General features: G+C 52.9%; 180 protein-coding genes and 16 pseudogenes (2 of these 196 only partly in view). 102 read left to right on the top strand and 94 right to left on the bottom strand.

Annotation, left to right across the window (positions count from 1 at the left end):
• From IPJ96_01280 to IPJ96_01240, 9 genes are all read left to right on the top strand, one after another.
• Positions 1 to 4,307, top strand: partial view of an RHS repeat protein gene (locus tag IPJ96_01280; protein MBK7908980.1) — the 3' end only. Its footprint begins 7,747 nt before the window's first position; the window shows 4,307 of its 12,054 coding nt (coding positions 7,748-12,054); its start codon lies off the left edge, out of view; its stop codon occupies positions 4,305 to 4,307.
• Positions 4,308 to 5,000: 693 nt separating this feature from the next.
• A complete protein-coding gene (locus IPJ96_01275) occupies positions 5,001 to 6,293 on the top strand; it encodes a hypothetical protein (GenBank protein MBK7908979.1) in 1,293 nt (430 codons plus the stop codon).
• Positions 6,294 to 6,550: 257 nt separating this feature from the next.
• The gene (locus IPJ96_01270) at positions 6,551 to 7,807 is read left to right on the top strand and encodes a hypothetical protein (protein MBK7908978.1); all 1,257 of its coding nucleotides are present in this window, start codon (positions 6,551 to 6,553) and stop codon (positions 7,805 to 7,807) included.
• A complete protein-coding gene (locus IPJ96_01265) occupies positions 7,804 to 8,250 on the top strand; it encodes a hypothetical protein (GenBank protein MBK7908977.1) in 447 nt (148 codons plus the stop codon). The genes IPJ96_01270 and IPJ96_01265 overlap by 4 nt, the downstream gene beginning before the upstream one ends.
• 92 nt (positions 8,251 to 8,342) lie before the next feature.
• Complete coding sequence (locus tag IPJ96_01260) at positions 8,343 to 8,651, top strand: transposase (GenBank protein ID MBK7908976.1); 309 nt, start codon at positions 8,343 to 8,345, stop codon at positions 8,649 to 8,651.
• A 190-nt stretch (positions 8,652 to 8,841) separates the two neighbouring features.
• Complete coding sequence (locus IPJ96_01255) at positions 8,842 to 9,957, top strand: hypothetical protein (protein MBK7908975.1); 1,116 nt, start codon at positions 8,842 to 8,844, stop codon at positions 9,955 to 9,957.
• Entirely contained in the window at positions 9,947 to 10,426 is a 480-nt protein-coding gene (locus IPJ96_01250) for a hypothetical protein (protein ID MBK7908974.1), read from the top strand. Before IPJ96_01255 ends, IPJ96_01250 begins: the two co-directional genes overlap by 11 nt.
• A 1,397-nt stretch (positions 10,427 to 11,823) precedes the next feature.
• A complete protein-coding gene (locus IPJ96_01245; protein ID MBK7908973.1) occupies positions 11,824 to 12,885 on the top strand; it encodes a hypothetical protein in 1,062 nt (353 codons plus the stop codon).
• The gene (locus tag IPJ96_01240) at positions 12,882 to 13,172 is read left to right on the top strand and encodes a hypothetical protein (GenBank protein ID MBK7908972.1); all 291 of its coding nucleotides are present in this window, start codon (positions 12,882 to 12,884) and stop codon (positions 13,170 to 13,172) included. The genes IPJ96_01245 and IPJ96_01240 overlap by 4 nt, the downstream gene beginning before the upstream one ends.
• Before the next feature lie 33 nt (positions 13,173 to 13,205).
• Here the strand turns inward: IPJ96_01240 and IPJ96_01235 are convergent, their stop codons facing one another.
• From IPJ96_01235 to IPJ96_01225, 3 genes are all read right to left on the bottom strand, one after another.
• Positions 13,206 to 13,604, bottom strand: a complete 399-nt coding sequence (locus IPJ96_01235; GenBank protein ID MBK7908971.1) for a hypothetical protein — start codon at positions 13,602 to 13,604, stop codon at positions 13,206 to 13,208.
• Between the two features lie 77 nt (positions 13,605 to 13,681).
• Positions 13,682 to 14,788: a hypothetical protein gene (locus tag IPJ96_01230; GenBank protein ID MBK7908970.1), complete on the bottom strand. Its 1,107-nt coding sequence runs from the start codon at positions 14,786 to 14,788 to the stop codon at positions 13,682 to 13,684.
• Between the two features lie 319 nt (positions 14,789 to 15,107).
• Positions 15,108 to 15,224 (bottom strand): transposase, encoded by a 117-nt coding sequence (locus tag IPJ96_01225; protein MBK7908969.1) that lies wholly within the window; start codon positions 15,222 to 15,224, stop codon positions 15,108 to 15,110.
• Positions 15,225 to 15,246: 22 nt separating this feature from the next.
• Between IPJ96_01225 and IPJ96_01220 the strand changes: the two genes are divergently transcribed.
• The gene (locus IPJ96_01220) at positions 15,247 to 15,693 is read left to right on the top strand and encodes an XRE family transcriptional regulator (protein MBK7908968.1); all 447 of its coding nucleotides are present in this window, start codon (positions 15,247 to 15,249) and stop codon (positions 15,691 to 15,693) included.
• Positions 15,694 to 15,728: 35 nt separating this feature from the next.
• On the opposite strand, the gene IPJ96_01215 is transcribed toward IPJ96_01220, so the two are convergent.
• Entirely contained in the window at positions 15,729 to 16,199 is a 471-nt protein-coding gene (locus IPJ96_01215) for a hypothetical protein (protein MBK7908967.1), read from the bottom strand.
• A gap of 40 nt (positions 16,200 to 16,239) precedes the next feature.
• Positions 16,240 to 17,775: a hypothetical protein gene (locus IPJ96_01210; GenBank protein MBK7908966.1), complete on the bottom strand. Its 1,536-nt coding sequence runs from the start codon at positions 17,773 to 17,775 to the stop codon at positions 16,240 to 16,242.
• 88 nt (positions 17,776 to 17,863) lie between these two features.
• On the opposite strand from IPJ96_01210, the gene IPJ96_01205 reads away from it, so the two are divergent.
• Entirely contained in the window at positions 17,864 to 18,181 is a 318-nt protein-coding gene (locus IPJ96_01205; GenBank protein ID MBK7908965.1) for a nucleotidyltransferase family protein, read from the top strand.
• A complete protein-coding gene (locus IPJ96_01200) occupies positions 18,162 to 18,509 on the top strand; it encodes a DUF86 domain-containing protein (GenBank protein ID MBK7908964.1) in 348 nt (115 codons plus the stop codon). The genes IPJ96_01205 and IPJ96_01200 overlap by 20 nt, the downstream gene beginning before the upstream one ends.
• A gap of 220 nt (positions 18,510 to 18,729) precedes the next feature.
• On the opposite strand, the gene IPJ96_01195 is transcribed toward IPJ96_01200, so the two are convergent.
• Genes IPJ96_01195 through IPJ96_01185 form a run of 3 tightly spaced genes read right to left on the bottom strand, consistent with a single transcriptional unit; the run spans position 18,730 to position 21,299 of the window.
• Positions 18,730 to 19,131 carry a hypothetical protein gene (locus tag IPJ96_01195; protein MBK7908963.1) on the bottom strand — a complete coding sequence of 134 codons (402 nt, stop codon included), beginning with the start codon at positions 19,129 to 19,131 and terminating at the stop codon, positions 18,730 to 18,732.
• 22 nt (positions 19,132 to 19,153) lie between these two features.
• Entirely contained in the window at positions 19,154 to 20,179 is a 1,026-nt protein-coding gene (locus IPJ96_01190) for a hypothetical protein (GenBank protein ID MBK7908962.1), read from the bottom strand.
• A gap of 52 nt (positions 20,180 to 20,231) precedes the next feature.
• A complete protein-coding gene (locus IPJ96_01185) occupies positions 20,232 to 21,299 on the bottom strand; it encodes a tyrosine-type recombinase/integrase (GenBank protein ID MBK7908961.1) in 1,068 nt (355 codons plus the stop codon).
• Between the two features lie 487 nt (positions 21,300 to 21,786).
• Between IPJ96_01185 and IPJ96_01180 the strand changes: the two genes are divergently transcribed.
• The 5 genes from IPJ96_01180 to IPJ96_01160 all read left to right on the top strand — a co-directional run bounded on the left by IPJ96_01180 (position 21,787) and on the right by IPJ96_01160 (position 28,441).
• The gene (locus IPJ96_01180; protein ID MBK7908960.1) at positions 21,787 to 22,077 is read left to right on the top strand and encodes a GIY-YIG nuclease family protein; all 291 of its coding nucleotides are present in this window, start codon (positions 21,787 to 21,789) and stop codon (positions 22,075 to 22,077) included.
• A 403-nt stretch (positions 22,078 to 22,480) separates the two neighbouring features.
• Positions 22,481 to 22,840 carry a four helix bundle protein gene (locus tag IPJ96_01175; protein ID MBK7908959.1) on the top strand — a complete coding sequence of 120 codons (360 nt, stop codon included), beginning with the start codon at positions 22,481 to 22,483 and terminating at the stop codon, positions 22,838 to 22,840.
• Positions 22,841 to 23,172: 332 nt separating this feature from the next.
• Positions 23,173 to 23,940 (top strand): polysaccharide biosynthesis/export family protein, encoded by a 768-nt coding sequence (locus IPJ96_01170; protein ID MBK7908958.1) that lies wholly within the window; start codon positions 23,173 to 23,175, stop codon positions 23,938 to 23,940.
• 101 nt (positions 23,941 to 24,041) lie between these two features.
• Positions 24,042 to 24,416 (top strand): DUF393 domain-containing protein, encoded by a 375-nt coding sequence (locus IPJ96_01165; protein ID MBK7908957.1) that lies wholly within the window; start codon positions 24,042 to 24,044, stop codon positions 24,414 to 24,416.
• A gap of 251 nt (positions 24,417 to 24,667) precedes the next feature.
• Positions 24,668 to 28,441 (top strand): IPT/TIG domain-containing protein, encoded by a 3,774-nt coding sequence (locus tag IPJ96_01160; protein ID MBK7908956.1) that lies wholly within the window; start codon positions 24,668 to 24,670, stop codon positions 28,439 to 28,441.
• Here IPJ96_01160 and IPJ96_01155 read toward each other — a convergent pair whose 3' ends face one another.
• Positions 28,442 to 29,089: a superoxide dismutase gene (locus IPJ96_01155; GenBank protein ID MBK7908955.1), complete on the bottom strand. Its 648-nt coding sequence runs from the start codon at positions 29,087 to 29,089 to the stop codon at positions 28,442 to 28,444.
• A gap of 308 nt (positions 29,090 to 29,397) precedes the next feature.
• Here IPJ96_01155 and IPJ96_01150 point away from each other — a divergent pair, with 308 nt between their 5' ends.
• The 3 genes from IPJ96_01150 to IPJ96_01140 all read left to right on the top strand — a co-directional run bounded on the left by IPJ96_01150 (position 29,398) and on the right by IPJ96_01140 (position 45,081).
• The gene (locus IPJ96_01150; GenBank protein MBK7908954.1) at positions 29,398 to 36,207 is read left to right on the top strand and encodes a CotH kinase family protein; all 6,810 of its coding nucleotides are present in this window, start codon (positions 29,398 to 29,400) and stop codon (positions 36,205 to 36,207) included.
• Between the two features lie 267 nt (positions 36,208 to 36,474).
• Positions 36,475 to 42,402, top strand: a complete 5,928-nt coding sequence (locus IPJ96_01145) for a hypothetical protein (protein MBK7908953.1) — start codon at positions 36,475 to 36,477, stop codon at positions 42,400 to 42,402.
• A gap of 210 nt (positions 42,403 to 42,612) precedes the next feature.
• Positions 42,613 to 45,081, top strand: a complete 2,469-nt coding sequence (locus IPJ96_01140; protein ID MBK7908952.1) for a fibronectin type III domain-containing protein — start codon at positions 42,613 to 42,615, stop codon at positions 45,079 to 45,081.
• Positions 45,082 to 45,125: 44 nt separating this feature from the next.
• Here the strand turns inward: IPJ96_01140 and IPJ96_01135 are convergent, their stop codons facing one another.
• Positions 45,126 to 45,539 (bottom strand): DNA-binding protein, encoded by a 414-nt coding sequence (locus tag IPJ96_01135; GenBank protein ID MBK7908951.1) that lies wholly within the window; start codon positions 45,537 to 45,539, stop codon positions 45,126 to 45,128.
• Between the two features lie 136 nt (positions 45,540 to 45,675).
• Between IPJ96_01135 and IPJ96_01130 the strand changes: the two genes are divergently transcribed.
• On the top strand, positions 45,676 to 46,884 hold the full coding sequence (locus tag IPJ96_01130; GenBank protein ID MBK7908950.1) for a DEAD/DEAH box helicase: 1,209 nt from the start codon (positions 45,676 to 45,678) through the stop codon (positions 46,882 to 46,884).
• Positions 46,885 to 46,889: 5 nt separating this feature from the next.
• Here the strand turns inward: IPJ96_01130 and IPJ96_01125 are convergent, their stop codons facing one another.
• The 4 genes from IPJ96_01125 to IPJ96_01110 all read right to left on the bottom strand — a co-directional run bounded on the left by IPJ96_01125 (position 46,890) and on the right by IPJ96_01110 (position 55,349).
• On the bottom strand, positions 46,890 to 49,202 hold the full coding sequence (locus tag IPJ96_01125) for an FdhF/YdeP family oxidoreductase (GenBank protein MBK7908949.1): 2,313 nt from the start codon (positions 49,200 to 49,202) through the stop codon (positions 46,890 to 46,892).
• A gap of 94 nt (positions 49,203 to 49,296) precedes the next feature.
• The gene (fdhD, locus tag IPJ96_01120; protein ID MBK7908948.1) at positions 49,297 to 50,151 is read right to left on the bottom strand and encodes a formate dehydrogenase accessory sulfurtransferase FdhD; all 855 of its coding nucleotides are present in this window, start codon (positions 50,149 to 50,151) and stop codon (positions 49,297 to 49,299) included.
• Positions 50,148 to 50,741 (bottom strand): NTP transferase domain-containing protein, encoded by a 594-nt coding sequence (locus IPJ96_01115; protein ID MBK7908947.1) that lies wholly within the window; start codon positions 50,739 to 50,741, stop codon positions 50,148 to 50,150. Before IPJ96_01115 ends, fdhD begins: the two co-directional genes overlap by 4 nt.
• A 99-nt stretch (positions 50,742 to 50,840) precedes the next feature.
• Complete coding sequence (locus tag IPJ96_01110) at positions 50,841 to 55,349, bottom strand: PKD domain-containing protein (GenBank protein MBK7908946.1); 4,509 nt, start codon at positions 55,347 to 55,349, stop codon at positions 50,841 to 50,843.
• Positions 55,350 to 55,863: 514 nt separating this feature from the next.
• Here IPJ96_01110 and IPJ96_01105 point away from each other — a divergent pair.
• Together IPJ96_01105 and IPJ96_01100 are read left to right on the top strand one after the other, a co-directional pair.
• Positions 55,864 to 56,127: a hypothetical protein gene (locus tag IPJ96_01105; protein ID MBK7908945.1), complete on the top strand. Its 264-nt coding sequence runs from the start codon at positions 55,864 to 55,866 to the stop codon at positions 56,125 to 56,127.
• 8 nt (positions 56,128 to 56,135) lie between these two features.
• A complete protein-coding gene (locus IPJ96_01100) occupies positions 56,136 to 60,623 on the top strand; it encodes a T9SS type A sorting domain-containing protein (GenBank protein ID MBK7908944.1) in 4,488 nt (1,495 codons plus the stop codon).
• Positions 60,624 to 60,632: 9 nt separating this feature from the next.
• On the opposite strand, the gene IPJ96_01095 is transcribed toward IPJ96_01100, so the two are convergent.
• The 3 genes and pseudogenes from IPJ96_01095 to IPJ96_01085 all read right to left on the bottom strand — a co-directional run bounded on the left by IPJ96_01095 (position 60,633) and on the right by IPJ96_01085 (position 65,310).
• Positions 60,633 to 62,045 carry a TolC family protein gene (locus tag IPJ96_01095; protein MBK7908943.1) on the bottom strand — a complete coding sequence of 471 codons (1,413 nt, stop codon included), beginning with the start codon at positions 62,043 to 62,045 and terminating at the stop codon, positions 60,633 to 60,635.
• Positions 62,045 to 63,433: an HlyD family efflux transporter periplasmic adaptor subunit gene (locus IPJ96_01090; GenBank protein ID MBK7908942.1), complete on the bottom strand. Its 1,389-nt coding sequence runs from the start codon at positions 63,431 to 63,433 to the stop codon at positions 62,045 to 62,047. The genes IPJ96_01095 and IPJ96_01090 overlap by 1 nt, the downstream gene beginning before the upstream one ends.
• A 3-nt stretch (positions 63,434 to 63,436) precedes the next feature.
• A pseudogene (locus IPJ96_01085) lies at positions 63,437 to 65,310 on the bottom strand (ATP-binding cassette domain-containing protein).
• 23 nt (positions 65,311 to 65,333) lie between these two features.
• On the opposite strand from IPJ96_01085, the gene IPJ96_01080 reads away from it, so the two are divergent.
• On the top strand, positions 65,334 to 65,747 hold the full coding sequence (locus tag IPJ96_01080) for a hypothetical protein (GenBank protein ID MBK7908941.1): 414 nt from the start codon (positions 65,334 to 65,336) through the stop codon (positions 65,745 to 65,747).
• Between the two features lie 181 nt (positions 65,748 to 65,928).
• Complete coding sequence (locus tag IPJ96_01075; GenBank protein MBK7908940.1) at positions 65,929 to 66,222, top strand: hypothetical protein; 294 nt, start codon at positions 65,929 to 65,931, stop codon at positions 66,220 to 66,222.
• 55 nt (positions 66,223 to 66,277) lie between these two features.
• Here the strand turns inward: IPJ96_01075 and IPJ96_01070 are convergent.
• A pseudogene (locus IPJ96_01070) lies at positions 66,278 to 66,789 on the bottom strand (DUF1905 domain-containing protein).
• A gap of 150 nt (positions 66,790 to 66,939) precedes the next feature.
• Here IPJ96_01070 and IPJ96_01065 point away from each other — a divergent pair.
• Positions 66,940 to 67,311 carry a hypothetical protein gene (locus IPJ96_01065; protein ID MBK7908939.1) on the top strand — a complete coding sequence of 124 codons (372 nt, stop codon included), beginning with the start codon at positions 66,940 to 66,942 and terminating at the stop codon, positions 67,309 to 67,311.
• 41 nt (positions 67,312 to 67,352) lie between these two features.
• On the opposite strand, the gene IPJ96_01060 is transcribed toward IPJ96_01065, so the two are convergent.
• From IPJ96_01060 to IPJ96_01045, 4 genes are all read right to left on the bottom strand, one after another.
• Positions 67,353 to 68,231 (bottom strand): HAMP domain-containing protein, encoded by an 879-nt coding sequence (locus tag IPJ96_01060; protein MBK7908938.1) that lies wholly within the window; start codon positions 68,229 to 68,231, stop codon positions 67,353 to 67,355.
• Between the two features lie 131 nt (positions 68,232 to 68,362).
• Positions 68,363 to 68,731, bottom strand: a complete 369-nt coding sequence (locus tag IPJ96_01055; protein ID MBK7908937.1) for a hypothetical protein — start codon at positions 68,729 to 68,731, stop codon at positions 68,363 to 68,365.
• Positions 68,728 to 69,417 carry a response regulator transcription factor gene (locus tag IPJ96_01050; GenBank protein MBK7908936.1) on the bottom strand — a complete coding sequence of 230 codons (690 nt, stop codon included), beginning with the start codon at positions 69,415 to 69,417 and terminating at the stop codon, positions 68,728 to 68,730. Before IPJ96_01050 ends, IPJ96_01055 begins: the two co-directional genes overlap by 4 nt.
• Positions 69,418 to 69,732: 315 nt before the next feature.
• Positions 69,733 to 70,452: an outer membrane beta-barrel protein gene (locus IPJ96_01045; protein MBK7908935.1), complete on the bottom strand. Its 720-nt coding sequence runs from the start codon at positions 70,450 to 70,452 to the stop codon at positions 69,733 to 69,735.
• A gap of 295 nt (positions 70,453 to 70,747) precedes the next feature.
• Between IPJ96_01045 and IPJ96_01040 the strand changes: the two genes are divergently transcribed.
• Entirely contained in the window at positions 70,748 to 71,080 is a 333-nt protein-coding gene (locus tag IPJ96_01040) for a hypothetical protein (protein ID MBK7908934.1), read from the top strand.
• A gap of 66 nt (positions 71,081 to 71,146) precedes the next feature.
• On the opposite strand, the gene IPJ96_01035 is transcribed toward IPJ96_01040, so the two are convergent.
• A complete protein-coding gene (locus tag IPJ96_01035) occupies positions 71,147 to 72,589 on the bottom strand; it encodes an aldehyde dehydrogenase (GenBank protein ID MBK7908933.1) in 1,443 nt (480 codons plus the stop codon).
• A 272-nt stretch (positions 72,590 to 72,861) separates the two neighbouring features.
• Here IPJ96_01035 and acs point away from each other — a divergent pair.
• Positions 72,862 to 74,769 (top strand): annotated as a pseudogene (gene acs / locus IPJ96_01030) (acetate--CoA ligase).
• A gap of 157 nt (positions 74,770 to 74,926) precedes the next feature.
• Positions 74,927 to 75,172, top strand: a complete 246-nt coding sequence (locus tag IPJ96_01025; protein ID MBK7908932.1) for a four helix bundle protein — start codon at positions 74,927 to 74,929, stop codon at positions 75,170 to 75,172.
• Between the two features lie 173 nt (positions 75,173 to 75,345).
• Here the strand turns inward: IPJ96_01025 and IPJ96_01020 are convergent.
• Positions 75,346 to 76,134 (bottom strand): annotated as a pseudogene (locus tag IPJ96_01020) (SDR family oxidoreductase).
• Between the two features lie 262 nt (positions 76,135 to 76,396).
• Between IPJ96_01020 and IPJ96_01015 the strand changes: the two are divergent.
• Positions 76,397 to 76,879 carry a GyrI-like domain-containing protein gene (locus IPJ96_01015; GenBank protein MBK7908931.1) on the top strand — a complete coding sequence of 161 codons (483 nt, stop codon included), beginning with the start codon at positions 76,397 to 76,399 and terminating at the stop codon, positions 76,877 to 76,879.
• 165 nt (positions 76,880 to 77,044) lie between these two features.
• On the opposite strand, the gene IPJ96_01010 is transcribed toward IPJ96_01015, so the two are convergent.
• The 6 genes from IPJ96_01010 to IPJ96_00985 all read right to left on the bottom strand — a co-directional run bounded on the left by IPJ96_01010 (position 77,045) and on the right by IPJ96_00985 (position 80,990).
• Positions 77,045 to 77,455, bottom strand: coding sequence for a hypothetical protein (locus tag IPJ96_01010; protein MBK7908930.1), 411 nt, complete (start codon positions 77,453 to 77,455; stop codon positions 77,045 to 77,047).
• Between the two features lie 61 nt (positions 77,456 to 77,516).
• Positions 77,517 to 78,116 carry a T9SS type A sorting domain-containing protein gene (locus IPJ96_01005; GenBank protein ID MBK7908929.1) on the bottom strand — a complete coding sequence of 200 codons (600 nt, stop codon included), beginning with the start codon at positions 78,114 to 78,116 and terminating at the stop codon, positions 77,517 to 77,519.
• Positions 78,100 to 78,540, bottom strand: coding sequence for a hypothetical protein (locus IPJ96_01000; GenBank protein MBK7908928.1), 441 nt, complete (start codon positions 78,538 to 78,540; stop codon positions 78,100 to 78,102). The genes IPJ96_01005 and IPJ96_01000 overlap by 17 nt, the downstream gene beginning before the upstream one ends.
• 120 nt (positions 78,541 to 78,660) lie before the next feature.
• On the bottom strand, positions 78,661 to 79,179 hold the full coding sequence (locus IPJ96_00995; GenBank protein ID MBK7908927.1) for a hypothetical protein: 519 nt from the start codon (positions 79,177 to 79,179) through the stop codon (positions 78,661 to 78,663).
• Between the two features lie 163 nt (positions 79,180 to 79,342).
• On the bottom strand, positions 79,343 to 80,047 hold the full coding sequence (locus tag IPJ96_00990) for a hypothetical protein (GenBank protein MBK7908926.1): 705 nt from the start codon (positions 80,045 to 80,047) through the stop codon (positions 79,343 to 79,345).
• Positions 80,040 to 80,990, bottom strand: a complete 951-nt coding sequence (locus IPJ96_00985; GenBank protein MBK7908925.1) for a hypothetical protein — start codon at positions 80,988 to 80,990, stop codon at positions 80,040 to 80,042. The genes IPJ96_00990 and IPJ96_00985 overlap by 8 nt, the downstream gene beginning before the upstream one ends.
• Before the next feature lie 267 nt (positions 80,991 to 81,257).
• On the opposite strand from IPJ96_00985, the pseudogene IPJ96_00980 reads away from it, so the two are divergent.
• The 10 genes and pseudogenes from IPJ96_00980 to IPJ96_00935 all read left to right on the top strand — a co-directional run bounded on the left by IPJ96_00980 (position 81,258) and on the right by IPJ96_00935 (position 90,107).
• Positions 81,258 to 84,009, top strand: a pseudogene (locus IPJ96_00980) (class I SAM-dependent DNA methyltransferase).
• Positions 84,010 to 85,245: 1,236 nt separating this feature from the next.
• Positions 85,246 to 85,452 carry a hypothetical protein gene (locus tag IPJ96_00975; protein ID MBK7908924.1) on the top strand — a complete coding sequence of 69 codons (207 nt, stop codon included), beginning with the start codon at positions 85,246 to 85,248 and terminating at the stop codon, positions 85,450 to 85,452.
• A gap of 316 nt (positions 85,453 to 85,768) precedes the next feature.
• A complete protein-coding gene (locus tag IPJ96_00970; protein ID MBK7908923.1) occupies positions 85,769 to 86,251 on the top strand; it encodes a 3-hydroxyanthranilate 3,4-dioxygenase in 483 nt (160 codons plus the stop codon).
• A gap of 97 nt (positions 86,252 to 86,348) precedes the next feature.
• Positions 86,349 to 86,852: a hypothetical protein gene (locus IPJ96_00965; GenBank protein MBK7908922.1), complete on the top strand. Its 504-nt coding sequence runs from the start codon at positions 86,349 to 86,351 to the stop codon at positions 86,850 to 86,852.
• A complete protein-coding gene (locus tag IPJ96_00960; protein MBK7908921.1) occupies positions 86,849 to 87,121 on the top strand; it encodes a hypothetical protein in 273 nt (90 codons plus the stop codon). Before IPJ96_00965 ends, IPJ96_00960 begins: the two co-directional genes overlap by 4 nt.
• Complete coding sequence (locus tag IPJ96_00955) at positions 87,091 to 87,633, top strand: hypothetical protein (protein MBK7908920.1); 543 nt, start codon at positions 87,091 to 87,093, stop codon at positions 87,631 to 87,633. Before IPJ96_00960 ends, IPJ96_00955 begins: the two co-directional genes overlap by 31 nt.
• 267 nt (positions 87,634 to 87,900) lie before the next feature.
• Positions 87,901 to 88,341 (top strand): tetratricopeptide repeat protein, encoded by a 441-nt coding sequence (locus IPJ96_00950; protein ID MBK7908919.1) that lies wholly within the window; start codon positions 87,901 to 87,903, stop codon positions 88,339 to 88,341.
• Positions 88,328 to 89,333: pseudogene (locus IPJ96_00945) on the top strand (amidohydrolase). The gene IPJ96_00950 and the pseudogene IPJ96_00945 overlap by 14 nt, the downstream one beginning before the upstream one ends.
• Positions 89,334 to 89,366: 33 nt before the next feature.
• A complete protein-coding gene (locus tag IPJ96_00940) occupies positions 89,367 to 89,762 on the top strand; it encodes a DUF1223 domain-containing protein (protein MBK7908918.1) in 396 nt (131 codons plus the stop codon).
• A 183-nt stretch (positions 89,763 to 89,945) separates the two neighbouring features.
• Positions 89,946 to 90,107, top strand: coding sequence for a hypothetical protein (locus tag IPJ96_00935; GenBank protein ID MBK7908917.1), 162 nt, complete (start codon positions 89,946 to 89,948; stop codon positions 90,105 to 90,107).
• A gap of 400 nt (positions 90,108 to 90,507) precedes the next feature.
• On the opposite strand, the gene IPJ96_00930 is transcribed toward IPJ96_00935, so the two are convergent.
• The 6 genes from IPJ96_00930 to IPJ96_00905 all read right to left on the bottom strand — a co-directional run bounded on the left by IPJ96_00930 (position 90,508) and on the right by IPJ96_00905 (position 92,969).
• Entirely contained in the window at positions 90,508 to 90,726 is a 219-nt protein-coding gene (locus tag IPJ96_00930; GenBank protein MBK7908916.1) for a hypothetical protein, read from the bottom strand.
• Between the two features lie 106 nt (positions 90,727 to 90,832).
• Positions 90,833 to 91,294 (bottom strand): hypothetical protein, encoded by a 462-nt coding sequence (locus tag IPJ96_00925; GenBank protein ID MBK7908915.1) that lies wholly within the window; start codon positions 91,292 to 91,294, stop codon positions 90,833 to 90,835.
• 14 nt (positions 91,295 to 91,308) lie between these two features.
• A complete protein-coding gene (locus tag IPJ96_00920) occupies positions 91,309 to 91,566 on the bottom strand; it encodes a hypothetical protein (GenBank protein ID MBK7908914.1) in 258 nt (85 codons plus the stop codon).
• Positions 91,563 to 91,889, bottom strand: a complete 327-nt coding sequence (locus tag IPJ96_00915) for a hypothetical protein (protein MBK7908913.1) — start codon at positions 91,887 to 91,889, stop codon at positions 91,563 to 91,565. The genes IPJ96_00920 and IPJ96_00915 overlap by 4 nt, the downstream gene beginning before the upstream one ends.
• A gap of 251 nt (positions 91,890 to 92,140) precedes the next feature.
• Complete coding sequence (locus tag IPJ96_00910) at positions 92,141 to 92,365, bottom strand: T9SS type A sorting domain-containing protein (protein ID MBK7908912.1); 225 nt, start codon at positions 92,363 to 92,365, stop codon at positions 92,141 to 92,143.
• Positions 92,366 to 92,417: 52 nt separating this feature from the next.
• Positions 92,418 to 92,969, bottom strand: a complete 552-nt coding sequence (locus IPJ96_00905; GenBank protein ID MBK7908911.1) for a hypothetical protein — start codon at positions 92,967 to 92,969, stop codon at positions 92,418 to 92,420.
• 194 nt (positions 92,970 to 93,163) lie between these two features.
• On the opposite strand from IPJ96_00905, the pseudogene IPJ96_00900 reads away from it, so the two are divergent.
• The 7 genes and pseudogenes from IPJ96_00900 to IPJ96_00870 all read left to right on the top strand — a co-directional run bounded on the left by IPJ96_00900 (position 93,164) and on the right by IPJ96_00870 (position 99,790).
• Positions 93,164 to 93,840: pseudogene (locus IPJ96_00900) on the top strand (response regulator transcription factor).
• A complete protein-coding gene (locus IPJ96_00895; GenBank protein MBK7908910.1) occupies positions 93,837 to 95,342 on the top strand; it encodes a HAMP domain-containing histidine kinase in 1,506 nt (501 codons plus the stop codon). The pseudogene IPJ96_00900 and the gene IPJ96_00895 overlap by 4 nt, the downstream one beginning before the upstream one ends.
• A gap of 250 nt (positions 95,343 to 95,592) precedes the next feature.
• Positions 95,593 to 96,168 (top strand): transposase, encoded by a 576-nt coding sequence (locus tag IPJ96_00890; GenBank protein ID MBK7908909.1) that lies wholly within the window; start codon positions 95,593 to 95,595, stop codon positions 96,166 to 96,168.
• Between the two features lie 41 nt (positions 96,169 to 96,209).
• Positions 96,210 to 96,308 (top strand): transposase, encoded by a 99-nt coding sequence (locus IPJ96_00885; GenBank protein MBK7908908.1) that lies wholly within the window; start codon positions 96,210 to 96,212, stop codon positions 96,306 to 96,308.
• Positions 96,283 to 96,750 carry a transposase gene (locus IPJ96_00880; GenBank protein MBK7908907.1) on the top strand — a complete coding sequence of 156 codons (468 nt, stop codon included), beginning with the start codon at positions 96,283 to 96,285 and terminating at the stop codon, positions 96,748 to 96,750. Before IPJ96_00885 ends, IPJ96_00880 begins: the two co-directional genes overlap by 26 nt.
• 78 nt (positions 96,751 to 96,828) lie before the next feature.
• Positions 96,829 to 98,730 (top strand): amidophosphoribosyltransferase, encoded by a 1,902-nt coding sequence (locus tag IPJ96_00875; GenBank protein ID MBK7908906.1) that lies wholly within the window; start codon positions 96,829 to 96,831, stop codon positions 98,728 to 98,730.
• 205 nt (positions 98,731 to 98,935) lie between these two features.
• Positions 98,936 to 99,790: a T9SS type A sorting domain-containing protein gene (locus IPJ96_00870; protein ID MBK7908905.1), complete on the top strand. Its 855-nt coding sequence runs from the start codon at positions 98,936 to 98,938 to the stop codon at positions 99,788 to 99,790.
• 159 nt (positions 99,791 to 99,949) lie between these two features.
• On the opposite strand, the gene IPJ96_00865 is transcribed toward IPJ96_00870, so the two are convergent.
• A complete protein-coding gene (locus IPJ96_00865; protein MBK7908904.1) occupies positions 99,950 to 100,942 on the bottom strand; it encodes an aspartate-semialdehyde dehydrogenase in 993 nt (330 codons plus the stop codon).
• 125 nt (positions 100,943 to 101,067) lie between these two features.
• On the opposite strand from IPJ96_00865, the gene IPJ96_00860 reads away from it, so the two are divergent.
• The 3 genes from IPJ96_00860 to IPJ96_00850 are packed head-to-tail and all read left to right on the top strand — an operon-like array spanning position 101,068 to position 105,573.
• Positions 101,068 to 103,689 (top strand): lamin tail domain-containing protein, encoded by a 2,622-nt coding sequence (locus IPJ96_00860; GenBank protein MBK7908903.1) that lies wholly within the window; start codon positions 101,068 to 101,070, stop codon positions 103,687 to 103,689.
• 37 nt (positions 103,690 to 103,726) lie between these two features.
• Entirely contained in the window at positions 103,727 to 104,695 is a 969-nt protein-coding gene (locus IPJ96_00855; protein ID MBK7908902.1) for a methyltransferase domain-containing protein, read from the top strand.
• Positions 104,692 to 105,573: a fructosamine kinase family protein gene (locus tag IPJ96_00850; GenBank protein ID MBK7908901.1), complete on the top strand. Its 882-nt coding sequence runs from the start codon at positions 104,692 to 104,694 to the stop codon at positions 105,571 to 105,573. The genes IPJ96_00855 and IPJ96_00850 overlap by 4 nt, the downstream gene beginning before the upstream one ends.
• A 47-nt stretch (positions 105,574 to 105,620) precedes the next feature.
• On the opposite strand, the gene IPJ96_00845 is transcribed toward IPJ96_00850, so the two are convergent.
• On the bottom strand, positions 105,621 to 105,812 hold the full coding sequence (locus tag IPJ96_00845) for a cold shock domain-containing protein (protein ID MBK7908900.1): 192 nt from the start codon (positions 105,810 to 105,812) through the stop codon (positions 105,621 to 105,623).
• Between the two features lie 203 nt (positions 105,813 to 106,015).
• Between IPJ96_00845 and IPJ96_00840 the strand changes: the two genes are divergently transcribed.
• Positions 106,016 to 106,429 carry a RidA family protein gene (locus IPJ96_00840; GenBank protein MBK7908899.1) on the top strand — a complete coding sequence of 138 codons (414 nt, stop codon included), beginning with the start codon at positions 106,016 to 106,018 and terminating at the stop codon, positions 106,427 to 106,429.
• Between the two features lie 108 nt (positions 106,430 to 106,537).
• Positions 106,538 to 107,191, top strand: coding sequence for a YdeI/OmpD-associated family protein (locus tag IPJ96_00835; GenBank protein MBK7908898.1), 654 nt, complete (start codon positions 106,538 to 106,540; stop codon positions 107,189 to 107,191).
• Here IPJ96_00835 and IPJ96_00830 read toward each other — a convergent pair.
• Both IPJ96_00830 and IPJ96_00825 read right to left on the bottom strand, forming a co-directional pair.
• Positions 107,188 to 107,859, bottom strand: coding sequence for a hypothetical protein (locus IPJ96_00830; protein MBK7908897.1), 672 nt, complete (start codon positions 107,857 to 107,859; stop codon positions 107,188 to 107,190). The two genes, IPJ96_00835 and IPJ96_00830, sit on opposite strands and share 4 nt — an antisense overlap.
• A 162-nt stretch (positions 107,860 to 108,021) precedes the next feature.
• On the bottom strand, positions 108,022 to 109,857 hold the full coding sequence (locus IPJ96_00825) for a T9SS type A sorting domain-containing protein (GenBank protein MBK7908896.1): 1,836 nt from the start codon (positions 109,855 to 109,857) through the stop codon (positions 108,022 to 108,024).
• A gap of 209 nt (positions 109,858 to 110,066) precedes the next feature.
• On the opposite strand from IPJ96_00825, the gene IPJ96_00820 reads away from it, so the two are divergent.
• Positions 110,067 to 111,596, top strand: a complete 1,530-nt coding sequence (locus tag IPJ96_00820; protein ID MBK7908895.1) for a hypothetical protein — start codon at positions 110,067 to 110,069, stop codon at positions 111,594 to 111,596.
• Positions 111,597 to 111,599: 3 nt separating this feature from the next.
• On the opposite strand, the gene IPJ96_00815 is transcribed toward IPJ96_00820, so the two are convergent.
• The 5 genes from IPJ96_00815 to IPJ96_00795 all read right to left on the bottom strand — a co-directional run bounded on the left by IPJ96_00815 (position 111,600) and on the right by IPJ96_00795 (position 116,034).
• Positions 111,600 to 112,139 (bottom strand): gliding motility-associated C-terminal domain-containing protein, encoded by a 540-nt coding sequence (locus tag IPJ96_00815; GenBank protein ID MBK7908894.1) that lies wholly within the window; start codon positions 112,137 to 112,139, stop codon positions 111,600 to 111,602.
• The gene (locus IPJ96_00810) at positions 112,094 to 113,443 is read right to left on the bottom strand and encodes an SBBP repeat-containing protein (protein ID MBK7908893.1); all 1,350 of its coding nucleotides are present in this window, start codon (positions 113,441 to 113,443) and stop codon (positions 112,094 to 112,096) included. The genes IPJ96_00815 and IPJ96_00810 overlap by 46 nt, the downstream gene beginning before the upstream one ends.
• Before the next feature lie 94 nt (positions 113,444 to 113,537).
• Positions 113,538 to 113,837: a hypothetical protein gene (locus IPJ96_00805; protein MBK7908892.1), complete on the bottom strand. Its 300-nt coding sequence runs from the start codon at positions 113,835 to 113,837 to the stop codon at positions 113,538 to 113,540.
• A 42-nt stretch (positions 113,838 to 113,879) separates the two neighbouring features.
• Positions 113,880 to 114,491: a hypothetical protein gene (locus IPJ96_00800; GenBank protein ID MBK7908891.1), complete on the bottom strand. Its 612-nt coding sequence runs from the start codon at positions 114,489 to 114,491 to the stop codon at positions 113,880 to 113,882.
• A gap of 97 nt (positions 114,492 to 114,588) precedes the next feature.
• Positions 114,589 to 116,034 carry a hypothetical protein gene (locus IPJ96_00795; protein ID MBK7908890.1) on the bottom strand — a complete coding sequence of 482 codons (1,446 nt, stop codon included), beginning with the start codon at positions 116,032 to 116,034 and terminating at the stop codon, positions 114,589 to 114,591.
• Positions 116,035 to 116,226: 192 nt separating this feature from the next.
• On the opposite strand from IPJ96_00795, the gene IPJ96_00790 reads away from it, so the two are divergent.
• The 4 genes from IPJ96_00790 (at position 116,227) to IPJ96_00775 (ending at position 119,295) form a co-directional block, all read left to right on the top strand.
• Entirely contained in the window at positions 116,227 to 117,447 is a 1,221-nt protein-coding gene (locus tag IPJ96_00790) for an MFS transporter (GenBank protein MBK7908889.1), read from the top strand.
• A 92-nt stretch (positions 117,448 to 117,539) separates the two neighbouring features.
• Entirely contained in the window at positions 117,540 to 118,499 is a 960-nt protein-coding gene (locus IPJ96_00785; GenBank protein ID MBK7908888.1) for a hypothetical protein, read from the top strand.
• Positions 118,496 to 118,642, top strand: a complete 147-nt coding sequence (locus IPJ96_00780; protein ID MBK7908887.1) for a hypothetical protein — start codon at positions 118,496 to 118,498, stop codon at positions 118,640 to 118,642. Before IPJ96_00785 ends, IPJ96_00780 begins: the two co-directional genes overlap by 4 nt.
• A gap of 62 nt (positions 118,643 to 118,704) precedes the next feature.
• Positions 118,705 to 119,295, top strand: coding sequence for a hypothetical protein (locus IPJ96_00775; protein MBK7908886.1), 591 nt, complete (start codon positions 118,705 to 118,707; stop codon positions 119,293 to 119,295).
• A 76-nt stretch (positions 119,296 to 119,371) separates the two neighbouring features.
• Here the strand turns inward: IPJ96_00775 and IPJ96_00770 are convergent, their stop codons facing one another.
• The 5 genes from IPJ96_00770 to IPJ96_00750 all read right to left on the bottom strand — a co-directional run bounded on the left by IPJ96_00770 (position 119,372) and on the right by IPJ96_00750 (position 123,895).
• A complete protein-coding gene (locus IPJ96_00770) occupies positions 119,372 to 120,103 on the bottom strand; it encodes a hypothetical protein (GenBank protein ID MBK7908885.1) in 732 nt (243 codons plus the stop codon).
• 386 nt (positions 120,104 to 120,489) lie between these two features.
• Positions 120,490 to 121,608, bottom strand: a complete 1,119-nt coding sequence (locus IPJ96_00765) for a hypothetical protein (protein ID MBK7908884.1) — start codon at positions 121,606 to 121,608, stop codon at positions 120,490 to 120,492.
• Positions 121,609 to 121,820: 212 nt separating this feature from the next.
• Entirely contained in the window at positions 121,821 to 122,351 is a 531-nt protein-coding gene (locus IPJ96_00760; protein ID MBK7908883.1) for a T9SS type A sorting domain-containing protein, read from the bottom strand.
• A 429-nt stretch (positions 122,352 to 122,780) separates the two neighbouring features.
• Positions 122,781 to 123,482: a hypothetical protein gene (locus IPJ96_00755; GenBank protein ID MBK7908882.1), complete on the bottom strand. Its 702-nt coding sequence runs from the start codon at positions 123,480 to 123,482 to the stop codon at positions 122,781 to 122,783.
• Between the two features lie 29 nt (positions 123,483 to 123,511).
• Positions 123,512 to 123,895 (bottom strand): hypothetical protein, encoded by a 384-nt coding sequence (locus IPJ96_00750; GenBank protein MBK7908881.1) that lies wholly within the window; start codon positions 123,893 to 123,895, stop codon positions 123,512 to 123,514.
• 345 nt (positions 123,896 to 124,240) lie between these two features.
• On the opposite strand from IPJ96_00750, the pseudogene IPJ96_00745 reads away from it, so the two are divergent.
• From IPJ96_00745 to IPJ96_00725, 5 genes and pseudogenes are all read left to right on the top strand, one after another.
• Positions 124,241 to 127,428, top strand: a pseudogene (locus IPJ96_00745) (isoleucine--tRNA ligase).
• Between the two features lie 633 nt (positions 127,429 to 128,061).
• Positions 128,062 to 128,477: pseudogene (locus tag IPJ96_00740) on the top strand (TraR/DksA family transcriptional regulator).
• A gap of 252 nt (positions 128,478 to 128,729) precedes the next feature.
• Entirely contained in the window at positions 128,730 to 129,410 is a 681-nt protein-coding gene (locus IPJ96_00735) for a lipoprotein signal peptidase (protein ID MBK7908880.1), read from the top strand.
• Between the two features lie 44 nt (positions 129,411 to 129,454).
• Positions 129,455 to 130,835, top strand: a pseudogene (locus tag IPJ96_00730) (M20/M25/M40 family metallo-hydrolase).
• 14 nt (positions 130,836 to 130,849) lie between these two features.
• A pseudogene (locus IPJ96_00725) lies at positions 130,850 to 132,435 on the top strand (excinuclease ABC subunit UvrC).
• Positions 132,436 to 132,518: 83 nt separating this feature from the next.
• Here IPJ96_00725 and IPJ96_00720 read toward each other — a convergent pair.
• The 4 genes and pseudogenes from IPJ96_00720 to lysS all read right to left on the bottom strand — a co-directional run bounded on the left by IPJ96_00720 (position 132,519) and on the right by lysS (position 137,486).
• Positions 132,519 to 133,514: an NAD(P)H-dependent glycerol-3-phosphate dehydrogenase gene (locus tag IPJ96_00720; protein ID MBK7908879.1), complete on the bottom strand. Its 996-nt coding sequence runs from the start codon at positions 133,512 to 133,514 to the stop codon at positions 132,519 to 132,521.
• Positions 133,515 to 133,542: 28 nt separating this feature from the next.
• Positions 133,543 to 133,924 (bottom strand): annotated as a pseudogene (locus tag IPJ96_00715) (GxxExxY protein).
• A 211-nt stretch (positions 133,925 to 134,135) separates the two neighbouring features.
• Positions 134,136 to 135,248 (bottom strand): M28 family peptidase, encoded by a 1,113-nt coding sequence (locus IPJ96_00710; GenBank protein ID MBK7908878.1) that lies wholly within the window; start codon positions 135,246 to 135,248, stop codon positions 134,136 to 134,138.
• 693 nt (positions 135,249 to 135,941) lie between these two features.
• A complete protein-coding gene (gene lysS, locus IPJ96_00705) occupies positions 135,942 to 137,486 on the bottom strand; it encodes a lysine--tRNA ligase (protein MBK7908877.1) in 1,545 nt (514 codons plus the stop codon).
• 161 nt (positions 137,487 to 137,647) lie between these two features.
• Here lysS and IPJ96_00700 point away from each other — a divergent pair, with 161 nt between their 5' ends.
• A complete protein-coding gene (locus tag IPJ96_00700; GenBank protein MBK7908876.1) occupies positions 137,648 to 138,640 on the top strand; it encodes a bifunctional phosphoglucose/phosphomannose isomerase in 993 nt (330 codons plus the stop codon).
• A 205-nt stretch (positions 138,641 to 138,845) separates the two neighbouring features.
• Here IPJ96_00700 and IPJ96_00695 read toward each other — a convergent pair whose 3' ends face one another.
• Positions 138,846 to 139,871 (bottom strand): IS110 family transposase, encoded by a 1,026-nt coding sequence (locus IPJ96_00695; GenBank protein ID MBK7908875.1) that lies wholly within the window; start codon positions 139,869 to 139,871, stop codon positions 138,846 to 138,848.
• A 1,170-nt stretch (positions 139,872 to 141,041) separates the two neighbouring features.
• Here IPJ96_00695 and IPJ96_00690 point away from each other — a divergent pair.
• Complete coding sequence (locus tag IPJ96_00690; protein MBK7908874.1) at positions 141,042 to 141,797, top strand: T9SS type A sorting domain-containing protein; 756 nt, start codon at positions 141,042 to 141,044, stop codon at positions 141,795 to 141,797.
• A 115-nt stretch (positions 141,798 to 141,912) separates the two neighbouring features.
• Here IPJ96_00690 and IPJ96_00685 read toward each other — a convergent pair whose 3' ends face one another.
• Both IPJ96_00685 and IPJ96_00680 read right to left on the bottom strand, forming a co-directional pair.
• Positions 141,913 to 144,342 (bottom strand): TonB-dependent receptor, encoded by a 2,430-nt coding sequence (locus IPJ96_00685; protein ID MBK7908873.1) that lies wholly within the window; start codon positions 144,340 to 144,342, stop codon positions 141,913 to 141,915.
• 174 nt (positions 144,343 to 144,516) lie between these two features.
• Positions 144,517 to 145,116 (bottom strand): DNA alkylation repair protein, encoded by a 600-nt coding sequence (locus IPJ96_00680; GenBank protein ID MBK7908872.1) that lies wholly within the window; start codon positions 145,114 to 145,116, stop codon positions 144,517 to 144,519.
• A gap of 394 nt (positions 145,117 to 145,510) precedes the next feature.
• Between IPJ96_00680 and IPJ96_00675 the strand changes: the two genes are divergently transcribed.
• Positions 145,511 to 146,536, top strand: coding sequence for an IS110 family transposase (locus IPJ96_00675; GenBank protein ID MBK7908871.1), 1,026 nt, complete (start codon positions 145,511 to 145,513; stop codon positions 146,534 to 146,536).
• Positions 146,537 to 146,607: 71 nt separating this feature from the next.
• Here IPJ96_00675 and IPJ96_00670 read toward each other — a convergent pair whose 3' ends face one another.
• The 5 genes from IPJ96_00670 to IPJ96_00650 all read right to left on the bottom strand — a co-directional run bounded on the left by IPJ96_00670 (position 146,608) and on the right by IPJ96_00650 (position 151,372).
• Positions 146,608 to 146,820, bottom strand: coding sequence for a hypothetical protein (locus IPJ96_00670; GenBank protein ID MBK7908870.1), 213 nt, complete (start codon positions 146,818 to 146,820; stop codon positions 146,608 to 146,610).
• A 218-nt stretch (positions 146,821 to 147,038) separates the two neighbouring features.
• Entirely contained in the window at positions 147,039 to 148,040 is a 1,002-nt protein-coding gene (locus IPJ96_00665; protein ID MBK7908869.1) for a hypothetical protein, read from the bottom strand.
• A 245-nt stretch (positions 148,041 to 148,285) separates the two neighbouring features.
• Positions 148,286 to 149,761 (bottom strand): serine hydrolase, encoded by a 1,476-nt coding sequence (locus IPJ96_00660; GenBank protein ID MBK7908868.1) that lies wholly within the window; start codon positions 149,759 to 149,761, stop codon positions 148,286 to 148,288.
• 75 nt (positions 149,762 to 149,836) lie between these two features.
• Positions 149,837 to 150,220 (bottom strand): response regulator, encoded by a 384-nt coding sequence (locus IPJ96_00655; protein MBK7908867.1) that lies wholly within the window; start codon positions 150,218 to 150,220, stop codon positions 149,837 to 149,839.
• A 45-nt stretch (positions 150,221 to 150,265) separates the two neighbouring features.
• Positions 150,266 to 151,372: a dipeptide epimerase gene (locus IPJ96_00650; protein MBK7908866.1), complete on the bottom strand. Its 1,107-nt coding sequence runs from the start codon at positions 151,370 to 151,372 to the stop codon at positions 150,266 to 150,268.
• A gap of 201 nt (positions 151,373 to 151,573) precedes the next feature.
• Between IPJ96_00650 and IPJ96_00645 the strand changes: the two genes are divergently transcribed.
• From IPJ96_00645 to IPJ96_00635, 3 genes are read left to right on the top strand one after another with little or no spacing between them, the layout of a single operon-like run.
• Positions 151,574 to 152,614 carry an efflux RND transporter periplasmic adaptor subunit gene (locus IPJ96_00645; GenBank protein MBK7908865.1) on the top strand — a complete coding sequence of 347 codons (1,041 nt, stop codon included), beginning with the start codon at positions 151,574 to 151,576 and terminating at the stop codon, positions 152,612 to 152,614.
• Between the two features lie 18 nt (positions 152,615 to 152,632).
• Complete coding sequence (locus IPJ96_00640) at positions 152,633 to 155,716, top strand: efflux RND transporter permease subunit (GenBank protein ID MBK7908864.1); 3,084 nt, start codon at positions 152,633 to 152,635, stop codon at positions 155,714 to 155,716.
• Entirely contained in the window at positions 155,713 to 157,008 is a 1,296-nt protein-coding gene (locus IPJ96_00635; protein MBK7908863.1) for a TolC family protein, read from the top strand. The genes IPJ96_00640 and IPJ96_00635 overlap by 4 nt, the downstream gene beginning before the upstream one ends.
• 249 nt (positions 157,009 to 157,257) lie before the next feature.
• Here IPJ96_00635 and IPJ96_00630 read toward each other — a convergent pair whose 3' ends face one another.
• Positions 157,258 to 158,616, bottom strand: coding sequence for a serine hydrolase (locus tag IPJ96_00630; protein ID MBK7908862.1), 1,359 nt, complete (start codon positions 158,614 to 158,616; stop codon positions 157,258 to 157,260).
• 132 nt (positions 158,617 to 158,748) lie between these two features.
• Between IPJ96_00630 and IPJ96_00625 the strand changes: the two genes are divergently transcribed.
• Positions 158,749 to 159,429 carry a hypothetical protein gene (locus IPJ96_00625; protein MBK7908861.1) on the top strand — a complete coding sequence of 227 codons (681 nt, stop codon included), beginning with the start codon at positions 158,749 to 158,751 and terminating at the stop codon, positions 159,427 to 159,429.
• Positions 159,430 to 159,477: 48 nt separating this feature from the next.
• Here IPJ96_00625 and IPJ96_00620 read toward each other — a convergent pair whose 3' ends face one another.
• Together IPJ96_00620 and IPJ96_00615 are read right to left on the bottom strand one after the other, a co-directional pair.
• Entirely contained in the window at positions 159,478 to 161,817 is a 2,340-nt protein-coding gene (locus tag IPJ96_00620; GenBank protein ID MBK7908860.1) for a CotH kinase family protein, read from the bottom strand.
• Between the two features lie 249 nt (positions 161,818 to 162,066).
• The gene (locus IPJ96_00615; GenBank protein MBK7908859.1) at positions 162,067 to 164,892 is read right to left on the bottom strand and encodes a TonB-dependent receptor; all 2,826 of its coding nucleotides are present in this window, start codon (positions 164,890 to 164,892) and stop codon (positions 162,067 to 162,069) included.
• Between the two features lie 240 nt (positions 164,893 to 165,132).
• On the opposite strand from IPJ96_00615, the gene lipB reads away from it, so the two are divergent.
• The 4 genes from lipB to IPJ96_00595 all read left to right on the top strand — a co-directional run bounded on the left by lipB (position 165,133) and on the right by IPJ96_00595 (position 167,960).
• Positions 165,133 to 165,849, top strand: coding sequence for a lipoyl(octanoyl) transferase LipB (gene lipB / locus IPJ96_00610; GenBank protein MBK7908858.1), 717 nt, complete (start codon positions 165,133 to 165,135; stop codon positions 165,847 to 165,849).
• A gap of 55 nt (positions 165,850 to 165,904) precedes the next feature.
• Positions 165,905 to 166,123, top strand: coding sequence for a hypothetical protein (locus IPJ96_00605; protein ID MBK7908857.1), 219 nt, complete (start codon positions 165,905 to 165,907; stop codon positions 166,121 to 166,123).
• Positions 166,124 to 166,176: 53 nt separating this feature from the next.
• A complete protein-coding gene (locus IPJ96_00600; protein ID MBK7908856.1) occupies positions 166,177 to 167,334 on the top strand; it encodes a serine hydrolase in 1,158 nt (385 codons plus the stop codon).
• 218 nt (positions 167,335 to 167,552) lie between these two features.
• Positions 167,553 to 167,960: a hypothetical protein gene (locus IPJ96_00595; GenBank protein MBK7908855.1), complete on the top strand. Its 408-nt coding sequence runs from the start codon at positions 167,553 to 167,555 to the stop codon at positions 167,958 to 167,960.
• A 76-nt stretch (positions 167,961 to 168,036) separates the two neighbouring features.
• On the opposite strand, the gene IPJ96_00590 is transcribed toward IPJ96_00595, so the two are convergent.
• Positions 168,037 to 168,228, bottom strand: a complete 192-nt coding sequence (locus IPJ96_00590) for a hypothetical protein (GenBank protein MBK7908854.1) — start codon at positions 168,226 to 168,228, stop codon at positions 168,037 to 168,039.
• A gap of 4 nt (positions 168,229 to 168,232) precedes the next feature.
• Between IPJ96_00590 and IPJ96_00585 the strand changes: the two genes are divergently transcribed.
• The 3 genes from IPJ96_00585 (at position 168,233) to IPJ96_00575 (ending at position 171,315) form a co-directional block, all read left to right on the top strand.
• The gene (locus IPJ96_00585; GenBank protein MBK7908853.1) at positions 168,233 to 169,801 is read left to right on the top strand and encodes a T9SS type A sorting domain-containing protein; all 1,569 of its coding nucleotides are present in this window, start codon (positions 168,233 to 168,235) and stop codon (positions 169,799 to 169,801) included.
• A 145-nt stretch (positions 169,802 to 169,946) separates the two neighbouring features.
• Positions 169,947 to 170,639: a ribonuclease H-like domain-containing protein gene (locus IPJ96_00580; protein MBK7908852.1), complete on the top strand. Its 693-nt coding sequence runs from the start codon at positions 169,947 to 169,949 to the stop codon at positions 170,637 to 170,639.
• Between the two features lie 85 nt (positions 170,640 to 170,724).
• On the top strand, positions 170,725 to 171,315 hold the full coding sequence (locus tag IPJ96_00575) for a DNA-3-methyladenine glycosylase 2 family protein (GenBank protein MBK7908851.1): 591 nt from the start codon (positions 170,725 to 170,727) through the stop codon (positions 171,313 to 171,315).
• Positions 171,316 to 171,418: 103 nt separating this feature from the next.
• Here the strand turns inward: IPJ96_00575 and IPJ96_00570 are convergent, their stop codons facing one another.
• From IPJ96_00570 to IPJ96_00560, 3 genes are all read right to left on the bottom strand, one after another.
• Positions 171,419 to 172,405 carry a DUF288 domain-containing protein gene (locus tag IPJ96_00570; protein MBK7908850.1) on the bottom strand — a complete coding sequence of 329 codons (987 nt, stop codon included), beginning with the start codon at positions 172,403 to 172,405 and terminating at the stop codon, positions 171,419 to 171,421.
• A 5-nt stretch (positions 172,406 to 172,410) separates the two neighbouring features.
• Positions 172,411 to 173,109: a glycosyltransferase gene (locus tag IPJ96_00565; protein ID MBK7908849.1), complete on the bottom strand. Its 699-nt coding sequence runs from the start codon at positions 173,107 to 173,109 to the stop codon at positions 172,411 to 172,413.
• A gap of 78 nt (positions 173,110 to 173,187) precedes the next feature.
• Positions 173,188 to 174,969 carry an ABC transporter ATP-binding protein gene (locus IPJ96_00560; GenBank protein ID MBK7908848.1) on the bottom strand — a complete coding sequence of 594 codons (1,782 nt, stop codon included), beginning with the start codon at positions 174,967 to 174,969 and terminating at the stop codon, positions 173,188 to 173,190.
• A gap of 173 nt (positions 174,970 to 175,142) precedes the next feature.
• Between IPJ96_00560 and IPJ96_00555 the strand changes: the two genes are divergently transcribed.
• The 4 genes from IPJ96_00555 (at position 175,143) to IPJ96_00540 (ending at position 177,509) form a co-directional block, all read left to right on the top strand.
• Positions 175,143 to 175,802 carry a hypothetical protein gene (locus IPJ96_00555; protein ID MBK7908847.1) on the top strand — a complete coding sequence of 220 codons (660 nt, stop codon included), beginning with the start codon at positions 175,143 to 175,145 and terminating at the stop codon, positions 175,800 to 175,802.
• 89 nt (positions 175,803 to 175,891) lie between these two features.
• The gene (locus IPJ96_00550; protein ID MBK7908846.1) at positions 175,892 to 176,083 is read left to right on the top strand and encodes a hypothetical protein; all 192 of its coding nucleotides are present in this window, start codon (positions 175,892 to 175,894) and stop codon (positions 176,081 to 176,083) included.
• A 98-nt stretch (positions 176,084 to 176,181) separates the two neighbouring features.
• Positions 176,182 to 176,553 carry a VOC family protein gene (locus IPJ96_00545; GenBank protein ID MBK7908845.1) on the top strand — a complete coding sequence of 124 codons (372 nt, stop codon included), beginning with the start codon at positions 176,182 to 176,184 and terminating at the stop codon, positions 176,551 to 176,553.
• A 116-nt stretch (positions 176,554 to 176,669) separates the two neighbouring features.
• A complete protein-coding gene (locus tag IPJ96_00540) occupies positions 176,670 to 177,509 on the top strand; it encodes a T9SS type A sorting domain-containing protein (protein ID MBK7908844.1) in 840 nt (279 codons plus the stop codon).
• Between the two features lie 127 nt (positions 177,510 to 177,636).
• Here the strand turns inward: IPJ96_00540 and IPJ96_00535 are convergent, their stop codons facing one another.
• From IPJ96_00535 to IPJ96_00525, 3 genes are read right to left on the bottom strand one after another with little or no spacing between them, the layout of a single operon-like run.
• On the bottom strand, positions 177,637 to 178,368 hold the full coding sequence (locus IPJ96_00535; GenBank protein ID MBK7908843.1) for a glycosyltransferase family 2 protein: 732 nt from the start codon (positions 178,366 to 178,368) through the stop codon (positions 177,637 to 177,639).
• On the bottom strand, positions 178,365 to 180,254 hold the full coding sequence (locus IPJ96_00530) for a hypothetical protein (protein MBK7908842.1): 1,890 nt from the start codon (positions 180,252 to 180,254) through the stop codon (positions 178,365 to 178,367). Before IPJ96_00530 ends, IPJ96_00535 begins: the two co-directional genes overlap by 4 nt.
• Before the next feature lie 9 nt (positions 180,255 to 180,263).
• The gene (locus tag IPJ96_00525; protein ID MBK7908841.1) at positions 180,264 to 181,211 is read right to left on the bottom strand and encodes a glycosyltransferase family 2 protein; all 948 of its coding nucleotides are present in this window, start codon (positions 181,209 to 181,211) and stop codon (positions 180,264 to 180,266) included.
• A 79-nt stretch (positions 181,212 to 181,290) separates the two neighbouring features.
• Here IPJ96_00525 and IPJ96_00520 point away from each other — a divergent pair, with 79 nt between their 5' ends.
• On the top strand, positions 181,291 to 181,809 hold the full coding sequence (locus IPJ96_00520) for a hypothetical protein (GenBank protein MBK7908840.1): 519 nt from the start codon (positions 181,291 to 181,293) through the stop codon (positions 181,807 to 181,809).
• A gap of 6 nt (positions 181,810 to 181,815) precedes the next feature.
• Here the strand turns inward: IPJ96_00520 and IPJ96_00515 are convergent, their stop codons facing one another.
• Positions 181,816 to 182,748 (bottom strand): hypothetical protein, encoded by a 933-nt coding sequence (locus IPJ96_00515; protein MBK7908839.1) that lies wholly within the window; start codon positions 182,746 to 182,748, stop codon positions 181,816 to 181,818.
• On the opposite strand from IPJ96_00515, the gene IPJ96_00510 reads away from it, so the two are divergent.
• A complete protein-coding gene (locus IPJ96_00510) occupies positions 182,723 to 182,863 on the top strand; it encodes a hypothetical protein (GenBank protein ID MBK7908838.1) in 141 nt (46 codons plus the stop codon). The genes IPJ96_00515 and IPJ96_00510 overlap by 26 nt on opposite strands.
• A 255-nt stretch (positions 182,864 to 183,118) precedes the next feature.
• Here the strand turns inward: IPJ96_00510 and IPJ96_00505 are convergent, their stop codons facing one another.
• From IPJ96_00505 to IPJ96_00490, 4 genes are all read right to left on the bottom strand, one after another.
• Complete coding sequence (locus tag IPJ96_00505) at positions 183,119 to 184,537, bottom strand: MBOAT family protein (GenBank protein ID MBK7908837.1); 1,419 nt, start codon at positions 184,535 to 184,537, stop codon at positions 183,119 to 183,121.
• 55 nt (positions 184,538 to 184,592) lie between these two features.
• On the bottom strand, positions 184,593 to 185,252 hold the full coding sequence (locus tag IPJ96_00500; protein ID MBK7908836.1) for a CoA transferase subunit B: 660 nt from the start codon (positions 185,250 to 185,252) through the stop codon (positions 184,593 to 184,595).
• 75 nt (positions 185,253 to 185,327) lie between these two features.
• Positions 185,328 to 186,026: a CoA transferase subunit A gene (locus tag IPJ96_00495; protein MBK7908835.1), complete on the bottom strand. Its 699-nt coding sequence runs from the start codon at positions 186,024 to 186,026 to the stop codon at positions 185,328 to 185,330.
• A 46-nt stretch (positions 186,027 to 186,072) separates the two neighbouring features.
• Positions 186,073 to 188,280: a transglycosylase domain-containing protein gene (locus IPJ96_00490; protein MBK7908834.1), complete on the bottom strand. Its 2,208-nt coding sequence runs from the start codon at positions 188,278 to 188,280 to the stop codon at positions 186,073 to 186,075.
• Positions 188,281 to 188,454: 174 nt separating this feature from the next.
• Here IPJ96_00490 and IPJ96_00485 point away from each other — a divergent pair, with 174 nt between their 5' ends.
• Positions 188,455 to 188,964 carry a ferritin gene (locus IPJ96_00485; GenBank protein ID MBK7908833.1) on the top strand — a complete coding sequence of 170 codons (510 nt, stop codon included), beginning with the start codon at positions 188,455 to 188,457 and terminating at the stop codon, positions 188,962 to 188,964.
• Between the two features lie 61 nt (positions 188,965 to 189,025).
• On the opposite strand, the gene IPJ96_00480 is transcribed toward IPJ96_00485, so the two are convergent.
• Complete coding sequence (locus tag IPJ96_00480; protein MBK7908832.1) at positions 189,026 to 190,594, bottom strand: insulinase family protein; 1,569 nt, start codon at positions 190,592 to 190,594, stop codon at positions 189,026 to 189,028.
• A complete protein-coding gene (locus IPJ96_00475) occupies positions 190,591 to 192,027 on the bottom strand; it encodes an insulinase family protein (GenBank protein ID MBK7908831.1) in 1,437 nt (478 codons plus the stop codon). Before IPJ96_00475 ends, IPJ96_00480 begins: the two co-directional genes overlap by 4 nt.
• Before the next feature lie 103 nt (positions 192,028 to 192,130).
• On the opposite strand from IPJ96_00475, the gene IPJ96_00470 reads away from it, so the two are divergent.
• Positions 192,131 to 192,640 carry a hypothetical protein gene (locus IPJ96_00470; protein ID MBK7908830.1) on the top strand — a complete coding sequence of 170 codons (510 nt, stop codon included), beginning with the start codon at positions 192,131 to 192,133 and terminating at the stop codon, positions 192,638 to 192,640.
• A 12-nt stretch (positions 192,641 to 192,652) separates the two neighbouring features.
• On the opposite strand, the gene IPJ96_00465 is transcribed toward IPJ96_00470, so the two are convergent.
• From IPJ96_00465 to IPJ96_00455, 3 genes are all read right to left on the bottom strand, one after another.
• Entirely contained in the window at positions 192,653 to 193,144 is a 492-nt protein-coding gene (locus IPJ96_00465) for a gliding motility lipoprotein GldH (protein ID MBK7908829.1), read from the bottom strand.
• A 3-nt stretch (positions 193,145 to 193,147) separates the two neighbouring features.
• Entirely contained in the window at positions 193,148 to 194,752 is a 1,605-nt protein-coding gene (locus tag IPJ96_00460) for a hypothetical protein (protein ID MBK7908828.1), read from the bottom strand.
• A 167-nt stretch (positions 194,753 to 194,919) separates the two neighbouring features.
• Positions 194,920 to 195,774, bottom strand: coding sequence for a T9SS type A sorting domain-containing protein (locus tag IPJ96_00455; GenBank protein MBK7908827.1), 855 nt, complete (start codon positions 195,772 to 195,774; stop codon positions 194,920 to 194,922).
• 226 nt (positions 195,775 to 196,000) lie between these two features.
• Here IPJ96_00455 and IPJ96_00450 point away from each other — a divergent pair, with 226 nt between their 5' ends.
• On the top strand, positions 196,001 to 197,926 hold the full coding sequence (locus IPJ96_00450; GenBank protein MBK7908826.1) for a hypothetical protein: 1,926 nt from the start codon (positions 196,001 to 196,003) through the stop codon (positions 197,924 to 197,926).
• Between the two features lie 8 nt (positions 197,927 to 197,934).
• On the opposite strand, the gene IPJ96_00445 is transcribed toward IPJ96_00450, so the two are convergent.
• Positions 197,935 to 199,074 (bottom strand): hypothetical protein, encoded by a 1,140-nt coding sequence (locus IPJ96_00445; GenBank protein MBK7908825.1) that lies wholly within the window; start codon positions 199,072 to 199,074, stop codon positions 197,935 to 197,937.
• A gap of 61 nt (positions 199,075 to 199,135) precedes the next feature.
• Here IPJ96_00445 and IPJ96_00440 point away from each other — a divergent pair, with 61 nt between their 5' ends.
• From IPJ96_00440 to IPJ96_00395, 10 genes and pseudogenes are all read left to right on the top strand, one after another.
• Positions 199,136 to 199,774: a class I SAM-dependent methyltransferase gene (locus IPJ96_00440; GenBank protein MBK7908824.1), complete on the top strand. Its 639-nt coding sequence runs from the start codon at positions 199,136 to 199,138 to the stop codon at positions 199,772 to 199,774.
• Positions 199,775 to 199,957: 183 nt separating this feature from the next.
• Positions 199,958 to 200,323, top strand: a complete 366-nt coding sequence (locus IPJ96_00435) for a winged helix-turn-helix transcriptional regulator (protein ID MBK7908823.1) — start codon at positions 199,958 to 199,960, stop codon at positions 200,321 to 200,323.
• Positions 200,292 to 200,792: an SRPBCC domain-containing protein gene (locus IPJ96_00430; protein MBK7908822.1), complete on the top strand. Its 501-nt coding sequence runs from the start codon at positions 200,292 to 200,294 to the stop codon at positions 200,790 to 200,792. The genes IPJ96_00435 and IPJ96_00430 overlap by 32 nt, the downstream gene beginning before the upstream one ends.
• A 51-nt stretch (positions 200,793 to 200,843) precedes the next feature.
• Positions 200,844 to 201,299: a GNAT family N-acetyltransferase gene (locus IPJ96_00425; GenBank protein ID MBK7908821.1), complete on the top strand. Its 456-nt coding sequence runs from the start codon at positions 200,844 to 200,846 to the stop codon at positions 201,297 to 201,299.
• A gap of 86 nt (positions 201,300 to 201,385) precedes the next feature.
• Positions 201,386 to 201,976 carry a Crp/Fnr family transcriptional regulator gene (locus tag IPJ96_00420; protein MBK7908820.1) on the top strand — a complete coding sequence of 197 codons (591 nt, stop codon included), beginning with the start codon at positions 201,386 to 201,388 and terminating at the stop codon, positions 201,974 to 201,976.
• Positions 201,977 to 202,045: 69 nt separating this feature from the next.
• Positions 202,046 to 203,170, top strand: coding sequence for a beta-lactamase family protein (locus tag IPJ96_00415; GenBank protein MBK7908819.1), 1,125 nt, complete (start codon positions 202,046 to 202,048; stop codon positions 203,168 to 203,170).
• Positions 203,171 to 203,391: 221 nt separating this feature from the next.
• Positions 203,392 to 204,156: pseudogene (locus IPJ96_00410) on the top strand (methyltransferase domain-containing protein).
• Between the two features lie 116 nt (positions 204,157 to 204,272).
• Entirely contained in the window at positions 204,273 to 205,352 is a 1,080-nt protein-coding gene (locus IPJ96_00405) for a hypothetical protein (GenBank protein MBK7908818.1), read from the top strand.
• A 611-nt stretch (positions 205,353 to 205,963) separates the two neighbouring features.
• Entirely contained in the window at positions 205,964 to 206,191 is a 228-nt protein-coding gene (locus IPJ96_00400; GenBank protein ID MBK7908817.1) for a hypothetical protein, read from the top strand.
• 1,046 nt (positions 206,192 to 207,237) lie between these two features.
• Positions 207,238 to 208,405: pseudogene (locus IPJ96_00395) on the top strand (phosphoglycerate kinase).
• Positions 208,406 to 208,804: 399 nt separating this feature from the next.
• Here IPJ96_00395 and IPJ96_00390 read toward each other — a convergent pair.
• The 6 genes from IPJ96_00390 to IPJ96_00365 form a co-directional block, all read right to left on the bottom strand.
• Entirely contained in the window at positions 208,805 to 209,269 is a 465-nt protein-coding gene (locus tag IPJ96_00390; protein MBK7908816.1) for a CvpA family protein, read from the bottom strand.
• 216 nt (positions 209,270 to 209,485) lie between these two features.
• On the bottom strand, positions 209,486 to 210,205 hold the full coding sequence (locus tag IPJ96_00385) for a TerB family tellurite resistance protein (protein MBK7908815.1): 720 nt from the start codon (positions 210,203 to 210,205) through the stop codon (positions 209,486 to 209,488).
• A gap of 1 nt (position 210,206) precedes the next feature.
• Positions 210,207 to 210,344: a hypothetical protein gene (locus tag IPJ96_00380; GenBank protein ID MBK7908814.1), complete on the bottom strand. Its 138-nt coding sequence runs from the start codon at positions 210,342 to 210,344 to the stop codon at positions 210,207 to 210,209.
• A 691-nt stretch (positions 210,345 to 211,035) separates the two neighbouring features.
• Positions 211,036 to 211,350 (bottom strand): hypothetical protein, encoded by a 315-nt coding sequence (locus tag IPJ96_00375; protein ID MBK7908813.1) that lies wholly within the window; start codon positions 211,348 to 211,350, stop codon positions 211,036 to 211,038.
• A 162-nt stretch (positions 211,351 to 211,512) separates the two neighbouring features.
• Positions 211,513 to 211,695 (bottom strand): hypothetical protein, encoded by a 183-nt coding sequence (locus IPJ96_00370; GenBank protein MBK7908812.1) that lies wholly within the window; start codon positions 211,693 to 211,695, stop codon positions 211,513 to 211,515.
• 1,758 nt (positions 211,696 to 213,453) lie between these two features.
• On the bottom strand, positions 213,454 to 213,702 hold the full coding sequence (locus IPJ96_00365; GenBank protein MBK7908811.1) for a hypothetical protein: 249 nt from the start codon (positions 213,700 to 213,702) through the stop codon (positions 213,454 to 213,456).
• A gap of 307 nt (positions 213,703 to 214,009) precedes the next feature.
• On the opposite strand from IPJ96_00365, the pseudogene IPJ96_00360 reads away from it, so the two are divergent.
• Both IPJ96_00360 and pheS read left to right on the top strand, forming a co-directional pair.
• Positions 214,010 to 214,496, top strand: a pseudogene (locus tag IPJ96_00360) (peptidylprolyl isomerase).
• Between the two features lie 227 nt (positions 214,497 to 214,723).
• Entirely contained in the window at positions 214,724 to 215,677 is a 954-nt protein-coding gene (pheS, locus tag IPJ96_00355; protein ID MBK7908810.1) for a phenylalanine--tRNA ligase subunit alpha, read from the top strand.
• A 1,383-nt stretch (positions 215,678 to 217,060) separates the two neighbouring features.
• On the opposite strand, the gene IPJ96_00350 is transcribed toward pheS, so the two are convergent.
• Together IPJ96_00350 and IPJ96_00345 are read right to left on the bottom strand one after the other, a co-directional pair.
• Entirely contained in the window at positions 217,061 to 218,281 is a 1,221-nt protein-coding gene (locus IPJ96_00350; GenBank protein ID MBK7908809.1) for a T9SS type A sorting domain-containing protein, read from the bottom strand.
• 338 nt (positions 218,282 to 218,619) lie between these two features.
• Positions 218,620 to 219,396: an FtsX-like permease family protein gene (locus IPJ96_00345; GenBank protein MBK7908808.1), complete on the bottom strand. Its 777-nt coding sequence runs from the start codon at positions 219,394 to 219,396 to the stop codon at positions 218,620 to 218,622.
• A gap of 38 nt (positions 219,397 to 219,434) precedes the next feature.
• Between IPJ96_00345 and IPJ96_00340 the strand changes: the two genes are divergently transcribed.
• A complete protein-coding gene (locus IPJ96_00340) occupies positions 219,435 to 219,587 on the top strand; it encodes a hypothetical protein (protein MBK7908807.1) in 153 nt (50 codons plus the stop codon).
• A gap of 20 nt (positions 219,588 to 219,607) precedes the next feature.
• On the opposite strand, the pseudogene IPJ96_00335 reads toward IPJ96_00340, so the two are convergent.
• Positions 219,608 to 220,430: pseudogene (locus tag IPJ96_00335) on the bottom strand (class I SAM-dependent methyltransferase).
• A gap of 124 nt (positions 220,431 to 220,554) precedes the next feature.
• On the bottom strand, positions 220,555 to 220,950 hold the full coding sequence (rbfA, locus tag IPJ96_00330) for a 30S ribosome-binding factor RbfA (GenBank protein ID MBK7908806.1): 396 nt from the start codon (positions 220,948 to 220,950) through the stop codon (positions 220,555 to 220,557).
• 320 nt (positions 220,951 to 221,270) lie between these two features.
• Between rbfA and IPJ96_00325 the strand changes: the two genes are divergently transcribed.
• Entirely contained in the window at positions 221,271 to 223,076 is a 1,806-nt protein-coding gene (locus tag IPJ96_00325) for an ABC transporter ATP-binding protein (protein ID MBK7908805.1), read from the top strand.
• Between the two features lie 149 nt (positions 223,077 to 223,225).
• Here IPJ96_00325 and tnpA read toward each other — a convergent pair whose 3' ends face one another.
• Complete coding sequence (gene tnpA, locus IPJ96_00320) at positions 223,226 to 223,744, bottom strand: IS200/IS605 family transposase (protein MBK7908804.1); 519 nt, start codon at positions 223,742 to 223,744, stop codon at positions 223,226 to 223,228.
• A gap of 1,447 nt (positions 223,745 to 225,191) precedes the next feature.
• Between tnpA and IPJ96_00315 the strand changes: the two genes are divergently transcribed.
• The 3 genes from IPJ96_00315 to IPJ96_00305 form a co-directional block, all read left to right on the top strand.
• Positions 225,192 to 226,844 (top strand): DUF1800 domain-containing protein, encoded by a 1,653-nt coding sequence (locus IPJ96_00315; protein MBK7908803.1) that lies wholly within the window; start codon positions 225,192 to 225,194, stop codon positions 226,842 to 226,844.
• A gap of 11 nt (positions 226,845 to 226,855) precedes the next feature.
• Positions 226,856 to 228,442, top strand: a complete 1,587-nt coding sequence (locus IPJ96_00310; GenBank protein ID MBK7908802.1) for a DUF1501 domain-containing protein — start codon at positions 226,856 to 226,858, stop codon at positions 228,440 to 228,442.
• 306 nt (positions 228,443 to 228,748) lie between these two features.
• Positions 228,749 to 230,686, top strand: partial view of a PKD domain-containing protein gene (locus IPJ96_00305; protein ID MBK7908801.1) — the 5' portion only. 3,882 nt of this gene lie beyond the right edge of the window; 1,938 of the gene's 5,820 nt are visible here — the first part of the coding sequence; it begins with the start codon at positions 228,749 to 228,751; its stop codon lies beyond the right edge, outside the window.

Raw genomic sequence — 230,686 nt, 5'->3', positions numbered from 1 at the left:
ATTCAACGACGACATACTTCTCACTGCTCGACAGTTGCAACATCTTAGGCGACTCCACGGGCTTGTGGCCGTGTTTACCAAATTGTGATTCTCTGAATGCTCTAACCTCGGCTTATCCCTGTAATAGCTCGCTGAACCTGACAGCCTGGTTGAACGACCAGCTCAATCTGGGCTACACGCCCGAGGAATGGGCCGCCTTCCTGACCATCTGCGGCATCGATACGATTGGTTGCGACACCTGCAGCTACCTGACCGCCCTGGTCGACACCTTCCCCTGCGATTCACTATCATTCACCGCCTGGCTGAACGACCAGACCGGCTGGGCCTATTCGACGACGACATACTTCTCACTGCTCGACAGTTGCAACATCTTGGGTGATTCGACGGGCTTGTGGCCGTGCCTGCCTAATTGTGATTCACTGCATACGCTGACTGCTACTTATCCCTGTAACAGCTCATTGAACCTGACAGCCTGGTTGAACGACCAGCTCAACCTGGGTTACACGCCCGAGGAGTGGGCGGCCTTCCTGGCCATCTGCGGCATCGATACGATTGGCTGCGACACCTGCACGTATTTAAGTACGCTGCTCCAATCATTTCCTTGCGATTCTACTTCACTAACTGACTGGCTTAACAGCCAAACCGGTTGGAATTATTCCGATACGGCATACATTCTTTTATTGACCGATTGTAATACCATCACCGATTCCGTAATGTGGACAACTTGCACGGGACTGCAATGCGATTCCCTCCTCGCACTGGCCGGACAGTTTCCCTGTGATTCTTCGCAAACCTTTATTGCCTTTCTCAATGAACAATTGAATGTGGCTTTCACTGAGTTGGAATGGGAGCTGATCTTTGATGTCTGCCCCGTAGATACCGGGCTTTGTACCGAACTCAATTGCGCCTGGCTGGCGGCGATCCTGCCATTGTACACGGATTGTAGCCAACCCTTCAGCGCATTCATTCAGCAGGAAACCAACCTTGCAATTTCCGATTCAGCGGCACTGGCCCTGTTGATTTCCTGCGGCCTTAGCCTGGACTGCGACTCCATAGCCTGTCCGATGCTCGATGCAGCCATGGAAATTTACCTGGCACTTCCGTATCCGGGTCAGCTCGACCTTTTCCTGAATCAATTCTTCGGCACCCACACGCTGGCGGAGTATCGCGACATGCTGCAAGTTTGCACTGGCGCCCAGCCGAACCTCGTATTGTGCGACCGTCCCGTATTCCCCGAGATTGCCCTCAGTACCGATACCGCTGACCACTGCATGGAAGAAGCCTATGCGGCCGCATTCAGCAATGCCGTGACCCTGTACACGGCGTACCAGGATTCGGTGCGCGGGATCTTTCGGAGTAATTATATGGACCACTGTTCCCGCAAGCTGGAAGAGGAATACACGATCACCGGTCCGAGCAACGAGTACCATTTCACGCTCTATTACTACGATCAGGCCGGAAACCTGACCATGACCGTCCCGCCGGCGGGTATCCGCATGCTGGATGCAGGCCAGAGCAATCAGGCAGCCGCACACCGGATCAACCCCGGCGTATCGGAGATCTATCCGTCTCACGAGCTGCGCACACAATACTATTACAACAGCTTCAACCAGGTTGTCAGACAGCAGACACCGGATGCGGGAACTACTTACTTCTGGTACGACCGCCTGGGCCGCCTGGTGGTCTCTCAGAACGCGCAACAAGCCACAAGCGACCAATACAGCTATACACTATATGACAACCTGGGCCGTATTCGGGAAGTGGGCAAGATACACCAACCGTCCACGCCTATGACCGATGCGATCAGCCGGAACCAGGTAAGCCTGGACAATTGGATCGGCGCGGTGAGCGCGACGGACCGCACCGAAGTGACGCGTACCTACTACGATGCCTCACTCCTGCCGGCTACTGTCATGGACCCCTCTAACCTGCGCAACCGCGTGGCCAGTGTGACCTATGCCGATGTATACGACACGGACGACGACCTGTATGACGCAGCCACCCACTATTCCTACGATGTGACAGGCAACGTACACGCCCTGATCCAGGAAAACCGCAGCCTGGCGTTTGCGAACCGGCAGTACAAGCGGATCGATTACGACTACGACCTGGTGAGCGGGAAGGTGAACGGGGTGTATTACCAAAAAGACTCGTTGGACCAGTTCATACACCGGTACCGGTACGACGACAACCTGCGCCTGACGGAAGTGACCACCAGCCGCGACGGCATACTGTGGGAGCGGGATGCGCGGTATGAATACTATCTGCACGGCCCGCTATACCGCACCGAGTTGGGCGAATCCCAGGTGCAGGGTCTGGACTATGCCTACACGCTGCAAGGCTGGATCAAGTCGATGAATTCGTCCATGAGCACGGCCTGGCACGACATGGGGCAAGACGGCCTTCCCGGTTCGGCCAACCCGCAGTTTGGGCGCGATGCCTTGTCCTACTCACTTGGATACATTGATGGCGATTACGAACCGATCGGACAGGTGTCGCCGGTGGCTGGCGGCTTCAACGAAGGTAGTTCGCTGTACAACGGCAACATCCGGCACGCCGCGTATGATTTTGCGAAGAATCTGGATCCGCTCGGATATGCTTACCGTTACGACCAGCTGAACAGGCTAGTCGGTAAGGAGACCTTCCACAATTGGTGGAACCGGGCCGACAATCTCTTCGTGACCGGTGGAACCCAGGACAAGCGTTACGATGAAGGCTTATCCTATGATCCCAACGGGAATATCCTGGAATATCGCAGGAATGGGGTGGACGAATCGCCCATGGTCCTGGACATGGACAGCCTACATTACCACTACGATGCCGGTACAAACCGACTAAATCACGTCACGGACGGGGTAAATTCCGGCAATTACGCGGAAGATCTTGATTCTCAATCTCCGAATAACTATACTTACGATGCCAACGGCAATCTGACGGGGGACGTCTCGGAGGGATTGACGATGTATTGGAACAATTACGGCAAGCTGGATTCGTTGAAGAACGACCACAAATCGCTGGCCATGAAGTTCCGTTATGACCCGATGGGCAACCGGATCGAAAAACGGCTGTATCACCTTGCCGGCACCGGCGCGGTGATCCGACAGCGCGCCACGCATTATGTTCGGGACGCGCAGGGTAATCCGCTGGCGGTGTACGAGCTGCTGGGCGGCGACACGGTCGTGCTCAACGAGTTCAACCTCTACGGCAGCAGCCGGCTGGGTATGTTGATCACGGCGGACACCCTGGTGTGCGCCACCTGCACCACAGCCGTGGCTCCCTCGGTCTATTTAAGTCCAGTAGGAAACAAGCGTTATGAGTTGAGTAACCATCTCGGCAACGTAATGACTGTGATCAGCGACAAGATCACGCCAATTGATACGACGAATGACGGATTATGGGACTACTTTAATCCGAGCCTGGTGTCTGCTACAGACTATTATCCCTTCGGGATGGGGATGCCGGGGAGGAGTTTTTCAAACTACTCATATGGGCTTGGAGCTTGGGGTAGTGAAACGGAATCGTTTGCAAAAGGATGGTACTACTTTAAAGACCGGATGTATGATAGTCGAGTTAGTAGATGGAGCACCATAGATCGATTCTTCAGAAAATACCCATTTCAATCGCCTTTTGCAGCATTTGATAATTCTCCTCAAACAATTATTGACCCTGGCGGCGACACTACCATTTACTTTTCACAAAGTTCAAAGTATTTACATTCATCGAATGACGCCCTACCCACTGCAATTGTAGTAATAGACTCGAAAAACTTAATGCGCTTTACATTAAGCCTTAGAGCCTCTATACAAAAGGGCGTTCAAAATTACGGACCGACTAATGAAAGGTGGAGAACTTTAGGGTATAGAATTGATGTAGATAAGTGGCGCAACTTCTACAATCGTGAGACAATCAATGGAAAGAACAACCTTAGCAATGTAGCATCAAATGGAAAACTGAAGGATGGGTACTTTAATGAATCTCGAACCTATTGTTATTTCAGCTCAGGGGGCATTGAACCCGGAGATATGTCTGCAGCTGGTGGCTTAGACTTCGTTGCAACATACCCTCCAATAGAGAATGGCAAAGGTATTGTAATTGGGGATGGACATACACATCCAAATGAAGGATTGCCAGCCAATGTATTCGGTCAAATATTTGATTATAACCCATCACCGAATGATCTGTCTAATAAAGGAACATTTGACATTATTATAGGACGAGAAAATATATACCTATATGGTAAAAGTATTAATGGCGTGATTAGACTTAACAAAAGCACCTTAAAGTCTTTGGAAAAAGATGAAAACTAACTTCGCGTTAATAACATATCTTTTAAGTCTGCTAGGATGTAAGCACCCATTAAATGTAGAAAAAAAGATAAACGAGGCAAAGTGGATGTACTATGTTACCAATCACCTTAATGGCGGAGTCTCTTGCTCTGATGGAACTTTGGATACGCTTAATAACATAACATATTATCCCGAGCCGACTACTCGGGTTTACTTTTATGGAGATACTGTAGAGGTAATTGTATCGGTTGTAAAATCACCGGACTCTGCTTTTTGCCGTTGCGCGGTTGGCATTACCATGGACTTGTTTGGCTTCCTCCCCAATACTGACACCGTTTCTTATCGATCTTCAACCTCGCTTAGCAATTATAGATTTGCTGAAACAGATAGCACATATCGGGGGTTCGAGTGGATGGGAGTACACTCTCGTACCTACTCAGATTCATCATTTGCTGTTTTCTTGAATGAGCACTGGGACAAACTGAATCCATGGTTAAGGAAGGAAGCGATAAAGCATCGGCGAAAGTGATTATTACGTTACTTATTAGCTTAAATTTAGATTCAAGTATGTAACCGAATCTTCTACACTCTGTCGTTATAGAATTATTTGATAAGTAATGACTGTAAATAGACTAGGCCGGCGAGGGATTGACGATGTATTGGAACAATTGCGGCAAGCTGGATTCGTTGAAGAACGACCACAAATCGCTGGCCATGAAGTTCCGTTATGACCCGATGGGCAACCGGATCGAAAAACGGCTGTATCACCTGGACGGCACCGGCGCGGTGATCCGACAGCGCGCCACGCATTATGTTCGGGACGCGCAGGGAAATCCGCTGGCGGTGTACGAGCTGCTGGGCGGCGACACGGTCGTGCTCAACGAGTTCAACCTCTACGGCAGCAGCCGGCTGGGTATGTTGACCACGGCGGACACCCTGGTGTGCGCCACCTGCACCACAGCCGTGGCTCCTTCGGTCTATTTAAGTCCAGTAGGAAACAAGCGTTATGAGTTGAGTAACCATCTCGGCAACGTAATGACAGTGATCAGCGACAAGATCACGCCAATTGATACGACGAATGACGGATTATGGGACTACTTTAATCCGAGCCTGGTGTCTGCTACAGACTATTATCCCTTCGGGATGGGGATGCCAGGGAGGGGAATATACATTAACAACTATCGCTTCATGTTTAATGGGATTGAAATGAGTCGAATGACTACTGATAATTCTGTCTTTTTTTCATTTAAGTTTAGAGAATACAATCCGTGTTTATCTAGGTTTTGGTCAATAGATCCATTATTCAAATTGTTCTCATGGAATTCTAGCTATGCATTTTCAGAGAATAGTCCAGTTAAGTTTATTGATTTTGAGGGTAAAGAAAGGTTGCCTGCTGAATTTAAATCAGATAATTCAGGATTCACTACTGCCATTGACAACTCGTATAGAAATACTGCGACCAAAATAGATGCAATTAACCACTGGAATTACCTTAATAAATCACCGGACCCTGGTACTATTAAGCAAAATGAACCAAACATTTTTGAGAGAGCTGATATTCTATTATCATCAAAAAGTGATGATTTATTTGAATCTGCATTGAAGTTTGGTGGAAAAATGCTATATAACACTGTAAATGATCTACATATTATTACCACTGGAATAGTTTATAGCCGTCCTGAAGCATATGATTTGAGGGGTGTTGGTGTAAATCAAGGGGAATTTCAGGATGCAGGAATAAGTACTTTAACGAATCTTGTCCCGATCCACAAGTTCACTAAGTATAGCATCGGAGAGATCAAATCAATGAGTTATTCCATGTATACTCGTGGCTATAATAATACTGGCTTATTAAATAGTACAACTAAACTAAATAGAACGAGCTCCCTCTATAAGTATAATTTAAAAATAGATAATTTGATAAAAAGCACAGATGACATAAAAAACACAATCACAATATTATCTATAGGGACAGAGGCTAAGCAGAACGAAAGACAAAAGCAATAAGATGTTTTACGGTGCTATTATCTTGAAGATTGTTGGCACGTTTGTGCGGTGGGTCTTTCATGGATTCAAACTATCGTTCACAGATGTATGGCGCGGTCCTTACAGTGATAGTTCAGAGGGAGAGTCTACATACGAGATTTCAACAAACATTATAGGGGCTGTTACTTTGGGTATATTAAGCTACATCATAGTGAAGTTTCTATAGAAGCAATCGCCGTTTTTTCAAGTTAAAGCACTGGCCAACTACGTTGAATGTGTTGAGTTATGTATGGGACGCGCAGGGTAATCCGCTGGCGGTGTACGAGTTGCTGGGCGGCGACACGGTCGTGCTCAACGAGTTCAACCTCTACGGCAGCAGCCGGCTGGGTATGTTGACCACGGCGGACACCCTGGTGTGCGCCACCTGCACCACAGCCGTGGCTCCTTCGGTCTATTTAAGTCCAGTAGGAAACAAGCGTTATGAGTTGATTAACCATCTCGGCAACGTAATGACGGTGATCAGCGACAAGATCACGCCAATTGATACGACGAGTGACGGATTATGGGACTATTTTAATCCGAGCCTGGTCTCTGCGACAGACTATTATCCCTTCGGGATGGGGATGCCGGGGAGAAACTACAATGCCGGAAATTACCGACATAGATTTTCAAATGCGGAACAGGATAACGAAATCAAGGGCGTTGGTAATAGTTTGGATATGAAGTTCCGAATTTATGACCCAAGATTAGGGCGCTTCCTTTCGGTGGATCCTCTAGTACAACAGTTTGCATGGAATAGTCCTTACTCTTATGCCATGAACAGGGTTATTGACGGAATAGACTTAGAGGGATTGGAATACTTAAGTTCTGATGATGCAAGAATTGAAGTTACGAGAGGAGAAGTAAAATTGAAAGTAGAGAACTTCAACTTCATATCGAGAAGATTGTGGCAAAATGCTAACAACAATCCTGCGAACTGGACATATACAAATGGGCAAAAAGATATTGGTATAAGCACAACAATTGGAAATCTGAAATACAGCCAAGCAAATCCAGTGAAATCGGCAGACCCTGCAAATCTCAATGCCAACGATGAAAACCCGAGTGCAAACGATGCACAACATAGGGTTCAGAACCCAATGACCAAGAATAGCAATTACACGCAGGTGGATAAAAGGTATAAAGAAAGAACCATTGCAGGAGGTTCAAATATACGGGGAACAGCAGCCAAAGGAGCATTAGCCTTGAATGTATTAAACGCTACTGTTGAATATGGAATTTTAGGAGCAGGTTTGTATGAGCAGTATGAGGTAAATAGTAATCTTGAAATTTTAATCAAGGCAATCAAAGATGTTCAGGTGGGTGTACACCAAGGGTTAGTTCCCGAAATATATCGAAATTCAAATGACCTTTCTTCAATTCTGAATGTGGTGTTGCAGGGTGACAGCAAGTCCGATAATAAAGAACTATACGATATAGGAATGAACATTTACAACACCATTTCTAACCCACCCAAACAGGAGGAGAAGAAATGAAAAAAATGCCCGCTCAAGTTGCTTGCTTGTTTACACTTATCATGTTGTGTTCTTGTTCCGGTATAAAACAAGTTGTTAAGGGATTTTGGACTATTGATAAGATAGAATATAAGAAACAAGACCTGTTTTACGACATTCTATCAAATGTAATAATCTTTGAACGGAATAAATGTAATATGCCTACTTTTTATGAGTATCATAAAATAGAATCAAATGAACAAGGAGTATGGGAAGTAACGCAGGAAGGCGACAAATATTATTTGACGATAAAAACAGGAAATGATATATTTGCAGGGAAGCATAATATATGCTTTAAAAAGGACTACGAAAACAAGTTGATAAAAATGTTCATCACCTCCGATAGTCTTTTTGTAGAGTGCCGAAAAGGTTTGTTCAATTTTGATAAGGATAATAAAATCATAGACGACTATTTGTGTAAATGAAAAATTGTAATCAACAGAACTTAATAACGCTAGGCTATATGGAGGCTTCCCCCAAAACAGCAACGCTCTAAACTGCTAAATTCGTAAAGCGTATGCGAAAATCAAAGTTCACAGAGGCTCAGATAGTGGCCATTCTGGCGCAGTATGAGCAGGGAATCAAGGTCACGGACATCTACCGGGAGCATGGCATCAGTCAACCGACCTTTTACCAGTGGCAGCGGAAGTATTCGGGGATGGATGTTTCCGAACTGAAGCAACTGAAGGAGTTGGAACAGAAGCCAGGCCAGGCTAAACGAATTGTGGCGGATCTGACCCTGGAGGGCCGGGTATTGTTGGGTGTAATCGCGAAAGGCGCTTTGGCCCGCCCGGAAGCGGAAGCTGGTGGGTTGTATTCGGTCTAGAAACAAGGATCTTGTTCTGCGGCCGGCTCATTAGAGATTTAGAGCTGCAAGAGGCCCTTTGAGGGGTCTCTAAATCACTTCACAGACGGGGTAAATTCCGGGAATTGCGCGGAAGACCTTGATTCCAATTCTCCGAATAACTATACTTACAATGCCACCGCGACCAGCGGTGTACCGTAGCCCGGTAGGCATGAAACGATATGAGCTTTCAAATCACCCGGGCAACGTAATGACGGTGATCAGCGACAAGATCGCACCAATTGATACGACGAGTGACGGATTGTGGGACTATTTTAATCCGAGCCTGGTCTCTGCGACAGACTATTATCCCTTCGGGATGGGGATGCCGGGGAGGGCAGCTAGTACTTGGTATAGCTACGGCTTTAACGGTAAGGAAAAGGATAATGAATTAAAAGGTTCTGGAAATTCTTACGATTACGGCATGAGAATGTATGACCCTCGTATAGGCAGACCATTTAGCGTTGACCCATTAACTCATTCTTACCCTCACTTATCGCCCTATCAATTTTTTAGTAATAACCCTATATTAAATATTGACCTTGACGGGTTAGAGGGTGTTGACTATACACGAAATATTATTTTGTATGCATGTGGTCAACCAAGATTCGCAAGGGAAGATGCGGGTAATATATCGAGAAAAGCCCTTTACGCTTTTCAAATTAACGGAACAATGCACATAATGCACGATGGTAAACATGTTAGTTTTAATCCTTCAAGTGCGCCATCTGGTTTAGGTTTAGCAATTAATCCAGGTTTTTATTATGCAACTAACATAAAATGGTTCTCAAACGAGTTATTGGATTCAAAAGGCGATTTAAAAGCAAAAGTATCAGTAGCGACAGGAAATGCCGACTCTAAAGAAAGCAAACCACTTGAAAACGGCTTTGTGAACACATTTAGACATTTTGCATGGCAGTCAACTATTGCAATGGCTTTAGGTGAGAATACAGCTAAACGAGTTGGCGATTACCACGAGGCAGATGGAATTAATACGCAAGGTGGAGAGTTTGCAAAGGATAATGTTATAGACTTGCTCAACAATCAGTATGCCCGTGAATATTCAAGAGGATTTAGGTTCAGCGAAGTAACGAAGAGTGCTGAAGCTTATGCAGGTTATCTAAATGGATTGGCACAGCATATTGCGTCAACAGTTGATGGTTATAAAGAAGACAGCAAGTTTGATGGCATTAGAAGCGGTGAAGTGAAACTGTTTGATGCAAGTGATAAGAACTTCCAAATACTTTATGAGAGCGCTAAAAACTTAGACCAAATCAATGCGAGGTAACTTTATATATACATTGCTAGTTCTTTTAATTGCCTCGTCTTGTAATCAAGAGAAAATTATTTCCGTAAATCTTAATCCCATAAAAGCGGATATTAACGGAGATATAGAAGAGCTACAGAAGCAGTTAGAGAAACGTAAAACAATGCTCGTTTATGAAAACAGTTACGAAGGTGAAGCCAAAGGCATTAAAATGTTTTATTTTGATGATGAAAACGACAGTTTACACTATCATATTGAGATTTATACAATAGACCATAAAATAAAGGGTATAGAAGCTGGTCTTTCCTCCAAACAATTGACAAAAGAAAGGCTATACGATAAGGTAGAAAAAGAAATATTGCCTGATTTTGAAAGTAGTACTAGGCAACTCGATAACGCCACAACTAAGGCAGAAAGAAATGGTTTAGATAGTACAGGATATTATAGCTTTGAAATAAAAACCCAAGACTTAAAAGAAAAAATGCAGTAAACAATGCCCCGCGAGGGGTTTTATTATTTTAGCTTCTTATGTATGTGTGCCAGTTGAGCAACTTTTAGGAGTAAATCTGAAGCCTTCCCCTAAAACAGCTACGCTCTAAACTAGTAAATTCGTAAAGCGTATGCGAAAATCAAAGTTCACAGAGGCTCAGATTGTGGCCATTCTGGCGCAGTATGAGCAGGGAATCAAAGTCACGGACATCTGACGAGAGCGGAAAAATATTTGCTATTATTGAATATGATCGAGGAATGATGATTAGTGAAAATATTAATAAGGAATAACTAATTAGTGACCGATGTTTAAAATGAAGTCTCGTATAAATTCAAGAACAAGTCTCCCTCTACGTTTTTTCTGATTTCCCTCATATAATCCACACACATTACAACGCATTTGGTAAATTGAACTATTCCTAATGAGTGTAGTTTGAACCTTGGCGGAATGGCATCTTGAGCATCTAGTTATATTGTCTTTATGCCTTTTAATCTTATATTCATTAATTAAAGCTTCTCTTTTATCATCTGTCAGACCCTTGTCTTCAATATATTTGCGTATAATATTAGCGGTATCTTCCAAGTGCGAGTCTAAGTTGTATTTATATAAAAATGCAAGCTCAAAATTCTCCAAGCTATCTAAATATTGTATAAGTTTTTCTTTTTTCGGCATCAGTGCTTATGAATTGATTTTAAATCATGGTATTGCAATTCAATATTTAGAACATCCTTTATGCTTTCTTTAGATGACAGTGTTTGGCGCTGAATTTAATGCAGAATACTCATTTTTGTCGAGCCGCTCGATGAGAGCGCCCATACGATGAGGGATTTATTGGCGGAGTTTAGCAAGCCTTCCCCGAAAACAGCAACGCTCTCAAGTGCTAAATTGGTAAAGTGTATGCGAAAATCAAAATTTACAGAGGCGTAGTTAGTGGCCATTCTGGTGCAGTATGAGCAGGGAATCACGGTCACGAACATCTAGCAGGAGCATGGCATCAGTCAACCGACGTTTTACCAGTGGCAGCGTAAGTATTCAGGGATGGATGTTTCCGAACTGAAGCTACTGAAGGAGTTTTAACAGAAGCCAAAACAATTTGAACGACTTGTGGCGGATCTGACCCTGGAGAGCCGGGTATTGTTGGGTGTGATTGCGAAAAGCGCTTTGGCCTACCCGGAAGCGGAAGCTGGTGGGTTGTATCCGGTCTAGAAACAAGGAACTTGTTCTGCGGCCGGCTCATTAGAGATTTAGAGCTGCAAGAGGCCCTTTGAGGAGTCTCAAAATCACTTCACAGACAGGGTAAATTCCGGGAATTGCGCGGAAGACCTTGATTCCAATTCTCCGAATAACTATACTTACAATGCCACCGCGACCAGCGGTGTACCGGAGCTCCGGTAGGCATGAAACGAGATGAACTTTCAAATCACCGGGGCAACGTAATGACGGTGATCAGCGACAAGATCACGCCAATTGATACGACGAGTGACGGGTTATGGGACTATTTTAATCCGAGCCTGGTGTCTGCGACAGACTATTATCCCTTCGGGATGGGGATGCCGGGGAGAAACTACAATGCCGGAGATTACAGATATGGTTTTGGTTCTCATGAAAAGGATGATGAAATAAAAGGTGTTGGCAATCTTTTGAGTTTTAATGACTTTGGTTATGACCCAAGATTAGGCAGAAGATGGCGGACAGACCCAGCGTTTAAAGAATATCCGGCAATCTCTCCTTATGCAGGTTTTGGAAACAATCCGATAGTTTTTATTGACCCAGACGGTAAGAGATTATACTTTGTTGGTGGTGCAGGAAATGATGCAGATGGGTGGAACTATATTAACAGGTTCAAAATTATTTTTACTTCAAAAGGCATAGAGGGTTTTAAACGGATTAATGCATCTGGTGGGAACGTAAACGATATGGCGTTTACGGCTTCTTATAAAAACATCTCTCATGTAGGACAACATCTAGTTAAAACCGAAAGGGGGCTTGAGGTACAGTTAAAACGCAGAGACCACAAGCAGATAGAAAAAGCTGTTAATGATATAATGGCAGACCTTGCAGCAAATCCATTGAAGGAGGGAGAGCAGTTAAATCTTGCAGGGTATAGTTATGGAAGCGTTTTACAGGCACACGTTGCGTTAAGATTGGCAGATAAAGGAATTAAGGTTGACAACCTTGTTTTAATTGCTAGCCCTATTTCTGATAAGTCGGAGTTGTACAATGCTTTAATGACTAATAAAAACATAGGCAAAGTAATTAGGGAAGATATTCAAGGAGATAAATTGAGTAACCCACAAACATCACAGGATTTTAAAAACGGTATCGAGCAGAGTGCCCCTACAATGGTTGGTGGCATGGGCGATGCTGCCCCTCACTTTGATTTAGCAAGACCAGGAGCAGCAGCCGATAAGAAAATAGGCGAGTTAGGCGATAAACTCAAAAAGGAGGGCGTGAAATGATGAGAGGAAAAATAACGGTTATCGTTCTAGCATCAATTATTATTTGGGTGCTATTATTTACTTTATTCTATTTTGCTCCATTGTTTGCATTTAGCTTTGGAGGAGAACCCGAATGGTATATAGTTGTAATTGCATTTTTAAGAAATGCCCCTTTTAGTGTAGGTAAAGCAGGTGAAGTCAATACCTTTTTAGTATTTATTAATGCTCTCTTTTGGACATTGTGTATTGCAGGAATATTATATTTTACTGCACGGCTAATGAGTAAAAAAGCATCTGCCAAGCAATAAAGAAAATCAATAAAAAAGCTCTAAACGGGGCTTTTATTTATTCTCATCAAAAATCGAATGAAGAGTTTCTATAAATAAACAAGGAGATGTTGGCTTACAACTTAATACCTCTGTAAATGCAAATAGTTTAACTATACCCTTTTCAATAATCTTGATTATATACTCATTCTTTGTGATTATTGAACATTCGCAATTTTTATAATCTTTTATTTCGCTTAAACTATCTACATTAAGCGACTCTAATAATTTCAAAGCACCAATATTATTGAAAAGTTTCGCCTCCTTTGACAAGCCCTTATATGTCATCAATAAAGAATCATTAGGTTGGTAATAAAGCTGCCCTTCATACAAAGCAATTCCTCTAACAGTTTCGTAACTTGGGCCTTTGTAAGTAATATGATAAACAAAAACTTGTCTCTCTTTTTTATTCATTTTTTGAGCAGAAGTAATGCCACAACTATAGAGCAACAAGTTTATTAAAAATAAATTAATAAATAATTTCATAATTTCTACTCTGTTCTTGTTCCTTGTTCCGTTCTTGTGCGGTTTGCCTCTGGTACTGTAGGTCTGTCGGACGATTCTCTTCTCGGATCACCTGGCGGATAATACCATTTATCATATGGTCTATTAGAACCTAAACCTTTCTCACCCCACATTATTGTAGTCGTGTAGCCTGTTACTTCGCCTCCTGTTAACCTGTTAACAAAATCATCCATTACATCATAACCACTGGCACAAGCATTTAAGTTAACACCGCATTTTAAATCAAAGGCTTCTGTATTAAATGTGCTTGTATATAACGCGTCATAGTCTGCGTCATTTTCAATAGCATTGTATCCAGTATAAAGAGCCTTTGTCCAACCATGACCAACATAAGAAAAGTCTGTAATTAAATCACTGCTTCTTGCGCTTTCTTTACCTTCCTCTGTACCCTGTGCTTCTTTTTCATTGACATAATTTGTTATTTCATTTGCATAAGAAACTTCAACCACTGTAATACCTGACTTTTCAGCACGCTGCTTATAGCTTGCTATTTCTTTAGCAGAATAATTCCCTTTGTATATAACTAAAGTTGTACCCTCTGTTCCATGGGTTTTATCCTGTTTCAATCTCAATGCTTCATTTAATCCTGCTTCCAAGAAGTGTCTCCTATTTTCACCATACCTATACTTTCCTCCTTGCTTGTCGCTTTTTGGAGAGTATCCCTGATTTCCAACAACAACGATGTTTTCTTTACCATCAACATCAACAGTTATTATCGGGTTGCAATATCCAAAGTGGTAAGGACTATATCCTGGGTATTTAGCCTGTAAAGCATCGACTTTATTCCATCTTCCTAATCTTGGGTCGTACATTCTATCTCCAAAGTCCACACTATTTCCATTTCCGCTCATTTCGTCATCCTTCTCCTTGCTGTTAAAACTATAACGGTAACCAGTAGGGCTATACAATCTCCCCGGCATCCCCATCCCGAAGGGATAATAGTCTGTAGCAGACACCAGGCTCGGATTAAAATAGTCCCATAATCCGTCACTCGTCGTATCAATTGGCGTGATCTTGTCGCTGATCACCGTCATTACGTTGCCCGGGTTATTTGAAAGCTCATATCGTTTCATGCCTACCGGGCTACGGTACACCGCTGGTCGCGGTGGCATTGTAAGTATAGTTATTCGGAGAATTGGAATCAAGGTCTTCCGCGCAATTCCCGGAATTTACCCCGTCTGTGAAGTGATTTAGAGGCCCCTAAAAGGGCCTCGTGCAGCTCTAAATCTCTAATGAGCCGGCCGCAGAACAAGTTCCTTGTTTCTAGACCGGATACAACCCACCAGCTTCCGCTTCCGGGCGGGCCAGAGCGCTTTTCGCGATCACACCCAACAATACCCGGCTCTCCAGGGTCAGATCCGCCACAAGTCGTTCAAATTATTTTGGCTTCTGTTAAAACTCCTTCAGTAGCTTCAGTTCGGAAACTTCCATCCCCGAATACTTCCGCTGCCACTGGTAAAAGGTCGGTTCAATGATGCCACGCCCCCGGCAGATGTCCGTGACCTTGATTTCCTACTCATACTGCGCCAGAATGGCCACTAGCTTCGGCTCTGTGAACTATGATTGCGAATTTGGAAGTTTAGAGCGCAGCTGTTTTCGGGGAGGGCTTCAAATGGACATTGGAGATCTAATCAAGAACCCACGCAAAGCCCAAGGACCAAGCCTAAAGGAAGTCCCCCTAGCCGTCAGGATCAATACAATCAATTTCAGCAAGATCGAAGGCGGTAAGATTGATCCTGCGTTTTCTTCCTCGATAAAGATTGCCAAAGCAATCGCTATCTCCTCGGCCGACTTGTCCAAAGTAATCGAACCGAACAAATACGCGAACGCTGTCGATAAATCACTCATGGTAAAGGTAGCGCTCATCGAACCGCTCGACAAAAAAGAAATGGCGGCATATCAAGCCGTACTCGACGCCTTCATCAGCAAGAAAAAAATAAGTGATGCGCTGAATGAGGCGTTACAGGGGGCGAAGTGATCCAAGTAGAATTCACAGTTTGGAATTTCTTCCCTCTAATATTCTCGGATTATTGCTTTTCTAAAACATGATGAATCATCAAAAAGTGAATTTTTATAATTTTTATAATAATGCATATAAGCCTTTTCTAAATCGTATCCTTCAATACGGACTTTTTTAATTATCTCACTCACCTTTTCTTTGCTCGAATCCTTGCTACTCAATAAAAGAAGATTATAGAATTCGTTGAATTCGTTATTCCTAAATCCTTTCAATTTAAAATAACGATGCTCAAGATTACTATATGCTAAGATGTATTCGCATTGATCGCAATGAATACAATTGGGCTTAACAGAAAATAAATAGCACGCTAAAATACCATCAACCTTTAATTGAGTCAGGTTATAATCCGATATGATCGAATCAATTGTTCTAAGATTTTCTGAAATGAAAAAATCATTGTAATCAGCATGTACCAGTAACACAGCCCTATTCTTCAGGTTTTCCGTTACTTGAGCATTGCTCACAAAATGAATTAAATTAAGAAACAGAAAATATTTTATTGCGCTAATTCTTCTTAAGCTTATCATCAAATTGTTCTTTTTTAAACTTCACTGCATGAGTTTCATCTTGTCTTTTCCCACCTTCAATGTGGCCCAATCCATGTACCAATGAGCCAGTCATACTTTGCAACTTAACTATCCCGTCCACTTTTATAACTTTTAGTCTAACTCGAACATAATCTTCCTTATGATTCGCATTACCCAATCGTGCGTTAATGCCTTCAACAGTTGTGCGACCCGTTGGAAACCCATTTTTATCTAGCATTTGTATTTCTGCGTTTTGAGCACTTACATGTATATCAATAATGCCCCTATTAAATGGATCGAACTTATCAAATTCAGCAAATTTTTCAGGATTAACGCTTTTAAACTGATTTAATACATCATTTACGATCGCTTCATATTCAACTTCTTGATTATATGTGGCATCCGCTTTATTAAAGTTCTTTTGAGCAGTATTTAGTTCAGATCGCGCCTGCTTAAATTCCTTCAACACACCAGCAGCTTTCGCATTCTTTTTCGTCATACCTTCAAATGATTTGAAGCCTTCTTTAGCATTTTCAAGATTGGATGCCGCCTCATCCACTTTTTCCTTTGCTTCCTTTTTACGTTCAGTATGCACATTAACAAAATCATCTCCATTTGGGTCCTTATTCCAAATAGGATTATTGCCCATCACCGCGTAGCCACTCTCCCAAGGTTTCACAACTGGATCAATATTCCATCGTCTAACAAGCCTCGTATCATACTCCCAAAACTCTGCTGTTGTATGATTTCCGCTTCCGGATATTTCATCCACCTTTTCCTGTGAATTAAACCCATACCGGTATTCGCTGCTGGAGAAGTTTCTTCCGGGCTGCAACATCCCGAAGGGATAATAGTCTGTAGCAGACACCAGGCTCGGATTAAAGTAGTCCCATAATCCGTCATTCGTCGTATCAATTGGCGTGATCTTGTCGCTGATCACTGTCATTACGTTGCCGAGATGGTTACTCAACTCATAACGCTTGTTTCCTACTGGACTTAAATAGACCGAAGGAGCCACGGCTGTGGTGCAGGTGGCGCACACCAGGGTGTCCGCCGTGGTCAACATACCCAGCCGGCTGCTGCCGTAGAGGTTGAACTCGTTGAGCACGACCGTGTCGCCGCCCAGCAGCTCGTACACCGCCAGCGGATTACCCTGCGCGTCCCGAACATAATGCGTGGCGCGCTGTCGGATCACCGCGCCGGTGCCGTCCAGGTGATACAGGCGTTTTTCGATCCGGTTGCCCATCGGGTCATAACGGAACTTCATGGCCAGCGATTTGTGGTCGTTCTTCAACGAATCCAGCTTGCCGTAATTGTTCCAATACATCGTCAATCCCTCCGAGACGTCCCCCGTCAGGTTGCCGTTGGCATCGTAAGTATAGTTATTCGGAGATTGAGAATCAAGATCTTCCGCGTAATTGCCGGAATTTACCCCGTCCGTGAAGAGGGTTACATGATTCGGGCAAAACTCAAGGGCACTGCGGTTGAAAATTGTCGGTCCTTGATTAGCCATGTTGCTCGCCATGCGGAATAATTGGGGGCGGCTCTAAAATCAGTACATTTGTGTATACTATCCGGTAAACCGATTATCTGAATTTAAGATGTACTCCGCAGTTAGTACCAAAGCCGAGATAATCACTCGTCTGATCAACAACCAAGATCGTATTAAACAGTACGGTGTAAGACAACTTGGCCTGTTCGGTTCATTCATCAGAAATGAAGCCGCCCCGGATAGTGACATTGATTTGTTAATAGACTTTTATCCTGATCAGAAAACATTCGACAACTTCATCGAGCTGGCCTTCTTTCTGGAAGATCTTCTGGGACGTAAAGTAGAACTTGTCACTCCCGCATCATTGGGTAAGTATATCGGTCCTCATATTCTAAGAGAAGTTGAGTATGTTCCCTTCGCAGCGTGAGTTCTTGCGGCATATCTTGGACGAGTGTCGATTCATCCTTCGGGTAACTGCAGGAAAATCCAGTCAGGATACTTTTTCAGACGAAACGTTATGCAGGGCCATCGTACGCAGCCTGGAAATCATAGGAGAAGCCACTAAGCGGCTGGACGATGAATTTAGGCTGAAATACCCACATGTAGAATGGAAGAAAATGGCAGCTACTCGTGATGTCATGATACATGATTATTTTGGTATCGATTATGACGTTGTTTGGAGCATTATTAAAGATAAGCTCCCCGATCTAGAGCATCACTTGCAAGAAATCATCGAAGGACTTAACGGATATTGATTCGGTAAATCTGTGTGACTGTCTTGGTGAGATATCTTACTCCACTGGATTCAGCAATAGCATTTCATTTATCTTCCCTCTAGTCGTGTGGAGGCCATCCGACATTTGCTACACTTGAACAAGAGATTGGTACTTGAAATATATATATTTGACCGCAGCTCAAATTGGGTGACCTTCACTTTGACAACATGATACTGAACTATAAATTGGCTTCGGATAATTATAATTTCAATGGGAAGAACATTTTTACTGGTACATTCTTGTCATTACAAACACCAGCATTCCATTTAGGGGTCTTTTCCATTACTTTCAGAACTTCCTTCTCCGCTTCAGATAAGTCAGATGTAACCTTGCCTTTTATTCGGGGGGCTATTACCTTTCCATGTGTATCAACAATAAATTCTATATTGAAAGTAGCCTGAAAACGTTCTTGATTATAATGTTCAATATTCTCTGCAAAATATTGAATTAATGCTTGATCCCCCCCCTGATATTCTGGCATCTTATTGACATAAATGTAAACCATTAGATTACTTAAAGAGTCATATTCTATAACACAATTACTTTTTGAAGATATATTTCTTCCCCCTGTTGTACAGGAGTAAATTAAGAATGTTGGCACAAGAAATATTGACAATTTCATATTATTTATTCTTTTGAACCTCATGGCCCGGAGTGCTAAACCAATAATTACGATAAAGTTTATTATAACGGTTTAGGTTTTCATCATAGCTCGCTTTCGAATCGTATTTCGGTCGAACCCCATAACCCTGTTTCTGTAAATCGATTTCTTTCTGCATCATCATTAACTGATCTTTAGTCATGAGATTTAATGGGGCGTTTCCGGCATTTTTACCATCTATATATATTAGTGAATAGTTCATTATATTATATATAATATTAGGATCTGTCGATGGAGTGCTCAAGTAATTATTGCCACTACTATGAATTAACTTAGTGTCAGCTCCTTGCGTTTTTTCAAACGGATGTTCAAAACGAAGAGTATGTAACAACTCGTGAACAGCATCCACGCCTGCTTCCGTTGAAGATTTTAATGAACCATCTTTCTTATATAAATTGATACTAGTTGCTCCAAAGGAATTAGCTCCTCCAGTCATCGGGTCATCAGGACCTCCCGTATGTTTATCACCATATAAGTTAATACTTGGAACTAAGCGGCCACTAACATTGCCTCCGTGAAAAGTAGCTGAACCTGAAAAAGTGCCGCCTGATGAGATTTGCAATGTACTATTGAGCTGTGAACTTATTGCTGATTGATATTCTGTAATTTGCGCTTGCGATAATCCTAAATTTTTCTCTACACTAAAACTCGTATTGACAGTTACGTTCGTATTTCCCTGGTCGTCAGTTGCCTGATCCCATTCTCTGCCCTCCAAGTCTCGTCCATCAATTGGTCTATTCTCTGCAAATGCATATGAGCTATTCCATGGAAATGATTTAACCATAGGATCGATGCTCAAAAATCTACCTAACCTTGAGTCGTGCATTCTATATATAAAGTTCACGATATTCCCTTCACCTTTTAACTCCGGGTCGGTTTCTTGTCCATTCATCCCATAACGGTAACCAGTAGGGCTATACAATCTCCCCGGCATCTCCATCCCGAAGGGATAGTATCCAAATCCGTCTAAGTGGCTGTGGGATTGCATGTTACTGCATCGGGAAGGGACTCTGAAAGATAGTTTTTTTATGGTATTTCGGTCATGTTGGCTCGGGGTTTTCTTCCAGCAGCGCGAAGAATTTGCGGGTTTCTGCGTCGAGTTGATCTTGGGAGACTTCTACATAGCGGAAGAATTCCGCACTGTTGGGAGCGTGTCCGGAGATCTTGCGGACCAGATGCTCGGGCATACCGGAAGCCAGTAACATGGAGATCGCGCTTCTGCGCATGGTGTGGGAGGTGATGAGGTCGCAGAATCGAAAATGCGTCTTTCGGGTAGGATCCTTGAAGATCATCCGCGGCTTTCCGTTGCGATTACGCCATACGATGTGCGGTTCTGTCCATCCCGCGGCCTCGCCCAGGGCCTTGAGCCTTTTGTTCAGGCAGGAGTTACTGATTCGGGGGAGGAGCCGGTTGGATGTGCGGAGGTGCTTTTTGAAAATGGCCAGTATGAAGCCGGGGATCGGGATACGCACCAGGCTGCCGGTCTTGTGATTGCTGACGACCAGGTGAGTGGACTCCTTCGACACTTCAAGATGTGATCGCTGCAGTGACAAAAGGTCCGATACGCGCAGGCCGGTAAAACAACCTGCCAGGAAGATTTCCCGGGTCTCCTGCAATCCCGGCGTGAGACGGGTCAGGAGCCTGTCATCATGCAGCAGTTCCCGAATACGTGCGATGGGTACCACGATGATGGGTACCTTTTCCTTTCGAACATAGAAGAGTCCCGGAACCGGGCCCAGCTCCCAGCCATGCGCTTTTTCCAGGTAATGAAGGAGTGTCTTGATGTGCTTGAAGTGAAACCCCAGGTAGTTGTCCGATTGAACGCCATGACTGCGCAGGAAGTCGGAAAACCGCCTGATGAAGCGGCTCCATCGGGCGCGCGCTTGCTCGGCCTGTCTTAAGCTGCCGCGGTGCAAATCATGCAATGGGGGGATGCATCCGGCCTTGTCCTGGTAGTCCTTCAATTTGCGTAATGTGACTTTGTAATTGGCAATACTACCGGCCCCAAGCGGTGTACCGCCTGCTTGTCGCCGCCGGCCTCTTGCTGAATCAGAGATAAAATCCTCGAACAGGGCGATCAGGCTTTTGCCCTGAGCGATGCCGGCCATTGCGCGTTGCTTTTCAAGGGAACGGATTTACGGCGCGGGAAATTGTCGGAGTCGCGCTTTCCCGGCCACACGGATGAGCAACCGCATGGAGTGAACAAGACAAGCAAAGCCACGGACGAGCATCAGTGGACCCCGGCGGTCATCCTTCCGTTCCGGAACGCTCCGCCTGGATGATTTCTGCGAAGACACCTAGAAAATCCAGTTCGGCGTTCGAGAACTGCGCATTTTTGTGAGCTTATAGTTCGAATGCGAGAAACAGTGTGGGTGAACAGTATTTGACTGTTCACTCGCACTGTTTCTGTTTTGTCGCACTACTATCATTCGTGGGATTCTTGGAAAGATTAGTACTGTTAATCAGAGCCCCGATAGCTATCGGGGCTGGTTCGAGCCCAGGAGGCGGAGCCCCAAAAGCCATCGCATTTCTGCGGTGGCTTTGTTCGTTTATACACCCGGATATTAAAAGGAGGATCATTAATTGAGTAAAGTCGTGGAGGCGGTTGTTTACATCCTTTATTCGGCAAGCCTGAAGAGATTTTACATTGGTGCTACCACTTCGCTAAGCGCCAGGCTGCACCTGCACAATACTAAGGGGTATGGACGCGGAAAATTCACTGCAAAAGCGAATGACTGGGAATTGTACTTAATGATTGATTGTTCGTGTATGGAGAATGCCTTGAAGATAGAGGCACACATCAAAAGGATGAAAAGCGCGAATTACATCAAGAATCTTCAGAAGTATCCGGAAATGATAGATAAACTAATGGAGAAGTACTGTTAATCAGAGCCCCGATAGCTATCGGGGCTGGTTCGAGCCCAGGAGGGGGAGCTTATAGTTCGAATGCGAGAAACAGTGTGGGTGGGCAGTGTTTGACTGTTCACTCGCACTGTTTCTTACACTTGCACTTCTGAGATTAGTGTAAGAGTAAGCAACAGTGTGAGTGAGCAGTGTTTTACCATCCACCCGCACTGTTTCTGTTTTGTCGCACTTCTGAAAGTAGTGTATGTGTAAGAAACAGTGTGAGTAAACAGTGTATGATTACCCTCCCGAACTGTTTCTGTTTTATTGTACTTCTGAAAATAGTGTAAGTGTAAGAAACAGTGCGAGTGAACAGTGGAATTATAACCTACAATCCCGCATATATTGTTTGTATACCGGCTGGAGCTTGGGATAGTTTTGCGGTATGGATTTCAAAGGACTGATCGTTTATCGAAAAGCACTGGAGGTGTATACCCAACTAACAACCCGCGTACTGACGATCGACGGACTTGATAAGGACCTGAAGAACCAGCTTCGACGCGCCATGATGAGCATCGTACTCAATATCGCGGAGGGAAGTAGTCGTTTCAGCGCGGCAGACAGGAGGAACTTTTTGGTGATTTCCAGAGGATCGGCTTTTGAATGTTCTGCAGTGCTCGACCTGGTAGCCATCTCCACCGCCAAACACTTCCCCGACCTTGATATGCTGCTGGTCGAGGTCTCAAAGATGTTATACAAAATGATCGACACGCTGAATGAGAAGCAGCGGAATAAGGGTGGGTGATTTGCATTTGACTGCTCACTCACACTGTTTCTTACACTCACACTTCTGAAAATAGTGTAAGTGTAAGAAACAGCGTGAGTGAGCAGTGTTTTACTGTCCACCCACACTGTTTCTCACACTCACACTTCTGAAAATAGTGTAAGTGTAAGAAACAGTGTGAGTGAGCAGTGTTTGATTATCCACCCGCCCTGTTTCTGTTTTGTCGCACTCCTGAAAATAACGTAAGTGTTGAGAATCAGTCCAAGTGAACCGTATTTTTTGAGCTGGCGCGAAACTTTTTTTTGGGCTGGAAGTAAACACCCATTGCCCTATGCTACGGGCGCGCTATGTCCATGAAAAAGCTGTCGCGGCTCTTCGTTCCGCTGGTCGTACTGATTTCGATCTTCTCCTCCTGCACGCCGTACCGGAATATCCTGATGTTCCAGCCGACCGAGCAGGATACGACGCTCAAAGCGCTTGACACCACCTACCGGCCGATTATCGGACCTAACGACATTCTCGACATTTTCGTCACCAGTACCAGTCCGGAGGCGAGTAAGTACTTCAACTATTCCGAGCAACCCGACAACCAGGCGTCCATGGTCAGCGGCTACCTGGTCGATTCGAAAGGCGAGATACAAATACCCTTCATCGGCTCTTTACGGGTTGCCGGTTTACATACGGATGCGGCGCGCGACACCATCCGGCACCGGCTGGAGAAGTACCTGGTCAGCCCGTCGGTCAAACTAAGCCTGCGCAACTTTCGGGTGACGGTGATCGGCGAAGTAACCCATCCGGGAATGTTCAATGTGCAGAACGAACGTGTCACCCTGCCCGAAGCCCTGGCCATGGCCGGCGACCTGACCGTGTTTAGTGTCCGGGATCAAGTGCTGGTGATCCGCGACAGCGCAGGATACAAGACCTATAATTATGTAGACCTGTATTCACGAGAACTGTTTTCTTCACCGTATTTCGTGCTGCATTCGAACGACATAGTCTATGTGCAGCCCAATAAGAAACGCCGCTTCCAGGGTGAGAACTACTACCGCGTCTTCCCGGTGGTGTTCGGAACGATCACCTTGTTCCTGACAGCTCTGCAACTGGTGAACCAGTCGAAATAAACGGGCGATCCACAGTCGGGTGAAACAATCCGACTCCCGGCAGGTTGTTATAGTTAGGAAAAGAGTCGCGTCATTTCTCCGACAGCGACTCCCGGAATTCGATGGACGTCTATTACGATGATGGTTGTTCGTTTTGCAAGCGCGCGATGCGTATTGCTCGCCGTTTGGACATCTTTCATCGCCTTCGTTTTCTGCCGGTAAGTGCACAGCTCGGGAAAGCCGGGCCATTGCTCCACATTCCGGCGCAGGATTTACTCTATGATATCCATGGCATTGATGACAAGGGACGCATCAAACGAGGGATAGCCGTTTACCAGTCGGCTTTGCGTGCCATGATCTGGTTGGCCCCTTTAGGTTGGTTACTCATGATTCCCGGCTTTTCTCACCTTGGAGTCGCGATTTATCGCCGAATTGCGGATAATCGGTACGGATCCTCCTGCGCGGTTGATCCGGAAGAAATATCGAGGGGCTCATGATCCAACCAAAATATCCGGTATTCTCGCGCCAGAAACGCCCGCACTGTCCGGTATATCACACATAAGAAGGTGCCGGGTCATTGCATCGCCTGCATATTCGGGTTATTTTTGTCACTCTCTGCGACCTGCCTGTCCGATTCCTGAGCAGAACCGACCGGCATTCTTATTCTCAGTTTCTCCATAGGACTGCGCGCATACCGCGTGTAGTCATCCATTCGTCGCAACGGACTGCGCCCGTTATCACCATCACCATGAAAAGAATCATCGTTCTGATTCCTGCATTGTTATTCAGCCTATCCCTGCTGGCACAACGCAACAAAAACATTCCACCAACCGGATCCATAACCTGTAGTGAATTTGCGATCAGTCGCCCACTAAGCGAAATCGCGAAGGAGTTTCCGGTCGATGAAAGTAAGCCCTACGAAAAAGAGGAATCGGAAGATCGCGAGAACAGAAAACCGCAGCGATTCAAGTTCACCGCGGCGGATGGTCCTGAGTACGGGAACGACCCCGCTACCATCCAAACCAAAATGGGTACGGTAGGCACGCGCGCACCGCTGACCAGCTGGCCTGGACAAACGGCTACGGGCTTTCGTCCCTACGATCCTTCCGGTGCGGCCGGACCATCGCACTATGTGCAGATGATCAACTCGACCACCTTTAAGGTTTACAATAAAACTACCGGTAGCGTCATTTTAACAGCAACGCTGGGAAATCTTTGGTCGCCGGCGACAGGAAACGCCGGCGATCCGATCGTCCTCTACGACAAAGCCGCAGACCGTTGGTTTCTGGCGCAGTTCGGCACGAGTTCGGACAGGAAGATCTACATCGCGATTTCCACGACCGGCGACCCCACCGGAACCTACTACACGTATACGTTCGTTTCACCGGCATTTCCGGACTATCTGAAGTTCGGTGTCTGGGCGGACGGATATTACATGACGTCCAACCAGGCACAAAAGGTATTCGCCTTTGAACGGACCGCCATGTTGGCCGGTAACGCGGCTTCCCGTGCGGTCTATCAGAGCTTCTCTCCGCCACAAGGTTCCGGTTTCTTTTGTCCGCTGCCCGGTGACGCCGCAGATGGTACACTTCCTACGGTTGGCGCACCCTGCCCGATCTTCTCGTACTCCGACAACGGTTGGGGCGCTGGTTTTTCCGATGCCGTGAACATTTATCAGATGTCTGTTGACTGGGTTCCCACCACACCGACTGCCACGATCACGCTGGCGGCGAATGTGGCGACCGCCACCTTCGACGCCTCGTACAATTCCAGTTGGAATGACGTATCGCAACCCGGAACCACACAAAAGCTGGATGGCATCGGCGGCGTTTGCATGTACCGGGCGCAATGGAAGTCCTGGAGCGGTTACAATACCATCGTTCTCAATTGGGCGGTCAACATCAGTGCGACGCAGCGAAGTATCAAGTGGTGTGAATTACGGCAGGACCAATCTACCGGGAGTTGGTCCATGTATCAGGAAGGAATTTACCTTCCTGACGCCGCCACTCGTTGGATGGGCAGTATCGCGATGGACGATAACGGATCCATCGGCATGGGTTATATCAAAACCGACGCTTCGGCCGGAATATATCCCGGACTTTATTATACCGGACGTCGCTCCTGTGATCCGCTGGGAACCCTTCCGATCACCGAATCGCTGGTCATCGCGGGCACCGGATCTCAAACCGGGGTCAATCGTGTGGGTGATTATGCTCAGTTATCGATGGACCCGGATGGGATCACCTTTTGGTATACCGGTGAATACATGGGCGGAACTACCGGCGGATCGGCTGCTCGAACGCACATCTACTCGTTCCAATTGCCAAACTGTTCGAATGCCGCTGCTGTATTCATTGCACAGACAAGTGGCTCTAATCCGATGTGTCCGGGAGCGTCGGCGACTTTCACGGCCACCCCGACGAATGGAGGCAGCGCCCCGGTTTATCAGTGGAAAGTAAATGGCACGAACGTTGGCACCAACAGTACCACGTATTCCACCAGTAGTCTGGTCAACGGTGATGTGGTGACCTGTGTCATGACCTCTAACCAAGCCGGTGTCACCGGCAACCCCGCTACTTCGAATGCGATCACCATGACCGTTAATAGCGTGTCAACTCCGTCGGTTACAATTGCGCAAACGGCCGGCACGAATCCGATCTGCGCCGGTTCTTCGGCGACTTTCACGGCAACGCCGGTCAATGGAGGTACTACGCCATCCTACCAATGGCAGGTGAATGGTTCCAATGTCGGAACGAACAGCGGCAGTTATAGTTCGAGTTCGCTGACCAACGGGCAAACAGTGAGTTGCATCATGACCTCGAACGCACTCTGCGTAACGACTCCGACGGCGAACTCGAATACCCTCACTGTCGCTGTGCAGGCAGTAGGCGATCCGGTAGTGACGATCGCACAAACCGGCGGAACCGCCCCGGCCTGTGCGGGCGCTACACTTACCTACACGGCCACCGTAACCGGCGGCACGCCTACATTTTATCAGTGGAAAGTTGACGGAGCGAATGCGGGCGCCAGCGCCTCGACCTTCTCCAGTGCCGGACTTGGGAATGGGCAGACGGTGAGCTGTACGGTTACCGCGACACCCACTTGTCCCGTCCTGACCTATAAGAATCTCGGTACCGCCACAACGACCAACGCATCAACCAGCAGCCTGGGTGCGGCGTACCCAACCTACTACGGTAACGGCCGACAGCAGTACCTTATCCGGGCGAGCGAATTGACTGCGCTGGGCCTTTCGGCCGGCAATATGGCATCGATCGGATTCACAACCGGTACAACACTGGGTGATCCGGCAACCTTGAACGGGTATACGATCAAGATCGGCACAACGACCGCTACCGCAGCATCTGCTACCTTCCTAGCTCCAACCTTCACCACGGTTTATGGTCCGGTGAATTACACCCCGACCTTAAGCGCCACGAATACGCATGTATTCAACACGCCTTTTACCTGGAACGGAACCTCCAACCTTGTTGTGGACATTTGCTTTTCCAATCAGGTAGTCGGTAATGCCGCCTACGCCACCCGCTATAGTTCTCCGGGCTTCAATGCGAGCGCCTACTATCAGGCCGATGGGGCAGGAGGGGCGGGCGCGTGTACGCAGGCAACCGGCGCAACTTCCACCCGAAGGCCGAACATGGTCATTGCCATGGCCAATCCGACAGCGATGGTGAACTCGAATGTGCTGACGGCAAACATTTCGGCATTGCATTCGATCAGTGGCTTTGCGCCAACAAGCGGGGGTTCGGGCACCAGCGTCGTCATCACCGGAACCGGATTTGTAAATGTGACGTCCGTATTGTTCAACGGAACACCGGCGACAAGTTATACGGTTAACAGCCCGAACCAGATCACGGCCATCGCGCCGGCAGCTACCACCGGCCCGGTAACCGTGTTAACCAGTGCCTGCGGAGCTGTCCATGCTGCCGGTAGTTTCAACTACGGTAGCGGATTAACACTGAATCTTAAGTTATACATCGAAGGATTCTATCTGGGCGGCGGTCAAATGATCGGGGTGTTGTCACCGTCGGTAACCGATACGGTGACGGCGGAGCTTGCATCCGCCTCGCCTCCTTACACTATCCTGCATACCGCTATCGGAACGGTATCTACCGCCGGGAACGCGAGCTTCGTGTTTCCCTCGGCCATACTGGGTAACTCGTACTACTTCGTGGTGAAACAACGGAACACGCTGGAAACCTGGAGCGCGTCGCCCGTCTTGTGCAATGTTTCTCCCATCACCTACGACTTCTCTACTGGTGCTGCAACAGCCTACGGAAGCAACCTTTCCGATTTGAAAGACGGTCGCTACGGCATTTGGAGCGGTGACGTGAATCAGGATGGTTTGATCGAATCCACCGACTATTCCGGGATCGAGAATGCGGTTACAACATTCCTGTACGGATATGTGCCGGAAGACCTGACCGGAGACAATATTGTCGAAGCTTCGGATTACAGTCTGGTGGAGAACAATGCCTTGTTGTTCCTCTTTGCCGTTAGGCCATAATCATCCCAGATTCGCCGCAACCTGATCCCAGTTGATCAGGTTCCACCAGGCACCGACATAGTCGGCTCGCTTGTTCTGGTATTTCAGGTAATAAGCGTGTTCCCAAACATCGATGCCCAATACGGGTTTTCCTTTCGTATCGGATACGTCCATGAGCGGGTTATCCTGATTGGGTGTGGAAGCGATCTGTAGTTTTCCATCCCCATTCACAAGCAGCCAGGCCCAGCCGCTGCCGAAGCGTTTCATCGCCGCTTCGTTGAATTGTTTTTGAAAGTCGGCGAAGCTACCGAATGCCTGGTTGATCGCTTCCGCGACTTTACCCGCAGGAGCGCCGCCGCCATTGGGTTTCATCAATTTCCAAAAGAAGGAATGATTCCAATGTCCGCCGCCATTGTTACGAATCGCTGGAGACAAACCCGAAACCTTGGAGAGGATCTCTTCTAGACTATCCGCGTGCAGTGTTGTTTCCGAAAGCGCCTTGTTCAAATTCGTCACATAAGCCTGATGATGCTTCGTATGATGAATTTCCATGGTCATTTTATCGATGTGCGGTTCGAGGGCATCGTAAGCATAGGGGAGTGGCGGCAGGGTAAATTCCGGGGTGTGCGGAACCAGGTTTTCCGCTGCCCGGGCGGTTGAATTACCCATGATCATACTGGTGCCAAGGCTAGCGAAAGCCGCCATGGACGCGGTTTTCAGGAATTCACGACGGTTGCTGGACATGTTGTTGATAATTTTAATCTCCTTTAAAGGTCCCCATTTTTTGCGAATTTTTAATGAATTTGGAGGAGATGACATGACATTGTCCGTCAGGAGCCCTTTTTCCACCCAGTCTTTGTAATCATTCGTCAAAAAAGCTTAAAAAGGAGGTCATTTCCGTTTAATTTTGTGACTGAGATGAAGATTCTCATTTGCCACTTTGCATCCATAGAAACACACCTCTCTCAACCCCTCACATGCGCTTGACTCTACGCGAAAAGGCTCTTCGTGTTCTCTTGATTATTGCCCTGTCCGTTCCGGCTTTTGCTGAAGCACAGGTGGTTATCAATGAAATCTGTCCTTCCAACAGCACCGGTCTGACGAATGACGATGGTGACAAGGACGATTGGATCGAACTTTACAATAAGAATAATTCGTCGGTCAACCTGAATGGTTATGGCTTGAGCGATGATCCAACCCAGTTGGACAAGTTCATTTTCCCGAGCACGACGATCCCCGCGCACGGTCGCATGGTGATCTTCGCTTCCGATCGCAACAAAACCGAACTCGTTGATCATTGGGAAACGGCTGTGAATGCCAGCACGCAATGGCGTTACGCGGTAGGGTCCAATTCAATCGATACCAACTGGCGTAATCTCGGCTTCAACGAAAGTGCCTGGTCTCAGGGCCAGGGTGGAATCGGCTACGGCGACGGCGACGATCAAACATCGGTTGCGTCCGGTACGCGCTCCGTCATGATGCGGAAGACATTCAATGTGCCGGACACTTCCGACATCGCACGCATCGTGTTTCAGATGGATTACGATGATGGATTTGTGGCCTACCTGAATGGAGTCGAGATCGCACGCGTCAATCTGGGTGTTGCCGGTGTTCGTCCGGCCTGGAACGAACTTGCTCCGGGTACGATGGAGGCGAAGATCTACCAGGGTCTTCAGCCGGATTCCTTCAACCTCGACATGAGTTTTATCCGCACGATCCTGCGGCAGGGTAACAACGTCCTTGCGGTTGAAGTGCACAACCAATCTACCAGCTCGAACGACCTGACCGCTCGTCCTTTCCTTTCTTTCGGTTTGAAGTCGCCGGGCTCGACGTATGGTAGTCTGCCGTCCTGGTTCCGGGTTCCGCCGACCGACTACTACAATGCTGATTTCAAACTGAGCAGAACCGGCGAGACGGTTTACCTGACCGATGGTTCGCGTTCCGTCATTGATCAGCAGGCATACACCAATATCGAGTTGGACAATTCCTGGGGCCGGAGTTCCGATGGTTCGGGCTCCTGGTGCCTTTTTGGTACTCCTACTCCGAATGCGAGTAATTCCGGCTCATCCTGCTATAGTGGTTACGCATCGATCCCGATCTTTTCGCTGTCGCCCGGATTCTATCCAAGCACCCGTTGGCTGAATCTGACGACGACTACACCGGGAGGACAGATCCGCTATACGACCAACGGCGACGACCCCACGACATCTTCTCGCCTGTACAGCTCCTCTGTGCTCATCGACACCACGCAGACCGTTCGCGCAAAAGTGTTTGCTCCCGGGATGTTGCCGAGTCAGACGATCACCAACAGTTATTTCATCGACGAGGATATCGACCTGCCGATCTGGACGATCACGACCGATTATGATAACCTGTGGGATTACAATACCGGCATTTACGTCATGGGCCCCGGTGCGAGCAGTTCGAGTCCCTATTTCGGGGCCAACTTCTGGCAAGACTGGGAAAAGCCTGCAGCCATCGAATATTGGGACAAGGACAAGAACCGTCTCCTGCGATTCAACGCGGACATCGAGATCTACGGTAACTATAGCCGGGCGAAGCCGCAGAAGAGTTTCAACATCAAGTTGAGCGACAAATACGGCACCGGCGAGATCAATCTGCCGATGTACTCCACCAAACCCTGGCTGGATAAGACAGACGATATCGTCTTGCGCAACTCGGGTACCGACTGGAACAAAGTTCACTTCCGCGACGCGTTCATGGAGCGTGGCCTGAAAAACACGTATTCCGGATACCTCGCCGCCGATCCGGTCGTACTCTTTTTGAACGGCGAGTTCTGGGGAGTTTATACCAACCATGAGAACCATGATGGTAACTGGATCGGTAACAACTTCGGCTATAAGTCGGACGAGATCGACTACCTGAAGGAGGATGGCAGCACCATGACGATCAAAGAAGGATCCGACACATCCTTCTGGGCTTTGTATAACTACGCCACAACGCAGAGCCCGTCTACACAGGCCTACTACAACTACATCGATGCGCGCCTGGACCTGAAAGCCTATGCGGACTACTTCATTGCCGAGACGTATTACAACAATGGTGATTGGATCGGTGACTGGACGAACAACATCAAGTTATGGCGGCCGCGGGAGGCAGGAGGCAAATGGCGCTACCTGGTCTATGACCTTGACTTTGGTTGTGGTTTAAGTGGTGCTTCTCCTACCGAAAACCGCCTGGGTATGGCGCTTAACCCCTCGGCCTTCAGTAATTCGTCGAATATGTTCGACGCCATTACGGATAACCCGACGTTCAAGAATTACTTCATCAACCGCTATGCGGATCTGATTAACACGATCTTCCTGGAAGACAGCCTTGATAATATCATTCAGGAATATGAGTCGGAAATGTCGCATGATATGCAGCAACATTTCCAGCAGTGGGGAAGTACGAATTCCGATTGGCAGGACTATATCGACGAAGCAGAAACGTTCATTCGCAGGCGCGCCGCGTACGCCCGCGACCAGATCGAAAGCGAGTTCGGATTGACTTCGCAGGTGACGCTTACCCTGCAAGTGGATCCTCCCGGCGCGGGAAGGATCGAGATCAGTACGATCACGCCCGCCACCTATCCCTGGTCCGGCGTTTATTTCCGCGGCAACAATGTAACGGTGACGGCCATTCCGAATCCTGGCTATACGTTCGATGAATTCTCCTCAACGACGCTTGGTAGTCACAATCACAATCAAAGCGCCAACGCGAACTTCACCAGTTCGCAGACCATAACCGCGCGCTTCAACGGTTCTTCCCGGACTCCCGACCTTGATATTTCGGAGATCAATTTCAATTCGGACTCCGCTTACGATGCGGGCGACTGGGTAGAGATCAAGAACAACGGAAACTACGAGATCGACCTGTCGGGCTGGAGCATTCGCGATGCCCAGGACAACCATCGCTATGTTTTCCCGACCGGTACAACGATCCCTGCAAATGGCTACCTGGTCATTGCAGAGGACATGGAAAAGTTCGATGCCCAGCATCCTTCAGTTGCGAACGTGATCGGACCGACGGGTTTCAACTTCAGCAATTCTGAAGATCAGATCCGCCTCTCAGACTGGCGTGACGACCTTGTCCTTATGCTTTATTATCAGGATGTCGCACCCTGGCCGTCGGGAGCCGACGGTGACGGTTACACTTACGAACGTGCCAACTTCAGCGGAGATCCGAGCGATGATAACAACTGGATCGTCGGTTGTATCGGCGGATCGCCCGGACAGGCATTCGTTCCGCTGAACACCACCGTGAATTTTTCCGGCAGCACCTTGTTGTGTACCGGTCAATCCACGCAACTGACCGTTTCAGCATCCGGTACCGGCAACACATATCAATGGCGGCGCGACGGCGTTATTCTACCCGGAGAAACCAACGCGACCATTACGATCACCGATGCGGGTGAGTATGACGTACTGGTTCAACGCGGTGGCTGCACGGCAGTCTCCGACTCGGTTGTCATAACCCAGCACGACCGTGCCACTGATCCGGTGGTCGCGCCGATCGGCAGTTGTGATCCCGGTACCTTTACGCTGACCGCCACGTCGAATGATTACATCCGTTGGTACGATGCCCCAGGCGGCAACCTGCTGGCCACGGGCAATACTTTTACAACCCCGTTCATCAGCACTACCACGACCTATTACCTGGTTGCCGGCGATACCTGTCCGAGCAATGTGGTCAGCGCCACAGTAGCAATCGGTCAGGCTCCCGCCGCTCCGACCGTAACAGATCAGTTCATCTGTGGTCCCACGACCTTGACGCTGTCGGCTACTGACACTACCGGCGTCATTCGTTGGTATTCGGTTGCGAGTGGAGGTACACCGATCGCCACTACCCCCAGCTTTACAACCGGTCTGATTACCACCGATACGGTATTCTACGCGGAGGCCGGACCTACGTGCCCGAGTGCACGCGTCCCACTGAACATCTCGATTACTACCACCTCTCCACCATCCACGACCAGTTCACAACGTTGTGGTACCGGAACGGTTAACCTGTCCGCTTCGGCAGGGAACCCGATCAGTTGGTATGATGCGCCGACCGGCGGCAACTTGCTCGCAACCGGCTCCATCTTCACCACACCGGTCATCAGCAGTACTACGACCTATTACGCGGAAGCCAATGCCGGCTGTCCCAGTGTACGCGTAGCGGCCGATGCGGAGATCCTTCCGGTGCCTGCGAGTCCTTCGACGCAATCCGACACCATCTGCGGTTCCGGCAGCCTGACACTATCGGCCACGGCAGGAAATACGATCTATTGGTTTGATGTACCGGCAGGAGGCGCCGCGCTCGCTACCGGTGGTAGCTATACGACTCCGGTATTGAACAGTACTACGACTTATTATGTAGAAACGGGAGCCTTTTGTCGCAGTCCGCGTGTGCCGGTCAACGCTGTTGTCCTGGCTGTACCGGTCGCACCGACAACGACCTCCGCGACACAGTGCGGCCCCGGCTCCCTTACATTGACCGCCAGTGCCGCTCAAACGATCCACTGGTATTCCGTACCGGTTGGCGGCGTGGAGTTGGCCACCGGCACCTCATTTACCACCCCGCCGATTGGCGTCACGACGAATTACTATGTAGAGGCCGGCGATTACTGCCGCAGCTCGCGCACGTTGGTCCAGGCAGTGATCAATCCGATTCCGTCTCCTCCGTCGCTTACCGATGCAGGACGCTGTGATCCGGGATCCGTGGTATTGCTTGCCAGTTCACCGGAAGCGATCTATTGGTTCGACCAAGCTGTGGGTGGCACACAGGTCGGAGCCGGAGCGTCCTATAACACGCCTTCACTAAGCGCTACCACCGCCTTTTACGTCGAGACCGGCGACATCTGCCGGAGCGTTCGGGATACCGTATATGCCTTCATTGAAACCACTCCGGCATTACCGGTTGCTACCGGTGACAGCCGTTGCGGACAAGGCGCTGTGACGTTGTCGGCCACTGCGACAGCCGACCTGCATTGGTTTGATGTCCCCTCGAACGGAGCAGAACTGGGTACCGGTTCGAGTTTCACCACTCCTGTACTGACGTCCACAACGACCTTCTACGTCGAAGCGGGAAATACTTGCCGCAGTGCTCGTGTTCCGGTTGTAGCAACGATTCTTACCGCACCGACCACTCCTGTCGCGTCGGATGTAAACAATTGCGGTGACGGAAGCCTCACCCTGACGGCCTCCTCGAATGGAACGATGACCTGGTATGATCAGCCCACAGGCGGCACGGTTGTCGGAACTGGCGGCACCTTCATTACGCCCATGCTGAACACGACAACGGTTTACTACGTCGAAGCAAGTAACGGCACCTGCACCAGTCCGCGCGTTCCTGTTCAGGCGATCATTGAAACGCAACCCGCGGTTCCTGTCATTACGGACGCCATTATCTGCGGCCCGGGATCGGCCATACTTCTTGCGACATCTCCGGTACAGGTAACCTGGTATGATCAGGCCACCGGCGGGACCGCTTTGAGTACCGGCTCATCCTTCCAGACTCCCGTCTTGAGCGCGACTACCACGTACTATGCCGAAGCGGGAGTCGCTTGTCGTAGCAATCGTGTTCCGGCCACCGTGACCATCCTGACTGCAGCGGTAGTTCCGGTAGGACAAGACGCCTCCACCTGCGGCGCGGGAAGTGTTGTGCTGAGTGCAACAAGTACCGACCCGATGAGCTGGTACGATGCAGCCATCGGTGGTAACCTCCTGGGTTCCGGAGCCAGTTATACCACACCTGTCATCACATCCAGCACCACTTATTATGTGGAAGCGACCAATGGCGCCTGTACCAGTACCCGTGTGCCGGTGCAGGCCAATGTGCTGGCGATTCCCGATCCGCCCATTGTAGCGGATATAACACGTTGTGGACCGGGAACGGTTACGCTTACCGCCGTCTCGGGATCTCAGGTGAGCTGGTACAACCAGGCAAGCGGAGGTACGCTGCTGGGTACCGGTAGTACGTTCACAACACCGGTGCTGACGACTACTACCTTGTATTATGCAGAGGCAGGTGTCGATTGCCGCAGTATCCGGGTGGATGTGTCGGCTGTAATTAGTACCATTGCTGCCTTGCCGGTTGTTACCCCGGCTGGTTCTTGTGAGCCGGCTTCGCTCTTGCTGACGGCTTCTTCCAGCGACCCGATCACCTGGTACGATCAGGCATCCGGAGGTTCGGTAGTGGGAACGGGAAGCAGCTTCCAGACGCCATTCCTGAACTCCACGACGACCTATTACGCCGTAGCCGGTGTAAGCTGTCCCAGCACGGCGGTACCTGTTGATGCCAGCATTTACACCCCTACTGTAATCAGCCTCGGTGCTGACACCGTGACTATTCAGAGCGGATCAACGACGGTTCTCGATCCGGGGGCAGGATTTGCAGACTATTCATGGTCTACCACCGAGACAACGCAGACGATCGAAGTCGGCATAACCGGTTGGTATACGGTGCTCGTCACCGATGGCAACGGTTGTGAAGCCACGGACTCGATCTTCGTGAACGTCATAACCGGTATTCTTCCGGTTGGTGGCGGAGTGGAAGCCCTCAGCGTATTCCCCAACCCGGCACACGAACTGTTATTGGTTCGGTGGGAGAAGCGGCAGGCGGGAGAAGTCCTGATCGAACTGTGCGACGGAACCGGTAAATTGATTCGAAAGTTCCGCGAGGAAATGAGTCCGGGATCTCAGCAAGTTCGCTTTGGTATGCAAGACCTTGCCGCCGGATTCTATCTGCTGCGTATATCATCAGATGGTGACCAGCAGACTGTTCCGGTCATACGACAGTAAAGTGTTTACAAAATCGATCCTCAAACGGCCGTGATACTTGTCACGGCCGTTTTTTTGTAGTGAACTTTGCGCCAACCATGCTGTGGAAGCCGGCCCGCTCCGGTCTCTATTATTGCCAATCCTACTGATATGACGCGTCCCTACATCCTCCGGCTTCTGTTATTGCTGCTGAATATTTTCGGCATTACCTCCATTGCAAATGCCCAACCCAAATCCGGGTGAGCAAGCTATGCGGCCTTATGGCAAAAGCTGGATTCACTTGAAGGCTTGGGTCTGACGGAATCCGCCCGGATCGTCACAGAGTCGATCCGAGACAAAGCGCGGCAGGAGAGCCAGTCGGCCGAATTGGTGAAGGCGGTGGTTTACCGGATGAAATTCATCGATTACCGCGAGGAAGACGCATTGGCGAAAAACCTATCGACCATTCAGGAAGAGATCGATGCCGCTGTTTTTCCGGAGCGCCCGCTGTTGTTCAGTATGAAGGCGGAGTTGCTGTGGCGTTACTACCAGGAAAACCGCTATCGCATCCTCGATCGCGGCATCAGTGCACAAGACAGTACGGCAGATCCGGCACAATGGGACGTCGCCCGTTTTGTACGGGAGACCCATGCGGCCTACCAGGCATCCCTGATCAATGCGGCGGATCAGAAGCGTGTTCAGGTCAACAGCTTCGATCCGGTCCTGCTTCCAGGCAACACTGCCGAAGCCCGACGATTCCGGCCGAGTCTCTATGATTTCCTTGCTCACCGAGCGATCGATTTCTATAAACAGGAAGAGAGCGGTCTGACGCGTCCCATACAAAGCTTTTCCATCAACAGCGCATTCTATCTGAATGAAGCGGACCTTTTTCTCAATTTCCTCCTCAAGACGGAAGACACGCTGAGTTTCGATTTTCAAGCTATTCGCCTTTTACAGGACCTGCTGGATTTTCATCAGGACGATACGCATCCGGGTGCATATATCGATCTGGACCTGGAAAGACTCCGGTTTGTTTACGACCGCCTGACCATTGCGAATCGGGACACCTTGTACCTGAAGGCGGTTCAACGTATCGCGGACCGCTACCGCAATTTTCCCGGATCCTCGGACGCGCTTTTCGCGATTGCCGATTGGTATGCGAGTCGTGCTTGCGACCGCAATGAGAGCAACACCGACAGTTGCGCGGCCTATCGAAAGCGGGCATTTGCCTATTGTGAAGAGGGGATCAGTCGATTCCCCTATTCGCAGGGAGGGCTTAACGCGAAGGCCTTACGCGCCCAGCTTCTTGCACCGGATCTCGGGTTGACATTGGAGAAGACCCAATTGCCAGCACGACCGATCCTGAGTTCGTTGAATTACCGCAATGTGGATTCCGTCTGGTATAAGATCGTTCGCCTGGATGATGCATTTTTCGAATCCCTGCAACGCGAGAACGAACGTCAGACCGAAGAAAAACGCCTGCGGCGCTACCTGCGGCAGCCGGTTGTAGAGGAAGGTGTCTGGGTACTTCCTTCGTCTACCGATCTCAACAATCATCGGATCGAGGAGGCATTTCCAGCACTTCAGTTGGGAAGGTATGCAGTGTTACTCGCTACCACCCCTGGCTTCTCGACGGATCGTCAGGCGGTCGTTTACGCCGATTTTCAGGTAAGCCGGATTACGTTACGCATCCGCCGTCCGGATGATGCCGCGCTGGAAATGTTCGTGACCGACGGCGTGAGTGGCCGCGCTCTTCCGGGTGCCAGCGTGCGGTTATTTACCGAGCAATACGATTACCGCAAGCATGTATATACAGAGCATGAAGTGGCAGTCGGAACAACGGGTCCCGACGGCTCCATTGTCATTCCTGGCAGCGATGAAACGTACGCCTCCCGAATCACGATCATAGCCGGGGAGGATAGACTCCATACTGACGGTCAGACGCTGTATCTCCACAAGCAAAGGCGGGAGAAGGCGACTTATAGAAAGGATGTTTTCTTCACGGACCGGTCGCTCTACCGGCCGGGCCAGACCATCTACTTCAAAGCATTGATGATGGACGCGGGAGCGGTCACCTCAGCGATCTTACCAAATCTCCCCGTGACGGTTCGTCTTATCGACCCGAACAATGAAGTAGTTGATTCGGTTTCACTCCGTTCTTCCTCGTTTGGGAGTGTGCATGGGCAGTTTCGTATACCGGTCGGCAGGATGTCCGGCTCGTGGCGACTTCAATCTTCGGAAGGCCAGGGTTTCTGCAGGTTTCAAGTCGAGGAATACAAGCGCCCGACGTTCGAAGTGAAACTGGATCCGACGCGTTCCACAGCCAGGCCCGGAGACCGGCTTGTTATTACCGGATCAGCCAATGCCTATACCGGTGTGGCAATCCAGAATGGTCGTGTGAATTATCGTGTTCATCGGCGGTCACGCTTACCGGTATGGTATTTCGGGCCGAGGAAGATGTTCCCTGCCGGCAATGCGCAGGAGATTGCACATGGCGTTGTAGCAACCGACGATGCCGGAAAGTTCAGGTTCGAATTCGACGCGATTCCCGATGCGCAATTGAAACCGGAAGATCGCCCGGAGTATACCTATAGTATTGAAACGGATGTCACCGACATCAATGGAGAAACCCGGTCCGCTCAGCGTGAGGTACCCGTCGCCTATGTTCCGCTTCGGGTGGTGTTGAATCTGCCCGAGCGAATCGCCAAAGACGATGCGGCAAGTTACCCGGTTATAACAACCAATCTGGATGAACAACGCGTCAATGCCAATGCGGTTGTCCGGGTATGGCAACTGCGCGATCCACAAGGTACCCTGCGTCCACGCGTATGGCCCGCACCCGATCAATACGCTTTGACGAAACAGGATTTCTCACAACGATTTCCGTTGGATGTCTACGACAACCGCGTCGAACCGGAATCCTGGGAGCAACAACGGCAGGTAGTGGAAAGGACCTTTGACACCAGCCTGGACACGATCCTTGATCTGAGACAATTGAAAGATCTACCGGTTGGATGGTACCGACTGGAATGTGTGGCGATCAATGCTCAGCGACAAGAAGCCAAAGAGGTCCGGCACTTTCTACTCTTCGACCCGGCAGGTGAAGCGGTTCCGACCCCTGAGCTTGCCTGGTTTGATGCAAGTCCGGCGAAGGCGGAGCCGGGATCTTCGGTACGCATCTTGTTCGGCAGCAGATTGCCGGAAGTACATTGGGTATATGAAGTGGAACGTGAAGGAAAGATCGTGACACGAAAGTCCATCGTGACCAACGGCACACAAACATCCATGCTGGAACCTGTCCGGGAACAGGATCGGGGTAATTTCTCGATACATCTGAGTACATCCGTCGGAAACCGTGTCTATTCGTTTCATCATACGGTCGAAGTGCCGCATTCGGATAAGAAGCTCGACATCCAGCTCGAGACTTTTCGCAGCGAATTGGAGCCGGGTAAGCTGGAGCGTTGGAAGATCCGGCTTCGTAACCCGGACCAGTCGCCGGCTAATGCGGAATTGCTTGCCAACTTGTACGACGCATCGCTGGATGCAATCCTGCCTCATTCGTGGCAGACGTCCTTCCATGGCACACGTGCTCAAACGCAATTCGTCCAACCATACTTCTCGGGCCCGATTCAGGGCAACACAGTAGCCACTAAATGGTACGAAATTCCGCCATCAGGCTGGCGCGAATACGACCAGTTGAATTGGTTTGGTTATTCCGGATGGTCACGTCGCTATTTTCTGGATGCGGTTTCCATGGATGCGGTCATGATCCAAACCGCCGTCGCCGGTGAGGCAAAACCCAAGGGAAGCATATCTTCTGAAGTGGCTTTGGGAGACAAAGCGGAGGCGCCGGTGCCTGCCATCCCGAATCAAACCGGATCGACCGAATCCGTTGAACAACCTATTCGAGGAAATTTACAGGAGACCGCATTCTTTTTCCCGGAACTTAAAGCGGACGCGAACGGAGATGTATTGCTCGAGTTCGACAGTCCGGAAGCGCTTACACGATGGAAGTTGATGCTCCTGGGTCACGATCAGGAACTGCGTACAGCTTATCGCGAAGAAAGTGTTGTGACGAAGAAGAACATCATGGTCATGCCCAATCTTCCGCGTTTCTTACGTGCGGGTGACCGTGTTGATCTTCCGGTTAGGGTTGACAATCTTTTTCCGGGCGAATCCAGCCTCAGTATCCAGTTGGAATTATCCTTGCTGGATGCGGCTACGCGGCAACCTGTGGACGACTTCTTTGGCAATACCAAGAGGATACAAACGGTCACGGCGAAAAGCGGCAGCAGCGCTCTAGGGACCTTTTCACTTCAGATACCAGAAAGAATGGAACCGGTTGTGGTGCGGATCGTGGCTACTGCGAACGGCAGCAGCGACGGCGAAGAACACCTCCTGCCGGTGCTTTCGGATCGGATGCTGATCACTGAGGCGAAACCATTTGTGGTCCGGGGGGATTCGACCCGTACGGTACGGTTTGCGGCCATGGAGGAAAACAGGAGCGCCTCCCTGAAACCGGTCGCCTTCACTCTTTCGTACACCCCCGACCCGGTCTGGTTTGCCATCCAGGCTTTACCGTACCTGAAGGAGTATCCTCATGAATGTGCCGAACAATTGTTCTCCCGGTATTTTTCGAACACGGTTTCCGCAGCTATCCTGAAAAGGCGCCCGGGCCTGGAAGCGATTTTCTCACGCTGGCGAAACGCCGAACCGAAGGCACTGCTTTCCCAATTGGAACGAAATCCGGAATTGAAGCAGATCGCATTAGAGGAAACACCCTGGCTGCTCGCAGCACGGGATGAATCCGAACGCAAGCGAAATATCGGTTTGTTATTCGACCTGGACCGGCAACGAAGCGAATCGCAAACTTCGCTGGACCGCTTGCGACAGTCGCAGCATCCGGATGGAAGCTGGTCATGGTTCAAAGGTATGCCGGGAGACGAGTACATCACGCGCTATATTGTCGAAGGCATGGGCCGGATGAGCAGGATGGGCGTACTCGACCTAACCCTGAACCGGGATGCACAGCAGATGACACAACAGGCTTTACGGTTTCTGGATGATTGGTTTATGGCACATTGTCGTGAACAGGAGAAACTAGCAGGGCATGATACACTGCCCGCCGCGATTGAAGATCTGCATTATCTGTTCGTGCGATCCTGCTTTGTTCAGGAAGCGGGGAAAGAACTGCAATCCAAACTGGATTACTGCTATAAGCGGGCTCAGATACGTTGGAGCCGTTTGCCCCTGCTCAGCCAGTCGATGTTGCTGCGCGTTGCCGTCAGACGAGGTGACGAGGCTTTACGTAAGGCCATGGTGGAATCGCTGCTGGAACGATCACTGACCAATCCCGAAGAGGGGCGATGGTGGAAGCAGGATGTGCCGGCTTATTACTGGTGGTCGGCGCCTGTTGAAACACAAGCGAATCTGATCGAAGCGCTGGATGAAGCGAAAGCGGGCGCAAGCGTTGTGGACGATCTGAAGACCTGGCTGCTTCGCCAAAAGCAAACACAAGACTGGAAGACGACGCGAGCAACTGTTCAAGCCTGTTTCGCTTTGCTGAATAGTGGTACCGATTGGCTTGAGCACAAGAATACCGCTGTTCTTCGACTGGGAGAACAAATGCTGGATATTACCTCCGATGCCGAAACAGGAACCGGAACGATTGAACGAAGCTGGGCGGGTGACGCCATTCAGTCAGCGTTTTCCCGACTTGAAATCCGTCCGCAATCGGGTAATTCCATTTCCTGGGGCGCACTCTACTGGCAGTATACCGAACGAATGGATATGGTCCGTAGTACGGCGGCACCCTTTAGCATTACCAAAGCCGTGTTTGTTGAACGGACCGGAAATAGCGGACCGGTACTGGAATCACTCGCCGACTCAACCCAAGTCTTGCAAGGCGACAGGATCGTGATCCGGATGACCTTGCAGGTTGACCGCGACATGGACTACGTTCACCTTACGGATCCGCGCGTGGGCGGACTTGAGCCGGAGCAGGTACTATCCGAAACCAGATGGCAATCCGGCACCTGTTGGTATCAGAGTACCCGTGATGCAGCAACTCACTTTTTCTTTCCGAGACTCCAGAAAGGTACTTACGTGATCAGTTATCCACTGCGTGCGTTTCAATCAGGATCTTATACCTGCGGTCCCGCACAATTGCAATGCTTGTATGCGCCTGAGTTCTCGGCGCACTCTGCAGGATCGCGTATTAGCATATCAAAAGAGTAGTCGGCTTTGCACGGTTCCCATAGGCCTTGACAGCTTGATGGGAACCGCCATTGCCCGAATCTGACGTCGTCTACCAACTGTTTTCATCTTTTCGCCAAAGAGACGGGCAATAAGCCTGATTTTCAGCGATTAGAAAGTTTTTTTGACCGTTACACTTCGTTAACTTGTGATACCCGTACGAGACGGGCTAATCATCCTGCGAACATGATTATGAAACACACAATCAGACGAAAATTTGCAGCAGCATTTACGCTGTTGCTCGCATTTGCAGCGACGAATGCATGGGGTCAATGCCTGGTTCCATCCGGACTCAGCACGACCAATATCACTAACACCAGCGCAAAGCTGAATTGGGCGACAACAACGGCGGATAGTTTTCTTGTCCGCTACAACGTGTCCGGTTCAACCGCATACTTATATAAGACGGTCAAGCCGGGCACCAGTACGAACACGACCATCACCGGCTTGTATCCGAACCTGACGTATCAGTGGCAGGTTCGTACCTGGTGTAACAACGGTTCATCAGGTGCTTACCAAACTACTCCGGCATCCTTCACGACACTGAATCAGTCGGTAGCCTGTGTTCCGCCGAACCTGAATGTCACGTCCAACATCACCGCCAATGGCGCGACCCTGACTTGGAGCAATCTGATCACAGCTGACAGCTTCATGGTTCGCTACAATGTTCGCAACACAACGAATTATGTATGGGTCAAGACACCGGGCAGCGTGCGGACCCTGACACTTACGGGATTACTTCCGAATACATCCTACGACTGGGCTGTCCGTTGCATCTGTGCAAGCGCGCCGTCGCAGGCATATAGTTCCACCAATACCTTCACCACGCTTTCTTCCAGCTGCGGAACGGCTGATGTCGCCTACTTCTCCTCAACACTCATCACGCACAATAGCGCAACGGTTGGTTGGCGATCGGTATCCGGCGCGTTGAGTTATAATGTACGGTATGCGGTTCGCTACTCCGGAAACTGGACGACCGTCACGACTACGACGAATTCACGCGCACTGAGCGGATTGCAGCCCACCACCTGGTATGAATTCCAGGTACAAACTGTTTGTTCCTCCGGGGCGGGAAACTGGTCTTCCTCCGGAATCTTCCAAACCACGACCGCAACACTTTCCATTTCGCGCGGACCGTATCTGCAGCAGGCGAATACCAGCAGCATTTTCATTCGCTGGCGGACCAATATCGCGAGCGATACACGGGTGCGTTATGGAACCAGCTCCTCCAGCCTCAACCTTTCGGTATCCAATTCGACGCAGTTGACGGAGCACGTCATTCAACTGACGGGCCTGGCGCCAAATACCAAGTACTTCTATTCTGTCGGCACCTCCACGACAACCCTTCAGGGCGATACCGGCAACTATTTCTATACCCATCCGGCCGTTGGATCTACCGGAGCTGTGCGGATTTGGGCGACCGGCGATTTCGGCGTCAACACCTCTAACCAACGTGCAGTCCGCGATTCCTACCGGAACTATACGGGTTCTACGCATACCAATGTATGGTTGTGGTTGGGAGACAACGCCTATAACGACGGTACGGATTCGGAATATCAGACGAATGTGTTCAACCAATATCCCTATCAGTTCAAGAAGTGGGTCGTATGGCCTTCGTCCGGTAACCACGATCTGCATACGGCGAATTCCGCATTGCAAACCGGCCCCTATTACGACAACTTCACCATGCCCAAAGCAGGCGAAGTGGGAGGCGTGGCCAGTGGTACGGAAGCGTATTATTCCTTCAATTACGCGAACATTCACTTCGTTTGTCTGGAGTCCTACAGTTCAGCCTATCGTTCTTCGACTGGTGCTATGGCAACTTGGCTGACCAATGATCTGAGCGCGAACACACAACGTTGGACCATCGTCTATTTCCACCATCCTCCATATTCCAAAGGGTCACACAATTCCGATACTGAAACGGAGTTGATCGAGATGCGTCAGAACATCATGCCGATCCTGGAAGCGAAAAAAGTCGATCTCGTTCTCAGCGGACACAGCCACTCCTATGAACGCTCCATGCTGATCCGCGGTCACTTTGGACTCGAGTCTACATTCAACACCAGCACCATGGCCGTCAACAGTGGCAGTGGCATAGCACCGAGTGTTTATACGAAGACTTCGCCAAATTATTACGGTACGGTGTACGCGGTGGTGGGTGTCTCAGGTCAAAAGGGTTCCACGACCTCCGGCTATCCGCACAATGCGATGTATACCTCTTCTGTTACTTATTATGGATCGGCTGTCATCGATGTGGTGGGCAACCAGCTCAACTTCAAATTTCTGACATCGGCCGGTTCGATCTGGGATCAGTTCACGATCCAGAAAACCGGAAGCGTTACCCCCGTTGCTTCGGATCCTTCCCAATTCGTCAACGACTATCCTGCCAGTACCATTTATGACATCGCGCTTTATCCGAATCCTATTCTGGATGATGCTACGGTGGAATTCCGCCTTTCCAAGGACGCCCGTGTTCGCCTGGATATTTTGGATCTGAATGGCCGAATCGTCTATTCAACAGGTAGCGAAGAAGAATTGCCGGCCGGGCATCATCGCCTGCCGCTCAATCTTGCCGACGCAGATCTTCCGAAAGGAATCTACCTCCTGCGCCTCAGCGGGGAAGGGATGGAAGATTCCCGGAGATTCGTTCTTCAGTAATCTAGCAGAAAAAAAGAAAGCCGGCACCAAAGCCGGCTTTCTTTTTAGTGAGTTCGAATGGAATCCAAGGGCTCGATTTTCAACTCCCGGTATCCGGTTTCCTGATCAGTTTCACGAAGGAATGCGACATCTTCCATGGCGAGGATCACCACTTCTGCGGTGGTGCGGACGATCGAACCTTCCTGTAAGTGACCTCCGAACGCTTTTCCATCCGCGTCCGCTACTGTCAGGTGAAAATGGGAACCGTAGACGGAAAAGGTGCCGACCAATGAGGTTATTTCCAATGGACCCGGAACATGATCGGTTCCGGATCGGGATGCGAATCGGAGCGCGGCAACAGTCAGGCTGCCGACGCAGGTCACGATGGCTGCTGCGGATAATTGGCTGGAAGCTGCAAATGCTTCCAATTCGTGCCGCAAGTCTTGTCCAGGGCGGAGCCGGATACAATGAGTTTTCATAGTCGATAGCTTGTAGAAAGATAAGGATACCGCTCGGGATACCGTTCGGAGGGCGTACCTTTGCTTCGTGGAACAACCGACACACTATTTCGAAGATCTGGGCCTATGCGACAGCCTCCTGGACGGCCTGGACGCAATGGGATTCCAGTCTCCGACACCCATACAAGCCCAGGTGATCCCGCTCATCCTGGATGGACGGGACCTGATCGCCTGTGCACAGACCGGTACCGGCAAGACCGCAGCGTACCTGCTTCCGGTGCTGGACAAGATCTCCCGGCAGGAAATTCCCCATACCTCCGCGCTGGTCATCGCGCCCACGCGTGAACTGGCATTACAGATCGATCAGGCCCTGCAGGGTTTTTCTTATTTCACCCACGCCAGCTCGATTCCGATCTATGGCGGCAACGACGGCATGTCGTTCGACCGGGAGAAACGGGCGCTGACCGACGGCGCTTCCATCATCGTCGCAACACCGGGTCGACTCTTGAGTCACCTCAACCTCGGGTATGTCCGATTCGATCAGCTCGATACGTTGATCCTGGACGAAGCCGACAAGATGCTCGACATGGGATTCCTCGACGACATCCTGCGCATCATCAGTTTTCTCCCGAAGCAACGGCAGAACCTGATGTTCAGCGCGACGATGCCGCCTAAAATCCGGGAACTCGCCAAGCGCATTCTGCAGGACCCGGCCGAAGTGAACATCGCGCTCAGTAAACCCGCGGCCGGCGTTGATCAGAAAGCCTATGTGGTGTATGAAACCCAAAAGGGACCGTTGTTGCTCGAGATACTGAAACAACATGCGGACAAAACCGTGATCGTGTTCGCGTCGCGAAAGGTTACGGTCAAGCAATTGGAAAAGGAGCTTCGTCAGGCCAAATTGCCGGTCGAGGCTATCCACAGCGACCTTGCACAGGAGGAACGCGAAAACGTCCTGCTCCGTTTTCGAAGTCGTACGACCCGTATTCTGGTGGCCACCGACATTTTATCCAGGGGTATCGATATCGAAAACATCGGCATGGTGATCAACTACGATGTGCCTGGTGACGCCGAAGACTATGTACACCGAGTCGGGCGCACCGCGCGAGCCGCTACAACAGGGGAAGCCATTACCCTGATCAGTGAATTGGATCAACGACGCTTCGGGCAGATCGAAAGTCTGATTGAAGCAACCGTCCCCAAGATGCCGCTCCCGGAAAAAATCGGCAGCGGTCCGGCTTATGACCCCGGTCGCCGACCGCCCGGTAAAGGACGTCCATCAGGAAAAGGCGGTCGATTTAACGGTCGAAGCGGACGTGGTCATCGGGGAAAAGGAGGAGCCAAACCGGCTCCACGCCCCAACTGAACGGATTAAACTGCCGATTTACGAATCCGGATCACGACCGATTTCGAGGTCGGGGTGTTGCTTTTTTCCGCCACACTGCCGATCGGCACCAGAACATTCGCCTCCGGAAAGTAAGTCGCCGCGCATTGGCGAGGAATATCAAACGGTACGACGATGAACCGATGCGCCACCCGCTCAGTTCCTTCGAACCGGTTGAAAAGATCCACTACGTCACCACCGGACAATCCCGCATCAGCGATATCGTCCGGATGCAGGAAGATCACCCTGCGTTCGTTGTAAACTCCCCGGTATCGGTCGTTGAGACCGTAGATGGTTGTGTTGAATTGATCGTGACTCCGAATGGTCATCATCAGGAACTCTCCTTGCTCCAGCGGAATATCCGTGACACTGGCTGAACTGAAGTGCGCCTTTCCGCTGAGGGTTTCAAACGTTCCTTCCCGCGTACAGTTGGGCAGGTAGAAGCCGCCCGGTTCCCGAACGCGCTCGTTGTATCGTTCAAAACCCGGAATGGTACGCTCGATGGCATCACGGATACGGTCGTAATGCTGTTCAAACGAATTCCAGTCGATCCGACTGCGACTTCCCAATGTCGCCTTTGCAAGACGGGAAACAATCACCGGCTCGCTCAACAATTGGTCGGAGATGGGCCGCAGGCTGCCCTTGCTGAGTTGCACGACGCCCATTGAATTTTCACAACTGATGAATTGTCGTTCACCGTTGATCACATCCAGATCGCTTCGGCCATACGTCGGGAGTATGATCGCCTCCTCGCCGTGAATGAGATGACTGCGGTTCAATTTTGTGGAGACGTGAACGGTCAACGCGCACTTACGAAGTGCCTCGGCGGTATAAACGGTATCCGGAGTAGCGGAAAGAAAATTGCCGCCCATGCCGATGAATACCTTGGCCTTCCCTTCGTGCATCGCGTGAATGCACTCCACGGTATCATAACCGTGTTCTTGCGGAGGCTTGAAGCCGAAGGAGCGCTCGATCTGCTCGAGGAATTTCGGAGACGGCTTTTCGTAGATTCCCATCGTACGATCACCCTGAACATTGCTGTGGCCCCGAACCGGACATGTGCCGGCACCGGGTTTCCCGATACTTCCTTTCAGCAAGAGTAGATTCACCACCTCTTTGATCGTATCGACTGCATTCTTGTGTTGGGTAAGTCCCATCGCCCAGCAGGCGATGATCCGTTTCCGGTTTTTCAGTACCTCGACTGTTTCATCGATCTTCTTTTGAGATATGCCACAATTCCGCAACAACTCTTGTTTGGACGAACGGAAAATTTCCTGAGTGTACGCATCGAATCCGCTGGTATGATCACGGATAAAATCATGGTCCAGCACTTTACCCGGCTCAGAACGTTCCGCTTCGATCAGCGCACGGTTGATGAGTTGCAGCAATGCCAGGTCGCCGTTGATGCGCACTTGCAGAAAGATGTCCGTGAGCCGGGCTTTGATACCCAGGATGCCTTTCGCGGTTTGCGGATCGTTGAATCCCATCAGGCCGGTCTCCGGCAGGGGATTCACCGAAATGATGACAGCGCCGTTCTCTTTCGCCTTCTTCAGGGCCGTCAGCATTCGTGGATGATTCGTTCCCGGATTCTGACCGAGAATGATGATCACTTCCGCGTGATTAAAGTCTTCCAGCGTTACAGAACCCTTTCCGATCCCCAATGATTCATTCAGTGCAACACCGGATGATTCATGGCACATGTTGGAGCAGTCGGGCAGGTTGTTCGTGCCGTATTCCCGTACGAATAGTTGATAAAGAAAAGCCGCTTCATTGCTTGTCCGGCCCGAAGTGTAGAAAATCGCTTCGTCGGGACTCGCCAATTTGTTGAGATGCGCGGCGATCTTCCTAAACGCATCGTCCCAGTTGATCGGACGGTAATGCGTTTCGCCCTTACCCAAAAACATCGGTTGCGCGATCCGGCCCTTCTTTCCGATTTCGTAGTCGTTGAGTTGCGAAAGGGCAGCTACACTGTTTGCAGCAAAGAATTCGGGGCCGAGCTTTCGGGTCGTGGCTTCTTCCGCGATGGCTTTGGCTCCGTTCTCGCAGTACTCGGCGATGGTCGACCGCTCGTCGTCCGGATCCGGCCAGGCGCAGCCGGGACAATCATATCCGTCCTTCTGGTTCAGCTTGAGCAACGCCTTCATTCCGCGCGCCACATCCATTTCACGAAACACATGAACAGCAGCGGCCGCTACTCCGGGTATTCCGGCCGCAGCGGTCTTCAGTTTTCCCAACCGGAGCCCCGTAAAACGCTCGGGGTTTTCAGGATTGGGGAGAGCGGAGTCTTTCTCTTCTGCCATGCAATGGGGTAGGTGGATTAGTTGAAATCGTTGCCAAAGGTGCCGATCCCGCAATAAAAATACTGTCCTTATTGCACGTGTAAAATACGATTCGTCAGTGGCGTATTCGTTGAGGATGTGAATAAACATTGAATCGCCCTTCCCGCAAAAAACCAACCAGGGTGATACCCGTTCTTTGTGCAAGGGAGACGGCCAGATCGCTCGGCGCTCCTACCGAAGCAACCAGCGGAATACCGGCCATGGCGGCTTTCTGAACCAGTTCAAAGCCCGCGCGTCCGCTTAGGAAAAGCGCATATGTGTCCAGTAATTCATCACCTTTTGCGAAGCTGGCTCCAATGAGTTTATCGACTGCGTTGTGTCGGCCGACATCTTCCCGCAGCAAACGAACGGTTCCTGATGAGTCGACGAGCGCTGCAGCGTGTAAGCCGCCAGTATGCGTGAAGACGGTTTGAGCGTTCCGTACCGCTTCGGGCACCGTCGTGAGTTTGATTGCGTCCAATTGGAAATTCTGAGCATGTGCACTTTGTGTAGAAGGACAAAGCTGATGAACCGCTTCCAGGGAAGTTTTTCCGCACACGCCGCAACTCGAGGAGGTATAAACGTGTCGTTGGAGGCGCGCAAGGTCTACCGGTACTGCTTCGTTCAATTCCACCCGGACAATGTTCTCCTGCTCTTCCTTACGACCGCCATCCGTGCAGTAACGAACCGTGTGCACGTCTTGCGGATGTTGTATGACACCTTCTGTCCGCAGAAAGCCGAGTGCCAGCTCGAAATCATGTCCGGGCGTCCGCATGGTGACGGAAATGCTCTCTTGCTCCCGTGATTCCCGCGGACCCAATCCCAGCCGTATCTCCAGCGGTTCTTCCCGAACAACTAGATCGGGGTCTTCCGACCAGCTTCCACCACTGAATCGCCTGATCCGGACATTGCTTACCGAAGACTGACTCATGATCGTAGGGTTTGTAATGTCAGGAGATAATCTTCCCGTGTATCAATGGAGCGAATCCAACGGGGATCTTCCGGTAAAAGAGGATCTTGCTCCAGGGAGTGGAGAAATTTCCGGAGTGAACGACCGCCTTTTTCGAAATATAGAAAAAGCGTTTCCCGCAGGGATTGCCGATAAATACCCAACAACGGTTCGGGCTCTTGGGTTTCGTTGTTGTGAAAGCCTGACCAACCTTCCGAGGCGTCGGCTTGCAGGAGATATTCCACTGCCGGTACGCCGAAAAATGGATAATCACAACCGACAACGAACCAGTCCACGTCTGGAAAAACCGTCCAGGCTGACAACAAGCTGCCGATGGGTCCATTGCCGGCGAAGCGCGGCAGGTCGCTGATGGGAAGATGATGTTCGGGCAAGCTGCTCAGTTGGTCTTCACGGCATCCGACGTAGACACTCGTGCAAGATCGTCTCAGCAAGTCCACCATGCGATCTGATTCCGGAAGCCCGTGATACTCCAGCGCAGCTTTTGCGCTACCCATCCTACGGCTTTCGCCACCGGCAAGCACGAGTCCGTATAGCGGTGTGTTCTGGTGCATGATTTGCGCCGGCAATTCCGATGGCTTAAAGGTACAGAAATGAAAAACGCTCCTTGTCATGAACATGCGTCCATCACAAGGAGCGTTTTACCTGTGCAATTAGCGTACTACCGAAACGTGTCCGAGGTACGTATGGTCTTTGTCGAAGATGTCCACCACCCGGATGCGGTAGGTGAACACTTCATTCTGTACCGGATCATCCATCGATCCGTCCCAGGGTTTTTCGTAGTCGTTGGTATAGTAGATTTGACGACCCCAACGGTTATAGATCCATAACTCATACGTTTTGAACGAGGTGCCCAAACCTCGGAACGTGTCGTTCACCCCATCACCGTTGGGGGTGAAGGCGTTCGGTACATAGAAGTTGAAGCCTTGTTCGACGCGGATCGTACCAATGGCGGTGTCAGCGCAACCGTACTGGTTGATCGTATACAAGGTGACCAGATAGGCGCCCACCTGCGTGTACCGGTGCGTGGGCTCATGCAGGGAGGTGCTGGTACTGTCGCCAAAGTCCCACTTGTACGAATCCGCTTTGATGGTGGTATTGTCGAAGCTGATCACCGGTTCCCAGATCGTCGTTACCGATGGATTCGGGATGAACCCGGCGACAGGCTGCGGCCATACCGTGATGATGTTCGGAAGGATGGTGTCGGCGCGGCAACCCTCATTGCTTGTCACTACCAACATGACGGTATAAGTGCCTGCTTTCTCGAATGTGTGGGAAGGTTCGGCGATCGCATCGCCCGCTCCGTCGAAGTAGTTCCATTCGTAGGTGTTGATGTCGCCTGCGCTGGTATTCAGGAAAGGTACGGTCAGCGGTTCACAGCCATTGATCACCAACGGCTCGAAGGATGCAACCGGCATCGCGAAGACTTCGATCGAATCGATATAGTCGGGTCCGGGGCAACCGTTGTAGGAAGAATGGAGGGTTACGGTATAAACGCCGGGAGCCGAATAGCTAACGGGTTGAGGGTTCTGATCGGTGCTGGTCGGCGTGGAAGCGGATGGACTAAAATCCCACTGGAGATCAACGCCCGGGAACACCAAGCCGCCTGCATTAAAGGTGAAGGCATTGTCTTCCAGACACTGACCGGTCGGTCGGGCAAAGGTGGCGGCAGGAACCGGGAAGGCTGTTACATCAACGGTATCACGGTTGACACATCCATAACTGGAGGTCACCGTGAGAATGTACCGGTCCGTGCGGTTATTCGTTCCAATGTTATTCAAAGAAACGGAGGTGGAGCTCGCGGCGGGATCGGCCAGACCCAATGCCGGGGACCAGGAATAGGTTTCTCCGGCGATCGGAGGGGCGCCGATGTTGACGGATGTTCCGGAGCAATCGCCTACGTCAAGGCCGGCATGCGGCACAGGCAGGGGAGCGATGAACGTGTTGAGCGTGGTAACAGGGGATACGCAACCATTCTCCGTCACCGAAAGCGTAACAGCCGGATTTCCGGAAGTATTCCAAACGACACTATAGGGCCCTGAACCACTTCCGGCGAGTACCGAACCGCTGCCGAAGTTCCAGGTATAGGTGGCGGCAGCGCTGGCGCTTCCCGTGTAGGAAATTGACAGCGGATCGTTCACGCATACATTCGGCGGGATGCTGAATGCCGAGGTCGGGATTGGATAGATGCGAACGTTGAAGGTGGACGAATCGCTGCAGCCGTTTTGCGATACCAACACGGAAACCGTTGCCGTGCCATCGGCCGCCCAGCGTACCGTGTAAGGGCCGGCTCCGCTACCGGACACAACGGTTCCGTTTCCGAAGTTCCAGCTATAGGTTGCTCCGGGGATCGCGGTACCGGTGAAGGAGATTGCATTGTCGCCGTTGACACATACGGTCGGAGATCCGCTCACGGCGGCGACCGGATAATCATACAGGGTCACCTGTTGGTTGGTGACCGGTGAGGTACAACCGTTCTCTGTGACGGTAAGCGACACGGCGTAGGTGCCCGCATCGTTCCACGACACATTCAACGGCCCCGGACCGCTACCGGACTGTACGGTACCATTGGTGAAGGTCCAGTTGTAGGTCGCGCCCGCTCCGGCTGTGCCCGTGTAGGCAAACGACATGGGAGTCCCTTCGCAAACAGGAGTGGGCAAGTTGAAAGTCGAATTCGGAATCGGGTTCACCCGCACGTTGAACGTACTGGTATCGCGGCAGCCATTCTGGTTCACAATCAGGGTGACCGTTTCATTCCCCGCGTTCGCCCAATGGACAACATACGGACCCGAACCCGAGCCGGAACCTACTGTTCCACTGCCGAAGTTCCAGTTGTAGGTAGCCCCGGCGATCGCCGTTCCGGAGAAGTTGATGGTGTTGTCTTCGTTGATGCATACTGCGTTATCCGCTGTGAAGGCGGCAACAGGATAATCGTTCATCGTTACCGCTACACTGGTAGGTGCGGAAGTACAGCCGTTTTCGGTGACAGTAAGACTGACGTTGTAGTTGCCGGCGTTGTTCCACTGGATGCTGTACGGACCTTGACCCGAACCACTGAGCACCGTTCCGCCGTTGAAATTCCAACTGTAGTTGGCAGCGCCACCAGCCGTTCCGGTATAGGTGACGGTCATCGGCGTGCCTTCGCATGCTGACGATGGAACCGTAAAGGGAGAGGTCGGGATTGCGTTTACTGTAACGGCAAAGTTAGCGGTGTCGCGACATCCGTTTTCTGTTACGATCACCTGAAGATTCGGATTCCCCGGAGCGGCCCAATTCACATTGTAGGGCCCCGCGCCGGAGCCCGAAGTGACCGTGCCTCCGCCGAACGTCCAGGCATAGGTGGCACCCGCGCCGGCCGTACCGTTGAAGTTGATGGCATTGTTCTGTCCCGCACAAACGGCGGCGGCTGCCGAAATCGAAGCATTGGGAACCGCTTGTATCGTTACTCCCTGAGACGCGGAAACGTTGGAGCAACCGGTGGAAGAGACATCGACCGTGACGTTGTAGTTGCCCGGTGTGTTCCAGACCACGTTATAGGGACCCTGGCCCGAACCCGACACTACGGTACCACCGGCAAAGTTCCAGTTGTACGTGGCGCCTACTCCCGCTGTACCCGTGAAGGTGATCAGTGAAGGACTGCCTGCACACACGTTGGAAGTGGTAAACGAAGCGGTTCCGCATTGCTGGATCTGCACTTGTTGCGTAAAGACGTCGGTGCAACCGTTGGGGCTGGTGACCGTCAGGGTAACCGTGTACGTGCCACCGCTTCCGTAGATGTGCGAGGTATTGTATAGCGAGGAAGGAGGAGACCCGTCGCCAAAATCCCATACGGCGCTGAAGCCGCCCACGCTGGTGTTGGTGAAGGTGAACAGGGTGCCGGGTAATTGCATTCCGGTAGGGCTTACCGTGAAGTTGGCGTTTGGTGCGGGTATGACACGGATCACGATCGGTGCACTGGCTGTTTGAGCGGGCGTACCATTATCCGTTCCTTCGAGAAAGATCGTGTGATAGCCTACGTTGCCTGGTTGTCCGATGATCTGAACCTGTTGAAGCGCGATGTTACCACTGGTACTGCTCAGTGTACTGACACCGGGCATACCGTTCGCGTTCACGTTGGGTACGGTGATCTGACCGAATTCAGGTGAAAGGTAAACCGCATCGATGATGAGGGTGTCGTTCTCACACACAGACAATGTATCGCACACCTGATCGGAATTGATGAGTGGAGGGATGTTGGAAGTGCCGCTGACACAGACGTTAAAGAGGAACGTCTGGTTGTCGAGCATGTCAATGCCGTCGTTCGCGCCGAACGGACCGTCGTAAGCGGCACCGGCCTGATCGTACAAGCCGATCTGGATATAGTCGATGCCATTGCCTTTGTTCACGCCCACAGTAGCGGCAGTTCCGCCGAAACCGCCGCTTCCTCCGGAGGCGTCGCCGGTTGTCCACTGCATGTCACGGTAGCAGAACTGAACGTTATTTCCCGGAGGCAGCAAAGGATCACTGCCATCGGTCATGATCAGTTGGAAGGTGTTGAGTAAGTCGTCGTGATTGCCGAAGTAACCGACACTTTCCCATTGCACCACGAGGTGAGTAGCCGTGAGCTGATAGTAAACCAACCCGCTGCCTGCTGCGCGGGTATCAACGTCACCCCAGAACGGAGCGATCATGGTGTAGGTCGGATCCGGAAAAGTGTTCGCGGTAAAAGTGGAGTAAGGCGCGCCGATGGAGACGTTACCGTTATTATTCAAATAGACTTGTGTGACCGTGGTACCGTAAAAGCAAAAATTGAATGGAAGGTTGATGATCGGGGTGGTCCAGTCGTCGTTTCGATATTCCGGTGCAACACCGGGACCACCACTGCCTCCGCTTCCGTCGAATTGACCGATCTGCCAGGTAGCATCCCGTGGGAGCCAGCAATTACAGGAAGTAGCCGTTGTCTGATTCGGGATGACTACACCCCGCTGGTTCGACGCGGGCATGCTGATCGGTTGCGCACTGTAGTTGACATACTGTTCCTTTCCGGTCATCTGTCCCATGATCTTTAAACTGTCGACCCAGGATGTGCGAACCGTTTTAATGTCCTGTTGTCCGAAAGCCGGCAATGCAAAAATGCAGGCCAACAGCAACAGCATTGGTAAGTAGGAACTTTCCCTTTTCATGGATGATTTTAATGAATGACCAGACCGCACACCTGACGCAACCCGTCTGTGTGAAGACCTTTTCAAATATATGAAATACAAGGGGTAAGGAAGTGAAGGAATTGCCGACCGGTAATAAATTCCAATTGGAATGGACGATTACTTCTATGAATAGGACAAGACCAGAGTTGCGTTCAGGCTTAATTTATTTGCAGGCCGGATTCCCCAACTGTCTAGAATCATTTACCAAGTAAAACATACATTTTACCATTTATCATATCAAATTAACATTTTGAGCATTAACATGGTATATATTTGCAAAGTACCCTCTCTGAATTATTGATCCATTTTAATCCCATATTAATTGTAAAAGCCTTAAAATCAAACAAATATGAGCGCCTGTGCAACTCTGCAGCACAGGGTCTTGGTTTTATCCTGTTTTTGCTTGGTTTTATTCGGAATTGCTTCGAAAGTCCAGGCACAAGCCCCTGTAATTGACAACACCCGAAAGGAGTTGTTGCTCTCCTTACCGTTAATGTCTGACAAAACCGTCGACATCATGTTAAGCTCCCTTCGGGACTTTGCCGGAGTAGCGAAGTTGGAAGCCTGTTATGAGCTGCAAGTTGTGATCATTGCATACGATGCGGAACGAATCGATTCCGAAGAACGTCTTTTGTCCATCATTCGAAGCCTTGAACTCAATTCTCCCATCGAGCTCAAGAACGCTGCTGATATACCGAAGATCAGAAGTGCATACGAAATCACTGTTCATCCGATACAACCAACGACCGCCCGCTGATACAATTCATGCGACGAACGATACGCCATATCTTATTGATCGGGTTAACGCTGCTGCTACTTTCTGGCGCGGAGCGCGCTTTGGCGCAGTCAAATAACCTTTGTCCGACCGGTAGTGTTCCCAGTTTAACAGTGAACAATTGTGCCGGTGTCACGGATTACACGGTTGCACAGTCCTTTACGGTTGATAATACGGCGAATGTCGCATCAGCGACAGTTTGCGTATCGACCGCGAATAACCGCCGTGACGGTTGGTATCGATTTACTGCGACGTCGACCTCCTCTACCATAGAAGTCACGGTAGCCCAGGGAACCCGCAACATCGCTGTTGCGGTGTACACCGGAACATGCGGCGCCATGACGGAAGTTGGATGTGTCAACAATGCCGGTAACGGCGGTACCGAGACCATTACGCTCACTACGACTATCGGAACTACTTATTATATCCGATTGATCCGGATCAACTCCGGCAGTACCGGAAACGATATCGATGGTACGATTGCCGTCCGTTCACCACTCGGCAATGATAATTGTGGTGGCGCCATCGTGCTCACGCCGGGCGCACCCGGGGCTGCCTGTTCATCCGTATGCGGAACTACCTTCGGCGCAACCGGATCAACACCTGCTACAGCGTGTTCTGGTACGGCTGATGACGACGTTTGGTACAGTTTTACCGCGACGCAGATCAGCCATAGCATTACCGTCGATGGAACCGGAAACTTCGATCCTGTAGTCGCCCTGCTTTCCGGCGGATGTGGAGCTTTGACCAATCAGGCGTGTTCCGACCTGACAGGAAACGGGGGCGTCGAAACACTCGTCTTTAATAATCTGGTCGCCGGCCAAACGTACTTTATCCGGGTTTATGATTATGATAACGGCGCCCCATCCGATTACGAATTCACGATCTGTGTCACGACTCCCATCCTCCCAACCTGCCCCGGTTCGATGGGGTTGGGCGTAGTCAACGTTGCATCCCTTCCGTATTCGTCCACCGGTCGTACCACGACCGGTCGCGGTAACGAGTTCACCGCGAGCAATACCGTTATTTGTGGAAACTCGAATTACTATCAATCCAACGACGAAGTTTTTGTCTTTACTCCTGCAACTTCCGGACTGGTAAGCATCGCGGTTACAAGTGGCAGCACCAATGTGGGTATCATGTTGTACAACGGTTGTCCGTTCATCGGACAAGGCGGCACGTGCGTCGATTATTCCCAAAGCACTTCCGGCAACCAGTTTCTTTGTGTGAACGTGGTTGCCGGCAATACCTACTACCTCCTTGTCGACCGCAATGGCGGCACCAGTATCTCCAACTATAATATCACGATCTCCGCCCCATCGGTAGGAGCTCCGCCCGGATCGACATGTTTCAACCCGGTCGTCATCGCCGCGCTCCCCTACACCGCAACCAACCAGACTACTCAGTGTAAACTGAACGATTATAACAACAGCAGTACCGGTTCGTGCATGACGTTGTATGAAAGCGGGGAAGACATGGTGTTCCAGTTTAATTCCACCGGAACACAATGCATCCGCATCACACTAAGCAATACCTCCAGCACGGCCGCGGGTTTTCAGTTGTATGAGAATTGTCCAGGCAGCGCCGGGGCCAACTGCCTGGGCGCGGTAGGTGGCGGAAACGTTTCAGCCAATTTCTCCTTACCTGGTGCCGGCACCTATTACATCATTGTAGACAGTTGGGATCCGCCCAGTTCGGTAGGGTTCGACATCAATGTCACTACCTCGCCTATCACCTCGTTTAACGACCTGCCCTGTAACGCCACGTTCTTGCCAATCAACACGAATCTGAACGGTAACAACAGTTGTTCAGGCGGAACAGGAGAACCGGGAGCACCCTCCTGCTGGACAGGCGGGGAACTCAATACGGTTTGGTTCCGTGTGCAACCCACCGGGACCAGTTTGACGATAAAGACATTTTTGGGTACGTTGGCAAATACGCAGATCGCAGTGTACCAGGGAACCTGTTCCTCGCTTACCCAGGTTTCACCGACGGGTAGTTCCTGTAATCAGGATATCACCTGCGGTACGAATTCCGTCAACAACTCCCAGGTGACGCTTACCGGCCTGACTCCCGGAAACAACTATTGGATTCGCGTGGACGGCGAGAACGACATGACCGGTACGTTCGGAATCATCGCTGTGGATGGCACGAACGGACTCCCAACCGTATATGGACAGGAATGTCAGAGCCCACTGCCGGTTTGCCAGAATTCCTTGAGCGTTGGTAACCCGGGTTACAGCGCGTTCGGAAACAGTTGTGATTTCGGCAGCTTTTTGAATTGCCTCCTTTCCGGAGAACGGGCATCTGCGTTTTATAGCATCCCCATCAATGCGGCCGGCAATCTCGAATTCGACATTGTTCCGAATGACTGGCTGGGGGCACCCAGTACGACCAGTACCGACTACGATTTCGCTATCTGGGAGGTCGGAGCCAGTGGATTACAATGCAATCAACTCGGTTCAACTGCACCGGTACGGTGTAACTACAGTGCACTTGGCGTGACAGGACTTAGCGGAACGGGAAATTCACCTGGCGCATATCCGGGTTTCAATGGTGCCTATGAACCGGCTATTGCCGTAGCTCCCGGGGAGGTATACCTGCTCATGATCAGCAACTATACCAACAGTACGTCGGGCTTTACACTGAATTTCTCCGGTGTGCCCGATCCGGTGAATTATTCGGCTGTTCCATCGTCGATGAACTGGATAGGCGGTACGAATACGAGTTGGGGCGTATCCGGGAACTGGGGTGCCTGTAACATCCCGACTTGCGCGGTCGACGTGAACATTGATATTGGTTCCATCAATCAGCCGGTTGTCCAAAGCAACTATTCGGTCGGTAACGTATTCATCAATGCCGGCGCATCCCTCACCATCAATCCCGGAATTACCTTGTCCGTTTGCGGCGACTTCATTAATAACGGCAGTTTGGTGATGCTACCGGGTTCCCAGGTACGCTTTGTTGGCTCCGGTAATCAAGCGGTCGTTGGAAACTTCACAGGGGCCAATCGCTTTGCCAATTTCACCATGGCGAAACCTTCCGGCTTGCTTGTGCTGGACTCGGATATTGACATTGAGGAGAATGATTCCCTGCTGATCGGTGGCCAGTTCGATCCGGCTTCTCACCGGATCCGCCTGAAGAAGAACTTTTATAATGCCGATGGCGCGAATACGCATGTCAGCCCGGCGGCAGGAACCACCTATGAATTCAACGGTAATGCCGTACAGGTGTTCCGCAATGACGGCAGCGATATCGTACTCGATACCGTCGTCATGAACCAGGCACCGGCATCCAGCCTCCAGTTGAGCCCTTCCGGCAACAGCGAGCTCATCGTTGCAGGCCGGCTGACGTTGACGAGCGGAAAGATCGTGACCGGAACGGAAGAAGTCGACGTAATCAACGGGGACAACGCCGCGGTGACTTCGGGCAATGTCAACAGCTACGTGGAAGGAAAGTTGATCCGCGCGCTTCTGCCCAATGCGACCGGCATCTATGACTTCCCGGTCGGCAACGCGGCTCGTGGCTACGAACTTGCGCGATTGGATTTCACAACACCTACCCAGATTCCCGAGATTGAAGCGGAGTTCTTCTCTTGGGGTGCCGTTCCCAACGGGCCGGCTTCCAGTGAGTGTGTCTACGCCGATTACTCCCTCAATCCATCCCTTAACCATGGTTACTGGACACTGACCGCGTCTTCCAACGGAAACACCGGGGTCTACGATATCACGCTCTTCAACCGCAGCTACACCAATGCCGTTGCCGGCGGAGGCTGGTCGGTGATGAAGCGCAGTCCTTCGGGATCCGGTCCCTGGTTCCTGGACGGGACCTGCGTGCTGACCAGTACCATTACCGCGAGTACACGTACCGGACTGACGGGCTTCTCGGATTTCGCAACTGTACAGTCGAGCTTTCCCCTTCCAATCGAGCTGCTCTCATTCACCGCTAAACTGGTCGGCGATCAGGTGTTAACACAGTGGTCGACCGCAACGGAAACCAACAACGATTACTTTACGGTGGAACACAGCACCGATGGAATTAATTTCGAATCAGTCGGTGTAGTTGACGGCGCCGGAAACAGTGTGCACACTTTGACGTATGCTTACGTGCACGAATACCCTGTACGGGGAGTCAATTATTATCGATTGAAGCAGACCGATTACGACGGCCGGTCAGGTTATTCCGATGTCGTAGCAGTGAAAGTGGTACGAGCCCCTTCTGGCATTTCCGTTTACCCGAGTCCGGCAATCCAGGACATCACCCTCGAGTTTTCCTCCACGCGCGGCGAAGCCGCCAGCATTCAAGTGACGGATGTTATCGGTCAACTGGTGATTGAAGAGTCCATCACATTGGAAAAGGGAACGGTGTCCCGAATCCTTCCTGTAAAAATGCTGGCCGACGGATTGTACACCATCACCATCTATTCGGATCACGATTGCTGGCGTACTACCTTTGTGAAAGGGGAAGCACGACCCTGAGCGTACCGATTATTCTGCGATCAAGCGACCCGCGCTCCACGACAGGAATGCCCTGCTCTTTCCGTACTTCGCCTTTAACTCCGCCAGCTTGATACGGCTGTTGATGACGGCGTTTTCGCGGGAGTTCACCAGGAAAAGAAAACTTTCGCCGTTCTCAAATTTGTAAAGCTCGCCGGCTAAAAGTTTTTCCGCATTCTCCAACTGTTGCTGCTGAATGCGTAATTGAAGTCCCAGGTTATTCAATTCATTGTAGGCGGCACGTACCTGGTTGGTGATTTCACGGTTGGTTTGCAGTTGCTCTTGCTCCGTCTGGTTCATTTTGATCTTCATCAGGTTGAGCTTACCACGCTCTTCGCGAAGGAACAACGGCATCCTAAAGGATAACCCCATTTTGTAATTCTCCTGATAGATCGGTTGTAATCCGTTCTCCAACAGTCCGTCGGCACGCGGCGCAAGGAAATTATAATCGAGGTTGAGTTTTGGCCTCAGCTTCTCAGCCGCCCATCGTTTCTCGATTTCAAGTCCCTGCAATTTGGTGCGGAGCTTGACCAATTCGGGGTGGTTGCTGTTGGCCGAATCGAGCATTGCGTTGAGTGATGCGGCATCCAGCGTATCGATAACGGTTCCTTCAAAGGTCGGGACCACTTCCGCCGTCATCTCCAGCGGAGCGCCTTCGGGGCTCCAGAGGTGATTCGACATGATCAGGCGGGCATTGGTGAAATCGAGCAACGACTGATTCCGGATGTTCTCCCGGTTCTGGACTTCAATCAACGCTTCCAGCGAGTCGATCGCGGGCTGATCGCCGAACAACACGCGCATCCGGATCGCGTCGAAGCGTACTTCCGCCAGGCGGAGTGATTCTTCGTGCCATTGCAGTCGCGTAAACGCGTAGGTCCAGTCGAGGTAATCCTTGTTGACCTGCAACAGCAGTTTATTGATAAGCTTGATTTGCTCCGCAGCAGCCAACGTTCCCAGCAATTGTGCCTGGCGCACGGTAGCGCGTCGCTCGTCGATCAGGAGCCCTTGTCCCAAGGGCACGCTGACCCCCAGGAAACTTAACCCTTGTCCGGGCGTGACGCGTTCGGAATCGAGGTACGGGCCGCGACTATTGTCGAAACCCGCCTTGATGTCGGTTCCGAACCAGACTGGAACGACCAGCGAGTTTTCCCAGCTTTTCCAGTATTCCTTTCCTTCGAAATTCTTCTCATCGAATCCGCTCTTCAATACCGGATCGAACATCCCGCGGGCCATGCGCAGCTCCGCCCTGGCAGCGTCAGGCAATAGCGCTGCCTGCTTCGCGACCGGATGATGATCCAGCACCAGTCGGTACACTTCCCGAAGTGAAAGCGTACGCGTGCTATCCTGAGCGGTTGCCAGCAGTGTACACAGCGTCAGGAGTACCAGCAGCGTGGAGCGCTTCATTATTCCTTCTCCTCCGATTTACCAGGTTTCTTCTTTTCGCCCGCACTTTTCACATCGACCGGATTGGTCGACACCTTGGCCGTACCGAGGTAGTCGGGCGGGAACCCGTTGAATTGACGCCAGAGTTCGTACCAGATCGGCACATCCTTCAGCATGATCCAGCCGAACGTACCTGAGCCGACCCGTATCTGTTCCGGCCAGGGCGTGTCATCGGGATCCGGAACAACAAGGATGCGGTACTTTCCCTGTGTATCGAAGTTGTCAATGACAGCTACCACGCCGCCAAATGTTCCGAACGAATAGTTCGGCCAACCGGAGAAGACAAGTGCCGGCCAGCCATCGAACTGCAGCCGGACCTTTCGGCCTTTCTCGAGGAGCGGGATATCCATCGGCTGCACGTACAATTGGATGGCGAGACTCGGATCGGACGGCATGATGGTGCAGATCACGTCGCCTTCCGCGATGTTCTCGCCCACACCCGACACTTTCGCCTGTACGACATACCCGTCTTGCGGAGCCGTGACGAAGTAGAACGAACTGCGTATGCTGAGGTTGGAGAAGTCGATGTTCATCTTCGCGATCTCCGCCTGGGTCTCATAAAGATAGGACAGCGCGCTGTTCAGTTCCGACTCCGCTTTGCTGATCTTGTTGGAGTATTCGGCTTCGAGCGAACCGAGTTCGATGTTCGCGTTGATCAGTTCGTTCCTGGAAGTAAGCAACTTGTTCTCGACCGCCACCTGCTTGGCGGTGGTCTCCTGCTGTTTGAGGTTGCGGCGTTCCTGTTCGGTCAGCGCGATCAAGCCCCGCTTGAGCAACGAATCGGCGCGGCGGGCCTGGACACGGGCGATCTCCATATCGACGCGGATGGCCTGCAATTCGGCACTGTCGCTGAGGATCTTCAGCTCCGCCTGCTTCACTTTGTTCCGGGCTTTTTCCAGGGAGAGTACTTTTTCTTTTTGCAAGGCGCTGATCTGTTGCGCAAGCGCGGAGACCTTGGCGGCGGTAGACGATTGTGAACCCTCCTTCGCTTTGATCTGGTCGCTTACGCGTTCCAGCAGTTTCGGGTCGAAGAATTTTTCCCGGATCTCGCTGATGCGAACGATCGTGTCGCCCTTGTGGACGAATTGACCTTCACGAATGTACCATCGTTCAATTCTTCCCGGGATAACCGATTGCAGTGATTGCGGCCGGTCTTGTGGCAGGTAGGTCGTCACCGAGCCGCTGGACCGGATATTCTGTGTCCAGGGCATGAACAACAGCAGGAAGAGCAGGATGAAGATCCCGGAGGTGATTCGTGCGAACTTCTTCGCATAGCGCGTATCGCGCACGAGGCTCGCCGCTTTGAAGGGCAGCGACCGGTCGTTTACCGGAGGTATGTTCTGTCCCATGGCTTAGAGGCTTGCTGGATAGTTTTGAATGAGTTCGCGAAATTCTTCACTGCGGGAGGACAATGCGTCGAACGTTCCCTCATCGACGATACGGCCTTCCTTCATGACCACGACCCGGTCGACCGCCGTCAATACGACGGGATCGTTCGAAATCAGGATGACGGTCCAGCCGTAGTTGCGGTCGAGAATCAATTCCAGGATGCGCTTCTTTTCCCTCCGCTCGACACCAAGCAGAAAATCGTCGAGGATGAGCAACGCGGGATGTTCCACGATGTTCCGGGCGATGACGATCTTCTTCACCATGCTTTCCGGCACCCGAACAGGCCCGCCGACCAGGCGCGTATTCAAGCCTTCCGGTAAACCCGAGAGAAAGTCATTCAGACCGGCCGCTTTGCATGCCCACAAGACATCCTCCATGGTGACGCCTTTCCGGCCGATGCTGATGTTTTCGAGTATGGTCCCGTCAAACAATGCTTCCTCAGAAACGAAATCGCCGACATGATTCATCAGCGAAGCCTTGTTGAGCTCACGCAGAGAAACCCCGTTGAACTGGATATTACCGGAGTAGGAATCGTACAATCCCAGGATAAGGTTGATCAGCGTGCTCTTGCCGCTGCTGTTGTAACCGGTGATCGCGATGCGTTCCGATGCATCAACCTTCAGGCTCACGCCGTTCAGGGTTGGTTGAGCGCGATCCGGAAACCGGTAGCCGAGGTTTTCGGTGCGGATGCTCAACCCGGAGTTCTTCGGTACTACCAGGTCGATCCCTTTGTATTCCTCGACCGGCAGACTGGTCACCTTGGTTATTTTTTCAACGCCGACGAGCACATCGTACACCTTGTCGATCTTCAGGATGATCTTTTCGATCGAATTGATGGTCATGATGATCACGATCTCCGCCGCAACGAATTGACCGAGGTTGATCTGCCGGTCTACGATCAGCACCGCGCCCAGGATGAGCAGCATGGCGGTTACGATGGTCTTGAAGACGACGAAGCTGTAATACTGCTTCTTCAACACCCGAAAGTGATCTTCCCGCGCCTGAACGTAATTGCTGACGAGGTGGTCGGTCTTGTCGAGCGCGAAGCTGGTGTGGCCGGCCAGTTTGAATGTGCTGAGCGTGCGCGCGATCTCTTCCAGCCAGTTGGCAACTCGGTATTTATAGTCGGACTCCGTCATGGCGGTGGCCAACCCTTTCGGACCGGTCATTCGCAGGATGAAGATCAGCAGGAAGACCAGGACCGAACCCATTACGATGAACAACGGATGATAGAACGACAAGAGCAGGATCCCGAAGATCACCTGCAAGGTCGCTGCCGTGATGTCGATCAACAGGATGGGAAGTCCTTTCTGCAGTGTGATCGTGTCGAAGAAGCGGTTCATCAGTTCCGGCGGATAGTATTGCAGGACTGATTCGAGGCGTATTCTCGGAATGCGCGAGGCGAACGAAAAGGCCGTGCGGGTAAATAGTTTCTGATGCAGGAATTCGACCAATTCCAACTGGTAGATGGTCATGATCCCGGAAAACACTATTCCCAAGAGGATGAATGCAATCAGCACCACCACGGAGGTAACGACCTGTCCGCTCGAGATGAACCCGATCAGGCTTTGAACCCCCAGGGAAGCGACAAGCTGATGATGCCGATCAGGATCGCATACAGGAAGATGTAGAGGATCTCTTTTCGCTCAGGCTGGAGCAGTTTCAGTAGTTTGGAAAAGAGTTTGAAACGAACGCTGCCGACATCGATGGCCCGGAGTTCTTCCGGCTCTTCAAAGTTGGAATGAGGGAAGCAGGTGATGACGACAATGCTGTCGGCTTCCGAAAGCCCGTCATGCCGCTGGAGATCACCGAGGTCCTCAACGCGCTCAATGCGCATGGTCTGTTCACCCTGTGCGGTGAATGCCGTTGCGAATCGTTCACCTTTTCCCGCATGGACCAGAATGGGATACAACGAAGTTCCTTTTTACTGAATACCAGGAACGGATAGCTGCCGCTCAAGGCGAGTTTGCTCAGCTCGCCAGAAGGCAAGTCGTTGGAAAGAAAAACAAGGTTGAATTGAGAACCGAATTCGGTGAGCTTGGCCAGGAATTCATCCAGCGAAAACTCCTGTTCATGGGTAAGCCTGGTCTGAAGCGCTACCAGTCGGTCAGCCTCCTGCGAAAAGCCATATTGCCGCAGGAACGCCTCGGCAATGGCCGGAATCAAAGTTGGTTGCATAGTGGTTCATCAGTGTGGGTGAATGAAACGCTGTTTTACGGCACAAAGAAAAACACCGGAAAGCTATCCATAGTTCAGCCATTAACGATTTTTTAGAATTAATCTAAAGAAATACAATCAACTCTATATCAATTACATAGATAATGGTTGTTCACAAGATCAGTCAATCGGAAAAGTGATATCGCCCGGGGAAGGGTCTGGGCTGCCCTTTGGCATGGCTTTCGTTAATACGAGGCCATCTTTAAACGCCAATTCGATGAAAACGCTCATCCTCAGCCTGGCCCTTGCCGGCATCACCAGTCTCACGGCCTCCGCCCAGACGTCCACCCCGGCGATCGGGCAAAAACAGGTCAACCAACATGAACGGATCAAAGACGGAGTGGACTCCGGACAACTGACCAAGAAAGAAGCCCGCCATCTTCGCGCGCGCCAGGCGAAGATCCGGCACGACAAACGGGTTGCCAGGATGGATGGTGTCGTGACTCCGGCCGAACGCAAGCAGCTACACAAGGAACAGCGTCGTGCCAGCCGGGCGATCCACCGCCAGAAGCACGACGAACAGCATCGCTAAGAGATTGCCACGGTTAGCACAACCGGTCGAAGAGGAAACTCTTTCGACCGGTTTTTCATTTCTTTCCGCTGGCGTTTCGCAGGATTTCTGCAAAACTCCAACCCTTGATCATACCATCGATCGTGGTGGCGATGCGTCGGGCACGCGTCACCTCGGTTTTCGCGCCATCGATCCACTTGGAATAATAACGCTGATGAGAGCCGGGAAGCTTATCGAAAATTTTCCTGGCTGCGGGTTCCTCTTCAAGGCAGGCCCGCAGGTCGGCGTTGATCTGATAAACGGATTCATCCAATTGCAGGTCCACGGTTAAACCGGCACCTTCTCTTTTACCAATGGCTTTGCGAAGCGCAGCATTCAGCGGCAATATGAAATCCCCGTTGCCGATGGGAATCAACGCGACCTTTTCAATGGGGAATCATCCAGTTTTCCTTTGACCCGGAACGAAGTTCGTTGACCCTTTTTAAGCCGGTTAGCCACATCGGCCGGAACATCAATGTACGTCCATCCGGATTTTTCACCCTTCTCCCGGAATTTCTGGATGATGGTCGTATAACGAACGCGTGCCATGTTGAGGGTCAAGATTATTATCAGTACCCGAATATTTTTGGGACCTCGATTATGTCCTGACAAAACTATTCCAATGAAAGTCATATCAAGAGACTCATCGACATCAATTCGTTGAACTGATTGCGGTTGATATTCCCTTAACTTTACCGCATGCCGGATGAAACGACAGCGGTCCAACTGCAAACCGCTACTGCAGTTGACGAAGAATGTCAGGTAATCGTTTTCTGCCATTACCGGGCGACCGGACCGGATCAATTGATCAGGATCTGGAGTACTACGGTTCTTCTGGATCGCTCATCCGCTCACGAAAGCAAATTGCTGTTCACGGATAATGTCGCGGTTGCGCCTCAATGGATGCATGTGCCGAACGGCAGCACCGCCCGTTTTACCCTGATCTTTTCCGGACTGCCGCGTTCCTGTACCAGCTTCGATCTGATCGAACGGATCCCGGAGCCGGGAGGGTTCGAGGTTCGGAATATCGGCCGGAACAAGACCGATGTTTACGAAGTGGAATTCCTTTAATGATTTTACTAAAACAGGATACCCCTTCGAGAACGATCGTTTTACGATTGAACGTAGGGAAGAAAAACATCCACACGGGTTCCGGTATCCGGGGTAGAAGATAATGACAAGTCACCGTGGTGGATCTGAACGATCCGTTTAGCCAGCGGAAGACCCAGTCCGTGACCGCCTTTTCTCGCCACTTCCATGGAGCGATAGAATGGCTCAAACACGTGCGGCAGATCAGCCGGGTCAATGCCGATCCCGGCATCCTCTATCCGAAGGTGCAAACGATCGCGCTGCGGTTCCAGGGATACGATGCAGCGGTGAGGGTCGGAATATTTACAACCGTTCTCGATGAGGTTGGAAACGGCCACACGCAGGAGATCTTCGTCCGCTTCGATCACGACGCTGTTCTCGTCCTCGATCTTTTCACTATAGGTCAGTTCAACCTCATAGTCGGGATGCTGTTTCCGTAGTTTACCAAGGATCTGCCAGATCAATTCATCCATGCGGACCTTGCTGATGCGTACCAGGCGGTCGTCTGCGTTTGCCCGGGCCAGGTAGAGCAGGCTGTTCAGCAATTGATTCAGATCACGGGTGTCGTCCAGCATGGAACGCAAGACGTTCCGGTACTCTTCCCCGCTGCGGTCCCGGATCAGGGTGACTTCAAGCTGACCGGTAATGGAGGTAAGAGGGGTGCGTAATTCGTGGGAGGCATTCGATACGAATGCGCGCTGGGACTCAAAGGAAGACTGGAGCCGGTCCAGCATCTTGTTGAAGGTAATCGCCAATTGCGCGATCTCATCCTTTCCATTGCCTTCCGGTATACGGATGCCCATGCTGGTGAAACTGATGCGTTCGGCCTGTCGGACGATATCCGACATCGGCTTAAGCGCACGCGCCGAATAGATGCGTGCGGCGATGACCGTGACGATCACACTCGCAATGAATCCGAAGATGAGTACCCAGAACAGGTTGTTCAGTTTGCTTCGGCCGTATTTGTCAAGTGCGGAAGCAAGGATAACATATTCATCATCCCCCTCAACATAGCGAAGCCCGATCGCCTCATTCAGTCCGAGGTGGAATCGTCGTTGTCCGATTTCCGGATCTCATTTAACAGGCTGTCGGAAACCGGAATCGATTCATCATCGACGGAATTGTAGATCAGCTTGTTGGCGGTGTTGTATACCAGTACCTTTTCACTGAACATCGCGTTGATGGAATTCTTATCGATGATCTTCAACATGTCGTTGTCCACCTCCTTCACCTCTATCAACAGGCGGGCGGTCGTCAGCGCTTTGGTCTCCAGGCGGGCATAGAATTCCTGCTCACGATAGGACGACGACAGCAGGTAGATGCCGGTCGCAAATACCAGTAGAATGGAAGTAACGATCAGGGTGAACTGGAGCGTCAGGCGCTCCCTGATCCTAATGTTCATGGGTTCGGCTGCCGGAGGATGTACCCACTGCCGACATGCGTATGGATCAATTTACGGATATATCCGCGATCGATCTTCTTACGCAGAAAATTGATGTAAACATCCACGAAATTAGTACCGGTCTCATATTGGATGGACCAGACGTGGCTGGCGATCTCCGCCCGCGTAACGACGCGTTCTGGATTGCGCAGGAGATATTCCAACAGACCGTATTCTTTCGGAGTCAGGGAGATCTTATTACCGGCACGATGCACTTCGCGCGTGTCCAGGTTCAGGGTAATGTCCGCATAACGGAGTGTGGACGGCTCCGATAACTCGGGCTCCGAGCGCTTGAGTAAGGCCTTAACGCGGGCCAGTAATTCCTGAAACTCGAATGGTTTGACCAGATAGTCATCGGCTCCACTTTCAAATCCTTTGAGCTTGTCGTCAATCGCACCCCATGCCGTCAGCATGAGGACCGGAATCCTGCGATCATTCTTTCGCACCGCCGCGCAAACTTCGAATCCGTTTTTTCGCGGAAGGTTCAGGTCGAGGATCAACAGATCATAATTATTGGCCTCCAGCATCGCAATACCCGATTCCCCATCGGCAGCCCAATCGGACGCGAGCGAGCTTTCGCTCAGCCCGGAGCGGATGAAGCCGGCCACTTTAGGCTCGTCTTCGACGATTAGAATTTTTCGTTCCATCAATTAAGCAAATTCGGCCGGTCTTGTATCCGGCAAGGTCAGGTGACCGCACTATTGTCAAAGGTCAGGAATTCCGGCTCCTGAATTTCATTAAAATGAAGTTAAACCTAAGTGAATTCTTGTATCTGACTTACCCTGAATAGCAGACGAATCGCGATTAGATTCGCCAACAAAACAATCGGAAGGATATCGGTCATTAGCCATTCCCGGTAAATTGAAATAATGCAACTCGAAACACTTAGCCTGGGTGAGTTTTGTTTCATGAAAACCGTTGAAGTCTTGTGAAGGGAATCGCCAATAAGGAAAACAGCTCGATCAGCGGTATCGGTAGATCACCCCGAATTGTAAGCCGGCACTATTCAGCCGTTCACGTATCGTTGTAGCTGCTGCGTCGTTTAGGGCAAACTGATAGGTTGGATCCAGATAGAATCGCAGGCGATGGCTATAATAGAATTCCATGCCTGCTGAAAGTATGGGTGTGATGGAGATCTTGAGGTCCTGATCGGGAAGCTGGTTGCGCTTCACCTCCCGTTCGCCATTGCTGAATTTGTACCGGGTGGAAACCGTTACGCCCAGGGTAATCCCAAGGCAATGCCGGCGGCGACGTGATAGCGCAACCGGAGCGGTAAACTGGTAATGGAGCCGCAACGGCACTTCCACATAACGGTATTGATGCCGGATAAGGATTTCGTCCAGCGCTTGTGTGACATTGGTCACGGTCACATAGTTGGTGTCGATCGCCGGGCCAAAGGTTTTGTCGGCAGACCGGTATTGATAACCCCGGATCGTGTAACGTAAACCGGCTTCCAGAATCCAATGAAGTGAGCGTTGCTTACGCAGCGAAAGACCGACGGAGTAACCCATCATCGGATCTTCGTGTTTTTGGCGATCGTTAAAGACCGCATTCAGACTGGAATCCGCTCCATCGTACCGTATTTCGCGGTAGCAACGGTCGATGGATAGAGTGAATCCAAAGGCCGTACGGTCGAAGACCGGTCCAGCTGGCGGGAGATAGGCCCGGGATGAGGCCGTCATGAAGCACAAGAAAACCATTGAAATCAGCCGGCTCCGCATATGGGTCAAGGTAGTATTATTCCCGAATCCGTAGTAGGATTCACATTGATTCATTGTAAGGGAGTCGGTCGAATTTTCTGCATTTTCGATTATTTTAGTGAATAAATAACTGCAAATACGTTGAATTATTTTTATTCAATCAGTTTATTTGGAGTATACTTGCAAGGGAGTTAGTGACGTGCATAACTGCAACTGTTTCAAAATCGATGATAGGAGACCATCGGAATACTATTTAATCAACTAAAAAAAATTAATTATGGCAAAGGAAAACGTGGCCGCCCGAAGGGTCTCTAAGAACAAGAACACCTCCGCAAATGCTGCCAAAATCGTCGTTAAAAAAAGGCAAACGGGGACGTCCGAAAGGATCGAAGAACAAGAAGACCCTGTTGGCGGAAGGCATGCCGCCGCGGCAATTGCTCCGTTCAAAGGAACCGGTAAGCGTGGTCGCCCGGCCAAAGTTGCACAGGGCGTCATCGGCAACGGTATCCGCATCGTCGACGGCATGGCGCTCATCAACCTCACGGGCAGCCGTGTGAACCGTATCCTCGTCATCGGCAGCGATGCGAAGACGCCGGTTACGCATCTCTGATCGGTTATGCACAATGAAAGGCGTCGTGAAACTCACGACGCCTTTTTATTTACCGTAGTTGTCTGCTCAAAGCCGAATGCAAACATTCTTCTCTTCCGTAAAAAACCGCAGCGCTTCGAAACCGCCTTCGCGACCGACGCCGCTGCCTTTCATACCGCCGAAGGGTGTGCGCAGGTCGCGCAGCAGCCAGCAGTTCACCCAGACGATGCCGCTGTGGATCTTCGCCGCCATGCGGTGCGTGCGACTCAGGTTGGAAGTCCAGAGTGAACAGGCCAGTCCGTACTTGGTGCTGTTCGCGTATTGCAGGACTTCTTCTTCCGTATCGAAGGGTTGCAGGGTAACCACCGGCCCGAAGATCTCTTCCTGGTTGGTGCGGCAGTCGTAGGAAAGCCCTTCGATCACGGTCGGTGCGATAAACCAACCGTTCTTGCAGCGACCTTCCGGGTGCAAGGCAGTTCCACCGCAAAGAACACGACCACCCTCTTGTTTGGCGAGTTCGATGTAGGAGAGGACCTTGTCGTAGTGTTGCTTGGACACGATCGCGCCGATCCAGCTTTCATCCAGCATCGGATCGCCGACCTGCAGTTTCTTCACGCCGTCCACGAACGCGTCGCGGAACTTTTCGTAGATGCTGCGTTCAACGAAGATGCGCGAACCACAGAGACAGATCTCGCCCTGGTTCGAAAAGGCCGCACGCACGGCCGTGTGAACCGATTTTTCAAAGTCGGCATCGGCGAATACGATCGTCGGGTTCTTGCCGCCCAATTCGAGAGAAAGTTTCTTGAACATGGGAGCGGCAATGCTGGAAATGGTCTCTCCGGTCTTCGTGCCGCCTGTAAACGAGATGGCGGGAATATCAGGGTGCGACACGATGGCGGTGCCGACCTTGGGCCCCAGTCCGTGTACGATGTTGAGCACGCCGGGAGGTAGTCCGGCTTCGATGGCCAGCTCCGAAAGGAGATAAGCCGTCATCGGCGTAATCTCGGATGGCTTGGCCACGACCGTGCATCCCGATGCAAGCGCCGGGGCGATCTTCCAGGTGAAGAGGTAGAGCGGCAGGTTCCAGGGCGAGATACAACCGGCGACACCGACGGGTGTCCGCAAGGTGTAGTTGATCGCCGTCTCTTCCATCGCGTGAGCCTCCGTTGAATCGTGCAGGATGCCGGTGGCATAAAAATGGAAATTGGAAACCGCACGGGGAATGTCGACGCTTTTCGCCAGCCAGACCGGCTTACCCTGATCCACGGACTCCGCGAGCGCGAGACGGTCGAGGTTTTTCTGGATGAGACCCGAAAGTTTCAGCAGCAGCGCCGAGCGTTTTTCTTTCGGCATGGTGGACCAGGCTGGAAACGCGGCCTGTGCCGCAGCCTGAGCGGCGGCCACATCCCGTTCGTCGCTGTCGGGAATCAGGCTGTAAACTTCGCCCAGCGCCGGGTTGAAATTATCGAGGTATTGTCCCGAAGCAGGCGGGACGAGGACTCCGTTGATGTAGTTCAGGAGGTGAAGCATGGGGTAAAGGTAGTGAAGAGTGAATAGTGAACAGTGAACAGTGAATAGTAAATAGTAAGTAGTGAACAGTTTTTGTGAATAGCGAATAGTTATTGGTGAATAGTCAGTGTTTTGTACCTGGATTTCGTGGAGGCGGGGAAACAGGATTTGAAATTTTGATTGGTTATTTGTAATTAGAAATGCCGGTTTATTTCGCCTCAATCACCAATCACCAATGCCCAATACCTACCTACTAATCGCTATCTTCGTATCAACATCACGTTCGAACGCCCATGTCCTACCCCTTTCAACATACCGATCGACCAGCTTACGATGCTGCCTACCGTCGCAGTGTACAGGACCCGGAAGGTTTCTGGGCCGATGTGGCGGCTAATTTTACTGGCGTAAGCGATGGGAAAAAAACACTGGAGTGGAATTTTCGGGACCCGGACGTCAAATGGTTCTCTGGTGGCAAGTTGAACATCACGGAAAATTGCCTGGACCGTCACCTGGGATCGTTGGGCAACAAGCCGGCGATCATCTGGGAACCGAACGATCCGGAAGAGCATCACCGGGTACTGACGTATCGCGACTTGCACACGAAAGTCTACAGTTCGCCAATGTGTTGAAGAATAACGGCGTCAAAAAAGGCGACCGGGTCTGCATCTACATGGGCATGGTGCCCGAGCTCGCGATCGCCGTACTGGCCTGCGCACGCATCGGCGCGATTCATTCCGTGGTTTTCGGCGGCTTCAGCGCGCAAAGCATCGCAGATCGTCTGACGGATGCACAGGCCGAGTTCATCGTCACCTCCGACGGCGCCTTTCGTGGCAACAGGAGATCGGCTTGAAGAGCGTGATCGATGACGCGCTGGTGCAATACCGGTTTGTGAAGCGGGTGATCGTACTCACGCGTACGCGGACTCCCGTGTCCATGATCAAAGGCCGCGACGTCTGGTGGGAAGACGAGATCCGCAAAGTGGAAACGATGGGCAATCCGGACTGTCCGGCGGAAGAAATGGACGCGGAAGATCCTTTGTTCATCCTCTACACTTCCGGATCCACCGGAAAGCCGAAAGGGGTCGTGCACTCGAGTGCGGGCTATATGGTGTACACCACCTATTCGTTCGCCAATGTCTTTCAGTACCGCCCTGGCGAGATCTTCTTCTGTACAGCCGATATTGGTTGGATCACCGGACACAGCTATATCGTGTACGGTCCGCTCGGCGCCGGCGCCCCCTCGCTCATGTTCGAAGGGGTTCCCACCTGGCCGGACGCTGGAAGGTTTTGGGATATCGTCGACAAGTACCACGTGAATATCCTGTACACCGCGCCAACCGCCATTCGTTCGCTGATGGGATACGGACTCGGACCGTTGCAGGGTAAGCACCTCAACAGCCTGCGCGTACTCGGTACGGTTGGCGAACCGATCAACGAAGAAGCCTGGAACTGGTACCACGAGAACGTGGGGAGGGAAAATGTCCGATCGTCGATACCTGGGCAAACCGAGACCGGCGGAGTCATGATCTCCAACATGGCTGGTGTGACACCTGCAAAACCGGCGCATGCCACGCTTCCCTTACCCGGTGTTCAACCGATGTTGGTTGATGAAAAGGGAGAAGAGATCACCGGCAACAATGTCAACGGCAATCTTTGCATTCGTTTTCCCTGGCCGGGCATGATCCGAACCACCTACGGTGACCATGAGCGATGTCGTACGAATTACTTCGCGACCTACGAGAACCTGTACTTCACCGGCGACGGCTGCTACCGCGACGCGGAGGGCAACTACCGGATCACGGGTCGTGTCGATGACGTACTCAATGTCAGCGGCCACCGCATCGGAACCGCCGAAGTGGAGAACGCGATCAACATGCACGCCGGCGTGGTGGAGAGCGCGGTTGTCGGCTACCCGCACGACATCAAAGGACAGGGCATCTACGCTTATGTCATTTACAGCGGCACGCACGGCGACGAGAACCTCACGCGGCAGGACATCGCGCTCACGGTGAGTCGGATCATCGGCCCCATCGCGAAGCCCGACAAGATCCAGTTCGTCTCCGGCTTACCCAAGACCCGCAGCGGCAAGATCATGCGCCGCATCCTCCGCAAGATCGCCGAAGGCGAAGTGGAGTCCCTCGGGGATACTACGACCTTGCTGGATCCGGGGTGGTGGAGGAGATCAAAGGAAACAGGTTGTAGGTTTCGGGTTTCCGGTTTCGAGTTTCGGTTTTTTTAATATTAGTTTCCGCATTTATTGGATGCAATTCCTCGAAGCGATTTGGATGTTTGCTTCGTGGCCAGCATTAAAACCTTCGAGGACCTGGAGATTTGGAAGATCGCCCGGCAGGTGAACTAAATTGTTTTTACGATTACAAGATCGCGCGAATTCCAGGAAGATCTTCGCTTTCGATCACAGATTCGAAGCGCATCCGTATCGATGATCTCCAATATTTCAGAGGGATTTGAGCGCGGAGGCAATCGGGAGTTCACGAATTTTCTTTCCATCGCCAAAGGTTCCAACGGTGAATTGTATTCCCAACTGGTTGTGGCGGCTGATCAGGTTGGGTTCCCGATTCGGAAATGGAAATCCTGCGGCAACTAAGCCGTCAGTTTTTCACAAAAGACAGGCGCACTAATGTCCTATCTGATTCAATCTCAAATCAAGGGAACGAAGTACAAAGGGCGACAGTAAGGAGAAGAAAACTCTTCAACAAAAACAACCCGAAACCCGAAACCCGAAACTGGAAACTGAAACTGGAAACGCGAAACCGTAAACTACAAACACGAAGTCCTTCCCCCATCCACCGGCACGTTGATGCCCGTGATGTAGGCGGCGGCGGGGCTGGCGAGGAAGGCAATGGCGTTGGCGATCTCGGAAGCTTCGGCGAAGCGGGCCATGGGGACTTCGTGGATCATTTCAGCTTTGATTTCGTCGGGATGCTGTCCGGTTTTTTGGGCTTTGGCGTCGATCAGACTGCGCAGGCGTTGGGTGTTGGTGGCGCCGGGCAGGACGTTGTTGACGGTGATGCCGTACTTCGCGACTTCACCGGCCAATGTCTTTTGACCAATTCGCTACCGCGGCGCGCACGGTGTTGGAAACGCCCAGACCTTTCAGCGGTTGCTTGACCGAGGTAGAAATCACATTGACGATGCGCCCATAACCCGCTTCTTTCATGCCGGGCAATACGGCCTGGGCCAGGATATGATTGCACACCAGGTGATTGGAAAACGCCTGGATGAATTCTTCCGTCTTCGCCTCGGTGATCGGTCCGCCCGGAGGTCCACCGGTATTGTTGATCAGAATGTGCACCGTGCCTGCGTTGCGCAGGTAGCGCTCGACCGATGCCCGGAGTTCTTCGGGTTTGGAAAATCGGCGACCAGATAATCGTGCTTCTGATGAAAGACCGATGACAGCTCGCCGCAGGTCTTTTTGAGATCGGATTCGTTGCGCGCAAGCAAGGTAACCGTGGCGCCGAGCAGCGCAAGTTCCAGCGCCGCCGCTTTTCCGATACCCTGCGTACTACCGCATACAAGGGCTTTCTTACCGCGCAGATCGAGATTCATTCCGTAAATGACGGGAGATTTTGTGAATGGGTCAAGACGGCGAGGGGGTTTCCTGCCTACGCTAAAGCTGCGGCAGGCGGGCAGGTTCCGGGTTTCCTGCCTTCGATAAAACTGCGGCAGGCGGGCGAGTTTCCAGTTACCAAGTTTTTAATTTCTAATTACCAGTTTCTAATTACAAATCACCAATCACCAATCACCAATCACCAATAACCAATGCCATCTTGTTCGCCGCGCTGTTCAGCACTACCTTGCATCCAGCACCATGTCCATACAGCCTGAAATCCGTACCATTCCATCCTTTCGCCTCATCGGCATGTCGCAACGGCAGTCGCTGGTCCAAAACACTACGGCCGCATTGTGGAAACGCTTCATGCCCCGCCGGGGCGAGCTTCGGTCGGTGAGCGATGGTGTTTTGTATTCGCTGGAGGTCTACGATGGCCTGGATCATTTCGCAGTATTTGATCCGGCCAGGGAATTCACGAAGTGGGCCGCGGTGGAAGTCGAGGAGCAGGAAGCAGTCCCCGATGGGATGAGCGAATTGCGCGTGCCAGACGGTCGATATGCGGTCTTCTTGTATCGTGGCCCCGCTTCTAAAGGCGCGGACCTGTACCGCTACATCTTTACCCAATGGCTCCCCGGCTCCGGCTATTCGCTCGATGACCGACCGCACTTTGCCCGGATGGATGAGCGGTATAGGGGAGAAGCAGAGGATTCGGAAGAGGAGATCTGGGTGCCGGTGCGATAGGTGCTTGGGTGTCGCGCCCTGTTCAGGGCATTTTCGAAAAGCGTCGTAAACGCAGTATGTTCCGTTGATAGGTGACCGGATCTTTTCCGAGATAGATTTTTTCACGCGCGGATCCCACGATTCCACCAATGATCAATCCCGGAAATGCGGCCAGTGTTCCGCCGATCAGGGCGTTTTCTTCTGGCGGTATTGACTCGAGTATACCGTAATCCGGCACTCCCGACAAGCCCAGCACACCGCCCACAAAGAAACCCACGACCCTCCCACGAGGATGCCGGTTCCTGTTTTGCCTTTTCGGCCGATCTTCATTTCGTCGATATAGCGCGCGGGCATGAACCGGACTTCCCGTTCAAAAGAACGCGAGCCGTGTTTGACCGCGGAATAGTAGAACCCGCTGTCGGTGACCGATTGGATGATCGCGTAGCGAACGGTGAAGTGCTTGGTTGAATCACCGCGGATGAGGCAGTGATAGGTGCGGGTATGGGAACGAGCAGGAACCTGATCTGCCTGGGAACTACAAGTCAATACGTGGAAAAGGAAGAGTGTGAAGAATGCACAAAGGACGCGGACTGACATGATTGAAAGATTATTCAATTGCTACTTCTCCGGCAACTGATGGAGTGATAATATCGACCGGTTAGTATTTTAGCAGCCTTCCTATTCTGAGCTGTCCATGATTCTCCAGGTGCAACAAGTACGTTCCGGCTGGAAGGTGGCTAAGATCAAGGTTGGTGTTGATCGAAACCGGAAGACGAACGGATCGTACCGTTCGTCCTGCAAGATCGTTGATGGTCACATTGGCTGCTCCAACCCAGTCGCCGGGAAATCGGATCCCGAATAAGCCGTTGCCGGGATTCGGAAACACGAACAGCCCGTCAGCATTGGAGAAATTCACCGCGTCGATTCCGGTCGTTAGCTGGCAAAGGCTGTCGATGTAGTCGCGCATGTAGTGATACTGTCCGCAACGGTTCAAACTGCCGGGCACGAAAAAACAACTGCTGTCGCCATTCGAGCAGAAGGGATGATCGCCCGTACCGCCGAAGACCTGGAAGTTGACAAGCGAATCGTTCCGGAAGAGTTTATAACGCGGGAAAGCAAAGGCCCACGAACGAAAGGCGTCGCCTTCCAGCCCGAAGAGGTAGTAGGTCGTGTCGCACTGGAAGATGGCGTGGTAATGCGTGATCAGGTTTTGCATCCAGTTGGTCCAACTGGCACCTCCATCAATGGAATAAGCCACTCCCCGACTGGTAATAACCCAGAAACAGGGCCAATGTATCCGTACCGAAATGCTGCAACTGGTTGACCGAGTTCCAATAATTCGGCGAAGGGTCTGTATTCCTTGCGGCTGCACAGAAAGAAGAATCCACCTGCCAGGAATTCCCGCGATCATCCGAGCGCCAAAGCGTCGTCGGACCGCCGATGTATCTGCTGCCGACGAGTGTGAACCAACGGTTCGGCGCTACGATATCGAAGTCGCGGATGTATTGATCCGGGTCCGGCAGACTGAAATCGTGTACCGGACTGGTACCGGCAGCGGTCTCCAGGTAAATTGTATACCGACCGGCAATGAGCGTCGAATCCGCATTCAGCACATGAAAGGTCGAATCGCAGACGGCGTATTCGCGTTGGGCGAAAAGTGTAAAGGGAGCAAGCACTAGCATCAGCCAAATCCATAATCCAGCGCTTCTAATGTTATTTGCTAAGCCTTTTCTCATGGCGTAGAAGGGTGAATAAATGATCCGGCAGTTTTAATATGCTTTCGGCGAAGAGATAGTGGAGTATCAGACCTGACTAAAGAACTTGACAGCAAACTCACAGAATTCAATGATCACATCCTTGTCAAGATCGAATTCCTTTCGAGAGCCAAGATAATTCCGGCTTTCGGGGGAAATCGATTTACCTTCCTTCAGTTCCTGAAAGCTGATGCACTTGATGTGTTTCTTGGAAACCACGATGAAGAAGGCGTTTTCGAAGGGATAGTTCTTCGGTAAATCCTCGAAGGTGAACGTTCCTTTGGCCCGGAACTTCACTTCGACAAAATGGACATCCTTGGTTTTCGGATTCTGCATCACGAAATCCGGCATCCGACGAATCTCCTGCGCCACTTCCGAGCGGACACCTTTCAGCAATTCCATGATACCCGGTATGGTATTCTCCATGCCGTAACGGAAGACGTTATAGCCCAGGCTTAAGAAGAGTTCCTGAACCAGGGTCTCGGCAATGCGCCCTTTGATCATGCCGTACCTGTAGGCGCGCTCTTTCTCCGTCAGACCACCGGAATTGAGTGCGCGGATTTCCATCGTCTCCGGCTCGGGCTCTTCTCCATTTTCTTTTCAGCATAACAGCTATAACACAGTCCGCCTTCGAACTTGGTGAACTGTCCGCATTGGGTGCAACTGGCCATGATATAGAGCTTTTAAAAGTGTAGTCAAAGTACGAATTATCGTTTCAATTAAACCGACACTATATTCCTGGAGACCGGAACGCGTCATTCAATCCACGAGCCATGGCTGACCAGATTGCATCATCTTTTTTTCGTAGAATCGTGAGGATTCTCGTACGTAGTTTGTCATTGGACTGCAACAGGCTTTTCAGTTTGCGACCGAGGAAATGCCCCGCGATCTCCTGCCCATAGCTTTGGTTGCTTGTCCCCTCGTATTGATCGAAAAGATCGAAGTGTTCCGTTGCGATTTCGTATGCAGCGATATTGAAAACCGCTTCGAGTAGCAAACGGATATCCGTCAGGTCCTGTGTTCGCTCCGGACGATCATCGTTACTGAGTAGTTTCAAGAGTAGCAGACCCTCCGGCGGACAAGTGTAGCAGGTTCGATCTGCGATCTGGTGACTGACAATTCGGGCTTCCACTTCGAGCAAACCCGGAATATCCAGCGTGAGAACGCTGGGTCGTGTCAGGTGCACTTCGCCTTGCTCTGTTGCCAGGTCGCCAAACGGGATCAGATCGGCCAGCATCCCGCCGCGATGATGCAGCCGAATGCTATTCAGGCGATCGCGTTCAAAATTTCCCGTCGCTGTTTCCGGCAGCAGCAGGTCCCGGGCAATGGCGCCAATCAGGAACCAGCGCACGCCCATCCTCCGAAGCACCGGCTCCATATCGGCGAGTAGCTCCAACGTAGCCTGATCGAGTGGGACAGGCGACGCGTCAGACATGATATTCCTCCCGAATCTGCTTCGCGATGGAGCGGTTCCGACTGTCACTGCTTCCCATAAGCTCAGCATAGACGAGTAAAACCGGCGCGGTGTGCAGCGGACCGGCAGGTAGGTAATTGGTGTTCCAGAAGGGTTGCAGGACTTCCACTTCTCCGTTGGTATCCGGAAGCAGATGCAGTCTTCGTGCAAGATCACCGGCGCTCCAGGTGCTGAAGAGGCTGAACTGTTCCGGCCGCAGGTTATTGGTGAGCAAGGCCCCTGCCGGCTCACCGCTCCAATATGCATCGGACACGTCGAGTTGCGCCCAGTGCTTACGCCAATGCTCTTGCGCAAAACGATAACGCGCCTGACGCAGTCGTGGCCGCAGATGGCTGTGGTAATGATCCAGCCATCGAGCCAATAACGATTCACGATCGTTCACCTGCCAGACACCTTTGACCTTCTTGAAGTACGGCGACCGTTCCAATTCCTGCATCAGGCCGGCAACGGTTCCGAGCGACAACCGGCAGGCGACCGCGATCGTACGGTAATCGGCCTGCAGGACTTCGGGCTTTACCAGAACGGTGAAGAGGAAGCGTAGTCCCGTCGGTTTCCACAACCCGCTCAAGCCGGAACGCCGCTGCCGACTCACCTTGCGTTCATCCACAAACAGCACCGAATGCCCCGCGCGTATGTAACAATTGCCGGAGGCGTCGAGGTAACGGATCCCCGACTGCCGCAAACGCGCACGTAAAGGCTTGCTCACGTATTGCGTGATGAGCAGGGTGCGCTCCTGCTCCCGTCCGATTTCCTCCAGCAAACCACCCAGATGGTGTTCCCGCAATTCATTACGGACCAGCGTTCGAAAGGCCCATTCCAGGCCCCCCAACTCCAGCACCACACCCTCCGGATCATCCCTCTCCACGCGAAGCGACATCCCGGTCGCCTCCCGGAACTGGCCCAAAGCAGCTTTTAAAAATCGAATTTTCAGCCATTTTCGAATTGTACGTTCAAATATAGTAAAGGTTCGCGAATCATGAACATAAACAATATTTGAACGCTCAGACACTCGTTTTCCGATTGGCGGGGCAGTCCGTACCTTGCCGTACCGGAAATTCAGGTTTTTCATAGAATTACACGGAAATGCGGGACTAACGGCCCCAGGCGATCCGTAGCGCAGCAAACCGATGATCGCCCGATTGAAACCTTTCCGGAAGAACTAAACCAACCTATGCCCCTAAGCTGGAACGAGATCAAGGAACGCGCGGTACGCTTCGCGCAGGAATGGAAAGACGCGACGAACGAAGAGGCCGATGCCAAGCCTTTCCTGGAGGGCTTCTTCGAGGTGTTTGGAATTACCCGGCGACGGGTAGCCACTTTTGAATACAAGGTCAAGAAGCTGGGCGAGGCCGACGGCTACATCGACCTGTTGTGGAAGGGCGTGATCCTCGTGGAAATGAAAAGCCGGGGGAAGAACCTTGATCGCGCCTATGAGCAGGCCCGGGAGTACACGCACGGACTGAAAGAAGAGGAGTTGCCCCGCTTCATCCTCGTGTCCGACTTCGAACGCTTTCGACTGCACGATCTGGAAGACGGCACCATCGCCGAATTCCGGCTCGACGAGCTGGTGGGTAATGTGCAACTCTTCGGGGCGATCATCGGCTACCAGAAGAAAGTCTTCCAGGAACAGGACCCCGCCAACATCAAAGCGGCGGAGCTGATGGGCCGCCTCCACGATCGGTTGGAGGAGATCGGTTATACGGGACATCCGCTGGAGGTGTACCTGGTCCGCATCCTGTTCTGCCTGTTTGCCGACGACACGACGATCTTCAACAAACAGCGGTTCCGGATTTCCTCGAGCAACGCACACAACCCGACGGCTCCGACCTGGCGGCACGGCTGGCCGAGCTCTTCCAGGTGCTGAACACGCCCCGCGAAAAGCGCCTGAAGAACCTCGACGAACAACTGGCGGAATTCCCCTATGTGAACGGCCGCTTGTGCGAAGAAGCCCTGCCGCTGGCGAGCTTTGACGCGAAGATGCGCAAGGCCCTGCTCGACTGCTGTTCCATCGACTGGGCGCGGATCTCTCCGGCCATTTTCGGTTCGATGTTCCCGAGTGTGATGAACCCGCAGGAACGCCGCAACCTGGGTGCGCACTACACGAGTGAAAAGAACATCCTCAAGCTGATCCGGCCGCTGTTCCTCGACGCGCTCTGGGAAGAGTTCGAAAGCGTGAAAGGCAACCGGGCCCGGCTGGGCGAGTTCCACAAGAAGCTGGCCTCGCTCCGTTTCCTCGACCCGGCCTGCGGTTGCGGGAACTTCCTGGTGATCACCTACCGGGAGCTGCGCCTGCTCGAGCTGGAGGTGCTGCGCTCGCTGTACAAGGGCGGACAGGGCCTGCTCGACATCCGCGAGGTGATGCTGCTCAACGTGGACCAGCTCTACGGCATCGAGATCGAAGAATTCCCGGCCCGCATCGCCGAAGTGGCTATGTGGCTCATCGACCACCAGATGAACATGCTGGTGAGCAACGAATTCGGACAGTACTTCGTGCGACTACCCCTGCAGAAGGCGGCGAATATTGTGCATGGGAATGCACTGCAATGAATTGAGAAGCAGTCGTATCCAAAGATAGTCTCAGTTATATATTAGGAAATCCGCCCTTCATTGGAACGGCATACCAAACAGATGCTCAGAAGAATGATCTTATTAATGCACTCACAAGACTATCATCGTTTGGCATGCTTGATTATGTGTGTGGCTGGTATGTTAAAGCGGCTGAACTTATTAATGGAACAAAAATTAGGGCTGCATTTGTTTCCACAAATTCGATTGCTCAAGGAGAACAGGTGGGAATTCTCTGGGGATACTTGATAAAGAACCTGGGAATGAAAATACACTTTGCTCATCGTACATTTAAATGGTCAAATGAAGCCAAGGCAAAGCGGCAGTGCATGTAGTTATCATAGGTTTTGGTCAATATGATATAAACGAAAAAGAGATTATATTTTTATGATCATATAGCTGGAGATCCGGAGTTGACAATTGTAAAGAATATTAACCCTTATTTGGTTTCAGCTCGGGACGTCATACTAGATTCAATCTCGAACCCTATCTGTTTTAGTGCCAAGAATGCAGTCAGGTAGTGCGGCAAGGGATGGAGGATTTTGATATTTACCGATGCGGAGTACCAGGAGTTTAGTAAAAAACACCAAAACATCGCTCATTACTTCAAAAGATTAATTAGTGGAGACGACTTTATTAACAATATTATTAGATGGTGCTTATGGTTAAAAGATATGGATATCTCTTTTATTAGTAGGTTGCCTGAAATAAAAGATCGACTTCAAAAATGCAAAGACTTTCGACTGAAAAGCACTAGAGAGGGCACGAAAAGAATGGCTGAATACCCATATCTTTTTGCAGAAGAACGTCAACCAGTCGGAAAGTTTATATTAATACCTAAAGTATCATCCGAAAATCGACGATATATTCCAATTGCCTTTTTAGATGAAAACTATATTATTACTGATAAAACTTTCGTGGTTCCCAAGGCATCATTTTATAACCTAGGCGTATTGCTTAGTTTAATGCATATGACCTGGACTAAGAATACTTGTGGTAGACTAAAGAGTGACATTAGCTATTCAAATACTATTGTCTATAACAATTTCCCCTGGCCCGAATCCCCAACTGAAAAGCAGAAAGCACAGATCGAGCAGGCTGCGCAGGCTGTATTGGATGCAAGAACGCAGTTCCCGGAAAGCAGCCTGGCCGATCTCTACGACCCGCTGACCATGCCGCCGGTCTTGTTGAAAGCCCATCAGGAGTTGGACAAGGCCGTAGACCTGGCGTATCGTCCGCAGCCTTTCCCCTCGGAAGCCAAGCGGATGGAGTTCCTGTTTGAGTTGTATGAGAAGTATACGGCGGGCTTGTTTGGGGAGGAGAAGAAGCCGAAGAAGAAGAAAAGTGCAAAGGCGTAATGTCCGCTTCCGTAGAGGCCGCTAAAGAGTGAAGGACAACGCACGATAGTAGCGGATTCAATTAGAGATTTCGTGGAATGAAGAATGGTGAATTCTCATTCGCATGGATGTGTTGAATGGGTTTTTTATGTTGAATGAAACTATCTACCACACTGCTGATATCCGCAAAGGATTTGTCCGGGCATTGAATGTAAATGTTATCAAAAATAGTATCCGTTAGAAGAAAGTTATCATATTCCCGGTTAAAAAAGGGGAAGCAGTAGCCGATAATAACAACATTTACACAATTATAAATGGATGATAGGAGCTGATTAAGTGTTTCAAAATTTAAGTCGGATTCAAATGCAAATCGTATATTGTTTTTATAGAACCTGGAACGATAATGGACAATTCCTTCAATCACGCTTTCGATTGTTCGATCCGTATTAAGTTTGGAGAATAGCGGCGCAAATTCCTCATTATTTGAGTTGTCAAAGTAGGTAGCGCTCCCATTCATTTTATATAGAAAGAAAGAGTTTATCGAAGGTGAACGATTGGAGTGTGGAGTAAGATTAAGGGCATCTGCCACATGCTGATAGGTGTAGCGATTGTAATATTCAGAAAACGCCAATTCAAATTGAAAATCATAGTTCCATGATACAACTTTTACTTGTTCTGGCAGTTTAGATCTGCGATGATCATAAAGCGCAGCGATAAATGCGTCATACCGTGTGCTGACCGATTTAGTGAATTGAACAAAAGAGAAAAGATCGGTGAGAGACTGTTTTATTTTTTCATATTCAAATACGCGCTCTTGCGAAAGATATTTTTAGCAGCAGTGTCAGTGCTTATATGTTTTTCACACGCCGCCTTTAAAAAACGAATATCCTTCAGTAAGTCATCAAGAGAATTAGATAGTAAACCAAGCTCCGGGCTTAGTAATACCGGGTCTATTGGGCAGCTTCTTTTGTAATCTTCAATATGATTAATAAAATTATTGGCCTCTTTTAATATGTCGCTCGTAACTGGAAGTACAGGAACGCTTGCTCCCGCGCCGAGGTAAAAAGGGTGTGTGAGTTATTAGCCATATGCTAGTTATAATAAAAGATGTGATTGGGAGAGAAGTTGCGGAATAAGTAAAAGCCAAAGCGCCTATATATGCCCTGAAACTTTCCAGAGATCAAACCAAACATAGGGAGGATGTAAAGTGGATTAACCATGTAAATTTATTAACTTTAAACTTCTAATCGGTTCCCCATGACCCACCTCGCCAACCTCATCAAGCTCAAAGCCAACCTCACCGACGAACAGGCGCAACTGGCCGCCGAGGCGGTGATGGACCATTTCAAACTCAAGTTCCCGCACATCCTGCACGCGGAGCTCGACCGGGTCGCCGAGGGCGGCGAATTTGCGATACCGTGCGGGAGAAGTTCGACGACGTACGCGATAAGGTCGAAGCCGTAGCCAAACAAGCCGGCGCCAAAGCCGAAGAGCTCGCCAAGGAGGTGGGGGAGAAGTTGAATGAGTGGTTTGCGAAGAAGAAAACCTGACCGGGGGTTAATCGTTTCGGGTTTCGGGTTTCCGGTTTCGAGTCGTTTTATGTTGTAAAGTTCGATCCAGACCGACCCCCGAGTTCAATTTAAAGGTCAACAGTTTCACTATTCCGGTTCCGAGTTGTTTTTGGTTTTGAACAGAAAATCAGCCCGAAACTGGAAACCCGAAACTGGAAACTCGAAACCCTAAACCCTTAAATTCGCCACGCAGCCAATCCCCAACCGCCATGCCCGTAACCCGCCCGTTCAACTTCAAACAATGGATCGACGAACACCGTCACCTGCTCAAGCCGCCGGTGATGAATCAGGTCGTCTATCAGCCCAACCAGGATTTCATTGTCATGGTCGTTGGCGGCCCCAACAGCCGCAAGGATTACCATTACAACGAGACGGAAGAGTTTTTCTATCAGCTCGAGGGCGACATCGTGGTCAAGATCATCGACGACGGCAAGCCGGTGAACATTCCGATCAAGGAAGGCGAGATCTTTCTTCTGCCGGCCAGGACTCCGCATTCACCGCAGCGAGGTCCCAATACGGTCGGGCTGGTCATGGAAGTGCAGCGACGTCCGGGCATGAAGGACGGCCTCCAATGGTATTGCGAAAGCTGCCACCAATTGCTGCACGAGGAGTACTTTGATCTGGAAGACATCGTCGATCAGTTGGCGAAAGCCATGACGGCCTTTACGAGGACAAACAAAACGTACCTGTAAGCATTGCGGAGCCGTCATGGAGCCGCCTGTACCCGTGAAATAATCCGAATATGCCCGCCAGTGCGGGTATATTTGCTTCCCAACCTGTTCCATCCGCGTGAGCAAGAAACTTACCCGTAAAGAGAAGATCGCGCAGCAACAGCAATCTGCGCAACCTTCCAAGCGCCAGCAGGCAGCCGAGTTGCAGCAACAACAGCGATCCCGTAACTGGGCCGGGTTGATCGTCGCAATCGTCGCGTTCCTGGTCTATGCCAACACCTTTCAACACGGCTGGGCGCTGGATGACTGGGGCGTCATTCCCGACAACAAGCTGACCAAGCGGGGGATCTCGGCCATCCCCGAGATCATGAGCACCACCTACCGTACGGGCATGGACGTCTCCGACCACACGTTGTATCGTCCGCTCTCCAAAGCGACCTTTGCGATCGAGTGGAGCATTTCCCCTGACAACCCTTCACTGGGACACATAGACAACGTCATCCTCTATGCGCTGACGTGTTTCCTGTTGTTCCGCGTATTGCTGCTCTGTTTCCCGCGATCGCTTTTTATCCCGTTCGCGATCGCGTTGTTGTATGCGGTCCATCCCTGCACACGGAGGTGATCGCCAATGTGAAGAGCCGCGACGAGATTCTCAGCATGCTGTTCTTCCTGCTGACACTCCGCTCGGCTTTGTTGTATGCCCGGGGTGGCAAATGGCAGCACCTGCCGATACTGGCGCTTTCCTTCTTCGCGGCACTGTTGTCGAAGGAATCGGCGATCACCTATCTCGCCGCCGTGCCGCTGGCGTTGTACTTTTCTCGGAAGCGAAGGGTAGCCACTATCGCGGGGTCATGGTCTCCATGGCGGTACCGGCGGTATTGTTCCTCCTGATCCGGGCCAGTATTCTCGGGCAGTATCAATCTGCACCGTATGCAATGGTGGATAACCACCTCATCGGGATCAAGGACTTTGTCACCCAGCGTACCTCGGCGATCTATCTCCTGGGCGTTTATCTGTACAAGCATTTTATCCCACACCCGCTTATCTGCGACGGATCCTACGCGGCCTTCGATCCGGCGGGTCCCGGCGATTGGAAGTTCATCCTGTCATTCCTGATTCACATCGGCGCGTTGGTTTACGCGATCATGAATTTCAAAAAGCGCGACCCCATCGCCTTCGGTATCCTGTTCTACTTTGTTACAATCTCCATCATTTCCAACGTGCTGATGCTCATCGGGACCAACTATGCCGAACGCCTGTTGTTTGTCCCTTCACTGGGTTGGTGCATCGTCGTAGCGGTGTTACTGGATCGGCTTGCCGGCTGGTTGAGTCCGCAGTCGGGGATAACCCCGGTACCCCCTGGTGCTGACAGCCCTGGTCGTACTCGGATTTTTCCTCGCTGACCCTGGCACGCAACCAGGATTGGCACGACGAGACGAGGCTCTTCAATACCGATCTGAAAAAGTACCACGCAGCGCGCACATGCGGTTCTATGTAGGGAATCATATTTCAGGCGGAAGACTATCTAACCACACTTCCTGACTCGGCAGCTATCAAGGCCGCGTTAGTCGAATCGATCGCGCAGCTCGACACCGCCATTTCGATCTGGGAACCGTACGGCGACGCCTGGCAACGCCGCGCATATAACAAGTACGTGCTGAACAATTATCATGCAGCCGAGCAGGACTTTGTCCGGGCGCTCGAGATCAACCACCAACCCGGTGGCGCACAGCAACTACGGCAATCTCCTGTTCAACACGCGGAGGTATGATCTGGCCCTGCAACATTTCGAACAGGCGGTCAAATACAATCCCAGATATTCGCACGCGTGGAACAACCTGGCCAGCGTTTACGGTGTCTATGGTGAAGGGGCCCGCGAGCAGGCGATGAACAATCCTGCCGAACGCGACCGCTACCTGGCGGATGCCAGACAAAAGTGGGAAACAGCGATCGGCTTTTTCAAGAAAGCGATCGAGCAAGAGGCGGATTATGCGGTACCCTACCGCATGTTGGGTTTCACGTATCGGAACCTGGGCGATGAAGCCATGGCAAACAAGTATTTCCGGGAGGCTGATGAAATAGCCAAGAAGAAGGCCAATGCTAAAAATTGACATCCACACGCATATCCTGCCTTCGGAACTCCCCGACTTTCGCAAAAAGTTCGGTTATGGCGGCTTCGTTTCTCTGGAGCATCATAAGCCCTGTTGCGCCAGGATGATGATCGATGGAAAATTCTTTCGCGAGATCCAGGACAACTGTTGGGATCCCAAGTCCGCATGCGCGAGTGCGCCCATCACCAGGTCGGCGTGCAGGTGTTGTCGACCATTCCGGTCATGTTCGGTTATTGGGCGCAACCGCAGGACGCGCTCGACCTTTCCATGTTCCTGAACGATCACATCGCGGATATCGTGCAGCGCTATCCGAAGCGTTTCATCGGCCTTGGAACCATCCCGCTGCAAGCACCGGAGCTTGCGATTCGGGAACTGGAGCGTTGTATGAAAATCGGGTTGGCGGGAGTTCAGATCGGCTCGCATATCAACGACTGGAACCTCAACGAGCCGGCCTTGTTTCCGGTCTTTGAGGCGGCGCAGGAACTGGGTGCCGCGATCTTCGTGCATCCCTGGGACATGATGGGCAAGGAGAAGATGAACAAGTACTGGCTGCCCTGGCTCGTCGGCATGCCGGCGGAAACATCCTGGCCATTTGCTCCATGATCTTCGGCGGCATCTTTGAACGCCTGCCACGCCTGCGCGTTGCCTTTGCGCACGGCGGCGGATCGTTCCCCGCGACCTTTGGCAGGATCGAGCATGGCTTTCGTGTTCGTCCCGATCTGGTAGCGGTGGACAATCCTGAATCTCCGCGCAAGTACCTGAAACAATTCTGGCTGGACTCACTCGTTCACGACCCGGTGATGCTGGATTATCTTGTCCGTTTCATGGGGCCGGAGAGGATCGCGCTTGGAACCGATTATCCCTTTCCGCTCGGTGAATTGGAGCCTGGTAAATTGATCGGCGAGATGCCTTATTCCAACGACATCAAAGAACGGCTGCTGCATGGCTCGGCCTTGGAATGGCTCGGATTGGAAAAACGCCTGTTTGCATAGTACACTTACAGTAGTTTTATTTTTAGCACACGGATGACACGGATTGTACGGATGCTCACGGTTTTTTTTCTGTTGAACCTGGCCGCGACAGCCCAGACAAGTTCGTTCAGGTCCGGATTCGCAGTATTGGAATTGTTTACATCCGAGAGCGATGCCAACAGCCCGGCAGGAGATGCGGTCTTTCAGGAAGTGATCCGTGAGGCGCGAAAGGCGAAACAACCGGTCATCGGCCTTGCTTTTCACGTCGATTACTGGAACAAGGGAAGTTGGAAGGATCCCTTCAGCCGCAACGCCTTTACTTTCCGGCAGGAGAATTATTCTCGGGCATTCCCGCAGAAGGAATTGTACACCCCGCAGTTGATTGTCAATGGCCGTGCGCAGATGACAGCCTCGTCACGCGATTCCGTCAAAGCCGCCATCAAGCGCTGATCAGTTCCGGCGATCCCGGATTTCGACTGCAAGTGGATTCCGTATTGCGGGATACGCTATTCCTCACGGCTATTACGCCGAAGCCCGGAGTGAATTGGGTGGTACGGGTCGCAGTTACGGAAGACGGACTGAAAAGCGAAGTAAAGCCGGTCTAACAATGGAAAGATCCTGGAACACGATGCCGTGGTCAGGCTCTGGTATTCCACCGGTGCGAAGTCGAAATCACTTGCGGTGAAGGTGCCTTTGAAAGGACTGAAGCTGAACGATCGGATGCGCCTGGTAGGATTGCTGCAGGAGAAGAAAACGATGAAAATTCTGGGGGCGAGCGAGTCGGGATTCGACTGACCAATCGATGCGTTGAAGTCAAAAAAATTGCTGAACAGCCGGCGGACACCCCTCTGCAAATAAGGTCCGTTACGTCTGAACAGCAATTTTATCTTTGAGTTGGAATCACTCCCTGCAGGCGGCAAAACCGACAGGGAGTTTTTCCTATTTACACCGCTATAATGTCTGTTTGAATGCTTGTGCTAAATACCAATCCAATTCTGTAAGTAATCTGAATAGCTCGGCGAATTTGGATTTTTTTCTGACTCAGTGCAAGACTTTCGGTGAATTCACAAAAAACTGCGGCGAGCTTTTATGAAATCTTTTTCATGTTTAGAGGGTGAATACGCGCGACACGTTGAAGCCAAGTCGGATTCCCGCGTCGTTCCATTGGGTATCCGTATAGGGCAGAAATTGATTTTCAACGAGGGCCGAATGAATTGGTCAGGTGAACCTGGAATACGTGTCCGCCGGTTTCGATCTCGTATCCTACACCGAAGCTGTCGTAGTAGGTGGTGTTCGAGTAGGTGTTGGCGCGATACGCGTATTCAGCCGTGATCGCCGAGCGCTTGCTGAACTTCAAGCGGAAGAGTGCTGATGCTCCGTAGGAGTCGTTCTGCTCGCTGATGCTGGTGACCATGTTGTAATGGTTGTACCAGGGAGCGATCTGAAAGCTGAAGCTCGGCGAGAACTTCCGTGCGATCAGGATCTGGTAGTTGAAGGACCAACGGCTGGTTTCCTTCTCGTCAATTCAAAGCCGTTGATGACGGGGGCTCTTGATGCCTGCACGATAAGCGCCTGCAAAAGCGTAACCGATAAGGGCATGCTGTTGTTGGTCGTCTGACGGAGAAGGCGGAACTCAGAAATCCGTCGACCATCTTCTGAAACGAGCTGCGACCGATGCCGAACATGAACCGTCCGTCGGGACTGTATTCGAGCCCGAGACGGATGTTCGCCGTCTGGTCGATCCCGAACGCTTCTTCGGAAACCGCTGTTGATCGCGCCAAAGCGGTGGGAAATACGAAAGTCGAGTGTGCGGGGGCCTGTCGTTTCGGTCGTATGAAGTTGATAAGTCGGGTACCTTTGAAGGTGGCGATGGAAAAATCTTTTTCATTGCCGGTATCCAGTGCGCTAAGCATGTCCTGAGCGTGAAGACTGCCGGCGCCTGCAACGGTCAGAAAGCCGAAGAGAAGTAGTCGGAATTTCATAGGTGTGAGGATGGTTAGTTGTTGATTTGTCCCTGATCGATCCACTTCTGGATCTTGTCGATGCTGCAGTCGTCAATCTTACCGCCGCCTTTCGGCATCCACTTGCTTTGAGCGACCGTTTGCCGGATGCGACCCATGAAGGTGGTGATACCATCATCGGCGATGGTTTCCACGGTACCGGCATAATCCGCCAGGCTTCCGTTGCCGCCAAGGTTGATCAAATTCGCCGCGTCATGGCAGCCGTTATCATCCGTTCCGCAACTGGCATTCATGATGGGTTGAATATTGGTCGCATAGGATACGGTGTCGGGAATGACACGGTCGTCCCACCGGGTATCGTGGGATGGATCTCCTCAAAGTTGTCGTAATAGCAGGCCGTTAGTCCGGAAACGATCAATAACGCCGCCGGGATGGTCTTTTTCATGGGTGGTAGAAGTTGGTTGTTTTTCGCGCCTTGTTGAATCCACACATAGATGGTCGTGATCTCCTCGTCCAACAAGGGATCGCGACCATCCGGGGGCATGCGATCGGCGCCCAGGGTGATGGATTGATAGAGTTTGCTGTTCCGTGCATCCCCGGCAGTTACGTGCTGCATGACCGCCTCATAGGTCGTCAACGGAAACTCGCCGCCGTTTGCCGCGGCAGCCGGACAAGTTGCAAATCGAAGACAGCTACCTGTACCTGGGTCTGAAAACTGACCTCGGAGTCGCGGGAACTTCCGGATCGGTCCGGCAAGCGCTGCTGGTAATCAGGAGACCAAAGGCAGCAAAAAGCAATTTGTTTTGCATAGGGGTTTGGTAGGAGGACGATCTTACGAAAAAGCCCCGGCGATTCCGGGGCTTTCATTCATTGTAGTATTACTTTTTCAAGCTGGCGTGTTCCAGCCTGTTGAAGTTCGAGGAAATACAAACCGCGCGGCAGGACATCCAGTTGATCGAGGGTGATCACCTGCGATCCCGTTTCTAGCGGTTGTAAGCTACGGACCTCGCGGCCCTCTGAATTGATCAGGCGTACACTGGTCGTGCCATTTACTCGGACCGAAATCTGGTTGGAAGCCGGATTGGGAAGCAAACACTGGCCGGGGTATCGGTCTTACCGATTCCAGTTGTGCTGGCCGGGTTGATCACCTGTACGCCATCATAGACATAATCGCCAATGGTTTCATCACCGTCGGCGTTGGAAGCAACGCCGGAAAAGTAGAATGTAACGGGACCGATGTCGGTAGCCGGAGCTGTCCACGCGAAATTGAAATCTTGCTGTTTGGCGTTGCGCCGCCATCGAGCTGATGCACCACATTGCGTCGGGTAACGGAGCCGACCAGTTTCGATTTGATCTGCGTGGACGCTGCATCCGTAATCGTGAGTGTACCGGCATTGGCATTGGATGCATCCAGCGCTTCGAGGCCCAGTCCGAACAACGGGCTGCCGCTTCGGGCGACCGTCAGCGTCATGTTATAGGTCTGACCCGGGACATATTCCCAGTTGTTCGTGTTGGCGCTGCTAAGAACTACAGAGCCGCCACCGGTATTGATGGTGTAGGCATCGTGGCAATCGTCGCACAACAGCTCGTTGGGAGAGCCCGTGTAACCGGCTTTTCCGTTGTCGCTGGCGGTTTCAGCTGTAAAGACGATGAATGCCGCAATGGGCAATACCATCAGTAAAAAATACTTTTTCATGAAATGCGCAGGTTGGATTTGGTTTCCCGAATGGTTCGCAGCAGAGGGTAGCCTTTTTCCAAGCGTAAACTTAAGCAGTCAATTCTGAATGGACTCTGAAAATGGGAGCGAACAAGCGATAATCCATGATTTATCCCGTTTCCCTTCATACTTTTTGACAAAAAGCAAGTAGACTGATAATAAATAAGCAGCACATGAAAGTATTGATCGTCGAGGATGAACAGGAGTTGTTGAATTCAATGTTGGTTTACCTGCGGGATATCGGTATGGAATGCCGGCAGGCCCAAAATCTCCAGGACGCGATTCGTGAGATCGAGAGCGCATCCTTCGACTGCATCGTGCTGGATATCGGCCTGCCCGATGGAAGCGGTCTACGAGTCATCGAGGAGATGCAGAAAAAGGAACACCAGACCAGTATCCTAATCGTTTCCGCACGGAATTCACTGGACGACCGGCTGACCGGCCTCAACATCGGGGCGGACGATTACATCACCTAAACCGTTCCATATGCCGGAACTGGGTGCCCGTATCAAATCGGTGTTCCGTCGTCGTTCCTCCTCAGGGGCGTCGGAATTAGTCTTCCATGAACTCAAAGTCATGCCGGACGAGATGATGATGTATGTGAACGACAAGATGATCAGCCTCACGAAAAAGAGCATGAATTACTCATGTACCTGGTCAGCAACCGAACAAGGTGTTGAGCAAGGAAGCCATCGCGGAGCACTTGCGGGGGATCATGCCGACATGGCCGACTCCTTCGATTTCATCTACAGCCACATCAAGAACCTGCGCAAGGAAAATCATCGATAGCGGCGGACGCGATTATATCAAGTCGGTCTACGGTGTCGGTTACAAATTCACCGGAGAATGAGGCTGCTCAACATCACCAACCGGTATTACCTGGTTACCTCGGTGGTGTTGCTCCTGGTCAGCTCCGCGTTCCTCTCGTACCGTGTGTTTTACGTGGTCGACAAGGAGATCGCCGAGCACATGCTCATCAAGAAATCGCGCATTGAAGAGCAGATCGCCTCGCAACCGTTTCTGCAGGACCGGCCGTTCCAGTTCGGCGACCTGGTCGAGGTCACGCCGATCGAGCGCTTTACGTCCTTTCGCGTTTACCTGAAGGATACCGCCCTGTACGACGCCTATGAAGAGGACCTGGTCCCGTTCCGGGTGCTCTCGTATGAACAGCAGATCAACAAGAAGGCGTACCGGATCCGCATCTGGGACAGGGGCACGCAGAACAAAGAACTGTGGCGCGGCATGGTGTACACCATCCTGCTGGTCGGCATCGACATCGTCGCGTTGTTTTACTTCCTCAACCGTTTTTTCTCGACACGTATCTGGCGACCTTTTTACCAGGCCATCGCTATGCTGCAACGATTCGACGTGCAGCGCAACAGTAAACTGCGATTCCTGTTTTCCAATGTCGACGAGTTCAATACGCTGAACAACGAGCTCATCCGCCTCACCGACAAGGTGACCCGCGACTACCGCAACCTGCGGGAGTTCACAGAGAACATGTCGCACGAAACGCAGACACCGCTCGCGATCATTCGCTCCAAGCTGGAGATCATCATGCAGTCCGATAACCTCACGCCGGAGCAGATGAACCAGGTCCGCAGCGCGCTCGATTCGGTGAATCGCCTGTCGAAGATGAACCGCGGACTCATCCTGCTCACGCGTATCGAGAACGAGCAATATGCGGAGGAGCAACACGTGCCGCTCGGCAAGTTGATCCGGAAGCAACTGGGCGACCTCGATATGTTCATCGAATCAAGGGAACTGAAAGTGCGCGACGAGATCGACGAACGGGTATTCCTGCTGATGAATCCCTACCTGGCCGACATCCTGATCACCAATCTGCTCTCGAACGCCATCAAGTACAACAAAGAAGGAGGAGAGCTGCTCGTCCGCCTTACCGCCTCGGAACTGGTGGTCGGCAACAGCGGCGATCCATTGCCGATCCCGGGTAGTCAGATCTTCGAACGCTTCAAAGGGCAACCAGGCCGATTCCGTCGGACTGGGCCTGGCCATCGTAAAACGCATCTGCGACCATTCCGAATTGGAAGTTCATTACGATTACCTCGACGACCGGCACCTGTTCATCCTCCGCTTCTCGGCCGAGCGAGTCTTCCAATCCGACAGGGCGTGAAAAGGAGGGACGAGCGACGAGGGGCGAGGGACGGAATGAAGGAACGAGTTGCGGGACCGAGGAACGAGGGTGGAAGAGCGTGGGGTCACCGCCCTCTGCCCACCGCCCTCTGCCCACCGCCCACTGCCCACCGCCCACCGCCTACCGCCAACTGCCTACTGATTTCTGCCTACTGCCCATCGTGTCCCTTTAGTTTGTACCGGTATCCACAGTCTTAGAAAAGTACCAATCTCAGGACTTGTAACTCCAGGACAAGTTAACCACATCAACAGGGGAACCTTACTCGTGTCCAAGGCTTTGAAGCCTATACAGAGATTCAGCCCCTGCTGATGTGACTGAGAAAACTCAGATAGAAATTTAGGCTTTGAAGCCTTCTATTAAGGGTTTGAGTCCTCTCAGTCTGTGGTTAATGAAACTTCAACACTAAGTTACATGAAAAACCAGTACACACATTATCTGGGAGTGGACGTGTCCAAGAAGACGTTGGACCTGGCCCTGGTCACCCAGGGAGACCTCAGTACGATGGAGCATTGTCAGGTGGACAATACGCTCCGGGGAATCCGCAAGCTGACAGGCTGGCTCAAGGGCAAAGGCGTGGCCCCATCGGAACTGTTGGTCTGCATGGAGTACACGGGCATTTACAATCGTCCGCTGGTAAATCACCTGCTCAAGGAAGCAATCGCCCTTTGGTTGGAGCTTCCCATCTCGATCAAGCGGTCGCTGGGTCTTCAACGCGGCAAGAGTGACAAGCTGGATGCTATGCGCATTGCTGAGTACGCAGTACGGTTCCATGACAAGGCCCGGCTTTGCAGCCTTCCTCACAGAGAGCCTGTTGCGCCTGAAGGACCTGCTGGCACTGCGTCAGCGTTTGATCAAGTGTATTCAAATGCTGAAGGTTCCGATCCGCGAGTTGAAGGCCATTGGGAAAAGTCTTGGCCGCTGCACTTGAACGACACTGCAAAGAGCCCCTGCGTAAGCTGGAGCAAGAGCAAAAGAGGCTTGAAGAGAACCTGCGGGAACTCATCGGGCAGGATCGTAGTCTGAACAGTAATTACGAACTGCAAACAGTTCCCGGCATTGGGCCTGTGGCGGCGATTGAACTCATTGCCAGTACGAATAACTTCCTGCATTACGATAATCCCAAGCAACTGGCCTGCTATGCCGGGTGCGCCCCCTTCCCCTAATAGTTCCGGTACAAGTCTTCATGGCCGAAGCCGAGTGAGCAAAATGGCGAACATGCGACTCAAGGCCGTACTTACCCTTGGAGTATGGTCGCAGATAAAACGCAAAGCCGGCACAATCAGCTCATACTACCAACGCAAGATCCAGCAGGGCAAAGCTCCGTATCAGGCAATCAATGCAGCACGAAACAAGATCCTGCACCTGGCCTTAGCCGTGGTGAGAACCCAGCAACCTTACGACCCCAACTACCAAAACCAGTTGCGCAGCGTAATCTTGGAAAACACAAGTCTGGTACTTGACTTTGTCCATAGAAATCCCTGTGGTTTCAAGCCCCGCGAAATGAGGGACGAGTTGCGAGACCGAGAAACGAGGGTGGAAGAGCGTGGGGTCACCGCCCTCTGCCCACCGCCTACCGCCTACTGCCTACCGCCCACTGCCTACTGAAAAATAGCCAGAATACCGCCCTTTAGGCTGACTTTAGTACTGGACTGCCGTCCGCCTTTTGGCTACCTTTGCAACCGGATGTCTGACGTTCTCCAGCACGAGTGCGGGATTGCCTTGATCCGCCTGCTCAAGCCGTTTTCCTACTACGTTAAGAAATACGGGACCCCGCTTTATGCGATGAACAAGCTGTACCTCCTCATGGAGAAGCAGCACAATCGGGGACAGGATGGCGCGGGCGTCGCCAACATCAAGTTCGATGTGGAGCCCGGCACGCGCTACATCAGCCGCTACCGTTCCGTAGAGAAACAACCCCTGCCCGATATCTTCGGCCGCATCGGCGCGAAGTTCGAGGAAGTACGGGCCAACCATCCCGATCGCTTACTGGATGCCGACTGGCTCAGGAAAAACGTAGCCTTCACCGGCGAGCTCTGGCTGGGACATCTCCGCTACGGTACTTATGGCGGCAATTCGATAGAAGCCTGTCATCCGTTCCTCCGCCAGAACAACTGGATGACGCGCAACCTCGTCGTCGCAGGGAATTTCAACATGACCAACGTCGACGAACTGTTCGACCACCTGGTGGAACCCGGACAGCATCCGAAGGAGAAAGCCGATACGGTAACGGTCATGGAGAACATCGGTCACTTCCTCGACGAAGAGAACGAAGAACTCTACCGTAGGTTCCGCGAGCTCGGTAACAGTAAAGAAGAAAGTTCCCCACTCATCGCCGAACACATGGACATCGCCCGCATCCTGCGGCGTTCGTCCAAGTACTGGGACGGCGGTTATGTCATGGCCGGTTTGCTCGGGCACGGCGACGCGTTCGTCCTGCGCGATCCTGCGGGAATTCGCCCGGCCTATTACTACCGCGACGAGGAAGTGCTGGTCGTCGCCTCGGAGCGTCCGCCCATCCAGGCAGCCTTCAACGCTTCACTGGAACAGATCCAGGAGATCCGTCCTGGCCATGCGCTGATCATCAAGAAGAACGGAAAGATCAGCGAAGAGGTTGTCAAGGAGCCCGTGCAGCGATTGAGTTGTTCCTTCGAACGCATCTATTTCTCCCGCGGCAGCGATGCCGATATCTACAAAGAGCGGAAAGAACTCGGCCGACTGTTGTGTACCTCCATTCTCCAGTCGATTAACAACGATGTCCGCAACACCGTCTTTTCATTCATCCCGAACACGGCGGAGGTCGCCTTCTATGGGATGATCAACGGGATCGAAGACTACCTGAAAGAAGTCAAGAAGCGGAAGATCCGCCAACTGGGAGCAGCGCCCACCGACGAACAGCTCAACGAGATCCTCTCCATTCGACCGCGCGCGGAGAAGGTCGCCCTGAAAGACGCGAAGCTGCGGACCTTCATCACCAACGATACGGACCGTGGCGATATGGTGGCGCACGTGTACGACATCACGCACGGCAGCGTGCGGCGCGGTGTCGACAACCTGGTTGTGATCGACGACTCGATCGTGCGCGGAACCACGCTGAAGAATTCCATCATCCGCATGCTCGACCGGCTGGGTCCGAAGAAGATCGTGATCGTCAGTTCGGCGCCACAGATCCGGTACCCCGACTGTTACGGCATCGACATGGCGCGCATCGGCGACCTGGTCGCTTTCCGTGCCGCCATCGCCCTGCTGGAAGAACATGACCTCGAGCACATCGTCGACGAGACCTACCAGCGCTGCAAGGAGCAACTGGAATTAGGCGTGAACGAGATGAAGAACTTCGTGCGCATGATCTATCAGCCCTTCACCGCCGAGCAAATCAGTAAAAAGATCGCCGAGATCGTCAGGCCCGAAGGTTGCCAGGCGGAGTTGGAGATCATTTTCCAAAAGATCGAAGACCTGCACAGCGCCTGTCCGAACCATCGCGGCGACTGGTATTTCACCGGTAACTACCCGACACCGGGTGGCAACCGCGTGGTGAGCAAGGCGTTCATCAATTATGTGGAGGGGGTTAATGCGCGAGCTTACTGAAAAAGGGTTTTCAGTTTCGTGTTTCCGGTTTCGCGTTTCCAGTTGATTGAATAAAGTCATTAGGATCTTCGCACGCGTCAAGGATCGATCTCTTGTCAATTGTTCCAACATGATGATACGGGTTCATTTACAAATCGTCCTTGTTATTCTATGTTTCTCTTCCACGCAGGCCCAAAACCTAATCGTCAATGGCGACCTGGAAATCATGAATTGTCCGGTTGGATTATCCTGTCTGGATTCGGCCAGTGGCTGGAGTAATCCGGCCATCTTTCCCGGACCGGGCGGCTCACCCGATCTTTTCAACGCGTGTGCCGGTTCTTCGAACTTTGTAAATGTTCCGGACAATTTTGCAGGCTTCCAGCTTGCGCGAAGTGGCGTTGGCTATGGCGGCGTCTTCGTCTACTACCCGGACTTCCCCAACTACCGGGAGTTTGCCCAGGTGGAACTGACCAGCCCGCTGTCAGCCGGCGACTGCTACGAGGTCGAGTTCTTCGTCAGCCCGGGCGACCTGATGGCGTTCGCTGCGGCCGACATCGGCCTGGCGCTTTCATCGACGCGGATTTCCGGTGTTACGAATAATCTTCCATTACCCCTGACGCCAGTGCTCACGAATACTGCCGGTGTCATCAACGACACCTCGGGCTGGACACGCGTTCATGGAACCATCACCGCCGGCGGAGGAGAAGCCTTCGCGATCATCGGGAACTTCGAGTACGATGCGCAGATCGACACCTCGGTCCTCGACCCGAACTCCACCATGAACGGCGCTTACTTTTTTATCGAGGATGTCAGCATCCGCCCCTGCCCGGTCGGTTTGAATGAGCTGAGTGAGAATTTCCCGCGGATCGGCCCCAACCCGTTCGAAGATGTCGTGTGCTTCCGTCAGGTGCAGCAACCGGTTTATTGGGAGTTGTTCGATGCATTCGGCCGTATCGTCGAGCGAGCGACGATCGAGAAAGACCAGAAGCTCGATTTAAGCGGACTCCCGGCCGGGAGCTATTGGTACCGTTGTACGGAAGAGCGCGGCGCTTTCACAACCGGAAAACTGATCCGGCAATAAGGTCGCGTTCAGCAAGGGTCTTTCGAATTAATTGGATGAACTGAGTTTTCCAGACGTTGGACTTTTCGGTCGATCTCCTACACCACCCAAAGCCAGCCTGCCATAGCTTTTACGAAGACCGGAAACTCGAAACTCGAAACCCGGAACTCGAAACATTTTTCACCCGACGATCTTCTTTGCCACCAGGTACTCCGCGATCTGCACGGCGTTCGTGGCGGCGCCTTTGCGGAGGTTGTCGGAAACGATCCAGAGGTTGAGCGAGTTCGGTTGCGACTCGTCGCGGCGGATACGCCCGACGAACACTTCGTCTTTGCCCTCTGCCTCGATCGGCATCGGGTAGCGTGCGTTCGCCGGATCATCGACGACCACCACGCCGGGCATCGCGGCGATCTGGGCACGCACGGCGTCAAGCGAAAAATCTTTCTTCAGTTCGACGTTGACCGATTCACTGTGTCCGCCTTTCACCGGAACACGCACGGTGGTGGAGGTGATGCGGATCCCGGGCGAGCGCAGGATCTTGCGCGTCTCGTTCACCATTTTCATTTCTTCCTTGGTGTACCCGTTGTCGAGGAAACTGTCGATCTGTGGAATGAGGTTCAGGTCGATGGTGTACTTGTACGCCATGTCGCCGCTCACACCTTTGCGCTCGTTCATCAACTGGTCCACGGCTTTCTTTCCGGTGCCGGAAACGGACTGATACGTGGAGACAATGATGCGCTCGATGCCGTAGTGTTGTTCGAGCGGCTGCAGGGCCATCACCATCTGGATGGTGGAGCAATTCGGATTGGCGATGATGCGGTCCTCCTTCGTGAGCACGTCCCCGTTGATCTCGGGCACGACGAGCTTCTTGTCGGGGTCCATCCGCCAGGCGGAGGAGTTGTCGATGACCGTGATACCCGCCTCGGCGAACCTGGGCGCCCACTCAAGCGAGGTCGTTCCGCCGGCCGAGAACAAAGCCAGGACCGGCTTTTCCGCGATGGCGTCGGTCATGGAGCGTACCGTAAAGGATTTTCCTTTCCACTGGATCGTCTTGCCAACGGATTTCTCCGACGCGACCGGTACCAGCTCGGTAACGGGGAAGTTCCGTTGTTCGAGGACTTTCAACATGGTCTGACCGACAAGGCCGGTTGCGCCGACGACAGCTACTTTCATTAGGGAGGAGTTCTAAGGTTCTGATTCGAATGAATGCGGGTTATTGTTTTACACCGCGTGTATGCGGTTGTGATCCGACCCGTGCAGTGCGTATTTCGCAGGGCCAAATTAAACAGCCGTACCGGATGCGAAGCCTGCTGGTCTGCATTTTTCTACTTTTCCTATCCACAGCCCACGCACAGTGGCAGGATGATTTTTCGGATGGGGAGTTCCTCGACCAGCCGGCCTGGACGGGCGATACCGCGGACTTTACGGTAAACAGCGACGGACGGTTGCAGTTGGATGCGGCAGTGGCCGGTACCAGTCATTTGTCCATGGCAGTACCACTCCCTTCGCTGGACCGAATGGAATGGCGATTTAGGATCCGCCTCGACTTTTCTCCTTCCTCAGCCAATTATTCCCGGTTCTATCTCGTCTCGGACGCGCAGGACCTGGAAGGTTCGTTGCACGGCTATTATTTACAGTTCGGAGAAGCCCTTGCCAACGATGCCGTGGAGCTCTTTCGTCAGGATGGCACGACCAGCGTGTCGATTGTCCGGGGCCCGGACGGCATGGTTGCCAACGCCTTCACCCTCGGCGTTCGCGTAACGCGCGACGAAACGGGTGTCTGGAGTATCTTCCTGGACACTGCCGGAGGAACCGACTACCTATTCGCCGCGCTCGGTGCGGAATCCTTGTACACATCGTCCGCATATTCCGGCTGGAGTTGCGTCTATACCAGTGGTAACCGCGACGGGTTTGAACTGGATGATGTGATGATCCTTCCGTTGCAGGTGGATTCCGTCGCGCCGCGCTGCGTGCAGCTCGCAACGGAGTCGGACCGCAGCCTGCGTTTATTGTTCGATGAAACGATCGAGCCAGGCTCCGCAGCGAACACGATTCACTACCGGCTCGACCCGGGAGCGATCCTGCCGCTCACGGCACAGCGCGATGCGCTTGACACGAAAGCCATCCTGCTGGAATTCGCGAATGCTTTTCAGGCCGGCCAGACGTATTCGCTTACCGTATCGGGCTTGGCGGATGCGGCGGGTAATACGGTTCGCGACACGACGCTAAACTTTGTTTATGCGCCTCCGGTTCCAGTGCTGGCAGGCGACGCCGTTTTTAACGAGATCTACTTCGAGCCGACAGCCTCCGCCGGCTTGCCCTATGCCGAGTATGTGGAGTTGTACAACCGGTCCGATCATGCATTGTCGCTGCAGGACTGGTCGCTCTCGGACGGAAGTGCAACGGCCATCTTTCCGGAAATGACCATAGCCGCAGGAGCCTACCTGCTGGTAACCGACGAGGATGCTATCGGCTTGCTGTCCGCATTCGGACCAGCCGTCGGACTGCAAGATTTTCCGGGGCTGAACAACGATGTCGGGGATCGTCTGGTCCTGCGCGACCGTGACGGACAGGTAGTCGACGCGGTCACCTTCAGCAACGATACCTATCACGATGGTTCCCGCGACGATGGCGGTTGGAGCCTGGAACGGATCGATCCGGATTTTCTCTGCGAGAACGAAGACAATTGGAGAGCCAGTTATGACCTTTCAGGAGGTACGCCGGGTGAGGCGAATGTTGTGCGGAATGTGTTCCAGGATACCCGGCGGCCCTTCCTGAAAAATGCCGAATGGATCGACGGTCTGACGACTCGCCTCTGGTTCTCCGAGCCGATGGATACTGCGACCTTGGCGCGTCCGGATCGCTATACCCTGATGCGCCCGGATGGAACAACGTCAAGCGCCACAACTGCGCTGCCGGACCCGGAAGGACGATTTGTATCACTGCAATGGTCTGCACCGCTTGACACCTCGCTTTCCTGGATCAGCGTATCCGGTTCGCTGACGGATTGCCCGGGCAATGCAGCGTATCAAGACCAGTGGGTTCCCTTGGGCATTGGAATGCCGCCTGTGTCCGGCGATGTAGTCATCAATGAAGTGCTGTTCGATGCGCCGGATGATGCATCCGATTTCGTGGAGTTGTATAACGGTTCCGAAAAGTTACTGGACCTTAAAGACTGGACCATCGCGGAAGTATCGGCGATGGAACCGTATGTGGTTCAATCGGTGAAGAAGCTCACGAATGAAAATCTGCTGCTGGCGCCCGGCGGTTACCTGGTCCTGACCGAAACGCCGCTGGAATTGCAACGGCATTATCCCTACTACGACCGCTTCTGTTTCCTGGATGTCGACGATCTCCCGGATTTCAATTCCACCGAAGGCGGAATCCTCTTGGCCGGTGCAGGAGGGGATACCCTGGACTTCCTGGTCTATTCGGATGACTGGCATTATCCGTTGCTCAGCATTACCAAGGGCGTTTCGCTTGAACGCATGCGTGTTACCGGACCTACACAATCGGCGGACAACTGGCATTCCGCCGCCGCGACGGTCGGCTATGCGAGTCCGGGTCTCCTCAACTCACAAGCACTCGCTGATCAGACTGGCGTTGGCGAATTGCTGCTGGAGCCGGAGGTATTTTCACCCGACAACGACGGGAAAGACGACGTGTTGCAGATTCACTTGCAGTTCCCCGATGCCGGTCGACGCGCGACGGTGGCCATCTTCGACCCGCATGGCAACGAGGTGGCCCGGCCGCTGGAGTATTCGCTGGCGGGTACCGATCATGTGCTCACCTGGAACGGCGTCGGCGCCAACGGACGCTTGGTGGCAGAGGGGGTGTACATTGTCTGGACAGAATCGTTCGACCTGGACGGACACGTGAGTCGTTTGAAAAAAGCCGTGGTGGTGCTCAGGAAAGGTTGAGGGTTTCGGGGGAAGGTCGTTACTTTGCCTGCAGTTGATGGAAACACTGCAGTTTTCCGACCGTCAGGATTCGGTACGCTTTTACGAGGATCGGTACGCGCATGGCTACATGGGTCATTGGTCCGTGTTTGAAAAGGCGCGGCTCATCAACCTGGTCCGCGAGCTCCAGCTTCCGGCAAGAGGAGTCGCGCTCGATTTCGGCTGTGGTCGCGGCATTTTCACTTCCGTGATACGCGAAGCGCTTCCCGGCTGGCGTATCTTCGGTTGCGACATCAGTGCCGAAGCCATCGCCTGGGCCAAACAGCACCAACCCGACATCACATTTTTTGTCTTAGGCGATAAGGCATACGACAACCTGCGCGCCGATTTCATTCACAGCCATCACGTGCTGGAACATACGTTCAACGCGGAGATCACGGCCCGTGAAATGGCCGGATATGCTGCAGCGGCTTGCACGATGTTACACAGCTTTCCCTGCGATCATCCCGGCAGCCTGGAGTATCAACTGAGTGAAGCGGTTAAAAACGGAATCGACCCGGAGAACGGCAAGTTCTTTTTCGAGGACACCGCCCATCAGCGACGACTCTCCAGGAAGAAAGCGGAAGCCTTGTTTGCCGGCGACGGATTCAAAGGGGTCGATGCATCCTACGCCAATCAACGCGCGGGCGCGGTCAAGTGGATCGCCGAAAGCGATCTTGCGTTAGTGCTGAACATTACCGATTCAAGACTGGCACGGGATGCCGCTGCTGCCGCATTTCTGAAAGGCTGGAGAAGAAAATTGCTGTTTCGCTGGTGGTGTCATTTCGCCGCGACCGCCTTCACGCCCGCCGACCGTGGTAGACATTACCGGTTGAAGCGGGTGATCCAGTTTCTTGCATTCGTATCCTGTTTCTGGTTCGCCATTCCCGTGAACCGGGCCATGCAACGCGCGGCATTGCGCGAATGGGAAACGGACAGGAAGAAGGAAAACGGCAGCGACCTCTTTCTTGTGTTGCGACGCGGATGATCCCTGAAGTCATCGTTCGGGACTTGGCGAGTCGCATCGGCGCAGTAAGCGCTACTGAACTTACAAACTGGCAGGCTGTTTCCGGGGGCTCCATCAACCAGGCCTGGCAATTTCGCTATCGGTCACATGGTTTTTTCGTCAAGTTCAATCATGCAGCGAGGTATCCCGGCATGTTCGAAGCGGAAGCCGACGGATTGAAACGCTTGCAGTCGGCGGGAATACGGGTGCCCGAGGTGATCGCTTTCGGCAGTTCCGGCGCTTTTACCTGGTTGTTGCAACGACTGATCGTTTCAGGAAGACGAGCCGTCGACTTCGAAGAACACTTCGGTCGCTTGCTCGCGTCGCTGCACCGGCATAGCGCAGACGGTTTCGGGCATGTTCCGGATAACTGGATCGGCTCGCTGCCGCAGCGGAATGCGAATTGCGATCGTTGGACCGACTTTTTCCGCGAACAACGCATTGACCCGTTGTTACGCGAAGCGATCTCCTTGAAACTGCTTCCCCCGGACGCCGCGCAGTATGCGGAGCGACTTTTTTCGAATTTGGAAAATCTTTTTCCATCGGAGCCGCCTGCTTTGTTGCACGGCGATCTGTGGAGCGGGAATCGGATGACCGGCGAAGACGGCTTGCCCGTATGGATCGATCCGGCTGTTTACTATGGGTTTCGCGAAATGGATCTGGCCATGACCCGCTTGTTTGGCGGATTCGATCGTCGGTGGGAGGATGCTTACCGGGAGATTTATCCCTTGACTCCCGGGTTTGAAGAGCGGGTCGAACTGTGCAATTTGTATCCGCTGCTGGTGCATGTGGTGCTTTTCGGCGGCGGATATGCGGATGATTTCCTGCGTTGCTTGCGCTATTATTCCGGTGTAAAATAAAAAACCCCGCACAGGGCGGGGTTTTTCGGTTCTCTCAGGCGCTATGCTTACGCAAGGCGGACGTTAACTGCGTTCGGGCCTTTGCGACCTTGTTCCACTTCAAACGTGACATTGTCGTTATCACGGATCTGGTCTTTCAGACCGGTAACGTGAACGAAAATTTCCTGTTGGGTACCTTCTTCAACGATGAATCCAAAGCCTTTGGCGTTGTTGAAGAATTTTACTTTACCATTTTTCATTAGTGATATTGATTTTAATTGGTGTTGCTGCAAAGGTACGGCGATAACCGGGGGAAACCTAACGTTTATGCGTTAAGCCCGCGTTAAACCGCATTTTTTAAACAGAATCACGCTTTTTCACTGTTTTCCGGCCCTTTCTGAGCCTTTACCCGGAATGAATCCATGGCTTTTCCTGTAGATTTGCAGGTAGTCACCTGTCTGCCATGTCTCAAAAGTTTGAATCTTCCAAAGCCCCCGAACCCGTCGGATTGTATCCCCATGCACGTCGGGTTGGTGACTTGCTCTTCCTGTCCGGTGTCGGTCCGCGCGAACGGGGTTCCAAAAAAATTCCCGGTGTCGAGCTCGACGACAAAGGCGCGATCGTCTCTTACGATATCGAGCAACAGTGCCGTTCCGTGTTTCAAAACGTTCGTTGGATCCTGGAAGATGCCGGAAGTAGTTGGGAAAAGATCGTGGATGTGACCGTCTTCCTGACGAACATGAAAGACGATTTCCCCATCTACAACAAATTATGGGCGGAATACTTCGCCGAAAATCCGCCCTGTCGCACGACGATCGAGATCAACTGCCTCCCAACCCCGATCGCCATCGAACTAAAAGTCATCGCGACGATCTGATTGCCCCCTGATGCAGGAATCGCATTACCTGCCTTAACTATACCCATAACGTTAGAACGTTCAAACGTTATAACGTTCTAACGATTGAACGTTCAACTCCCCACCAGCATGTCGGCTCTACACCGGAAACTTCGAATCACGCCCGGGAAACGACTGATCGCCTTGCACGCTCCGGCTGAATTTAGAACCCTGCTCTCACCGCTACCGGCGGGTGTGACGATTTCCAATCGCCTTTCGCAACATGTTGACGCTTTACATTGGTTCGTGCGCAACCGGAAGCAAATGGAAGCGGACCTTGCCAGGGTCCGTTCCTTGCTGAAGCCCGGTTTCCTGTTGTGGTGTTACTATCCCAAAGGCACTTCCGGCATTCAAACCGATCTGACACGTGATAAAGGCTGGGATCGTCTGCTCGGATTGGATGTTCAGTGGTTAACGCTGGTTTCGTTCAACGATACCTGGAGCGCGTTCGCGGTTCGGGGGAAGACGGATGCCGATCAAAAGAAGCATGCAAGGCATGCGGTTCGCGAAATCGAGCACTACTCCGACCCGGTTACAAAAACCGTGAAAGTGCCCACTGAACTCGCTGTACTATTTAAAAAGGAAAAAGAGGCGAAAGCGGTTTTCAATTCACTCGCCTATTCACACCGTCGCGAATACGTCGAATGGATCGTATCGGCGAAGAAGGAGGAGACCCGCATTACGCGCGCCAACGGCACCATCGACCGGCTGAAGAAGGGGCGGAAGAACCCGCGTAATCTTTAATCGGTTCTTTTGTTTTGTTGATCAAGGCCGAAGGTAACATCAATCCGGAGCGAAAGTCCCCATGCACGAGCTTCCGGGTAGCCGTCGCTTGCCCAATCAAGCAAATTCCTGTTGAACAAGAAACCCAAGGCGGTCCTGCGGTTGGGACTCATGTAGGAAACCCCCAGTTGCATGTCCAGGTTGCCGGCCGCTACACCGGTATTGGAATTGTATCGCGCTTGTTTCAACCAGGCTCCTTGTTTCCCCTGCTCAACGGAATCAATCGAAATCCCGGTGGAAATCCGGCACTCGTAACTCAGGCCGATGGTCGGCGCGACGTTCCATCTGGAAATGACATACCGCAACCTCAGGGGAATGGAGAGGGAGTTGATCGAAGCGGTACTGTCTTCGTGATTCGCCCCGTCGAGTCCGAATCGTGTATGTAACGAAGTAAGCCGAACTCCGGCGCCAGACTCCGCAAGCAGGTGCTCTCCGAGGTCCTTGCAATAATAGGCCTCTAAGACCGCCGCAAGACCGGCAGGTTGATCCGGCAGCAGAAAAGATCCACCGCCCTCGATCCCCAGGCTGATCCGGTGTTTCCTGTAATTCGGTAGGGAGCGAAAATGGTTGGAGGGTGGGGTGGCAATGGACGCTATCCAGCCAAGAAATAACAAGAATGTGATAAGCACTCCCCTTTTCATGTTTAAAGGTCAACATACTTTTAAACGAGTCCAATGACGGATATCAACGCGATTGTATTTACTGAATAAAAAACCCCTGTCCATCCGGACAGGGGTTTTATCACCTGGGCAAGTTACCACCAACATGATCAGGTTAACGTACAAACCGCTCTAGAAGACGATCCAGCGCAGCGTCTTTTCCGAATTGGCCGTCCGGATTCGGATGAAATAAGTTCCGGCTGTCCAGTTCTCACTGGCGCTGCTCATGGGTACGCGGTATTTACCCGGGAACTGGGTCCCGGGTTGGATTTGTTTCAGCCGGTTACCCAGCGCGTCGAACACTTCGATGACCGGTTGGCTGGAACTGGCCAACGAATAAATCAGGAACGTTTGGTCTTTCGACGGGTTCGGAAACAATCCGGTTTCTGCAAGTTCGACCGGACTGCCAAGTCCGGTCGACAATACTTGAATGGTATCAGCGCTGACTGTAGGTCCGCATTGATTGATGGCATAATGGAAGAGCACAAAGGAACCCGGTGCGGTGTAGGAATGATGGGCGACGGAGTTTGCCAGAACGGTATCGCGTGTACCATCTCCCCATACCCAGATGCAAGTGTCGGCACCGGAGGCATTGGATTCGCTGTTGATGGATAAGCCGTTCAGCGTATAGGTGAATCCACTCGGCAACAAGTTCGCGTTGGTTTGCATGTTCAGCGTAATCGGTAAGACCGCCCAGTTGTTCCGTTCGTTCGATTCAAGAAAAAGATTCAACGGGTCGGTGATCGCCACAATGTAATAAGTGTCGTTGCAGGCGTTCGGAATAACGATTCCGGCTCCATTCATGCCGCTGCTGTATTCATCGATGTTGCCGACGTAGATGCCCTGGTCGTTTGTACAACCGGATACATTGCCGAAGTCCGCGTTTGGAAAATCGGCCCGGGTTAGAACGCGTCCGGTCGAATCGACACAGTATCCATACCAGGAGTCGCAATCACTCAGATTGATCAGACAAAAACTCATTTTCGTCCCGGTCCCGACGATCGGCCAGTTACTCGGATCAGGATCCGGAGACCAGGTGCGCAGCGTGTAGTACAGCCAGTTATCGACATGAATGTGTCCGTGAGATGGATGGTAACTCATGGTGCCGGCAGGGCGATCGAAATACGTCATGTTGTTACCTGTTTTGTGGTAGATGCGCTGATTGACCAATTGCTTGGGCGGTTCCCCGCTTGGACAAAAAGACGTGGAGCAACTCACTTGCACCGTATCACAATAACAACTTTGAATGCCGTGGATCTCCAACGGCCCCCATCCTATATTCGGCGTGCCGACTCCTACGGTAATATGTCCGTTGTACTCATGATGATCCTGCTGCATGCTCAGTTGAGAAGCCGTAACGTCCGGAAGCAGGTCGCAGTCCGTCGAGCCGGGGGTTGGGCACTGACACGCGCCGGCATTCTGTTCATTACAAGGTCCCGATGTTCCGGTCGGATCGGCTGGTGGATTATTCATGAACGTAAGATTCACATAATGAAAGCTGCCGGTATCGGCCGGAAGGAACAGATCGGTCACGCAGAAGTACCAGACTCCGTTAGGATCCTGTCCGTTGTTCAGCAGGTTGAGCGACTGCATCGGAAAGTAACTTCCGGTAAACGGCGCAGTGCCGGTCATGACCCAGCCGTTCACGCCGTTTTCCATAAGACAGGTTCCGGTGAAGTTGTCTCCATTCGAACCTTTCTGGTCAATCAGCGTGATGCGGTGACCATCCGGAGATTCGAGTTGAATGCGGAGATTGACATCGGCCTGGTGCGTAATGTCAAAGCACAGGGCGCCGAGACCGAAGGAACTGTTCAGTACCGTTGGAAGGCCCATGACGGTTACCGGTATCCGCAGTTCTGTTCCGCCGGAGGGAATCGGCACGGAGGTGGTGTTGCTGAAAACCTGCGCTCGCAGTTGACCGACCGCGATCAGTACCAGGAATGACAGAAGGAGGATTGGTTTTCGCATGAGGGGTAAATTGAATTCGTGTACCGTAAAATTCCGGAATCAACCCGGGCAAGCCGAATCAAAATCCCGGATAAAATTCAATCCGACGCAGTCTTAATCACCGTCAACGAGCAGAATTCGTTTTGCTTTTGGGCCTGAAATCGAATTGTCGAATAAACCCGACCCGCCATTCCGTGTGCTGAATGTCGCAGGTGATCTATCTTTGACCCATGGCCAAAACGGCATCACCGGATCTTTTTCTCCTTATCCGTTCGCTCAGTAAGCACGAAAAGGGATACATCCGAACATATGCTTTCGGTAAGCGGCAGGACGATCCCAAGTTCATGCGACTGTTTACGGCGATTGAGCGGCTACGGGAATACGATGAAACTGCCTTACTAAAATCCGAAACCTATATCCGGCAGCTGCCAAGGATGAAGATGTACTTGTACGAGCGCATACTCGATGCCCTCGATAATTATTACTCGGTGCGGAACGCTCAGTTGGAAGTCAGGAAGGTCCTGAATCGTATTACCATCTTATTCGAAAAAGGATTATATGACGCCTGCATTCGACAACTACCGAAAGCGAAGGAGCTGGCCAGTCGCTACGAGTTTTTCGGTCAATGGATGGAAGCGATCTCCTGGGAGCGAACGCTGATGCTCGAGAAGCAACTCGTAGAGAATTTTGCGAAGGTGGAGGCGGAAGAGCGATTGGTAATCACCCGCCTGGAAGAGCTTGCAGCCTGCAATGTCGTGTACGATCAGATCAATAAACTGTACAGCGAATCGATCTGGATCAGAAGTGAAGCGGACCACCGTAAATACAAGACCGCACTCAACGTGCCCGTAATGCGCCGCCCCGATGCGGGCATGGGTGTGCTTGCGCGCGTGTTGCGCTACAAAGCGCGCGCAAAGTATTACAGCGCACTGGACGAACGGAAACGATACCTGGAAGTATCAAGACGCGCCGTCGAATTGTTTGATTCGGATCCGGCCTTCACCAACCAGCATTTGCTTGCGTATATCAAGGCGCTGAACAACCTGATCGCAACACTCGGTGAGAACGATCGTTTTCAGGAATTCGACCGGGCTTTGGAGAAACTCAGGAGCATTCCCGACCGTTTCCCCGCCGGTAATTCTGAGAAAATGCGATCCATGATCAGGATGCGTGTCCTCCTGCGCGAGTTTTACCAGAACCTGTATCTCCGTGAATACGATAATGCCGGAGAACTGACCGAGACGATTGAAGAGCGTTTACAAAAGGACCGCCACCTGATCAGCGCCGTGCACGCGGTGATCTTCCAGTATGCATTGTCCTACATCCACTTCATCAACGGTGACTACCGCAAAAGCCTGCGTTGGATCAATGCCATACTCAATCTTAAGCCGCTCCCGGTAAATCGCCTCTTTCAGGGATATGCCCGCGTGCTTGGTATTATCCTTCACTTCGAACTGGGCGACGTTGACATGTTGCAATCACTGGTTCCATCTGCACTCCGGTTCTTCGACAAGCGCCCTGACGTCTATCCGCTTGAACGAATGTTTATACACCAACTTTGGCGAAAGGTGGTTCGGGCATCTTCTGATATGGAAAGGAAGAAACGATTGCAGGAACTGGGTAGTATGATCCGAAAATCCTACAACCCGAACGATAATCGTATTATGGAATACTTCGACTTCCTGAGCTGGATCGACTCCCGGGTTCGAAACGTCCCATTTGCGGAAGCACTTCGAGAAAAACGTCCGGTTCGGCGATGACCGTCACCGGATCAGTTTCACCCAGCCACGTTCTTCCTGATGGATCGAGGAGTTTTCGATGGCCAGTATGTAGAAATAAACTCCGTCGGGACAGGGTTGTCTGCGTTCATCCGTTCCGGTCCAGCCGGAACCGGGAAATGAACCGTGTGATACTTCCTGGCCCCAGCGATTGAATATTTGCCAACGGGCAGCGAAACGCCCCGTCGTATCGCGCACCTGCCAGGTGTCGTTCAGTCCGTCGCCATCTGGCGTGAATACATTTGGAATGATAACTTCCGGGAGCGGTTCTGGTATTGGAAGCCTGCAAGGCGTATAGTCGCCAAGCAACAGGAAATTGTCGTAGTAGGAATTCGATGGAACCGGGTTTCGCTCGAAAACGGTAAAGTGCTCGACGTGGAAATCGTCGGCAAACGTTCCGGTCATGGCCAGATGGCCGTTGTGTATATCGGCGGACAGAAAATCGTAGAGATTAAAGTCGGGAAACGAAATCGTATCGATCACATCAAGCGCTTCATTGAATACATAAGTATTCTCCTTGTACAATATCGGAAGTGAATTGTCATCAAAGGGCGGAAACGGGAAGCCATTGTACATGACCCGGTCGATCCGCACGAGCAGATTGCCGCATTCGTCGGCTTCCAGGTAATTGTAATGACCCTCGGCGACAGTATGTTGTTATGAAAGCGCCGGTGCCGTACTAGGTTTAACTGATCGTCCAGCTCGAGTAGGATGAGGTTGTAATCATACAACGAATCGATTCCGGGTGGATTCCAGGTGCTGTCGTCCACGCTGAATTCCCGGTCATAGGCCGCCAATACATAGAGATGATCGTTCGGCAGCACGTCCGCGTCGAGGTTCTTTTCGCTGCTAACCCTGTCAGAATGAAACCGCCGATGACGCAAATAATTACCGTTCACGTCATATTGTATGATCAGCAGATCACGGTTAGAGCTTTCCTGACTCGGCGGATTTGTGTAATCATAGGGCTTAGCACTTAGGTAGTTTGGTGGTTCATGCGAAAAGTGAAGATTGATGCTGTCTCCGAAACACAATGTGACATAGACGTTACCGTTCCGGTCAGCATCCGCCATGACGGGCAGAAAATTCGTCCAATTGTGGAATTCATGAACAACCTTTTCCAGACCATCCATCCATTGGACCTGCAATGAACTGTCCAGCTTAATCACAAACCAGGTGAATTCACGAAGCGTATCGTTGGGCAACTGCTGCGTGGTAAAAACACTTCCCGAGTACCCCGCCAGATAGATGTTACCGTTTTCGTCGAGTGAAAGATCGGTTACAAAGGTCCGATCACCGGTATAAGTGTCGAAACTATCCGACAGGGCCACCCATTCAACATGCCGGATCGGTTTTCCGTTGCTGTCAAGTTGCGCCAGGAAAAAGGATGGTTGATAGTTGGCCTCCTGCAAGTATTCGGTTCCGCTTTGACCGAAATCAATATCCACCAGACCCCGGTAATAGCCCAGGACGAGCGTGTGATTCATTCGATCAGTCTCCAGGTGTGTGATAACGAAACGTGATTCCGAATAGCCGGAGTAACGAGCCCATTGCACCGATTGGTCCGCCCGATAGCGGACGAGGTAATTGCCGGGAACCGGGTGCTCGCCCGGCGTACTTCCTCCCAGCAGATCGAAATTAACCATAGCACTGGAGGCGGAACCGGACATAACAGTGTTGCCGCTATCATCCACGGTGACCGCATAGGCGCGGTCCTGGAAATCATTGCCCAGTGAATAAAGCCCGGACACCGCGATCGGATCCGACTGTGCAAGCAGTCGCGTCAGACCCGGCAACATCCAGAGCATCGAAAACAGGATCGTGCGCATGGAAGAGTTAGCCGAAGATCGGAATTCATTGGTACATCAAGAGACAGGATCTTGTTAAATGACAATTCGGCGATGACTGAAAATAGCGAAAAATCTAAACGACCGCCAGAATGTGATACACCTGCCCGTTGACTTCACATCGATCGCCGGCGGAAAGCCCGTTCATGCGTTTGCCGAGCGGGGAGGAAGGGGAGAGGACCATGCATTCGGTGGTTTCCAGTCGCAGTTTCCCGAGCCCGACGGTGAGATAAAAAAGCATGCGATCCGTTTGTACCAGACTTCCGGGACGGATCACCCCGTCCGATAACGACGGATCAAATCGGATAAGCTGTTGTTGCTGATCGAGCAGGTCTTGCAATTGTCCGGCAAGCTTTTCCTGCTCCAACTGCATCATCGCGCGCGCGTTTCGTGCTTGTCGCCCGCGGAACTTTTACTGTCATCCAGCGCGCCTTCCAGCAGTTCGGTTTGCATCCGGGTAAGTTCGACGATCTTTGAAGCGAGCAGCTCCAGACATCGTTGGTGCAGATCGGCTTTTAAACCCGACAAGAGGGCCGTGTCCATCAGGAAATGCGCTTCCCCTTGAGATCGTAAATGATCCACTCCTGTCCGCTACCGACGCCGAAGGCGGTTTCCTGTTCGTTGTAAAGATCTGTTCCGGCTGCGGTTCGATCACGTAGTCGCCCGTATCGTTCATCACCGCGAAAAGTATGTCGTCTTCCTCCGCCTGGTAGTCGAAACGATCCTCGCCAAGACTGGCTCCCGTTTGCTCGATGATGAAGAGGCGTTGTTCCGGAATGTACTGCCGGATCTGCCGGATCCCTTTCCGCAACAATTCACCATGCAGGCTCAGTATCGCGAAATTCGATTTGCCTTCCCAGTCGTTATAAGCGGCCACCAGGAAGCGTTGTTCCTCATCCAGCCAGTCGCAGTCGGTAACTTCGTCCTCGAACAGCAAACCGCGCAGATCGAACTCGCGTTCGTCTTCGCTCAGCAGGTAATGGATGACTTCACCTTCCGGTGTTTCCCGAATGACAATATCGACGATCATGCGAGCGCAAAGGTAGGCGCTTTTCGGAGACCGGCCACGCGGAACGGGCTCTTGCAGGACGATGAACGGAAGGGATGCGGTCTTTCCGGTACTGCGCTTATTGTTTTACGAAGCGCATTCCACGGGGCATGACATAAACTCCTGCCGGCAGCCCGCGCAGATCGAAGCGATTGCTTCCGATCGCCAGCACGATGAAGTGTTCGCCCAGGACATTCGATAGCGTAATCGTCTCCGTTTCATTTCCCGGCATAACGATGTAATCGGCAGCCGGATTTGGATAGGCCCTGGTACTTGCGTCGGATTGTTCAGGGATGTCGACGGTGCCGGAACAAAGCCCGATCAGGTAGCTGTTATCGATGCCGGAAGATCCCGCGGGGAGGTTAAGCGTGTAACTGTCGAACACCGAAGTGCCCGAATGTTTGCCGACCGCCACCATGCAATTATTCGAAATGATTTCCAGATCATTCACCGGCGCGTTGGAAGGGAACACTTTGGTCCAGGTGTCAGAAAGCGAAGGCCCATCCTTCAGTACCGTAGGGGTGTTGAAAGCGCCGTCGCCACTGATGTAAAACTGCGGACTGCCGGCAGCCGGGATATACTCTTTTATCTTCGAGGCGGCCCCGTTGATCAGGATCGAATCGCAGGACAGCACGTTTCCGGTTGCGCCGTCGAGGCGATAAACATAGCCGTTCGGAAAATTGCTTTTCGTCACGCTACCAACGGTCACACTACCAAAGAGTGCGTAGAAGGTGCCATACACATCGCCGTTCGCATCCAGGTTGAGCCGGAACGTCTCGGCCAGGGATGCATTCACCGGCGTACTCCAGAGTTGATTCAGGTTGTTGTCGAATTTGAGGATCTTATTCCCTCCCTGCGCGATCACATCGTTGCCGTGGATCACAATGTTGTGCCATTGGGGGTTCATGAGGCTACCGCTCAGGGTGATGGTGCCCAGATCGTTTCCGTTCCCCGCGTCCAGCTTGTGGATGGCCGCGTCACCGGTATTGATGAACAGGTACCCGTTCGCGTCGCAGGCGATGGAATAGACCGCCGAACTGGTTCCTGCCAGCCACAAGGCGCTACCTGTAGCATCGTAGCAGGCAACGAATCCCAGATAACTGGCCGGCAGGGTCTGACTTCCGAAGGTGGAAGCGGAGCTGGTGTTCAGCGAACCGGCCACGTAGCAACGCCCGTTGTTGCGCGGGTCCGCGGCAATGCCATAAGCAATGTCGGTGGTGCCGGGTGTGCCACCCTGCCGCAACCATTCGAGGTTGCCGCCAGGGCTCAGTTTTCGGAACCAGGCTCCGCCACTGCCTACGCTCAAGGTGGTGCCACCGAAGGTGATCACATCGGTATGCTTACCACAGAAATAGATGTTGCCGGATTGGTCCGATTCCACACAGAATAACTCATTGGACAAAGTGCCGCCGGAATTGTTGAACGGGATCTGAAACGTCGGGGTTTGAGCCTCGCTAAATACCAGGGATGTCGAGAACCAAAGGAAGATGGCGTAGATTTTTTCATGGGTGAGGTGTTTACACAAAGGTAAGCGGGAAAAGGAGCGCGGGTATCCGTGCTGGTGGGTATTTTGGTAACTGGTAACTGGTAATTAGTAATTAGTAACTAAACACCGATTTTTAATTACTAATTACCAGTTACCAATCACCAATTTCAAATCACTACCGTCAACGATCCCCCATCAATCCCACATTGCCTATCTTTACCATTCCCTCCCATGCCCCTCCATCTTTACCGTCACGCTTTTTCGAATCTGAACCGCAACATCTGGATCCTCTCGCTGGCGATGTTCATCAACCGCAGCGGGTCGATGGTGTTGTTGTTTACCACGCTCTACATGACGCGCGACCTGCACTTCTCGATCGCGGAGGCAGGATTTGTCATGAGCTTCTACGGGATGGGCAGCGTACTGGGCAGTTATCTGGGTGGCTGGCTGACCGATCGCAAGAATCACTTCGACATCATGGTGTCGGCCCTGATCTCGAGCGGACTTATCCTGCTCTCCTTACTGGTCATCACCACGCCGGCGGGAATGGCGGCGGTGATCTTCATCTATGCGCTGGCGGCCGACAGTTTCCGACCAGCCAACGCCGCTGCCATCGCCGAATACAGCACGCCTGAAAACCGCACCCGGTCGGTCGGGCTGATGCGCCTGGCGGTCAACCTCGGCTTTGCCGTTGGTCCGGCTGTTGGCGGATTCGTCGCGCTCTACCTCGGCTATCGCTGGCTGTTCGTCATCGATGCCTGCACCGGTTTTCTGGCCGCGCTCATGTTGTTCCTCTACCTGCCCCGGCCTGCAACGATACCCGGACGTCACAAGAATGAAGTGCTGGCCGACAGCAGCACCTCCGCCTACCGCGATCTGCGTTATTTGTTCTTCATCGCGCTGGTGGCCGTGTATGGGACCATCTTCTTCCAGATCTTCGCCAGTATTCCGCAGTACTTCAAAACCGTCAGCGGGTACGACGAAGACCGCATCGGACTGCTCATGGCATTGAACGGGATACTGGTCGTGATCATCGAGATGCCGTTGATCGCCAAGCTGGAAAAGTCGAAGAAGATCTTCCGGTTCATCGTCATCGGCGTCTTTTGTTTACCTGCCGCGTTCGCTTTGCTTTATTTCGGTGAACACCGACTCTCCTTCGCGATCCTGTATACGTTCGTGATTACCCTGTCGGAGATTTTCGCGATGCCGTTCATGATGAACTATGCGCTTTCCCGGCCGAAAAAAGAACGGCAGGGACAATACTCCGCGCTCTATTCGATCGCCTATGGGATCGCGACCATCGCGGCGCCATCATTGGGGCTTGGGATCGCGGACCGATACGGTTTCGATCGCTTGTTCGTCATCCTGATCGTTTCATCCCTTTTTCTGTCGCTGGGTTTTTTGTGGATGGCAGGGAAGGAGAAGACGGAACATGCCGGATCCGGCGGCTGAGCAGTACTTTGAATCGTTGGAACGCGAGTTGCGCGTAGTTAACGGTTTTGCAGATCGCTTGAATTGCTATATTTGGATACAGCATTTATCCCATGAAGTCAATCTGTACATTTTTTCTGTTGGCAGGCTTGCTCCTGGCAGCGATGGTGTCCGCCCAAACCACCCGCCGGGTCGTCATCGAAGAATTCACCGGCGCCTGGTGCGGAGCGTGCCCGGATGCGGCGATCAAAATAGAAGAGATCGAGCATGATTATCCCGATAATACGATCGGCCTGGCCTGGCACGAATGGGACGATCTGGAGATCCCCGAATGGACGCCAGTCAAAACCCTCTTCGGGGTGTCGAGCTATCCCGGTGGAGCGGTGGATCGGTACAAGTTTGCCGGAGCATCCCGCATCATCCTGTCGCATCTTTCGTTTCGTACCCGTTTCCTGAACCGCTACAACACCCCGGCCATTGTCTCCGTGGGCATGCGGGATCTGTCATTTGATGGGGCAGCCTACCATTTTACCGTCGATGCGAATTTTTCGGCGGCCCCACACCGGGCGCCCCTTGCGCGTGAATGTCATCATCAAGAAGACAGCATACCGGCTGTTGGCTCGCTGGAACAGCACAATTATTATTCTACGATCCAGAACGGCAATAATCCGCTCGTGAACTGGTACCACAACGAAGCCATTCGCCGTTGTCTTGGCGGTCCGTGGGGTGTGACCGGCGGGTTGCCGCCAGTAGCAGTGACCGGAATCACGTATTCGTCCGATTTCAGTTTCATCCCTGATCCTTCCTGGAACCTTGACCAGTTGCACCTGGTCGCGATCGTGACCTACGATGGCGATACGTCGCTCAATCAAAAGGAGATCCTCAACGCGGAAACGGTGCGGTTGCGCGACTGGATGTTATCGACCAACCTGAACACACCTTCGCCTGCTGCCTTGAATGCCACCTGGCTCCCAATCCCATTTCGCGTTTTGGTCGTACCGAAGTCGCTTACGATTTATCCATCACGGGAGAGGTCCGTTACGAGCTGTTCAATCAACTCGGCGAGCGTGTGATCGATCCGGTTATCAGCTATGAGGTCGCCGGGCGGCATACCTGGCAATGGTCGCCGCGCGGTCTTCCTGCCGGGATCTATCAACTTCAGCTATCAACTGCCGGCGGATCCTTCTTCGCTACGCGCATATGCGTTGTGGCCTGAGTATGAATGCTGAAGCCTTGCGCAGTCGCGTAATCCGTTTGTTATTCCTTTTGGCTGTAACCATGCCTTCTTTGCTATCGGCCCAAGACATTGCCGGCGACTATTCCCTCCACGGCTTTCGTGAGGTTGCCTCCGGATTACGGCTCAGCGCTGATCACACGTTTGAGTTCTTCTACACTTACGGAGCCTCCGACCGTCAGGCCTCCGGTACCTGGTCGCTGGACTCGGGAACGGTCGTGCTCCAGGGAAGTAAGAAGAAAGGGCAGGATTTCAAGCTCAGGAAAAGCGCACGGGAAGGTGGACCTGGAAAGGTGATCAAGATCACCGATAAGAATACGTACCTCCAGCAATCCGTCGTCTGCTTTGCCTTCACAGATCGGGATTCACTGATCGAAGAAAGCGGTATCGACGGCATTGTGCGGTTCAATGCAGATGGGATAAAGCGGATCGAATTGATACACGCGGTGTTCCCGGACGAACCCACCATCATCGATTGCTCCAACGACCCTTCCAACTATTTCGAATTCACGCTCAATCCCAGTCTCGGTGAAGTGGTGTTCGACCGGGTAACAGTAAGTCTGGAAGGTCAATCCCTGCGGTTCAGCAACAAATATCTTTTTGGCGACCGGGTGGCGGAATTTACGAAACCGTGAATGTCCGTGATCTCCGTGTATTCCGTGTTCTTAGATTCAAAGAACACCTCTACAAGATCAGATGCGCACACCCGGGCTAAAGATCCCTTCCAGGAAAACGAAGGAGTGTTGCGCCTTTCCGCCTTCCACCGTTAAGGCGTTGGTATAATTTGGCATAACCTGTTTTGCCACTGAGATCCAGATAGAAATGCCGGAACGGATAATAGCGGAAGCTGCCCTCAACACCCACCAGATAACCGGCTATGTGGAAGTTGTTGTTAAACCGTTTCCCGAACAGCGTCACATCCGTCCGGGGATAAAGCAGGCCGCCGCCGGCCTTCGCGAACGCGCCGAAGTTCGGAGAAGCGAAGAGTGAGTCGAATTCACGCGCGGCCATGAGCATCCAGAAGTTGGCGCCGTTGGTATGTTCGAAGTTGAACTCGCTCCAGCGCAATTCGACGTTCTCATCGACCATCTGGCCGTTCCGTGTTCCGTACATGCGCACGATCTGGTTGCGTTCCACCACATACTTGGCATGGTCGTGATTCAGTTCAACGAACCACTTGTCCTTTATCCGTACGCCCAGACGAAAACTGAATTGTGGAATCGTGATCTGCGGACTGAGAATATAATTGAAGTCGGGTTTATCGTGCGCCTTCGCTTTTTCCCAATAGAGGTCATACTCGTCGCCATTGGTGAAATGGATGGTACTCTTGGAATAGGTTTCTTTATTCCAGCCCCATTGGAAATAGAAGCGGTCGGAGCCTCGCAGTTCCAATACCGAAAGTAACAGGAAGATCAGGAGGCCTGAACGAGTATTCGCTTTCATAGATTTTCCGGAAATATGTTGCGAAGTTAAGTTTCCGGTTTCAATTATAGGGCCACGTCAGGAGAATGGTTCATGGACTTGCAATTGGCCGCCGTAACTGACACGAAGGAAGTATCTGCCTGTTACTCAATAACGATCTTTCTGCAAATAGGGGGCAATCCTCCCATTCAAGCATCACGGTATAAAACCGGAAGCTAACTGCAGGCGACCTTCGGAGGGCGGCTTTTCGATTCGAGTTACTTCTATTCCCGTTGACGTGATAACACGTAAACGAACAGCTGGCCTGCTGGCTGGGAATTCATAGCGAATGTTCCCGTTTGACGGGATTGGTGCAAGAAGAAAATACTCTTGAGGAAGATTAGGAATACCAATGGAGACCGGATATTCTACGAGGCTTCCCTGGGGATAAATGCCATTGTATCGGTCAAAGTTAAAAGCACTTCGAAGCCAAGGGAGTCCGGGTTAAATCGGAACAAGGTTCCATAGCCATGTGTGCCGCTCAATTGGGTGGTGCCGTAGAGTTGTCCGTCCGAAGCGACCAGGAGTGGGCCCATCGGAAGATCGCCGTTGTTTCCTTCAAAGTCGTGCAGCTTCTGGTAGATCCCGTGTGCTGTCGAATAGCGAAAAATGGCTCCCTGATCATATAGCCCTCCCTGACTGGTGATTCCATAGATCTCATTTACGCCTGCAGGAATCAATGGGCTTGTTGGAAACGCTCCATTGATGCGATCAAAGGAAAACTCCACACGGTAATTACTGCTGTTGATGTCATAGCGGTAAAGGACACCCAATCCGAACTGACCGCCAGTGTAGCATAAACCCCAAATGCTCCCATCCTGATACATTGGTCCGCAAAGCGGCGCGGCTCCCGATGGTGGCTCGAAGTGATGCAGTACAGAATAACTACCGGTTAGCGGATCGAAACAAAAAGTACCCCCCGTGTTGCGGTTACCGCCGTAACCGGTAGTACCGTATAGTTTTCCGTCAGGGCCCTCACAGACAGTTGACTCCGGGCTTCTGCCTTCCGATCCGTTGAAACTATAGAGGCGATCGAAGAAGAGCCCGACCGGATCATACAGAAACAACGTCCCGAGATCGTAGTCGCCGCCGGAAGTTGTCATTCCATACAGCATACCATTGCTGGCACGCATTAACCCGCCATATGGAAGCCTACCATTGGACTGGTTGAGGGATTGAAGAGAATAATAATATCCGGAACCGGTTTCAAGCCGGAATATATCTCCTTCCGACCCCATTCCCCCAATGGTAGTTGTTCCAAAGAGATAATCAGGAGGCAGGGCTACTAATGATTTGCCCGGACCGGAACAGAAATTGATGCCGCAATGATGTACCTCCCTGAATTGCCCGGTGCGTATGTTGTATTCAAAGAACACGCCATCGCCGTATGTGCCGCCGACGGAGCATTGTCCGTAAATGAACTGAGCTGATACAGGCAGGACGCGGACAAGGAGGACACAATAGAACAACCACCCTGGACGTAACATGGGGGAGCATTGTTTTAAATGGAAATCCAAGATAATGAATTCAGTGACGTGGAGGCTTTAGACATGACAGTTTCAAGGCTGATCCGCCTGAAAAATTAATCGGGCATGAACAAGTTTTCCAATGTCGGACCCGGACGTACCGCATACTATCAGTACATCCCGAAAATATTCCGGGCCAATATGCCTGCCGCTGTTAGCGGGAAGCCGTCTGCTTACGGAATGAAAAATTTCTCGGTCACCACGCCGTCCTCTTTGCTGACCGTTAGCAGATACCTGCCCGAAGCCAGGTTGTAGGCATCGATCGATAATTCGTTCACTCCGGACAACAGCATGCCGTCGAAGATGGTCGCTACTTTCCTGCCGCTGAGGTCCTGAAGGTCCGCCCGCACTTGCTGTGTTTTGTTGTTGATGATCTGAATGCGCGGGGAGTTGCCGGTCAGGAGCCGGATGCTGAACTGCGACGGTTCTTCCGTCGGTATACCGGTCGATACGATGACGACGGAATCGGTCGCGTTTGATACGGAGGAATTGCAGTTGTTGGGACCGCCGTACACGGACAGGGCACAGATGTATTGGCCGGGAGTCGAATAGGTGACGATCGGATTCTGTTGGGAGGAGGTCAGCGGGGTGCCGCCGTTGAAAAACCAGCTCCAACCGGACGGATTGTCGGGACTGGCGCCATAGTATTGTACCTGGTTGCCATTGATGACATGGGTTATGATGACGGTGCAGACTTGCGCCATGGCGGTTAGGACATCATCACACAGCATAGGGTGAACAGAAGCTTTTTCATCACGATGAATTTTCGGTTATCGATTGTAAAGGCAAAGATGTAAATGTTTGTCCGCCTGATCGATACCTGCCGCCTGATCGTTTTCACGTTAACATATGTACGTACGCTTATTCACCCGTAACGATCAGGCGCTGACTGCTCGGCGATCCGTCCAATCGATCAGGAGCGTGTAACAACCGGGTTCAAGTTCGAGCATGCCGGTGTTGGTCACAGGCAGCAGGGTTGAACAAAGACGCCCGAGGGATCGTACACCCGGATCTGGTCGGGGGAAGGCTCCTGTTTCAACAGCATAGTTGATCTTCCTGCTCGCGGGGTTCGGAGAAGATCCGGACCACGTTCGGGTCGGTTTCTTCGATGCCGATGGTGAATGCATACTCGATCAACCCGGCATACGGCGTCCCGCCATCGGTGAATTCGCCATCATCGATGGTGGCATAGGTATTCGTAATCGGATCGTAGAATAGATGGAGCCAAGACTGTTCGCGCCTCCGTTGAAACAGGTGCCGTACACCTTACCGTCGGAAGCATAGCAAAGCTGGCCACGTGGCCGCGATCCTTCGAGCGGATCGAAATCGTGCAGCACGGTGTATTGGTCGTTGTTCGTATCGAAGGAGAACAACACGCCGTAGCTGTCGGTGCCGCCTTGCGAAGCGGCGCTATAAAGTATGCCGTTCGCGCCAAGGGTGAGATTTCCCTGAGGAGCCGAACCGTTTGTTCCGTCGAACGAATATTTCAACAAATGTGTGGAAGTGGAAGGATCAAAGCGGAAGAGGGTCCCGTTCCCGGTTGCGCCGCCGCCGAAGGTTAGTCCCCAGAGGTAACCGTTGTATTCGGTCAGTGTTCCAAACGGCGTAAACCCGTCGGAGAACGAGAAACTATATTCGACGAGATAGGTCGAAGTGGTGGGATCCCAGGAAAAGATCACACCGCCGCCGCCGGCACTGCCGCCCGTGGTGGTCATGCCGTAGATCTTCCCATTAGCAGCCTGCACTACGCCGCCGTCCGGATATTGTCCTGTCGGTCCATCGAACTCATGGAGTTTGGTGTAAACATTCGTCGACGGATCGAACCGGAACAACACACCGAGACCATTCGCGCCTCCATTGCTCGTCAGGCCGTCAGGTTGCCGTCGCCGGCCTTGTAAAGCGGACCGCGCGGATAATAGCCCGATGCCGTATCCATACTGAACAGGCTGGTGTACTGCGGACTTGAGACATCGAACAGGTAAATGTCGCCACGCACATATTGGCCACCCGAAACCGTCATGCCGTAATAGAAGTTGCCGGGCTGGGGCAGAAAAGTCGTCTGTGGGGAACCGCTATCGCCTACTCCACAGTTGAAATAGCGGGTCAGGTTTCCGCCACCCAGGTCCATCCGGAAAAATGTGCCGGCACCATAAGTGCCACCGATCGAATAACAACCCCAAAGATGCTGGGTATAGGCGGCGGGTTGCAAGAGTAAAATGCAAAGGCAGGAGAGAAGAACGTGTCGCATGGGGAGGAGTTTAAATCTTGAAAAAGGTACAAAAGGGATCGGGCATTTACGGACGATTTAACCTTAATAATGAGATAGTTAGTAGAGTAAAAATATAGCATCATTAATAGGCTAAAATTTTCAAAAACTCCAATTAATATTTATTTATAGCAATTATTGATAGTATAAAACGCTCAACTCATCGACTTGATGATAGTATTCCGAAATCGCCATTTTTATTAAGAAAACGGCATTTTCGAGCCCTATGGTCCATCGCTTGACCGAACCATTCGCAAAACCCTAAAAATCAACCTGTTTACCCCTTCTTGTTACCTCCGGAATTCCGTACCTTTGCGGCCTTTATTTATGTCGACCAATTACCCGGAATACCGCAACCTTGACCTGCCCGGCATCGCCAGGGAGGTGCTTGAGACCTGGGAGCGCGAGCAGACGTTTGAGCAAAGCGTCAGCAGCCGCGAGGGGCGTCCCGCCTTCACCTTTTATGAAGGCCCGCCTTCGGCGAATGGCCTGCCCGGTATCCATCACGTCATGGCCCGTGCCATCAAGGACATTTTTGCCGGTATCGTACGCTCAAAGGTTTCCAGGTAAAGCGCAAAGGCGGTTGGGATACCCACGGTCTGCCCATCGAACTGAGCGTCGAAAAAACGCTCGGCATCCGAAAGGATGATATCGGGAAGACGATCTCCATCGAAGACTACAACAAAGCTTGTCGCCGCGAGGTGATGAAGTACAAAGATGTTTGGGACGACCTCACCAGGAAGATGGGTTACTGGGTCGACCTCGAGCATCCGTACATCACCTTCGAGAACGAGTACATCGAGACTTGCTGGTACCTCCTGTCGCAGTTCTATAAAAAAGGACTGCTCTACAAAGGCTACACCATCCAGCCGTATTCGCCGGCTGCCGGTACCGGACTGAGTTCGCACGAGCTCAACCAGCCGGGCACATACAAGAACGTGAAGGATACGTCGGCAGTGGCGATGTTCCATGTGCCAGGTGATGCGATTGCCAAGGCGTTCGGTTTGTCAGCTGCTGAGGGGAAAACCGCCTTCCTCGCCTGGACGACCACTCCCTGGACGCTTCCTCCAACACCGCACTGGCCGTTGGTGCCAAGATCGTTTACGTTGCTGTTGCTACGTACAATCAGTACACGCACGAGAAAGTAACCGTCATTCTGGCCAAGGACCTGTTGGGAAAATACTTCCCGGAGAAGAACGCCGAACTCTCATTCGACGATTACAAATCGGGCGACAAAGCGATTCCGTTCCGAGTATTGGGCGAGACGAATGGCAAATCGCTCGACGGCATCCGCTACGAGCAGCTATTGCCCTATGCCCAACCGACCGACGGCGACGCGTTCCGCGTAGTGCTGGGCGATTTCGTCACCACGGAAGACGGCACCGGTATCGTACACATCGCGCCGAGCTTCGGCGCCGACGACTTCCGCGTCGCGAAGCAGAATGGCGTGGGCTCGCTCACGCTGGTCGACAAGCAGGGTCGCTTCATTGCCGAGGTCACCGACTTCGCCGGCGAGTACGTGAAAGAGCAGTACTACACCGAAGAAGAGAAAGCCGAACGCAAGAAGCAGGGTGGCGAAAAATACCTCAGCGTCGACGACCGCATCGTCATCAAACTGAAGAAAGAAGGCAAGGCCTTCAAGTCGGAACGCTACGAGCACAACTACCCGCATTGCTGGCGTACCGATAAGCCCGTACTGTATTATCCGCTCGACTCTGGTTCATCCGGACCACCGCCTTGAAAGACCGGATGGCCGAATTGAATACCACCATCAACTGGAAACCCGAGTCGACCGGCACCGGCCGCTTCGGTAACTGGCTCGAGAACCTGGTCGACTGGAACCTTTCACGTTCCCGTTACTGGGGCATTCCGCTGCCGATCTGGCGAAGCGAAGACGCGCAGGAAGAACTGTGCATCGGCTCGCTCGAACAACTCCGCGAGGATATGAAGAAGTCCATCGCCGCGGGTTTCATGGACGCGAAGCACCTCGAGCACATTGATCCCGCCCAACCCGACTTCGACCTGCACCGTCCGTACGTCGACAACATCGTACTGGTCTCCCCGACGGAAAGAAGATGTTCCGCGAAGCGGACCTCATCGACGTCTGGTTCGATTCAGGCGCGATGCCCTACGCCCAGTTCCATGGATGGGCGATCCCGCTACCGCTCCTTCACAAAAGGACACCCCAGCCTTCCCGGCCGACTTCATCGCCGAAGGCGTTGACCAGACCCGCGGCTGGTTCTTTACCCCTGCATGCCATCGCCGTCATGTTGTTCGACTCCGTCGCTTTCCGCAATGTGGTGAGCAACGGTCTTGTACTCGACAAGAACGGTAACAAGATGTCGAAACGTCTCGGCAACGCGGTTGATCCGTTCGAGACGCTGAAGCAATACGGACCCGACGCCACGGCGCTGGTACATGATCAGCAACGCCGCGCCTGGGGAGAATCTCAAGTTCAACGTCGACGGCATCGCCGAAGTGCAGCGAAAGTTCTTCGGCACCCTGCACAACACCTACGCGTTCTTCGCGCTCTACGCGAACATCGACGGCTTCCGCTTCAACGAAGCGGAGGTGCCGGTCGCGGAACGCACCGAACTGGACCGCTGGATCCTCTCCGAACTGCATACGCTGGTCCGTACGGTGGATGCGAGCTACGCCGAATACGAACCACCCGTGCCTGCCGCGCTATCGCCGATTTCGTCAGCGAGCACCTCGGTAACTGGTACGTTCGGCTCAGTCGTCGTCGTTTCTGGAAAGGTGATTACACCACCGACAAGATCGCGGCCTATCAGACGCTTTATACTTGTCTGGAAACCGTTGCCGTCCTGATGTCGCCGGTGGCGCCCTTCTACGCCGACCGGCTTTTCCGCGACCTCAACGCGGTGACGGGCCGGCACGATGTCGCTTCCGTACACCTCGCCCTCTTTCCGCAGTCGGATGATAAGATCATCGACAAAGCGCTGGAAGAACGCATGGAACTCGCGCAGCAGTTGTCGTCGATGGTGTTGTCCTTACGCAAGAAGGTGAACATCCGGGTCCGCCAGCCGCTGGCACGGATCATGATCCCGGCGGAGGACGAGCGTTTTCGCGCAACGCTCGAATCGGTGCGTCCCCTGGTACTCGCAGAAGTGAACGTGAAGAACATCGAATACATCACCGATACAGCGGGCGTACTCGTGAAAAAGATTCGTCCCAACTTCAAGGTGCTGGGTAAGAAAGTCGGCGGACTGATGAAAGACACGGCCGTTGCGATCGGAGCGATGAACCAGGCCGACATCCTGCGCATGGAAAGTGAGAAATCGTTCGAACTGAAGGTGCAGGGACAGACCGTCACGCTTTCCCCCGAAGACGTGGAGATCCTGTCGGAGGACATCCCCGGCTGGCAGGTGGCCAGTGAAGGCCGACTGACGGTGGCCCTGGACACGACCCTGAACGAGGAATTACGCGAGGAAGGAATTGCCCGGGAATTCATCAACCGGGTGCAGAATCTGCGCAAAGACAAGGGCTGCAAGTAACCGACCGGATTGAGCTGAAAGTCCAGGAACTCACGCGGCTATCCGGCCGTCGCTGCTGAACAATAAAGACTATATTTGCGCCGAAATTTTGGCCGCCTCCCTCGACCTGGTGGATCGCCTCGAAGGCGACAATGCCGACGAGGTGGAAGTCGACGATAACATCCAGACCCGCGTACAAATCCGCCGGCACACGCCGGGCCAGGTCAACTGATCCTCCCTAACTTCTTATAATTTAATTGATAGGTTGCCATGAGCAAGAAGACAAGTCCGAAGAAGGCCAAACCCGCTGCTAAAGCGAAAGCAAAGCCGGCTGCGAAAAACCTGCTGCCAAGCCCGCCGCCAAGGCGAAGCCGAAAGCGAAACCGGCCCCAAGAAGCCCGCGGCGAAGAAACCGGTCGCGAAGAAAGTCGCTCCTAAGGCAGCCCCGAAAAAGGTCGCCAAGCCCGCAGCAAGGCAGCCAAGAAAGTTGTCGTTGCGAAAGCCCCGGTGAAACCGGCCGTCGTAGTCAAACCGAAACCGGCTCCCGCTCCTGCGAAACCGGCAGCATCGGCTCCGCGTCCTGCGGCACCTGCACCTACCTATAAGGCAGCCAATCCTGCACCCAAACCCATTCCGCCGATCAGCAAAACTCCGCTGGCGCGGACCGCGACACCGGCGAAGGAGGAAGATCCCGGCAAGACGCGCTACTCGGATAAGGAACTGGAGGAATTCCGTCAGATCATCGTGAAGAAGCTCGAAGAAGCGCGCCATGAACTGAATGTGCTGCAGGCACAGCTCACGGCTGCGAATGAACACGGCACCGACGATACCGCCAGTACGTTCAAGATGCTGGAAGACGGTTCCGGAGTCTCGCGAAAGAAGAGGCCGGACAGTTGGCCGGTCGTCAGAAGAAGTTCATCGAGCAGCTCGAGAACGCGCTCATCCGCATCGAGAACAAGACCTACGGCATCTGCCGTGTAACCGGAAAACTCATTCCCAAAGAGCGCCTCCGCGCCGTTCCGCACACGACCCAAAGCATCGAAGCAAAGCTCAATCAATACCGCGACTGAGCACGAAGATCCAGCATAACGCCAGACAGAATCGGTTAGATTCGGTCTGGCGTTTTCATGAAATGCAGATGCGAGGAGCGTGACCGAGACCGAGGAAAAGCTCTCACATCCCACGTACCGCCTAATTCCTCTCAACTAACCCTCCCTCGGTCTCGGTCACGTTCCTCGTAACTAACCTTCCTCGGTCTGACGTTCCTCGCAACTACCCCTCCTCGGTCTCGGACTCGTTCCTCGCAACCAACCCTCCTCGCCTTGCCCGCCACCACCGCCACTCGCCTCCGCCTCGCCGGTATCATCATCTTCCTGGTCCTGCTCATCGACCAGGTGGTGAAGTTCTGGGTGAAGACGACGATGTATCTCGGCGAAGAGCACCGGGTGTTCGGCCATTGGTTCTACATTCATTTCACGGAGAACTATGGCATGGCGTTCGGACTGGAGTTCGGAGGCATGGCAGGTAAGTTCCTCCTGAGTGCCTTCCGGATTCTCGCGTGCATCGCGATCGGCTGGTACATCGTCCACCTGGCCCGGCACCGCGCACATCCCGGCCTGATGGTTTGCTTTGCGTTGATCTTTGCCGGGGCGGTCGGCAACATCATCGACAGCGCCTTCTACGGGATGATCTTCAACGACAGCACCGACGGGATCGCGCGTTTTCTGCCGCCCGACGGCGGGTATGCCGGCTTTCTGCAAGGACGGGTGGTGGACATGCTGTATTTCCCGCTGGTCTCGGGACGCTTTCCGGATTGGTTACCGATCTGGGGCGGCGAGACGTTCCTGTTCTTCCGACCGGTGTTCAACATCGCCGACGCTTCGATCTCGATCGGCGTGATCCTGTACATCCTGTTCCAGAAGCGCTTCCACGAAGGCGATCACGCGCAAAAGACGGAGACCGATGCTCCGGGCGCCACTGACGCCTCCTCCGGACTTTCCTGATTTTCCCGGCCCTTTTTTTCGGATTCAGTATCTTGTTGCTTCCTATGAAGCGATCGATTTCCCTCCTGGTACTGTCCCTCTTTTTCACGACTTCCCTGCAAGCACAAGCTCGGAGCGACAGCGCGACCGTCCAGTCCATCTACTCGAAATGCTCTCGAACGGCAAGGCCTACGACTGGCTGCGCGTGTTGTCGAATGATATCGGTGGACGACTTAGCGGATCGCCGGAGGCGCAACAGGCCGTTGAATACACCCGGAAGGCCATGCTCGAAGCCGGCGCCGATACGGTTTGGTTGCAGGAGGTATGGGTGCCGCACTGGGTGCGGGGCGCTAAAGAAAGCGGACGCATCATCGCGCGTACAGGCGATTCGCAGGAAGTTCCGGTCTGCGCACTCGGTGGCTCCGTCGCGACACCGAAAGAAGGGATCAGTGGCAATGTCGTGGAGGTGCCGACTTCGACGAACTCAAAACCCTGGGACGCGAAAAGATCGAAGGCAAGATCGTCTTCTACAACCACCCCTTTGATCCCACCTTCATCAACACGTTTGAAGCATACGGCGAAGCGGGCAAGTACCGTTGGTCGGGTCCGAGTGAAGCGGCCCGTTACGGTGCCATCGCTTCCATCGTTCGCTCCATGACCCTGGCACAAGATGATTTCCCGCATACCGGAGCCATGGGTTATAATGACTCATTGCCGAAGATCCCCTGTGCCGCCATCAGTACGAATGGCGCCAACCTGCTCAGCAATATCCTTCGCGCAGATCCCGGTGCTCGATTCTTGCTGCGCATGGACTGCCAGCTCCTCGATAGTGTACTTTCTCACAACGTCATCGGGGAGATCCGCGGCCGCGAGCTGCCGGATGAAGTGCTGGTCGTCGGTGGTCACCTCGATTCCTGGGATACCGGCGACGGCGCGCACGATGATGGCGCCGGCGTGATGCAATCCGTCGAGATCCTGCGTACGTTCAAGGCCTTGAAACTTCGACCGAAGCGCACCATCCGCGCGATCGCGTTCATGAACGAAGAGAACGGTCTTCGTGGCGGTAGAGGTTACGCGGCCTGGGCATCGACCAACAGCCGGGAAAAGCATGTGATGGCCATCGAAAGCGATGCAGGCGGATTCACCCCGTATGGATTCGGACTGGATATGCCCGAAGACAAAAAACCTTCCATCCGGAAGTACCGTGAGTTGTTTCGTCCTTACAATGTCTGGAACTTCGAAGAAGAGCACGGTGGCGCCGACATTTCTCCCCTGAAGCCTTCGTTGAAAGTACCCTTGGTAGGCCTGGTGGTCGACTCCCAACGCTACTTCGATTATCATCATGCCGGCTCCGACACGTTCGACAAAGTGAACAAGCGCGAACTCTTGCTGGGAGCCGCTGCCATGGGTTCTTTGCTTTACCTCGTGAGCGAAAACGGTTTCTGACCGCGCGAAGCTACATGGCTTCCGAAGAACACATCCAGACCCTGTTGTCGGCGCTACCCGACTCGCCGGGCGTTTACCAGTTCTACGACAAGGAGGACAAGCTGCTCTATGTGGGCAAGGCCAAGTCGTTGAAGAAGCGGGTCAGCAGTTATTTCCAAAAAGACCGGCACGTCTCGGGTAAGACATCCATCATGGTGCGCAAGGTGGCCGACATCCGCACCATCGTCGTGGATACGGAGATGGACGCGCTCTTGCTGGAGAACAACCTCATCAAGAAGCACCAGCCGCGGTACAACGTCAGTCTGAAGGACGACAAGACCTATCCGTGGATCTGCATCCGCAACGAGCGTTTCCCGCGCGTCTTTTCGACCCGCAAGATGATCCGTGACGGTTCCGAATATTTCGGACCGTATGCTTCCGGCCGTTTGATCAATACGTTGCTGGAGCTGATCAACAAGTTGTACAAGCTGCGGACGTGCAGCCTGGTGTTGTCGGAGGAGAATATCACGAAGAAAAAATTCCGTGTCTGCCTCGAATACCAGATCGGTAATTGCAAGGGACCTTGTGAAGGATTTCAATCACAGGGAGAGTACGATCAATCGGTGAAAGAGATCCGGCAGATCCTCAAAGGAAACATCCAGACGGTCATCGGTCACCTGCGCGAATTGATGCAGACCTACGCGGCCGAGTATCGCTTTGAAGAAGCACAATCGGTCAAAGAGAAACTGGAATCACTCGAAAAGTTCCAGCGGAAATCGGTGGTCGTGAATCCGTCGATTCACAACGTAAGATCGGCGACAAGAAGCACTTGCTCAGCCTGTCGGAGAGCAACGTGCGGAATTACATCCGCGAAAAGCGGTTGCAGGAAGAAAAGCAGCATCCCGAGAACCGCACGCTACGCCTGATGGAGCAGATGAAAAAAGACCTGCGGCTCACCGAGTTGCCGAAGCACATCGAGTGTTTCGACAATTCCAATTTCCAGGGCGCCTATCCCGTAGCGGCGATGTCGGTCTTCCGGGACGGCAAGCCGTCGAAGAAGGACTACCGGCATTTCAACATCAAGACCGTCGAGGGTCCCGACGATTTCGCGTCGATGGAGGAGGTGATCCACCGGCGGTATAAGCGGATGCTCGACGAGGCGCTGCCGCTGCCGCAACTGATCGTGATCGACGGAGGCAAGGGGCAGTTGAGCGCGGCGGTCAGCAGCCTGGAAAAACTCGGCTTACGGGGAAAGATCGCGGTGATCGGAATCGCGAAGCGCCTGGAGGAGCTCTACTACCCGGACGATCCGCTGCCGTTGTACATCGACAAGAAGAGCGAAACGCTGCGGATCATCCAGCAATTGCGCGACGAGGTGCACCGCTTCGGGATCACGCATCATCGCAAGCGGAGGAGCAAGGGTGTGATCAAGACGGAGCTGGAAGAGATCCCCGGCATCGGTCCACGTACGGCGGAAGAACTGCTACGCGAGTTCCGTTCCGTCCAACGCATCAAAGAAGCCTCCCTCGAAGCCCTCGCCGCCCTCATCGGCGAAGCGAAAGCGATTCGGGTGAAGGAGCATTTGGAATCTGGCAGCAACCGGACGGAAGGGGTTTCGTAGGATCTCGTGACACAGAGTATCGCAGAGGTAACACAGAGTTTCTCAGAGATCGAAATGTGCTCTGCATGTTTACTGCAACGACTTTATTTCAGTTGATCGGAAAGGAGTTTGATCTCCATGCGGGGCGACATCTTCTCGTATAGTATCCGGTATACCGAGCTTGTGATCGGCATATGGACGTTGTACTGTTTATTCAGCTCATGAATACACTTGGTCGCATAATAGCCTTCCGCAACCATGTTCATTTCCAATTGTGCGAATTTAACGGAATAGCCCTTTCCGATCATGGTGCCGAACATGCGGTTACGAGAGAAGGATGAGTAAGCCGTTACCAACAGGTCGCCGAGATATGCCGAGTCGTTGATGTCGCGACCGATCGGATGCACTGCGTCTACAAATCGCTTGATCTCCTGAATGGCGTTAGAAATAAGTACTGCGAGGTAGTTGTCTCCATAGCCCAGCCCATGGCAAATACCGCCGGCTATGGCAAATACGTTTTTCAAGACGGCGGAATATTCTGTACCATAAATATCGTCGCTCACGGTGGTCTTGATGTACCGACAAGCCATTTGGCGGGCCAATGAATCAGCAGTATTCGTGTCAGGACTCGCTATGGTGAGATAGGAGAGACGTTCCATGGCTACTTCTTCGGCATGACATGGACCAGTAATAACACCTATGTTTTGTATCGGAACGTCGAATTGTTTGTGTAAGAAGTCGCCAACGACTAGTAGGTCATCCGGAATGATCCCTTTGATAGCGGAGAATACGGAACGGCCATGAAAATCATCCGACTTGATCCCTGCCAGCGAGTCTTTTAGGAAAGCTGATGGAACTGCCAAAATAATGGTCTTGGATTCCCGAATCGCCTCCCGGATATCGGTTGTGATCCGGATCTTCCCAAGATCGAATTCAACATCGGATAAGTAGTTGGGATTATGTCTGTACTTGGAGATAAATTCTGCCGTCTCTTTACTTCTTACCCACCAGGTAATTTTGTCGACATTATTGGAAAGTATCTTGACGATGGCCGTTGCCCAACTGCCACCACCTATGACTGAAATGGATTGATTCTCCATTTAAATGTGCTGATTGATTAGTCTCGGATCAGGTCAGAATGATCCTGCAAATTCCTTCTTTCAAATGTAGTACATTGAAATTGATTAATAAACCAAGATTCAAGCCTGTGAGTTTGAGATAGGTGAGCACCTGCGCACGGTGAATATCCGTAATCAGGTCCACACTTCAATTCCAAAAGCAATCGATTTTCAACGATCAGATCAGCCCGATAGCCGCACTCCAGTTTGATCTTCTCGTAAATGAGCGGAACAGGATGTTCTTTTCGAATGCATAGCCCCAGCTTGATCAATTCGTAAGCGGTACATTCCTTGTAAGCTGATTCAAGCAGGCCCGGACCTAGCTTTTGATGCACTTTCATGGCGCATCCGATAACAATGCGCGTAAGGTCGTTGATGTTTGCATGGCTCATGCCGGAAAATTCCGTCATGAGGTGGATTTCTACAACCGCTTATATGCGGAGAAATCATCTAACCGTCACTGAGCCGTCCGATGTTCTTTTTTGTAACACAGAGAATCACAGAGGAAACACAGAGTAGCACAGAGCAGAATTCAAATCTCTGCGAAACTCTGTGTGCCCTCTGCGTGACTCTGTGCTCCTTTTTTATACGAAGCGCGAAATCTCAAAACGTAATCGATTTCTCCAACATCTCCGCACCGCGTTTGACTTTTACGGTGGTGGTTTCGCCTTTGGTGAATTTGCCGAGGGCTTTCATGTAGGACATCATGTCCACCACTTTGTAGTCGCCGATCTGGACCACTACGTCGCCGGCCAGTAGCCCCGCTTTTTGCGCCGGCTTGCCGTCACTTACGCCATCGATGCGCATGCCCTCGCCGTCGAACGCGTAGTCGGGCACCACACCCAGGGTCACTTTGAATTTCGGCGCATCCTCGTTCGACTCGTCCTTCGTCTTGGTGAACACCAGCTTCCCCGAACCGTCCGCCAGCGCGATCGTCTTGCGGATCATCCCGATGATCGTCAGTGCGCCCGGGTAATTGATCTTGTCTTCGTCGTCGCTCGGTTTGTGGTAATCGGCATGCGTGCCGCTGAAAAAGTGCAGCACCGGAATATTCTGCAGATAGAACGACGTATGATCGCTCGGCCCCACACCCGATTCCGTCGCCTTGATCTCGACCTGGTCCGTTTCGATCGAATCGACCAGCGTTTTCCAGCGCGGACTCGTGCCCGTGCCGCTCAGGATCAGCACCGGCTCGTCCTTTTTCAGGCGACCGACCATGTCCATGTTCAGCATGTAGTTCACCTTCGTGAGATCCACCGTCGGGTGCTTCACGTAGTAATTCGAACCGAGCAGGCCCTTTTCTTCTCCGGAAAAGGCCAATAGCAGGTAGTTGTTGTGCTTCGGCCCGCGGATGCGCAGGTCGCGGCCGAGCTCGATCAGGGCGGCCGTGCCGGACGCGTTGTCGTCGGCGCCGTTGTGGATCGCCGGCTCACCCCGGTAAAGCGAGCCTTCGTGCCCGTAACCCAGGTGATCGTAGTGCGCGCCGATCACCACCGTCGTGGCAGCGCCGTTGTCGATGTAGCCGCAGACATTATAAGCGTCCTTCGTCACTTTGATCACCTCGGCTCCGACCGTACAGTTCGTCACGATGCTGTCGCGCAACAGTTCCGCTGCCTTGCCCTTCGCGAACAGTACAGGAATGCTCACCGGCGAGATGCGGTGATCGAAGTCGGCTTTTGGATCCGCCTGTGCTGTGTCGCTGTTGATGAAGATCACGGCCGTGGCCCCGCGCTGGATCGCGATGTCGAGTTTCTTCCGCAAGTCGGACCACTCGCCGAACTTACCGTGCGGGTTCGCGCCGTCCGGCGTACCCGATTCCATCACGAAGATCTTCTTGGCGATGTTGAGCTTCCCTTTGTAATCTTCACGACCGAGTTTGTTGTCGTCGATCCCGTAGCCCAGCCGGGCCACATAGCCGGTGATGACGCCGTTGCCGGAGTAGGGGAGCGGCGTGAAGTCGTCGTTGACCTTGAAGCTGTAGTTGTTCACGTACAACTGCGTGCCCGGACCGAAGGTCGCGCCGGCGGTGAAGGTGAACGGCTGCAGGAAGCCTTTCTCGCCTTTCGGTTTCAGGCCGGCCGACTTGAACGCCTTCACGATGTAATCACGCGCTTTGATTTCCCCGGCGCTGCCGGCTTCACGGCCTTCGTACGCGTCGCTGGCGAGTGTGCTGATATGTTCCCGCAGCTTCGTTTCCAGTTGCGCTTCGGTGAGCGGTGTCTTGGAAACGGTGGAACAGGAAAAGTTCGCCGCCAGGGCGAGGGCGGTGAAGAACAGGGTCAGGAAACGGATCGGTTTCATTGCAGCATAAAGATACGGAATCGACGCGCAAGCCTTGTCGCAGGGAGCGGCTTCCGGGAATAAAAAAGGGCACGCTCGGTGCCCTTTTGACTTTTTTCTGATGATGAATCAACTCGAAACGGCTTCGGCGCCCTCTGCCGGCGCTTCTTTCTTCTCCGGGCGCATGGCCGGGAAGAAGAGCACGTCCTGGATCGAATGACTGTTCGTCATGATCATGCTCAGGCGGTCGATGCCGATACCCAGGCCTGCCGTAGGCGGCATGCCGAACTCGAGCGCGCGCAGGAAGTCTTCGTCGAGCTGCATGGCTTCTTCGTCGCCGCGCTTGCCGAGTTCGAGCTGGTCCTCGAAGCGCTTGCGCTGGTCGAGCGGATCGTTGAGCTCGGAGAAGGCGTTGCAGATCTCCTTGCCGTTGCAGATCGCCTCGAAGCGCTCCACCAGCCCCGGCTTGGAGCGGTGCTGCTTCGCGAGCGGACTCATCTCCAGCGGATAGTCGGTGATGAAGGTCGGCTGGATCAGGTGCGCTTCAACTTTCTCTCCGAACATCTCGTCAATCAGCTTACCGCGGCCCATCGTATCGTCCACATGAATGCCGATGCTCCGCGCCGTCTTTCGCAGTTCGGCTTCGTCCATCCCGGAGATGTCGATGCCGGTATAGTGCGCGATCGCGCCGTACATCGTATAACGCTTCCAGGGCCGTTGGAAGTTGATCACGTGTTCACCCACCTGCACCTCGGTCTTGCCGTGTAGGTCGAGTGCGATCTTCTCGACCATCTCTTCCACCAGGTTCATCATCCATTCGTAGTCCTGGTAAGCGACGTAGAGTTCCATCTGGGTGAACTCCGGGTTGTGGAACCGGCTCATGCCTTCGTTCCGGAAGTCCTTCGAGAACTCGTACACCCCGTCGTAGCCGCCCACGATGAGGCGCTTGAGGTACAACTCGTTCGCGATGCGCAGGTAGAGCGTCATGTCGAGCGTGTTGTGGTGCGTCTTGAACGGACGCGCCGCCGCGCCGCCGTAGAGCGGTTGCAGGATCGGCGTCTCCACCTCGAGGTAGCCGCGGGTGTTCAGGAACGAACGCATCGAGTTGACCAGTTGCGTACGCTTCACAAATGTCTCGCGCACCTGCGGGTTCACGATCAGGTCCACGTACCGCATCCGGTAGCGCTGCTCCGGATCGGTAAAGGCGTCGTGCACATTGCCGTCGGCGTCCTGCTTCACGATCGGCAACGGACGCAGTGACTTGGAAAGCAACTTGACGGCGGTGGCGTGGATGGTGATCTCGCCCATCTTCGTGCGGAATACGAAGCCCTTGATCCCGATGATGTCGCCGATGTCGAGCATCTTCTTCACCAGGAAATCGTAATCCGATTTATCCTCGCCCGGACAGATGTCGTCGCGGCGGACGTAGATCTGGATGCGTCCGGAGGCGTCCTGAAGCACCGCGAACAGGGCCTTGCCCATGTCGCGTACGCTCATGATCCGGCCGGCATAGCTCAGCTCCTTGAAACCGTCGGGGTTGGCGTCGAAGCCGTCGAGGATCTGGCGGGCGCTGACAGTGACCGGCCAGGCGTCGGCCGGATAGGCCTGGTAGCCGTGTTTTTGGAGTTCGTCCAACTTCTGGCGGCGGATCTGTTCCTGCTCGTGCAATTCCATGCTGCGAAATTTTCGCAAAGATAGCGGTTCAGGCCGGATGGCTCAAAACGTTAATCGATACAGAATCAATAAATTGCAACAAGTCCACGCAACGCGCGTTCGGCCCGGAATCGGTAACCCCCTACCTTTGCGGCCGTATACGCCGGACTCCATTAATAGTCATGAAAGATCTCGTACAGCGATTCCCCGAGCAGTTGGAAGAAGCCCTGCGCATTGGCGAACAAGCCAGCATTTCCCGTCCCATTCGCCCCATCCGCAATGTCATCATCACCGGACTGGGCGGTTCGGGTATCGGCGGCACCATCGTGTCCGAGATTATCGCGAACGAATGTCCGGTACCCGTCACCGTCAACAAGGATTATTTCCTGCCGGCTTTCACCGGACCGGAGACGTTGGTGATCGTGTCGTCGTATTCGGGTAATACCGAAGAGACCCTGCAGGCCATGGACGTCGCGCTGGAGAAAGGCGCGCAGATCAGTTGCATCACCTCGGGCGGCAGCGTAGCCGAACGCGCACGCGAGCACAGGCTCGACCTTGTCCTTATCCCCGGCGGCAACCCGCCACGTTCGTGTCTCGGTTATTCGCTCACGCAGCTCTTTTTCATCCTGCATAAGAAAGGACTCATCAGCGGCGCGTTCGTCGCGCAGCTCCGGGCTTCGATCGACCGGATGCGTATGGAAGAAGCGGCCATCAAGTCCGAGGCGCAGGAAGTCACCGATTTTCTTTTCGGCAAACTGCCGGTGATCTACGCGGTCGACGGTTACAACGGCGTGGCCACGCGCTTCCGGCAGCAGATCAACGAGAACTCCAAGATGCTCTGCTGGCACCACATCATCCCCGAGATGAACCACAACGAACTGGTGGGCTGGGCCGAACAACACGAAGAGTGTGCCGTCGTGATCCTGCGCAACAGCACCGACTACTACCGTTCTCAGGCGCGCATCGAGATCAACAAGGAGATCATCGCGCAACGCACCCCGCACATCCGCGAGATCTGGTCGCGGGGCGACTCGATGTTGGAGCGTTCGCTCTACCTGGTGCACCTCACCGACTGGGTCTCCTGCTACCTCGCCGACCGCAAAGCCATCGACGCCGTCGAAGTGAACGTCATCAACCACCTCAAAGGCTCCCTCGCGAAGCTGGGAGAGCGATGATAGTTCCGCCAGTGCCTTATTCATGATGGAACGCGGATACCGCTGATAAGGCGGAAGCTCGCGGAAAATAGATCCGCGCAAATCCGCAACATCCGCGGGATCCGCGTGCTGTTACTTTTTGACCACTGTCGGATAGTCTAGGCTATGAACCACGGGGGACACAGAGGAATGCACGGAGGAGCACAGAGATCGAGCTCTGTGTATTCTAAGACTTACGCAACGTTTGATTGATTTTTTTCTCGTAGGTTAGGACGAATGGTGTTTTTCTTTTAATGACTGCAAAGACCCGATTGATCAGTTTGCAGGCTACGGCGTTTGCGATGACTTTGTGGTGTTTGCCCTCGGCCTTTTTCCTTTGGCAGTAGACCCTTATTTCAGGGTCGTAGATCATGGCGCTATTGGCTCCGTTGAGCAAGATTGCTTTCATCTGCTTATTTGCCATGGGATGTACCCTTGTCCTTCCCTTGGTTAATCCGGAGGAGTGTTCAAAAGGCGCCGTTCCGGCATAGCAGGCGAACTTTCGACCATCATCGAACTGAGTGAAGTTCTGGGTTATAACGAGCATCATCGTTGCAGCAATGAGTCCTATTCCCTTGACAGATTGCATCAGATCAAAATTCTGTTTGAGCTCCGGATCGGAGGCGATCACTTTTTCAATGGCCTCGTTTACTGCCTTAATGCTCTTTTCCAGCCGTTGAATGTGTTGTTCCAGATCCTCGGTAACCAGGTGATTGTCGATCACAACATTGAGCTTAGAGCGGCTCTTGAGGCTATTGACATTCTGGGTATGTTGCTGCACCAACGAGGCGCGGTAGGAGATCAGCTCTTTGAGTTGAAGGATGGATTTTTGAGGGATCACAAATGGCCGGAGCTTGTGATGATGGATCAAGGCGTAAACGCCGATTCGCTCTGCATCCGTCCGGTCACTTTTACCTCGGGTTACGCCCAGGGATTGTTGGATCTCTCTTGCCGGTATTACCGAATAGGTCATACCCTTTTCCTGTAACAGGCAACACAAAAGCAATCCGTAGTTGCCGGTGTGTTCCATGCAAAACCAGGGAGGTGATCCCGCTGGCACCTCCTTTTTCAGGCGTTTAAACATGGATTCAATTCCCTCCTGGCTGTTCTTCACCCGGAACAGACTCAAGGGTTTGGCTGAAGGGTCCACTACCAGTGCTACATCCAGCCATTGCGATGAGATGTCAATGCCAACGGTACAGACTGTTTTCATAACTTTGGTTTTAAGGTTTATTTGTCTGTACTGGAACAGGATGTGCTGCTAAAACCTTTAATAGGCCTGGATGCCTATGATTCTAACTGGCACCGCACCCTGAAAAGAGATAGAGGACTGATACACAGATTAGCCCTGAAGGCTCTAACTCTGCTTAGTTCACCTCTATCTCTTCCAGCACAGTCAGCTTGAAGTTACGAAGGCAAGTCTAAAGGAAACTCTGCGTGCCCTCTGCGTGACTCCGTGTAACTAAAAACTACGAAGCAGGCAGGTGAATCACACATCTCCGCGGGATCCGCGTGCTATCCCTGTTGACCCTCATCAGATTCCGCGATTCGCCAAAGGTTCCGGGATTTCGTATCTTGACATACCGCTATCAAGCTTTCCCGCATGCCGCTCCGCCTTTTATTCTTGCTCGTGGTGTGTTCCCTCCAGGCCGGGGCTCAGTTCACCGACCGGTACTGGGCATTTGGTGACAGTGCGGCAATTGATTTTTCAGATTTATCGAATCCTATGCCAGGTGAATCCATTCTAAGATCAAGAGGAACGTGCGTCAGCATTTGTGACAGCATTGGTCAGTTACTTTTTTATGCCGGGGCGCCCAATACTTTACTTTGGCCAGCAACAACGGTGTATTATCTGGGACATGTTGTAAACAGTAACCATCAACTTATGGATAACGGAGATACCTTGGTTTCGAATCAATGGTATCAGGAAATGGTTATAGTACCCAATCCATCCAATTACAACCAGTTCTATCTTTTCTCTGTAGGAATAACACCAGCGATTAATCCAGGATGCTACTATTCTCTTATCGATTTGAGTTATAATGGCGGCTTGGGGCGTGTAATTCAGAAGAACATCCAATTGCAGAACTTCCCCGTTAATGACGGGCTTGCTGCTGTGAAACACGGTAATGGCCGGGATTGGTGGGTAATACATAAAGAAGGCACCATTGGACAATTGAGCGATGAAGTGTATACCTATCTGATAAGTCCTGATGGTATCCACCCACAACCTGTACAGCTAATTGGCCGGGCAAGCGAAACGAACCTCCTTCGGCTTAAGTTTAGCCCAAGTGGGAATAAACTTGTTGCAACCGATTGTAACCAATTTATCGAACTTTTCGACTTTGACCGCTGCACCGGGATATTGAGTAACCCCCGGTTTGTGCATCAGCGTCAGGTAACCACGCTCAATGGGTTGTTTTGGTCGAGTGAGTTTAGTCCGGATGAGACCAAACTTTACCTGAGCACGGTCGAGTACGGGAACAATGATTCCATTTCCTGTCTCATACAGTTCGATTTACTGGCCCCGGATATTCAGGCAAGCATGGATACGATCTACAATTTTTATCTGCCTGATGAGACGGGAATGCTGAAGCTTGGCCCTGACAATAAGATCTACCTGTCGCAGTACCTGGATAATAACGATTGCGGTTTTTTCTACCTCTACTGCGATACGACTTTTTATCCTGAGAACATGAACATCAGCGTGATCCACGACCCCAATCAGCCGGCCGCTTTGTGCGATTTTCGGCCATACAGCTTTTACCTCGGAGGCCATCGTTGCTACCACGGCCTTCCCAACAACCCCAACTACGAGCTGGGGCCGCTGGCGGGGAGTGTTTGCGATACATTGATTACGAGCATGAGTCAGGTGCCCGTGTTTGAGCCTGCGCAGTTGAAGCTGTTTTTCCATACCGGCTGGCGGCAGTTGTTCGTGAACGGGCAATACCTGCGCGGCAAGCAAGGCAGCCTGGCGCTTTACTCAGTCACCGGCCAACTCCTCCGCAGCGAAGAAATCAGCATCCAACCACCCTACTACACCCGCCAATGGGACCTCAGCGGAACGGCCGCCGGGGTGTACATCGTGGTCCTGGAAACGGAAGCGGAACGGGTGAGTGGACGGGTGGTGGTGGAATGATTCTGGTGGCTTCTGTGTGCTTCGTAGTTTTTAGAACACGGAATACACGGATGGCACGGGTGCTCACGGAAATATCTGTGTGCTAATTCTACAGAGATCCAATAAACCAACTTGCCTATCGCCGCTGGATGCGATTCTGTTCTTCTTCGGCTCCGGTGCGGCGTTGGCGGTTGCCGGCTACGGTTTGCTTGCCGAATTTCCAGGAGACGTGGAAGCGTACGAAACGACTGTCGTAAAAGCGGTTGAACTGCGCGTCGATGTTCTCCATCCGCACCGTCGACCGGATACGGTCCGTCCAGAACGGATCATTCACGTTGATGCGCAGGGTCACTTTCCCGTCGAGTAACTGCTTCCGAAAGCCCATCGACATGCTACCGTACGGCCGCACCATCCAGGTGCCCCAGACCGATGCGCTGTTGAAATAGCCGTTCACCTCCAGCGCCCACTCCTTCGGTAACCGGATCGCATGGTTGGTATTGAAGGATACCGCCGTACGCTGTACGTCCACTTCGCCCGCCGAACTGGGGCCCTTGAAGCGGGTGTTGTACACCGTCAGGTTGTTGTTCATCTCCCACCAGGGGAACGGCTGGAACGGCAGGTTGAGGTTCACACTCAGGTTGTCGTTCGTCTGCAGGTTTTCCGTGATGATGTAGGTCGTCCGCAACGAATCGATCTGCCGCGTGATCTGCGTCATCGCGTTGTTGGTCCGACTGAAATTAAGGTTGATCGAATAGCGTTGCAGGAAGGTGTAGCCGATCTCATACGCGTTCGTCAGTTGCGGTTGCAGGAGCGGGTTGCCTTCCTGGTAGGTATAGGGATCCAGGTAGAACTTGAACGGATTGAGCTGCTGATACGCCGGCCGGTCGATGCGGCGCCCGTACGATACGTGTACCTGGTGGGTGTCGTTGAAGGTGTAAGTAAGGAAAGCGGTCGGGAAGAGCTGCGTATAGTCGCGGGTGAAGGTCGAATTGTTCACCTGTTGGGTGCCTTTCGCGATCGTCTGTTCCGCGCGCAGACCGAGTTGCAGGCCGATCTTTCCGAACTCCGTCGTGCCGTTGACATAACCTGCCCGGATCGTCTCCTCGTACACGAAGTGATTCGTCTTGCCGGTGTCCGCCACGTCCGCGCCGTTGATGATGTTGAAGAACCGCACGTCGCTGTCGGTCTCCACATCGCTGATCTTGGCCCCGGCCTCGAAGCGCGACTTTTTCCCGATCGGTTTCACATAGTCGGCTTTCGCCGTCCGGATGTCGATCACGGCCGGTTGCCGGTTGTAAGACCGCTCGACCCAGTCGTTGCTGCGGTTCAGGTAATCGTAATGGTCGGTGTAGAAATTGAAATCGGCCTTGTTGTCGAAGCGGCCCAGATCGGCATCAACCGAGAGTTCCTGCCCGGCGCTGTCGATCGCCCAACGGTAGTTGAAATTTCCGTTGAGGTTGTTCCACTCGCTGTTGTTATCGTTCCGCGTCACGTAACCCGAATCGGGAATGTCCGAAGCATTGAGGATGTCGGTCACGCTCCGGTTGTGGTTCTCGCCGGTGTTGTAGGTTCCACGGACCAGGAAACCGATCGTGTGCTTAGGCGAAAGACTCACATCCAGTCCGCCGCGGAAGTTGTGGTTGATGTACTCCCCTTTGTCGTAGTTGTCCTGCTTGAAGGTCGAGACAAAGTTCCCGTCGCGGAAACGCCGCTGCATCTCCGTGCTCTCGAAATAGAAACCGTTGCCATAATCGTAACTGCCGTAGGCGTTGAACAGCTTGTTCCGGTGATTGACGCTGCCGCCGAATCCGTAGTCGAGGTAGCGGCCCTGTCCGTAGCTGGTGCGCAGGTCGCCGTTGGTGCCGTAGTTGCGGTTCTTGCGCATCTTGATATTCACGATACCTGTCGTGCCGGCAGCGTCATACTTGGCGGAGGGGTTCGTGATGATCTCGATCTGCGCAAGCTGATCCGCCGGCATGTTACGCAGCATGTTGTAAAGTTCCTGGGCGCTCAGGTAGGTCGGTTTGCCGTCCATCATCACGAGTACGCCCTGCTTGCCGCGCAGGGAGATGTTGCCGTTGTTGTCCACCGTCACGCCGGGCGACTTCTGGAGGATTTCGAGGGCCGTGCCGCCGGCATTTACGATACTGTTTTCCACGTTGACGACGATCTTATCGACCCGGTGCTCCAGAAAGGGTTTCTCACCCGATACGGTCGCCTCTTTCAGTTGCACCGACTTACCACCCATGACCAGGGTGGGCAGGGGATGCTCCGTGCCAGCCTCCGTCACTTCGAACTCCGCGGAGAGCGTTGTTTCCAATCCAATCTGCGTCGCTTTTACACGGTAACGGCCGGGCTGCAGGTCGTCGAAGCGGTAAGCGCCCTGTTCATCGGTGATGGCGCCTTTGACCAGACTGCTGTCGGCCGCATTCAGCAGCATCACGGTTGCATACGCGAGTGGCTGACGGTCGGAACCGTGCAGGATACCGGATACGGTACGATTGGTCCGGGCGAATGCCAGACAGGACAGAAGAAGAAAAAAGGAGAACAACAGGCGGGTACGCATGAGAGGGGGAATGGTGTTACCAAACCTACGTCTCCCAGCAGGTCATGCCGGTTAATGATAGGTTAAGATAAGCCGAATACCTGTTAATCTTCGCTAAAGCTATTAAGATCCGTGTAAATCCGTGATATCCGTGTATTCCGTGTGCTAAGATGAAGTGATCGAACAATATCTGGATCAACCAAGGTGCTTCATCGCCTCCCGCCGGCTCAAAGGCTTCAGCTCGGTACGTTTCACATAAGCAACGACCGCCTTCGGGTCGGTGTAAGCATACTGCCGCAAACTCCAGCCGATCGCCTTCTGGTGAAAGAACTCCTTCGATCCGCGATGCGGTTCGATCAGTCGCTGCAACAGCGCGAAATCGGTTTTGTCCTTGTACTTGAGCTGGAAGAGGATCGCCGTCCGGTTCAGCCACAGATTGCCGGATGCGCACCAGGCTTTTGTCGTCGTGGCAATACGTTTAGGATGTTTCGTGAGAAAATGTCCGACCAGTGTTGCCGCGATGAAATCCACCGTGTCCCACCAGGATTTCGACTCGACCAGTTCTTCGAAAAGTTCGAGGTAGGTATCGTCCCAGGCTTTCTTGTTCTTCCACAAGAGTTCCATCGCGAAGTACTGGAACTCGCGTTCGGGTTGTTTCCACAACCAGCGCACCGAAGCCCGCATCGTGTCGGCATCCAGGTTCTTCAGCTCGGTAAAAAACGGCTTCGACAATTCCGCCCGTTGCGGCTTCTTGATGCCGACAAAGGGGAATAATCCTTTCATGTAAGCCGACATGCCTTCGGCTACGACGGCATCGCCGGAAGATCGATAGATGGTGGCCAGTCGGGAAAGGGCGGGGTGTGGTGCTTTCACGCCACGAATTTCCTAAAAGGAATCGAGTAAATTGTTAGCTGATCGAAGCAAAGATTCATCAGGGACTTAACGACGAAGGACACAAAGTACGCACAGAGGTACCTTTAGACTTGCCTTCGTAACTTCAAGCTGACTGTGCTGGAAGAGATAGAGGTGAACTAAGCAGAGTTAGAGCCTTCAGGGCTAATCTGTGTATCAGTCCTCTATCTCTTTTCAGGGTGCGGTGCCAGTTAGAATCATAGGCATCCAGGCCTATTAAAGGTTTTAGCAGCACATCCTGTTCCAGTACAGACAAATAAACCTTAAAACCAAAGTTATGAAAACAGTCTGTACCGTTGGCATTGACATCTCATCGCAATGGCTGGATGTAGCACTGGTAGTGGACCCTTCAGCCAAACCCTTGAGTCTGTTCCGGGTGAAGAACAGCCAGGAGGGAATTGAATCCATGTTTAAACGCCTGAAAAAGGAGGTGCCAGCGGGATCACCTCCCTGGTTTTGCATGGAACACACCGGCAACTACGGATTGCTTTTGTGTTGCCTGTTACAGGAAAAGGGTATGACCTATTCGGTAATACCGGCAAGAGAGATCCAACAATCCCTGGGCGTAACCCGAGGTAAAAGTGACCGGACGGATGCAGAGCGAATCGGCGTTTACGCCTTGATCCATCATCACAAGCTCCGGCCATTTGTGATCCCTCAAAAATCCATCCTTCAACTCAAAGAGCTGATCTCCTACCGCGCCTCGTTGGTGCAGCAACATACCCAGAATGTCAATAGCCTCAAGAGCCGCTCTAAGCTCAATGTTGTGATCGACAATCACCTGGTTACCGAGGATCTGGAACAACACATTCAACGGCTGGAAAAGAGCATTAAGGCAGTAAACGAGGCCATTGAAAAAGTGATCGCCTCCGATCCGGAGCTCAAACAGAATTTTGATCTGATGCAATCTGTCAAGGGAATAGGACTCATTGCTGCAACGATGATGCTCGTTATAACCCAGAACTTCACTCAGTTCGATGATGGTCGAAAGTTCGCCTGCTATGCCGGAACGGCGCCTTTTGAACACTCCTCCGGATTAACCAAGGGAAGGACAAGGGTACATCCCATGGCAAATAAGCAGATGAAAGCAATCTTGCTCAACGGAGCCAATAGCGCCATGATCTACGACCCTGAAATAAGGGTCTACTGCCAAAGGAAAAAGGCCGAGGGCAAACACCACAAAGTCATCGCAAACGCCGTAGCCTGCAAACTGATCAATCGGGTCTTTGCAGTCATTAAAAGAAAAACACCATTCGTCCTAACCTACGAGAAAAAAATCAATCAAACGTTGCGTAAGTCTTAGAATACACAGAGAAAAAAACGGTAACGAAAATGCGTTATCACGAAAAACCTTTAACCAATAAAAACCCTGAATCAATGATCGGCCGTCAGGAACGCGTTCTCCAATTCGGTAACCCGGGTTTTGAGTTGTCCGATGAAAACGGCTTTCTGTCGTGCGGTTTCGAGCAAGGGCTCGGTACGGGTTTCCAGGTACTCAAGATATAGCTCGCCTACTTCCTGTGTCGTGATCTTGATCAGATCGCGCGTACGTGTTATGGCTTTGACGAGGTCGGAACGGGATTTCATAGCGTATTTTACTAATGCAAATGTACGGCAGCCGGCAAGGGCCGGATATGCTAAAAGTCATCTAGGGTAACGGTAGCGCATGAATCCCCGCTAAAAACCGGCTGTTTGCATGTAGAAAAGAACCGGATGGATGTTTCCAGCTATTGGAAACATCCACCCGGTTTTATAACTACAGACGATGACGTTGAATTTTCTGATCCGTCCGTGTACACTCCGAATCAATTCGGCTGTGCTTGCAATACGTACGGGTGATAAAACAAACTCTTACCTCTGAGCTCGGTGTACTTTAAGACGTCTGAATTTGATGCATTGTAAAGCGATTTCGCGTCGTTATACAAGCCTCCATAAAAGGACCGATAAGATCCCGTGGTAGCATAGATCGAGAAAAGGAACGACTGTTGGAGTGATTGCAGTTCGATGATCGGATAATCGAGCTTGTTGAACTTCTTGGCTGCCTTGGTAATCCCGCCGTAAGTGGAAGATCCCTGATCGAGTCGGTACTTGATCCTGTTGTCCCACTTGCCATAACCCGGCGCGGTTGAGAGATAATCTGCCGTGCTGACGTAGTTCGACAGGAAGATACCGTCACAATAGTACACCATGGAATCTACTGCCGCCTGAGGATTGGAATAATTCTTCCCCATCCAACCCTCGTAGAAATAGAATTTGGCGCCATAGCGATTGCACATCGCCTTGGTCAATCGTAACAGCGAGAAACAGCCGGCATAATCATTCGTAACCCACGGCTCTTTTTCGGTAAGCGGAGCAACCACGGTTCGCAGATCAGGATAAGCGGTGTACAAAGCATCCCAGGTAGGAAGCTCGGTCGTCTCCCGGATGTCGCAGGTGATCAGTCGAATGCCGTAGGTGCTGACAGCCTTACGGCAAAAAGCGGCGAACTTGGCTCTTTCCGTTGCAGTGGCCATGGAATTGCGCGCGTAACAATTCAGCATGTTGCCACCTTTATTCCGCAGGTAATTCAGGACATTGTCTTCACTGGCGGCATTTCCGATGGTCAGATTGTTCGGATGGGTATAAAATCCGAACAATTCAGGCAGGACTTGAACTTGCGTCGGGGATGACGTTGAAGCCATTCTTGCCGCAGTATTGGATTCGGTCAGCAGGTCTTCCTTTTGACACGATGTAAGGAAAAGTGTAAGACTTGCCAGTAAAAAGATCGGAGCGAGATACAGTCCCTGAACGTTCCACTTCCTTGCCATTTTCTTTGTTTCCTGTTTAGTCGGTTAATTAAGCCAGCGAACTCGGATTTGTCGCGTACTACGGATATTCACTCTTCCATCCGGGAGAACATCGGGTTGATGTTCGTGAAACCCTTGCTAGTACTCGTGTTTCCGAGGATGCGATGTTAGATACAGAGTTTGGCTTCTATATGAATCAGGTCAACAGGAAGGGCAATTCGAAATGAGATTTCGAAGGTGTTTTTTACCGGGAAACACTCCGTTTTTTAGAGCGATTTCAGCGCTTCCGTAGCACGGGGGTTTCCCGGACGCAGTTTCAAGGCTTGTTCATAGCATCGGCGGGCGTCCGTTTTTCGACCGACGGCCCTATAAGCGTCTCCCAGGTCATTCCAGGCAACGACGATGGACGGGTAGCGTTGCGTATAGAGCTCATACAACGCGATCGTTTCTTCCCGGCGATTTTCCCGCGATAGCTGCTGCCCGACTTCCAGGAGAATCATGTCGTTGTCACCCACGCCCAGTGAGTCGATCAGTCCGTTTCCGTTCTTGCGGAATTCTGCTGCTCCGCGCTTCCCAATCGCATCGTACATCGCTTCCGCGAGCGGGCTCTCAAAGCGCGCTTGCACCACGAGCGGGTCCTGCTCGATCTTACCCAGGAACACCAGTTGGGTAATGCCTGCCATTATGCGGTTGGCGATCATCCGGTTGTCATTGGTTACGACATACAAGGCAACATCGTCTTTCGGATAGATCAGCATGTCGGCAAAGTAGATGCCGTTGCTGCCGCCATTCTGGATCACCGGCGTTCCCCGGCGCGATTGTCCCAGGGCGCAACCATAGCCGAAGAACGATCGGCCTTCAGTGTCCCATTCTTCGATATGCTTCGTCTGTTGTTTGGCAATCGCGGCAGGCGTTAGGATCTTTTCATCCAGGATGGCGCGCAGGAAGGTTTCCATCGCGCTGATGGATGCATAGAACCCGCCGTTGCCGTAAAGATTCCAGTAAGGTCCTCCGAATTCCCGGTAACGGTCCATCAGCGTTCCCCAGTCCGTGCCTTGGTCGTAGCCGTGAGCGATGCGACGCGTTTCACTGTCGGGATAATCGTACGCGATGTCCCCGATGCCGATCGGTTGGAGCAGTTCATTTCTGACAAACGATTCAAACGACTGGTGACTGACTTCCTCGATCACCGCGGCTGCCACGCTCATGCCTACATTGGAGTACAGGGAACGACTACCCGGTTGGTACATCAAGGGTTCGCGAAAGGCGCGCTGTAGAAATTCTTCCTTGGTCAGCTTTGCGTAATCTCCTCCATCGTTTTCAAAGATCTCCGCAAAACCTCCGGAATGCGTCATCAACTGGTGCAGGGTAATGCTGGATTTATCGGAAGGAACCTTTGAAAAGAATTTTCCCAGCGTGTCCGTCACCTTCAGTTTTCCCTGCTCCTCCAGTTTCAGGACCGCCATGGCGGTGAAAGTTTTAGTGATGGAGCCCATACAGGCCAGTGTCCGCTCGTCGAATGGAATGCGCTGCGCCTGGTTCGCCCATCCGTAGCCTTTTCGGAGGATGGTCGCCCCTTTGCTCATCACGAGCACCCCGCCGGAGAAGTGCTTTTCTTTTTCCAGTTGCTGCAGCCACTGGTCGATGCGTACGGCTGTGTGGCCAACCAATACCGGTTCGCCGGCGGTTGCGTTGAAGAGAAGGGAAAGCAGCAGGACGAGTGTGGAGAAGCCGTGTTTCATTTCGCTAGTATAGGGCGAATGAAAGGCCTTCCGCGTTAAGGGAATCCTAAAGTTGGTGAAGTCGGGAAGCGGGTATCAGTCTTCCCGCGCGAATTCCTGCAGCATGGCATCGATCTTCGAAAAGGCCTCGTCGTCTTTGATGACATACTGTTCGGCGCCTTTCGCGATGGTTTCCGCGGCGACCGCGTAGCGGGTCTGGCTACTGAGGACGATGATGTGGACATTCCGGTCGTGCTTGCGGATCTTTTCAAGGATGGCAAGTCCGTTGGCGGCGGATTTTTGTACCGAGTCCAGGTGGTAATCGAGGATGATCGTGTTCGGCTTCTCGAAAAGATGTTGCAGGCACTCTTCACCGGAATGGAATACGCGCACTTTTCGCATGCCATCGGCAGTGATATGATCGTGTAGCATCTGCGCGAAGAGGGGATCGTCGTCGACGATATAGACCGATTGTTTCATCCTGAGCGAAAGGTACGAAATGCCGGGACAGGCCCGAAATGCGGCTCAGCGGACCTCTTCCCGGGGGCAGGACTGCAGGAAAGCCGCGTCCACGGCGGCCCCCAGCCCGGGACCTTCCGGAAGCCGGATACGGCCGCCCGGGCCATACAGCATCCCGCCATCCACCGGATCGGCCGACAACATCAGCGGGGTGTCGAAATCGACATACGGCGTCTCTTGCAGCGTCCAGGCGAAGTGTGCTGCGGCGGTGAAGCCCAGGCGCGACTCCAGAAACCCACCGAGTTGCAGGCGCATCCCGGCCTGCTCCGCCAGTACCGCGATGCGTCGCGCCCGGATAAGCCCCGAGGATTTACTCAGCTTGATGTTAAAACTATCGACCGCTTGCAGGGCTAACAGATTTTGCGCGTCATACTCGTCGCAACAGGACTCATCGGCCATGATCGGGATCGGAGCGTTTTTCCGGATCTCGGGCAGCTCGAAGAAGGCCCGACGTGAGACGGGCTCCTCGCAATGCTGGATGTTCAGCGACTCCATTTTTTGCAACGCTTCGATGGCATCGCTTTTTGTCCATCCCTGATTCGCGTCGATGCGAATGGGAAGATCGTTGCCGATCGCTGCTCGGATCGCGCGCATCCGTTGGATGTCTGCCGCTGCGTGCTCGCCAAGTTTCACTTTCACCACCGGAAATCCGCGTTCCCGGATCGATACGGCATCCTTCACCATCCGGTCCACCGGACCGATGCTGACGGTGTAATCCGTAAAGAGCTCCTCGCCGGCTTTTCCACCGAGGTATTGCCATAACGGTAATCCGGCAGTTTGCGCCGCCAGATCGTGGATGGCCATATCGAACGCGCTCTTGATGCAGGCATTGCCGAAGATGAGTTTATCCATGCGCGAAAGACAGTCGACCGGATTACTTGCATCGGCGCCAAGCAATACTTTCGCGATTTCTTTTCCGACACTCATGCAGCCGGCCTGCGTCTCGCCGTGAATGGTGCGGAAAGGACTGCATTCGCCGAATCCGGTCAACGCGTCCGCTTCGATCCTGACCACGACGTTTTCCGCATGATCGAGCATGCCGAGGGAGATGATGAAGGGGTCGACAAGCGGGATACGGGCCGCATAGAGCGTGATGGAACGGATCTTCGGCATGCGTGTGCAAATTACCGGTCGCTGCAAGACCCGCTTGCGTGTCGTCTTAGCAATTATCCACAAGTCATGGAGGAAAGAATGGATTATCTTCCGATGATGTTCGTATTCCTAAATTTCTGATGAAGCGTGTAAACTCAGGACCCGTACGGTCAAACCATGCGCCTCTGTTTTTGTTACCTTTGAGCCTCATCCGTTCCTCGCATGCGTTACCGGTTTTTATTCCTCCCGCTTTCCATCCTGATCTTCAGTTCGTGTAAACAATCCGGCCCTCCGGCAGGAGCAGGTGGTCCTGCGCCGGCGGCTGTCGATGTGATGATCGCCGGGATGGATACCGTTCCGCAGGATATCGAGGTCAACGGAACCGTATTGGCGCAAGAGTCCGTCGAGTTGCGTCCGGAAACCAGTGGCCGCATCATCGCCCTGGAGATGGAGGACGGTGCAGTGGTGAGCAAAGGCGCATTGCTGGCACGTGTCAACGACGCCGAATTGCGCGCCCAGTTGCGGCAACAGGAGGTTCAACTCGAACTCGCGCAAAAGAACCTGGCGCGGTTGAATCAGTTGCTGTCGATCAATGGTGTCAACCAGGCCGACATCGACGCGGCAACCAGCCAGGTTGCATCGCTTGACGCTGCGGTAAAGGTCACACAGGCACAATTGGACAAAACAGAGATCCGCGCTCCGTTCGCCGGTCGCCTGGGCTTGCGACAAGTCAGCCCCGGTGCCTACGTCACGCCGGCAACCCTGCTCACTACCCTCCAGGCGACCGATCGCATCAAAGTCGATTTCGCTGTTCCGGAAACATACGGCCGCAACCTGAAGAAGGGCATATCGGTATTTCTCGAAGACATGAACGGTAACTCCAGCACCGCCAGTGTGTCGGCCATCGAACCGCTGGTGAATGCCAATACGCGTAACATCAAAGTGCGCGCGGTGCTGCAAGGGAATGACCTTGTTCCCGGCTCCTTTGTAAAGGTCCGGCTGCGCCAGTCGGCCGACGGGATCCTGGTTCCCACGGCTTCCATCATTCCCGACGCTCTGTCCAGTAAGGTGGTGTTGGTACGGGAAGGGAAAGGCAAATTCGTGAATGTTAAAACCGGCGTGCGTACCGCTGATTTCGTGGAGATCACCGAAGGACTGACGCCGGGTGATTCCGTGGTCGTTACCGGTGTATTGTTCGTGCGACCCAATGCGCCGGTCAAAGTCCGCGGCGTTCGTACCCGTTCTTCTTTCACCGCATCCTGATCTTTCGCCGCGAAGCCTATGAATATTTCCGAGCTTTCCCTGCGACGACCGGTACTGGCCACGGTGATGAACCTGGTCATCATCCTGTTCGGCATCATCGGAATGACCTTCCTCGGGGTGCGTGAGTATCCCGCCATCGATCCGCCGACGATCACCGTATCGACCAATTATGCCGGCGCGAGTGCCGACATTGTCGAGAGTCAGATCACCGAGCCGCTGGAGAAAGCGATTAACGGCATCCCGGGAATTCGGACGATCTCGTCGACCAGTTCAACCGGCAACTCGAACATCTCGGTCGAGTTCAACCTCGATGCCGAGCTCGAAGCCGCCGCGAACGATGTACGCGACAAGGTGAGCCAGGCGGTGCGCAATCTTCCGCAAGACATCGACGCGCCTCCGGTCGTCACCAAAGCCGACGCGAATTCGGATTTCATCATTCTCCTCGCCTTGCAGAGCCAGACGAAAGGCTTGCTGGAACTCAGCGACTATGCCGAGAACGTCCTGCAGAATAAGTTCCAGACGATTCCGGATGTCAGCGGCGTGAACATCTTCGGACAGAAGCGTCCTTCCATGCGCATCTGGATCGATCCGAACCGCCTGAACGCGTTCAACCTGGCGTTCAACGACGTTACGCGGGTATTGAACGCGGAGAATGTCGAAACGCCCTCCGGTAAGGTGTACGGCAATCAGACGGAACTGACTATTCGAGCGATGGGACGACTGCGTACCGAAGAGGAGTTCCGGCAACTGGTGTTGCGCGAAGACGCCGACGGCATCGTCCGCCTGGGAGATGTGGCAAGGGTCGAGCTGGGCCCGGAGCAATACGAACAGAGTTGGAAGCTGAATGGCTTGCCCGGCGTGGGGCTCGCGATCATCCCGCAGCCCGGCGCCAACTACATCAAGATCGCGGACGAATACTACAAGCGACTGGCGGAGATCCAGAAAGGCAATGCCACCGATATTCAATTGAGTACACTGATCGACAGTACGCGAAACGTTCGACGCTCCCTGCTCGAAGTGGAAGAGACGCTGCTGATCGCGTTCTCCCTGGTCGTGCTCGTCATCTTTTTCTTCTTCCGTAACTGGAAGATCGCCCTGCGACCGCTGATCGACATTCCGATCTCGCTCATTGCGACTTTCTTCATCATGTACCTGGCAGGCTTCTCGATCAACATCCTCACCTTGCTGGGAATCGTATTGGCCACCGGACTCGTTGTAGATGACGGGATCGTGGTCACGGAGAACATCTTCCGAAAGTTGGAGCAGGGGATGCCCATTCGGCAGGCCGCCCGTGAAGGATCGAAGGAGATCTTCTTCGCGGTGGTCTCGACGTCCGCTACGTTGGCGATCGTGTTTCTGCCGGTGATCTTCCTCGAGGGCTTTGTCGGCAGTCTCTTCCGCGAGTTCGGCATCGTCGTGGCCGGGGCCGTCTTGATCTCGGCGTTCGTTTCACTGACCATTACTCCGGTACTCAATGTACTCTTGCAGAGTAAGGACAAAGGTCACGGAAGGTTTTACGAGCGGACCGAGCCATTCTTTAGAGCTATGGAGTCCGGCTATCGCCGCCGCCTCGACCGTTTCCTGCACCGTCGCTGGCTGGCCGTTGGCATCGTGCTGGCTTGCCTTGCGTTGATCTTCTTCATCGGCCGCAGCTTGCAAAGCGAGCTGGCGCCGCTGGAGGACAAAAGCAGCATCCGTTTTTCCATCAGCGGTCCCGAAGGAGCGAGCTATGGTTTCATGTCGCAGGCGGGCGAGGAGTTCGGCAACTTCCTGATTGATTCATTGAAGGAAAAGGAGTTCGCTTTCCTCGCAGTGCCCAGCTTCTTCGGTACCAGCATCAATTCAGGTTTCGGCCGTGCCGCATTGGTGCCACCGGATCAACGCGAGCGTTCGCAATCGGAGATCGCACGCGACCTGGCCAAAAAGGCCACGCGGTTCAACAACCTGCGCATCTTCCCGATCGAAGAACAAACCATCTCCGTCGGCCTTGGGTCCCGCGGTTCGTTACCGGTACAATTCGTTTTGCAGAACCTCGACTTCGACAAGATCAAAAGCGTGTTGCCTCGTTTCCTCGAAGCAGCCCGCGCGAACAAGACCTTTCAGAACGTGGACGTGAACCTCAAGTTCAACCGACCGGAGATGAACATCGAGATCGACCGGATCAAGGCGCGCGAGTTGGGACTGACGGTCAGCGATATCTCCACGGTGATCCAGTCGGCATTTTCCGGCCGGCGCATCGCGTATTTCACGATGAACGGGAAGCAGTATTCGGTTTATTCCCAGGTGGACCTTTCTGATCGACAGAAGCCTGCCGACATCACCGACTTGTATGTTCGCACGCCCGCCGGCGAAATGGTTTCCATGGCATCTTTGGTGATGATGAAACCTTCCGCCAGCCCGCCTACCCTGTATCATTTCAATCGATTCAAATCAGCCACCGTTTCGGCATCCCTCGCGGAAGGGAAGACGATCGGAGACGGCGTTGAAGTGATGCGCGGGATCGCGGATACCTTGCTGGACGAATCGTTTCAGACATCACTCAGCGGTCCTTCGCGCGACTTCGCGGAAAGTTCTTCGAACATCCTCTTCGCGTTTCTGCTGGCCCTCTTGCTGATCTACCTGATCCTCGCGGCGCAATTCGAGAGTTTCCGTGATCCGCTGACGATCATGATCACCGTACCGCTGGCGCTTGCCGGAGCCTTGCTGAGCTTGTGGATCTTCGGTCAGACGCTTAATATCTTCTCGCAGATCGGCATGATCATGCTCATCGGCCTGGTGACGAAGAACGGCATCCTCATTGTTGAATTCGCGAACCAAAAGCGAGCATCGGGTTTGCCTTTACGGGAAGCGGTACTGGAAGCAGCCTCGCATCGCCTTCGCCCGATTCTCATGACCAGCCTGGCCACGGCGCTCGGTGCATTGCCGATCGCGCTCAGCCTGGGCGACGCCGCCACCAGCCGCATTCCACTCGGGATCGTCATCGTCGGCGGCCTGCTGTTCTCGCTTGTACTGACCCTCTTCGTAATTCCGTCGCTTTACCTCGTCATCACTGGCAAGCGGCATGATCGGGTAACGGCCGGCGACGAATCCGAATCCGCATGAAGTTGAAACGACTCCTCATCCTGCTATTCTTCCCGGTGTTTGCAACGGGACAAACCGGCCTTTCGCTGAAGGAAGCGATGGATCGTGCCTTGCAGAACAACCTCGAAGTCCGTCTGGCCAGGAACAATGCGGAGGCGGCCGAATGGAACAACCATCCGGGTGTTGCAGGCGCACTGCCGACCGTGAACCTGTCGGGAGGCGATGTGCAGCAGAGTACCAACATCTATCAAAAACTCGCCAACGGTACGATCATCGAGCGCGACGGCGCTGCCGGCAATACGATGAACGGCGCCCTCGCCGTTTCCTATACCCTTTTCAATGGGTATCGCATCAGCGCCACGCGCGAGCGACTCGCCCGGCTGCAAGAAGCGGGTGACGCTCAGTTGTTGTCGCAAATACAAAGCACCTTGGCCGCGGTGATCGGTCGCTACTACGACGTTCAGCGGCAGGAGCAGGTGGGACAGGCGCTTACACGCAGCCGGGATTTCGTTGCGGAGCGTGTCAAGGTGTTGGAAACACGGGCGCGGGTCGGGCTGGCCAATGACGCCGACCTTTTTCAGGCGCGTATCGATCTGAATGCCGCCGAGCAAGCGCTGAGCGCACAACAATTGGCGATCCGCCAGGCTAAGCTGGACCTGTCGAGGTTGCTCGCCGTACCGGGCGACTCGACCCTTTCACCGACGGATTCGCTCAAACTCGATCAAAGCATCCGGCAGGATTCCGTACGCTCGTATTTGCAACGGAATCCGGACTACGTAGCAGCCGGTGCGCTGGTGGTGATCAACGAACAGCTCGAACGGGAGATCAACGCGCAACGGCTCCCAAGTCTGCGGCTCAACGGTGGTTACAATTTCCAGCGTAGCCAGAGCGAAGCCGGGTTCTCGCTCATCAACCAGAGTTACGGCCCGAACATCGGACTCAGCTTGCAAGTACCGATCTACAACGGCGGGGCGTTCGAGCGACAGCACCGCGTGGCTAAGTTGCAAACCGAGAACGCCCGTATCCAACAACAGAACGTCGAACAGGGTTTGTTGTCAGAGGCCTTGAAGACCTATGCCGCCTATCGGACAGCACTCGAGCAAGTCGGCTTGCAGGAAGAAAACGAACAACTCTCGCGACGACTGCTGGATATCCTTTCGCAACGATTCGCTACCAACCAGGCTACCGTGCTCGACCTCCGTGCCGCACAGGCCAGCTACGAAGCCACAGCCGCTTCACTTGCTAATGTTCGTTATACAGCCAAGCTGGCGGAAACGGAGTTGAAGCGGTTGATGAATCGGTTGCCGGAGTAGGGTAGTGAACAGTGAACAGTGAATAGTGAACAGTAAATAGTAAACAGTAAACAGTTGGTGATTGGTGATCAACAATCACCAATCACCAATCACCAATCACCAATCACCAATTACTAGTTACTAATTACTAATTACTAATTACCAGTTTCCAGTTACCAGTTTCTCATTACCACCGCTCTCCACCATCACTTTTTCTCTGTGATCCTCTGTGTGTACGCTGCGTCCTTTGTGGTTATCCTTTTTTCCCAATCACTGCTTCAATAACCTGAAAATTTGCTCGACTCCTTCAGTTAACCTGACTCTAACAACATAGAATCCTGAAGGCAGGGTAGTTATCTGGAGTTTGGTGCCGCGGGATTCTATCATCAATGTTCCCTGCAAATTGAATACACTGATTCGAGTATCTTCCGCCGCTCCACGAATCATTACCGCATCATTAGCGGGATTAGGATAAAGTGCAAAGGAGCGACTGACGGGATCGTGCATGCCTGTGGGTGTGCAGAACAGTTTGTTCAGCTCCTCCCACAATTCGTTGACGTAGATCAGCGAGACGTCATTGGTGTCGGGCGAATTTCCCATCCGGATGATGACCATCTGCTGGCTGGGGATCACGCTGACTACCTGGCTGTTTTTTCCAATTCCCGAATACATATCGGACGGGGCGTCCGGAGACAAAGAACCACCGAAGACGAACTGCGAATAGGGCAGCATGAACGATTGTTTTCCGTTCAGCCACCAGAGGTAACCGTACGATTTGTTCAGGTTCTGCGAGGTGTTGATCATCGCATGATAGTAAGCTGTGTCGTGCAGCAACGTATCCTGGTCCCAGATACCGCGATTGAGCATGAGCAAACCGAATCGTGCCATGCTTCGCGCCGTACTGCCGTAAATGTTGTTGTAACCGTTCGGGAACCAGAATCCGTTCATGCCAATCCGGTTCCGGATACGGGAGTTGAAGTACGTGTTGAAATTCTGTCCGGTTGCAGACTCGATCACTGTATCCAGCAGCGTGTACGGTGCATTATGGTAAGCCCAGCGCGTACCGGCATCCGCTTCGTATTGCAGACAGGAAGGTAGCGTGCAATACGGATCGCCGGTGAGATCGTCAAGACCGGAGGTCATGGTCAATTGGTTGCGCACTGTGATCAATTGCTCTTTCGCGAGTGGTGCGCTGGTCCAGCCGGTACCCAGGTAATCGGACGTCGGGCGGGTGATGTCGAGATAACCTTCCTCTTGTGCAATACCCGTCAGGAAAGAGGTAAGGGTTTTTCCGGCAGATGCCCAGTACCAAAGGCTGTCGCGGGTAAAGGTTCCATAGTACTGTTCTACGGCGATCTTACCGTCTTTGAGAATGAGAAAAGCTTTGCTGCCTCGTTGAGCGTTGAAGTCCGCGATCGTATCGACGTACTGCGTACACCAGCCGAGCGAAGCGGGAGAAATGGTGTCCCAGTTTGTTCCCGAGAGAGGCGGGAAATACAAGGCTTGACCGTTTAACGGGAGCTTGATCAGAAGAAGTAGTAACAGGATCGTGAAGCGCATGGTATCGCAGGATGCTGGTTCGGAAGTTTTACGATCAATATTGTTTTTCGTGGAGTAGCTCTCAGGCATTGGTGGCATTTTTCAGTTGGAGGCGGAAATATGCCTTAACAGCTTGAGCAGGCACGAAGTTTGTACAAAAGACACGAATATATTGGACGCTATAGCAGACCAGTGGTTTAATTCCTTTAATTTATTCAACGGATGTCAAGGATCACGATACTTCGGATTGTCTGCTTGCTGGCGCTATCAACCGGTTCGCTGATAACACGCGCGCAAGTTTCTCCCGGGTTCAGGAGCATGGTGGAAGCGGTTCTGGTTGACACCACCAACCGTTATTGGGATTATCCGAAGCCTATTGCCGTCACCGATCCGGTCTTAGCGTTGATGCAGGATGAATTCAATCGTTCCGATTCCCTATCTCTTTTATTTGTTGAAGTATCTCCTGAGAATTTCAGGCACCTGATGCAGGGCGAAGAGGTGATCGATTATTGTTCACGGCATGATCTGGTCGCTACGTTGACGGCGCTGGCGGTCCATTGCAACCCCGACGTTCGTATCAAGGCGCTGCAGGCCCGGTTGACCCGGGCCAGAATCGGTTTGTTGATCAATGATAAAAAACTGAGGAATGGTCGGCGCGTGGAAGAGAACAGGGTCAGTGGCCGCTTCTTCCTGGAGATCATGGAGCGTACGCCGCATGATATTCCCGGCAGTGAGAACGCCACCATTCACGATCTGTACATGCGGGAATTGATGGAGAACCTGGACCTGCTGACCGGTGAGTTCATCTTCTTCGGCCCAGACAAGCAACAGCGCATGGGTAATCCGGCGGAAATTTCGAAGGCTATGGTGAGGTGGCATGCGAAACTCTACCCGGGAAAGTGATAAAAAAAGCCCGCTCAACTGAGCGGGCTTTTTTTATCAGGTTGGTGATCAATGCTTGACCAGTAGCTTGCGCGATTCGGAACCGCAGCGCAGGGTGTAGATACCCGCCGTCCACGACTGGGTGTCGATGGTCAGCGTCTCCTGCATGCGTCCGCTGAATACGGCACGACCGACCATGTCGAATACCTCCACGAGTTCGCCGTTTCGATTCTTGCCCGCGATGGTGACATAGCCGTTGGCCGGATTCGGATAAACGAGCAGTCGCACGGGAGCATCCAGTGTGGAGATGTCCGTACTCAGGTTGTTGTTCGCTCCGAAGGTCGGATCCTGGATCACGAACGGACCGGTTCCGTTCGGTACGCGGGCATATCCCTGATCGGCTGTCTGTTGTCCGAAGACCACTTCATCCACCAACTGCCCGGAAGGGTTGATGAGCAACAGATCTTCACCTGATGCCGAAAGTTTGAAGTTGCAATGGTAGTCACCCTGGCCGCCGTCTTCATCGGCCCAGATGATGAGGTATTCGTTTGGCAGGATGGTGGTACCCGCAGGCATCTGCCACTTGCGCAGGTTAAAGGCGTTGTCGGTGAGCCAGTATCCGCTCAGGTCGACAGCCTGTGAACCGTTGTTGTACAATTCGATCCAGTCTTCGTACTGTCCGGCGGAATCCGCGATGGTGCTCTGGTTGATCGCCATCACTTCGTTGATCACTACGCTCGTATCAGTTGCACGTTCGAGGTTGACCTGATAAACGAACACATCGTGTTCGGCTCCGGCAGGCAGATAGCTGACGGTATTGAAAGCATCCGCTGCAACCGCTTCAAAATAGTGTCGAACCCAGAAGCCTGCATCAAAGCCCGGGATCATTCCGCCCCAAACGCCGTCGCCGGCAGCGCCGTCGTTGTGCGCCCCGTCATCATACATGCTCGTCTTGGCGAAGTTGCCTACGATGCCGCTCGCGTAATACAGGTTCACCGTCTGGATTCCGGCCGTAGCGGATGCTTCGACTTGTACATCCACCGACTGACCCGCGTTCGGGCGACCGAAGGATGTGCCGGCTACCGACCAGGCTGCATTGCTCAGGCTGGGCACCGGGCGGTTCACCTCGGAATTGCTGAGTACATAGCTGCGACGATTTCGGATGAACGATTTGACACCTGCCACCCCGGTTTGGAACTGGGCATAGCTGTACAGTTTCTTCGGGTCGTTCTGAACGATGGTGTCGATCAGGCTTACATAATCGTCGATCAACGGAAAGAGCGTCGTCGTGTCCATTTCATCCTGGATGAGGGTACGGAAATGGGCGAGGTAACGCTGACGCCACTCGGCATTGTTGAGCAGACGATTCAACAATGGATAATTAGCGTTGTTGGCATTGTAAAACACGCTCCAGTTCTGAGCCATGGATTCCATGACGCTGTTTCCGTCATACTCCAGCGGCGTCATGCGACCGGTCTCGATCTCGTAATAAGTATAGTAATCCATCTTCCCCTTGTAGACGTAGCTGTCATCGTCGGAGAACAGGATCTCCGAACCGAGATGCCATAAGGTGCGGTCCACATCCAGCACGGCAGGCAACAAGGAATCGAGGTCGCCGGCTGCCGTGTTGTTCAGCACATCGCAGGTGTGCACCAGGTCATCCCAGGGTTGCGGCTTGGTCGATGACTTCAGGGTATAATAAGGCTGGTAGTCGGTACTGTCCGGACCGCGGTAGTTCATGGCCGCGGTACCATCGCCCCAGCCACCGCCGCCGCCGCCACCGGATCCCGGCGGACGGTCAGCGCGCCAGTTGGAACCGTCGTTGGTCAGGAACCATTCTTTCAGAAACTCTTTATTCAGTTGCTGCACGTTGGGGTAGAGTCCCCAGTTGCCGCCGTTGATATAGAGTTTAATGAAGTTCGATTTGGCCGACGGAATATGCCGACGGATCTGGTGCTGGTAAATGACTTCGTGAAGAAAGGATTCATCCTGAAACGCGTTGTTGAAATTCAGGATCTGATACCCCATGAGGTCCTGACCGGATACGAAGGAATTGGTCGTGATGTTGAATGACTTCTTTTGGGAGCTCCCGGTATTGTAGGAAGTCTGGCCCTTGAAGCGGACCCCCACGCTATCGTAGGTCACACCATCGACGATCATGGTCGCAGGCAGGTCGGTGTGATTCTGATAACCCTGGGTCAGCAGCGTCCAGTAGTTGGACTGTGAGAATTGCAGATCGACCCGACGGACCAGGTAGGGTTCATACAAGCCGCTGGGAGCCTGTCCGCCGGTATAGAGTGTTCGCCCGTCCGGAGACAGGTACATCTCATCCGGCATTCCCTGGCCGCGGCTATCGGTCGCGCCCAGGAATCCTGCAAAAACAAGCAGGATCGCAGTAAATTTCTTCATGTGTGGTTGGTTAGACGGTGGAACCGCTTCCAGCTAAGGTAGCGGCTTCCTTGGATTTCAATCGTTCACAAAGGTTTAACCTTTTCGGGAACTACCATGAGGAATGACCGACGAAATGGTGGAATATACCGATGTTGAATTGGTTGGAAGTTCCGGGTTTTGGGTTCCGGGTTTCGAGTTCTGGAATATTCAGGTTGAATTAGTTCAGAACAAACGCGAAACAGGGAACCCGAACCCCCAACCCCTGCCTCACTGTCCTTCCGCTTCACGGAATTTCTTGAAATTATAGGTCAGTGTCAGCATGAAATACCGTTGCAGGATGTTCGTTCGGCTGTCGTCAAAATAGGTATCCGTGGTGGTACGGGTTACACTGGTGTTTTCTTCGAGCAGGTCGAAGGCCGTCAGTCGCAAGTCGAATGCACGGTCCTTGCCGAATTTGTATCCGATCCCGGCATTCCACAAGAGGATGTTCTGGTTGATGCTGCTGCTAAGCCCCGTGTTGTACGTATAGTTCCATTCCGAAAGCAGGACCAGCCCTTTCCACGGCATCACCTGGATTTTGGCCCTGCTGGTTTGTGAGTAGTATTCGTTGTCGGCAGAAGCCTGTAGGGTATTGTGCAGGGAATTGTAGGAAAAATTAGTGCCGATGCTGAAGTCCACTTTCTCGCTGATGTTACTGCTGAGTAACACGCCGGCGCCGTAGGTGCCGCTGCCCGCTTCGTTTTTCAACTCGTTGATCAGGCTCGGTGTCAGGTTGTAGTTAAGAGACGCGTTCAGGTTGAGGTTGGACTTCAGGAATTTCACCGGAAAGCTGTAATTCATGAACGAACGCAGGTTGTAGTAACCGTCAAGGTTAACCGGACGAGTGTACTGGGATCCGCTGGCAAGTGTGACCGTGCTGCTCAGAACGGTGTCAGAAAACGCGACAAAGGTGCTGTTGCCGATATAATCGAACGTGTAGGAGCCTGCAAGCAAGGCGAAGAAAGACGAATTCTTCTCGGTATTCACCGCCGAATAGCGAATGCTGAGATTGTTTTGAAAGTCCTGCGACAAGTCCGGGTTGCCGGAAGTGAGTTGCAGGGGATTGCTGTTGTTGATGACGGATTGTAATTGGTCGGCTGTCGGGGCGTTATTGTTCGAGCGATAATTCGCCCGCAGGCTTTTACGCTGACTGAATCGGTACTGGAAGAAAGCGTTCGGCAAAACGGAGGAAAAGTTGCGGGCAACCGGTTCTCGCTCGGGATCAATGAACGTGTTGTCAAGCGATGCCTGCTGATAGTTGGCGCCGATACCCAGGTTCCACTTTTGTTTGTTGTATCGATAGGTCAGTCCGCCCTGATGCGAAACATACTCCGTTCGGAAGTTGTTGGAAAGGCTCGAGTCTTTGTCGATGTAGTCGCGTGTGGCCGCCACATAGTTGAACGTCGCTTTGTCGGAGGTGTTCCGTTGGTAATTTCCGCCATAGCTGACTTGAAGTTGGCTGCGTTCGCTCAGTGGTTCAGTATAGTTCACTTGTGTGTTCAGGGTAAGACCTTGCTTGTCGATTCTTCCGACCTGATCGGTTTTGTCTGCCGCGAGCGTATCGTTGTAGCTGTCGAGTAAGGAGAGCAGATAGTTATTCCCCTTTTGATTGTTAAAGCCTGGCGTCATGGAAAGGCTTAGCGAGCGACCACGTTTTTGGAAACTGTGGCGCCAGAGGAGCGAAACGCTGGTGTTGATCCCGTCCAGATCAGAGCCATTCTGCGTGTCGGTGAAACCGGTAATCGATGAACCGGAAATGTTGCTTCCGAGCAAGACCCGGTCCCCCTCATTATGCTGAAGAGAGAACTTCGGCTGGATGATGAATGAATTGAGGGAGTCGAGTTTCCATTCCACGCGCGAACTGAAGCGATGGTTCAGGTTGATCGAATTGGTGTTCGAGGTCTCCGTGTAGGCCAGGTCACTGTTCTCCGCCGTGATGTAGGTTCGATAGAGATCTGAAACCGCTTCGTTTTCACTCCGGTTGAAGAAGTAGCTGAAACTGGCATCGACTGTTTTCCATTTATTGGCATAGTTCACACCGAACGATTGTGTGGTGCTGATGCCGTTTCGCTGATCGACGAGGAAATTGTCGGCCGGGTTATAGAAGTTGTCACCTCCGCGACCGCGCCCGCCTCCACGTCCACCGAAACCCCCGCGCATACCTTGCGGCCGGTTATTGTTACTGCTACCGCTCATCACACCCAGTAGATCCTCGGTAGAGAAGTTTTGCTCGTTGATGTTATTACCGTTTAGCAGGAAAGTGAGGCGACGATTCTTGTTGAAGAGGTTGACGGTAGCGCCGCCTTTCCAGCGGTCTTCGGTTCCTGCCCCGGCGAATGCGCGTCCGAAAACACCGTCGCGGAACTGCGGCTTCGTAATGATGTTGAGCGTCTTTAAGCTGTTGCCGTCGTCAAATCCGGTGAACTGACTCTGATCACTGCGTTGATCGAAGACCTGAATGCGGTCAATGACTTCCGCCGGCAGATTCTTCAGCACGGCATTGGGATCGTCGCCAAAGAATGGCTTGCCATCGACCAACACGCGTTGCACGTTTTCGCCCTGCGCCTGCACCTTGCCGTCGGTTCCTTGCTGGATGCCCGGCATTTTTGTTACCAGGTCCTCGGCATTGGCATCGGGCTGTGTCTTGAACGCTTTACTGTTGTATTCGGTGGTGTCGCCTTTCTGGAGCGCGGGAGGCGTGAGTTCTACAATATTGACAGTTGATAAGACCGTGGCCTTGTCGCGCAGCTTCAGGGTCCCTAATTCGATGTTCGAAGTGATGTTTCGTCGAATGAAAAGATCTTCGAAGCCGACAAACGCGAGTTTGATAACATAGTCTCCAGGCCGGGGTGCCAGGAGCGAGAAATTGCCTGTTGCATCCGTAACCGTTCCTGCTACGAAGGAGGAGTCGGGAAGTCGTTGCAGAATGACGGAGGCGCCAATCAACGCGCTGCCATCGGATCCGGTCAGCTTGCCGCTGACGGAATGAGATTGGGCTGAAAGGAAAAGTGGTGAAAGCAGGAACAGCAGGAGCAGACAGAGGGGGGTACGCATAGTTCGTATGATGTCGCGAAGCAAACGGTTAGGTCAAATCGCGATCGTGCAAAAGTAGGGAATCGGAAGCGGAGACTTGCATTTGTAGGCGGATCGATTGATTCCAGAGGAGAAGGGAAAGAGAAATGTTATCGGAGATTGAAAGGCTTTCGAATCGGATTTGTTAAAGTTTGAAATTCGAAGAATCGCTTCGGCCTGGAGTAAAGGAGGAGGAAGACTCGAAACGTTTAACTTTGCGCGATGCCGCGAGTATTGTTCAGCGAGTTGGGGCGTTTCGGATACCAGGAGGCCTGGGATTTACAGGAGCGGCTGTTCCAGGAATTGGTAGATCGCAAACTTCGGAACCGAAATCTTCGGCAGGAAGAACAGGAGCCACTCCAGCATTATCTCCTTTTCTGCGAGCACCCCCACGTATTCACCCTGGGTAGAAGCGGGGATGCCGGTCATTTATTGGCGGATGAACAAACGTTAAAGGAAATTGGAGCGATTTTCATTAAGAATAACCGGGGCGGCGATATCACGTATCACGGTCCCGGGCAGCTGGTAGGCTACCCGATCCTCGACCTCGACGATTTTTTCACCGATATACACCGCTACCTCCGGTATTTGGAGGAGGCCATCATCCGCGTGCTCGGTTCCTATGGTGTGAAAGCTGGTCGTTATCCCGGCTATACAGGTGTCTGGATCGACCCGGAAGATGATGCGAAGGCCCGTAAGATCTGCGCGATGGGTGTGCGTTGCTCCCGCTGGGTTACCATGCACGGTTTCGCGTTCAATGTCAATACGGACCTTTCCTATTTCGAACACATCGTACCCTGCGGAATCAAAGACAAGGATGTGACCTCGCTGCAACGGGAATTGGGCCGGGCAATCGATATGTCAGAAGTGAGTCACAGATTGAAACACGAGCTGGCCGCGCTTTTCGGTATGCAGTTGGAACCGGCGGAGCTGGGGTGAATTGCCCTATTCTCGCATTTGGAATTCCGACAAATTTTTCGTACCTTCAAAAAACATGAACAGATCCATTGTAGAGTTGCGCCAATTGGATGAACGCCAGTTACCCGACGATGACCATCCGGATCGTGGGCGGGATATTTCGCCTGCAGAGTTCGATACCTGGATGGATGCGATCATTTCCAAGACGAAGAATTTTGAACCGAAGGCCCCCTGTGATATCGGGCAGGCGACGATCGATGCGTTACGCAGTCTGAAGCCAACAACGGAAGGCTGAAAAACTCTTCCGGACGATTACTGACACGGCAGTGCGATGCCTAACTTGAGAGCATGGCTAACGCACGCTTCCGTCGGATCCTGTTTCGAACACTCGGGCTGATCTTCTTGTTTCTCCTCAGTGGCTCGGTGGCCCTGATGATTACCGGTTACAGCTACGTTTTCAAAACACTGGTCTATACCTATCCGGGTATCGATGATCTGGAGCTGTTTTCCACCCGCATCATCGACGATCCGGCACCCGTTCGTTGGCCCTATGCATCCGACTATCAGGACCGCCGGCCCTCCGCACCGCTCAGCGGGGAGTTGGAGAAGAACAAAAGCGTTGCCTACCTGGTAGTTCGCAACGACAGCCTGTTGTACGAACAATACTGGGACCGCTACGATACGGTATCGCCCAGCAATTCTTTTTCCGTTGCAAAGAGCATTGTCGGGTTGCTCGTGGGGATCGCGGCTGATGAACACCTCCTGGAACTCGACCAGCCGATCGGGCGCTATCTGCCGCATTTCAATACGGAAGCGGGGAACACCTGCAGCATCCGGGAGTTGTTGATGATGAGCTCCGGCCTGAACTGGGATGAATCGTATGCTTCGCTCTTCTCCTATACTACCGAGGCGTATTATGGAACCGACTTACCGGCACTGACGAATAAGCTCAAGGTGATCGAGGAGCCCGGTTCCGTGTTCCGGTACATGAGCGGCAACACGTTGTTGTTGGGAATGATCCTTGAACGAGCCACGGGCGAACGTTTGTCTGATTACGCTGCGAAAAAACTGTGGAAGCCGCTGGGGGCAACCGCTCCCGCGTTCTGGTCGCTCGATCACGCCGACGGAATTGAAAAGGCGTATTGTTGTTTCTATTCCAATGCCCGCGATTTTGCCCGGATCGGACAGTTGGTGCTTGACAGTGGAATGTCTCAAGGGAGGCAAATAGTGTCGAAAGATTATATCCGACAAATGACCACGCCCATCGGCTTGCCGGATGAGCGGGGAGCGGTCACTGATTATTATGGTTATCACTGGTGGCTTGCAACCGTGGACGGTCATCGGGTCGTGTATGCAAGAGGAATCCTTGGTCAATACATCATCGTGATCCCGGATCTGCAACTCGTCGTGGTGCGGCTCGGCATTGAACGCGGCACCAAAGAGGAAGACCAGCATTACAGCGACTTCAAGGCCTACGTGCGGGGAGCTGTCGAGATGGTCCGGTAAGGAGGGAGGTGTGACGATATGGTTCCGGGTTCCCTGCCTATGCTAAAGCTGCGGCAGGCAGGCGGGTTTCGAGTTCCGCGTTTCCAGTTTATTGCGTGTATGTTTTGGAATGATCTTTCAACCCAACCCACCACCAATCACCGATATCAAATCACGAATAACCAACCTCCAGTATCCAATCCACCCCACCCCAACTTTTCCGTACCTTTACGCCTCCTATGCTGAAAGACATTCACCGGCCTGAAGTCAAGAATATCGTCCTTGCTGCTGTGAAGGAGCCGAACGAAGAATCCGGTACCATGGAATGGCATGTGTACCTCGTCAACCTGAACGATGAAGTGATCCGCGGAGTATTGGTGAGCTCGAAAGGGTATGGTGAACTCGACGGGAAAGAAGTGAAAACATCCATCCTTCGCCACCTTATCGGGAATGTGGATCCGCAGGATTACGCGCGCATCGAGATGATCATGGACAACCTGTTCGGATTGAGTAACGAGTATTGGGTCAGTTTCTACATGGGTTCCGATATGTACGACAAGAAGTACATCTTTTTACCGGAGTCGATCAAGGAAGAAAATTTCACCAACATCCCGGTGCTGAATAAGCGTGGAGTGATGTTGAGGTGAGGGGGTGGTGATTGGTTATTGGAGATTAGTGATTGGTAGATCGTCCTTGATTTTGGGCATTAAGTCGGATGATATTTTAATCCTGAACCCTAAGCGAAGCTCCAATACCTCTCCCTGGCACCAGTTCGCCTTCGGAATAGTTCCATTCACCTTTGCCTGAAGGGCAGTGCCGGAAAAAGTCCGGTTCGGCATGCTGCCCAGTCATATTTTTCCCTTCCTTGGCGAAAACGATCATCATGCGCCTTCTTTGCTTTTTATTCGTCTTCATGCTGATGAGTTTCTCATCGGCGGTCCACGGGCAACAGATCGGTGATGTATATGTCTACGACAGCACCCTCTCGCGCTTCAGCGATTATGATTTCGATGACCAGGGCAACCTGCTCTTCTCGGGTTATGTGCGCCCAAGAAACACGACCGGTACGGATCCATTTGGGAACCTGAGTTTTGACGGATATTGGTATGAAGACGGATTGACCTGCAAGGCGGATTCTACGGGGTTTCTTCAGTGGATGACCGTTTCGGGGAATAACAATGCCCAGGAGAATGTGCAGGAGATTCGATTCGATAACCTGAACGTTTTTTCCATCGGTAAATTCATTCCGCAAAGCAACCGCATGTTTGTGAACGGCGTGTCCTTGGCTTTTCCGTATCCGTGTTGCAACGGTGGCTATATCTTGAACACCTTGTCGAACGGCACTTTTGTATGGGCGTTTCCGTTGCCGGACGACGGCCACTCGCTGGATATCCGACCGAACGGCAACATCGTTGCGAGCGACGGATCCGGCATCCGCTCCTTGCATACCGGATCAACGCAGTTGTGGAATGTGCCCATTGCGCTGAGTGATTCCAGGATCAGGGTCGTGAACGACACGCTTTGGTTGTTGGGCATGTTTCAGGATTCGTTACTGATCGGCGGAACCACTTATTATACCGGTACGGTCTCCGATGCTGATCTGTTCGTGGCGCGTTTCACAAGCCTGGGAGACTTTATCGACGCGCGTCATCTGCTCGGAACCGGCATGGACCTGATTCATGACCTGGCAATCGATGCGACGGGTCGTGTCTGGATCTCCGGCATGTTCGGCAATGATGTGGATATCGACGGAACGCCGGTCTGCGGGTCCGGATTGCGGGTCGGTTTCCTACGGATGGATCAAACCCTCCATGTGGATCATTGCGAAGTCGTTCCCTTGGTTGGAACGGCAACACCGGAAGGCGTGAACGGAGAAATGGTTTTCAATTCATCCAACGAACGCATCGCGACGATCAATACCGTCAGGCATCCGGTGTTCGGTAGCGATACCGTATTCGTCCAGACATGGGCGGGTTACGAAGGAACTTGTGTGTTGGCCAAGTGGGACGCGTCCGGAAACCTGCTGTGGTACCGGCCTTTGGCGGAGCCGGTCGCCGGCGGCGTAGAGGCGGCGTCCGTCAGCGGACACATTCGGAAGCAACAAAACGGACGCTGGGTCCTTGCCGGTCAGATGCGCGAAACCTGTCGCATCGACGGACAGACATATAATGCGTCTGCCGACTACTCCGCATTTTTCGCTTACCTCGAAGATACCACCACGATTGCTACTGCATTACCGAAGATGCCGGAAACGTTGAGCTGTTATTTGAGTAATCCGGTGACCGACCGCGCCGTTGTTCGATTTGAACGTGAACCGGGCGAAGGAAGCATTCAAATCTTCGATGCCACCGGACGACTGGTCAAGGCTCAGAGCGGACGGCTAGCTATCTCAGAAACGCTCGACTGCAGCCACATTCCAAGCGGAGTTTATCTGATACAACTAACATCCGGGAATCGCCTGGCAACCTTACGCATGGTAAAGCAATAGCAAGGGTTTATACAAACCATCGCGTCCTGGGAATATCCCTTTTCTTATATACGCGTCATTTTTTTCGTCGCTCGTCTCTCGCCCCTCCTAAAAGAAACTGCATAGATTGGTTGCCAGCGACCGCGCATCCGCGTAGTCTTGTGGCATGCAACGCACTATTCCCCTGCATGAGATCGCGTTTCTGGATATTGAGACGGCGGCTGTTTATCCTTCCTTCGAGTCGATGCCGGAAGCCTGGCAGCAGTTATGGAGGCGAAAGTCGGTCGGCTTTCGCGATCCGGAACCTCCGGAGGAGAGCTATCGCAAGGCAGGCATCTACGCCGAATTTGGGAAAGTAATCTGCATCGTGGTGGCCATACCGGATCGTTTCGGTGCCATCCAGTACGAAGTATTCGACGACCCCGATGAGGCGAAACTCTTAAGAAGTTTCGGATTGTTTCTGCACACCGCGTTTCGAAGCGGACGAAAGTGGTTGTGCGCGCACAACGGGAAAGAGTTCGACTTTCCCTTCATTGCCAGAAGGATGCTGGTAAATGGATTGCCACTACCCGATGCCCTTGATACGGCAGGTCGAAAACCCTGGGAGGTTCAGCACCTGGATACCATGGAGCTTTGGAAATTCGGCGATTACAAAGCGTTTACTTCGCTTACCCTGCTGGCTCAATTGTTTAACCTGCCCTGTCCGAAGGACGATCTGGACGGCAGCATGGTCGGTGAGACCTATTGGGTGGAGCAGGACCTTCCACGAATAGTACGCTATTGCCGGAAGGACGTCGAAACGCTCGTGCAGGTTTACCTGCGAATGCGTGGAAATATGGTAGGAGCAACCCTGCTGTAATGGCAATTGGTTGTGTACTTGATACGAAACGGGTATCTTGAAAAAGTCGCGCATGATCGCGATGCCGCCCGTGATGACTCCTTCCATAGATCAAGTATTTGAACGTGATCCGGTCATGGCCGGATTGCATCGTCAATTCAGCCCGAAGAAATTGCGTCGCAAGAAGCAGATCTATTTACGCATCTGTTCTGCCATCATGTCGCAACAGTTATCCACGAAGGTGGCGGACACCTTGCACCGAAGGTTTTTGGAACTCTACGGCGAAGCAGAGCCTACGCCCGAACAAATTCTCGAAACCCCTCACGAGACCTTGCGCGCAATAGGTCTGTCAAATGCGAAGGCGATCTATGTAAAAGAAGTGGCCCGACATTTTATCGAGCAGGGATTAAGCGACGCGCTGCTCCAAAAGATGAGCGACGCGGAGGTGATCGAAGAACTGACCAAGATCAAGGGCGTTGGCGTATGGACCGTGCAGATGATCCTCATGTTTTCGCTCGCCCGCCCGGATGTGTTTCCATCGGGAGATTTCGGAATTCAACAGGCAATGATCAAGTTGTACAAACTCCGTACGACCGACAAGAAAAAAATGATCGCTCGTATGGAAAAGATCGCTTCAGCCTGGTCGCCTTATCGGACGTTGGCGAGCATGTATCTGTGGCAATGGAAGGATGAATGAAGTCCCAGGTTCCGGGTTCCGGGTTTCGCGTTGAAATTGGATTTCCATTATTGAGGACTCCCCATCAACCATCCTGCTTACTTGAACCGGAAACTCGAAACCATCAACGGATTTCCGCGTCCTGGATCCAGGCTTCTACCAGCGGTAGCTCTTCTTTTCCGACCCAGCCCCGTTCAGTGAGTGTCTGGTAGCAACGGAATAAATTTTCGGAAAGGTGTTCTTGCCCGGATTTCAGGTCAAGTTCCTCCAGCGCATGTGCCATGGCGGCATTGTGCAGGTATCCCGGCACTTCGTCCGAGAAATCGCGCAGCAGGTTGTGTTCGTTCCGTTCCTGCCAAACGGTCGCTTCGTGAAAAAGCATGGGCCAGCCGCAGGTCCACAGCAGCCGTTGTGCGACAAAGCTGCGCCAGATATCGGTCATGCGGAAACTGCAATAGGAAGGCAGGTAGAGCAGCAGGAAAGCTTCCGGAAACCAGGTAGTGTTCTGGCTGTTGAAGGGGCACCAGGCGCCTTCGCCCAGTGCTACCGGGGGCGCCGAACGAAAATTCACCGGGAGTTCCCGTGTCATACGAAACACCGCGTCAACATCGGGATTTTCATTGGCAAGTCCCTGCTGGACCGGAGCAAGGACGGCTTGTCGTGTCAGGGAAAGCGGAGGTGTAGGGTTGTGGATCGCCTCCAGGGGCAACCCACGCGGCCAAAGCTTGTCGTCGGAATAATAGTCATACGCATTCACCCAGCCTTTTCCGCCAACGGTGAATGCCTCAACCGATCGGTTACGTGGTGTGAAGAACGTGTCGTACGGAAAATTATCATCATCCGTTTCGATGATGCAGTCGCTTTTCCAGGCCAGCAGGTAGCCCAGATTTTTGCGCGCGTAGTGTTTCTTGGGAAGAATCCGCGCCAGCCGGAAGTCGAGCGTGTCTTGCTCCTCGATGGATACGAACCGGCAACCCGGTAGCGAGAAATCGGCAGGTGATTTTACGTCTCCAATGACAATAAAGTCAAGGCCATGTTGAGGACAGGCTTCCGCAAAACGACGCAGCACGGCATTCGGAGCGGAAATGGAGGTGATGATCAGACTGGTCATACAGATCAAAGTGATTGTGCCCGAAAGGTAAGCCGACGCCACCAGAAATGCAGCAGGGTCTCGAGTGAATTCCGGATCGAGCCGCCGGACACCCGGGGAGATGGGGCTTTATAACGAATCGGCACTTCGACTCCCTTGTATCGACGGAGCAGGTAACGCAATTCGGTCTGGTAAAAATGCCCGCGTGACAAGAGTGGCTTTTCACAAAACCGCTCGACGATTCTGCGGTGAAATCCCTGATAGCCGGAGGTCATATCGTGTAGGGTCGTACCCAGCAACAGATTGGAAAGCACTGTACCGGTTCGAGAAAGCAGTACACGTTTTGGTGGCGAGTCCCCCATCGATCCCCCCTCAATGAACCGACTACCGAATACGCATTCGTAACCCCCGGCAAGCTTTTCGAGAAAGGCCGGCAGTGTTGCCGGATCGTGTGAGAGGCCTGCATCCATTTCGAGGATGAATTCGTGACCGTTTCGTAATGCTTCCCTGTACCCCCGGAGGTAGGCATCGACTACGCAGCGGTTCTCCGGTGCCCAGATCGTGACAAAGCGGGCATCCTGTGCACTGAGTTTTCTGCAAAGTTCGAGGGTCCGGTCTTTGGAAACGTTGTCAACGACAAAGTAGACCTTGCCCGAACCGAGTGCATCGAGTTGAGCGGTCAACGCTTCGACAAACGGCGCGAAGTCGGGCTCTTCATTCGCCATGGGAACCACCACGGCCCAGTTCATGTTCGGAAACCTGGACATACGCCGGGCGAAGGTAAGAAAAACAGCAGGGTAGGGTTAACGTGTGGCCAACAAGCGCTTGCGGGCCGCCGCTTCGGGGTCGGCTGCCGGTATGGCCGCGATCAGGCGTTTGGTGTATTCGGTTGAGGGCGATTGATAAATCTGATCGGGATCGCCTTGTTCTTCGATCTTACCTTTATTCATTACGATCATTCGATCGCTCATGAAGCGTACCACACTCAGATCATGTGAAATGAAAATGTAGGTGAATCCGAATTCCCGTTTCAGGTCATTCAGCAGGTTAAGGACCTGGGCTTGAACCGAGACATCCAGTGCAGAAACGGACTCGTCGCAGATGATGAATTCGGGTTCCAGCGAAAGTGCCCGCGCGATACAGACCCGCTGGCGTTGCCCGCCACTGAATTCATGCGGATAGCGATCGTAGTGTTCTTCGCGCAATCCGACTTTGCGTAACAGGTCCATCACTTTTTCTTTACGGGAACGATCGTTCGCGTGAAGCCGGTGGACTTGCATCGGTTCCAGTATCGCGGCGCCGATGGTCAAACGGGGGTTGAGTGACGAATACGGATCCTGAAAGATGATCTGGATGTGGCGACGCATCCTGCGTAGTTCCTCACCCTGAAGAGCGAGGAAGTCGGTCCCCTTGAAATGTACTGAACCGGAAGTAGGTTCGATAAGTCGGAGGATGGAACGGCCGAGGGTGGTCTTGCCGCAGCCGGATTCGCCGACCAGTCCGAGTGTTTCGCCGGGATGAACGACCAGGCTGACGTCATCGACCGCACGCACATAGTCGTTGGTCTTTCCGAATAATCCCTTTCGAATGGGAAACCAGGTATTCAGGTGATCGACCCGAAGGATCGGTTCGGTTTTGTAGAGCTCCTGGTGCTGGGCGGCGCGTTCTTCGGACGATATCACCTGCGCATTCAGGTGTTCGACCACACCTTGCTTGTCCGTGAATGATCCGTCGGCTTGTTCTTCGAGGAAGTCGTTCACGACCGGAAGTCGACGCAACCGGCGATCGAGCGGCGGTCGGCAGGCCAGCAGGCTTTTCGTATAAGGATGTTTCGGGTTGGCGAAGATCTCCTGTACGGTCCCTTGTTCGACCACGCGCCCTTTGTACATGACCACGACGCGCTGCGCAATTTCCGCAATGACACCCAGGTCGTGGGTGATGAACAGCATGCCCATGCGATGCTCTTCCTGCAGCCGGCGCATGAGGTCGAGGATGGTCGCCTGTACCGTCACATCGAGCGCGGTAGTCGGTTCGTCCGCAATGAGCACCTTAGGCCGGCAACTCATGGCCATCGCGATCATGACACGTTGTTTTTGTCCGCCCGACAACTGGTGCGGATACGCGTCATAAAGTTGTTCGGGCCGGGGTAGTGCGACCTCTTGAAAGAGTTCGATCGTTCGTTCGCGTGCCTCCCGTGTGTTGAGCTTTTCGTGCAGGATAAGTGCCTCAGCCACCTGGAAGCCGCATGAATAAACCGGGTTAAGGGAGGTCATGGGCTCCTGAAAGATCATGGCGATCTCCTTGCCCCGATAACGACACAGTGCCGCTTCCTCCATACGCGTAAGATCCACCGCTTCTTTACCGGGTGCCTGGTAAACGATGGAGCCTGAGCGGATACGTCCCGGCGAAGCCAATAGCCGCATGATCGAGAGCGAGGTTACCGACTTTCCCGAACCGGATTCACCCACGATGCCGACGGTCTCCCCCTGTTGGAGGGAAAAACTGACGTCGTTCACAGCTGTGAACGTGCCTTCATCCGAAGGGAATTCGGTGATGAGATGGGCTACCTGGAGCAAGGGAAGCATCTGTGCTAAGCTAGCTGATCTTCGAATACTCCGGTAACTTCGCAGGATGAATTCTTCACACTGAGTTTGTCGAAAAGATTTCCATTTTTAAAAAATGAAAGAGCAATTGAAGCTTCAATCAATGAAGCTGGATATTTTGTAGTTTTGATCATCGATCAAGGAATGGAATAAGAATGATGATGAGTTCAGAGAATCAGTTTCTGAGAAATTTATACGAACAACTGGACTCGGCTTGGAATCAATCGAAAATTTCACAAAATCCGAAGGCTGCAAGGTGGAATTACGCCTTGATGGGAAGCCCAATCCGGTGTGGCGGAGCGCTGATGGTAGGCTTTAATTGGGGCGCACGGAAAGGGCATACTTACGAAAAACAAACTTCGATTCCTTTGAAATCTGATGATTGGGGTTCATTGAAACGAGTTTTACCTTTAATTGAACAGTATTTCAATATTGGAGAGCGGGATTTGATGCAAACGAATTTTTGCTTCTTTAGATCAGAGAAACAGAAGGATATTCCTGAGCAGGATATTGTTTCCTGCGCATCAATTTTTCTTGAACTCATTGATTTTATTAGACCAAAATTAATGATCTGTTTTTCAACAGTTCTTAGAAATTGGTTAATCGATCATGCCAAAGTAATGGTGGGGGTGCAAAGGGAAAGTGTAGTTTCAAAAAGAGGTAATTTGGTAGTATTAGTAGGCAAGTTAAGAGGTAAATCTGGGAGCTATCCAATTGTGTTTCTGCCTCACCCGAACTACCCATTAGAAAGACAATCAAGGAGGTTGACGTGGGAAGCAGCAGTAAAATTGTTGAATGATTTCAATAGCAGATGATTTTTATCTTAGGTTTCATCGCAGCTTTGTTGTTCGTTTATTGGGTCTATTCCGAGCCAAGTAACCGTGTAGATAAAGTTCGAATTGGCATGACACAACAAGATGTTAGAAAACTTCTTGGCCCCCCCAGGGCATCTGAAGGGGTGACAATAAAGCAAAATTATAGGCGAGAAGCCCTATTATTCGGGAAGCCTCAGAGCATCCGCGGAAGGGATGTTTTTCCGATCAGAATTGTTTTTGAAAACGACAAGGTTACCGAGATAAACATTAAAAGTAAATGAGATGCCAGCCCATTGGCACGATTTCAATAGGATATTTTCCAACTGCTCAGTTCATTCAGGGGAAAGCGCTAACTTAATGCTCCTAAAACTCAAACACCATGCACCTGGGAGCCTTTTCCATCAGCCTGAACGTAAAAGATCTCGAAGCCAGTAAGAAGTTCTATGAAGCGCTTGGTTTCAGCGCGTTTGCCGGAACGAAAGAGCATCGGTATTACATCATGAAAAACGGAAACGCGTTGGTTGGCTTGTTCCAGGGTATGTTTGATGGAAACATGCTCACCTTCAATCCCGGTTGGGATGAGAGCGCGCAGACGATTCCGGGATTTACCGATGTTCGCGAAATTGAAAAGAAGGTGATGGCCGCGGGCTTTTCACCGGTCAAGCGGGTAGAGGCCGGACCGAGCGGGCCGGCGCACTTCGTGATCAGCGATCCGGATGGGAATGTGATTCTGATCGATCAACATGTGTAGAATTATCCCTTAGCCTGAGCTGTAGCTTCAACAGAGGATATTGCAACATTTAGACAATTATCTTTGCTAATAGTGCGACAATATTACTTCAGGAAAAACATCTGAAATCTTCCATCATGTTCAGCTTGCTTCTTCAATTTACCAAGTTCATTAAGTCGAAACAATGCATACTTACATTGTTATTGCTGCTGATCTTTTCCAGGTCCGATGCGCAGATTCACTATATTGACTTCAATCCGGATATCGAATTGTCCGCTTACCCTGAAGGAAATCGGGACACTTTTGCATTGGACATGAATGAGGATGGTGTGACGGACTTCACCGCTGCGGCCTGGTCGTGGTTTCAGTTTATTCATCAGCAGTGTTGTTGGAATTATCGCGCTTACATTACCGGAACCGACACCGGCAATGCGTTTGCGGATTCACCCTCCGCCTGTAGTCCGCTTTATCTTGATTCGGGATCCTGTTTTGGTTCCACGAATATGTACAATGCGATCATGTTCGGCCAGATGGGTCCCGCCGGTTTGTGTGAACCGGAATCAATCAATCCTGAATATTATCCATTCAAGATGTTGATTCAGAACCAACCCCATTACGGATGGCTCAGAGTTGGTGCCAACGTTGGGGCATTGACAATCTATGACGGTGCGATCAACCTGGTAAGTGGAGATTCTATGTGTGCGGGTCAGGTCGTCGGGCTCAATGATGCTCCGGAAGTTCTGACCCTGCACGTTTTCCCGAACCCGGCCAGAGACATCATTACTATTGAAGCACCATTTCCGGCTGTTGGCGGCCGGTTACGTCTTTTAGACGGATTCGGCCGGATACTTATTTCTGAACAAGTGAAATCGACAGGTCCTATTCGATTGTCTGTCGATGCACTGGCTTCGGGATTTTACTTTTTGAAACTTGAATCTGATCGGTTTCGAGCCGTTAGCACCGTGGTGCTACGATGATGTACACCAATCAATTTGAAAAACTGAATAACCAGATACTGGTTGCCGGGCAAAAATTAGACTTTCCCGGTTAGGAAAACGCAAAGAACTACATAGCGGCGGTTAGTAAATAGTATCCTACCACTACTCAACGCGAAAACAGGTTGTACTTGATAATACACCAGATCGCCCGGAAGCCATCCTTCCAGCCGATCTTTTTTCCTTCGGCGTACGTGCGGCCATAATAAGAGATGCCCACTTCATAGATCCGCACGCCTTTTACCCGCGACATCTTGGCTGTCACCTCCGGTTCAAAACCGAAGCGGTTCTCCTTTAACTGCAATCCCTTGATCACCGGTGCACGGAACATCTTGTAGCAGGTTTCCATGTCGGTGAGGTTGAGATTGGTGAAGGCATTCGATAACATCGTCAGGAATTTATTCCCGAGCGAATGCCAGAAGAAGAGGATCCGGTGCGGACGTCCGCCCATGAACCGGGACCCGTAGACTACGTCGGCCTTGTCTTCGATCAAGGGGCGAAGCAACAAATTGAATTCGTGCGGATCGTATTCCAGGTCGGCATCTTGCACGATGATGAAATCACCGGTAGCCAGCTCGATGCCCTTGCGTAGCGCGGCGCCTTTCCCCATGTTGACGGGTTGGTTGAACAGGCTGATGTGCTGGTCCGGGTGTTCGGATTTGTACGCCTCGACGGTTTCCCGGGTCTTGTCGCGTGAACAATCGTTGACCACCACGATCTCTTTTTTCCCGCCGCCAATCAACGTCACTTCGTTAACTTCTTCCAGGATGGTGCGAATGGTTTTCTCCTCGTTGTACGCGGGAACGATGATGGAAAGGGTATAAGGACTCATCGTGCTCATGGATCTTTTCTTACGAAAGCTTCGACCTGAAAGTTGTCAATCCAGATTTCTGAATTGCCGCGGTACCAGGCATAGATCTCGAATTTATCAGCTTCTGAATACGGTCTCGGCGTCATGTAATCGGCCGTTATCTTATTCCACTGGCCCGGCACGAAGGGTTGCTGTTCGAAGTCGAATGCCCGGTATTTGAGGTTATACTTCTTATGCGGCATCACGATGACCAGCGATGCGGGATTTTCCCGGATATCGGTTTTCGAATAATACCAACACGAGACCCGCAACCATACATGGTCCTTGTTCCACGGGACCAATTGGTCGTAACGGATCCGGTAGGTTGGATAGTAGGGATACTCAGGAGACAGCTTACACGAATGTTTGCCGGAGTAAGCGAATGTGGTATCGGTCCGTGAAGGATCCAGCACACCGGAGTTCAGGCTGTCGAAGTCGTAGAATGCCTGCGTGAAATGATCGTACACCTGTTCGTTGTCGAAGGTTTCCGTCGCGGCGAATGAACGTTCCACTTCCATGAGCTTTCGGTCATCGTCTGTAACCTTGGTCTTCAGGAAAATCCGCTTATAGTAGGCAAAGGTCATCCGGTCGTCCGGAATGATCCAGTGCAGGAACTGCCAGGTCTGGAAAAGATTCAGGAAAACAAAGAAGCTCAAGGCCGCGCCCGACAACAGACGTAGCCAGCGTTGACGTTTGCCCAGTTCGGTGATGACGTAGCCGAAGGGAAGCGTCATTACCGCATACGATTCTGCGAAGTAGCGCATCCCGAAGCTTCCGCCGTTCCACCAGGCCGCCCAACTGGCCAGCAAATAAAAATTGACGGCTGCGTAAGCGACAACGGCCCACTGGATATAGCGGTTGTAGCGGCGGATCAGGAATAATCCGATCAACGGGAAGAGGAGGATCGGCGTATAAACGAAAAGACTTTTCTTGAAGGAAAACAGGTTGTTCAGAATATGCGGTTTCAAAAAGTCGAACCCTTCGGTCCGCTGATAACTGAAAAAGATCGCACTGCCCGTCACCTTGTGCCAGTAGATAAACTGCGGGATGAACACGACAATTCCGCAGACAACCAGGATCAACACATGGGAGAAGTTTTTCCGGACCAATTCCCACTTGGCCCGCAGACTCTCTTTGTCGTAAACGCCCCATAGCAAGGGTAGTAACACGCAAACGATCTCGCTGGGTCTTGACAGCACCATCCAGCCCATGACCAGACCGCCTGCGACCATGTACTTGCGTTTCGGTTGTTCGTGCCATTTCGATATGCAGTACAGGAGTACCGTATAACCGGTGAAGAGCATCGCGTGCGGCTGGAGGTAATTGTTGACCGCTTCGGAGAAGTAGTTGGTTCCGAAACAGGTGAACAACAGCACAAGGGCTGTCACGGTGTCGCTGAAATAGCGCAACAGGAGTTTTCGAAGGATGATCCAGCCGAATAGTATGTAGCAATAGACGCCCAGTCCGACCAGGAACTGATAAGGGAATGAAAATCCATCAGCCGGATAGTTGCTGCCGGTGGCCCAGGAGTGCGCTAAGAAGAAGAAGGGTGCGTAGGCGTATGCGAAACCACAGGTGTAATTCATCACCCGGTTGCCGTTCTCCAGTTCGAAGGCCTGGTAAAAGGTCGGGCTGGGGTTATAGCGGGCAAAGAGAGTGTCGATGGTTGCCTTGTTGCGGATGCCGGGATCATCGTAGATGAAGGTCATCGGCAGGTACAGGTAATACGAGGTTACATCGAAAGTGAGTTCCTGTGTATAGTACTGATGCTTGAGCCGGGGTAGCGTGAAATGTCCGACGAGGATGCCGGCCAACACCAGGAAGAGCGCTACGAGCGAGGTACGATTCCTGGCGGAGGCATTGTTCGGTAGGGTCATGGAGAAAGCTTATTGTGTTTCGCCGCCGGCCGATTCGGTATTCGAATCGCGTACGATGTAGAGCGGACGGTTGCGGATATTGGCGCTGAGGCGACTGATATACTCTCCGATCACACCCAGCGAGATCAACTGTACTCCGCCGATGAACAGCACGGCCAGCATCAGGGAAGTCCAGCCCGGAACGTAGTCGCGCGTGACGAAACGCGCGTACAAGGCATAGAGGATGAGCAGAAAGGCGACACCGGAGACGAAGAAGCCCGCCAGGGTGGCGAACTTCAGGGGAAGGTTGGAGAACGAAGTGATCCCGTCGAGCGCGAAGCGGATCATTTTCTTGTAGGTATAACCGGTCTCCCCCGAGTGACGCGCATCCCGGTCGTATTCCACATAGGTCTGGCGGAAGCCTATCCAGCTGATCTGCCCGCGCAGGAACTTCTGTTGCTCCGGCATCTGTTTGAGCACCTCGATGATCTTACGGTCGATGATGCGGAAGTCGCCGGTATCGACGGGAATGTTGATCGAGGTGATCTTTTTCAGTGTGCGGTAGAAATACCGGGCCGTCAACTTTTTCAAAAAGCCCTCGCCCTGGCGCGCGCGGCGTTTCGCATAGACCACCTCGTAGCCTTCCTGCCATTTGGCGAAGAGGTCGAGGATCAGTTCGGGCGGGTCCTGCAGATCGGCGTCGATGATGACGGCGGCTTTACCGGTACAATGATCGAGTCCGGCGGTGACAGCGATCTGGTGACCGAAGTTCCGGGAGAAATCAATGAACCGGACATTGCGGTCACGGCTCGCTAATCCCCGGATGAGCTCAATAGAACGGTCGCGGCTACCGTCGTTGATGAAAACAAACTCGGTATCGACTCCCAATTGCTGCACAACCCCGTTCAGGCGTTCGTACAGCCGCGGGATATTGCCTTCCTCATTGTAAATGGGGATGATGACCGATAGTGTTTTCATGGGAAAATCAGGCCCGAAAAATAGAAAATCCCCCCGGAACGACCCTTTCCCCGGCACCAATTCTTACCTTTGCAATACGATGATTTCCAAGGTTCGAGCGCTTTTCATCCTGCTCATATCCGGTATCCTTTTTTCGGCCTGTAAAAAACCGGCGACGGAGATGGTTTTCTCCAACGATTTCGAGGAATTGGGGAACTGGTACTGGGTGCCGACCTTACAGATCGGAGAAGGACATTCGGGTTTCCATTATTCAGCGACCGACAGCCTGAATCCCTATAGCATCACCTTTTCAAGGACGATTTTCGAACTGGGGCCACAACAAATGAACGGAGCAGAGTATTCCGCCTGGGTTCGGGTTCGGGAGGCTGGAGGTTTCTTTAATCTGGTTTGTACGGTAGAGAAAGAAGGGAAAAACACCGTGCACTGTTCTCAGGATTTTCGACCGGAATCCGGCGAAATTGGACAATGGGTCCACTATCAGTTGATCTGTGATTTTCCACCCGGTCTTGACCGCGATAGCAGGATCAAATTATATGTCTTTAACTCCTCCGGGAAACAGGCGGATGTAGATGATGTAACCGTCCGTTTTAAATATTGATATTCACTATTGCCGTGCTTTCTGATCCAGTACCCACTGTGCATCCAGTTTAAGCATGGAGTCTACTGAGATTCCCTTTGTAATAGCTTTTTCAATCACTTGTTTGTACCAGTCCGGACTATGTCGGATATCGTCCATCTGTTTTTTTAACAGAGCTTCGTTGAACCCATTCGCGCCGGAAGAAGAAAACTCCCGGATCAGACGATCACAAAAGCCATAGTCGAAGCGTGACAGATTCGCGTCGGTAGAAAGCAGAATGATCACACGCTGCTGCAGGATCTTTTCCAGGAAGGGGACATCTGCAATCTTTTTGGGTGGTTGTTGGGAACCCGAGACATGAGCTTCTTCGAAATAATACCAGAACTCGGCAGGGTTGAACAACTGCCCGGCAATGCCTGAGCCGAACCATTGCCAGTAATAACTATCTGCGATGGTCAATACCGGGACTCGCGCTTTACCGTTCTGAGCGACTGTCATGTTCGGATAAGCCATCTCAAGATGATCGAGCGGGAAGAGTAGGTTCATGCCATCTTCGATATCCTTATCATCGTAACGCGGCGAACGCGTTCGCTCGATCGAATCCCAACGGATTTCCGGAAAGTCTTCTCCTGTCATGCGCTCCAGGAAGCGTACCGTCGAATCCATGGCAAGGCAAACACCGTACTGGCTCCAGTGGACGCCGGTCTTCGGGTAGAGCGGGAACCTGCTGGTGTCTTTCATTGATCTGAACCAGGCATAGAAATCCAGTAGGTTTACATGACGCTTTTGCAACCCGTCGCTCCAAAGGGAGTAGTTGGTTACGGCAGCAGGAGAACCGTATCGTTCCGGAATGAACTCGGGATAATAACTTCCCTTCCCCGGAGCCAGGATGACCAGCAGCAGGATATTTTCCTGTTGGAAGTATCCGGGCAGCGTGGGCGACGGCGTCGCAGCGTCGATTTATCGTTTGCGTATCGAGCAGGTCGTCACCGGTAACGGCTTTGATGTAATTTTCTTCGTAGAGATAACCCGCTTTGCCTACCACCACCGCCTGTGCGCCGGGCAGGCCGAATAAGGAATAGCGGAGCTGGTTGTGCAAGCGGACAAACTCCGAACGGAATCCGAAAGAGTCGTTGACCCAGGCATCTTTCTTTTTCTGAAACGATTCATCCAACCATCCGCGCCAGGTGAGAACAGTGTCCGAGGCATACCGAACATCACCATGAAGCTTTACCAATCGCGCCCAGGAAAAAAGCTGCTGCGACAAGGGCAGCGCGAAAACCGCCATCAGGAAAAGAAAGGATGTCGAGCGCCGGATAGTCATGGTCGATCAGAACCGGAAATAAATGAAAGGGTTGAAATTGCTGGTAGTGATGTAAGCCAGGGAAACACCCAGCAAAGCCGCAGCTCCGAGCAGAACTGGAATTCTCCAACGTACGATCGCCTGTGGATAGTAAACACATTGCTGGATCAGCTTGCCACCCGGTAGGATGATGAAGAACGCGAACAGCGCTCCGATCAGGAAGGTGGTGATAACCTCCGCATCGAGTACCGCAACTGGCAATTGTCCCCGGAAGGAAAAGAGAGCTTGGAGAAAATTCCCCAGAAGTTGGAAGTCCTCTATTCGGAAAAATGCCCAGCCGACTGCTACCAGGAAGAACGTAAGCGCGACCGAAAACGCTTTCGGAGTATTCTCCAGCCATCGAAGCAGAAACATCCGGTCCAGTACCAGGAAGCAACCATGGTAAGCACCCCATACGACGAAATTCCAGGAGGCGCCGTGCCATAGTCCGCTGAGCAGAAAAACGACCCACAGATTGAAGTACAACCGGGTCTTGCTCTTTACGCGGTTACCGCCAAGCGGAATGTAGAGGTATTCCCGCATCCAGAAACCGAGCGTCATGTGCCACCGACGCCAGAACTCCGTGATACTGCTGCTGGTGTAGGGGTTGTCGAAGTTTTCCGGAAACCGAAATCCGATCATCCGTCCGATGCCAAGCGCCATATCGGAGTAGCCGGAAAAGTCGAAATAGATCTGAAATGTGTAGGCCAGTAAGGCGGTCCAGGAGACGGCCATGTCCCAGGCTTCCGGCGCAGCGATCAATTCATCGGCTACACGACCCATCGTATTGGCTATGAGGACTTTCTTTCCAAGCCCGAGACAAAAGCGAAGAAACCCTGCAACGAGATCATCTTCCAGCACGGTGCGCCGATGCATCTGGTCTTCGATAAGCGTGAAGCGCACGATCGGTCCGGCGATCAGTTTTGGGAAAAGGAAAATATAGAGGTAATAGTCCGGTAGCCGTTTCAGCGGTCGGATGATGCCCCGATAGGCGTCGATGCTGTAGGTGAGTGTTTCGAAGGTAAAGAAGGAGATGCCGATTGGCAGGATCAGCTTGGTCCAGTGAATGGAGTGGAAGCCCAGGACGCTCAAGACGGTATTGACATTCTCGATGAAAAAGTTGCTGTACTTGAAATAAAAGAGCAGACCCATGTTGATGCAAACGGACGCGGCCAGCCAGGCTTTTTTGCGTTTTCGATCCGTTGTTCCGTACATCTTGCGCACGATGAAAAAATCGATGCCTGTCAACGCCAGAAGCACGAAGACGAAGCGGGGTGCGCCCCAGCTATAAAAAAAGAGGCTGAAAAGCAGGATAACACCGTTCTTCCACCGTTCACCAACAATGTGATAAACCAGGAGAAACAAGGGCAGGAAGTACAGCAGAAAGAGTGCGCTGCTGAAAACCATCTATAGGCGAATATTGGGGAAAGAAAAGGCCGAGGTTGGTGCCCCGGCCGTTTGGTCAATCCAGTTTCATTTCCGGGATCTCGCCCTCGACAATCAACTTGCCGGCGGTCGAGCGTACGATCTCTTCGACGCTTACCCCCGGTGCGCGTTCGAGTAGTTTGAAGCCTCCTTCCGGCAGTACGTCCAATACGGCCAGTTCGGTGACGATCTTCTTGACGCACCTGCGACCGGTGAGGGGAAGTGAACATTCCGGCAGCAACTTCGATTCGCCGGCCTTGTTGACGTGTTGCATGGCCACGATGATGTGCTTGGCGGAAGCGACCAGGTCCATCGCCCCGCCCATTCCCTTCACCATCTTACCCGGGATCTTCCAGTTGGCGATGTCGCCCTGTTCGCTTACTTCCATGGCGCCCAGGATGGTGAGATCGACCTTTCCGGCGCGGATCATGCCGAAGCTCATGGCGGAATCGAAGAACGAGGAGCCTTTCAGCGTCGTAACGGTCTGCTTGCCGGCATTGATCAGATCAGGATCTTCTTCGCCTTCGAACGGAAAAGGTCCGATACCGAGCAATCCATTTTCAGATTGCAACACTACTTCCACGCCGGCGGGAATGTAATTGGCAACCAGGGTAGGGATCCCGATGCCGAGGTTGACGTACATCCCGTCCTTTACTTCCCGGGCGATGCGTTTGGCGATTCCGTTCTTATCTAACATGGCTCGCGATGATTGACTTTAGAAACTTGTGGCAATTCCAATTACTCATCTGGGGAAATCGGCTAAGACCTTCGATCAGCCCCGCTTCCGGACCGTCCGCTGTTCGATGCGTTTCTCATAAACGGGACCTTGGAAGATGCGATGGACGTAGATGCCCGGCGTGTGGATGTGATCGGGATCCAGTTCGCCCGCGGGAACGAGTTCTTCCACTTCCGCGATGGTCACTTTGCCGGCCATCGCCATGAGCGGATTGAAGTTGCGGGCGGTCTCCCGGAAGATCAGGTTGCCGTCGGTATCGCCTTTCCAGGCTTTCACAATGGCGAAGGGCGCGTCGAACGCGTACTCCAGCAGGTATTCTTTTCCGTTGAAGGTGCGGGTTTCTTTTCCTTCCGCGACCTCGGTGCCTACTCCGGCGGGCGTGAACACCGCGGGCATGCCGTATCCTGCGGCAAGACAACGGGTAGCCAACGTACCCTGGGGAATCAATTCCACTTCCAGCTCACCACTCAGCATCTGACGTTCAAACTCCGCGTTCTCTCCTACGTAGGACGAGATCATTTTCCTGATCTGACGATGCTGCAGGAGTAGCCCCAGGCCGAAATCATCGACTCCTGCATTATTAGAAATACAGGTCAGCCCTTTTACGCCTTTGCGTACCAGCGCGGCAATGCAATTCTCCGGTATGCCGCAGAGTCCGAAGCCTCCCACCAGCAGGGTCATACCATCCTGGATGCCTTCAATGGCGGCGTCCGCGTCTTTGACGACTTTCTTCATATCGCAGGAAATCTTTGACGAAATTAAGCAACCGGCGGCATTCCGCTTAGAAATCCTTGTCGGGATTTTCTCCGGAACTACCGCCCTGCTGCACGTACCTGTCGCAATTGAGCTCAACGCTCAGCTTCTCTTTGGGCGCTTCAAATTCGCCCTTGGAGATCTTGATGTTGGCATCTGCATAGACTTTTTGCATGAACAAGGCCCAGATGGGCATGGCGGTACGGGCGCCCTGCCCGAGTTCCAGTGTCCGGAAGTGAACAATCCGGTCCTCGCAGCCGACCCAGCAACCTGCGGCCAGGTCGGGCGTGATGCCCATGAACCAGCCGTCGCTCTGATTCTGCGTCGTTCCGGTTTTACCGGCAATCGGGTAGGGTAGTTTGTATTGTCCGCGCAGCCGCGCTCCGGTGCCGAATTGTACCACGCCCTGCATCAGGTTGAGCATCAGGTAGGCGGTCTCTTCATTGATGGCTTCCACTTTGCGCGGCACGAATTCCTGCAGGATGTTGCCGTTCTTGTCTTCGATGCGCGTGATGTAGGTCGGCTCCGTCCAGACGCCTTTGTTCGCGAAGCTGCAGTAGGCGCCGACCATTTCGTACACGGATACGTCAGGTGTACCCAGGCAGATCGCAGGTACCGCGTCGATCGGGGCGGAGATACCCATCTTCCGGCAGATCTCGATCATGGCCTGAGGACCGAATTGCTTCATCAGGTAAGCCGATACGCAGTTCACCGATTCCGCCAGTCCTTCTTTCAGGGTCAGCATGCCTCCGTATTTGGCATCGGCGTTTTCGGGCGACCAGGTTTCACCGGTCGGAAGATCGAAATAGACGCGTGCGTTCGGTACTTTGTAACAGGGTGAATAGCCTTCCTGCATCGCCAGCGTGTAGAGGAAAGGCTTGAAGGTCGAACCGACCTGGCGACGACCCGCTTTTACGTGGTCGTACTTGAAGAAACGATAATCGTTGCCGCCCACCCAGGCCCGTACATAACCGGTCTGCGGTTCCATGGCCATGAATCCACCCTGGAGGATCTTCTTGTGATATTTGACCGAATCCAGCGGGGTCATGACGGTGTCGATCGGACCTTTCCAGGAAAAGACGGTCATCTCCGTTTTCTTGTTGAAGGCTTTCTGGATCTCCTTATCCGATGCGCCGGCAGCCTTCATGGTGATGTAGCGGTCGGAACGTTTCATTCCTTCCGTTACAACTTCGGGATGTTCTTTCCAGGGTTCTTTGCCTTTCCAGTGTTCGAAGAATTGCTTTTGCTTCTCCGTCAGGTGCTCGCGCAGGGCTTCTTCGGCATACCGTTGCATCCGCGAATCGATGGTGGTGTATATCCGCAGACCGTCGGTATAGAGGCTGTAAGGCTTACCGGTTGAATTGTTGATATGCTCTTTGCACCACTTCAACAATTCTTCCCGCATCACTTCCCGGAAGTAAGTGGCAAGCCCGAAGTTGTGGTCCTCCTGATGGTAGTTCAGCCGGATGGGCAAGGCGCTGATCGAGTCGAACGCCTCCTCGGTGAGAAAGTCGTACTTCTTCATCTGTCCCAATACGACATTCCGGCGGGCAAAGCTGTTCTTCGGATTCCGAACAGGGTTGTACCGTGTCGGGGCTTGTAACATGCCTACCAGCAATGCCGACTCCTGCACATTCAGGCTGTCCGGACCCTTTCCGAAATAAGTCCGGGCAGCGGATTTGATACCAAAGGCGTTGCTGCTGAACTCGACCGTGTTCAGGTACATCGCCATGATTTCCTCCTTGGTGTACCGGCGTTCGAGGCGTACGGCAATGATCCATTCCTGTATCTTCTGGATAACCCGCTCGATCTTATTGCCGGGTTTTTCGTGGAAGAGATTCTTTGCCAATTGCTGAGTGATGGTACTGCCGCCACCAGCGGTACCTGCGCGAAATACCGCCCGTAACAAACCGCGCAGATCCACGCCGCTATGCTCCTCAAAACGGATATCCTCCGTGGCTTTGAGCGCCTGGATGACGTTGGGCGACAGTTCGTAGTAGTGCGCGTTGGTACGGTTTTCAATGAAATACTTTCCCAGCAATTGCTGGTCGGAAGAGATGATCTCCGAGGCCAGGGCGCTCTTCGGGTTTTCCAGTTCCTCAAAGCTGGGCAACTGTTCTCCGACCCACCCTTTGTAGGCAAAGAACATCAAGCCGGATAGCAGGAACAAGGGGCCAAGGACCACGATCCAGATAAGCAGGACGAGGCGTGATTTATTACCGGAGGCGGCAGGCATGTGGGATCTGGGGAATAAGGGTTCCAAATTACGGATTTCGAAGGGGGCAGCCCCTCCGGGATCGCCGAGTATTCAACGGAAGAACCAACATTTCATTGCGTCCCGCCGGGCAGACGCCGCCGGGTAAACTATTTTTCGACTAATTTTGTTGCTGAGAAAAACAGAACCGACAATATGCTTTCCAAGAAGATCAATACCCTGTTGAACAAGCAGGTCGAACTGGAGGCTTCCTCCTCCAATGTTTACCTCGCCATGGCTTCCTGGGCGGAGGTACAGGGATTCGAAGGCGTGAGCAACTTCCTGTATAAACATTCCGACGAAGAGCGGATGCACATGCTCAAGTTGATGAAGTTCATCAACGAGCGTGGTGGACACGCGCTGGTGCCCACCCTCAAAGCCGTTCAATCCTCCTATAAGAACGTACAACAGTTGTTCGAGCAGATCCTCGAGCACGAGGTCGGCGTTTCGGCCGAGATCAACAAGCTGGTCGATGAGTGCCTGAAGGAAAAAGACTACACCACGCACAACTTCCTCCAGTGGTATGTATCCGAACAGATCGAAGAGGAGCGACTTGCGCGTACGGTGCTCGACAAGCTGAAGATGATCGGCGGCGACAAGAGCGGCATGTACCTGTTCGATCGTGACCTCAGCCAGCTTTCGGTGGCCGAAGAAGGTAACGGTTGATTCAGCCGTCAACAAAAAAGGCGACCATACGGTCGCCTTTTTTGTTTCAGTCCCCGATCGATCATTGAAAGGGTACGTCTGAAGTCACGACTTCCACGGTCGCCGGAGGAAGCGGGTATTTCTCGACCAGTTTATCCTCTTCCAGAATGGATGCAGGAAGGGTAGCCGACAGGGTATTGGAATAGGATACCGGCGTTGAGCGCTGTTCCGCCAGGGCATTCTGGATGGCGCGTGATTCTTTCGGCTCGGTGATGATCGCGATGTGCAGGTTCTTCGTTTGCCAGAATTCGCGGATCGCCCCGTTCACTTGATCGAGTGTGGCTTTTTCCAACAGCTTGCCCAATTCGTTGAGCCAGTCCTGACGGCCATAGAAACGCGAGTCCATCATGTAGGCAAGCCGGCGTGCGGGCGTTTGTGCATACAGGCGCGTGTAGCTTTTCAGAAACGAACGGGTTTCTTCAAAATCCTTTTCCGACATGCCGGTTTTGATCAGTTGATCGATCTCCCGGATGGCCATGCGCAAAGCGAAGAGGGAATGACCGATTTCGATGTCCTTGAGTTCCGGGTACTGGCTCTTCAGACTCGTGACCGTCTGTACCGGTCTCAGCCAGATCGAGAAGTAGTTCATGCTGCGCGGCGTGCCCGGAGGGGGCAACATGTTGGAACCGCCATTCTCGTACCATTCGATGTACGTGTAGTCGCCATAATTCATCGACCGGGCTTCCCGGATTTTCTGGTAAAGACGGGAATACGATTTACGGTGTTCGCCTAGCCAGGAATTGGCGATCATCAAGGCCGCGAATTGGTCGCTGGACCGGGTCAGACTCATCGGGAATCCGGCGGAAATGGCCGAACCCATGGCTCCTTCCTTCTCAACGATGCTCACCTGAAAACCGGAGGGAGCCGTTACGGATCCGAAGTTACACTTGACCGGAGTGTCCGGGAGCTTCTGCAAGTCGGATTGCAGGAGCGAAAGCTGTTCGGTCGTATAGTCGCCGGCGATCCCCAGCAATAAATTGCCGCGGGTGAAGTAGGTCTTGTAGCAGTCCGTGATATCGCCGCGTGTGATGCCCTTCAAACCGGTAACGCTGCCCTCTACCAGGTGCGCGTAGCGTGTTCCGGAAAACAGTCTCGCTTCGAGCCACTTCTTGCCGAACTCTTCGTCGGAGGATTGACGGATGACATCGGTGAGATAATTCAACTGGTTCGACGAAACCCGGTCGATGTCTTCCTGGCGGAATCCCGGCGCCAGCACCATGTCGCGTAAAATCGGGTAGAAGCGCTCGAAGTGTTCCTTGAGGAACTCGAACGAAACGATGGAGACTTCCTTATCGATGGAACTGCCCATGCGGACCGCCATCGGATAAAGTGTTTTGGTGATATCGGCGGCCGACATCGATTCCGTGCCGCCTTCGGTGAGAAGGCTGGCCGTCAGGCACATCAACCCTTCTTTGCCTTCCGGGTCGCAGGCGGAGCCGTTCCGGAACATCAGCCGGATGGCGATCTTATTGGTGCCGGGCTGACGGAGTTCAATCGTTTCAAACGCGCGGGCGGTCGAAACGCAGCAACTCAGGGTAAGCAGCAGGGCCAGGATGCGGATATTCATCGGTAGGGTGAAGTGGCGGTTCATTGTAGATCGGATTTTTCGGAAGGGGAAATCGTACCAATGGTACACTGCTCGGAAACGCAATACTGCTGGGCGACACGCTGAACGTCATACGGCGTCACCTGTTCGTATTGGTCGTAATACCGGTTGATCGATTCGGGATCTCCCGTCAGCCAGATGAAGTTGCTAACCGCTTCGGCAATCGAAGTTGGGTTGTCAATCCGCATGGCGAACGAGTTGCGGATGTTTTGGCGTGCCTGATCGATCCGTGCGGGATCCATCGGAGCTTCTTTCGCCCCGGCAAGCGCCAGGTTGATCTGCTCCTGTACATACTTCATATCGGCTGCATTCACCAGCGAAGCGTCGGCGCTGAAGAGAAAAGGATCTCGCGTAGGAAAGATGCCTCCGTCGATTTCCCGACACTTCTGCTCGTTGATCACCAACTTTTCATACAAGGGCGAGTTTTCACCGAACAGGGCCGAACCAAGGATGTTCAGTGCCGCGACGTCCTTCTGACTGTCGGAGTAACCGGGGCCACGGAAATTCAGGCTGAGGTACGGTGGGAATCCGCTCTTCTGGATGTGCGCGTAGCGGGTACCTTTCTGTGCCGGTTCGGACGGGATCTTGTTAACGTGCGTGCCGCGCTGCCAGGTACCGAAGTAACGCTGCGACAGCGCTTCGACACCTGCCGGCGTTACATCGCCCACGACCAGGATGGTGGTGTATTCGGGTCGGTAGTAGCGTTGAAAGAACTGGCGGGAATAGGCGAACTGATTGGGCATATCCACGATGTCCTTCAGGAAACCCATGGTGGTATGCTTGTAGGTGTGCTGGTCGAATGCGGTCTCCTGCAATTTCTCGTTCAGCCGTGTGTAGGGGCTGGAGGAGTTCTTGGTGTACTCGCCCTTCACCGCTCCGGCCTCTGTCCGGAAATCCTGTTCCGAATAACTCAGGTTCATGAATCGGTCCGCTTCCAACTCAAACATCTTCTCGAGTTTGGAGGCATCGCCGGTCATGTGATAAACCGTACGGTCGAGGCTGGTATTCGCGTTGGCGGAAGCGCCGGTCATTTTCAGCGCCTCGCTGTATGCTTCTTTCGGATACTTCTTCGTGCCACGGAACATCATGTGTTCGAAGAAGTGAGCAAAGCCCGTCTTTCCCGGTTCGATCTCGTCACGCGAACCTACGCGTACGACGATGTAGAACGCCGCAACGCCCGGACTTTCAAACGGGATCGTTACCACATTGAGCCCGTTGGCCATTTTTTTCTGGTGAATGGTGTAGGGCAGCACCTTGTTCTTGATGTCGGGTGCCGGCGCGGGAGCGTTGATCGCTTTTGTCTGGGCGGGGCCGGGCTTCGGGGAAGCCGGTTGCGCGGGAACCGGTTTCTTCTTGGGCGCTTGCGCCTGCGCCAGGAGGGCAATGCTGCAACACAGCAGCAGGATGATTCTTCTCATGTAGGATCTTGATAAAGATGCGTGTCCTGCGAAGGTATCGAAAAGGCGGTACCCGTTTCATCGCAGGACCAATAAGGATTCTTAAATTACGTTAATGGTTACGATGCTACGACACTTCCTGGTCCTTACCTGCTGTTGCTATTCCCTGAATTCCTTTGCGAACGGAAACTCCGCCGAACGAGCCGAACTGATCCACCTGCTCGAAGGTCGCGCGGCGCAATTCCGGGAATACACGGGCAGCCTGCAGCAAAAAAGCGGAATCTTCGGCCAGCGTACCAAGACCGACCTGAAAGGTTCGCACGATCGTCTGGCAGCGATCGTAGAGACCGACAACGAGATCATCCGGCTGCTCGATCGTATGCTGGATCAACGCACCTTCGAACGGGTCAGCATGACCTACGATGCCTCCCGCGACGCGGACCGTATCCGGAACCTACAGGCCGTATCCGACACGATGACGGCCCGGGCCGCGCGTTACGAGGCGGAGCTGACGAAGTATAAATCCGGAAGGAGCGGTCGAAGCGCGTGGCTGTGGTTCTTCGCCTTGCTCGCGTTGGCGGAAGGAGCCATCATTCTACGATTGAGAAAAAGCAGCGGGCGGAGATTTACCTGAGGCGAAGCAGGATCAACGCCCGGCCGGATCGTCGTATCGCTCGATGCGCAAGCCGACATCCATGATCTGCGGAAGGGGATTCTGTCGCATCGCCTGCTCGATCTCGAACGTGTAAAGGCCGCTCTGCGGGAAGCGCATCCGCTCGCGGAAGAGTGCGCGGTTGTCCCAGATATCGCCCATGCCGTCACCCAGCCATTGTCCTTTGTCGTCGGCCAGGGTCACTTCGAGGGTATCGCGTGAACGCTTGCCGTCGGGTAGGGTGGTGTTGAGGAAAAGGAAGATGTTGGAGTAGGGATACCCGCCGGCATTGCGCACGTTCACGTAGAGATTGTACAACTGAGCCGTATCGGGAATATCCGCCTCAAGCTTGATGACGTTCGCGGCATCCCAGCGGTTGTCGGGAATGCGAACGTTCTCTTCGAACAGTACGGAGCGGTCGCACGAACTCAACGACAACGACAGGATCGTAAGCAGCAGGAGAGTACGAATTGAAGGTTTGTTCACGGATCAGTTCGATTCTGGCGGCGGCGTTGATTGTCCGGGCGACTGACGCGGAGGTGCGGAAGGCCGCTGACGTGGCTCCCGGTTTCCGCCCTGTGGGCGCGGCTCCTGCTGCGGACGCTGTTCGCCCTGCGGACGCGGAGTTGGTTGCTGTTGCGGACGCGGTCCCTGTTGCTGCTGACGGTTGTTGTTTTGTCCTTGCTGCTGGGGACGCTGCCCCTGTTGCTGACGTTGCTGTTGGTTCTGTTGCTGACCCTGTTGCTGCGGTTTGCCGCCTTGCTGCTGGTTCTGCTGCGGACGAGGCCCGCCTCCTTTGCCGCCTTGCGGACGGTTGTCGGGACGCTGCCGTTGTTGACCACCTTGCTGTCCGCGTTCTTTCGGTTGGCCACCCTGGGGTTGTCCGCCCTGTGCCTGACCTGTTGGAGCGGCTTGCTGAGCGTTGCCGCCGCCGGATGATTTCTTCTTCTTCTTTTTCTTCTTCTTCTTGTCCATCCGGTCGATCCGATCCTGACCAACCACGTTGGCGTAGTCCGGTTCTTCTTCGACCTCCACTTCCAGCCAGTCGCCTTCCATGAGTTCGCCCGGCTTCTTTCCTTCTTTGTTCAGCGCGACGATCTCTTTCACACGATCGACGGGCATGACGACCCAGTTGCCTTCGCCGGTGAACGCTTGTTCGCCTTCGCCTCTCCGCTCGTTCTCGCTGAACGCGTACCACATCAATCGCTTGAAGATGTCGGTCTTGCGGTGGAACGCGCGACCTTTCTCGGTTTCGAGGATGATGTTCGAAGCCGGAATATCGCGTACCGCGTCCATATACGAATCCAGTTCGTAGTTAAGACAACACTTGAGCTTGCCGCATTGTCCCGCGAGCTTGGCGGGATTGAGCGCAAGATTCTGATAGCGCGCCGCGCTGGTCGATACGGTCTTGAAATCGGTGAGCCAGGTGGAACAGCAAAGTTCACGGCCACAGACACCGATGCCGCCCAAGCGACTGGCTTCCTGCCGCATGCCGATCTGCCGCATCTCGACCCGGATACGGAACTCATCGGCGAGACGCTTGATGAGTTCTCGAAAATCGACGCGCTCTTCAGCGGTATAGTAGAAAGTAGCTTTCTTGCCGTCGCCCTGGAATTCGACATCGCTCAACTTCATGTTGAGCTTGAGCGATTCGATGATCTCCCGCGTGCGCTTGCGCGTGGCGGGCTCTTTGTCTTTCATCTCGCACCACTTCTCCACATCGCCCGGCTTGGCTTTGCGGTAGAGCGCTTTGATCGACTCCGAATTCTCTGCCAGACTCTTCTTGCGCAACTGGAAGCGCACCAACTCGCCGACCATCGACACCGTGCCGACGTCGTGACCGGGACTTCCTTCCACCGCTACCATATCACCCACACGCAGGTCCTGCAGCTCTTTGTTCCGGAAAAATTCTTTGCGGCTGCCTTTGAAGCGTACTTCTACAACGTCGAACGACTGCTGCCCGTTGGGCAACACCATATCCGACAACCAATTGTAGACATTCAACTTGTTACAGCCACCTGTGCTACAGGTGCCGTTGCTGCGGCACCCACCCGGTTTCCCGTCTGTTCCTGTTCCGCACGAAGCGCAAGCCATAATAAATAGGGGAGGAAATTCTGATGAGGTTCAAAAATAGTGAATTTTCGCCAATGCTAAGAGGCTGATCGTCAGATACATGACCATGATAAGGTAAAGCAATGGTATCCACGCGTACGCATCCACTGCATTCCCTGCACGCTTGAACGTCGTGTTTGAGTGGCGGATTAATCGCTGCTCCGCACGAATTTGAGCTGCGCGGAGGATTTCAAACCGGTCAATTGCAAGGTGTACACACCCGGCGAAAGCGAAGCGACGTTTCGGAGAATGCTGGTCGCGGTGGCGTCCAGTTCGAGCTGATCGAGCAGTCGACCGGCACTGTCCAGTATGCGTGCGGATTGATAAACACCCTGTGCCTTGGAAAGGTCAAGCTGGAATTCGCGCGTCACGATGGAAGGGAACAAGCGCACGTTCGATGCAGCCGATGGATGCTGCATTCCGGTCGAGCAGCCGCAGGAATACTGGATCGTACCCTGCATGAGTTTGTTCTGCGTGACAAATCCGGTGAATGCTCCGAAAGCAAAGGCGCCTTTGCCGACGTACAGACGCAGCGTACCGTCGTCCGAGAACAGGGTCCCGGTCGTCAGCGTATCATACAGTTCAAAGGAACCGGAACCGCTCGTGCTGGCGAGGTAAAAACCGTAGCGCTCTCCTGCCGGGATACAGACGTTGAAGGTGATTGGCAGCGGTGTCACCGGAATGGGACATGAAATGGCACTCACAGGATCAAAGCCGCTGGCACTGCCGGCGAGCGTCCAGGCAGAGGCGTCGGTTTCGTATCCGGCAAAACCACCGGGACGATAGTACAATTCCACATCGCGGGTTCCTGCTCCCTGCGACATGGTGGAAAAGCCCTCAATGGTTACATCGGTCGCGGCTTCCAGGTCGAGGAAGAAGCCGGTGCCGGAAGTCGTATTGAAGCAGGGTGTGAAAACGGAGTCGCATACCTGTTGTGCAGTAACGGACAACTGAAGAGCGACGAACAGCAGTACGAACGAAAGTGAATGTAAAGGACGATGCATGGTGCGTGGGTTTGGTGAAAGGTTGGATGATGTTGCGAAAGAAAGAAATGCTTCAGCTTTCCGGCCGGAAGCCGGGCCCGGTTTTCCAGCAAGTGATTGTTGAAAGGCGCGTATTCTTTGTCGGAAGGAGGATGAAGGCCGGTTCGCTAATATGACAATTCGGGTACGCTTGTGAGCTGCGGTTTTATTTTAACTTTCGATCGCTTTAACCGAATTCACACCCATCATGAACCTTCGTTTGACACTCTTCCTGATTGCGGGCATCACACTCCGGCTCGCTGCGCAATCCGACCAGGACCTTCGCTTCAGGATGTCCGGTTTTCACACCGAGCCATCTTCGGCTCGCCTGTTCGACCCGCAGTCCGGCTTCAACCTCAGTGGCCCTTCCGGCAACGACGCATTCACCTGCGCGCTCTTCTTCCAGGGACGATTCTGGACCGGCGGATTCGACGGTTCCATGATTCGCCGCTTTTCCGTCGGCGGCGCCCTGGTGGATTCGCTCACCATCGCCGGCCTGATCGACACCGGTACCACCGCGATCACGACCGATGGAAACAGTCTTTACATCGCGCAGGAAAATGGCATTTACCTCTACGAAGTCGATCCTGCTACACTGTCGGTTACGGATTCAATTCCACTTCCGTTGTTCCCAAGAGGCGTCGCGTATTATTCCACCAGCGACGCATTCTGGGTGGCATACGACGATTACCCCATTGTGCTCTTCGACCGCAGTGGCGCGACCTTACAGACCATTCCGTCTGCCGTACACGGACTGGCCGGCATCTACGGCCTTGCATTCGATTCGGTAACGGCCGGCGGACCATACCTCTGGGCTTTTGCGCGGGTCACGCCCGGCGGCCTCCACCGGATCGTACGCATACCGGTCGCGAGCGGTGCTCCCGACGGTGTCTCTTTCCCCGTCATGCACCGACTGGGTGATCAACTCGCGTATGGTCAGGTAGGAGGCTTGTCCACTGCCACTGGGCTCGCACCTGGCCGCATGAGCCTGGTCGGGGTACTGCAGGGAGTTCCCGACGATCTGCTCTTCTCGGTCGAACTTAGCTCGGATTCGCTGGTCTCAGCGGATGCCACTCTGGATACCCTGCGTCTCTCGCCGCCTTATACGCGAGTACCGCTTGCGTTGGCACAGGCTTATGAACTGGAATGGAATATAAAGTTCAGTAATGCCGGAACCGATAGTCTGTCAACCGTCGAGTTGCATACTTCTCTATACGATCCGCTTCAGTCGCTATTGCTGAGTACGACACGGACCGTTGCAGATTTGATTCCTGGTGAGCGTTTCTCGGGCTACACTCCTTCCGGTTTTTTCCCTTCCGGTTCCGGACGCATCCGGGTAGTGGCCGGCCTGGTCAGTACACCCGCGGATCAGTACACCCGGAACGATTCGTTGGACTACCACTTTGATGTGAGCGACTCCACCCTCGCGTACGACGAAGGCCCAACCTTCACCGGTCTAGGTCTTGGCAACGATGGTCGCATCGGGCAATCATTCGAGTTGCCCCGTGGCGCGGAGATCTCCTCCGTCACCTTCTCCCTCGAGACCCCGACCCCCGGCGACAGCCTCTACGCGGAGATCTGGACCTTCAACGGCGCTCCGGGCAACCTGATCGTTCGCACGGTCACCTATACTATTCCACCAGGATATGTTGCCGGCACACCGGTTACCTTGCCGTTGGAAACGGGATCGTTCGCCTTGAATGACGGCGAGTATTTCGTTTGTCTGCGCGAGCACACAAATAGCGCTTCACTGTCTTCTAACTGGAAGAACTACCGCTACCGCAAGGCTTGGGCGAAAAGCAATTTCGGATCCTGGCAGCCTATGGAGTCATCTGAACTCTTCGTGACGTTCCGCTTACAGGTGAATATCCGGCAGATCATCAACGGGGTGCAGACTGTTTCGCCCTCGGATGGCATCCGCCTGTTCCCGAATCCCGTTCAAGAGGAGTTGCACGTGACCTCCGAACGACCATTGGAGGGTCGATGGATGATCACCGACCTGCAAGGCCGTCGACTGCTGGAATTTTCGGCTGAGGGGGAAGAGTCTGTTCGCGTGAACGTTGGCGGACTTGCCAATGGCAGCTACCTGTTGCGGACAGCCACCGGCTGTTTTCGATTTTTGAAAACAGACTAAGCATTTATTCAGGCGGGAACCGCTTTCAATTGCAAGAGCCGGTGGATGGAAAACGAAACATCCATGAACAGGATCTTCGAATTGGCGTTGCGTTCGAGGTGGAAAATGGCGTCGTTCAGGGTTTTTGAAAAGACGTCCATGTTGCCGGTGTGCACGAAGGGCGCGAATTTACGGTAAGCGTCCAGGTCTTTTCCTTCCAGTCGTACCAACCGTTCGTCGCCGTACTGCAGCAGCATGCATTCGCGTATGATCTGAAGACAGAATTGCAGGTAGGACTTCTGCCGCTCCCGCGACTCGCTCGCGAATTCGTCCATCTGTTTGGACAACGCGCTAACGTTGAGTTGCAGGCAGGCGCGCATCCAGGCGAGGAACTGTGCGGCCGGATCCGATTCGGGTGTCTCTTCCGACAGGATGAGTTGCGCTTGCCGGTAGCTGCCGTCGGAACGATGCGCCACTTTTTTCGCGTCCTCCCGGCTGAGGCCGTGTCGTTCGACGAGCGCGGTGGTCAGTTCGTCGTCGCGGAGTCGGTTCACCTTGACGAGCTGTGTGCGCGAAGTGATGGTCGGCAGCAGTTGTTCGTACTGGCTCGCGACCAGCAGGAAGACCGTGTCGACCGGAGGCTCCTCGATGATCTTGAGCAGTTTGTTTGCCGATTGCGCATTCATCTTTTCCGGACACCAGATGATGACGATGCGATACGGCGCCTCCGCCGCTTTCAGGCTGAGCCGTCGCAGGATGTCGGCCGCTTCGTCGACGGAAATTAGTCCCTGCTTGTTTTCTATGTCGAGTTGCTCTACCCATTCGGCGTAACCGAGGTAAGGATTGTCGGTCACCGCCTTGCGCCATTCCTCCACGAAGTCGACGCTCTTCGGGTTCTTGATCTTTTCCTTTCCCGCTACCGGATAACTGTAGGAGACATCCGGATGCACCAGCTTGCTCATTTTCACGCAGGCCGGGCAGTGGCCGCAGGAATCCGCGGCTTCGCGTTGCTCGCAGACGAGGAACTGTGCGTAGGCCAGGGCCATCGCCAGGTTCCCGGCGCCCTCAGGTCCCAAAAACAGCTGCGCGTGGCTCACGCGCCCTTCCAGGGCGGTAGCCGTGAGTTTTTCTTTCACGGATTTGTGGCCGATAACCGCTGAGAACCGCATGGGTGGCGAAGTTACGAAATGCCGCCATGGAGTACCGTGTAACCTTATCTTGCACTTGATTATGCATTCGAAGGGAAAAGACTCGTTTGATGACGCGGAATCCCAGTCCAGTTGGGACAAAAACGCCGCCTTGTACGCGGAGAAATTTCTCGACCCCGCACTTTTCAAGACGGGATACGATGCACTCTTGTCGCGTTTACCAAAAGAAGCGCGCGTACTGGATGCCGCCTGCGGACCCGGCATCATGGCTCATTACTTTTTACAACATCGTCCCGATCTGCGAATTATCGGTATTGACTATGCGCTGGCGATGGTGGAACAGGCAAAGCAGTTGGTTCCGGCGGCACAATTCGAACAAGGTGATCTTCGCGCCTTGCCGGTGCCGGCGCAACCCTATCATGCGATCGTGTGCGGCTTCGGTCTGCCGTATCTGTCCGGCGCGGAGGTGCGCGAGTTCTTGCGCTACTGCCGGACGAACCTGGTCGCCAACGGACAACTCTACCTCAGCATCGTGGTCGAACCCGGAGGCGAGACCGGCTTTCGTACCGGCAGTACCGGCGACCGGGTTTGGTTCAACAACCACGAGCCGGTTGCCCTTCGATCGGATCTGGAAAACGAAGGATTCCAAATCACAGACACCTGGACCCTACACCCCGACGCGGGAAATGTCCGCTACGAAATCAAGATTTGCATAGTTTAAACCGGATCCTTAGACCCCCTAGTATTTTTTAGTTCACTGATTTTCAATTACTAATTACTAATTACTAATAACTAATAACTAATAACTAATAACTAATTACTAATTACTAATTACTAATTTTTATTCTCCACCCCTTTCGCAACCATTTAATTGCACATATATTTGCAACCATATAGTTGCACAATGTCTCCCAAAGCCCGCCGCGATATTTTTCAGGCCATTGCCGATCCCACTCGACGCGCGATCATCAGTCTGTTGGTTCTGCAGGCCATGACACCGAATGCACTGGCCGAGAATTTTTCTGTCTCGCGTCAGGCGATATCCAAGCACATCCGCATCCTCGACGAATGTGGCATCATCGAGTGCAGGCACCAGGGCCGCGAGATCTTTTATCAGGTGCCACCCGAGAAGCTTAAGTCGGTAGCGGACTGGATCGAACAATTCCGTCAACTCTGGGAACAACGCTATACCCAACTCGACGACCTCTTACTTCAATTAAAACCCAAAACCAATGCAAATGACAACCCCTCCTCCGACGCGAATTGCTAAAGATCTCGCGAACCGTAAACTGATTGTCCAGCGCACCTTCTTCGGGCCGATCGACCTGGTCTGGCGCGCATGGACGGAAAAAGATCTGCTCGAACAATGGTGGGCGCCGAAGCCCTTCAAGGCGGTCACCAAATCGTACGACTTCCGCGAAGGCGGACACTGGCTTTACTATATGCTCGGGCCGGACGGTTCCAAAATGTTCGCGTGTTTCAATTTCCACACGATCCAGCCGCAGCGCGGATTTACCGGCGACGATTTTTTCTGCGATGAGAACGGCGTACGTACGGATCTTTATCCCGGAATGGCTTGGAAGAATGAATTCCGTCCGGTGCCGGAAGGAACCGAAGTGACGGTTGATGTGACCTTCCAATCGGAAGCGGATTTGCAACGCATCGTGGAGCTCGGTTTCGAAGAAGGCTTCACCATGGCCCACGGCAACCTCGACGAATTGCTGGCGCAGCATCGTTAATTCCCCACGCATCCGTCATCGACATCGGGCATCGCATACCTTTACGGGGCGATGCCCGATTTTTCTATCCGCCCGTACCATCCGTCCGACCGGTCGATCCTGCTTTCACTGCTGGCGCTGAACATTCCTGGATTCTTCGCACCCTCGGAAGCGGACGACTTTGCCCGTTACCTCGACTCGGAACGCGAAGACTATTTTGTAGCGTGTGAAGCGGAGCATATCATCGGCTGTGGCGGTATCAATTATTTTCCGGAGGAGCGGTGTGCAAGGATCAGTTGGGATCTCTTCCATCCCGACGCGCAGGGGAAAGGCTACGGTACACGCTTGTTGCAGCATCGTCTGCTCAGGCTGGCGGCAGATCCGCGCATTCAACTAGTGAAGGTCAGGACGAGTCAGATCAGTTGCGTCTTTTACGAAAAGAACGGTTTCAATACCCTGCGTACCGTGCGCGATTTCTGGGCCCCCGGGTACGACCTGGTGGAGATGGAATGGACGAACAAGGGTTGAATTTTCCCGCACATGTTCACTGAGCTGGTGATTGTATTCCGGTTCTGCTAACTTTCGGTGGAAGAACCGACGCGCAGCAACTTCCCATGCAAGGCGATCCCGCTAGAATTTTCCAGCAACTGCTGGAAAGCATTGCTCCGCTTTCCTCCGCTTCCATTCATTTGATCCGGGAAGCTACGCGGATCCGTTCGTTCGAGCAGGACGCAAGCTTGTGCGAAGAAGGAAAGAAAGACGCGAATGAATATTTCCTGCTCGAAGGTCTTGCTTACCGGTTCAACCGATCGGAAGACGGGAAACCCATCACTACCGGCTTCTGGCGTGCGCCGGAGGTGATGATACCGCACTTCACACGGACCCAACAGGGGCTGTCCATCTGTTCCGTGCAGATGCTCACCGATGTTAGCGTGGCCGTGGTTCCGGTGCGCGACTTCGATCGTTTGCGTGCGGAGCATCCCGACATCGGTCGCTGGGGCAATGGGGTCGTGGAACGTCAATTGCTTCGCAGCCTGCAGGAGGAGACGGTCTTCCGCGCACACGACGCGAAGCGGCGGCTGACACTGCTTCGCAAGCAGTTTCCGGGACTGGAGAACAACGTCCCGCATCACCTGATCGCCTCCTACTTGGGTATCACACCGGTTTCCTTCAGTCGTCTGCGCAAGCAGATGGCCCGCCAATGATTTCTTATCATTTGATAACGCCGTTTCGCCCGCGCTCCTGCAACTTTGCGTTCTATCCAGGATAGACGCATGTGCCGCTTAACCGTTTTATTGATCCTCTTCATGCTGACCCGACCATCTTCGCTTCCTTCACCAACCACCGAATTACAAGACCCCGCCGCCACGATCGTCGGTTCCGGCGCATCGCCTGCTGCGGTGTACCTGCACTTCGATGCCGATTCGATCCTCCATCGCTCGTATGTCGGACTGGCCGACATTGCCCGCAGCAGGGCTGTGGACGCCGGGACGACTTTCAATTTTTTCAGTGTGACAAAGACACTGACCGCCACCGCCATCCTGCAACTGGCGGAGCAGGGGCTTGTCGCGCTGGATACACCGGTGGTCAAGTACCTCGGAGAATTTCCATACGGAGACCGCGTCACCCTGCGTCATTTGCTGACGCATACGGGCGGCTTCCCGAACCCCTTGCCCCTGAGTTGGGTCCATTTCCCGGAAGAGCACGAGCGGTTCGACGAACATGCCTTCTTTGAAACGATCTTCTCGAAGAATCCGAAGACCCGATCGGAACCCGGAGCAACGATGCGTTACTCTAACCTCGACTATGTCTGGCTGGGTTGGGTGATCGAACGCGTTTCGGGAAAGCCGTACGAAGCCTATGTGCAGGAGCACCTGCTTTCGAAAAGCGGAGCAGGCGAGCGGGCCGGTTTCCGCATCGACCCGCAGGTACATGCGAAAGGGTATCAGCCCTTCTGGTCGTTCATGAACCTGCTGCTCGGCATGTTCATCGACAAAGCGAAACTGATGGGTCCGCGGGAGGGGAAATGGAAGCCCTTTCGCTACAACCAGCTCAACGGTTCGGCCTATGGCGGACTCATCGGTACGCCTGACGACCTGGCGCGTTTCGGGCAGATGATGTTGCGCGACCGCTTATTGCAGCCAGCGTCGCGTACGGAACTTTTCCGGGAAGCCTTGTTGAACGACGGTTCACTCTCCGGCATGAGCCTGTCCTGGTTTACCGGAAGATTCAACGGTCACGATTACCGGCATCATGCCGGCGGAGGCGGAGGGTACTATGTCGAGTTCCGATTGTATCCGGCTCTCCAACGGGGCAGCGTACTGGTGTTGAACCGCACCGGTGTGAGCGACCAGCGGCTGTTGGACAAGTTGGATGCCCGGTTCATCAGCGCTCGCTAATCGTTAGGGTCTTCCGGAGGATATCGTTGGTTGAAAGTTGAAGGTTGGCAGGTTGAGCGTTAAAACGTTTTAACGTTCAAACGTTCAAACGCGACGAGACATGCCTTCTCGCATTCGGCTACTATTTCCCTGCTATTATTGTTGCTCCGTTGCAGTTCCTGTGTGACAGAATAAAGCAGCGTGATCTGCGTTGTTGTTTTCAATCTTTCTGAAAATGACCGATCCCGACTTCCACCACCCCGGCTTCGACTACGACGCTGCTCCCGACCCAGTATGCCCGGCATCGCCGGACCGATCCGCGTATCGCGGCGTACATCCATCGGGCGCTTGGAAAAGTCCGGACCGTCCTGAATGTCGGCGCGTGTGCGGGTTCGTACGAGCCGGATGATCGCTATGTGGTTGCGGTAGAACCCTCTGCCAGCATGCGTGCGCAACGCCTGTCTGCCGGTCGCGTTCCCGCCATCGACGCACGCGCGGATCAGCTTCCGTTCGACGATAACGCGTTCGATGCTTCCATGTCGTTGCTCAGCGTGCACCACTGGCCCGACCTTCCCGCCGGTTTGCGGGAGATGCGGAGGGTGACGCGCGGTCCGGTGGTGATCATGACCTGTGATCCCGACGGGCTGGACGATTTTGGAACGCCCACTACTTCCCCGAACTCATTGCCGTAGAGCGTGCGCGTTATCCGAAGCTCGATACGATCGCAGCGGCATTGGGCGGCGCAGCCGAGATCATCCGCGTGCCGATTCCGATCGATTGCGTCGACGGATTCCAGGAAGCCTTCTACGCCCGGCCTGAAGCCTTTCTGCGACCGGAAGTTCGCAGGTGCAATCGGCCTGGGGTTTCTGGCGGCCGGTCAGGAAGCCGTGCTCGTCGAACGTCTCGCCACCGCCCTCCAAAACGGCGAATGGGAACGCCGGTTCGGGCACCGCAGCGCGCCGTTCGTTGATGGGGCGTTGCGGTTGGTGGTTAATGTAAAGGGATGATTGAAAGCGAAATTCGAGATTGTTTCAAGTTATTTTGAATCGTAGATTTCGACAACCTAGCCATCCAGCACCGGCCGGGTTCGGTATTGGAGGAGAATCATTACTATCCCTACGGAATGCTGATCGAATCGTTGAGCCATTCCTCGACCGATCCGTTGAACACGTTTAAGTACAACGGCATCCACTTCGAGCGGGAAGGCGGGCTGAACAGCTATATCGCCCCATTCCGTACGCTCGACCCCACCATCGCCCGCTGGAGTTCCGTGGATCCGATGAACCAGTTTTTGAACCCGTATGTGTCGATGGGTGGGGATCCGGTGAGTTTTAGCGATCCATTAGGACTGTACATAAATTTCAAGGGTAATAATGTAATCGATAACCCAACGCTCAATCATTTGGGGTGGATGGATCGGGAAGCCGAGCGAGATTTTCAGCGAAGTCGAAATAACATTTTCGGGTTGTTAAGATCGTTAGGTGCTGTTGGTGGCGGAGGTGGTATCGGGCTTCCCTATTCTGCGGTTAACCCGGAATACTCTAAAGAGGGAGACTTGACAGGTTGGCAACTTGATTATACTGATTGGTTTAACACCGGTGGCTACACAAGTCTGTTAATGCAAGAAAAACGAGTAACCTTCAATCCTCAAAGAGGCACATGGGGACGTTGGGAGGAGTTTTCGAGCAATGAGGGCACCTATATACATACCAGTAATACTGTAATAGATGGTGAATTTGGATGGATTGCCAACGGAGGGAGTGTAGAGATAGGATGGGAATGGAAATCATTTTCAACCGTTGATAATCGCAGTTGGTTGGAAGATTTGCAAACTGGATTAGAATCATTTGACTTTGCTAATGGAGGAAAAAACACATTAATAGATTATGCTGCAAAAACAGGGAATAGAGGCGATGATGGTGCGAAGTATTTAAAAATTTCCAAGGGTTTAAGTAGAGGTGCTGGAGTTCTGGGGTTAGGAGCCACATTAGCTGATGCCGCTCAAAAAGGACAATGGCAAAATCATCACACCGTAGATTTAGTTGTTGGTATAGCTACTACATTCATGTTATCAGGGCCTTGGGGCTGGGAAATTGGTGGAGTATATTTCTTAACCGATATAGCGGTTCAGAGTTATACAGGACGAAGTATAACTGAAAATCTATTTGATCCTACACCTACTTTATATCCTAATAAACGATAACCATGTATAACTTCATATTCTATTATTTTTATAGGTACTTTGAAAGCAAAAAGGATTTTAGTCCAAGTTTCTCTGCTTTGTGTGCGGTTGCTGGAGCTCAATATATTCATGCCTTTTTTCTAGTTACAGCCATTAAACATACTTTTAAAATAAAACATCCTTCCAACTGCGTTTAGTCATTCCTATATGATAAACAAATTGTATTGGATGCCTATTTTAGCAATATGGCTTTTGTTTACTTATTTCTATTATAGAAAAGACCGAGTAGTCCATATTTTTTGGAGGAGAGATAAACTGGGTGGAAAAGTATTTACATTTAAAAATATAGCTATAATCATTTTAATCATAGGCGTACCATTGATTTTAGGAATCATGTTTATAAAGAAGAGTGAGACAATTTAATGCTATGGCATAGTGTATAATGTTGCTAATCAAGAGGGTGGCTGTCCGAATTGTTTAGAGTCATCGAACGCAACTTGATTATACGTATTAGTTTAACAAGGGTGGCTACACAAGTCTGTTAATGCAAGAAAACGAGTAACCTTCAATCCTCAAAGAGGCACATGGGGGGCGTTGGGAGGAGTTTTCGGGCAATGAGGGCACCTATACACATGCCCAGTAATACTGTAATAGATGGTGAATTTGGATGGATTGCCAACGGAGGGAGTGTAGAGATAGGATGGGAATGGAAATCATTTTCAACCGTTGATAATCGCAGTTGGTTGGAAGATTTGCAAACTGGCTTAGGGGTCTATGGTCTAAGTAGCGGCGTCAAAGAGAATTTACTTGACCTCGCAAAAGCATCCGACCCTTCTGTCGAGAAATTGAAGCTATGTTAAGTGTGAAAACAGGGTTGGACAAGGATTTAATGTAGTTTCAGCAGCCATCTCCATTGGGCTCGCGGTTGATTATTATGAAGGGAGTGGAACATATAATTCCGTATGGATGAAACCACTTTTGGATCTTGAAATGGGTTACATAGGATCTCAATGCGGCTGGCAGGGGCTCGAATTGGTATTGTTTACTTTCTTCTCCAGATGAGAGCGGCGTTTTTTGGAGGATGGGGGCGACCCTCTAAGAACACCCTTAAGATAATGTGATGAAAATACTGAAGAATATATTTTATAGTTTTTATCAGGTTACAAAAAGTGAAAAAAATTGATACAGATCCAGAATACCGAGCTGTTTTGTTAATGACATTAACTATATTGCAAACATTTTATGGAATTCAATCAATAGCATATTTATTTGGATATAATTTTAGTTTCGGATTAGACACGAAATATGAAATTGGGGGCATAGTTTGCATAATATTATTAATATTATATTTTGTAATCATCTATAAAAATAAATATTTAGAGATAATCAAATTATATGAAACTGAAAATACAGAGAAAAAATTAAAAAGAAAAAGGGTTACAATTATATATATAGTCATTTCTACGATAGTACTCATATTATCGTTATTCTTAATGGCTAAAAAGAATCGCGGTGAGTTTTAATTTTGAAAACTTTCTCAAAAACGGCTGCGTTCTAAACTAAGGCATGGCAATCGGTGCTGAATTGGGAGGATCTTGGGGAGCAGTGGGTGGAACATTGATAGGTGGCGGTTTTTGGGCAGGTGAGCAGATGTATAATTGAAGGCTTCCTCAATAACAGCTACGAATGAAATACTGATTCGTAACGTAGATGTGATAGCAGGGAGCATTTAGCCTACCTGATTTCTAAGTACCTAAGATTTATTTTTTCAGATCATGGAAGGATGAAATGGCCTTCTTTGGTGGGATTTCTTGAGAGGAAATGCTGCCGAAAACCCTGTTTTTTACCTTCGCACCCATGAAAAACCGTCGATTCGTTCAACTTCGCCGGCCCAGGGTGCTGGTGCGTGGATTTCAATGTTCCCCTGGATAAGTCTTTTCCGGATCACCGACGATACCCGTATCCGGGCTGCCGCCGCCGACCATCAACAAGATCCTCGCCGACGGAGGATCGGTGGTCCTGCTTTCCCACCGGGCCGCCCGCTCAAGAAGCTGAAAGAAGATGGATCCATCGATCGTGAGAAGTTCACCCTGCGGCATGCCGTACAACGCACCGCCGAACTGCTCGGTCGGCCGGTCCGCTTTTCCGACGATTGCATCGGCGACGATGCCTACGCGCAATCCGCTGCATTGAAGCCGGGTGAAGTGCTGCTGCTGGAGAACCTGCGCTTCTACAAGCAGGAAGAGAAAGGCGACGCGGAATTCGCCGCTCAACTCGCGCGCGGCACGGCAACTTCTACGTGAACGACGCCTTCGGCACCGCGCACCGTGCGCATGCCTCCACTGCCGTCATCGCCTCCAGCTTCCCCGGCAAGAAGTGCTTCGGCTACCTCATGGCCGCCGAGCTCGACAATGCCGAGAAGGTCATGCACCAGCCCGCCCGCCCGTATACCGCGGTGATGGGCGGAGCCAAGGTGAGCGACAAGATCCTCATCATCGAAAACCTCCTCGACAAAGCCGACAACATCCTCATCGGCGGCGGGATGGCGTATACGTTCTTCAAAGCCATGGGCGGACAAATCGGCAACTCGCTGGTGGAAGAAGACAAGCTCGACCGGCCAAATCACTGATCGAAAAGGCAAAGGCGAAAGGCTGCCGACTCCTCCTGCCAGCGGACTCGGTGCTCGGTGACAAGTTCGACAAGGACGCCAACACCTCCATTGCGGCCAACAACGCGATTCCCGACGGCTGGATGGGACTCGACATCGGCCCACAGGCCGTAGCCGACTTCCAGCAGGTGATCCGCGAATCGAAGACCATCCTCTGGAACGGCCCGATGGGCGTGTTCGAAATGGAAAGTTCGCCAACGGTACCCGCAAGGTCGCGGAAGCCATCGCGGAAGCGACGGTCAAGGGCGCGTACTCCCTCATCGGCGGAGGCGACTCCGCCGCGGCCGTCAATCAATTCGGTTTCGGCGACAAAGTCTCCTATGTTTCCACCGGCGGTGGAGCACTGCTGGAGTATTTTGAGGGAAAGGTGCTGCCGGGAGTAGCAGCTGTTTTGAGTGAACAGTGAACAGTGTGGAGCGAATAGCGAATAGCCAATAGCGAATAGTGAACAGTAAACAGTAAACAGTAGGCAGTTTGCCCTTGCCTGTAGCATGCCTGGGCGGGCGGATTAACGCAACGCCAGTCGTTGAGCTAACGATGACCCCGTAGGGGTCACGGTATCCTGGCACCGAGAATCCATTTTTTATTTCGGCCCCGTAGGGGTCGCGGAAATGATCCATCAGGTATGAGGCATGAAATGGCCGTAGATCGGCCCCCGATGAGTCGATGCCGGGACGTTTTGTTTCAGTAAACAGTGAAAAGTGAACAGTGAGTAGAATTTTAACAATACAACGTACGGGAGAGCTATTTTAACACGAAACCCGAAACTCGGAACACACTCGTCCCTCGGTCTCGTCCCTCGTCCCTACTTCCACAGCGCCGGCGCTACCTTCAACACCCGATAATACAAGACCGACTCCGCCTTAGTGTCCGCTTTGAGCCAGTGGAACTTTGCATCGGCCTTGTGAAAAAAGTAGAGGGCCACGCTGGTGATGAGCAGGTACTTGCCGAAGCCGAACAGGGCGCCGAGTAGTTTGTTGAAGATCCCCAGCGCCGCGATGCCGATCAGTCCTTCCAGCAACTTCGCCGGAAGAAGATCCCCCACCGATACCGCCAGGAATACCAGGAAGAATGCGATGTAATGCGTCGTGGTCGGGGAAGTGTCCAGCATCGACGCGACTTTCGGAGCCACCGTATCCGCCAGTCGCCAGCCCGTAGATCCCCAGAAAAAACTCGCCACCACCGCCAGCTCATAAATGAAACCGTTGATGAACCCCTTCACCAGTCCGATGAGCAGGATGAGGGCGAGGAGGAGATCGAGCAGGTTCATGGATAGGAACCGCTTGTACGCAGATTTGGTGCTCGGTTTTGTGGTTTGCAGTTTCGGGTTTTCGGTTTCGGGTTTCCAGTTGTTATTATGGAGGGACGCGGGATGTGAGCAGTGAGCCGAAACGCAACTTTCAACTTTCAACTTTCAACCTTCAACTTTCAACCTTCAACCTTCAACCTTCAACTAACCCGAAACCCGAAACTCGAAACCGGAAACTCACTTCATCCCCCGCTCCCGCTTCACCTCCTCATACGCCTCGTTGATCTTCTTGAACTTTTCCTGGGCGTCTTTCTGGTACTCGGGACCGAGGTGGTGGACTTTGTCGGGATGGTATTTCATCGCCATGCGGCGGTAGGCTTTCTTCACTTCGTCGTCGCTCACGCCGCGTTCGATTTCGAGGATGCGGTAGGCCGCGTCGGGATCGGAGACGAACATGGCGCGGATGCTCTGCAGGTCTTTTTCCGCGATGCCGATCAGGTGCGCGATCTGTTCAAGCACCGTGAGTTCCGGCTTGGAGACCTGTCCGTCGGAGGCCGCCAGTCCGAAGAGCAGGTGCAGCAACTGCAGGCGCGAGGGCGGGTCCACCATTTGTCGTACCTGTCCGCAGACCGCCCCGATGGCGATCTCCTGCTTGAGGATCTCCCGGAAAAGCAACATGCGGTCCTGCGTGATCTGTTCGCCGAACTGCCGGGTGAAGAACTGCCGCACGAACTCCAGCTCCGAACGCATCACCTTCTGGTCGGCTTTCATCACCGCGGCGCAGAGCACGAGCAGGGCGGCGGAGAAATCGTTGGGCAGCATGCGCTGCGGCTCGGCCTTGTAGGTCTTGCCCGTCTCTTCGGTGATCGCGCCGAGCGCGAAGCCGAGGATGCCGCCGATCGGTCCGCCCAGGGCCCAGCCGAGCCCGCCGAAGATCCATTTGTTGAATGCGCTCATCTCAGTATTCCGGACATTGAATGCCGCGGGGCACCAGGATCTCCCGCAGCATGCGCAGGCTGACCACGTCGAGTGTCGGCATGCGTTTCTGGGTGAGTCGGCCCGCCTCGCGGTCTTTCAGTTCTTTCTCGGTGACCATGTCGGCGATCAGTGCCGCGAGTTTCTTGCGTTCGTATTTTGTAGATGATGTACGACTTCAACTGCGCGTTGGTCATCTTCCTGCAGGAGTCGTTCAGCGTCTTGCGGTCCACCTGCATGAAGGCGACCGGGTTGCGGTAGTAGAGATCGACGAGGTCCCAGTCGGCGTTCTTCTGCTGGTAATCGTCCGAGATCTTGTACAGCGCCCGGAAGCGATAGCCTTCGGTGTTGGTGACGTAGATGTGGTTGTCTTCTTCCGTCTGCATCCGCCAGCGCTTGGCTCCGGCCGACACCGTAATAGAGGTAGGTGGCGTTGAACTCCCGGTTCAGCGCGCGGAAGCGCTGCAGATTGAAGCCCGCGACATTGTCGAAGTACCGGGTGCGGAGCGAGATGGCGTCGTGCTTGCCGCCGCTGTATTGCGCGATGCGCTGCCAGCCGCGTACCGCCTGCGCGTTCGCCGGGCGCGACGCAGTAGATCGTATGGATCATCACCTCTGCTGGCGCAGGCGCTCTACGGCCTTGTCGACGCTCTTCCGCCCAGGTTCACGTCTCCGTTGCCCACGAGGAAGATCATCTTGATGGCGTCGGGGTCCTGCGACCAGCTCACCTTGCTCAGGCAGGTCTTCAGCGCGGAGCCGACGTACTGGTCGCCTCTTCTCGATCCGCGACGGGATCTTGAACAGGATACTGCTCATGCGTTCGAAGTCGGTGCCCAGGTCCTGATCACCTTGTTGTAGCCGGTTTGCTTGCCGTAACTGAAGCGGGAGTAGGCCACCACGCCGATGCGGAAGTTCGGACGCGGCTTGCAGCGGGCGAAGAAGCGCCAGTAATCCCAGAGGTGATTGCGGAAGTGGTCGATCAGCGTGTTGGCGCTGCTGGAAAGGTCGAGGCAGAAGACCACGTCGACCGGCGTGCCGGTGGATTTTTGGCATCGGCGACCCGTGCCGGGAACAGTCCTGCGATGAGCAGCAGGACCAGGAGAAAGGGGAAAACGGGAGCGAAGCACAGGGTCAGCGAGGGCCTTTTGGCGGAACTTTTTTCCGAGGGCGGGCAAAGGTAGGAAACCCGCGTCAACCCTGACAATTGGTTACCTTTGCGCCGCGCATGGAAAGCGACGAACTGGAACTTTAAGGACACGCTGGGACCGGCTGGTCAAGCGGATGGCGGATCAATTCGGCGAAGAGCCCGATTTGCAGAGCATGTTGTTCCTGATCGGCGTACAGGAGCTGGGACGTGGTCCGATGAAATATTCGAAGGACGAAAACAGGATCTCATGCATATCGCCGTTTGTCGGGTGCTCAGTCCGTACGGCTACTACCGCCCGAAGGCCGGGACCCCGAAGGCGGCCCATCTGGGAACTCGTCCAAAAACTCCCGCCCCTCACGCTACGCGAACAGGATATTTTGTTGAAGCAGGCGGTGGTGGAGTATTTTGGGATTAGTGAATAGTGAATAGTGAATAGTGAATAGTGAATAGCGAATAGCGAATAGCGAATAGCGAATAGCGAATAGCGAATAGCGAATAGCGAATAGCGAATAGCGAATAGCGAATAGCGAATAGCGAATAGCGAATAGCGAATAGCGAATAGCGAATAGCGAATAGCGAATAGCGAATAGAAGATAAACCATACAAGGTACGGAGATCCAAATTAAACGCGGAACTCGAAACCCGGAACTCGCCTGCCTGCCGTAGCTTTAGCGTAGGCAGGGAACTCGAAACCTTCAACCGCCTTCCTCGTCCCTCGGTCTCGCCCCTCGTCCCTTTTTAAAAGAACCCGAAACTAGAAACCCGAAACGGGAAACCCGGAACCCCCTTCCTTGTCCCTCGGTCTCGTTTCTCGCCCCTCCCAAAAGGAATCCGCCCGCCCCGGAGGGGCCCAACAATCTTGCTGGAGATGCCATTTGGATTTCAGCCCCGGAGGGGCGTAACAACTGCATCCTACATCGATCGCCGAACGATGAGCAAAGGCGGTCCCCGTTGAGTCGAAGCCGGGACGTTTTGTTTGAGTAAACAGTGAATAGTGAACAGTAAACAGTAGGCAGTTTGCCCTTGCCTGTAGCCTACCCAGGCATGCCTGGGCGGGCGGATTAACGCAACGGCAGTCGTTGAGCTAACAATGACCCCGTAGGGGGTCTCATAATCCTAGCAACACGAATTCATTTTTTTGTTTCCGGCCCCGTAGGGGTCGCATAATGGGTTCATCGGGCAAGCGGCCTGGAATTAAAGCAAGTCGGTCCCCGCTGAGTCGAAGCCGGGACGTTTTGTTTCAGTAAACAGTGAACAGTAAACAGTAGGCAGTTTGCCCTTGCCTGTAACCTGCCCAGGTATGCCTTGGCGGGCGGATTACCGCAACGGCAGTCATTGAGCTAACAATGACCCCGTAGGGGTCTCATAATCCTAGCACCACGAATTCATTTTTTTTGTTTCGGCCCCGTAGGGGTCGCATAATGGGTTCATCGGGCAAGCGGCCTGGAATTAAAGCAAGCCGGTCACCGCTGAGTCGAAGCCGGTACGTATTGTTTCAGTAAACAGTGAATAGTGAACAGTAAACAGTAGGCAGTTTGCCCTTGCCTTTAACCTGCCCAGGCATGCCTTGGCGGGCGGATTAATGAACCGCCCGTCAATCAGATAACGATGACCCCGTAGGGGTCACGGTATCCTAGGAAAATGCGAATCATTATTTCGGCCCCGTAGGGTCGCGGAAACGATTCATCAGGCAAGCGTCATGAAATGATGGTAGCACGGTCCCCGTTGAGTCGAAGCCGGGACGTTTCAGACTAGCCCCGGGTGAACTCGGCACGAACGCCCGCATCCTCAAAGCGACAAAGTCGACATGACGAGTGAACACGGGACAGCAGGGGAGGAGCGTACGGCCGGTCAGCTCTTAATTTCAGTAGGCAGTAGGCAGTGGGCGGTACACAGTAAACAGTAGGCAGTATGCAGTATGCAGTGGGCGGTGAATCGTGCTTGCCGTTGTTCCCAAGAAGCCAAGGAATAAATTTTAACTCGGAACCCGAAACGCGAAACGCGCCTGCCTGCCGAAGCTTTAGCGTAGGCAGGGAACAATCAACCGCCTTCCTCGTCCCTCGGTCTCGCCCCTCGTCCCTCTTTACAGGGAGACCGTCTTCGTCACCGTCTCGTGCTCTTTCAGTCGGATGAAGGAACGTGCGGTGTCGTCGTTCTTGATGACTTCGATGTTGAGGAAAGCTTCGAGCTTGAACTCGAATTCGAGCACGACCGGCGGCGTCGCTTTTCTTGGTGATGCGCACCTTCGACTGAACGCCGTTGACGGAATTGGTGGACGTCCCGCCAGGGTTACTGAGGCGGCCTGCACCGGACGGTTCAGGAGTCGGACCACAGTGATCAGCGCTTTGGTCGGGCCGTCTTTCTTGCAGGACGACAGGCCCGTGAGGGACTAAAAGCCCGAAATCACGATTAAAGCGGCGATTCTGCCGACTCGGCTTTCGGTATTCGTGCCTTTTGGGTAAGTTTGCTCATCTAATTCAAAGGAAAACAAAATAACACAAAATGAAGACGTTGGCAACCTGCTGCTGCGCCCTGCTGCTGCTTTTCGGCCTGCGATCTTACGCCCAACAACCTACCGCCATGGCCGCAGATTCCGCACAAAAGACCGGATTGTACTCATCAAGACTGATTTTGGCGACATGAAAGTGCGCCTGTATAACGAAACGCCACAGCACCGCGACAACTTCGCGAAGCTGGCCGGCGAGGGTATTACGACAGCCTGTTGTTCCACCGCGTGATCCGCGGCTTCATGATCCAGGGCGGTGATCCGCAGTCGAAGAACGCGCAGCCGGGCAGCTTGTTCCACAAGAAAGGCGCGATCTGCGCGGCACGCACCGAGAATCCTGCCAAGGCTTCCAGCGGTTGCCAGTTCTACATCGTGCAAGGACAAGTGCTCACCAACGAGCAGCTCCAGATGCTGGAGATGCAACGCGGACTCAAGTTCTCCGACAAGCAGAAGGAAGTGTACACCACGCTCGGCGGTACGCCCTTCCTGATAAGAACTACACCGTCTTCGGCGAAGTGATCGAAGGCCTCGATGTCATCGACAAGATCGCCGCCGTCCAAACCCAACCCGGCGACCGTCCGGTGCAGGATGTGAGGATGAAGATGACGGTGGTGCAATAGTAGTTTTTGGTTTCGCGTTTCGGGTTTCGCGTTTCCGGTTAAAGTTGACCAGGACTGGAAACTGGAAACGCGAAACTGGAAACCAAGAACTCAATTCCCTCGTCCCCTGCCTACGCTAAAGCTTCGGCAGACAAGCCTCGCCCCTCGCATGTCCTCCCTCTCCACCTACCTCCACGAAATCACCAACTTCTCCGCCACCAAACCGTGAGGAAGTCGAGCAGTTTCGTTTGCGCTTCCTGAGTAAGAAGGGCATCCTGACGGAGCTGTTCGCGGCGATGAAATCGATTCCCGCCGAGGAGAAGAAGCAGTACGGCGCGCAGGTCAACGAACTGGAACAAGCCGCCGAAGCGAAACTCGCTTCCTTCCAGGAGATGCTCGAAGCCGCAGCCGATCAGGCCGCCGCGACCGACATCGACCTCACACTTCCCGCGGAGCCGATGACCCTCGGCGCGCGCCACCCCATCTCGCTCATCCGCGAACGCATCCTGCAGATCTTTTCGCGCATCGGCTTCACCGTCGCCGGCGGACCCGAGATCGAAGACGACTGGCACAATTTCACCGCGCTCAACTTTCCGGAGAATCACCCTGCCCGCGATATGCAGGATACGTTCTTCATCGAGCAACGCGGCGGCAGCGATTCCATCGCGCTGCGCACGCACCCCTCGAGCGTGCAGGTGCGCGTCATGGAAAGCACCAAGCCGCCCATCCGCATGCTGATGCCGGGTCGCGTCTACCGCAACGAAGCCATCAGCGCGCGCGCGCACTGCTTCTTCCACCAGGTCGAAGGACTTTACATCGACGAAGGCGTTTCCTTCGCCGACATGAAACAGACGCTGCTGTACTTCTCCCGCGAGATGTTCGGCGCCGATACGGAAATCCGGTTGCGTCCGTCTTACTTTCCGTTCACGGAGCCTTCCGCCGAGATGGACATCACCTGCGAACTTTGCAAAGGCAAAGGATGCAACGTGTGCAAATACACCGGCTGGCTCGAGATCATGGGTTGCGGCATGGTCGATCCCAACGTACTGCAGAACTGCGGCATCGATCCCGAACGCTACAGCGGTTTCGCCTTCGGCATGGGCATCGAACGCATCGCCATGCTGAAATACGACGTCAAAGACCTGCGCCTCTTCTCGGAGAACGATCTGCGGTTCCTGCGCCAGTTCGCCGCAGAAAATTGACCAGAGATTCTTTTCTCTGTGCCCCTCTGCGCATTCCTCTGCGTCCCTCTGTGGTACTTTTATTTCATTGTAATTCAAACATTTAGATTACGATAAAGAAAAAACAGAAACCAAATATCCCACCACTTGTTCTCTATACAACCTCCCTAAACAGGTGGTCATAAAGTGTGGAAATGGTGAAAAGCCGGGCGTGAGTCCGGCTTTTTTTGTTGTAGATCGACGGGCCCGAATGAATGCAGGGACGAGGGGCGAGACTGAGGGACGAGGGAGACGGTTGATTGTTCCGAGTTCCCTGCCTACGCTAAAGCTGCGGCAGGCAGGCGCGTTCCGAGTTAGTATTTATTCTCAGCCTACCTGTAAGCAACAGCAAGCACGATTCACTGCTTACTGCCTACTGCCTACTGTAATTAAGAGCGGACCAACCGTACGCTCCTCCCCTTCAGTCCCGTGTTCACTCGTCGCAACAATGCCAATGCAATGATGGACGCAGGTAGCGCGCCTCGCTCACCCGGGGCTAGCCTGGAACGTTCCGGCTTCGACTCAACGGGCACCGTCTTGCTGTAATTCCAGGCTGCTTGCCCGATGAACCCATTATGCGACCCCTACGGGGCCGAAATAAAAAATGGATTCTCGGTGCTAGGATACCGTGACCCCTACGGGGTCATTGTTAGCTCAACGACTGCCGTTGCGTTAATCCGTCCGCCCAGGCATGCCTGGGCAGACTACAGGCATCGACAAACTGTTCACTAAAAAACTATTCGCTATTCGCTATTGGCTATTCGCTCCACACTATTCACTATTCACTGAAACTAAACCTCCCGGCTTCGCCTCAACGGGGACCGATCTACGGCCATTTCATGCCGCATTCCTGATGAATCGTTTCCGCGACTTCCTACGGGGCCGAAATAAAAATGGATTCTCGGTGCTAGGATACCGTGACCTCTACGGGGTCATTGTTAGCTCAACGACTGCCGTTGCGTTAATCCACCCGCCCAGGCATGCCTTGGCAGACTACAGCAACATCGACAAACTGTTCACTAAAAAACTATTCGCTATTCGCTATTGGCTATTCGCTCCACACTATTCACTATTCACTGTTCACTGTTTACTATTCACTCTTCACTATTTACTGAAACAAAATCTCCCGACTTCGACACAACGGGACCGATCTGCGGCCATTTCATGCCGCGTACCTGATGAATCGTTTCCGCGACCCCTCTACGGGGCCGAAATAAAAAATGGAATCTCGGTGCTAGGATGCCGTGATTCCCGGGGTCATCGTTATCTGATCGACTGGCGTTGCGTTAATCCGCCCGCCCAGCCTAGGCAGGCTACAGGCAAAGGCAAACTGCCTACTGCCTACTGCCTACTGTTCACTGCTCACTAGAAAACAATCCGAAATGTCCTGCTGGATCCGTTCGCTGATCGAACCGTCAACAGATAAGCGCCGCTGCTGAGCCGGTCGCGCTCGATGCGCGTGCTTCCCTGTCCCAGTCGTTCCTCTCTGCATTTTCTTCCGGACAGATTCACCAGCGAGAACTCGCCCTGTATACCGGCATGTTCCAGCACATAACCGTTAGGTGTGGCGAGCAGGCGGAGCTGACGAAGTCCGCCATCGTCAATCGCAGTGATCGGAGCCGTGATGTACGCGCTGATGTCGAACCGCTTCAGCCGTGGCGGGACGTTCACGATCTGCTGAAAGCGTTCGTTGCTCACGAAACCGCTGCGGTTGTCGGTGAAGCAGATGCCTTCCACTTGTCCGGCCGTTACCGCGCTGCCCAGCGAGAAGCGACGTTTGTTGCCTGCGAAAAAGTCGGTGCCGGGGTAGTCGAAGAGCAACCACAGAAAGCAGGGTGCCGGTATCACATTGTCATAGCCCAGCAACACGATCGCGCCGTCCGCGCTGCGTGCTGCGGAGGTGATGAGCCCGTTCGCTTCCAGGCTGTCGACGGGAGCAATGGAGTAGGTGCCCGGTTGCGCCGGCAATTTGTAGCGCCGCGTCCGTTTCGTCACCCAGTCCTTCGAGAAGAGGTGAAGGGTATCGTCCACCACCACAAAGGCTTCGCAGTCGAAGCGGGTGTTGTCGAGCGCTGGAGTGAAATCGGTTTGATCGGCGTAGCTGAAGCGGATCGTATCGACCTGTACATAACCCGCGCCCGACGAGAGTTGCGCCTTGTCGAAGCGGAGGATCGACAGGTTGGTTCGCGAGCCGACATTGTTGCCCACATCCCCGACGTACACGTACTGGCTGTCGGAGCTGATGTCTTCCCAATCGTAGTTCCAGGCGTTGCGCACCGGCAGACTTTCCAGTACCGTGCTGTTCGTGGTGTCGATCCGGTATAGATTCGTGTCGAGATCGTCCACGTGCAACCAGAGTTGTCCGTCGAGATACAACAACCCGGAGTTTTCATCCAGCAGCGGTGTAGTCAGATCCGTCACCGGACTCAACGACAGCGAGGTCACCGGATAAACGCAGGACCCGTCATTCACCACGGCCGTCGGATCGTAATTCGTCGCCATAGGATCCGTACAACCCGACTGCGCGTTCAGATGAACGGTCGCCAGCAGGAGGAGAAGCAGAATAGGGAAGTACCGTTGGGTCATGGAAGGGACGAGGGACGAGGGGCGAGGGACGAGGAAGGGAGAGACGAGGAGCGAAGCCGAAGTAAGTTGAGACGATGGACGAGGAAGGAGTGCCCTAAACAATCCGTAAACCGCCTACTGCCAAACGCGGTTACGAATAAAGATGGTCGCACTAATATGTGTATATGTGTTGAATAAACGCTCGTACATCAATCCTCGGTCTCGCCCCCGTTCCCTCCGCCCACTCCCACGTCCTCGCCCCACGCCCCCTCCTTAATTCGACCCCCGAACCCGGAACCCGGACTCGGAACTCGCAACTCTCGTCCCTCGTCCCTCGTCCCTCGCCCCACGTCCCTCTCTCACTCATCCGCCGCCACCAACCGCAGGTTCAGGCTCCTCGCCACCAGTTTCCGGGCAGGGTACCAGGAGGCCACGAAACCGATGGCCAACACCGTCAGGAAAACGTAGAATGCGTCGGGAAGTTGCACTTTGACCGGATAACTGTCGATCACAAATGCACCGCTTCCGCCGAGGCCGATCAGTCCGAACCGTTCCTGCAAGTAGCAAACGACAAACCCCAGCACCATGCCGATCCCGCAGCCGAGCAGTGTGATGAACAAACCGTCGAGCAGAAAAATGCGTTGCAAAGCGGGTAGGTCGGCTCCCAGGCTGTGCAGCACGGCGATATCCTCGCGTTTCTCGATGACGAGCATGGTCAGCGATGCGACCATGTTGAAGGTGGCGATGATCAGGATGAAGGTCAGGATCAGGAACACGGCCCACTTTTCCGAGCGCATGATCTTATGCAGCAACGCGTGCTGCGCTTCCCGGTCGCGCACCCGGTAGTTGTCACCGGCCAGACGCTTCACCTCGGCAGTAACCTGTTCCTTATCGGCTCCCGGCTTCAGTCCGATCTCGTAGCTGGTCAGCGCCTTTTCGTCTTCCAGAATCTCCCGCGCGAATCCGATCGGTACGATCACATATTTCTCGTCGTATTCCTGTTGCACGGCGAACACCCCGGACGGCGCCAGGAAGCGGCGGTTGAAAGCTTCCTCCGGGACGAGCAGCGAGCACAGGCAACACGAGAGGATCGATCCGTTTACCCGATGCGGCTTCGATCTTGATATCGGGATCAAAGGAATTGTAGAGTCGGAGAATAAGATCTTCGAAGCCGTTGAATACGGAAAGCACCACGATCAGTGCCGCCGTACCGATCGAGATACCGGTGACCGATATCATCGAGATGATATTCACCGCGCGCTGGGAGCGTCGGGAAAAGAAATACCGTCGGGCGATGAAAAGGGGCAGGCGCATGCTGACCCGGTGAAGATACGAATCCCAGCCGCCTTACTTCCAGGCTTTCACGATCAGGCCGGTGCCGGTTTTGTGATTACCGGATACATCGGCCCAGTTCAGCACATAAGCGATGGGGTAGGCGATGAGGTAATAGAACGGGATGATGATGAAGAAGAGTTTGCTCACACCCAGCAACTGGATCGGGTACTTCATCGACAGTCGCCAGGAGATCTTGCCCGGACTGCCGTACTGGTACCGTGCTTCGATCCTGGAAAAGCCCGCGCTGCGCAGTTTTTCGGCGATCTCGCCGATGTTGTATCCGTCGCGTACGTGTTCTTCGATGAACGAGGCTTCGCCTTCTCCGTGTACGTCGCTGCCACCCCTGGTCCGAAGGCGTCGAGATCAGCAACACGCCGCCGTTTTTCATGGAAGCATGGTAGTTGCGAAATACCTGCACATCCGGTTCGATGTGTTCCATCACGTCGACGCAGACGATCAGGTCGTAGGTGCCGGCTTTCACGTAGGTCGTGAGGTCGCCCACTTCGAAGCGGACATTTTTCGCGCCGATGGCGGAAAAGAAGCGGTTGCAATCGGCTACCTGTTCGTCTTTGACGTCCAGTGCCAGGATGTTCCAGGCCGGATGCTTACGGTTGATCCAGTAGCTGTATTGTCCGAACCCCGCGCCGGCATCCAGCACCTGCACACCACCGTCCCGCTCCCGGCGGAGCAATTCAGGCGTCAGCGAACGAAGTTCCTTGTGGACATGCCAGGCCCGCAACAGCAGTAGGTCAAGCATTCGGTAAAAGATCTTCCGCAGGAACGGCGTCTTGTTAAAGACATTGCCGAGAGAGCGTTTGATGGGATCGTACTGCATTTGATAAAGGGGCGAGGGGCGAGACCGAGGGACGAGGAAGGGGGTTGTGGGTTTCCCGTTTCGGGTTTCGAGTTTCGAGTTTATTCTGGATCTCCGTATCTTCTATTCGCTATTCGCTATTCGCCTACTGTTCACTGCTGTTTTCACCCGGATCAACTGAACGCTCGTCATCCTTCCCTTTCGAATCTCTGAGCAATTTGTCAATCTTCTCAGCATAGTCGAGGGAATCGTCGAGGAAGAATTTGAGCTCCGGTATGATGCGCGCCTGGTGGCGGATCCGGTTGCCGAGGCGCTTGCGGATCTCTTTGTTGTGACTTTCGATCTGGTCGATGGTCCCTTGCGGATCCTTCGCGCCGAATACGCTCAGATACACACGTGCGATGCCCAGGTCGGGACTCACCCGAACGCCCATCACCGTCACAAAGGCTTTCCCGTAAAAATCCGGGCCTTCCCGCTGAAAAATATCGCCTATCTCCTTCTGAATCAGGCGGGCATACTTAAGCTGTCGGGTACTGTCCATCGCGGTGCGAAGGTAGGGATTTCCCGGGACAGGGCAGGCCGGGGCATGCGCCAGTTGGTTGTTCCGGGTTTCGAGCCGGGTTCCGGGTTGTTTGAAGGTTGAATGTTATAAGGTTGAAAAAATAGCCTCGGTTCAATTCCATCGGCCCTCGTCCCGTTCTAAAAAAGCGACCTTAGTCGGCTGACTGCCGTAGCGGATGCAGAGGCAGGAAACTCTAAACATAAAAACCTCCTCGTCACTCGGTCTCGTCCCTCGTCCCTTTAGTCTGGAACCCGAAACTCAAAACCCGACACCCTTCTTTCCTACCTTTACCCCGCCCCATGAAAAACTACCTTCGGCTCCTGCGGCTGGTCACCGGGTACAAACCGTATGCACTGCTGAATATCCTGTGCAATGTGTTGTCGGTGATCTTTTCGCTCTTTTCGCTGACAATGGTAGCGCCCTTTCTGAACGTACTCTTCAGTCAGGGTCAAACTTATACCGAGATGCCCTGGGCTTTTTCGGTGAAGGTCCTGCTCAACAATTTCAACTATCACCTCAGCCAGTATGTGGCCGAGCACGGTAAGCTCGAAGCCCTGAGTGTGATCTCGGGACTGGTCGTGGTGATGTTCCTGTTGAAGAACTTGTTCCGTTACCTCGGCATGTACTTCATGGCGCCGATCCGTACCGGCGTGGTGCGCGATCTGCGCAACGAGCTGTATGGGAAAGTCCTGGTACTGCCGCTCTCGTATTTCTCCAACGAACGAAAAGGCGACATCATGGCGCGCATGACCAACGACGTGCAGGAGATCGAATGGAGCATCATGCAGTCCCTGGAGGTGATCTTCCGCGAGCCCCTTACCGTTATCCTCTTCCTCACCACCATGGTGCTGATGAGTCCACAACTATCGCTCTTTGTTTTTGTGTTATTGCCCATCGCCGGCATCCTCATCGGTCAGATCGGGAAAAGCCTGCGGCGGACATCGGGCAAATCGCAGGAGCAGATGGGCAACCTGCTGAGCAACATCGAAGAGACGCTGGGCGGATTGCGCATCATCCGTGCGTTTACCGCGGAGGAGTTTAGCTTCGACAAGTTCCGCGAGAACAACAACCGCTTCCGGAAGTTACAGAAGCGCCTCTACCGGAAACGCGACCTGAGTTCTCCCTTGTCGGAGTTCCTCGGCGCGGTCGTATTGGTCATTGTCATGTACTTCGGCGGTCGACTGGTGTTGAGTGCTGACGCCACACTTGATCCGAGTGTGTTCATCGCGTTCATCGCCATCTTTTCCCAATTGATCCCGCCAGCCAAGGCATTTACGGAAGCTTATAGCAACGTGCAACGAGGACTCGCCTCGGCCGAACGCATCAACAAGATCCTCGACGCGGAAGTCACGATCCACGATCGCCCTGGCGCCATCGCCATCGATGGCTTCAAGGACCGCATCGCCTACCGGGATGTGAGTTTCGCCTATCACCAGGGCGGTACCGGCTGGGTGTTGAAGCACATCAGCCTGGAGGTGCCGCGCGGCAAAACGATCGCGCTGGTCGGACAAAGCGGATCCGGTAAGACCACGCTGGTCGATTTGCTGCCGCGCTTCTACGAGTTGGAGCAGGGAAGTATCACGATCGACGGACAGGACATCCGTTCGCTCACCCTGGAAAGCCTCCGCGAACTGATGGGCATTGTGAACCAGGAGAGCATCCTGTTCAACGACACGGTATTCAACAACATCGCCTTTGGCATGCCGGATGCCACGCTCGAAGACGTCACGCGTGCCGCTACCATTGCGCATGCCCACGAGTTCATAGCGCATTTGCCGGAAGGTTACCAGACCAATATCGGTGATCGCGGAGGAAAGCTCAGCGGTGGCCAGCGGCAGCGTATCGCGATCGCCCGTGCGATCCTGAAGAACCCGCCGATCCTCATTCTCGACGAAGCCACCTCGGCGCTCGATACCGAGAGCGAGCGGCTGGTGCAGGACGCGATCACCCGCCTGATGGAGAACCGGACCGTACTGGTCATTGCCCACCGCCTTTCCACCATCCAACACGCCGACGAGATACTGGTCATGCAACAGGGCGAGATCATCGAACGCGGCCGCCATGCCGATCTCCTGGCCAGCGGCGGCGTCTACAAGAAGTTGTGACGATCTGCAGGTTTTCGCCGGGCCCTTTTGGGGGGGCACCCTAATAACCTATTTTGGGTGATGTGTTTCTTTTCCCTCAAAGATACGCCTGATCGCTTACGAGTCAAGTCGGAAGAAAGACTTTTTCCGATTCGGCACCGAAAGAGTTATTAGAGGCCCTTATACAGATCCAGAATCCGGGTGTACTCATCTTCATATTTCATGGAACGATGGTGATATTCTTGTCGCTCAATGTACTTGACGACACGATCCAGATGAGACTGAGAGTAGGAGAAGAGCGCATAGCCGTTCTGCCATCGAAATTTCCCATTCACCCATCGGTTTTTCTTTACCCAGTTGGTCGAGTCGGCTTTTATTTCCCGGATCACCTCTGACATGGATCGTTGAGGTTTCATGCCGAAGAGGATATGGATATGATCGGGCATGCTGTTGATCCTGATGGGCACTTGTTGTTGATTCTTCAGAATGCCTGTGATGTACTTATGAAGTTCGCCCTTCCATTCCTGCGCGATGAATGGTTGCCTGCGGTAGGTGGAAAATACAAGTTGTAAGTAAACCTGTGTAAAGGAGTTTGCCATACTGCAAAGCAATAGGGTGATGCGGCCAGTTGCAACCGCATAAATGCGGGATATTTTATTCAGGTAGCAGAAGAATTCTAAATGCTTCATTCTTCCGATTCCGTTGAGCGATCGCTCCAATGGAATATTTAGATTATAGGAATCCTAACTACAATAATGTTGAGTCCCTCCGGGGCAGATTGTGTCCGAAGAAAGGGTCAAGATGAAAAAATGCGAGTTGAGTCGAAATTTCTAACTGTTATCTATTCTAATGAACTGATATGCGTTACAACCTGACTCCACCCAGCCCCGGAGGGCCCAACATGTTAGAACAATGGATTCACAGAAATTTCAAGCTCCGGAGGAGCGAAAAAAAAAGGTGCCGATTGAGATCGGGTGAAATTTCTGCATCGATGAAAATCCAATCACGGAACTCAAGAATTGTTGTTGCCCTGAAGAGCCTGTTGTTACGCTCCTCCGGAGCTTTGGAATAGTGGGTTTGCCATCGACAAACGTATTTGGCCCCTCCGGGGCTGATTGTATCCAGTGAAGGATCATCATGAACCGAATACAGCAGTCCGTTTGATATTGCCTACATGATGTCTTCCAACAAATGGGCAAAAGCGTTTCATCATCACCCCACCCAGCCCCGGAGGGTCCCAACATGTTGGAATAATGATCCACAGAAATTTCTATCTCCGGAGGAGCGAAATAAAAGGTGCCGATTGAGATCGGGTGAAATTTCTGCATCGATGAAAATCCAATCACGGAACTCAAGAATTGTTGTTGCCCTGAAGGGCCTATTGTTACGCTCCTCCGGAGCTTTGGAGTAGTGGGTTTGCCATCGACAAACGTATTTGGCCCCTCCGGGGCTGATTGTATCCAGTGAAGGATCATCATGAACCGAATGCGGCAGTCCGTTTGATATTGCCTACATGATGTCTTCCATCAAATGGGCAAAAGCGTTTCGTCATCACCCCACCCAGCCCCGGAGGGGCCCAACACGTTGGAATAATGATCCACAGAAATTTCAAGCTCCGGAGGAGCGAAATAAAAGGTGCCGATTGAGATCGGGTGAAATTTCTGCATCGATGAAAATCCAATCACGGAACTCAAGAATTGTTGTTACCCTGAAGGGCCTGTTGTTACGCTCCTCCGGAGCTTTGGAGTAGTGGGTTTGCCATCGACAAACGTATTTGGCCCCTCCGGGGCTGATTGTATCCAGTGAAGGATCATCATGAACCGAATACGGCAGTCCGTTTGATATTGCCTACATGATGTCTTCCAACAAATGGGCAAAAGCGTTTCATCATCACCCCACCCAGCCCCGGAGGGGCCCAACACGTTAGAACAATGGATTCACAGAAATTTCAAGCTCCGGAGGAGCGTAACAACAGCCTCTTTTACGATAAATCTGTTCAAACCCGAATCGATCATTGGATCCAATCTGTCCGCTGTGCATTATCTTCATCCTTCCGCTAACATCCCTGTCGTCCTTTCATTCAAGCCTTAAACCTTGCCCATTTGTCCGGGTCTTAGGGAACATTCGCCCACTCGCATGAACCGTCGTGATTTCCTTTCCGGTCGGCCGCAAACCGACGAAACAACACTTGTCGAACCGCTAGCCCGCACACAAACCGGGCTTGCGCCTTACTCCGGTGCCTGGAGCCTGAGCGAAGTGAAGCACCTGCTTCGCCGCACCCGTTTCGGAGCAACGAAGGCCGAGTGTGATCATTATCTGTCCATTGGCTTGAGTGGCGCTTTGAACGAACTGCTCACACCCCTGGCAACGCAACCCTCACCACCTTTATATACTGCTACCGCGGTTTACAACGACCCGAATGTGCCCTTCGGGCAAACGTGGGTAAACGCCGCTTACGATGCCTTGGCGAACGGACAACGCCTGCGCTCGTTCCGTTCCTGGTGGATCGGCTTGATGCTGCAACCGGATCCGGGCATCACGGAACGAATGGTCTTATTCTGGCACAATCACTTTGTGACCGAAGCGGCCACGCTGGGGAACGCTGTAATGGGCTACCAGAACAACGCACTTTTGCGACTCCATGCCTTGGGGAATTTCAAGACCATGACCCGGGCCGTTACCATCGATCCGGGAATGTTGCGCTACCTGAACGGCTACCTGAATACCGCCAGCGCGCCGGATGAAAATTATGGACGCGAACTTCAGGAGTTGTTTACGGTAGGCAAAGATGCGACCGGTCAGCCTTATTATACGGAGGATGATGTGAAGAACGCCGCGAAGGTGCTCACTGGATACCGCATCACGTTCTCGAATGGAACAGCTTATTTCGACCCGAATCGCCACGATACCAGCGACAAGGTCTTTTCCGCCTATTACGGTAATGCGGTCATCGCCGGTCGCAGTGGTACCGCCGGTCAGGATGAACTCGACGATCTGCTCGACATGATCTTCTCACGGCAGGAGGTTGCCTTGCTGATCGCGCGGAAACTGTACCGCTATTTCGTCTACTACGAGATTGACGCCGCGACCGAGACGGATGTCATACAGCCGCTGGCCGATATCTTTCGGAATAACAATTACGAGATCATCCCGGCTTTGCAGGCGCTGCTCGGCAGTGAACATTTTTTCGATGTAGCCAATCGCGGTGCGCTCATCAAAACACCCATCGATTTCGCGGTATCCCACGCGCGCGATTTTGCAGTCACCTTTCCGGATGCTTCCGCATTGGAAGACCAGTATGCACTCTGGTACCGGATTTTCTCGCAGGCCAGCGCCATGGGGCAGTCGATCGGCGACCCGCCCGATGTGGCCGGCTGGCCGGCTTACTATTCCGCTCCAGCGTATCATGAATTGTGGATCAACGCGACCACACTCCCCGCGCGCAATGCATTCACCGACCGCATGGTGTCCACCGGTTATACCTCGGGCAGCAGCAATATCTCCTTCGATGTCGTAGCCTATACCGAAACACTCGCGGATGCAACCGACCCCAACCTGCTCATTCAGGAAGTACTCGATCGGCATTACTGCTTTGACCCGTCCCAGACGTTGAAAGACTATCTCAAAAGCTTCCTTTTATCAGGACAGGCACAGGACCATTACTGGACCGATGCCTGGGACGACTACCTGGCGGATCCGACCAATACGATGTATTACGGGATTGTCGAATCCCGTTTACAGGGGATGTACCAGTACCTGATGAACCTTGCCGAATACCAACTTTCCTGACAGCGCTGGCCATGAAAAGAAAACAGTTTCTCCAATCGCTGGCTGCATCGGCCACCATTCCTTCGCTGATCAACGGATTCTCGTTCCGTTCCTTTGCAGCATCGCCTTTGTTGCAGTCGCTGGCGGCATCGACGATCGACGACCACGTCCTCGTGCTGGTTCAACTCACCGGCGGCAACGACGGTTTGAACACGGTCATTCCGCTCGATCAGTATGCCAACCTTTCGCTGGCACGACCGAACATACTCATCCCCGATACGGCGGTCCTCTCACTCAACGGGATCACAGGCACCGGACTTCATCCGGCCATGGGCGGGATGCAGAATCTGTTCAATGACGGAAAGCTGGCCATCGTGCAAGGCGTGAGTTATCCGTCTCCCAACTTCTCGCACTTTCGTGCGACGGATATCTGGTTGACCGCATCCGACAGTAGCCAGGTGCTCAATACCGGTTGGCTGGGTCGCTACCTCAATTACGAGTATCCCAACTTCCCCACCGGCTACCCGAATCCGACCATGCCGGATCCACTGGCCTTGCAGATCGGAACCAGTGTTTCCCTGGCTTTGCAAGGACCAACGGTCGGAATGGGCATGACAATCACCGACCCGACCAACTTTTACAATCTGATCAACGGAATCCAGGACCCGGCTCCCGCGAACCTGTACGGTCGGGAGCTCACGTATATCCGGACGATCGCGCAGCAGTCGATGGCTTACGCCAGTGTCATCACCGATGCAGCCGACAACATTACGCAGCAGTCGCCGGCTTATCCGCCGGATGGCACCAATTCACTCGCCGACCAGCTCAAGATCGTTGCTCGACTGATCGCCGGGGGACTCAAGACCAAGATCTACCTGGTCAGCATGGGTGGTTTCGACACGCATAGCCTGCAAGTCGATGCAGCCGATCCCACGACGGGTACGCATGCGACCCTGCTTGGACGGGTGTCGGAAGCAATCTCCGCCTTTTGCGCTGACCTCGATTTTCTCAACATCGGTGATCGTGTCCTGGGCTTTACATTCTCCGAATTCGGCAGAAGGATCAAGTCGAACGGCAGTACCGGAACCGATCACGGCGCCGCTGCGCCTATGTTCTTGTTTGGCCCCAACGTGCAACCCGGTATGCTGGGCAGCAACCCGATCATTCCGGCTACCGTGACCTCGAACGATAATGTCGCGATGCAATACGACTTCCGATCGGTTTATGCTACGGTCCTCAACCAGTGGTTATGCGTACCGGCGGCGGATCTGAACCAGATCATGCTGCAGAATTTCCAGTTGCTACCGGTGGTAAATGGAAATGCATGTACCGTCGGAATCAACGAACTCAACCAGAAAGCCGGCGAGTCGCTCGTGTCAAATTATCCGAATCCCTTTGTGGAGCGTACGCGCGTGAAGTATACCTCCATGGGCGGACATACACTGGTTCAGGTCTTTAATCCGGAAGGTCAATTGGTCAATACTCTGGTCAATACAGAACTTCCGGCCGGTACGTATGAAGCCGATTTCGAAAACCCCGGCCTCGCAGCAGGTATCTATCACCTGCGACTCCAGAACGAATCTTTGCAACAGGTGCGAAATATGATGATAGTGCGATAGGCTCAAGGAAGAAAATTGGTGCAGGTCGAACCATTGGAATTGATACCGTATTATTCCAATCATTCCTGTTCATCGTACAACTATACCGACAATTTCGTTCAATTCGCCGAAGAGTTTTTTTATCATTCTTGAAGTTGTATGAGATAAAACCTCCTCATGCAAGAATTGATTATTAAAACTTGCCATTAGCTCTTTTGTTCATTTTAGGCACCTTGCTTCCAATTCATAGTTTCTTTACCTATGTGCATCAACGATTTTTCAAGGCAGCTTGCTTATTCCTCTGCACACAGGACTTAAGTAATTTCCATGTTCCTAAAACGCCTTGCGTTTTGGTTTTCACTTTCGCTGTTACTCTTTTCGGTTCAGCGATCATCTGCCAGTCATTCGATGGGGTCCGATCTGACCTATCAATGTCTGGGCGGCAATACCTATCAGGTAACCTTATCGTTTTATCGCGACTGTGTCGGTGTTCCAGCCGACGGATGGGCTGACATTCTCATTCAGTCTTCGTGTTATCCGGCTTTTTACATCACCCTGGACCCCATCCCCGGTACGGGTCAGGAGATTACGCCGATTTGCTCTACGGAGGTTACGACTTGCAGCGGCGGCACGTACACCGGCATTCAGGAATACGTCTATACCGGTACGGTTACGCTCCCCGGTCCTTGCGCCGACTGGACGTTCAGCTACAATCTCTGTTGTCGAAATGCGGCGATCACCAACATCAACCTGCCGGCGAATTCGCTGATGTACATCTTCGCCACCTTGGATAATACTTCGGGCATTTGCAATAACTCGCCGGTGTTCTCGAACAAGCCGGTCCCCTTCGTTTGTCTTGGACAGCAATTCTGTTTCAACCACGGAGCCTACGATCCTGATGGCGATTCACTGGTTTACCAAATGATCACGCCCCTGGATCAGGCCGGACTCGGCGTCACCTACCTCGCGCCGTTTAACGCGTTGAATCCGCTCAGCTCCAGCCCGGCGATGACTTTTAATCCGGCCACGGGCGACATCTGCATGACGCCCACCAACCTCGAGGTCACGGTCATGGCCGTGCTCGTGAACGAGTACCGGAACGGCGTCCTGATTGGAAGTGTCGAACGCGACATCCAGGTGACGGTCATCAACTGCAGCAACATCATTCCGTCGGTCTCCGGCATTAACGGAACCAATAGTTTCGCGACTTCCGTCTGTGCCGGTTCGCAGCTTTGCTTCAACGTCTTCTCGTCGGATGCCGATGCTGCGCAAAACACGACCCTGAGCTGGGACTTTTCCATCCCCGGCGCGACCTTCGTGACCACTCCCGGCACGCGGGAATCCGGTACGTTCTGTTGGACTCCGTCGGCTGCTGACATCTCGACGGTACCCTATTGCTTCACTGTCACGGTGCAGGATGACAACTGTCCGTATGCAGGAAGCCAGACGTTCGCCTATTGCATCAGTGTCAACGGACTTGCCGTGAATGCAGGGCCGGATGTCGCACTCGGTTGCACATCCGGTGCGACCCAGGCGACACTCAACGCGACGATTACCGGTGTGAACGGGCCTTACACCTATTCCTGGAGTTCCGGACAAACAACTTCTTCGATCACAGTCGGTGCGGGCACCTATATTGTTACCGCGACCGGAGGAGGTTGTACGGGTCGGGATACGGTCGTAGTAGCCGGCGGAAGCCCGAATCCGGTAGCGGCTTTCAGTTTCACCGACGATTGCACCGGCACGATCGCGACGTTTACCGACCAATCGTCCGTGTCGGTCGGCGGTTTTAGCGGTTACCAATGGAACTTCGGCGATGGCACAACCGCAGCGATACAGAACCCGACGCATACTTACAGCGCACCCGGTACCTACAACGTCACCCTGATCGTGCAGACCCCCGGCGGTTGCAGTGATACGATCACGCAGGCCGTAACGCTTACTCCGGAATTACCAACGGCCGCGTTCACTGCTCCGCCCGTTTGCTTCGGTTCCAGTACCTCGTTTACTGATCAATCCGTTTCCAATCCCGCGATCACCACCTGGCAGTGGATCTTCGGAGACGGCACGACCTCCGGCGCAGCCTCACCCACACATACCTACGCCGATACGGGATCATACACGGCCAACCTCACTATCACGAACGCAGCCGGTTGTACCAGTACCATTTCACAGACGGTTGTCGTCCATCCGCTTCCTGCGCCGAACCTCGGTCCGGATGTCGCGTATTGCGACGGCGGAAGCGCCAGCTTCACCGCAACCGGT

The sequence above is a fragment of the Bacteroidota bacterium genome, from assembly GCA_016713765.1.
Classification (GTDB): Bacteria; Bacteroidota; Bacteroidia; order AKYH767-A; family 2013-40CM-41-45; genus Pollutiaquabacter; species Pollutiaquabacter aromativorans.
This window is presented reverse-complemented; position numbering and strand designations above follow the sequence as displayed.

Excerpts from the sequence above, each read along its gene's own strand:
- IPJ96_00580 (MBK7908852.1), top strand. The coding sequence starts at position 169,947 with ATGCAACGCACTATTCCCCTGCATGAGATCGCGTTTCTGGATATTGAG.
- IPJ96_01045 (MBK7908935.1), bottom strand. The coding sequence starts at position 70,452 with ATGACGGCCTCATCCCGGGCCTATCTCCCGCCAGCTGGACCGGTCTTC.
- IPJ96_00790 (MBK7908889.1), top strand. The coding sequence starts at position 116,227 with ATGCCCCTCCATCTTTACCGTCACGCTTTTTCGAATCTGAACCGCAAC.
- IPJ96_00495 (MBK7908835.1), bottom strand. The coding sequence starts at position 186,026 with ATGAAGAAAGTCGTCAAAGACGCGGACGCCGCCATTGAAGGCATCCAG.
- IPJ96_00660 (MBK7908868.1), bottom strand. The coding sequence starts at position 149,761 with ATGAAACACGGCTTCTCCACACTCGTCCTGCTGCTTTCCCTTCTCTTC.
- lysS (MBK7908877.1), bottom strand. The coding sequence starts at position 137,486 with ATGGAATTGCACGAGCAGGAACAGATCCGCCGCCAGAAGTTGGACGAA.
- IPJ96_00645 (MBK7908865.1), top strand. The coding sequence starts at position 151,574 with ATGCGTTACCGGTTTTTATTCCTCCCGCTTTCCATCCTGATCTTCAGT.
- IPJ96_00505 (MBK7908837.1), bottom strand. The coding sequence starts at position 184,537 with ATGGTTTTCAGCAGCGCACTCTTTCTGCTGTACTTCCTGCCCTTGTTT.
- IPJ96_00695 (MBK7908875.1), bottom strand. The coding sequence starts at position 139,871 with ATGAAAACAGTCTGTACCGTTGGCATTGACATCTCATCGCAATGGCTG.
- IPJ96_01090 (MBK7908942.1), bottom strand. The coding sequence starts at position 63,433 with ATGGGACAGAACATACCTCCGGTAAACGACCGGTCGCTGCCCTTCAAA.
- IPJ96_00865 (MBK7908904.1), bottom strand. The coding sequence starts at position 100,942 with ATGAAAGTAGCTGTCGTCGGCGCAACCGGCCTTGTCGGTCAGACCATG.
- IPJ96_01220 (MBK7908968.1), top strand. The coding sequence starts at position 15,247 with ATGGCCACTAGCTTCGGCTCTGTGAACTATGATTGCGAATTTGGAAGT.
- IPJ96_00820 (MBK7908895.1), top strand. The coding sequence starts at position 110,067 with ATGGCCAAAACGGCATCACCGGATCTTTTTCTCCTTATCCGTTCGCTC.
- IPJ96_00925 (MBK7908915.1), bottom strand. The coding sequence starts at position 91,294 with ATGAAATTCCGACTACTTCTCTTCGGCTTTCTGACCGTTGCAGGCGCC.
- IPJ96_00875 (MBK7908906.1), top strand. The coding sequence starts at position 96,829 with ATGTCTGACGTTCTCCAGCACGAGTGCGGGATTGCCTTGATCCGCCTG.
- fdhD (MBK7908948.1), bottom strand. The coding sequence starts at position 50,151 with ATGAGTCAGTCTTCGGTAAGCAATGTCCGGATCAGGCGATTCAGTGGT.
- IPJ96_01095 (MBK7908943.1), bottom strand. The coding sequence starts at position 62,045 with ATGAAGCGCTCCACGCTGCTGGTACTCCTGACGCTGTGTACACTGCTG.
- IPJ96_01175 (MBK7908959.1), top strand. The coding sequence starts at position 22,481 with ATGGATTTCAAAGGACTGATCGTTTATCGAAAAGCACTGGAGGTGTAT.
- IPJ96_00850 (MBK7908901.1), top strand. The coding sequence starts at position 104,692 with ATGATCCCTGAAGTCATCGTTCGGGACTTGGCGAGTCGCATCGGCGCA.
- IPJ96_00460 (MBK7908828.1), bottom strand. The coding sequence starts at position 194,752 with ATGGCTTGCGCTTCGTGCGGAACAGGAACAGACGGGAAACCGGGTGGG.
- IPJ96_01240 (MBK7908972.1), top strand. The coding sequence starts at position 12,882 with ATGATGAGAGGAAAAATAACGGTTATCGTTCTAGCATCAATTATTATT.
- IPJ96_00845 (MBK7908900.1), bottom strand. The coding sequence starts at position 105,812 with ATGAAAAATGGTAAAGTAAAATTCTTCAACAACGCCAAAGGCTTTGGA.
- IPJ96_01230 (MBK7908970.1), bottom strand. The coding sequence starts at position 14,788 with ATGAAACGATATGAGCTTTCAAATAACCCGGGCAACGTAATGACGGTG.
- IPJ96_00415 (MBK7908819.1), top strand. The coding sequence starts at position 202,046 with ATGTGCCGCTTAACCGTTTTATTGATCCTCTTCATGCTGACCCGACCA.
- IPJ96_01205 (MBK7908965.1), top strand. The coding sequence starts at position 17,864 with ATGTACTCCGCAGTTAGTACCAAAGCCGAGATAATCACTCGTCTGATC.
- IPJ96_00445 (MBK7908825.1), bottom strand. The coding sequence starts at position 199,074 with ATGCGGTTCTCAGCGGTTATCGGCCACAAATCCGTGAAAGAAAAACTC.
- IPJ96_00880 (MBK7908907.1), top strand. The coding sequence starts at position 96,283 with ATGCCGGGTGCGCCCCCTTCCCCTAATAGTTCCGGTACAAGTCTTCAT.
- IPJ96_00470 (MBK7908830.1), top strand. The coding sequence starts at position 192,131 with ATGCTACGACACTTCCTGGTCCTTACCTGCTGTTGCTATTCCCTGAAT.
- IPJ96_00425 (MBK7908821.1), top strand. The coding sequence starts at position 200,844 with ATGCCCGATTTTTCTATCCGCCCGTACCATCCGTCCGACCGGTCGATC.
- IPJ96_01125 (MBK7908949.1), bottom strand. The coding sequence starts at position 49,202 with ATGGCAGAAGAGAAAGACTCCGCTCTCCCCAATCCTGAAAACCCCGAG.
- IPJ96_00500 (MBK7908836.1), bottom strand. The coding sequence starts at position 185,252 with ATGTTAGATAAGAACGGAATCGCCAAACGCATCGCCCGGGAAGTAAAG.
- IPJ96_00975 (MBK7908924.1), top strand. The coding sequence starts at position 85,246 with ATGACCCACCTCGCCAACCTCATCAAGCTCAAAGCCAACCTCACCGAC.
- IPJ96_01130 (MBK7908950.1), top strand. The coding sequence starts at position 45,676 with ATGGGATTCCAGTCTCCGACACCCATACAAGCCCAGGTGATCCCGCTC.
- IPJ96_01055 (MBK7908937.1), bottom strand. The coding sequence starts at position 68,731 with ATGAACATTAGGATCAGGGAGCGCCTGACGCTCCAGTTCACCCTGATC.
- IPJ96_00310 (MBK7908802.1), top strand. The coding sequence starts at position 226,856 with ATGAAAAGAAAACAGTTTCTCCAATCGCTGGCTGCATCGGCCACCATT.
- IPJ96_00970 (MBK7908923.1), top strand. The coding sequence starts at position 85,769 with ATGCCCGTAACCCGCCCGTTCAACTTCAAACAATGGATCGACGAACAC.
- IPJ96_01210 (MBK7908966.1), bottom strand. The coding sequence starts at position 17,775 with ATGGCTAATCAAGGACCGACAATTTTCAACCGCAGTGCCCTTGAGTTT.
- IPJ96_00535 (MBK7908843.1), bottom strand. The coding sequence starts at position 178,368 with ATGAGCACGATGAGTCCTTATACCCTTTCCATCATCGTTCCCGCGTAC.
- IPJ96_00860 (MBK7908903.1), top strand. The coding sequence starts at position 101,068 with ATGCGAAGCCTGCTGGTCTGCATTTTTCTACTTTTCCTATCCACAGCC.
- IPJ96_00385 (MBK7908815.1), bottom strand. The coding sequence starts at position 210,205 with ATGAGCGCATTCAACAAATGGATCTTCGGCGGGCTCGGCTGGGCCCTG.
- IPJ96_01040 (MBK7908934.1), top strand. The coding sequence starts at position 70,748 with ATGGCAAAGGAAAACGTGGCCGCCCGAAGGGTCTCTAAGAACAAGAAC.
- IPJ96_00490 (MBK7908834.1), bottom strand. The coding sequence starts at position 188,280 with ATGCCTGCCGCCTCCGGTAATAAATCACGCCTCGTCCTGCTTATCTGG.
- IPJ96_00380 (MBK7908814.1), bottom strand. The coding sequence starts at position 210,344 with ATGGTCACCGAGAAAGAACTGAAAGACCGCGAGGCGGGCCGACTCACC.
- IPJ96_01105 (MBK7908945.1), top strand. The coding sequence starts at position 55,864 with ATGTCTGACAAAACCGTCGACATCATGTTAAGCTCCCTTCGGGACTTT.
- IPJ96_00665 (MBK7908869.1), bottom strand. The coding sequence starts at position 148,040 with ATGGCAAGGAAGTGGAACGTTCAGGGACTGTATCTCGCTCCGATCTTT.
- IPJ96_00805 (MBK7908892.1), bottom strand. The coding sequence starts at position 113,837 with ATGATGCAGTTGGAGCAGGAAAAGCTTGCCGGACAATTGCAAGACCTG.
- IPJ96_00700 (MBK7908876.1), top strand. The coding sequence starts at position 137,648 with ATGAAAGATCTCGTACAGCGATTCCCCGAGCAGTTGGAAGAAGCCCTG.
- IPJ96_00625 (MBK7908861.1), top strand. The coding sequence starts at position 158,749 with ATGTCAAGGATCACGATACTTCGGATTGTCTGCTTGCTGGCGCTATCA.
- IPJ96_01135 (MBK7908951.1), bottom strand. The coding sequence starts at position 45,539 with ATGAAAACTCATTGTATCCGGCTCCGCCCTGGACAAGACTTGCGGCAC.
- IPJ96_01035 (MBK7908933.1), bottom strand. The coding sequence starts at position 72,589 with ATGCTTCACCTCCTGAACTACATCAACGGAGTCCTCGTCCCGCCTGCT.
- IPJ96_01190 (MBK7908962.1), bottom strand. The coding sequence starts at position 20,179 with ATGCAATCCCACAGCCACTTAGACGGATTTGGATACTATCCCTTCGGG.
- IPJ96_00405 (MBK7908818.1), top strand. The coding sequence starts at position 204,273 with ATGCTGATCGAATCGTTGAGCCATTCCTCGACCGATCCGTTGAACACG.
- IPJ96_00870 (MBK7908905.1), top strand. The coding sequence starts at position 98,936 with ATGAATTGTCCGGTTGGATTATCCTGTCTGGATTCGGCCAGTGGCTGG.
- IPJ96_00760 (MBK7908883.1), bottom strand. The coding sequence starts at position 122,351 with ATGGCGCAAGTCTGCACCGTCATCATAACCCATGTCATCAATGGCAAC.
- IPJ96_01140 (MBK7908952.1), top strand. The coding sequence starts at position 42,613 with ATGAAACACACAATCAGACGAAAATTTGCAGCAGCATTTACGCTGTTG.
- IPJ96_01010 (MBK7908930.1), bottom strand. The coding sequence starts at position 77,455 with ATGTCAGTCCGCGTCCTTTGTGCATTCTTCACACTCTTCCTTTTCCAC.
- lipB (MBK7908858.1), top strand. The coding sequence starts at position 165,133 with ATGCCGCGAGTATTGTTCAGCGAGTTGGGGCGTTTCGGATACCAGGAG.
- IPJ96_00670 (MBK7908870.1), bottom strand. The coding sequence starts at position 146,820 with ATGAAATCCCGTTCCGACCTCGTCAAAGCCATAACACGTACGCGCGAT.
- IPJ96_00810 (MBK7908893.1), bottom strand. The coding sequence starts at position 113,443 with ATGCGCACGATCCTGTTTTCGATGCTCTGGATGTTGCCGGGTCTGACG.
- IPJ96_01000 (MBK7908928.1), bottom strand. The coding sequence starts at position 78,540 with ATGCTAGTGCTTGCTCCCTTTACACTTTTCGCCCAACGCGAATACGCC.
- IPJ96_00955 (MBK7908920.1), top strand. The coding sequence starts at position 87,091 with ATGGCGGTACCGGCGGTATTGTTCCTCCTGATCCGGGCCAGTATTCTC.
- IPJ96_01100 (MBK7908944.1), top strand. The coding sequence starts at position 56,136 with ATGCGACGAACGATACGCCATATCTTATTGATCGGGTTAACGCTGCTG.
- IPJ96_00615 (MBK7908859.1), bottom strand. The coding sequence starts at position 164,892 with ATGCGTACCCCCCTCTGTCTGCTCCTGCTGTTCCTGCTTTCACCACTT.
- IPJ96_01265 (MBK7908977.1), top strand. The coding sequence starts at position 7,804 with ATGAAAAAAATGCCCGCTCAAGTTGCTTGCTTGTTTACACTTATCATG.
- IPJ96_00835 (MBK7908898.1), top strand. The coding sequence starts at position 106,538 with ATGTCGGCTCTACACCGGAAACTTCGAATCACGCCCGGGAAACGACTG.
- IPJ96_00455 (MBK7908827.1), bottom strand. The coding sequence starts at position 195,774 with ATGCATCGTCCTTTACATTCACTTTCGTTCGTACTGCTGTTCGTCGCT.
- IPJ96_00420 (MBK7908820.1), top strand. The coding sequence starts at position 201,386 with ATGCAAGGCGATCCCGCTAGAATTTTCCAGCAACTGCTGGAAAGCATT.
- IPJ96_00995 (MBK7908927.1), bottom strand. The coding sequence starts at position 79,179 with ATGGAAATCCGCGCACTCAATTCCGGTGGTCTGACGGAGAAAGAGCGC.
- IPJ96_00680 (MBK7908872.1), bottom strand. The coding sequence starts at position 145,116 with ATGTCGGCTTACATGAAAGGATTATTCCCCTTTGTCGGCATCAAGAAG.
- tnpA (MBK7908804.1), bottom strand. The coding sequence starts at position 223,744 with ATGAAGCATTTAGAATTCTTCTGCTACCTGAATAAAATATCCCGCATT.
- IPJ96_00640 (MBK7908864.1), top strand. The coding sequence starts at position 152,633 with ATGAATATTTCCGAGCTTTCCCTGCGACGACCGGTACTGGCCACGGTG.
- rbfA (MBK7908806.1), bottom strand. The coding sequence starts at position 220,950 with ATGGACAGTACCCGACAGCTTAAGTATGCCCGCCTGATTCAGAAGGAG.
- IPJ96_01015 (MBK7908931.1), top strand. The coding sequence starts at position 76,397 with ATGTCCATACAGCCTGAAATCCGTACCATTCCATCCTTTCGCCTCATC.
- IPJ96_00430 (MBK7908822.1), top strand. The coding sequence starts at position 200,292 with ATGACAACCCCTCCTCCGACGCGAATTGCTAAAGATCTCGCGAACCGT.
- IPJ96_01150 (MBK7908954.1), top strand. The coding sequence starts at position 29,398 with ATGCGCTTGACTCTACGCGAAAAGGCTCTTCGTGTTCTCTTGATTATT.
- IPJ96_00325 (MBK7908805.1), top strand. The coding sequence starts at position 221,271 with ATGAAAAACTACCTTCGGCTCCTGCGGCTGGTCACCGGGTACAAACCG.
- IPJ96_00800 (MBK7908891.1), bottom strand. The coding sequence starts at position 114,491 with ATGATCGTCGATATTGTCATTCGGGAAACACCGGAAGGTGAAGTCATC.
- IPJ96_00685 (MBK7908873.1), bottom strand. The coding sequence starts at position 144,342 with ATGCGTACCCGCCTGTTGTTCTCCTTTTTTCTTCTTCTGTCCTGTCTG.
- IPJ96_01245 (MBK7908973.1), top strand. The coding sequence starts at position 11,824 with ATGAAACGAGATGAACTTTCAAATCACCGGGGCAACGTAATGACGGTG.
- IPJ96_00785 (MBK7908888.1), top strand. The coding sequence starts at position 117,540 with ATGAAGTCAATCTGTACATTTTTTCTGTTGGCAGGCTTGCTCCTGGCA.
- IPJ96_00595 (MBK7908855.1), top strand. The coding sequence starts at position 167,553 with ATGCTGAAAGACATTCACCGGCCTGAAGTCAAGAATATCGTCCTTGCT.
- IPJ96_00840 (MBK7908899.1), top strand. The coding sequence starts at position 106,016 with ATGTCTCAAAAGTTTGAATCTTCCAAAGCCCCCGAACCCGTCGGATTG.
- IPJ96_01255 (MBK7908975.1), top strand. The coding sequence starts at position 8,842 with ATGAAACGATATGAGCTTTCAAATCACCCGGGCAACGTAATGACGGTG.
- IPJ96_00560 (MBK7908848.1), bottom strand. The coding sequence starts at position 174,969 with ATGCTTCCCTTGCTCCAGGTAGCCCATCTCATCACCGAATTCCCTTCG.
- IPJ96_00990 (MBK7908926.1), bottom strand. The coding sequence starts at position 80,047 with ATGTCTGACGCGTCGCCTGTCCCACTCGATCAGGCTACGTTGGAGCTA.
- IPJ96_00720 (MBK7908879.1), bottom strand. The coding sequence starts at position 133,514 with ATGGAGAATCAATCCATTTCAGTCATAGGTGGTGGCAGTTGGGCAACG.
- IPJ96_00750 (MBK7908881.1), bottom strand. The coding sequence starts at position 123,895 with ATGCGACACGTTCTTCTCTCCTGCCTTTGCATTTTACTCTTGCAACCC.
- IPJ96_00940 (MBK7908918.1), top strand. The coding sequence starts at position 89,367 with ATGACACGGATTGTACGGATGCTCACGGTTTTTTTTCTGTTGAACCTG.
- IPJ96_00435 (MBK7908823.1), top strand. The coding sequence starts at position 199,958 with ATGTCTCCCAAAGCCCGCCGCGATATTTTTCAGGCCATTGCCGATCCC.
- IPJ96_00525 (MBK7908841.1), bottom strand. The coding sequence starts at position 181,211 with ATGAAAACACTATCGGTCATCATCCCCATTTACAATGAGGAAGGCAAT.
- IPJ96_00315 (MBK7908803.1), top strand. The coding sequence starts at position 225,192 with ATGAACCGTCGTGATTTCCTTTCCGGTCGGCCGCAAACCGACGAAACA.
- IPJ96_01275 (MBK7908979.1), top strand. The coding sequence starts at position 5,001 with ATGAAGTTCCGTTATGACCCGATGGGCAACCGGATCGAAAAACGGCTG.
- IPJ96_00675 (MBK7908871.1), top strand. The coding sequence starts at position 145,511 with ATGAAAACAGTCTGTACCGTTGGCATTGACATCTCATCGCAATGGCTG.
- IPJ96_01115 (MBK7908947.1), bottom strand. The coding sequence starts at position 50,741 with ATGCACCAGAACACACCGCTATACGGACTCGTGCTTGCCGGTGGCGAA.
- IPJ96_00655 (MBK7908867.1), bottom strand. The coding sequence starts at position 150,220 with ATGAAACAATCGGTCTATATCGTCGACGACGATCCCCTCTTCGCGCAG.
- IPJ96_01110 (MBK7908946.1), bottom strand. The coding sequence starts at position 55,349 with ATGAAAAGGGAAAGTTCCTACTTACCAATGCTGTTGCTGTTGGCCTGC.
- IPJ96_00825 (MBK7908896.1), bottom strand. The coding sequence starts at position 109,857 with ATGCGAAAACCAATCCTCCTTCTGTCATTCCTGGTACTGATCGCGGTC.
- IPJ96_00570 (MBK7908850.1), bottom strand. The coding sequence starts at position 172,405 with ATGACCAGTCTGATCATCACCTCCATTTCCGCTCCGAATGCCGTGCTG.
- IPJ96_00585 (MBK7908853.1), top strand. The coding sequence starts at position 168,233 with ATGAGTTTCTCATCGGCGGTCCACGGGCAACAGATCGGTGATGTATAT.
- IPJ96_00555 (MBK7908847.1), top strand. The coding sequence starts at position 175,143 with ATGATGATGAGTTCAGAGAATCAGTTTCTGAGAAATTTATACGAACAA.
- IPJ96_00590 (MBK7908854.1), bottom strand. The coding sequence starts at position 168,228 with ATGAAGACGAATAAAAAGCAAAGAAGGCGCATGATGATCGTTTTCGCC.
- IPJ96_00545 (MBK7908845.1), top strand. The coding sequence starts at position 176,182 with ATGCACCTGGGAGCCTTTTCCATCAGCCTGAACGTAAAAGATCTCGAA.
- IPJ96_00630 (MBK7908862.1), bottom strand. The coding sequence starts at position 158,616 with ATGCCTGAGAGCTACTCCACGAAAAACAATATTGATCGTAAAACTTCC.
- IPJ96_01155 (MBK7908955.1), bottom strand. The coding sequence starts at position 29,089 with ATGGGTAATTCAACCGCCCGGGCAGCGGAAAACCTGGTTCCGCACACC.
- IPJ96_00605 (MBK7908857.1), top strand. The coding sequence starts at position 165,905 with ATGAACAGATCCATTGTAGAGTTGCGCCAATTGGATGAACGCCAGTTA.
- IPJ96_01080 (MBK7908941.1), top strand. The coding sequence starts at position 65,334 with ATGCCGTTGCGAATCGTTCACCTTTTCCCGCATGGACCAGAATGGGAT.
- IPJ96_01200 (MBK7908964.1), top strand. The coding sequence starts at position 18,162 with ATGTTCCCTTCGCAGCGTGAGTTCTTGCGGCATATCTTGGACGAGTGT.
- IPJ96_00920 (MBK7908914.1), bottom strand. The coding sequence starts at position 91,566 with ATGAATGCCAGTTGCGGAACGGATGATAACGGCTGCCATGACGCGGCG.
- IPJ96_00855 (MBK7908902.1), top strand. The coding sequence starts at position 103,727 with ATGGAAACACTGCAGTTTTCCGACCGTCAGGATTCGGTACGCTTTTAC.
- IPJ96_01065 (MBK7908939.1), top strand. The coding sequence starts at position 66,940 with ATGCCGGATGAAACGACAGCGGTCCAACTGCAAACCGCTACTGCAGTT.
- IPJ96_00895 (MBK7908910.1), top strand. The coding sequence starts at position 93,837 with ATGAGGCTGCTCAACATCACCAACCGGTATTACCTGGTTACCTCGGTG.
- IPJ96_01235 (MBK7908971.1), bottom strand. The coding sequence starts at position 13,604 with ATGAATAAAAAAGAGAGACAAGTTTTTGTTTATCATATTACTTACAAA.
- IPJ96_01250 (MBK7908974.1), top strand. The coding sequence starts at position 9,947 with ATGCGAGGTAACTTTATATATACATTGCTAGTTCTTTTAATTGCCTCG.
- IPJ96_01165 (MBK7908957.1), top strand. The coding sequence starts at position 24,042 with ATGGACGTCTATTACGATGATGGTTGTTCGTTTTGCAAGCGCGCGATG.
- IPJ96_00390 (MBK7908816.1), bottom strand. The coding sequence starts at position 209,269 with ATGAACCTGCTCGATCTCCTCCTCGCCCTCATCCTGCTCATCGGACTG.
- IPJ96_00475 (MBK7908831.1), bottom strand. The coding sequence starts at position 192,027 with ATGAGAAGAATCATCCTGCTGCTGTGTTGCAGCATTGCCCTCCTGGCG.
- IPJ96_00950 (MBK7908919.1), top strand. The coding sequence starts at position 87,901 with ATGCAGCCGAGCAGGACTTTGTCCGGGCGCTCGAGATCAACCACCAAC.
- IPJ96_00440 (MBK7908824.1), top strand. The coding sequence starts at position 199,136 with ATGCATTCGAAGGGAAAAGACTCGTTTGATGACGCGGAATCCCAGTCC.
- IPJ96_00540 (MBK7908844.1), top strand. The coding sequence starts at position 176,670 with ATGTTCAGCTTGCTTCTTCAATTTACCAAGTTCATTAAGTCGAAACAA.
- IPJ96_00600 (MBK7908856.1), top strand. The coding sequence starts at position 166,177 with ATGGCTAACGCACGCTTCCGTCGGATCCTGTTTCGAACACTCGGGCTG.
- IPJ96_00520 (MBK7908840.1), top strand. The coding sequence starts at position 181,291 with ATGATTTCCAAGGTTCGAGCGCTTTTCATCCTGCTCATATCCGGTATC.
- IPJ96_00635 (MBK7908863.1), top strand. The coding sequence starts at position 155,713 with ATGAAGTTGAAACGACTCCTCATCCTGCTATTCTTCCCGGTGTTTGCA.
- IPJ96_00905 (MBK7908911.1), bottom strand. The coding sequence starts at position 92,969 with ATGAAAAAGTATTTTTTACTGATGGTATTGCCCATTGCGGCATTCATC.
- IPJ96_00915 (MBK7908913.1), bottom strand. The coding sequence starts at position 91,889 with ATGCAGCACGTAACTGCCGGGGATGCACGGAACAGCAAACTCTATCAA.
- IPJ96_01050 (MBK7908936.1), bottom strand. The coding sequence starts at position 69,417 with ATGGAACGAAAAATTCTAATCGTCGAAGACGAGCCTAAAGTGGCCGGC.
- IPJ96_01160 (MBK7908956.1), top strand. The coding sequence starts at position 24,668 with ATGAAAAGAATCATCGTTCTGATTCCTGCATTGTTATTCAGCCTATCC.
- IPJ96_01185 (MBK7908961.1), bottom strand. The coding sequence starts at position 21,299 with ATGGCCGGCATCGCTCAGGGCAAAAGCCTGATCGCCCTGTTCGAGGAT.
- IPJ96_00930 (MBK7908916.1), bottom strand. The coding sequence starts at position 90,726 with ATGGTCACCAGCATCAGCGAGCAGAACGACTCCTACGGAGCATCAGCA.
- IPJ96_00770 (MBK7908885.1), bottom strand. The coding sequence starts at position 120,103 with ATGAAAGCGAATACTCGTTCAGGCCTCCTGATCTTCCTGTTACTTTCG.
- IPJ96_00650 (MBK7908866.1), bottom strand. The coding sequence starts at position 151,372 with ATGCCGAAGATCCGTTCCATCACGCTCTATGCGGCCCGTATCCCGCTT.
- IPJ96_01260 (MBK7908976.1), top strand. The coding sequence starts at position 8,343 with ATGCGAAAATCAAAGTTCACAGAGGCTCAGATAGTGGCCATTCTGGCG.
- IPJ96_00480 (MBK7908832.1), bottom strand. The coding sequence starts at position 190,594 with ATGAACCGCCACTTCACCCTACCGATGAATATCCGCATCCTGGCCCTG.
- IPJ96_00370 (MBK7908812.1), bottom strand. The coding sequence starts at position 211,695 with ATGGGCCGCCTTCGGGGTCCCGGCCTTCGGGCGGTAGTAGCCGTACGG.
- IPJ96_00775 (MBK7908886.1), top strand. The coding sequence starts at position 118,705 with ATGCCTTCTTTGCTATCGGCCCAAGACATTGCCGGCGACTATTCCCTC.
- IPJ96_00400 (MBK7908817.1), top strand. The coding sequence starts at position 205,964 with ATGCCCAGTAATACTGTAATAGATGGTGAATTTGGATGGATTGCCAAC.
- IPJ96_00550 (MBK7908846.1), top strand. The coding sequence starts at position 175,892 with ATGACACAACAAGATGTTAGAAAACTTCTTGGCCCCCCCAGGGCATCT.
- IPJ96_00485 (MBK7908833.1), top strand. The coding sequence starts at position 188,455 with ATGCTTTCCAAGAAGATCAATACCCTGTTGAACAAGCAGGTCGAACTG.
- IPJ96_01170 (MBK7908958.1), top strand. The coding sequence starts at position 23,173 with ATGAAAAAGCTGTCGCGGCTCTTCGTTCCGCTGGTCGTACTGATTTCG.
- IPJ96_00765 (MBK7908884.1), bottom strand. The coding sequence starts at position 121,608 with ATGTTACGTCCAGGGTGGTTGTTCTATTGTGTCCTCCTTGTCCGCGTC.
- IPJ96_00530 (MBK7908842.1), bottom strand. The coding sequence starts at position 180,254 with ATGACCCTACCGAACAATGCCTCCGCCAGGAATCGTACCTCGCTCGTA.
- IPJ96_00450 (MBK7908826.1), top strand. The coding sequence starts at position 196,001 with ATGAACCTTCGTTTGACACTCTTCCTGATTGCGGGCATCACACTCCGG.
- IPJ96_00565 (MBK7908849.1), bottom strand. The coding sequence starts at position 173,109 with ATGGCGAATGAAGAGCCCGACTTCGCGCCGTTTGTCGAAGCGTTGACC.
- IPJ96_00350 (MBK7908809.1), bottom strand. The coding sequence starts at position 218,281 with ATGACCCAACGGTACTTCCCTATTCTGCTTCTCCTCCTGCTGGCGACC.
- IPJ96_00620 (MBK7908860.1), bottom strand. The coding sequence starts at position 161,817 with ATGAAGAAATTTACTGCGATCCTGCTTGTTTTTGCAGGATTCCTGGGC.